The following is a 230686-nucleotide window of genomic DNA, read 5'->3' on the forward strand; positions in this document are numbered from 1 at the left end:
AAATCGATTGTTTGATTATTCGTATCCAACGCAACTTTGGTTAATATATATCCTTCTTTATTGTATGAATACTTGTAACGTTTTAATTCCGTTTCATACACAATTTGCCCTCCGCCCATTGGAGTCGTTTGAATATTAACGATTTGCTCCACCGGATTATTCACTGAAATAGAAACTTCGTCCAAAGAAACCATCCAAAATCGATGTATTGGATTATTGAATTGCTCAAAAGAATAAGTGATCGATTCATTGATCTCTTCATTGGGGTTCACAGCATTGTATTTACATTTATCTACATTACCATACGCATTAATGGAAAACTCCCCGGTAAATGACAAATCCTTCTTACTCCAACCAATCTTTCTCATTCTGTCTTTATTATCGTAGGTAATATTATACACCTTTTCATCAGGTGTTCCTTTTCCCTCTTCAATAATTGTAAGTAACCCTTTTGAGTCATACACATAATGTGTATTCAAACGTGAATCATCTTTAGCTGAAACCCTGGTCGCCAGGGTTAATTTTCCGTTGTCGTAATGAAATTCCGAGTAATCTGTAAGCTCCCCTTTGTTATTATAATGATTTAGGTTCAATAACTTCGAAGAAGTGTATATATATTCATTTTGCAGTGCACCATTCCGCAATACTTTTACCGTATATCTCTTATCAGAATCTGGTTCTATATTATCTTTCTTACACGCACCAAATAAAACCAAGGATGTAAGTACAATAAAGGTTATTGTTTTTTTCATAAGATTAAATTTATTAGCTCAAAGCTAAAAAATAATCTTATAAAATTCTATCTCTTAGTTTTTAACCTCTCACAAACGGATTAGAAAATTTCTCTGCACCGATGGTCGTCTCTGGCCCATGTCCGCAATACACCACCATATCATCCGGCAAAGCATACATTTTTTCAGAAATAGATTTAGCCAACGTATCAAAATCACCACCCGGTAAGTCTGTTCTTCCAATGCTATTTTGAAACAAAACATCTCCAGCAACTACCCAGCCTGATGATTCACATACCAAAGCAACATGCCCGGTTGAATGACCAGGAACGTGAATCACTTTTATTTGCACTCCATCCAATTCTAAAACATCTCCATCTTCTAAAAAATGTGTAATTGGTGGAGATGGAATGTGTGGTAATCCATACATCTGACATGCACGTTCATTTCCGGATAGGGTAACTTCACCATCTTTATGACCGGTTGGAAGTAACCCCCATTGATCATACACAAATTGATTCCCAAAAACATGATCCAGGTGGAAATGCGTTAAAATCAACTTTTGCGGCTGAAGCCCACGCGCTTCAATAAATTCTCTCAACTGATTATTCTCTGTCGAATTAAAACATCCTGGATCAACAATAAAACATTCTGAATTATTCCCTTCAATTATAAAAGTATTCTCTTGAAATGGATTAAAAACCAACTTATGTACCTTCAACATGCGTATAATATTTGATCGCAAAAATTAAATTTAATGCGCAACACAATAAATCTTATTTTTACGTCTTTTATCTTTGATAATTATTAAACCACAAATTTAGGTTGATCCTGAATGAATACAACTTTAAGATACCATCTTTTATTCATAGTTATTTTATTCCTCGGAATATCTCAATCTGCATATGCCCAGTTTTATAGAGGTTCTTATCAGGAATTTGGAAAAAACAGATTACAGTTTTTCACCCCCAATTGGCAGCACATGGACTATGAAGACTTCAACGTGTATTTCTATGGTACCGGAAGGCCTTTAGCAGACTATACTGCAAAAGAAGGGATCCAAACTTTAAAATATCTTCAGGATATTCTGGATTACCGAATGCGTGGTAAAGTGTTTATTCTAGTGTTCAACACTCAAGCTGAGTTTGAACAAAGTAATATTGGTTTAGAAATTCCGGATGCCAACAACATTGGAGGGACAACGCATTTACAAGGAAATAAACTCTTCATTTACTTTAACGGAAGTCATAAAGATTTACAAAGACAAATTCGTGGTGGTCTAACAGAAGTTATCGTCCGTCAATTAATGTTTGGTAAAGACTGGAAAGAAATGGTTAAAAATTCTGCTTTGATGACCGTACCCAACTGGTATATCAATGGTCTGGTTTCTTATGCCACGCAAAATTGGAGTGTAGATATTGATGATAAATTGAGAGATCTGGTACTGAACGGTCAAATGGGAAAAATCAACCGTTTGACTGGTGAGGATGCCAAATTTGCCGGACATGCTTTATGGTATTACATCTCTGAAGTCTATGGACCTGAGGTTATTCCTAACATCCTCTATATGTCCAAAATCAGTAGAAATATTGAAAGTGGATTTCTATTTGTTTTGGGACAATCTATGCCCAGTCTGGTCGAAGCTGCACAGAAATACTATCTGGCCAAATACGTAGCAGACGATGCCCAACGAACATTGCCGATAAGTGATGAATTAAAAATCAAAACTAAAAAAACACGTACCTACCAAAGAGTTTCTTTAAGTCCTGATGCCGAATATGTAGCATTTACATCTAATGAATTGGGACAATATAAAGTTTGGTTACATCATGTGGGAAAAGAGAAAACCAAACGAATCATGAAGGGGAATCATAAACTGGATAAAATTCCGGATGTCAGTTATCCATTATTGGGTTGGAGTCCTTCTTCCGATATTCTTGCTGTGGTTTATGAGAAAAAAGGTATGGTTTTACTTGACCTTTATGATGTCAACACCAAGAAATGGGATCAAAGAGAACTCGTGAGAGTAGACAAAGTATTAGGCTTCAACTTTTCCAGTGATGGAAAAAAACTGGTTATCTCTGCGATTAAGAGTAGTCAATCGGACTTGTTTATATTCAACCTGTCTCAAAACTCTATGCGACAAATCACAAATGATATTTATGATGATTTGACTCCGAGTTTTGTCCCGGGAACCAATGAAATCATATTTGCATCCAACCGGGGCACAGACTCCATCGCTATCAAAGATGATGTAACTCAAATGATGGAAAATACCGATTTATTCCTCTTTGACTACAAAGAGAAACCTAAACCAAAAACCTATAAACGTTTGGTCAACTCTCAGGACTTTAACGAACAACTCCCGTATGCTGTTAATGAAAAGTACTTTACTTTCTTAAGTGGGGAGAATGGAATTCGCAATCGTTACATTGGACAAGTGGATAGCTCTATTACCCATATTGATACGGCAATTCATTACAGATACTTTACCAAAACAGTTCCGGTATCTAACTATAAACGAAATATTCTATATCAGTCCATTAGTTTGGAAAGCAAACAATATGCTGAAATGATAAAGTATCAAGGTAGATATCATTTCTATATTGAAGATTTTGCAAACGTTGAAGAAAAAGAGGTTGCTGAAACCAAATACAAAGAAACGATTGATAAAAAAGAAGCTGCACAGAAGAGATTAAAATATGAAGAAGGCACACAGTTTGACGTGGTCGATCCCCCAGTTAGAGATCAACAGGTATTTTCAGATAGTTCAGATATTGATATTAGTAATTATACATTTAATGGGGAGACTCCTATTCGTGTAACTGAGCCTACGGGACCAATTAAAAACTCCAAACTGATCACACTGAAAACAGTTCAAACTGAAAAGGTAGAATCAAAACCTGAGGTCTTTAAATTTCCGAAACAAGAAAACTATCGTTTGGCATTCTTAGCAACCGATGTAACCACCGCAGTTGATTTTGATTTTGCGAATCAACTCTACCAACCTTTCAATGGAGGCCCCTATAATAACCCGGGAATGGGTGCAGTGATCAAAATCAGTTTATTTGATATTATGGAAGATCATAATATCACGGGAGGCATGCGTTACGGACTGAACGGAAGAAGTACGGAGTACTTTTTAAGTTATACCAATCGTAAAAAACGAATGGATAAAAAATATAGTTTCCAACGTCAAAAACTATCTCAAACTACAACGGACAACTATAACGTTGAGTCAATTATTCACCAAGCGAAAGTCACGTTCTCATGGCCATTTAGCAATGTACTGGCATTAAAAACAACTTTCAATGTTCGAAATGATCGTAACATTTTAAAAGCCATTGATGACCAATCTCTACAAGCTGATGATTTCAGTTCTAGCTGGGGAGGAGTCAAACTCGAATTGATTTTTGACGATACCCGTGATATTGCGATGAATATCAAAAATGGCACACGCTTCAAAATTTTTGCAGAATCTTATGCTGAGATTGACCAAAGTGTAAAAGACATCAACATTGTTGGTTTAGACTTTAGAACGTATACTAAAATCCACAGAACAATTATTTGGGCGAATAGAATAGCAGCAAGTACTTCGTTTGGGCAAAGAAAACTGGTGTACTATTTAGGATCCGTAGATGAATGGATCAACTTTGGCGACCGATTCAATACGCAACAAAACATTGCCAGAGATCAAAACTTCTTCTGGCAAGCTCTGGCTACAAACATGAGAGGTTTTAATCAAAACATTCGTAACGGGAATACCTTTGCTGTACTCAATTCTGAATTAAGAATTCCTATTTTCCAGTATCTCATTGCAAAACCAATTAAATCAGAATTTGTTAAGAACTTCCAGATTATTGGATTTGGAGATGTGGGTACCGCCTGGACTGGACCAGACCCGTATAGTGATGAAAACGCTTTCAATACCAGAGTTATTAATCAGGGTGGTAGTGATGTGACTGTAAGGCTTAATAACAAAAAAGACCCATTAGTTGGAGCGGTAGGATTTGGTTTTAGAACAAAACTATTAGGCTACTTTGTGAGATGGGATTACGGGTATGGAATTGAAGATGGTGAGTTCTTAAAGCCTATGGCACATTTAAGTCTGGGATTAGATTTCTAAAAAAAGAGGCATTCACTTTTTTGCGAACACCTCTTATCTAAGTTCTATTTTGATTAACTAATTATAAATAGAGACATTATCTAATTAAAACAACAAACTACTTAATCAATAGGGCGATAGAACCTAAATTATTAATTAAATTAATGATTATCCGATTTTACCGGAACGTCATTGATTACGTTGTCTCCATAAGTAAATCCACCTTTTCCATTCCAGCTATTATCAATAGCCATATGTGCAGAGAATTTTCTTAATATCGATCCAATTGCCGGAGGTGGAAATGACTCAACATACTCTCCTTCCAGTGCAACGATTTGAGTGATATTTCCCAAACCAGTTGGACGAATTTGGCCTTTTACATGGACCAAAATATGGCTGTTAGGGCCCGGAATTGCCTGAATGATTTCTACTACTCCAGATACACTATGTGACCCTGGTACAACTACCAATGAAAAATGTGCAATTGGTGCACCTGGCATTCCAACATTACCAATTGTACCTTTACTTAAATACGCTCCGACCATTACGGATTCATTATGTGCTACTTCTGTGCTCATCTTAATTATATTTTAAAACTTGTTTATCCTACTCTATTAAGGTTTTTCGGATTCACCTGTATAATTACAATGGATTGCAGCTGCATGGTTAGATTTTAATTGTAATTACCTTACAAGTTTATTGGAGATTTAAATGAAAAAGAACCGTAATAATGCCTGTTTTAGAAAAACAGGTATAACCACCCACCTAAACAAATAGTTAATAATCAATTAATTAAACCAAAACAAAAAGCTGAATTTTCAACTATTTATGGTACAGTTATTGGTTAATCGGCAAACCAAAATTTATTTAAAAACGTTATACAATTCGTAATACCATGCACATGAGAAACATAATCGGTTCAACAACTATTATTATTTTTTCTATTCTGACATCTTGTACGACACCAAACATTGTTGTTTCAGAGAATCTAAAAACCAATACATCTGTGATGGATGCCAAAGGAAGACAAGGATTACAATTCAATCAGGTGATCACATTTGGAGATTACAACACATCAAAGGTTAAACGCGGCTGGACATTAGGATATGATATCTCATTTGTTACCCGATTTAAAGGTGCTAAGGAAAAATTAAACTTCATTCAATTCACCCCCGAAAAACGTGCTTATGTTCTCGCAGTAGGAAAATTTAAATCTACTGAATTAGAACTTTTAAATGGATTCCTTTCTTATGCCTTTCAATATGAAAACTACTTCGCAGGCTCAATCATTCCTTCTGATACTCCAAGTGATGTCTGGGAGTTCATTATCCACAATCCTGAAGGCGGCACTTTAGGTGATTTTGAATGTGGGATCGCTAAAGACAAAAATGGAAATGAAATCCTGATTAAAGGTGTCAGAGAAATTGAAAAACAGGCTAATTGGGTGAAATTAGACAATTTCGGATTTGAATTTATATATAAAGATCAGGCAATTGGAGCTGTTTCAACATTAAACAATGGAAGAGTTTGGATCAAAAATGATATTAGTGAAGAATTAAAACTCGTGCTGTCATGTATGTCTTCTTCTCTTCTGGTCAGACATAGTATGCAAGAAAGCGTTTCAGATGAAGTATATTAGTGGCAAAACTTCATCGGATGGCACAAATTTATGTTCAACAACTCTCTTCAGAAAATCTGGATGAAATCGTCCTACTTACGAAACACCTCAATCCTAACATTGAGATTGAAGTTTTAAAGAAAAGACAACTGGAGATGTTCCAATTAGACCACTTTATTTGCTTTGGCATATACAAGGGGCAAAAACTTATTGGGGTTTCTGGAGGATGGATCACGGTTCGATTGTACTCAGGTAAACAACTTGAAATTGATAACTTTATCATTAATCCTGATATCCAGTCCAATGGGTATGGCCAACAATTACTGGACGCTATGCAAAACTGGGCTTTAACACAAAACTGTGAGACTATAGAATTAAATACATATGTTCAAAATAGCAGATCGCATAAGTTTTATCACCGAAATGATTTTTCAATACTTGGATTTCACTTCCAGAAAAAAATCAATTAATACTTTGAGTATTCATCCATATTTAAATCATTAAATTTGATTCCATTATTCAGTCAAAAAGGAACAACTATGCTTAAAAGAACTTCAGCTATATTTTCTATTCTATTTCTTGGAATTGCAATTATGTCATTTAAATCAAACAATATGCACAATCATTCTATTTATGATATTCAAATCAACTCACTCATGGGAGAACCCATTGATTTAAATGAGTTTAAAGACAAAAAAATGTTATTTGTTAATGTAGCTTCCGAATGTGGGTTTACACCTCAATATGAAGATCTACAAAAGTTACATGAAAAATATGCAGATCAATTGGTGATTATTGGTGTTCCTTGTAATCAATTTGGTGGTCAGGAGCCTGGAAATGCAAAAGAAATTTCTTCATTCTGTAAGAAAAATTATGGGGTAACATTCCTTCTAACCGAGAAAGTGGACGTAAAAGGACCTAACGCGCACCCGTTATATAAATGGTTAACAGATAAACATCAAAATGGCATGATGAACTCGGAAGTAAAATGGAACTTCCAAAAGTACCTTGTAGATCAAAATGGTCATTGGCAAGAGTATTTCTCATCTAAAGTAGAACCTTTAAGTGCAGAACTGACTTCTGCTATTGAAAAGTAAATTTCACCAATAGAAAACATTACTACTAAAAGCTCAACATCCCGGTGTTGGGCTTTTTTTGTTTTTAGCCCTTATTAACTCCTCTAAATTCTGAATCTTAATGAGCTTCAAATAATTCGGATAGATAGTCTTACCTATCTTTGGCGCCAAATCAGCATTGATGCATAAAAAAGAATATACCATGGTAGAAATAATAATACTCATCCTTATTGGGATCGCAGCAGGTGTTTTGAGCGGATTATTTGGTGTTGGAGGCGGTGTCATTATTGTTCCTGCTTTTGTTTTCTTTTTAGGAATGACGCAACATCAAGCTCAGGGAACAAGTATCGGTCTCATGTTACTCCCGATCGGTATCTTAGCCGCATATAATTATTACCAATCTGGGAATCTTGATATTAAAGCAGGATTAATTGTCGCATCTGCTTTTGTTGTTGGTGGTTACTTTGGATCAAAACTTTCATTAGGTATCGATGAATATCTTCTTAAAAGAATCTTTGGTTTACTCATGTTATTTATTTCTATTAAACTTATTTTCTTTAGTAAATAATATATGGATTCTTTAAAAAATAAAGTACTCGAATTAGCTGAGATTTTTTTTCCTCAGGTAGTTACCCAAAGGAGACATTTGCATCAATATCCTGAGCTTTCTTTTGAAGAATTTGAAACCTCGAAATATATTACGCAACAGCTAGATCTTATCGAGATTCCATATGAAACAGGTTATGTGAAAACCGGTATTGTTGCATTAATCAAAGGGAAAAATCCGAATAAAAAAACGTTTGCGCTCCGTGGAGATATGGATGCTTTACCCATTCATGAAAATACGGGGCTAGATTTTGCTTCCAAAAACAAAGGTGTTATGCATGCTTGTGGTCATGATGTACATACTAGTTGTGTTTTAGGAGCTGCAGCCATTTTGAACTCTCTTAAAGATCAATTTGAAGGGACGATCAAACTCATTTTTCAACCAGGAGAAGAAGTTTTACCTGGTGGAGCTTCATTAATGATTAAAGAAGGCGCATTAGAGAATCCAAAACCAGCTGGAATTGTGGGACAACATGTTTATCCACAATTTAAATCCGGAACTGTTGGATTTAGAAAAGGAATGTATATGGCTTCAACGGATGAAATTCACCTCATAGTAAAAGGAAAAGGTGGGCATGCTGCTGAACCGCATTTAATTACCAATCCGATTTTAATGGCTTCTGAAATCATTTTAGAAGTGCAAAAAATAAATGCATTGGGTAAAGAAAAAAATATCCCAACCATTGTTTCCATTGGCTTTGTCGAAGGATTGGGCGCAACCAATATTGTTCCTGATCAGGTATATATTCAAGGCACATTCAGAACTTTGAATGAAGAATGGAGAAAAGAAGTCCATCAAAAAATCCGTAATATTTGTTCTGATATAAGTTCTAAATACCAGGGAGATGTAGATACAGACATTCGAAATGGATACCCTTATCTGGAAAACAATCCGGAATTAACAGAACGTGTACAGAATTATGCTATTGAATTGTTGGGGTCAGAAAACGTTAGGCAATTAGACTTACGCATGGGGGGCGAAGATTTTTCTTACTATACACATCATATTCCGGGGTGTTTTTATCGATTAGGAACAAGCTATCCTGACCAACCATCAACTGGTTTACATACCTCCACATTTATGGTCGATGAAAAAGCATTAAAAACTGGTATCTCTCTACTTTCTTGGATAGCTTTGCAGGAATTAAAACATTAAGTAGTAGTTATGCGCTATTTCATATTCATATTTTCAATTTTAACTGTCCAAATAATAAGTTCTTCTTGTCAAAACGAAGAAGAGCAAGCCTGGTTAAAAACAATGCATACGCATGATGAAGTAATGCTCAAAATGCAGGAAAACGGAGAATTACAAGCCAAGCTTAATGAACTCATAGTAAGAGCTGAAAGAGATTCCGGTTCTGTCCTTTTTACACACTTAGATACTTTAAAAATGGCATACGATGATTTAGCATTATCTGATGAAGAAATGATGGATTGGATGGCTGCCATTCAAGCACCTAAACAAGGTGATGATACAGATTCGATTTTACAATATTTATCTGAACAGGAAAAAGCAATTATCGAAGTGGGTGTTCATATGGACCAGGCCGCGGATCAAGCAAAAAACATTTTGAAAAGTTTGGAAAAATAATGAAACTATTTCCTTTTAGAATCATTCTACCATCATTGATCTTATTGATGGTTTCAGGATGTATTGAGCGTGTGGTTCAAAAAAACGAACTGCCGGTTTACGGATCAAAAGAAATTCTGGTCAAAGGTGAAGATGGACTTGACAAATTAGACACCATTACATTAAAAATTGATTCCTTTCAAGTCATGGATCAAGATAGTCAGATTGTTACTGCAGCTGACTTTAAAAATAAAATCTATGTAGTGGATTTCTTCTTTACCCACTGTCCAACCATCTGTCCAATCATGACCAAAAATATGTCAAAAGTGTATGATGAATTTAAAACCGATGATGAAATCATGTTTTTATCTCATACCATTGATATCAAAAATGACTCTGTACCTCAGTTAAAGAAGTATGCTTCAAAAATTGGGATCACATCTCAAAAATGGCATATGGTCACAGCTGATAAAATGGTGATCTACAATTTGGCTGAACAATACATGGTAAGTGCTGAGGAAGACCCTAATTCGCCAGGAGGGTACATGCATAGCGGGGCTTTTATTTTAATGGATGGTCAACATAGAATTAGAGGCTATTATGATGGTACACTTGAAGAGGATACCGAACAAATGATAGCGGATATAAAAGTGCTCAAAAAAGAATCCAATGAACGTTAATATTCGCGTGGCCATATTAGGCGGCTTTGTCTTCATACTTTTGGTGACGATGTTCTTCCGATCTTGTAGCAAACCTCCACAAAAAGGCGCTCAGGTTTATGAAAAAAAATGTGCTGACTGCCATGGCGCAAACGGTGAAGGTTTCAGAAATCTCATTCCACCTCTCAATAATGCGGATTTTTTAGATCAACATGCAGATGATTTTGCCTGTATCGTGGCCTATGGAATCGATGATACCATTGTCGTGAATGGAGTTACATTTCATCAACCTATGGCTGGTATTCCTGAACTCAATGAAGTAGAAATTGCGAATGTGGCCAACTACGTTTATGAGCAATGGAGTACTTCAAAAAAGAAATTTTCACCAAAAGAGGTAGAAACTCGAATTGCCAATTGCGAATAAGAAGCAAATCATTACATTTGTGGCATCAAAATACGGTACAATGGTAAGCAACGATTTTAAAGAAGAAAATGAATCTCTACTCACTCAAATGTTTGATGAAACCACAAAAGGTTTTGGTATTTTTTGGGTAGTGTTGGCTTTAGCTGCAATTTTCTCTGTAGTTATTGGGATTATAGCTTAATTTCTTATCCCAAAAAGATATTAAAGAGGCTTCGGGCCTCTTTTTTTATGTCTTCAAATCCCATTTTCGGCTCTAGTTTATCTTCCTACCTCTCCCCTTTTACTTTAGTTATAATTTTTACCTTTGCGCCTCAAAAATTTTAAATAAAAAAATATGGCAGGTGTAGAATTTTTTGGTGCTGAAGAGCGCAAAGAAGTTAATGAAGTTTTAGATACTGGAATTCTATTTAGATATGGCTTTGACGAAGCTAGAAAAGGCATGTTTAAAGCAAAAGAATTGGAGGCTGAAGCCGTAAAATATACTGGAGCAAACTATGCACACGCAGTATCAAGTGGATCTACAGCTGTAACTACTGCTTTGGCGGCAGCAGGCATTGGATTGGGAGATGAAGTAATCGTAACTCCATTTACGTTCGTTGCAACTGTTGAAGCGTTAATGTTAATTGGTGCTTTACCAGTATTTGCTGAAGTAGATGAAACTTTATGTTTAAGTGCTGAGGGAATCAAAGAAGTTTTAACTCCAAAAACGAAAGGAATTTGCCTGGTACATATGTGTGGCGCTGCTGCAGATATGGATGCTATTATGCCAATTGTTGAAGAGCACAATCTAATTCTGGTGGAAGATGCTGGACAAGCTCTAGGCGCCTTCCATAAAGGAACGTCAGTTGGTTTATTTGGAAAATCAGGATGTTTCTCATTCGATTTCTTTAAAATCACGACAGCTGGTGAAGGTGGGCTTTGCATTACCAACAATGAAAAAACCTATAACCACATGGCTGAGTATTCTGATCACGGACATACTCATGTTGGCGATAACCGTGGAATGGAGCCTCACTACATCATGGGGACAAATTTTCGTTTAAGTGAAGCTAATGCTGCGGTAGGTAAAGTTCAAATGCAAAGAATTGAAACCATCCGTAATAACAACAAAAAACATAAAGCAATCTTAAAAAATGCTTTATCTCAGATAGATGGTGTGACTTTCCGTCATATGCCGGATCCTGAGGGTGATTCTGCAACATTCTTAAATTTCTTTATGCCTTCTGCTGAGTTGGCGCAAAAAGCAATGGCACAATTTGCAGAAGATGGTATTGCAGGGTTCAACTACTGGTATACCAACATGTACCATTTCATTAACCAATGGGATCATATTAAAGATTTAAAATCACCAAACAAATTGGCAATCCACCATTTTGGTGCACCTCAAGACTATAATGCATTGAAACTACCAAAATCAAACGAAGTGATTGGTAGATTGATTTCTTTAGGTATTCGTGCCAACTGGCCGGAAGCTGAATTAGAAGAATTTAAATCTAAAATGGTTGCAGCCATTCAAAAAGTATTAGCATAATTATCTTATAAAAAGACAGGTATGTTTAACAATTTCAAAAACGTAGATAAGGTAGTCTATGGACGTGGCGCCTTTAATCAATTAGATGATATCTTAACTACTAAAAGACATCTTAACGATGGATTCATGGTATTTGTCGTGGACAATTACTTTAATGGTAAAACCGAATTCACAGATCGTATTCCCGTTAAAGAAGGTGATGTGATCAGGTTTATTGATGTGGATCCTAAAGAACCTACCACCGAACAAATTGATGAATTAAGAGATACTGTTTTAGCCGAAAATGGACTTCCTGCCGGAATTATTGGAATTGGCGGTGGTAGTATCATGGATATTGCCAAAGCAAGTTCTTTGATGTTTACCAACGAGGGTTCTTCAACTTTATATCAAGGTTTAAATCTTGTCAAAAGGGAAGGTATCTATCATGTAGGAGTACCAACTATTTCAGGAACTGGAGCGGAATGCTCTATGACCGCGGTACTTTCAGGACCAGAAAAAAAACTTGGATTAAAATGTGATTGGACTGTTTTTAACCAGGTGGTTTTAGATCCTGATCTTACTGCTACAGTAGAAAGAAACCAATGGTTTTATACTGGTATGGATACTTTCATTCATTGTATAGAAGCTGAATCGGGACAATATTTCAACACTTATAGTAAGGTATATGGAGATCAATCTCTAAAACTTTGTCGTGAAGTGTTCCTGGGGCCTGATGCCGGACAAACTCAGGAAAACAATGAAAAATTAATGATGGCGTCTTTATTTGGTGGGCTGAGTCTAACCTATTCTGAAGTAGGTGCATGTCACGCATTATCTTATGGAATGTCATTTGTTTTTGGTACCAAACATGGTTATGCAAACTGCCTGGCGTTTAATCATCTGGAAGAGTTTTATGGTGATGCAGTTGCTGAATTCCGTGAAATGATCAAACAAAATAATATTGATTTACCTCAAAATCTGGCTAAAGACTGGACAGATGAAGAGATTTCTCAAATGGCAGAAGTTGCTTACAACCTTCCACATATGTGGAGACATGCGATTGGAGATGACTGGGAAGAAAAATGGACCAGACAAGACATTGAAGCTTTATACAGAAGACTTTAATCATACTAAAAAGCTCTACGTAAGTAGGGCTTTTTTATTTCCTCCGCGAATCTGACTAAAATCATTATTTTTTTTGACTTTTAACCATTGACGGATATACAATCATCTCATACATTTGTACCAGATAAAGTTAAACAATGTTCAAGCCATTCGGTATATTTCTTTTGAGTTTATTCCTGTTTTCACAGGTCTATAACACGTCAGTATGGCTTCATTATCAATTAAATGTTGATGAGATTACCGATTTATTCTGTGAGAATACAGATAAGCCTGAAATGAATTGTCATGGTACATGTCATTTAAAAAAACAAATCATTCAAACAGATCAAAATGTTCCAATTGAATCTGAAAATGTATTTTACTTAAATGAAATTCAACTTTATTCAAATCAAGATCACACAGAAATCTTAATTCCTAATTCAGCTGATGTAAAACATCTCACTTTGTTTACATCCAGCTATACTTTCCTAGAGGAAAATCAAATTTTCCATCCTCCTAAAGTAGCTTAAGTTAGAGTATCCCATGCTCTAAGTTTATGGTACATGTATAGTTTAAATCAATAAGTCTATTTATTAAATCCTAAAGTGAATTTTTTGGACAGTTATTCACTTTACATCACTCTGGTTCTAGTGCTTTTACCAGGTGGATTATGGATATATTTTTCTGCACGTACTTATTCATATGGACTAACAAGAAGCCATAAGCCAACTCATTACTTTAGTAAAAGGGAATTTGGACTCTCTTTTACTAAAGTTAATTTCAATCAAATATCACATTAAATCAAACAGCCATATTGGCTTCACAGGAAGATTTTGCTTCCGAAATACAAGAAAAATGAAAAATTTTAAATACATCACATTCTTATTATTTGCAATCGCAGCATTTACCTTAGGTAGCTGTAAAAAAGAAACAACTGACCCACCTACTCCAGTCGATCCATTTGAAAACTTAACATACATTGGAGAAACGCAAGCTGTTGGAGCTGGTGCCATTGCTAAGATTTATGCTGAAGAAGCTCTTTTTGTAGGTTACAACCGTATTTACGTTGCTTTATATGATTCTGCAAATCCTCAAACACAACTTACAGATGGGCATGTTACATTTAACCCGATGATGGATATGGGAATGATGCAACATAGTTGTCCTTTCGAAGACCCATCAACCACTGTTGAACCAAACACAAAGGCATTTAAAGGTTCTATTGTATTTATTATGCCAACTACGCCAACGGGAAGTTGGACATTAAATGTAAACGTTCATAATCATGCCATCAATAAAATGGGTGTTGCTTCTTTAGCGATTAACGTTGTAGAAAAAGCTGAACCTAAACTTATTTCTTTTGTTTCTGATTTTGATAGCAAAAAACTGTTTGTAACGCTGATTGAACCTACAGAACCAAAAGTGGGGATTAACGACATCACTTTCGGTATTTATGAAAAGCAAAGTATGATGAGTTTCCCGGCTGTTGATGGATATATGATGGAAATGGAGCCTGAAATGCCAAGTATGGGACATGGTTCTCCAAACAATGTAAATCCGGTTTCAAAAGGCAACGGAATGTATACCGGAGCAGTAAACTTCACCATGACGGGTTACTGGAAAATCAATCTCGATTTTAAAACTTCTAGTGGAGATACTATTAAACTCGATCAATTCTTTGATGTAACATTTCAATAATTCGAAATGAAAAATCTAATCCAAATAACAATAATCGTAACCATAGGAATGTTTTTGCATTCCTATGGTTACACTCAAGAAAGTACAGCTAAAATCATCATTAATGATTCCTTAAAAAGTGCGATAGATCTTGAAGGGGTTATTATTATTGGAGATAGTACTTCATCAAAAACCGAAGACTTTAAATCTGTTGAGGGACAACGTACAGATGAGATCATTGAAGACCTTCAGGGGGTAAATATTATTAGAAGAGGAAATTACGCTGCCGAACCTACTTTTAGAGGTATGTCATCAGGTCAACTTAGTATGACTATTGATGGTATGAAAATTTTCGGAGCTTGTACAGATAAAATGGACCCTGTCAGTTCATATGTTTCTTCAAATAATCTGGAATCGATAACCGTTTCATCAAACAATAACCACGCTTGTCAGGGATCGAATATTGGCGGTGGGTTTGATTTTCAAACCAAACAAGCGCAATTTAATTCACACAAAGAAATTTCGGGATCTGCCGGAATTGGATATCAAACAAACGGAAACGGTCGACTAGCCGATTTCAATGTCAATTATGGCGATAGTGCCTGGGCTTTAAATCTTAATGCCAACTATCAAAAGTTTGATAACTATAAAGCCGGTGGAGGGCAAACCATCAAATACACTCAATTTGAGAAAGTAAATTTTGCGTTGTCTTCCAATTGGATGCCAAGTAACACTGAAATACTCAAAGCTCAATTTATCTATGATGATGCATATAATGTAGGATATCCGGCATTACCAATGGATGTATCATTTGCCGGTGGTCGTATCTATTCATTGAGTTACAAAAAATACTTCACTAACAGCACTTTATTTTTAAAAGCATATGGCAACAACATCACTCATATTATGGATGATACCAAAAGAGAATTTGTACCGATGCATATGGACATGCCGGGTAAAAGTGATACTTATGGTGTATTTGCCAAATCCGAGTTTAATATCGGAGAAAGACATCAAATTTTAATTAATCCGGACTATTATTACAATGTTTCATTTGCGGATATGAAAATGTACCCAAATGATCCCAATAGACCCGAAGAACCTGTAATGTATATGATCACCTGGCCAGATGTAAGAAGACATTCCGGCTCTTTATTGATTCAAGATCGATTTACAATCAATTCACAAACCGAATTGAAATATAGCGGTAAAATCGAATATGTGACCAGTAAAATCTTTAGCGAATTTGGGATTCAACAACTAGAAGTTATCGGTAAAGATGGTAACATCCCTTCAACTTACATACTGGGTAATGGAAACGCGGTGCTTACATATCAAATGAATAAATCCACTCAATTGTTCGGTCAAATCGGATATGCTGAAAGACAGCCTACAGTTTCAGAAGGGTTTGGTTATTATTTATTTAACAGCATGGATGGATATGACTACATCGGAATTCCTGACCTACGAAAAGAAACTGCATTGAAGACTTCTATTGGATTCAACTGGCAAAAGGATAAAACTGTGTTGGAAACTAAAATCTACCATTATCAATTCCAGGACTACATTATTGGAATCGTGGATTCTACATATGATGGAATGACCATTGGATCTAATGGAGTTAAGGTATATGAAAATATTCCTTCAGCATCTATCTCTGGTTTTGAAGTCAAGTTAAACACCACACTTTTTAAAACAGTTCGATTCCAAAATCAGACACAATTCACATATGGAATTGATCACCAAAACAATCCCCTTCAAATGATCCCTCCACTGCAAAACGCATCTAAATTTGGATATAGCTATAAACAAGTAAAAATTCAGCTAGAAGCTGTTATTGCTGCCATGCAAAACAATCCTAGAATTGATGCCGGAGAAACCACTACCCCATCTTATGGAATTATCAATATTTCCGGTCAGGCCCCAATCAAACTATTACAACAATCCACCAGTATATCAGTTTCGATCAACAATTTATTTGACAGTAATTATTGGGATCATCTGGATTGGAATAGTATCCCAAGGCCGGGAAGAAGTTTTATTGTGAACTTGAGAATGCGGTTCTAAATCACATTTACCTCGCGCTCTAATTCAATCCCGTACTTCTGGATGACATCTGCAATAATCTCCTCAGACAGTTGGAATATTTCCTGCCCCGTAGCCCCTCCATAATTCACTAAAACTAACGCCTGTTTGCTATGTACCCCACAATTTCCAACGCGTCTTCCTTTCCACCCTGCCTGATCAATTAACCATCCAGCCGGAACTTTAACCATCTCCTCTCCTGCCGGATACGATGGTAATCCCGGATATTCAAACTTCACCTCTTCATAAAGACTTTCCGGAATAATTGGGTTCTTAAAAAAACTTCCTGAATTTCCCAATTCTTTAGGGTCTGGTAATTTACTCTGTCTAATCGCAATCACAGCATCGGATATTGACTTTGCGGTTAATTCCTCAATGCCCATCTTATCCAACTCCTGTTGAATCGTACCATAAGAAATATTAAACTCAGACTTTTTACTCAATCTCAAAGTAACAGATGTAATAATGTATTGTCCTTTTAATTCATTTTTAAACACACTATTTCTATATCCAAAATCACATGCGTTCAGGTCAAAATTACGAATCTCGCCATTTGATAAATTTACTGCTTCTAGCTCGACAAATAAATCTTTGAGTTCTTTCCCATAAGCCCCAATATTTTGAATTGGTGCAGCCCCAACACTTCCCGGAATTAATGACATATTCTCCATTCCATTCCATCCTTGGGAAATTGTCCATAATACGATATCATGCCATACTTCTCCTCCTCCAATCTTTACTATCACTTGGTCCTCATTTTCTGAAATCACTTCTTTTCCCAAAATATGATTTCTTATTGCCAGCCCATCAAAATCTTTAGTTAAAAGCATATTACTGCCTCCACCCAGAATAAGTCTATCGTGAGATTTTAGAGATTCATTTTGGGTATATTCCTGTACATCGGCAATAGAACTCCACTCTAAAAATAATGAAGAGTTCACATCAATTCCAAAAGTGTTATATGGCTTAAGTGAGATATTTTTCTGTACTTGCATCCTGCATTATGACTTTAGAAATCAAAAATAATCTGCACTTATGAACTGAAATATTAATCTATTAAAAAGTTATTGAACTATGGCCGTTAGTATCTCTAGAAATAGATTTCCTGAACCAAACGATACGTATTAGCATGTGCGTCAATAATCACTTTTATATCTTCGGAATATCCACCACCCATGGAACACATCATAGGCACATTGTATTCATAGCAAGATTCCAAAACCATTCTATCACGCGCTTTACACCCTCCCAGGGTTAACCCCAATTTACCCAGTTTGTCAGTTTCCAATACATCGACACCAGATAAGTAGAAAATAAAATCAGGTTGTTGCTCCTTCAATAACTTAGGCAAGGTTTCTTTTAGGATTTGAAGATATGTTTCATCATCACACCCATTTGGCAACTCAATATCCAAATCGCTCTTTTCTTTTACAAATGGATAATTATGTGCACCATGCATTGAAAATGTAAATACGGAATCATCGTTCTCAAAAATCTGAGCCGTACCATTGCCCTGATGCACATCCAAATCAATCATTAAAACTTTTTTCATTCCATAGGTCTTCTGAACATATCGCGCGCCTATAGCCTGATCATTTAACAAACAAAATGCTTCACCTTTATCCGTAAAGGCATGATGTGTACCTCCTGCAATATTCATGGCTATGCCGTTTTTCATGGCAAAATCACAAGCTTTAATCGTCCCCTGAGCAAGAATAAACTCTCTATCTATCAACTGTTGACTCAATGGAAACCCAATTCTACGCGCCATTTTTTTATCAATTTCCAAAGACTGTAGACTCTTGACATATTGTTTTTCATGCACATTAAACACATGATCAATTTCCGGGAAATCCGGTTCAAAGAAATTGGCCTGGGTACAAGTTCCTTCGTGTAATAGCTGCGCAGGTAAAAGTTCATATTTCTCCATAGGGAAACGATGTCCCTCAGGAAGCGGATGTGTGTAAATTGGATGAAATGCTATTTTTAACATATTTCAATTCTTAAAACAAACTTACACTTGAAGCTTAATTTTAAAATGAAAAAAGAACGCATTTTTTATATTTCCACCTCAAAGGATATTTACTTTTGAGCCACTGGCGTTCGAATATGGATTTAAAACAAATTGTATTTTTAGGAAGTAAAGAAATTGGATATGATACGTTTAATTATCTGATCCAAAACTCAAATCAATTGAAATGTGAAATTGTTGCAGTTTTAACCAATAACAGAAGTCTGAATACTGATAACAAAAAGAGCATCCATGATTTAGCGACTTCAAACCATATTCCCGTTTTATCAAATCCTGATGAATTACTGGATTTAAAATCATATGATTATCTCATCTCAGTTCAATACCATAAAATATTAAAACAGAAACATATCGATACTGCTCAAGAACTGGCGATTAATCTTCACATGGCTCCTTTACCTGAGTATCGTGGATGTAATCAGTTCTCTTTTGCAATTATTGACGAAATACAAGAATTCGGAACTACACTTCATGTTTTAGATGCTGGAATTGATTCCGGAGATATTCTGTTTGAAAGTCGATTTCCTGTTGAGTCGAACGAAACCGTAGTCTCGCTTTACAAGAAAACCTTAGAACAATCTATTCAACTTTTTGAACAAAAAATTTCAAACATATTAAACGGAAATTACACCAGAACTCCTCAAAAACAACTCCACACGCTTAGAGCACATAATTTTCATCTTCGTGATGAAATCCATCAGATTAAACAAATTGACCCCAATTGGAGCGAAGAAAAAATTGACCGATATGTCCGTGCTACCTATTTCCCTCCATTCCCACCACCATTTTTTGTCAAAAACGGGAAAAAAATTGAACTTTCATTAGATTGGAGGAATCAAATTAAAAGTTAAAAACATACATTCGCCATTCAATTTTATTTATGGTTCGAATCGCCAGTTTAGTTACCAATGATCTGCATCAGGATCAACGTATGAATCGTATATGTACCGCACTGGTTCAAAATGGATACGATGTAACTCTAATTGGTCGTAAAAGAAAATCATCAAAAACGCTAGAAAAAAAACCTTTTCATCGCTTAAGGTTAAACTGCATCTTTGAAAGATCGGTTCTCTTTTATGGAGAATATAATATTCGACTTTTCTTTCATTTACTGTTCAATAAATATGACATCATTAATGCCAATGATCTCGATACCATTTTACCAGCAATATGGGTGGCAAAAATAAAAGGGTGTAAAGTCGTTTATGATGCACATGAATACTTCACAGAACAGGAAGAAATCGTGAATCGCCCGCGACTAAAAAACTTTTGGAAAAGTATTGAACGTTATGCGCTTCCTAAAGTCGATGCAGCTTATACTGTTTCAAAAGGCTACGCATCCCTATTTCAAGATGAATATAAAATTCGTTTTGACGTGGTACGTAACGCCACCATGTTACAAGATCCTCCTCAAAATATAGATAGATCGGTTCCATATATCTTGTATCAGGGAGCAGTAAATTATGGTAGAGGATTAGAGCAAATCATTCAAGCTATGAAGAATATCGATTATAATCTATACATATGTGGTGATGGAGATATTCTTCCCGAACTAAAAAAGATGGCCACCGACCTGGACCTAACAGATAAGGTTAAATTTCTGGGCTTTATCAAACCTGAGAAGCTAAGAGACTTTACATATGGTGCTACAATTGGTCTAACCTTGTTTGCAAAAGATGGCTTAAGTCACTGGCATTCATTGGCGAATCGTTTTTTCGACTACATGCATGCGCAAATTCCCCAAGTAGCTATGAACTATCCTGAGTATGCTGACTTCAATAAGCAAAATGAGGTAGCAGTACTTATTAATGATATCAAACCGCAAAACATATCCAACGCGATCAACAAATTACTATCTGATCAAGAATTGTATCAAAAGCTTTCAAAAAATGCAGGAGTAGCTAGAGAAACTGCAAATTGGCAGGCACAAGAAAAAGTTCTACTTGGTGTCTATCAAAAAGTATCTTAGTCTATATCACTTTATTTAACCAGTTTATCATTTCATTTAAAGCCTGTTGACGAACTTTCTTTGGGGATAAAAACAGATCATGTACTCCATTTTCAATCTCTATTAGAGTAACATTTTCTCCTAACTTAGGCCCGATTTCCTTCATATGTTCTACATTCAATACAATATCTGATTTCATAACCCGGGATTCATATTTATTTGGAAGATATGAATCATGAGAATGTAGTAAAACAACAGGTTGATGAATGTTTGAATGGCTCTTTAAATAATCTTGGCCATCCATAATTGCACTACTCCATTTAAAATAAACGGGAAAACCTTCTATGGGCTTCATAACCAAATCAAACTCCCACTCCCCATTAAAATCCTTATGTAAACTACTCGGATAAATAGGAGGTAACATTCCATTCAATTTGGCATAGGGGAAAACTGTTGAAATCCATTTGGTCATTGGTTTTAAAACGGTTCTTGCTATAGATGGAACATTTGTTTCTACAAAGGGCGAGTTTAAAACCAATGCGCTTACCTGATCTTTAAATTGTCCCTTGTTCAAATATAAACTTGAAATTAAACCTCCGGTAGAATGACCCATTAAAACCAATGGTGCATTATTTTGTTGTTTTATCTTTTGGATACAAAAATCAATCTCCTCAAAGTATTCTTCCAGATTTCTACAATAATTTTTGTGCTGATGCGGCAAGATTGAATGCCCATACTTTCTCAATTCCAGAGCATAAAAATCATATTCGTTTTGATGGAAAAATTCTGATAAATGAGGATGAAAGAAATAATCAATAAACCCATGAATATACAAAACTACGGGTCTGTTATTATGATTATTTTCAGAGATGATAAACGTAGCGATGACTTCACCTTCATAGTCATCTTGCAATTTAATTTCTTCGTATTGGAATCCCTCAATCATTTATTTTGAAATGGAAAACTAAATTAACCTTTTGCGTCCATCATTCTATTAACCATTCATTAATAAACCACATAAAATTTAAACTTAATTAAATATTCAGAGTCACTTTACTACAACGCTCAAAAATGTATCTTTGCGCGCACTTTTAACAAAATTGTAGAGATGATAAAAATCACTTTGCCAGATGGCACTGTAAGAGAAGAACAAAGTGGAGTAACTGCTTTGGACATCGCTAAATCCATTAGTGAGGGTTTAGCCCGAAATGTATTATCAGCAAAAGTAAATGGTGATGTTATTGATGCCACGCGCCCAATAACCACCGATGCGACTCTACAATTATTGACCTGGAACGATACTGAAGGAAAAGCTACTATGTGGCACTCATCTGCGCATTTAATGGCCGAAGCTTTAGAGAGTTTATATCCAGGAATTAAGTTTGGTATTGGACCAAACATTGAGACAGGATTTTATTATGATGTAGATTTTGGTGATCATAAATTCTCTCATGAAGATTTCTCAAAAATTGAGAACAAGATGAAAGAATTAGCTAAAAAGAAGTCTGAGTATGTTAGAAAAGACATTTCTAAGGCTGATGCTTTAGCTTATTTCACCGAAAAAGATGATGAGTATAAACTAGATTTGATTAAAGATCTGGAAGATGGTACCATTACGCTTTACCAACAAGGTGAATTTACAGATTTATGTCGCGGGCCACATATCCCACATACAGGGTTCATTAAGGCGATCAAAGTTTTAAGTACTTCAGGAGCATATTGGAGAGGTGATGAATCTCGTAAACAATTGACACGTATTTACGGGGTAACTTATCCAAAACAAAAGGAACTAAACGAATACCTAGAGTTTTTAGAAGAGGCTAAAAAAAGAGACCATAGAAAAATTGGTAAGGAATTAGGATTATTTACTTTTTCTGAAAAAGTAGGTTCCGGATTACCTTTATGGTTACCAAAAGGTGCTGAACTTCGCGAACGCTTAGAACAGTTCTTAAAGAAAGCACAAAAGGAATCAGGTTATCAACCTGTGATTACACCACATATTGGTCATAAAGATTTATATGTGACTTCTGGGCACTATGCAAAATATGGTGCGGACTCTTTCCGACCAATTACCACACCACACGTGGGAGAGGAATTTTTACTAAAACCAATGAATTGTCCTCATCACTGTGAGATTTTTAAATCTTCTCCAAGATCATATAAAGACTTACCTGTCAGATTCGCTGAATTTGGTACAGTGTATCGTTATGAGCAATCCGGAGAGCTACATGGATTAACACGTGTAAGAGGTTTTACTCAGGATGATGCACACCTTTTCTGTATGCCGGAGCAACTGAAAGATGAATTCAAAAAGGTTATTGATCTGGTTTTATACATTTTCAAAACTTTGGATTTTGAGAACTTTACCGCTCAGGTGTCATTAAGAGATCCTGAAGATAAAGATAAATATATTGGTTCTGATGAAAATTGGGCAAAAGCTGAAAGAGCAATTATTGAAGCTACTGAGGAAAAAGGCTTACCAACTGTAATTGAATACGGTGAAGCTGCTTTCTATGGCCCTAAGTTAGACTTTATGGTTCGCGATGCGATTGGTAGAAGCTGGCAATTGGGAACAATCCAGGTAGATTACAACTTACCTGAACGTTTTGACCTGGAATATACAGGTGCCGATAATCAAAAACATCGCCCGGTGATGATTCATAGAGCTCCATTTGGATCAATGGAAAGATTCGTTGCAGTATTGACCGAACACTGTGCAGGGAACTTCCCTTTATGGTTAACTCCGGTTCAAGTTGCAATACTTCCGCTTAGTGAAAAATATAACGACCACGCGCAAAACCTTTTAAATCTGCTAAATAAATACGATATTCGCGCGCTCGTAGATGATCGTAACGAGAAAATTGGCCGAAAAATTAGAGATAATGAGGTAAACAAATTACCTTATATGCTGATTTTAGGAGAAAAAGAAGTTGCGGAAAATACGGTTGCTGTTCGAAAGCACGGTGAAGGAGATCAAGGGATTATGTCCATTGAAGATTTCGCTAAGCAATTACAAAATGAAGTAAATCGTCAAACAGCAGGTTTAAATTAATAATGTTTCACCTAATTTAAAAGGAGGACCGAGCTATAAAAAAAAGAAGAAAAGGACCACGAGGTGGTCGGGTAATTAAAGAAGATCCGCACAAGATCAACGAAAAAATCACCGCGAGACAGGTTAGACTTGTTGGAGGTGAAGACGGTGATGCTGGTGTGGTTTCTACACGTGATGCTCTGAAAAGAGCAGAAGACCAAGGTCTTGATTTAGTTGAAATTTCAGCTAAAACAGATCCACCTATTTGTAAAATTTTGGATTACAAGAAATTCTTGTATGACCAAAAGAAAAAGCAAAAAGAAATCAAAGCTAAAACGACTAAAATTTCTATTAAAGAGATTCGTTTTGGACCGAATACTGATGACCATGATTATGAATTTAAGAAGAAACATGCCATCAAGTTCTTAGAAGAAGGATCCAAACTTAAAGCTTACGTTTTCTTTAAAGGAAGATCTATTGTGTTTAAAGAACAAGGTCAAATATTACTTCTTAGATTAGCTCAGGAATTAGACGATTATGGTAGCGTTGAACAAATGCCTAAATTAGAAGGTAAACGTATGATTATGTTCATTGCACCTAAAAAGAAAAAATAAACTTATACAGTATATAAAAAAACGTTGGAACGATGCCAAAAATGAAAACAAAATCTAGTGCTAAGAAGCGTTTTAAGCTGACTGGTTCTGGAAAAATCAAAAGAAAACACGCTTTTAAGTCACATATTTTGACGAAAAAAGCAACTAAAAGAAAACGTAACTTAACACATGCAGGTTTAGTTGACAAAGTTGACGAAGCAAGCATCAAGTTACAATTAAATATGAAGTAAAATTCATATAGGTTATTTTGTTAAACCGGAGACTGAGCTCGTAAAGTGTGTAAAAGCCGCTTAGTTTCAGAAAACTTTAAATTATGCCAAGATCAGTAAATAGTGTTGCCAGTAGAGCAAGACGAAAAAAAGTGATGAAACAGGCCAAAGGTTACTTTGGTCGTAGAAAAAACGTTTGGACCGTAGCAAAGAATGCCGTTGAAAAAGGTATGCTTTATGCTTACACTGGACGTAAACAAAAGAAGAGAAACTTCAGAAGTCTTTGGATTCAAAGAATTAACGCTGCTGCACGTGAGCACGGAATGTCTTATTCTGAGTTTATGGGTAAAGTGTCTAAAAAAGAAATCATGTTAAACCGTAAGGTATTAGCTGATTTAGCTTTGAATAATCCGACTGCCTTCAAGGCAATCGTTGATGCCGTAAAATAAATTTAAATCATACTGTATAAGTTTAAATCCCAGCTTTTTAGCTGGGATTTTTTTTACCCTAAACATACCATTTAAAGCAAAATCCAGTCAATCTGTTTAATAATTTATTCAAATCATATTCAGCAAGAAGTTTTATAACTAACTTGTAGTCAAGCTATAACAAACTGCCTACCGCCACAAGCGTTTGAACCTAACAAACTAAAACACTTGTAATGGCTAATTTTTCCTCTCAAAAACTACTTTGGGCAATTGCCCTGAATGCCTCTATTTCTGTATTCGCACAAAATGGTCCCGGTGGTATCGGACATACTGACGGAGCAACCGATTTAAACTTATGGATTCGCTCTGGATACGGCCTCACTATTCCTTCAGGAAATAATGTAAGTGACTGGGCTGATCAATCCGGGCACGCTAATCACGTATCTCAAGATACTACTTCATATCAACCACAACAATCCACAAACGCCATTAATGGATATACTACTATCATTTTTGATGGAACTGATGATGTGATAACTACCGGTGCATTTTCATCGGCAGACACGGAATCTGCTTATTCTATTTTTACAGTTTGGAAATATATTGGGAGCTATCCCAAACAAAGAGATGCCATTTTTGCATCAGCTGATACCTACTCCAACGGAACTGTCCAAATTTCCTCAACAGGAAATACTGCAGCAGATTCATTCAGCTGTGGAGGTAAACTTATAGCGGCCCATTCTCAGCTTTCGAATTATAATATTACATCTGTTACACGCTCATCTTCAAACACTATGAATTCATGGTTAAATGAAGCCTCTTCAACCTCTAAATCTATATCTGCGGCCAGGGCCACAGAATTTTATTTATATAAGATGGGAGTCAACAGAAACGGTGTTAAGTTTTTAAATGGAGAACTTGCAGAGACTATCGTATTCTACAAAGAAGTCTCCGAAATTGAACGAATTATCATTAATAATTACCTATCTGCTAAATTTGATATTGGACTTACTTCTAATGATTACTATACCCAGGATAATTCAGGCTCTGGAAACTTTGACCATCATGTAGCAGGAATAGGTCAGTCATCTGATGGGTCATCACATTCCACTTCTAAGGGGAGTGGAATTGTTCAAATGAGTAATCCTTCCGACTTACAAAATGGAGAATTCTTATTTTGGGGAGAGGACACACAAAGTTCTTCCTATGGATTTACGACCACATCAGAGTATTATGAAAGGCAAAATAGCACCTGGCGAATCAGTAAACAAAATGATGTGGGCAGCGTTACAGTATCTGTAAATGCAGCAGATCTTGATTTGTCTGGAAAACAAAGTTGCGCAACACTTTATCTTGTGGTGAGTAATTCATCCACATTTTCAAGCAAAACCACATATGCAATGAGTTTATCATCAGGGGTCTATTCAGTAAATAACGTTTCCTTCTCAGATGATGACTATTTTACGTTTGAATACTTTGATAAAGTTGTTATTGACGGCTCCTCATTCTATAATGGTTCAGGAACATCCAGTGCTCCCGGTACATCAGACGAATGTTACAAACTACTTGTTAAGAGTACAGCCGATGGCTCACTAGATATTTCTGAGAACGCAAAAGTGCGTGAAGTCGAAGTAGAATCCGGAGGAATTCTTGCTATTGATTCAAATACGTATCTATCAATTTCCAATTCAATTAATAATAATGGTACGATCAACATTTGTGAAAACTCCTCTTTAATTCAAACTGGAACTGGCTCAGATAATAATTCTGGTACGGGAACATACAATGTTAAACGTGCAGGCAATAACTCTGCATACTACTATAACATTTGGTCTTCACCAATTCAATCTGCTCCATTATCATCGGTATTTAATAATTCCAACCCTTGTGACATATATGTATTTGACAAAGATCTTCAAACCTGGAAATATGATTATACTGCTGGATATACAACAACATGTAATGGCAATAGTGTCACTTTTACTGCTTCAGATGTTATATTGGGAGGAGACGGCAATATGGATATTGGAGGAGGATATTTTGTACCTGGAAATCCAACAGCTCTTAAAACCTATAATGGCACTATAAATAACGGAGACCTTCAAAAAGCGATATCTATCACTAATCTTGGTAATCCGGGAGGAACCGATTGGGCTGATGATGACTGGAACCTACTAGGGAATCCATATCCTTCTGCATTAAATGCCACTGCTTTCTGGAATGAAAATGCGGTGAATAATTCTAGAATCACTGACGCATTATATTTCTGGGATGAAGCAGACACAACTGGCGGATACAACCAAAATTCAGATTATGCCTCATGGAACCTATCCGGAGGCGTGAACTCAGGGAATTCATCAACCATTCCAGGTGGAAATATTGCAAGCGGTCAAGGTTTCTGGGTAGTCGCCAATGCCAATACGAATGTGGTTTTTAATAATAGCATGAGAACCAGTTCAAACTCTCAATTTTTTAAATCTCAAAACTTAGATCAACATAATGCATGGATCAGTTTCACTTCTCCTTCCGGGTATCGAAACAACATCTTAATAGGCTACAATCAAAATACAACAGATTCGGTTGATGCGGGATACGATGCTCATAAATTAGTCGGTAATGCCCATGTCAGATTTGCCTCTTATATTGGCACAGATGAATTTGTAATCCAATCAATAGCACCATTAAACATTGGTGATTCGAAGACCATTCCTATTGTGGTGTTTAGTGATGAATACGGCACGCATCATTTCAACGAATACAAAAGAGAGAACCTACCAAACAATGTCGAGATTTATCTAAAAGATAAATACCTTGGTCTCGAACATAATTTGGTTAATGGTCCTTATACTGTTGATTTAAACCCTAACACCGAATACAAAAGTCGATTTGAATTATTATTCAAATATAAAGTCCATCAATCCGGTGGAGGATCTGGTTCTAAAGGTGGCGGAACAGCAACTTCAATTGAAGATTATTATAATAATCATTTCGAATTAACAACCGGATCAGGAATAATTACAATCTACCATCCAAATGGCATCACAGGTTATATAACTCTCACAGATATTTCAGGTAGAACTTTATACAAAAGTCAATATCAATTAAAACAAAATAGTATTCAGGTTAATTGGAGTCATTTTATTAAAGGTATTTACTTCATTTCAGTTCAAAATGGGAGTCATAGAATTTACCTAAATCAAATTGTTAAAAGTCAATAACTAAAACCTTAAAGACTAATGAAGCATGTTATATATCTGATGATTAGATCAGAACTAGATTCATTTCTATAAACTATTTAGTCACGCTTCAAGCAAATTAAAAATAATAATTCAAATTATTTAACTATACAGTACATTTAGACCGTATACACCTCTTTTACATAGTTTTGGTTCCGCATATTCAATTTTAGATCATGCATATGAATTAATATTGATATAAACCGCAAACCATGAACACTACTACTTCATTTAAGCTAATCGCATTCTTTTTGGCGATTTTCCCCGCTTTGTCATTTTCGCAAACTGTATTGGTTAGCGAAAGTTTTAATGGTTCTTCACTCCCATCCGGATGGACCAATAACGATCATGCCGGAACCGGTGATGATTGGCAATTTAATGATCCGGGAAGCCGAAATATTTCAGCAGGAAACTTCTCTGGAAACTATGCCATTCTGGATAGTGATGAATACGGGACTTCATCTAGCCAAAACGCATCTCTGATCACTCCATCATTCGATGCTAGTCCTTATTCTACTATAACGTTAACTTTTGACCATCAATATAGAGATTATGATGGCCCGGAGTTTTGTAAAGTTCAGGTATACAATGGATCTTCATGGTCTACAATTGTGACATACGACATTGGTGACGAGAATTATTCAGGGGCTGATTTTGTGACATTGGATATTACCAGTGCGGTAAACGCAAGCTCAAATGCTAAAGTACGTTTTAGATATAAAGGTTCTTACGATTGGTGGTGGGCCATTGATAATGTTACCATTACAGGAACAGAACCTGCGATTGTCGCTTCTCCCAAAGGACCTGGAGGTATTGGTTCTGATGACGGGACATCTGGTCTCGTTGCATGGTATACACCGAATGGGTTAAGAAATAGTTCAAATTCACTGCCTTCAGATGGACAATCTGTATCTACATGGGTAGATGAATCCGGTAACAATAAAACAATCTATAATAGCGGAAGTGCTACTTATCAAAGTGGTGCATCTGACTTAATAAATGGAAATGCCAAGCTTAGTGCATCTTCATTAAACAGACAATTTGTAACGTCTTCAAATATCACCGCTAAAACACTAATTGCTGTGAATGATCCAAAAAGCCGCAGTTACTTTGAGGCAGTTGCTGGATTTAATGGAGATAAAGGAATCCGAAGACCAAGTAGTACGGATAACATTTGGCAGTACCCAGGTGGTGGGAATGGAACCAATAATGACACCTGGTCAACTGATGCTGGTGAGTCATATATAAATGGAGGTACAACAAATGCTGGAAGTCATGGAAATTCACTCCATTTTGTATCTCAAACCAGACCTTCTACGCATACCAATAAATTTTATATTGGTGGGTATTACTCCGGTAGAAGCTTTACCGGAGATATTACTGAGGTCATCATATTCAACACAGATCTTAGTGACGTAGAAAAGATCATATTAGATAATTACCTTTCTGCAAAGTACGCTATTGCTCTTTCAGCTAACGATTATTATACACAGGATAATTCCGGATCAGGAAACTTCGATCATCATGTAGCTGGTATTGGTCGTGCAGCTGATGGATCACTTCATAACAATTCTCAAGGTACCGGAATCGTTAAAATCAACAATCCTTCTGATCTCAACTTTGATGAATTCCTTTTCTGGGGTGAAAACACGCTAAACTCTTCTTATGGATTCTCTACTTCTTCGGATTACACCGAAAGACAATCCAGCACCTGGAGAGTCAGTAAAAGAAATGACCTCGGTACAGTCTCTGTTTCTGTGGCTGCTACCGATCTCGATCTTACTGGAAAACAAAGCTGCGCCAATCTTTACCTTGTCGTAAGTAGCTCTTCTTCGTTCGCTTCAAAAACTTCCTATCCTATGACTTTAAGTTCTGGGGTTTATACCGCTGATAATGTTTCTTTCAATGATAACGACTACTTCACCTTCGAATACATCGATCAAATCGTTGTCGATAACTCTCAGTTCTACAATGGTGCTGGTACTTCCAGTGTACCTAACATTACCAATGCCTGTTATAAACTTCTTGTAAAAAGTTCTGCTACCGGTGCTCTTCCTATCTCAGAAAACGCTGAAGTTAGAGAAATCGAAGTAGAAGCTGGTGGAATACTTACCATCAACTCCGGTATCTATCTTTCTTTAGCTGGAGATATCGTAAATAATGGTACCATTAACATCGAAGAAGAATCTTCCTTGATTCAAACTGGTGCTGGAACCGATAACAACTCCGGTGCAGGAGTCTATAATGTTAAACGTACGGGTAATAATTCTCCATACATCTTCAACATTTGGTCCTCGCCTATCCAATCTGCTTCTTTGACTTCCGTCTTCTCTTCTGCTAATCCTTGTGACATCTTTGTATTTGACAAAGACCTACAAGCATGGAAATATGATTTTGCAGCCGGATATTCTACTACTTGTAATGGAAACAGTGTCACCTTCGGTGCTTCTCATGTAATCTCCGGAGGGGATGGAATCATGGATGTTACTGGCGGATACTTTGTCCCTGGTGATCCAACTGCACTGAAAACTTACAACGGAACTATTAACAACGGAACACTTAATAAAGCTATCTCTACAACAACTTTAGGTAATCCGGGAGGAACTGACTGGGCAGATGATGACTGGAACCTACTTGGTAATCCTTATCCTTCTGCTTTAAGTGCCACCGCTTTCTGGAATGAAAATGCTGTGAGCAACTCCAGAATCACTGATGCATTATACTTCTGGGATGAAGCTGATACCACTGGGGGATATAATCAAAACTCTGATTATGCTTCATGGAACCTCTCAGGTGGAGTTAACTCTGGTAACTCTGCGAAAGAACCTTCCGGGAACATTGCCAGTGGACAAGGGTTTTGGGTCGTTGCCAATGCCAATACAAATGTAGTATTCAATAACAGCATGAGAACTTACAACAACTCTCAGTTCTTTAAAACACAGCAACAGATCAACCAACACAATGCTTGGATTAGTTTTACTTCTCCTTCAAAATATCAGAACAACATTCTGGTAGGATACAATCAAACCACTACTGATGCTGAAGATTTGGGTTATGATGCACACAAACTGGTGGGGAACTCTCATGTAAGATTTGCGTCTTACATCGGCACTGATGAATATGTCATTCAATCTGTCGCTCCTCTAAGTATTGGAGATTCTAAAGTTATTCCTCTGGTGGTATTCTCTGATGAATATGGTACACACCAGTTTGAAGAATACAAAAGAGAAAATCTTCCTAACAACTTTGAAATCTACATTAGAGATAAATTCCTGGGGTTAGATCACAATCTCGCAAATGGTCCTTACAATGTTGATCTAAATCCAAATGTGGAATACAAAAGTCGTTTTGAATTGGTCTTCAAATACAAAATGCAACAATCTGGTGGTGGCTCAGGATCTAAAGGTGGTGGTACTGTAACTTCTGTCGAAAAAAATATCGATCCGGATTTTAAAGTCTTACAAGATCAAAATACCATTACCATCTCCCACCCAAATGGAATTAATGGAGATGTGACCATTATTGATCTTACTGGTAAAGTTCTATTCCAAAAGCAAAATGTGAAAAGCAACAATCTTCAGATTCAATGGCACAATTTTGCCGCTGGTTCTTACTTCATCAGTATCCAAAACAACAACCAAAGATCATTCTTTAAACAGATTATAAAAAACTAAAAATAATAGTAAAAAAACGGCTGAAGCAATTTGGCCGTTTTTTTATTGAATTTTAATCAAGAATCATTTTTATTAAATAAAATATCACCCTAGAAATAGCGATTTCATTCACGATGCAATCTATTTAACTATTCGGTATATTATCAAACAAACTATGTTAATAATATAGTTTTGATTTTGTATATACTCTATTCAATTAGTTAAATGAATAAATATTGCATAAGATCACACAAATATGAAAATCGCTACGCCTATTAAACTACTTTTATTTACATGTCTTTTTTTTCCTCTCCATGCAATTAGTCAAACGACTATATTGAATGAAAATTTTTCTGGAGGAAGTTTACCTTCCGGATGGACCAATACAGACCATGCCGGAACTGGTGATGTATGGTTATTTAACGATCCTGACAACAGAAATATAAGCGCTGGAAACTTCTCCGGTGATTATGCTATTTTGGACAGTGATTATTATGGCAGTTCATCAAATCAGGATGCATCTTTAGCCACCCCTACATTTGATGCCAGTCCATACTCTACTGTTACTTTAAGTTTCGATCATCAATATAGAGATTATAGTTCTCCCGAATCTTGTGAAGTACAGGTATATAATGGTTCAAGCTGGACCACTGTAGTAAGTTATACTACCGGAGATGAAAACTACTCTGGTTCAGATTTAATCACTTTAGATATTACCTCAGCAACCAATGGAAGCTCAAACGCAAGAGTAAGATTCCGCTACTCAGGAAATTATGACTGGTGGTGGGCTATTGACAATGTCAATATCACAGGTACATCCCCGGATGTTGTTGCTTCGCCAAAAGGGCCGGGTGGAATTGGTTCTGATGATGGAACATCAGGATTAAAGCTATGGTTAGATGTGAATACTATTTCAGGTACTAACAATTCAACTATTACCAATTGGACAGATGCTTCAGGGAATAATTTCAACTTTTCTGTAGGGAATGGAGCTACGTTTATTGAATCTGCACAAAACGATTATCCTGCATTTAGATTCAATGGAACCTCTTCGTATTTCCAGCGCGCATTTACTTCAGATTTGACTCCTACTTCGTTTACCATTTTCTCAGCAAACAAAGTGAATTCCAGTAATAGATATAAATGTGTTATTTCTAATAGGGATGACCCTTCCGGAACAGCAACTGCAGGTTTCATATTATATTCCAGACCCAACACAAACTATTGGGATTTTTGGACCGGAAGATCTTCCGGAGCATGGCAAACAAACTCTGGTGGAACATCTACGGCAGGTAGTTGGGCCAGTCAGATGATCAGATATGATGGAGCTACTAACAATAAAATATTAGATATCAATGGCTCATTTGATGCTTCAAATACGCATACAATGACACTAAATCCATCTCAGCCCATTCGTGTTGGAGCCGGACGAAATGAATTCTCCCCTGATTACTATTTTAATGGTGACATTGGTGAAATCATCATGTTCAACACCGTATTGAGTGAGGTAGAAGAAATTATCATTAACAATTACCTTTCTGCAAAGTACGCTATTGCTCTTTCAGCTAACGATTATTATACACAGGATAATTCCGGATCAGGAAACTTCGATCATCATGTAGCTGGTATTGGTCGTGCAGCTGATGGATCACTTCATAACAATTCTCAAGGTACCGGAATCGTTAAAATCAACAATCCTTCTGATCTCAACTTTGATGAATTCCTTTTCTGGGGTGAAAACACGCTAAACTCTTCTTATGGATTCTCTACTTCTTCGGATTACACCGAAAGACAATCCAGCACCTGGAGAGTCAGTAAAAGAAATGACCTCGGTACAGTCTCTGTTTCTGTGGCTGCTACCGATCTCGATCTTACTGGAAAACAAAGCTGCGCCAATCTTTACCTTGTCGTAAGTAGCTCTTCTTCGTTCGCTTCAAAAACTTCCTATCCTATGACTTTAAGTTCTGGGGTTTATACCGCTGATAATGTTTCTTTCAATGATAACGACTACTTCACCTTCGAATACATCGATCAAATCGTTGTCGATAACTCTCAGTTCTACAATGGTGCTGGTACTTCCAGTGTACCTAACATTACCAATGCCTGTTATAAACTTCTTGTAAAAAGTTCTGCTACCGGTGCTCTTCCTATCTCAGAAAACGCTGAAGTTAGAGAAATCGAAGTAGAAGCTGGTGGAATACTTACCATCAACTCCGGTATCTATCTTTCTTTAGCTGGAGATATCGTAAATAATGGTACCATTAACATCGAAGAAGAATCTTCCTTGATTCAAACTGGTGCTGGAACCGATAACAACTCCGGTGCAGGAGTCTATAATGTTAAACGTACGGGTAATAATTCTCCATACATCTTCAACATTTGGTCCTCGCCTATCCAATCTGCTTCTTTGACTTCCGTCTTCTCTTCTGCTAATCCTTGTGACATCTTTGTATTTGACAAAGACCTACAAGCATGGAAATATGATTTTGCAGCCGGATATTCTACTACTTGTAATGGAAACAGTGTCACCTTCGGTGCTTCTCATGTAATCTCCGGAGGGGATGGAATCATGGATGTTACTGGCGGATACTTTGTCCCTGGTGATCCAACTGCACTGAAAACTTACAACGGAACTATTAACAACGGAACACTTAATAAAGCTATCTCTACAACAACTTTAGGTAATCCGGGAGGAACTGACTGGGCAGATGATGACTGGAACCTACTTGGTAATCCTTATCCTTCTGCTTTAAGTGCCACCGCTTTCTGGAATGAAAATGCTGTGAGCAACTCCAGAATCACTGATGCATTATACTTCTGGGATGAAGCTGATACCACTGGGGGATATAATCAAAACTCTGATTATGCTTCATGGAACCTCTCAGGTGGAGTTAACTCTGGTAACTCTGCGAAAGAACCTTCCGGGAATATTGCCAGTGGACAAGGGTTTTGGGTCGTTGCCAATGCCAATACAAATGTAGTATTCAATAACAGCATGAGAACTTACAACAACTCTCAGTTCTTTAAAACACAGCAACAGATCAACCAACACAATGCTTGGATTAGTTTTACTTCTCCTTCAAAATATCAGAACAACATTCTGGTAGGATACAATCAAACCACTACTGATGCTGAAGATTTGGGTTATGATGCACACAAACTGGTGGGGAACTCTCATGTAAGATTTGCGTCTTACATCGGCACTGATGAATATGTCATTCAATCTGTCGCTCCTCTAAGTATTGGAGATTCTAAAGTTATTCCTCTGGTGGTATTCTCTGATGAATATGGCACTCACCAGTTTGAAGAATACAAAAGAGAAAATCTCCCAAACAACTTTGAAATCTACATTAGAGATAAATTTCTGGGGTTAGATCACAATCTGGCAAATGGTCCTTACAATGTTGATCTAAATCCAAATGTAGAATACAAAAGTCGTTTTGAGTTGGTCTTCAAATACAAAATGCAACAATCTGGTGGTGGCTCAGGATCTAAAGGTGGTGGTACTGTAACTTCTGTCGAAAAAAATATCGATCCGGATTTTAAAGTCTTACAAGATCAAAATACAATTACAATCTCCCACCCGAATGGAATCAATGGAGATGTAACTATCATTGATATCACTGGTAAGGTTCTATTCCAAAAGCAAAATGTGAAAAGTAACAATCTTCAGATTCAATGGCACAATTTTGCCGCTGGTTCTTACTTTATCAGTATCCAAAACAACAACCAAAGATCATTTTTTAAACAAATCATAAAACCTTAATCAAATCAATTGCGTATAGGAATTAGTTATAATACATATTTAGTCACTTAATAGTTATAATTATGGGATCTACAATCACTAACAAACTACTACTCATTCTACCTATTATTTGCACACCCGTACTTCTTTATGCTCAGGATGGGCCTGGCGGCATAGGTTCTAAAGATGGAAGCAGCAATCTAAAAGTATGGCTTAATGCGGATGACATTAATGCCAACGATGATTATACAGACAACCCCTCAAACAACGCTAAGGTTTCTACCTGGTATGATTTAAGTGGGAATTCTAACGATTATTCAAGTTCTGGTAATAATAGACCAAAATTTAAAACGAGCGGCTCACTAAACTACCTAAGGTTCAATGCTTCAAGTTCATCTGCGAAATATATGTCTGGCCCATCATCCGGAACGTATAGTGACGCAAGTGCCTATTTTGTGGTAAAGCCAATTAACAGCGGTCTTAGTAGCACGTTATTTGATGGCCCCTCCTACTCCTTGCGTGTTGAACAATATTCCAACACTAATAAAGTAGGCTATACACGTTATGGAGTTACGGACTATTCTTCTTCTATTAGTTCTCCATATGGAATCCGTTCTATTTTTTCTTTCCATAAACCAGGCGGTTCATCAACCATCTCCATTCGTGTAAATGGAAGTGAGAACTTTGTAAATATGGGATTAAGTTCAGCAGGATTTCCATATGACAGAATCGGAAAAAACAGCTCTGGTGCAGATGAAGCAAGTGGTGATTTTTTCGAAGTTATATTATTTAACGATGAACTCTCAGCAGTTCAAAAAGTCATTATTGATAATTACTTAAGTTCTAAATACGGTAACATTAGCATTATCAATGACTATTATTCACAAGACAATGCATCTGCCGGAAGCTTTGACTACCACGTTGCTGGAATTGGGAAAGCAACTGATGGGTCTTCCCATACTACTTCAAAAGGCTCTGGTATTGTGACCATTAGTAATCCTTCAGATCTACAAAATGATGAATATCTTTTTTGGGGAGAGGATACCAAAACTTCTACTCATAGTTTTACTACATCTGGCAATTATACCGAAAGGCAAAACAGTACATGGAGAGTTAGTAAAAGAAATGATATCGGGTCGGTTACTGTTGCAGTAGATGCAACAGATTTAGATTTATCCGGTAAACAAAGTTGTGCGGCTTTATATATGGTTGTAAGTAGCTCGTCTTCTTTTTCTTCTAAAACAAGATATCCAATGACCTTAAGTTCTGGCACCTACACTGCAACTGGGGTTTCCTTTAATGACAATGATTATTTTACGTTCGAGTATTTTGATCAAATAGTTGTGGACAACTCACAGTTCTATAATGGTTCTGGAAGTTCAAGTGTGCCAAATACAACAGATGCTTGCTACAAACTCCTCGTCAAAAACTCTGCAACCGGATCCTTACCACTTACTGAGAATGCGGTAGTACGAGAAATTGAAGTAGAATCAGGAGGGGTGTTAACTATCAACTCAGGAATCTATGTTTCACTTGCTGGGGATATCGTAAATAACGGGACTATTAATATTGAAGAAAACACATCTTTAATTCAAACCGGGTCAGGAACTGATAACAATTCAGGTTCTGGAATATACAATGTTAAACGTGCAGGGAATAATTCATCATTCATTTATAACATTTGGGCGTCTCCTATTCAAGCCGCTACTTTAACATCCGTATTTAGTAGTGCGAACCCATGTGATATTTGGACATTTGATAAAGATAATCAAGCCTGGAAATATGATTTTGCAGCTGGATATTCTACAACTTGTAACGGCAATAGTGTCACATTTTCTGCTACAGATGTAATCACAGGTGGTGATGGTATTATGGATATTGGTGGAGGTTATTTCGTACCTGGAAACCCTACAGCATTAAAAACCTACAATGGTGATATTAATAATGGAGATATTCAAAAAGCCATTACAACTACTTCGCTAGGTAATCCTGGAGGAACAGATTGGGCTGATGATGATTGGAACCTATTAGGTAATCCTTATCCCTCTGCTTTAAATGCCACAGCATTCTGGAATGAAAATGCGGTTAACAATTCTAGAATTACAGACGCACTTTATTTCTGGGATGAAGCTGATACTTCTGGCGGTTATAATCAAAACTCCGATTACGCTTCATGGAATCTATCCGGAGGGGTAAATTCAGGGAACTCATTAACTATTCCAGGGGGGAATATCGCAAGTGGTCAAGGTTTTTGGGTGGTTGCTAACACCAACACAAACGTGGTTTTTAATAACAGTATGAGATCCAGCAATAACTCACAGTTCTTTAAAACACAAAAGCAAATTAATCAGCATAATGCATGGGTCAGCTTTACTTCTCCTTCAGGATATCAAAACAATATTCTTGTCGGATATAACCAGACTACCACTGATGCATTTGATGTGGGATATGATGCCCACAAACTCGTGGGGAATTCACATGTCAGATTTGCCTCTTACATCGGTACAGATGAATATGTTATTCAATCTGTGGCTCCATTGAGTATTGGTGACTCTAAAACTATTCCTTTAGTTGTTTTCTCGGATGAAGCCGGACTTCATGAATTCAACGAATATAAGAGAGAAAATCTACCTGGCGATTTCAAGATCTTTTTACGAGACAAAACATTGGGTATCGACCACAATCTTGTAAATGGGCCGTATAGTGTCGACCTCTTAGCTAATACAGAATACAATAATCGATTTGAACTTGTATTCAAAAACGAAATTCAACAATCAGGGGGGGGGGCTGGTTCTAAAGGTGGAGGAACAGTAACTTCAATTGAAGATACTAAAGTTGTAAAATTCAAATTGGTCCAAAATTCGGAATCACTAACCATATCCCATCCGGATGGAATTAATGGTGATATCATGGTCATTGATATCACTGGAAAGATATTGTTCCACGATTCCAATGTATTCAACAAAAATAGTATCAGTATATCCTGGAGTGACTTCTCAAGTGGGGCATATTTTATCACAATTCAAAACAATGAGCAACGGGTTTTCTTCAAGCAAGTTGTTAAATAGTTAATAGAAAAAAGACCTTCAAATGAAGGTCTTTTTTTATGCCCAAAATCTATAATCGACTTACCTCGACTCCTCTCATCCCTGATCATGTATTTTTAACTATAATTCAATTCATTTCGATAGAAATTCAATAGTATCAAGGGTTTGTAAGAAAACTTTCAACCTTTTTCAATATTGAGTAATTCAGCCCAATTCGTTATGCAACTCACTACATTTGGACAATGGCTCTCCACTTTTTGGGCTCATTTTGAACAAAAAAGTCACACGTATTTAACACACAGATATGAAAAACACACTACTGCTATTCACCGTAATTTCCCTCTTTTTTATATCAAACCTGAACGCAGCAAACCGCTACTGGATTGCTACCTCAGGAAGTAATTGGAACAACACCAATAACTGGTCTACGTCAAGTGGTGGATCAGGAGGAGCATCGGTTCCTACTATAGGAGATCGCGTATACTTTGATCTAAGTGGTCCGGGTAATTGTACTTTAGATATTCCGGTTACAGTTGATGGGATCACCATGACCGCCAATTATTCCGGCACTCTAGAACTTGCTGGTTTTAGTTTCAATCCAACAGTTTCAGGTTCCGAACATTGTTATTTCCGTGGAGGGACAATCACAGACACACCTGGAACCTCATCTGTTTCTTTCACTACTACTGGTATTAGCCATTTTAGCGGAACCACATTTAATGCGCCTATCAATATCGTTGCTGGTAGAGTACGATTTAGTGGTGGTACTTTCAACAACCCGGTGACTGTAGAAGACAATGGGTCATCTTCAACAACTGGTGCAGGTGGTTGTACGTTCAATTCAACATTAAAGGTAACCAATTCTGGTACCAGTTATTTCTTAATGGGACAAACTAATCCTGATATTTTTAATGATAACGTCACTCTAATTAATACGAGTACCAGCCGTATTCGTATCGCTTACGCTTCTGCTGGAAACCAATTCAATGGAAACATCATTATTGGATCTACGGGAGGTAGTGGTATCTATATTGGCGAAAATGGAGGACAATCTACTCTGGCTTCAACCAAAATCATTTCAATTGACGCAGGCGGCTTTACTACAGGAGATTTAAGATTATACAATTTTGTTCAATCTGGTGCAACTGCTCAAACTATTACACTTTCTGATTCTGCAAGAATCAGGACCTATTCTGGAACTGTATTCAACGGTAATGTAAATATCACTGCTCCTAGGATTGTCTTAAATGCAACAACTTTTTCTGGAACATCTCAATTCGATAAAATCGGCTCTGGAGATGATTACTCAGGTGGAGGTAATACATTTTCAGGAAATTCTACGATTAACAATAGCAGCTCTTCCAGATTTGTTTTTGGAAATGGGAATTCTGACACTTTCAGCTCCAACCTTATTGTAAACAACTCAGGCAGTAGCCAAACTTACATTGCACACAATAGTGCAGGGAACATCATCAATGGTAACTTAACGGTAAATAATACCTCTTCTTCCGGGTCTGGAAATTATGTTTATATATCTCAAAATTCAGCGTCTACATTAACAGTTAATGGCACATCTACTTTCAATAATTTAACCTCTTCTTCTAATGGTAGAATTTATATTGGTGACAACGGAGACATTACATTTAATGATGCAGTAACTCTAAACAACAGCGCAACCGGAACCACAGGATATATATTCCTCGCTAACGGCTCAAATTCTCAAGTCTCCATTACAGGCACTACCAATATCACCAATAATGGAACAAGCACCACCAAACAGATTTTTGCAGGTAATCAAGGAGATGTTACGTTCAATGGTCCTTTAAATGTGACTAACAACTCTGGGGCAAACAACTCTGATATTATTTTAAGTGAAGGTTCAAACTCTAGTAATATCTATAATGATAATATCGTTATTTCTGCAACACATAGTAATTCTGATGGTATTCGTTTCGGTAGAAACGGAGGTACCGGAACTTTAGCAAATACGAAAACTATAACAATTGGAGGCTCAGGTTTTGTATCAGGAGAATTAAGATTAAGAAATTTCACCCAAACGGGTTCCACACCACAATCTTTAACTATAACAGGCTCTGCATTACTATACTGTCAAGATGCTTCTTTTGGTGGCAATGTGGTTTTTACAGCTCCTAGAATCTTAACACGAGGTACAACATATAGTGGAACAACAACGCTTGAAAAAACAGGAGCGACATCTGACGCTAGTGTTGGGGGGAATACATTCGTTGGAAATACAGAATTAAAAAATAGCGGATCATCATATCTTCTCATGGGAAATGGTCAGGATGATAACTTCCACTCAAACCTGATTTTAAATAATACCGGAACAAGTCATATTTACCTGGCATATAACAGTCCGGGTAATACTATTGACGGGACATTAACGATAAACAATACTTCTTCTGGTTCTTCTTCAAATATCTATTTGGCATCATCTAGTTCCAGTGTATTATCAGTCGCAGGAGTTACTAATATTTCGAATACCTCTTCTGCTACTTCCAGTAATATCTATGTTGCAAGTAGTGGAAAAATATCATTTTCTGATAACGTTAATATCACCAACAATTCAACCGGTAGCACTGGACAGATTATTATTTGTAATGACTCCAGTTCATCTATCTCATTCAGTAATCCAGTAACAATAAGTAACAATGGTGCTGGTACTACGAAACGAATTTATATAGGCAACCATGGTGATGTTACTTTTAACGGCACCTTAGATATAACCAATAACTCTAGTGCTTCGAACTCTGAAATCTATTTAAATCACAGAGCCAACAGCAGCAATGTCTATAATGATAATATCACTGTTGAGTCCACAAACGCCTCATGTGATGGAATTTGTTTCGGAGACAATACCGGAACGGGGACATTAGCAAGTACTAAAACAATAACTGTAGGCGGCTCTGGTTTCATATCGGGAAGACTTCTTTTTAGAAACTTCACTCAGGTAGGATCTACCGCACAAAACATCACATTAACGGGAACAGGGTTCTTATATAATTACAATTCAAGTTTTGGAGGCAATGTTACTTTCAAAGCTCCAAGATTTAACACCCGTGGAACCACTTATAGCGGCACTGTTCACCTTGAAAAAACAGGAGGAATTGGTGATGACTATTCGGACGGTGGAAATATCTTCTCAGGAAATGCAACTCTTATAAACAGTGGTAGTAGAGCATTGATATTTGGTAACGGAACATTAGATACTTTTTCTGCAAATGTTGCTCTTACTAACTCTGGAACCAGTTCATTATATTTTGCCAGATCTGGTGCCGGACACTCGGTAGCTGGGAATTTAAATATTACTAATTCTGCTACAGGATCAGGTACCAGTTATATCTTAGTTTGTAATCAGTCCTCAGCAACATTAAGTGTTGGAGGAAATGTAAACATGATTTCTAATGGCTCTGCTAATCAACTAAGAACCTACTTTGCTGACAATGGAAGTGCTACAGTTACCGGTAACTTTAACGTTGAAAACTCTGGTTCTGGTTCTTACTCTGTCTCGATGCTCTCAAATACCAGTACGTCATCGTTGACTATAAATGGGAACACAAATATTATCAATAACAACAATGCCTCAAACAGAAATAGAGTTTTTCTTGGCAACTATGGAGATATCATTTTCAATGGCACATTAAACATTGAAAATTATGCAGGATCCCCAGATTCTGAAGTCTACTGTAACAACCAGGCTAACAGTAGCAATCAATACAATGACAATATTACAGTTAGCTCTAAGCATGTTTCCTGCGATGGAATCTTATTCGGTAATAGCGGAGGTTCTGGCATATTGGCCAATACAAAGTCTATTACCATTCCTGGTACTGATATTGCGAACTTCATTGGGGGACAGCTTTTATTTAGAAACTTTACTCAAACCGGCACAACTCCTCATTCATTTGAATTAGCATCTACGGCATCATATATCTACAATCGCGACTCTAACTGGGGGGGTAATGTAAACTTTAAGTCTCCTCGTACTTATATGCGAAATACTACGTTTAATGGCACTTCATACATTGAAAAGACAGGAGCTTCGACTGACGACAGTTATGGTGGCAACACTTTTATTGGCAACACTGAAATTGTACTGAATAACAACGTTGGAACCGGTGGATTAACAATCTCTAATAGCGCATCAAGTTCATTTGGTGCTAATGTTATCATCAATAATAAAGGTGCCTTTAGTAATGTTCTATTGGCCAATGCTGCCGGAACGTATACGATTGGAGGTAACCTAACACTTCTTAATGAATCTACAGGAACTGGCTCACAACAATTGTATTTATCAAACAACAATTCAACAATTATTAATGTTACAGGTAACGTTACTGTAAGTAATTCTTCTTCAAGCACAAGTGGTATTCATAACATATACCTCTCAAACAAAGGATTTGTAAATATCACTGGGAATTTAACAGCTGATAACTCTGGATTGAATGGCGTTTCAAAGAACATCCAAATCGGTAATCAAGGCGACCTAACTATTGGAGGAAACTTAACAATGACCAATACTTCTACAGCTAGTACAGCTCAGTTTATTGTGGGTTATTCCTCAAGTTCAGCTGTAACTATCGGTGGCAATACCTCTCTTACTAATAATGGATCGGGTTCGAACAAGCAATGCTATTTAGGAAATTACGGAGATGTTACTTTTAATGGAGACCTGGATATTACGAATAACTCGTCTGCCTCATACTCTGAAATATACTTAAACTATAGATCTTCAAGTGCCAATCAGTTTAACGGTAACATTACTTTAAAATCAACCCATACTTCATGTGATGGCTTCTTATTCGGAGCAAACGGAGGTATAGCAACACTAGCTGCCTCCAAAACCATATCAATTCCCGGAGTAGATATTGCTAACTTTATTGGAGGAACCATTAACTTTAGAAATTTCACTCAACTGGGTAACACACCACAATCTTTAGAATTAGCTTCAACAGCAACGTATATTAGACATCAAGACTGCGATTGGGGAGGAAATGTGATTTTCAAATCTCCAAGTTTCATTACCAATAATTCTACCTATAGAGGTAGTGCATATTTTGAAAAAACTGGATCTACACATGATGTAAGTGGAGGAGGTAATACCATAATTGGGAATACAGAACTTAAAAACACAGGCACTGGATATTTTCTAATGGGGAATGGTACAGCTGATGACTTTCAGGCTAATCTGGTCATGAACAACAATAGCTCTCATAACATGTATATCGCATACAATAGTCCTGGAAATATGATTGGTGGAAACCTTACTATCAATCATAATTCCCCAAGCTCAAATACGTATACATATGTTTCCAACGCAACAAACTCAAATATCACTATATCTGGGTCTACTACTTTGAATAACAATGCAGCTGGTAGTATAGGATATATTGTTCTTGGAGATAATGGTGATGTGACTTTAAATGGTAGTCTAAATATCAATAATAATGGATCAACCGTTAATGGTCATGTATTAGTCGCAAACAACACCAATTCACAAGTTACAGTCAATGGAACTTCTTCTATAATAAACTCAAGTGCAGGCACCTATAAGCGAATTTACCTTGGAAATAGTGGAGACCTCATCTTTAATGGAGATCTCAACATCACAAATAATTCAAATGCAACAAATTCAGAAATTTACTGCAACTACAATTCTAACAGTTCTAATCAATACAATGGTAATATTTCCATTGCCAGTACACATTCTTTATCGGATGGAATTCGCTTTGGACAAAACGGAGGAAGTGGAACCTTGGCTAATTCTAAAAGCATTAGCATTGGGGGAGGCGGTTTTATTGCCGGACAATTATGGTTTAGAAACTTCAATCAAAGTGGAAACACTTCTCAAAATCTAATTCTTACCGGTACTGGGTATTTATACATAAGAAATGCAGAATGGAATGGAATTATTGACTTTAGAGCTCCTAGAGTGTTCACTAGAAACTCTACTTATAATAATGTAACATCTTTGGAGAAAACCGGTGCAAATAATGATTCATCAACCGGAGGGAATACGTTCAATGATGATGTAGTATTTAAGAATTCTGGGGCGTCATATTTTATGCCTGCTAATGGTCAAGGTAATGATTTCAATGGCAATGTTACTTATATTAAAACAGGTTCTGGTTTAATGTATCCTTCATATAATTCCGCAAGTACTTATGCTAAAAATATTACTGTTAACTCATCAACTACAGTGAGATTTGGTGCCGCAGGTAATGGTCGTACGATTTTTGATGGTAATGCTGCACAGAGTATTAATATAATTGGAGGAACACCAACACCTGAATTTAGAGATATCCAAACGAGCAATACTAGCTCAGATATCACTCTTAACACTCCAATCATTATCCTTAAAGAACTGGATTTGGATCATGGTAATATTATTACTACCTCGAGTAATGTCATTTATATGAATGATAACACGACTGTTTCCTCAGTATCGAATAGTGCATATATAGATGGACCAATAGTTAAAATTGGAAATGATGCTTTTACATTCCCAACAGGAAAAGATGGCTATTACGCTCCAATTACTATGAGTAAACCTAGTTCTTCAAGCTCAAGATTTGAAGCTGAATACAAGCATACCTCTCCTCAGACCGATGGATTTGACACAACAGCCATATCTTCTGGTCTTGATCATATATCTAACTATGAATATTGGATTTTAAATCGTTTGGCAGGATCAAATAACGTAAAAGCTACAATTGGCTGGAATAGTACCAGAAGTGGTCATATTGGTTCTGGAACCAGATGTGATCTCAGAGTAGCCAGATGGAACGGGACCAAATGGGTTAATGAAGGGAACGGTGGTGTTACAGGAAACGCTACATCCGGAACAATAATTACCGGAACTAGTGAAGACTGTACAAATTCAACTAATATTACTTCCTGGACAAATGATTACCCAATAACCATGGCTATTGATAGCAACTACATTACCTGGGATGGAAGTGCATATGATGGCGGCAGTGGATCAGGAAATGCTCCTGATAATTCAGATGCTGGACGTGTTCTAAAGGTCTACGGTTCTGGAGCATCAATTTCTTCAGATGCTTCTTTAGCTCAAATTATTGTAACAGGCACAGGAGAACTCACAATTAATAGTGGAGTAACTGTAACTGTAAGTGAAAAGGTAAATAATAACGGTGTTATTGAAATTGAAAACAACGGTTCTTTGTTACAAACAAATACTGGTGCAAATGAAAACTTAGGTTCAGGGACTTACAAGGTAAGACGCGAAGGCAATAATTTTGCTAATTCATATAATATCTGGTCCTCACCTATTCAAAATGCATCCTTAACATCTACATTCCCAACAACAAACCCATGTGACATTTGGCTATTTGATCATAACAATCAATCCTGGAGTTATGATTATGCTGTTGGTTATTCTACTACTTGTTATGGAAACCCTGTAACATTTACCGCTGCTAATGTAATTGCTGGTGGTGACGGTATTATGGATGTAGCAAGAGGATATTTTGTACCAGGAGCGGCTTCGTCAACACGTGAATACGATGGTAAAGTTAATAATGGAGATATCACTAAACCAGTTGTTACAACTTCTTTAGGAAACAATCCTAGTTGGGATCAGGATGATTGGAACCTGTTGGGCAATCCATATCCAAGTGCATTAAATGCTACCGCGTTCTGGAACGAAAATGCCGTTAATAATTCTAGAATTACAGACGCTATTTACTTCTGGGATGGAGGAGATACTTCGGCTGGATACAACCAACATTCCGATTATGCTTCATGGAATGCACTAGGTGGTGTTAACTCAGGAAACTCAGCTACCATTCCATCCGGACATATTGCAAGTGGACAAGGGTTTTGGGTATATGCCAGCTCAAACTCAAATGTTGTCTTCAACAACAGCATGAGATCTGGAAACAACAACCAGTATTTTAAAACGGAAGCACAAACAAATAACCACCTGGCATGGATTAGTGTAACATCCCCTCAAAATTACAGGAACAATATTCTAATTGGATATAATGCAAATACAACTGATTCTGTAGATCATGGATACGATGCGCATAAATTCGTAGGTAGTTCTCATATTCGATTTGCCTCTATAATAGGTAATGAAGAGTTTTCTATTCAAGGAATTGAGGCTCTGGAAATTGGAGATTCTAAAGTTATTCCATTGGCTTTATTCACTGCCGATTCAGGTCTTCATACTTTTGAAAAATACAAAACGGAGAACCTTCCTGTAAGCATTAAAATATATATCCGCGACATAAGCACTGGAGATGTTCAAGAAATTACACATAATAGTTATACTGTGTCTCTTGCTGGCAATGTCGAATACTTAAATCGCTTTGAACTTATCTTTAAAAATGAGATTGGTTCTACCGGTGGAGGAAATTCAGATAAAGGGAACCCAAATAACGGAGACACAACAGTAACCAGTATTTCTGATGTTGATCAAAATGCAAATTACTCATTACTTAGAGAGAATAACAGTTATATACTGTCTCATCAAAGTGGAATCAATGGAGATGTAAAAGTTATCGATGTTACAGGTAAAGTAATCTGGACCCAAACCAACATTACCGGAAATACTAAGATTAGAATTGATTTAGAGGCTATCAGCTCAGGTATTTACTTTATCAATGTAATTTCTAATAACGAAAGAAAATATCACTCTAAGATTATTAAAAACTAAATGATAACTATCAATCACTTCCATGTCACTCTGCGATATTGACAATGATTACGACACGAGTAAATCATTAAAATACTAAAGATGGTTAGTGAGGATTATGGGCGTTTCTTGTGGTGGGAAACGCCCATTTTAGTATCAGTATGTTAGATTTATGAAATCCTAATCTACCCACTTTTAATTTTAACTCAGGTTTCAATTACATTAATAATAACGTATAATAACAAAACAAAAAGGCAAATACCCTATTTTAGTTTTGTACTATTACCAATCTATTGAATTTACTAATCTTTTCCCCAGAAGATTTTAATACAACAAACTACATCATCAACTAAATTAAAAGTTATGTTAAGAAAACTACGAAGCTCCAACATAATTGAAAAAATAGCGGATTGGTTTAGTCTTAATAACATTATTACCACCAATCACTATAACTATGCTGAAACTTTAGAAAAGTATTCAGAATTAAGAACTTATAATAATATCTCAGATAAAAACTTATCAAAGAGAAGAATTACAACTAAGATTCCAATCGAATACTCTCCATTTATTCAATTTGGAGAACACATTAAAAACATTAAAAAAGTAATGCCTAAACGTACTCATTTGGCATCTTTTAACACGAGAGGGGTATTACGTAAAGTATTGCTGTATCGAGTTAAAATAGCTGGTCAAAATGTGAAAATTGAAATGCATTTCTACAAAAACCGTTTGTTCTTCTTTAAATACATTTTTTCTTACGCAAAAAAATCTGAACGAAAGGAGCTGGTAAAATTACTTTCAAAAAAGTATCAAATTCCAAATTTAGATTTATCTGTTCATGCCATCTTCGATAAAAATCAAAATTGCATCTATGTTGAGGATTTTACAGAATTTACAATTAGTTATACAGAGACAGAGAATCTATTCTTTAAACAACTGGAAGAAATTAAACTTCATGATCATCGTCAAATGGTCGCATCATACAACCTGAAAGCACAAACATTATTTTCAAGCCTCTAATTGTTAATAGATCGATTGAATAAACACTCCAATGATATTTTTCGTTGGGGTGTTTACTTTTTTAACGGAGTAATTAAATTCTGCCAAAAAGAACGCATCTTCCTCCCCTCTTCTCCAAGCCCAAACTTAATTCTTCCAATATCTTTAGATAAAATCAAAGTTCCAAAAAGCCTATCCCATACTGCTAAAACAGAGCCTAAATTACTGTCAAAATGCTCTACTCTATCACTATGATGAATTTGATGTTGAACAGGGCTGATGAGCCATCTTTCCAGCCAGACAGGATATTTTAGTTTCACATGCGAATGTCTGAGATTCGCTCCAAGCAACATAAAAAGAAATCCTAGACCATTCACTCCTAAAATCATCCAAAGTTGCATTGAGCCATTAGATAAAAAGTCAAACATCCCTGTAATTACGCCAAAAACAATCATTCCTTTCAAATTATTTAAAACTAACTCTACCGGATGAATTCTATATTGAGTAATTGGATTCAATACTTCCGCAGAATGATGAACTTTATGGAACCTCCATAACCAGGATACTTTATGCATCATCCAATGCACTAAATAAGTGGATAAGTCTTTAACTATAAATAAAGTTAGAGTATATAAAAAAACGATCCATTCTGTACTTAAAGTAAAGTCTGGATATCCTAGGATATCCAATAGAAACTCTTTTGTATAAAAAGAAAGGTATACTCCTAAAATTAACCATGGGCCTATGGCAATAATTTTAAATACTCCATTAAAAACTAAAAAAAAGTAATCTACATGTGCTGACTGACTCCACCAGACCTTTCTGTTAAACACATAACTAATAAAACTCTGCCTAACGTTGGTATAACGAAACACCAAATAACTTATAAGCAGAGAACTCAATAAAAAAGGGATGTAAATTCTCTTAGCTGGAGATACAAAATAACCCAAGGACAATTGAACTCCTTCTTTGATTATTTCATATATATCCGTTATCGTCATTTGATCTGAATCCCTAAAGTTACGTAAAAAGCTCTAGGGTCAGCTGGAATAATACCCGGTCCGGGATAACCAGATGCTCTTCTGGTAAAGTAGGACGAATTCAAAACATTGTTAACGTTTCCTTCAACAAATAACTTGTCCCAGGAATATTTCATCGAAAAATCAAGAATCTGGTATGCTGGAATAATTCCACTTACTGCATTTGGGTCAAATTCAGAATTGGAGGCATCCGTAAACTGTTCTCCGGTATAACTATATTGACCACTCACTTTAAATCGATCTATTACCAAAGTAGCTCCGCATTTCACAGTAACATTTGGAACCAATTCAACTTTCTTTCCTTCAAATGCAGCTTCTTTCGAATCCGTATATTTTCCATCAATCAGAGCAAAATTCACAAATGTTTTTAAACTCTTGTTCTTACTTATTTTCTCATTTAATCTGAACCAATCTACTTCAATTACACTTTCCAAACCAATAGTAGTTGAAGCAGAAATATTTGTTCTGTATCTATATGTTTTAAACAATACCGAATCCACACGTTGAACAAAACCAATCCTATTATTATACTTCAGATAAAATGCACTTACATCATAAACCAAAAACTTCTTATACATCCCTCTGATTCCTATATCCAGATTGTATCCCGTTTCATCTTGAAGGTTTGGATCTACTTTAAAGTTAGGATTATTAATTCGAAGGTCATTGAAATTAATCGCTCGATAATTCTGGGAAAAGTTTCCATAGATTTCGTAATCACCTGTTGGCTTATAACTCCCTCCGATAGCCAATAAAATAAATGATCTTGGCTTTGATAATTGATCGTAGATAAAAGTATCACTCAAAATGTTACCTGCTAAATCTCTACTGGTTTTACGATAATATCCATCTGAACTGGTATTGATGTTTTCATAGCGAATCCCGGGTTGAATTTTTATTTTATCCGTAACCTGTAAAATATTCTCAGCAAAAATCGCGATATTCTGACTTGGGAAATCAAAATCAGAGCCTTCTAAACTATCCGGATTTAAATAACTAAAATTCGCATCATATCCATCATCTGTATCTCCTTGTCTTTTTCTGGTATTTCCTCTATAATATCTTACACCAACCATACACGTACTCATTCTTCCTTTCAAAGAATATCGTTTCAATAGTTTGGTCTCATTTCCAATATTTAAATAATTGTCCTTCAACAAATCTCTGTTACCTAAGGGATCAACACGTGTAATATTTCCCAAAAAACCTGAGGCATTCCTGGTGGCAATGAGTCCAAATGTCTTAGAGCTTAATTTCATCGATGGAGAAATTTTGTACTCAAGCGTTAAACTTGGTAAGTTCCAATCCACATTAAACCAATTACGCTCACGAATTGACTGTGTAGGGTTTGATTCAAACATCGCATCTGTTAAACCTCCTGGTTGATGAGCCAAATAAGTGAAATACGAAAAGTCAAAGGTTAGATTTAATTTTTCATTAGGAGTATACTTTAAATACCCGTAAAAATTATGCGCATTAAACTCAGAATTTGGGCGCCAACCATCTCCTCTTTTATAAATATAGAAAGTATAATATTCTACTTTCTTGTACTTTCCTCCAATAGCATTAAAGGAATTGAAAAAACCATAAGAACCTACGGTTTGCCTACTTTCAATTTGAATAGGTTTATCCGTCTCAGGAGTTTTCATTTTATAATTGATCATTCCGCCAAACTGCGTTCCATACTGTAAAGCCCCGGCTCCTCTAACCACTTCTATTCTCTCCACACCTTCACTTGGAGGCACATAATAGGCATCCGGATATCCTAATGCATCTGCACTAATATCATATCCATTTTGCCTCATATTGAAGTTCGTGGAACGTTCCGGGCTCAATCCCCGTCCTCCAATCTCAGTATTTAAACCAGCACCGTTACTTTCGAAAATATTCAACCCCGGCACTTTAGAATATACTTGTCGGCTATTATTAGTTGATAAATTAGCTGAAAGCTTTTTGATTTCAATACGCTCTGATTTCTTCGCGGAAAAAATGTACATATCCTCTACAGAACGCATTTGTAAAGGCTGTAATTCCAAATTCGTAGTGCTATCTGTTACCTGCACTGCTTTCAACTCTAAAACTTGAGTTTTTACGATGATGGTATCATCAACAAATGGTGTCACCCAAAAAGTTGCAGATTCAAACCCTTCAGCAACTGTTAGGAACGAAACTTTGCTCTTACTTGGATTTGCAACGGTTATTAACCCTCGTTTGTTTGTTCTAAACTCCTTTTTCAACTCAGGAGAATATGCCACAAGACTTGATATAGGTGCTTTATCCTTATCAGAAATAAACGTAACGTGCCACTGGTCCTGACTATAAGACGTAACTGTTACCAATAAAAACAGAACTATATGTACAAGTCTATTTTGCATTCCTAATCTCCGTCAGAATCCTGATATGTGATTAACACAGATAAAGCGGAAGGCATTTCCACTTTCAATAACACAATTGCCTTTTGAAGTTCATCGTATGCCGCCTTTACCTGTTGTTTATTATCCACCACATCCTGTGATAATGGCCCTGCAAGTGTATTAATTTTTTCCAGCGCCAAATCAATCTGATTATTAATATTCTGTGCCGTATTTCCAGATCCTACATGTGTTAAATAATCATCTAATGACAATCCATTAACCCCTTTGGTGGTAACCCCGTTAAAAGCATTCTTATATTGGGTCAAGCTCTCTTTTAAAAGCTCCAAAGATTTAGCGCTATAATACGCTTCTGTTTTCTCAGGATTAGGTGTTCCCAATGAACGTACGCCAACAGGAATTCCTACTTTACCATCTCTAATGTAACGCTCGAAATCCAACACCAAAGCATTAATCCATAATCCAGTAGAACTCCCAACCGCTGTTCCATCAGAATTCACAAAGGTTTGATCATACCCCTCACCATTCCATCCATTGTACACATTCGTCACGGTACTTGCTATTTGTTCTGCTACATCGTTTAAGTATTTTTTTCTATTCACATGATTCGCATCAGTAGTAAATAAGTCAATAATTTCCTGATCTGATTTTTGATCACCGAAAATCAAATACTCCAATGCAGGTAATCCCTTTGCCGCAATATTACCAGCTGAAAACAAATCATAAGAACCTGAAGTAATATTTGATTCTACAATGCTCGTAGATGTCGGGTAAGTATTTAAAATTGATCTTAAAGAATGCGTAGCAGCTGGACCAAACTCAAACGTTGAGCATCCTTGGTAAGCCATCTGACAATCCAATAACCCTGCTCTTAACGCGGTCAGGTTTTGAACATCTGGTTGGTTTGTATAGTCTAAAGCCTTTTGTTTTAAGAGTACAGCTTTACTATTTAAAATCGTATAATTTGTTTGAATAATGTTCTCAGAAACATGGGTCAACATGGTTTTTCTGTCAAATTCAGTGGCAGAACTTCCAGGATCATCCTTTGACTTACAACCCACAGTTCCAAGTAAAACTATCATCAAAGAAAAAAGTGTTATTCTATACATTTTCATCGTTCCAAAATCAAAAACCTATAAACAAAATGATCAGGAGAAGGCATTTCGCCCTTTCCTGATCCGATCTTGATATGAGAGATTATTAAATTCTATAATTGATCTTTAACAGCGTCTAATCCGTAAACAGCGCTTAGTTTATTTTTCGCATCAGTTAATTTCGCTACAGTAATATTCAAGAAGCTAGGTACTTTATGACCACCCATGTCTTCTCTGAAATAATCTTTAACGGTCATTAAGTCCGCATCAGAGATTAGTTTGTCACTATTGTAGTGTAACGAAATAATAAATGCGTAAGCTTCAGAAATTTCATGGTTTCTAATCGCGTCATCACCAAAGTCTGAAATAGCACCGTTGATATAATGAATCGCTGTAGTTACCATAATCATTTCATATTCTTTTCTTAATTGAGCTGCAGCTTCGTCTCTTGCAGTATAATCTTTGTTAGAAATTGAAAAACGACCTTTGATAAACTGATCCATTACTTTTCCAACAGTTTCTAAACCAACTGCAGATCCTTTCTTTGCATACTTCGCATGGTAACGTAAAGATTTATCTGCATAGTTATCTTCAGTCAAATCAACCGGAGCTCCAAAGTAACCGAAAGCCTCATCCCAGTGATGCTCCATATCGGTTCCTTTTCCATCAGTTACATTTTCATTATCAACCGCATTACCTATTTTACCATCACGTGTATAAGTTTCTGCAATTTGATAATAGAATACTGCACCCATTAATCCTTTCTCAACGATTTGAGCATACTCTACTCCATTCTCATCTAAGTAATACGCTTTAGAACCAGAAGTCGCTACACCTGCAGTTCCAGGAGCCCATGCTCCGGTATGTTGTGCACTCAAACCAGCCAATCTTCCCATGTAGTATTCAAATGTTGTTGCAGAAGGTACGTCACCCGAACCATCAAAACACTTATTTTTCAGTTGCTTCGTAGCAGAATTCAAAGCACCATCAGCGAATGGGTCATTTTCATTCTTAAACATATCTAACATTACCTGAGCATCTGCAGCAGTTCCTGATGCAGGCTTTTTCATTTCAGCTGTTAGCTCACCTAACATATCCAATCTAGTGGTTTGTCCAGAGTAACTTACATTATCAAAGCTATATGTCTTTGGTTGTGTAGGTCCTGAAGCAGTAGGTGTTGGATCGTCTTTTTTACATGATGCTGTAAATAAAACTGCGCCCAATAAAACAAGTGATAATTTTTTCATTTCTTATTTATAATGATTCTTAATAATGTTTTCAGACCGCAAATATATTTCGCCTTCAAAGTTCAAAAATCACTACTTTTAGGTATATTTCTATCTATGACATAGTCATGACAACCTTTGTAAATATGAAAAAGGATAAAAAAGGCATTTAAACCCTTAAAAATCTTTATATAAGAGATATTTCTTCCTTAGCACCAGGAAAGAAGTTAAAGAAGTACTCCAACTATTTCTAATTTCATCCGGAGTTACTCCATTTTCGATTTGTTGTTTTAATTCAGGGGTTCCTGCTAATCTGGAATAGAAATGATTCTTCAGAAAAAACGCGGATTGATCAGAAGTATTAATATATGCCCAAATCATTAGTTGCAATGAGATTTTCGGATTAGAATAAAACGCTTCAATAGAAAAATCTCTCAAATCCTGTCCGTAGCACTTTTTGCCTTTATGCTTAGGATACCTGGCCCCTGGCTTTGGTACAGGGACATAACTGAATTCCTCTTCCACAATATAAGGCGAGCCAAAAACCTGAAATGGATAATCCGTTCCTCTCCCTGCACTTACATTCGTTCCTTCAAACAACCCTAAAGACGGATATAAATATACTGCAGTCATATTCGGTAAATTTGGAGAAGGTTTTACGGGCAATTGATACAAGTCTTTGTGGGTCCATCCAGTCAACAATACCACCTGTAAATTACACTTTAAGCCTTTACCCAGCCAGCCTTCGTCATTGATCATCTGAGCGAATTCTCCTACTGTCATTCCGTGTACAATTGGAACCTCATGCATCCCAACAAATGATTGCTCTTTGATGTCTAAAACAGGACCGTCTACATAAAACCCATTCGGATTAGGTCTATCCAATACCATAAAATCCACATTATTTTCTGCACAAGCCTGCATCACATAATGCATAGTAGATATATAAGTATAAAACCTCACCCCTACATCTTGAATATCAAATATCACAATGTCTATTCCCTCCAGGTCCTGAACAGATGGTTTTTTATTCTTTCCATATAAACTCTTGATTGGGATTCTGGTTTTAGGGTCTACACCGTCTTTAATTCTTTCTCCCGCATCAGCATCTCCTCTAAACCCGTGTTCAGGAGCAAAAACTTTGCTAACCTTTATTTGCTTTTCCAATAGAAAATCCACCAAATGAGTTCCAAAAACTTCGCTGGTTGGATTCACCACTAAAGCCACATTTTTGTTTTTCAAGCTAGGTAAATACAACGATGCTCTCTCCGCTCCTACTAAAACATCTTCTGCAGACTTAATTAAAGTAGAATCAAAATTTAGTATTTGACCATTGAGTCCCATAGCCAACACCAGATATATAGATATAATGAATGCTCTTAACAATACGTTTCAGTTTAATCTACTAAAGTAATTCCTTTTAGACCCCAAAAATGATTCCAATTAAACCACTTATCATTATATCGTTGTCAATTATTATTGAATCGTTTCCTTTTGACTCGAATAACTTAATATTGCTGCTTCAAATACCGTTTCGTTGAACTTTGAACTTTTTACAGCTTTAAAACTTATTCGAGGTAAGTCTTCGGATAAAAATGGTCGGAATAACATCAAGCCAATCATTAATATTGCGCTTGCGGGTATCGCAATCAGCGTAGCTGTAATGATTCTATCGGTTACCGTAGTTACCGGATTTCAGAGTGAGATTAGAGAAAAAATTATTGGATTTGGAGGACATCTTCAAATTTCCAATTTTCAAAGTACGGATGGATACGAAATCATTCCAATATCTACAGATCAGCCATTTTATCCTGAATTAGACACCTTACCAAAGGTCAGTAATATTCAGGTTTACGCCAATAAGACCGGAATCTTAAAAACGAAAAAGGAGATTCTTGGAATCGTCTTAAAAGGGATTGCAAATGATTTTGATTGGACGTTCTTCAATGAATATATGGTGGAAGGTGAACCCTTAAAATTTGATTCTGATAAAAAGTCTAATAATGTAGTGATTTCCCAAAAGATTGCACAAAAAATGGATCTGACTATTGGAGACAACTTTCTGGTATTCTTTATCAAGGATAATAAACCACGACCTCGCAAATTCATGGTAACTGGAATCTACTCTACCAATCTTGAAGGGTTTGATGATTTATTTATTCTTGGAGATATCAGACATATTCAAAAACTAAATGGCTGGGAAGAAAGTCAAGTTGGAGGATTTGAAGTCAATCTACATAGATATGAAGATCTGGATGAGTTAGATGATTTCATTTTCAATAACATTCCATTTGAATATAAAACAACTACAATCGTCAATAAGAATCAGAATCTTTTTGGTTGGCTCGAATTACAGGACATTAATGTTACCATAATCATTAGTTTAATGATTATGGTCTCTGGAATCAATATGGCCTCTGCTCTACTTATTATGATTTTAGATAGAACTCGAATGATTGGAATTTTTAAAGCTATGGGTTCCTCAAATACAAGTATTAGAAAGTTGTTCTTATATATTGCTACTTATCTTTTGACCGTTGGCTTATTCTGGGGAAATCTGATTGGTTTATCAGCAGCTTTAATCCAAAAGCATTTTAAGATTTTCACACTTCCTGCAGAAACCTACTTCCTGTCGCATGTGCCTATCAATATTAAGATATTCGATATTTTATCTTTAAATATGTTTACCCTGATATTGTGTATTTTCATGTTGATCGCTCCTACTTATATCGTGACTAAAATATCAACAGTTGACGCTATCAAACTTGATTAATCTCAAAAGATTATTTCAAAATTAACAGTTTAATCCCCTCATATTTGAAAACAATTCACTCTATTTGCATGCTTAAATTTTAAAAATGAATCATATTAAAATATTTAAATTCCTTGCGATCACTGAAGGAATCAGCTATATCGTTTTATTAGGGATTTGCATGCCTCTAAAATATATCTATGATATCCCGGAACCAACAAGACCTGTTGGGATGGCGCATGGAGTATTATTTGTGACATATGTGATTTGGCTTCTTTTAGTTGGTCAGCAACTCAAATGGAACTTCAAAATACTTACCTGGGGCTTCATTGCATCACTGCTTCCTTTTGGTACCTTCATTTTCGAGGCTAAACTTTTAAAAAAGAATTATGAGTAAAAAAATATTTAACAATGTTCTGGAAACCATAGGTAACACGCCTATGATTAAACTGAACAAAATTGCAGAAGACATTCCAGGAACTATTTTAGGTAAAGTAGAATATTTCAACCCTGGGAATTCAGTAAAAGACCGTATGGGACTTAAAATGGTTGAAGATGCTGAGGAAAAAGGATTATTAAAACCCGGAGGCACCATCATTGAATGTACATCCGGTAATACAGGAATGGGAATTGCTTTAGCTGCGATAGTAAAAGGGTACAAATGTATCTTCACTACTAATGATAAACAGAGTAAAGAAAAAGTAGACGTTCTTCGTTCTTTAGGTGCAGAAGTTATTGTTTGTCCTACAGCGGTGGCACCTGACCATCCTGACTCATATTATTCTGTTGCAGAACGCAAACACCAGGAAATTGAAAACTCCGTTTGGTTAAATCAATACGACAATTTATCTAACAGACAAGCACATTACGAATCAACCGGACCTGAAATCTGGGAACAAACAGAAGGTAAAATCACACATTTTGTTGTAGGTGTAGGTACTGGTGGAACGATCTCCGGAGTTGGGAAATATTTAAAAGAAAAAAATCCTAACATCAAGATTTGGGGTGTAGACTCATATGGTTCCGTTTTCAAAAAGTACTTGGAAACAGGTGAGTTTGATGAAAATGAAATCTATTCTTATTTAACTGAAGGAATAGGTGAAGATATTCTTCCTAAAAACGTAGATTTTGATCTTATTGATCATTTTGAAAAAGTAACTGATAAAGATGGTGCTTTGGTAGCCAGAGAATTGGCGCTTAAAGAGGGCCTACTTTTAGGATATTCTGCTGGTTCTGCTTTTAGTGCTGTAAGACAACTAAAAGATCAACTTACCGAAGACGATGTAGTTGTCGTCTTATTTCACGATCATGGTTCGAGATACGTTGGAAAAATCTTTAACGATGATTGGATGAAAGAACAAAACTTCTTATAACGAGAAAGCCTCAATTGAGTTCAATTGAGGCTTTTTTTAATCTCTTTTCTCGAATACCTCAACCTTCATATTATCTATCAATAAAGAATGATTTCCGCGATACCATACAAATGTCCTGAACAGATCATTCCCATTTCTAACCTCCGGAGATAAATAATCGAATTCAATCTTATTCCATTCACCTTTTTTTAAATCTAAATTCTTTGATTCGATTGTTTTATAATTATAAGCATATCCCTTGTGATCAAAGTGAACTACCAAACTAAAATCTTCTACAACATCCTGAGTTTCTATAAATACATACACAGACACTTTAAACCATACATAATCATCTCGGGTTATATCCTTAAATGCTTTCTCAATCACAGGAGAGTATATTATTCTAGAGGTTAAACGATAAGAACAGCATCCTGAATAACTCAATGAATCATCACCATCATTAAAGTCATGCTCTTTCAAAAGAGTTCCTTCATATTCTTCCTCATTAGTAAACGCATCGGTTCCTGTATAATTTCTATCAATCAACAACAATTTTCGATCCTCTTCAGTGACATTAAGCTTTCCAAAACTTGCGAAGTAATAGTCTCTGGTCATTCTATCTCCGTGAATAACTCCTTTATGAAATTGGATCGTTTGAAAGATATTTAGCCCAACAATTAAGACGATCACTCCTCCAAGTGTAAACTGGATATACTTCTTTTGTTCGCTTAACCAAACAATAAAATATCCCAATCCAAGGGCCATTACAAGATATGAAGACACCATGGGTCTTTGACTAAATGATTGCGCATACCACCAATTTGACCAGCTGGAAACCAAATACAGATTAAACAAAAAGAATACAATCACCGCCAGAAAAATTTCACGATTTTTCCTGTATATCGCATAAAATCCTACAGTCGCGAAAATCATAAGTGGTGTATAAATCAACCAGCCTTTTCTAAAACTAAACAAAAACTGCTTTGTAAATGGTCTCAATAATTCCAATCCCTCACCGGCATTTCCTCCATAGCTATTATATAAAAACTTACCTGCATATATTTTCCAATAAACAAATTGAAAAGATCCAAAAAGCATTAAAATCATCACCAACATTAATACCTGATACTTGTGTTTTAATAATATTTGCAACTTCACTAAAAAGCTCTGCCAATTAAACACTCCCCAAAGCACTGGTAGAGCTAAAACAACTATTTCCGTTGGTCTGCTCAATATCATTAATCCCATCACAACGCTTAATCCTAATGCATACTTCCATTCGAATCGCTCATGCCATTTAATCGTAAACCACAACACTAAAGCATACCCGGTAAACAAATAATTATGAGACATTGCATTTTGGCCATACATAGTTATATGTACCATATAGTTTGTTCCAAATACAATTAAGGCAAGAATGAGTGCGCTAATTTTCGAATTAAAAAAGTGATTCAACACTTTGGATGCAAACCAAATTCCGATCAAAGAATATAAGATACTGCCAAAATGCAAGGCGTATTGAAACGGTAACGAAAATCCATCAATTGGATAATTCAATAATAAGGCACTTAACCAGCCTAGAAAGAAAAAAGGTGCATACAAAATGGCCATTCCCATAGAATATTTCATCACATAATTTCCTTCCGGCATTTTCATGGCCTGATAGAAAGTTGCTGAACTTTTATATTGTTCCATTAAATCAAATATCCTGACATCATCGGCCATTCCCAAGTCATGAAAAATAAACTGCAAGGGTAAATACAGGTAATAGCCATATACATCCCAGGAAATTATATTTCCTGGTGCAAATAGCCCATTCATAATAATGATAAAGGCTATGAGTAATCCTAAGGTTACATTCGTATATTTATTCATAGTGGAGCACTAAGGTTATTTAAGCGTTGAAAGTAAGATTAATAAATGTATTAATCAAAAAAGCCTCTATCAAAATCGACAGAGGCTTTCCATAATATTATTTAAGTCCCATTATTTGATCAAATCCTGAACATCCAAAAGACCTACAACTTTTCCGTGAGATACAACAATCAAAGAGTCCACCTTAGTCTCAGCAAAAACTTTCTGTGCTTTATATAACAACTCTTCTGCATCAATCGTTTTAGGTGCATTTAACCCTAAATCACCCATTTTCTTATTTACAGCCTCAGGACCTTCATTTTCCATCAATCTGCGTAGATCTCCATCGGTAAAAATTCCTGCTGGAGCTCCATTTTCATCTACAACACTAACAGCTCCATTTCCACCTGCTGTCATTTGAACTAAACAATCAGTTACAGTAGCATCCATTCCTACATTTGGATTTTTAGTACCCACCACATCTTTAACCTTTGCAGTCATAATGAATGTGTCTTGAGTAAACTGGTCTGTACCAATAGTTGTGAAATGGTTTTGCGTCAATTGCTTGATTAATTTCCATGGTACTGTCACGGTATGTACTCCTACATTAATCGCATTTCTTACATGCTCCACGTTACGAACAGAAGAGAACATTATTTTAGTATCATATCCATAATATTCTACAGCATTCACACATTGTTCAATCAAAGCAATTGCATCATTACCTTGATCTTGTAAACGTCCTACAAGCGGGCATACATAAGTTGCTCCTGCTTCCATCGCCATATACGCTTGTTGTAATGTATATACCAGGTGGATATTTACCATAAAACCTTCGTCAGTTAATTTTTTACAAGCTTTTACACCTTCTAATGACATAGGAATCTTGTAAACGGTTTTATTTCTATCCAATCCTAATTTCTCCTGACGATATGCTTCTGCAATAATATCTTCAGCAGTATCACCTAATGCTTCAATTTGAAGAATGTCAACAATCTTTGACAATTCGATAATTGTTCCATCAATATCGGTAATTCCATGACGGTGCATAAAAGTTGGTGTGGTAGTTAAACCCGTTAAAAAACCAATTTGCACGGCCTCTTTAATTTCCTCTAAATCTGCTGAATCTAAATATAATTCCATTTTGTTACGTTTTCTAAATTAAATTTTACACGAGATTTACTTACGGTATTTTACCTCTATTTCGTGCATTTCAATAAGGGGTTTTAAATATTCTTTTAATTGTGTCATATCCATTTGCGAAGCAGCATCACATAAAGCTTCGTTTGGACATGGATGTGTTTCTACAAACAATCCATCAACTCCGGCAGCGACACCAGCACGTCCCAAAACATCCAGATATTGTCTGGCACCACCATTTGGATCGGCACTTGGAATTCCATACTTACGAATAGAATGCGTCACATCAAAAATCGTTGGGTAACCTGTTTCTCTTAAATGATAGAATGAACGCGGATCAACTACCAAATCATTATAACCAAAAGCGTATCCACGCTCGGTCAATAAAATTTGCTCATTACCTGTTGATTCAATTTTTGCAACCGGTTTTGTCATATTTTCAGGAGCTAAAAACTGTGCGTGTTTTAAATTCACCACTTTTCCAGTTTTTGCGGCTTCCACCGCCAGGGTAGTTTGCATCACCAAATATGCTGGAATTTGTAGCACATCTACAACTTCTGCAACTGGTGCAACCTGATCAGGATAATGAATGTCAGTTAAAATTGGAAAACCGAAATCTTCCTTGACACGTTGTAAAATCTTTAAACCTTCATCCATTCCTGGTCCCATGTAATAATCCACAGAACTACGGTTATCCTTCTGGAATGAAGATTTATAAATTAAAGGGATGTCCAACTCTTCGCTTACTCTCTTAAGTGTTTCAGCCGTGTCCATCATGATCTTTTCTGATTCGATCACACATGGACCGGAAATCAAGAAAAGTTTGTCAGCTCCACATTCTACGTTGCCAACTTTAACCTTTTTAATACTCATTCAAAAAATTTTGGCAAAAGTATAATTTTAAAGATGAATATGAACCATTGTCTTATAATGTGTAACAAGATGTTAATATGTTCTGTTTTTTCCACATCAATATTTTAAACCAATCATAATACAACTTCACAAAAAGCGCTATTTTGCGAACCTTTAATTATTGATCAAATAATGCTGAAAACAGTATCTAAGTTCTCCGGAGAAATCCTATTGATTTGTACCGTTCTTATTGCATTTTTCACCTTTACCAACTATGGTGTGAGTTGGGATGAACCTCAACAAAGAGAAACCGGACTGGTCAATTATGATTATATCTTCACATCCAGTACCGCACTTCACAGTTGGGTGGATCGGGACTATGGAGTAGCATTTGAACTACCGCTTATTTTTGTTGAAAAAATATTTGGTTTTGAAACGACCCGAGAAATCTATTTTTCTCGTCATCTGATCACTCACCTTCTATTTTTGCTGAGCGCCTTTTATCTTTTTAAACTTATTGATTTTGTTTACCGAAACAAACTACTTTCTGCTCTTGGTTTTTTAATGCTGATATTGCAACCAGTACTCTACGGACATTCCTTCTTTAACAGTAAAGACTTACCATTCCTTTCGGTATTTATCATCACACTATACTATTCCGCCAGAGCATTTGACACAAAAAACTGGAAGAACTTTTTATTGTTGGGACTCAGCGTTGGAATTCTCATCAACATTCGTCTAATGGGAATTATGGTTCCTGCTACTCTGACATTCTTCCTTTTTGTTGATGCCTTCTTTGAAAAAAAATATTTGCATCATATAAAGTTACTTGGTGTTTTTGCAGTTTCACTTGCTACTATTCTATACATCACCTGGCCATTTCTATGGAAAGCTCCACTTGAAAACTTCATTACGGCAATTAAAAATATGTCTCAATTTAGGTTTGATCGCGAAATGCTTTTCAGAGGAGAGGTTGTACGACCAACCGAAATCAAGTGGGATTATGTTCCCGTTTGGTTTTCTATAAGTACTCCTATAGTCTATTTATTATTAGGTTTATCGGGTGCTTTCCTAATAGTTTACAATTTCTTAAAAGCACCTTTTGACAACATCAAAAACCATATTTCAAGAAACAACATCTTCTATCTGGCCTATTTCTTTGCTCCCGTTCTGGCCATTATTGTTTTAAAATCGGTTTTATATGACGGCTGGAGACAAATGTTCTTTATCTATCCTTCATTTGTTTTACTCGCTATTTACGGACTAAGTCATTTTTACAAAACACATAAAAAAGTTTTCTATACGCTGCTTGCAATACTTTCTCTACAAATGGGCTATGTTTTGTTTTTCATGATTCAAAGTTTCCCTTTACAACATTTATACTTTAACAACTCCATTACACTGCAACCAAAGGAGTATGCAAGGAAGAATTTCGAAGTAGATTATTGGGGACTATCCTACAAAACTGCCATGGAGTATATTTTAGAACATGATACAGCCTCAGAAATTCTAATCTGTCCGGCTAATTTCCCTGGATACATAAATGAATCGGTTCTGAAACCTGAACAGGATGCACGTATTAGAATGGTTGGAATAGAACATGCTGATTATTTCCTGACCGAATATCGTTTTCATCCACAGGAATATGATAGCTTAGAGGTTTATAAATTCCATGGAATCGAAGTTTCAAATAGTACAGTAAATCAAATTTTCAAACTCAAATAAAATGTCTTCTACTTTCAAAGCACTTTATGTGATTCCTTGCTACAATGAAGCGAAGAAATTTGAAGTAGATACCTATCTTCAATTCCTAAATCAATTCTCAGACATATTCATCTGTTTTGTGAATGATGGATCTCAGGATCAGACTCAGTCCATATTAGAATCAGTAAAGTCCAAATTTCCTAATCAGGTTGAAGTATTTCTATTAGAAAAAAATGTAGGCAAAGCTGAAGCTGTTCGCCAGGGAATGCTTTTTTCTCTATCACATGTTCAGTCCAAATTTATTGGCTTTTTAGACGCTGATTTAGCGGTAAGTTTAGAGGAAGGCTATGATATTCTGAGTTATTTAAAACCACCCTATGAATTTGTTTTCGGATCTAGAATTTTACGAATTGGATCTACTATTGATCGAAAAAGATATCGCTTCATTATCGGACGTATAATTGCTACGATGATTAGTGAAATCCTGGATATTAAAGTCTATGATACACAATGTGGTTGTAAGTTTTTTAAAACAGAAACTGCTTCCGAATTATTTGAGCAACCTTTTATTTCCAAATGGTTATTCGATGTGGAGTTATTCTTCAGAATGCTAAAACTCCACGGGAAAGAAAGTGCATTACAAAAAATGTATGAAGTTCCATTACGTAGTTGGATTGAAAAGGGAGATTCCAAGGTTGAGTTTTCTTATATGTTTAAAATCGGTATTGATCTATATCGGATCCGAAACAAGTACAAATAGCCCCATTTTTCGACTTTAAATGACGAAATCTTGTTCGTATTCCAGTCACTTAGTTAAAAAGCACTATTTTGCGAACCCCAAAAATTTAACAATATGGACTCTATGAGTTTTTCATTCATATCGATTCTTCAAGGACTTGGAGGGTTAGTCTTTCTAGTAGGATTACTTTGGATTTTTAGTGTTAATAGAAAAGCCATTAATTGGCCTTTAGTTGTAAAAGGCCTGATTCTTCAAATCATCTTTGCAGTGGCTATCTTAAAGGTCGAATTCATTGAAGCTGGTTTTGAATGGATCAGTAGGGCCTTCGTCAAAATCATCTCATTCACCAATTTCGGAAGTGAATTCTTATTTGGTCAATTTGGTATAGGAAAGTTACATCCTGCATTAGGAAATTTTGCTTTTGTGGTACTCCCAACAATCATATTCTTCTCTGCTTTAACCAGTCTTCTCTATTACATGGGGATTCTTCAAAAAGTAGTTTATGGAATGGCCTGGGTAATGAAACGAGCACTACGTTTATCTGGTGCGGAAAGTTTAGCAACTGCCGGAAATATATTTTTAGGTCAAACTGAGGCGCCATTACTCATTAAACCTTATTTAGGCCAAATGACCAAATCGGAAATGATGGCTTTGATGACCGGTGGAATGGCAACCATTGCCGGAGGCGTATTGGCGGCATATATCGGATTCTTAGGCGGAGATAATGCTACTGAGCAAACCTTATTTGCAAAACACTTGTTGGCAGCATCCATTATGTCGGCACCTGCCGCCCTGGTTGCGGCTAAAATACTTGTTCCCGAAACGGAAGAATTTGACAACACAATGCATGTCAATAAAGAAAAAATGGGAGCCAATGCCTTAGAAGCAATTTCTAATGGTACTACCGATGGATTAAAGTTAGCCGTAAATGTTGCCGCAATGTTATTGGTATTCACTGCACTTATTTATATGTTCAATTACTTCTTATTTAAAACCGGTGATCTCACAAACATTAATGCCTGGGTAGCAGCAAACACTTCTTATGATAACTTGAGTTTCCAATTCATTTTAGGTTATGTATTCGCGCCAATTTCCTGGTTAATTGGTGTCCCTTATGCGGATATTGTAACTGTCGGACAGCTACTCGGAGAAAAGACTATTTTGAATGAGTTTTATGCATACGCTACCATGGGAGAAATGAAAGCATCGGGTGTTTTTCATTCGCAAAAATCTATGATTATGGCTACTTACATTTTATGTGGTTTTTCTAATGTAGCCAGTATCGGAATTCAAATTGGGGGTATTGGTGCACTTATTCCGGAAAAAAGAGGTTTGCTATCTAAACTAGGTGTACGCGCACTCATTGGTGGTACTGTAGCCTCATTATTTACTGCTGCCGTTGTAGGTATGTTCTTTTAATCTATCGATATGTTTAGGCTTGGTTTCTTCTTTCTAATTTTTAGCGTGAGTTTCCTTTACTCGTGTGATTCGGAGCCTTCACAAACTGCTGTTTCTGTTGTGCAACCCATATCTGTTACGGAGGCCATCTACACCAAAGTAGATTCGAATCAGCATTACGAAATCAATCTATCCTATCCGGTCATCCATGGTCCGGTTTCTGAATCTATATTAAACCAAATCAACAATAAAATTTCAGAAAGTTTCTATGCCTTTGTTCCTCAAAAGAGCTTTATAGAATCACATCAAGCGCTTCCTGAACATTATTATGATCAACCGGATTTATACGGCATTCTCCAAAGTTCTTTTGGGGTAACTCAATGTGATTCAATTTTACATATTTGGTTTTCGGTATACCAATATCCAATTGGAGCTGCGCACGGAGCTACATTATATCATACGATACATTTCAACTTAAATTCAGGAGCGGTTTTAGACTTAAATCATTTCTTCAAGTTGGATCAAAATACTCAAATCGCTCTTAAAGATGTGATCAATAAAAATTTACCGGATAGTACGTGTTGGGGAATCGAATCGGATTCTAATATTCAAATGCATATTGAAAAATTTGTATTAGATCACGACAGTATACGCTTCAAAATCAATGATTATGAACTATGCCCGTATGCCTTTGGTGAATCCAACATTTCTATTCATAAATCTGTATTTGACTCCATTTTGGTTTATAACAATAGCTTTAATTGTATAGAAATTTCCCCTGAAATAGAAACCGGAGCGATTGCGACTCATTAGTCATTCTTTGATTCTCTTCTCATCAAGAGAGTTTATCATGTTTTATTAACAACCCTTGATTTTCATAATTGTTCACCGCACTTTTGGCTTAAATAATTTGCCATGAAACAGTATTTGGATTTATTGCAACATGTTCTGGATAACGGGACTCAGAAAGGGGATCGTACAGGAACAGGGACGATCAGTACATTCGGTTATCAAACCAGATATGATTTAAGCGAAGGTTTTCCAATTGTAACTACAAAAAAGTTACACTTAAAGTCAATAATCCATGAATTACTTTGGTTTCTAAAAGGGGATACCAACATCAAATACTTAAAAGAAAATGGTGTACGTATTTGGGATGAATGGGCGGATGAAAACGGAGATTTAGGCCCTGTATACGGATATCAATGGCGCTCATGGCCTACTCCAAATGGAGAAAGCATTGATCAAATCACCAACGTCATCGAGAGCATCAAAAACAATCCAAATTCCAGACGCCATATGGTTTCTGCATGGAACCCCGCATTGGTAGATGACATGGCCTTGCCTCCTTGTCATACCATGTTCCAATTTTATGTAGCTGATGGCAAATTGAGTTGCCAATTATATCAAAGAAGCGCAGATTCGTTTTTAGGAGTTCCATTTAATATTGCTTCTTATGCGCTGTTAACAATGATGATGGCTCAAGTGACCGGATTAGAACCAGGAGAATTTATTCACACTTTTGGCGATCTTCATATTTACAACAATCACCTGGAACAAGTTGAATTACAACTTACCAGAGAGCCTAAGAAACTTCCGGTGATGAAAATAAACCCTGAAATTAAGAGTTTATTCGACTTCAAATATGAAGACTTTGAATTGGTAGGATATGAATCGCATCCACATATTAAAGGAATTGTAGCTGTTTAATTTGACTTATGAAGAATCCAACAGTTTCACTTATCGTAGCAATTGCGCAAAACCATGTGATTGGTAAAGACAACGATCTTATCTGGTTTCTCCCAAAAGACCTCAAGTACTTTAAGGATACCACTGCGGGTCATCATGTGATTATGGGACGTAAGAATTATTATTCTATCCCGGAAAAATTTAGACCTCTACCGGGCAGAACCAACATTGTAGTTACACGTCAGGAAAATATCATTCCCGAAAACGAAGATGTCATTGTAGTTAACTCTGTTGAAGAAGGAATTCGAATGGCTATTGAAGCCGGAGACCCTGAGCCTTTTATTATCGGTGGAGGTCAAATTTATAATTATGCATTAGCCAATCAATTGGTAGACAGAATGTATATCACTCAAATTCATCACGAATTTGAAGGGGATACTTTTTTCCCTCACTTCGACCAAAACAAATGGGAAAAAATTTCGTCTATACATAATGAAATTGATCATAGACACGAATGGGAATTTAGTTATGATGTGTATGAAAAGAAATAATTACAGCAGATAATTCTATAACAAACATCGGTGGTTTTGTCCCTGTAATAGTATAAAATTTCAAATACCCAACATATTCCCTACATTTGTGTTTAATTATTGCTTCATATTTATGCTTTATAAACGCATAATTAGTTAAAATCAAATTATGAAAGGTTTACTTACCGTACTTATTCTTGCTGGTTTACTTACCTATTCTTCGTGCAGAAATTCTGATCGTGATCGTGATACTTCAACTGAAGCCGCAGAAGTGTTTTGGATGTCAACCAATCATTTTAATAACATTATGCGTGAAGTACATCGTGTAGCCGTGGTAGATTCTGTACTGAATGGTGTTGATCCGGTAGATGCACTGGTTCCACAAGTCTGTTTGGACTCTTTTAATCGCGCACCTGAAGAAGGGCCTTTCCCAATTGATTTAACCATTTATTATAGTGAAGGCACTACATGTTCTGGAGCTAGAAATAGAGCTGGGAAAATTCATGCAAATATTGATGGCATCTATACGAATTTAGGAACAAAAATTAAAATTCATACCTCAAATTACACTGTTGATGGTTATGAAGTCTCCGCAGACATCTCTATGGAAGTGATTCATCAAAGTAAGGATACTATTATTTATGATGTTTTAATTACCAACGGTAGATTAGTGGACGCAAAAAACAAAAACAAAATTACGATTCAAGAAGGTCATCTAAATTTTGCGCAATATCAGGGAACCAAAACAATTTCAACAGCTGATGATGCTTTCTATATCTCAGGGACCGGAAATGGAATTGCCCAAAATGGTGTGATCTATACCTTCAATCATGAAGACCTTGTAATACTTAAAGCAGATTGTGAATATGAAACTTTTGGATCTTTTAGAGTAAAAGCGCCAAACCAACTGGATCGAATTTGTGAATTTGGAGAAGGTGGAGGATGCGATAATGTCATGTTGGTATCTATCCCACCAGCGAACGGAGATCAAGTCGCACAAATTCCTTAAGAAACTAAAAGGGCCGTAAATAATTTACGGCCCTTTTCTTTTATTTAAATCCTTTCTTTTTCAGAAGGGGTTCTATATCCGGTTTTTGACCTCTAAATTCTACATACAGATCCATTCCTGGTTCAGAACCTCCTTTACTTAACATCACTCTATATTTTTGAGCCGTAGTCTGATCAAAAATACCTGCATCCTTAAAAGCTTGAAACGCATCCGCATCTAACACTTCACTCCATAAATATGCATAATATCCAGCAGAATATCCACCGCTAAAAATATGTGAGAAGTAGGTACTTCTATATCTAGGTACTATTTCTTCAATCATACCCAATCTTTTCATTTCAGCTTTTTCAAACTCACGAGCTCCCTGGTCTGTCTTTTGATCAATATTATGCCATGCCATATCCAAATATGCCGCAGCCATATATTCCAATGTTCTAAAGCCTGAATTAAACTGATTTGCCTGATTCATTCTTTCTACTAATTCATCCGGAATGACCTCACCAGTTTGATAATGCTTCGCATAAAGTTTTAAAACCTCTGGCTCACTCATCCAGTTTTCCATTACCTGAGAAGGAAATTCCACAAAATCTCTGGGAACATTCGTTCCAGATTGAGACGCATATTTCACATTTGAAAATAATCCATGTAACGCATGTCCAAACTCATGAAATAACGTTTGCGCTTCCGAGAAAGAAAGTAATGATGGACTTTCAGGAGTTGATGGAGGGAAGTTAAAATTATTCGTCACAATAGGAGTTACCATTTCTCCCATATTAGACTGAGGTCTGATATCATTCATCCAAGCTCCTCCTCTTTTACTATCTCTTGTAAAAAAGTCCATATATAAAATCCCCAAATGGGTACCGTCATTTTCCAATACTTCAAAGACCTGTTGATCCGGATGCCAGGTAGAAATATCATCTCTTTGTTTGAACTTCAACCCAAACAACTTATTCGCCAACATAAAAGCGCCTTCCCTTACCGCGTTAAACTCAAAATACGGTCTGGTTTCTTCTTCATTAAAAGAATACTTCTCGGCTCTGATCTTTTCTACATAATATCTCCAGTCACTCCCTTCAAAAATTTCAGTAACACCATCTTTTTTCATTGAAGCTGCCAACAATGCCCTCTCTTCTTTAGCCATTTCTAAAGCCGATGGCCACAATTTATCCATAAACTGATAAACTGCCTCTGGATTTTCCGCCATGTTATTAGATAAAACAAAATCCGCATGCGTTTTATATCCCAACATATTTGCTTTTTCTAATCGCAAAGTCACCATTTCTTCCAAAATAGCTTTGTTGTCTTTTTCATTATCATTATCCCCTCTTAGGGCATATCCATCAAAAAGTTGTCTTCTATACTCACGATTTGTTGAAGATTGTAAAAAAGGATTAATACTTGGTCGTTGCAATGTAAATACCCAGCCATTTTCATGTCCTCTACTTAATGCTTCTTGATTCGCAATAGCTTTTAAATTCTTTGGTAGTTCTTTTATCTCATTTGAATCCGTGATATATAATTCAAATGCATTGGTTTCATCCAATAGATTATTACCGAACCTTTGAGATAGAGATGCTAACTGACTATTTATTTCTTTAAGCTTTTCTTTTTGTTTTGGGTCTAATTCAGCGCCTGAACGTACGAATGATTTATAGGTTTCATCTAATAACCTTTTATTCTGCCCTGTAAGTTCTTTTTCATTTGCATATACGTATTTCACGCGCTCAAACAATTTCGAGTTTAATAAGATATCATCATCATGTGCAGATAAAACTGGTGCTATTTTATTGGCCGTTTCTTTTAAAATTGGGTTAGTATTGGCCGCTTCAACTGCGTAGAAAAGATTCTTTACTTTATCTAAATCGCTACCACTTTTTTCAAAAGCAACAATGGTGTTTTCAAAACTTGCCTCTTCTGAGTTTTCAATAATCTCTGCGATTTCCTCATTATGTAATACAATGGCTTCTTCAAATGCAGGAAGATAATCCGTACTTTTAATTTTATCAAATGGCGGGGTTCCAAATGGCGTATCCCATTTTTCTAAAATCGGATTTTTTTTCATTTTATTTTCTACTTTTTTTTCTGATTGATTTTCATTTGTTGTTTGGCAAGAAACAATTGATAATAAACCAATTACCATCAACATCCATTTACTTTTTTTATTCATTTATTTAAATTAAAATTAAAAAAATCACATTTTCTTTAAATTATTTTCCATTCTCCCCAACCTTTCCATTTTTAATATCGTCTTTGATAATGTAAACCCGTTTTTCTCACCTATACATTAGGTAATAACGAAAAGAACCGAAGTTAATAGCTTCGGTTCTTTTTTTATAGACATTTTTTATGCTTTCGGAATTTGAACTAATGTTTCCAAAAGATAATCCCAGAACTTAGCGACAGATTTTATATTCACTCTTTCATCCGGAGAATGCGCACCTTTAATCGTTGGTCCAAAAGAAATCATTTGAACTTCAGGGTAATTTGTTCCTAAAATCCCACACTCCAATCCAGCATGACACGCATTTACATGAGGGTCTTCATTATACATCTTGGTATAAAGGTCACTCATGATACTAACGATTGGCGCATCTGGTTTTGGTGTCCAACCCGGGTAAGAACCACTGTGTTCTACGTCAGCATTCATCATTTCCATAGCACATCTCACACTATTCGCAATATCCCATTTTTGACTTTCTACTGAACTTCTTTGAAGCGTTTCAATACTGATATGGCCGTCTTTCACCAACACACGAGCTAAATTGGATGAAGTCTCTGTAAGGTTTTCCATATCCGGACTCATTCTCCAAATGTTATTTGGGATGGTATAAACTGTTCTTACAAAATTCTTTTGTTCATTTTCCGGCATCACCATATCCGGGCAATCCACTTCTTTAAACTCCAATTTAAAATTAGGATCTGTTGTCCCCAATTCAGCTTTTATTTCTGTAGCTAAGTCCTCTGCATAACCTCTAAATCCATCCACATCTTTAACCGCCACAATAGCTTGAGATTCTCTAGGAATCGCGTTTCTCAATCCTCCTCCATCAATAGATGCTATGGCTACACCAAATTTTTCACAGGCTTGCCATAAAAAACGGTTCATGATAAGGTTGGCATTACCTCTTCCTAAATGAATATCCATTCCAGAATGTCCACCTGTAAGGCCACTCACTTTTAGGAAAACTCCTTTAGAACCTTCCTGAGGAGTTACAGCTTCAAATGATTTCGTTCCAACAGTATCTACTCCACCTGCGCAACCAATAGTCAATTCATCATCATCTTCAGTATCCAGGTTCAATAAGATTTTACCATCAAGTTCACCTCCTTGCAGACCTTTAGCTCCGGTCATACCTGTTTCCTCATCAATTGTAAATAAACCTTCTAACGGAGGATGTGGAATTTCCGTAGAGGCCAATAACGCCATAGCTGCCGCCACACCCATTCCGTTATCCGCTCCAAGTGTCGTCCCCTTAGCAGTTACCCAATCACCATCAATATATGATTCAATACCTTGCGTTTCGAAATCAAAATCGGTATCGGCATTCTTTTGCCATACCATATCAATATGACCTTGTAAGATCACCCCCACTCTATCTTCCATTCCTGGAGTCGCAGGTTTCTTAATAATTACATTTCCAATTTGATCTACCTTGGTTTCCAACCCCAAGCTTAAACCAAAATCTCTTACATATGCTCTTACTTTATCTTCTTTTTTTGATCCTCTAGGTATCGCATTTAAATCCTCAAAAAAGTTCCAAACTGATTCCGGACTTAACTTTCTTACATCTACGCTCATCGTTATTAAATTTTTCCCAAATTTACAATCTAGGAAACGATTAAAAAACAATAAATTTTGTGATTTATAACAGGTTCTTTTAGTTCCATTTATATGAAAAATTAGGGCAAAAAAAAGGCGTCTCGTGGGAGTCGCCTACTCTTTGGGGATGAGTTAACCCTAACTAAAAGCTGGGCTATTTTTGAGAACTTTTGAAGATTCAACCGCTACATCAACTCTCTCGTTTGTAGCCATCTTATTGGTAATCATTTTTAAGTCTTCATTCATTTTCACCATTGTTTCGGTTGAACCGAAAAATATTGGAAATCTCTTTGAATAAGGCTTTCCTTTAGAAGTAGAATATACTAAAGTAAATGCACCTCCGTACCATGTTTTTTCTACTGAAAAATCCTGAATTTTAGCTTTCACAAAACCTAATTGAGATGAATGAATTGTATTTCTGCTGGAAAATAAACCTGCTCTTTCTATTTCTAAAACTGCATCTTCAGAATTATACTTAATGAAAATGTTTTTTGACATAATCAACCCTGCAAAAATGAAGAGTGATACAGCGATTGAAATGTGGATTAGATCAGAGAATGGCTGAATCTGAGTAAGCAAAATACCAACATTGACTATTCCTAGTAACAGCATGATGTAAAACACTGCTTTTAGAATAGGCTTGGCATATAAATTATTTACTTTCATCGAACCGAAATTTTTCCATTATTATTTCCATTTCAAAACTACTTTTTATCACCTTTGTTAAAATTGTCACAGGTTACTAACATTAAACAGCAAAATGTTAATAACGGCAATTTTCTGTTAACAAAAAACGCCACAACACATTTATTAAATGAGTAATAACACCCCATTAGCTGAGAAATTAAGGCCTTTATCTTTTGATGATATTATTGGACAAGATCATCTTGTTGGACCGAATGGTGTCATACAAAAAGCAATGAAAGGTGGGCGTGTTCCATCATTAATTCTATGGGGCCCTCCCGGTGTGGGTAAAACGACCATGGCTCAAATTATAGCCAAAGAAGCCAAAAGGCCATTTTTCACTTTAAGCGCTATAAATTCAGGAGTAAAAGACATTCGAGAGGTCATCCAAAAGGCTTCTAAAAACGATATGTTTAATGTGGGGCAACCTATACTCTTCATAGATGAGATTCATCGATTTAGTAAATCTCAACAAGATTCATTACTGGGAGCGGTTGAAAAAGGCACCATTACTCTAATAGGTGCGACTACTGAAAATCCTTCGTTTGAAGTTATTCCTGCGCTCATTTCAAGATGTCAGGTCTACACATTAAATGCTCTTGCAAAAGACGACTTAGTTCAACTTCTAAATAAAGCGATATCTACTGAAAAAGAATACATAGACCGTAAAGTGTCGATCAAAGAATATGAAGCACTATTAAGAATATCTGGTGGTGATGCCCGAAAACTGCTGAACACCTTACAACTTGTTTTAGATTTTCTACCTGAGAAATCTCCTGTAGTCACAAACCAAAGAATTGAAGAAATTGTCAAAGAAAACGTCCTACGATATGATAAAGGTGGAGAAATGCATTATGACGTCATATCTGCATTTATAAAATCTATTCGTGGGAGTGATCCAAATGCTGCGGTATACTGGTTGGCAAGAATGATCGAATCGGGAGAAGACCCCAAATTTATTGCCAGAAGATTACTTATATCTGCTTCTGAAGATATTGGAATGGCCAATCCAAATGCGCTATTACTGGCTACCAATTGTTTTAAGGCGGTTGAAGTTATTGGATATCCTGAATGCGAAATCATTCTATCTCAAACTACAGTATATCTGGCAACTTCACCTAAAAGTAATGCCAGCTATAGTGCCATCAGAATAGCTAAAGAAGCCGCCAGAGCACATGGAAACCTATCTGTTCCGTTACACCTCAGAAACGCACCAACTAAATTAATGAAAGAGCTTGGATATGGTGAAGAATATAAATACAGTCATTCCTATCCAAACAATTTTGTTGAACAAGAATTCCTTCCGGAAGAGATTTCAGGAACAAAATTTTACGACCCGGGAATAAATGCACAAGAAAACAAAATACGCATCCGTCTGCAGGATAACTGGAAAAACAAGTACGATTATTAACGTTTTATAGCTTCAAAATTGGGAAACAAACTAATGTTGCGAGTTTTACCAAAAAAACACAAATTTGAAGCTGATGAAAAAATTCGTTTTTTTATGGGTTATCGTTATTTTGTTTAGCGGCTGTAGAAAGGAACCAATATCTTGGGATGTTGATACGCTTTTCCCTATTATGCATACAAAAATGACGCTACAGCAAGCTATCCCTGATAGTATGATTAGCACTGGTATTCATCAAGACCTCAACTTGATTTACAACGGAACTCTTATTGACTTCCGTTTGGATTCGGTGGTTTCCATGCCGGATACAACCATAAAGGATGAATTCTTCCTCCCAATTGGAAGTCTCACTTTACAACCTGGACAAAACTTTTTATCCGATACCAATTATACCAGATACGATCTTGGAGGGGCGCAACTCACCCAGCTTAACATTCAAAGTGGTACCATAGAATTAAGACTTTCCTCTTCACTTAATGAAGCGAGTGTTCTCGAATACGCTCTTCCAACTGCCACTAAAAATGGCATTCCATTCTTTGTGAAAGAAAACATCCCTGCTGGAACATCTAATAATCCAACCGTAATCGTTAGAACTTACGACATTTCCGACTACAATATTTCTTTAACAGGAATCAACAACAATGATTATAATATTATCTCCAATGCGTATCGCGCATATATTGATTCTACAGGTAGTCCAGTAGTTGTAAATCAAGGGGACAAGTTCGTGGCACAAACCACTATGACCGGAATCACACCAAATTATGCCAGAGGATATTTTGGAGTACACCATCTTACTGAAGCCGCAAATGATCAGGTTATTGATGCATTTCAAAACATTTCAAGCGGTACAATGGATCTGGATGCAGTTTCCATGGTTTTTAAAATTAAAAACGACATTGGTGTAGATTTAAAAGTAAATATAAACGAACTAACAGGGACCAACTCAAATAATAACACGACAATTACCCTCAATAGTCCTCTATCCAATAGCCCTATTAATCTAAATAGAGCTAGCGAAGATAATGGCGCATATTCCAATATCCTGCCCACAACTTACCAAACAAATCTGGACCCAACCAATTCAAACATCACTGAGTTTGTAAGCAACCTTCCTGATCAATTAAAATATGATTTTGACATTGTGTTAAACCCTTTAGGTAATGTGAGTAACTCCAATGATTTCATTTACCATAATACAGGAATGGAGATTGCTTTAGATGCAGAAATCCCATTTAAATTTAGCGCATCAAACCTGGTCATCGTTGACACCAGTGATTTTGATATTGACTCCACATCACAAGATGAAGTTCAAAAAATCCAAAGTGGCTTTATAAATGTTTACGCAGATAATTGGTATCCATTTGATCTCACCGCTCAGTTCTATTTATTAGATCAAAATGCAGTGATTATCGACTCAATATTCGAGACACCTCAGATTATTCTGGCGGGTACTCCGGTATTTGGTGTAGTTGACCATCCTATGTCCTCTACGATTCAAGCACCGGTATCACCATCAAAAATTGACCACCTCTACGAAACCACACATATTTTCACCAAAGTGAAAGTGAATTCTCCTGATACTGGGAAAACACAAATCTACTCTAACTACAATCTGGATATTCGGGTTGTTGGAGATTTTAAATATTTAATTTCCATCAAATAAGCATGTTCGATAAAATACTGTTGATCATATTAATTACTCTTTTTCCAATATTGGGTTTTAGTCAAATCACATTTGATGATTCAGATTATAATTTGGATACCAATAAAATCACTATTGGAATTCGTTCCGAAGCCTATAACAATTCCAATGCGCTCAACTCAATGGTTCTAAATACCGCTTTATTTGGCGGATATATATCAAGAGAAGACCGTGCGCATATGGCCTCAAAACTTAGAGCAACCAATAATACCGGATCATATTTAAATAATTCCATTTTCTATTCTCAACGAATAGATTCTTTATTTGGATCTGAGGTTTCCAAACTTTCGTTTCACGTCAACTTGGCGGATAAACAAGAAAACTTATCTGTTTTTAGTGAGAATGCAGCCCTACTCTCCTTTTATGGGAATAAGCAATATGCAGGAGAATCTGTAAGGCTCACACCTTTTGATTTTAATCAAATCCATTACTCAAAATTTCAATTAGGCATTTCTAAAGAATTTAAATCTGGAAATAAATTCAACGTTGGTATTGCTTTTCTCTATGGTCAAAATAATAGACGAAGCGAAGTTGAGAGATTAAACTTAATCGTTTCAGAAAATGGAGATCTAATTGGTACAGATGCTGAATTATCCATCTTCGAAACTGACCGTGGGAATACAGGTTTCTTTAATTATAATGGTGCCGGGACGAGTATAGATATGTCAGGAGTTTTCAACCTTCATCTATTAAGCGATTCTACACATCCTGCCAAATTTCACGTATCCATTCAGGACTTTGGGTTTATTCAATGGCATGCAACTTCCTCTGAAATAAGTGCAGATACATTCTACACATATGATGGCATTCATTTTCAAAACATTTTTGATCCAAATGCAATAAATACTGGAGGCAACCCAATTGAAATTATAGATAGTATTTCGACAACAACACTGAAGTCATTTACCACATTCGTTCCAGCAACTATTAGGTTTTATCTTCAACAAGATTTTAACCAATGGACATTTGCAATCGGAGGTATGCAAAGAATCAACGCCTTTTATTATCCTTTTTTCTATGGTAAAGCGGGATACCACTTCAACTCATCCTGGTTATTAAGTGGGCAACTGAATTATGGTGGCTATGGCGGATTAGGAGGCGGATTGGAAATTCAGTATATTACGCCAAAATATAATTTCAAATTGGGTAGCACCAATATTGAAGGATTTATAGCTCCAACGAAAATTGCCGGGCAAAGTATTTATTTTCTTTTAAGCTATAAGATATCATCATGAGCATTCGAGTAATCATATTATTTCTTGTTCTAAATCTATTTCATCAAATCGGATTTACGCAATATGATACGACCTGGATTAAGACTTATGGAGGGAATCGTGACGATATTTCAAGGGACTTTATCCAAACACATGATAGTGGTTTTTTATCTATTGGATCTACAAGTAGTTTTGGATTTAATAACGCTCAAATGTATTTCTTAAAGCTAGATTCAAATGGCGCTATTCAATGGACTAAGAGTCATGGTGGACCTGGTCAGGATTGGGGAAATGCAGTAATCCAAACTTCGGATAATGGTTTTTTAGGTGTAGGTTATTCCAATAGTTATGGGGCAGGTGGCTTCGATTTATATCTGGTAAAATTGGATAGTAATGGTGACTTGGAATATGAAAAATACTACGGTGGGGTCGATTGGGATTTTGCCTGGGACGTCATTGAATACCGACCTGGAGAGTTTTATATAGTTGGTGAAACGCAAAGTTTTGGAACCGGAAATACAGATGGATGGATCGTACAATTTGATGAACCTACTCAAAATTTCACATGGGATACTACCTATGGTGATATTGGGCCGGACGGTTTACGTGCTATCTCTCAATTTAGAAATGGGACATTATCATGTACTGGGTATTATACCAATACCGGAGAAACACAATCAGATCTATTATACCTTAACTTTTCTCCAAATACACATTCCACCAATACACTATTAACTTTAGGAGATACTTTAAATGACGGTGGAAATGATATTACCTTATTTTCCGATAGCACCGTAATGATCACAGGTTACACCTATAGAAATGACACCTCCAGAACATATACCTTAAGAATTGATGACCAAAACAACATACTACGGCATGAGATATGGTCTTTAGGTGATTATGCTGAAGGCAAAAGTGTTGTTGAGAGACCAGATGGTTATGCAGCTATTTTCAGCTCCACACATTTTGCTTCTATGGGCTACGAATTCTGGTTCTATTTTATGGACACTTATGGATCTGGAACTGCAGGATCATTACAAGATGATTACGCTTCAAAAATGATTATTTCTAATCGTGGCTATTACATGATGACAGGATATACCGAGGGATTTGGAGCTACTTATCCTGACATTTTAATCTACAAAACGGATACTGGTAATTACGATCCAAACAATTTTTATAAAATCGAAGATGGTCAAAACATAGTAAGCGTTTCTCCTGCACAAAATGTGGATGGAACCATTGAAATTAATTTTAACAATGACTTTCTAAATATTCAACAACATAGTTCAAAATCTGATATACTACACGTTTTCATCACAAATGTTTTAGGACAAAATATATTATTCCGAAAAACCACAGATTCTTATCTGGTTATTCCTACTTCGCAGTTAAATAAAGGAAGTTACTTCTGTACCATTCTTTTAAATAACGGTAGGCGAATCACTAAACAATTTACAGTGCTCTAAAAATTAAAACCCCACTTATATCTACAGTTTTCGGATTGAATAGTCGAACTTTGTTTGCTATACATTTGAGATAATGATTACAGCAAAACTTATTTCTCATCCTCTAATTTTTAAAGCTCCAGCTGGAACTTCCAGAGGTATTCTAAATACAAAACCAACCTGGTTTCTGGTTTTAACGCATACGCTTACAAATAGCATTGGAATTGGCGAGTGTAGTATAATTCCTAAATTAAGCATTGACGACAAACCTGAGATCGAGGACAAGTTGATTCAACTTGTTCATCGAATTAACAATGGAGATATTCCTGGTATATCCGAATATAAGGAATGGCCTGCAATACAATTTGCATTAGAAACCGCCCTAAATGATTTGGCTTACGAAAGTCCGTTTTCGCCTTATCCTGGTGATTTTTCCACTGGTAAAAAAACGATTTATATTAACGGCCTCATATGGATGGGCGATACCGAATTTATGCATCATCAGATTCAAGAAAAACTAGACTCTGGTTTTAACTGCATAAAGATCAAAATCGGAGCTATTGACTTTGAATCAGAAATTCAGTTACTAAAATCCATACGAGAAAATTTTAGCGCTGATCAAATTGAAATTCGAGTGGATGCCAATGGTGCTTTTTCATATGAAGATGCACTAACTAAACTAGAACAACTTTCCAAATATGATATTCATTCTATTGAGCAACCTATTGCACCTAAACAATGGAAAGAAATGGCGGCTTTATGTGTTCAAAGCCCTATTCCAATTGCTCTGGATGAAGAACTTATTGGAATCATTGACGCGGGAGATAAGATACAAATGCTTCAATTTATCCAACCTCAATATATCATTTTAAAACCAAGTTTAATTGGGGGAATTGCTTCTTCTGAAGAATGGATCTCTATTGCAGAAAAAAATAGTATTGGCTGGTGGGCCACCTCTGCTTTAGAGTCAAATATTGGACTGAATGCCATTGCACAATGGGTTTCTACCAAAGAAACATGTATGCCTCAAGGTCTCGGGACTGGAAAACTATTTACAAATAACATTGATGCTCCACTAGACATCCAAAATGGAGCGCTGGTTAATGATCCTAATATGAGCTGGGACATTTCAATTTTTAATTTTTGATGATACCCAATACTATCATATTAAACGGTACACCATATGACATTGAAAGATGTCGCGAAAAAATCGGGGCTTCAATTCCCGATTGGGAAAAAGATATTTTTCACTTTTTGATTGAATGGTTTTCAGATTCAACAGAAATTGAAATTCAAACTTCAGGATCAACTGGACAACCTAAAAAGATTAAACGCACCAAACAGTCGATGATTAATAGCGCTTTAATGACTGGGAAATTTCTTGGTTTACAAGATAGCTCCAAAGCCTTGCTTTGCCTACCATCAAAATATATTGCCGGAAAAATGATGCTGGTTAGAGCCATTACTCTTGGCCTTCAAATGGATTATGTTGCTCCTCAAAACAGCATTCATATCATTGGGAAATATGACTTCTGCGCTATGACTCCATCTCAGGTAGAAGCCTCATTTGATCACATTTCTTCTATCAAAAAACTTATTATTGGAGGCGCCCCAATTTCTCAAAAGTTAGAGTTTGAACTTAAATCTAAAACCTCATCTACCTCTAAGATTTACGCTACGTATGGGATGACCGAAACTGTTAGTCATATTGCTTTAAGAAAAATTGATCTGACCAACGATTTAGCTTATCATACTTTGCCAAATATTTCGATTTCACAAGATGATCGTGACTGTTTGGTTATTAACGCTCCCAAAATCACAACATCTACTTTAACTACCAATGACATTGTAGACATCACCTCTCCTACGTCTTTTATTTGGAAAGGTCGCTTTGATCATGTCATTAATTCTGGTGGCGTTAAATTGTTTCCTGAAAAAATTGAAGCCAAAATCGAATCTCTTATTGATGCTCCTTACTTTATCAGCAGTCTTCCTGATGAAAAATGGGGACATAAAGTAGTCCTTATCATTGAGAGTTCATCATTGGATACGACATCATTATTAAAGTCCGTGAAAACCCAACTGAATAAACTCGAAATACCTAAAGAAGTTTTCTACATCCCTCAATTCCAATATACCCCAAATGGTAAGCTCAACCGATCGGCAACTATGAAAAGGTTACATATTTCAAGCTAAAAACTGATAATTATCAGTTTTTCACTCTGTTATAGCCTTTTCTTTTTTCTCATATTTGAAGCCCACACAAATAACAAACTAACGCTAAATTTTATGTCTTTTACCACTAACCTTAAAGCTAAATTCAGCCGCCATACCCAGCGTGTAATGAATCCATTAGGCGCTACAGTAGTTGCAACACTTTCTTCTGTTGGGATATATCTTGTCATCAATATTTTTTACCACAGTCCCAATTTCCTTGCAGGGCTGGCCATTTCTACTGCCATACCGCTGATCATCACATACCCACTTTCTTTTATCGCCTTTAATAACCAAAAGAAGATCGAAAGACAAGTTAAAGAATTAGAACGCCTGGATTACATTAATAAAAAAATATTTACCGTTGTTGCTCATGACGTTCGAAGTCCAATCGCTACATTAAAATCTTTATTGAATACGATCAATTCGGATAGCATTAGTATAGAAGAAAGTAAAGCACACTTGAAATCATTATCTGATCGAACTGAAAATTTGCTCATCTTTCTGGATAGCATGTTAGATTGGTCCAGAAAACAAATAGAACAAGAATCCTTGTATCCGACATATTTCTACTGTAGTGATACCATTCACCCAATAAAAACTCTTTTAGCGGATATTATTTCATACAAGAATATCACACTAACAGCTTCGAATTTGGAAACACAGATTTATGCAGATCAAGAAAGCTATGCCTTTATTGTCCGAAATATTCTACATAACGCGATCAAATTCACTCCTGAATATGGCAATATATCAATTGATGTTACAGAGAGTGACAATGAAGTTCAAACCATAATACAGGATAACGGAGTGGGAATCTCTCAAAACGGAATTGATAAAATATTAAACTCCGAAGAATGGTTTTCTACTTCCGGGACAGCTAAAGAACCTGGAACTGGATTAGGGATTAAAACCTGCATGTATTATCTAAAACAACAAAATGGCAACCTAAATATTAATAGTTCTTTGGATCAAGGTACTACTGTGACTATTTCATTTCCCAAAAATAACAACTAAACCAAATCCTCCCGATTGGAGATATAGTTGCGCCATCTCTCAATAACTTCCTGCATGTCCTCAGGTAGCTCGGATTCGAAATACATTTTCTCTCCTGTATTGGGATGTATAAAACCTAAACTCTTTGCATGCAAAGCTTGTCTTGGCAATACATTAAAACAATTATTTACAAACTGCTTATACTTGGTAAACACAGTACCTTTCCAAATTCGGGTTCCTTCGTAATCTAAATCCCCAAATAGCGGATGTCCCAAATGACGCATATGCGCACGAATCTGGTGTGTTCTTCCAGTCTCTAATTGACATTCTACTACAGAGACATACCCAAGATCTTCTATTTTTCTAAAATTAGTTGCCGCAGGTTTGCCAAACTCTCCGTCCGGAAATACAGCCATCAACTTTCTATTCTTCAGACTTCGCCCAATATGGCCTTCTATTCTTCCCTCTTCTCCCGGATCTCCCCAAACCAAAGCAATATATTTTCTTTCTATTTCTCGATCAAAAAACTGTTTGGATAGATGTGTTAAAGCTTCTTCTGTTTTTCCCACAATCATTACTCCGGTAGTCAGTTTATCTAAACGATGTACAATTCCCGGTCTATCTGAACCATTTGAACCTTCTGCTAAATGACTCACATGATGCAACAAAGCATTCACCAAAGTACCTGTAACATTCCCTTGTCCTGGATGAACAACCATTCCAGCAGGCTTGTCCAACACCAATACCTCATCATCTTCATACAAAATCTGAAGTGGAATATCTTCTGCAACAAGATCAGATGTGTCTCTTTCTCTAGGAAAAACCAAATCAATTACATCTCCGGGATGCACTTTGTAGTTAGACTTCACTGGCTCTCCATTCACTTTAATATTTCCTTTCTTCAGACCATTTTGAACTTTAGTCCTCGAAATGCCCGCTATTTTATCTCCCAAAAACTTATCAATTCTGATATGCCCCTGTCCTGGATCAACTTCAATGGAATATTGCTCAGAATATTCCATCCCATCCATATGCTCCTCCTCCAAATGTGAATCCAATTAATGTTGTATTAAAAGTTTTTTGATGCCTTTTTTGCCGGTATCTAAATCTTCAATTTCTACCAAATACATTCCAGCTGATACGTCAGATACATTTAAAGTTAACATATCACTGGCTTCAGCTTGCTTTACAACCGTACCTAAAATCGATCTTAAATTTACACGATAATTTCCGTACGGTAAATCGACACTAACTGTCGAAGACGAAGGGTTTGGATATACCGTAAATTCCAACTTTTCCTCTTCCACATCCTTTACGGAAACAGGCCATGGGTTGGTAGTTCCAAATTCCGGGCGAATAAATAATGATCCTTCGTAACTCGAATTCTGCCATTGTCCACCAACCTTAAAGAAGTTTTTAGACTGATTATTATTATTTTTATCCAAACCAATAAACACACGCTTATCTAATTGTTTAATTCCAACGTAAATGGTTCCTTCTACCGCCAAAGGCTCTTCCAAAACCACTCCTTGAACTAAATCTCTTCCTCCAGAATATTGCGGAAAATATAAGTAGCTTTCCAAAAGAATTTCTTCAGGGTCCAGACTTTTCCAAACCATTATTCTGTACGCCCGATCAATTATACTTTCAAATGACCTCGGAAAATAAATGTTGACTGCTCTTAAAGTATCCGCAACCGCTAATTTATATTCAACGGCTATCTGTGCCCCTGCAGAAGTAACAAAATATGCACTTTCGGCAGAACCATCATCATAAGCGTATTGTGTACCAAATTGCTGGTGAAAGAAGGCCGTATCATTATCTCTATTATCATCAGGAGTTGAATTAATATGATATTCAACATTATACGAATATACCGTGTCCGAACTTGTTTTAGGGTAAGTTCCGTTAACCGTACTTGAATTATCACCGATAGCAAAAGAATTCAAAATTGGTGTAATCTCAACCGAACCGTCAAAAATCTGCGTTCCATGATCATATGCCGTAAAACTAGATGACGCGAACTTACTAACACTATGATTATTTCTAAACCGGATATTTTGTTCTGTCTTCATCAAATTCCCTGTACTTGCCTTATAATGTGACCAAGGCATCTGAGAATAATCTTCAATCAACGACTGTCCCGGGTCTAATATTCCTACATCGTCCATCGTTGTATCATTAACCGTTCTTTTTTCATCCAATCTTACATAATCGATATTCCAATGATCAAAGTTTCCAGATACTGACGCATAGTTCAAGAATCTAAATTTAAAACCATCTGCAAAATACTGAGGATCTATCACGTGCACCATTACACTTTTAAATTCATGTACAGGTCCACCGGCTGCACTCCATTTATGTGTCCATTTATCTGTGTATGGAGAATAAAACTCTAAAGCCAAAGAATCATTTGCTTCCGGAGCATCACCCAAACCTTGCGGCTGATAAAAGAAACTTAAATATATCCCTGTATCCTGTAAGCTATTATAATCACTCCCTCCATTAGGTCTCGTTTTTAAATAGATAGGTTTTGATTCTAAAATATCTGCAATTTGATATGAATTTGGATTCATGCTTGGGTCATAAGGTACACCCGTTGAATCCAGTCCATCAAATGTGGCTACTCCTAATGTCACTGGATTATCTCCATAGGTGTAATTATGCAATGCATTGTTATTTCTCCAAACCGAATAACCTTCGTCTGGAACAATCACCACTGTATCGCTGTAGTTTAAATATGTTCTATCTGCTAAATGATTTGTAATTACTGTATTTCCAACAATCAAAGTATCCTGTCGCACCCAAACGGTATCTGTATCCACAACCATTTGATAATCTACCTTAGAAAGAATACTTACATAAACCGGTGGAGTAGCCACCGAATCATATCCTCCACTTCCATTAGGTGTATAATGATATGAAGTATCAAACATGGCTTTTAATTCTTCCTGATACACTCCATTCACCAGAAAATTTTGCCACACCAACGTATCCGTAACAGTATTTAACGTATCAAAAGAATAGGACTTAAAGTAATTCCTTGAAAAATCATCTACAATTGGTAAGTGATTTGTATCCAATAAAAATTGATAGGTATACGTTTCTCCAGCTTCAGCAGATCTACTTAAAAACAACTTTTTTGACTCCCACTGTAAACTTTCATTTCCCCATAATGGTGCTGTTCCCTCCTGGGTATAACCAGTTAGTACAACAAAATTTATAAGTATGGCAATTAAGTAATTAAATGTCCTCATCCGGTTGTAAATTGGTATCTGGAACCATTAACTCAATTCCCTCAATTTTATTACTATCTAATGTCAAAAATAAATCGAAAGCACGACCTTGTCTCACCTTACTCACCGTATCATAAACGGGGATTTGTCTATACACGAATGCATTTGCCGAATCATCTTTATTAACTACAGTTGTATCATATTCATAAAACCCCACATTTAAACCTTTTGAGTTTAACACCTCTCTGACTTCCGCCAACGACATTCTATATAAATATGGAATATTCACTTTTTCCATTCCTATACCTTCTCCAATAATCAAAGAAATCGATTTTCCTTTTTCAATTCTGGTTCCAGAAGATACTTCTTTACCTTCAAATAAAACCCCGATCACACAATTATCACATTCTGCCGGGCGGTAGATTAATGAGTCTATTTTTAAACCATAGGTCTCTATTTTACTGACCACTTGTCGTACGGTAATATCATGTAACTCCGGCAAAATCACACTGGGTGGAGTAACAGAATTTATTGTGATGTAAATCTTTCGATTCGGCTTTACCAATTCTCCTTTTCCAGGAATCTGCTCTAATACAATTCCCCCTTCTTTGTTTGGATTAAACAGAGAGTCTACAATCTCAAACCTGAGATTTTTATCTGAAATATATTCATCAATTTCAGAATAATGAAATCCCTCAAAATCCGGAACTTCAACAAATTCATCATGTTTAGTGTATGAATCTAAAAATAATGACACCGCATAAATACCGGCAGCCACAATCAATAGCATAACCAGGATATTGATCCAAAATGCTCTTGAAATAAAAAACGACAATAATTTCTTCAATTTACAACTTTAAAAAACTGTACAAATATGGTAATCCGCAAATATAATTTTTATGCTATGAATGAGCTCTGATTCAACAAATGCAATTCACTTATTTCTATTTGAAAAACAATTAAATCGGTTTTTTTAGACATCTGTTTTTATAGACTTTCAAACAATAACCTATTGGTAAAAAAACATAAAACATAGATTTCACAGTTCCTTATATAAATAACTTCGTTAATGTTAATCGACAAGTATATGAATTCGTCTCTTAAAAATATTGCCATTTTAGCCGGTGGAAATTCATCGGAAGCCTCTGTTTCTATCAAAAGTGCTTCTATCGTTGAAGAAAATATTAAATCCAGATTTAATACTTTCCTAATTCACATTAAAAACGAAAACTGGACTTATCAAAAAAATGAATCTACACATGAGATTGATAAAAATGACTTTAGCCTAACACTTAACGGAAACAAAATCAAATTCGACCTTGTTTTCATAGCTATTCATGGAACTCCGGGAGAAGACGGAAAACTACAAGGGTACTTTGATGTTTTAGGAATCAACTATGCTTCGTCAAATCTATTGGCCTCCGCTTTAAGTTTTAATAAAGGTGTCTGTAACGATTATTTAAAAACGCATCAGGTTAAGGTAGCTAAATCAGTTCAACTTTTTAAAAATGTGAAGTTCGATACCAGCAGCATCATTGATTCATTAGGCCTTCCATGCTTTGTAAAACCAAATCAATCTGGCTCAAGTTATGGTGTAAGCAAGGTACATAGCGCTTCTGATTTACCAAATGCAATAGAAGACGCTTTTACCTACGACAATCAGGTTTTGGTCGAATCATTTATCCAGGGTAGAGAAGTAACATGTGGTGTAAATAATTTCAATAATACACTTACTGCCATGCCTATTACAGAAATCATTACCGAACATGATTTCTTTGATTTTGATGCGAAATATAACGGTGCATCCCAAGAAATCACACCAGCGGATTTACCTTCTCATCTCACCGAAAAAGTACAAAGCGCAGCAAAGCATATTTTCCAATTATTAAATCTGGATGGCGTAGCTAGAATTGACTTTATCATTCAAGATGACACACCTTATATGATTGAAGCTAATACAATTCCTGGTCTATCAGCCGAAAGCATAATCCCTCAACAAGCCAGTGCAATGGGCTATACACTACCGGATTTCTTTGAAGCATGGATTGATCATTTTCTTAATAAATAATCCTAATTATTTATTTAAAAACTGTAACAATTTCTGCACAGCCAATCCTCTGTGACTAATCTCATTTTTTGACGTTGTGGACATTTGCGCAAATGACTGTTCAAATCCTTTTGGACGAAATAATGGGTCGTACCCAAAACCATTTTCCCCTTGATACGCTTTTAAGATTTCACCGGAACATATTCCTTCAAAATAATGCTCTTTCCCTTTAATAATTAAACAGATTACTGTTCTAAATTGAGCAGATCGATCCTCAACATTATTTAATTCTCTCAGTAGCTTTTCATTGTTATCATCGTAATCACAAGCAGGACCGGCATATCTTGCAGAATATACTCCAGGAGCTCCGTCAAGAGACGACACTTCTAATCCGGTATCATCTGCAAAACAATCTACCCCATACTTATCATATATAAATCGAGCCTTTATCCGTGCATTTTCTTTAAGTGTAGTTCCGGTTTCAGGAATATCTTCATCGATACCATATTCCCTTAATCCTTTAACCTCATAATTTCGAACAGATTCTTTAATCTCTAAAAGTTTGTGTTCGTTATTCGTTGCAAAAACCAAATCCATATCTCAAAACTAAATAAGATGCATAAAAAAGAGCCGTATAAAACAAAAATACGGCTCTAGTTTCTTTAGAGAACACCTCTAAAATTGTAACAATCTTGGGTCCCTGGACAATTACCTATGCTATGAACAATTATCCAAGGCTTTGCCCCCAATACAGCAAATTACGGGAATTACAACTTTAGGTTGGGTCTACTTATATTAATTTTACATTATTTAGCCGCATCATAAAATTGTGCGATCATTTCAATAACTTTTACACCTTCCTCACTATTCGTCATTATCTCCTGACGGCCGTTTAATGTTTCAATAACATTATCAATAACTTTATCATGATTAGACATTGACCCTTCATAAAAGCCATAATTATTGGCAGATGAAGAAGTCGGAATATCCACAATATCAAATCCATTGGTAATCTGATAGTCAATCGTATTCAAATATTTCCCTCCAATCTTGATTGTGGCATTGTCAGAAAAAATAGAAATTGATCCTTCCATATTTTGTTCATATGAAGAAGTTGTGAAATTTAAATTACCGATCCCTCCATTTTTGAATTTAAAAATAAAAGAACCCGAATCTTCAAATTCTATCAAATCATTATGAGTCATATTATCGACAGTTCCTTTAACATCTTCTATTTCTCCAAACAAATAATAAAGTATATCAACAAAATGGCTAAATTGAGTATATAATGTACCTCCATCTAATTCTTTTGTTCCCCTCCAATATGACTGATTATAATATGATTCGTTTCGATTCCAAAAGCAGTTCACACTTACCATAAAAGGTTGGTTTAATTTTCCTTCCAACATAAGCTCCTTTACCGTCTTTACCGGAGGGTTATATCTGTTTTGCTTTACGATGAATAGTTTTACACCACTATTTCTTGCTGCCTCCTGCATTTCTCTAGCCGTAGACACTGAGATTGACATCGGTTTTTCAACAACGGTATGTTTACCTGCATTTATAGATTTTATAGCTAGCTCTGCATGTGTCCCATTCGGTGTACAAATGTTAACCACATCCACACGATCATCATTTATTAAGCTTTCAAAGTCACCATACCCGGTGATATTATACTTTTCACAAAAAAGCTTCATCTTTTCAGAGTCAATATCAAAAACTCCAACAACATTCCCTAAATGATGTGCCTGAATATGTTTTACATGACGATTTGCAATATGCCCACAACCAATGATTGCAAAATTTTTCTTCATACATGATTTTTCTAATGATGCGCAGTGCATCATATTATATCGACACCAAAAGTAATTTTTTAGTAGTCTTAAGAAGACATTCCTTACATCAAAAAAATAAACATCTTTGCGGATTCAATTTGTAGACTTTATAGCGATGGAAAGAATACCGGATTCAGAACTCATATTAAACGCAGATGGAAGCGTTTATCATCTTCAGTTAAAACCAGAACATATTGCGGATAACGTCATTGTTGTAGGTGACCCTGGAAGAGTTCGTTTAGTATCCTCATTTTTCGATCACATAGAATACAAAATATCAAATCGTGAGTTCGTAACCCATACCGGGATCTATAAAAACAACAGGTTTACGGTTATTTCAACGGGTATAGGAACCGACAATATTGACATTGTAATCAATGAATTGGATGCTGCAGTTAATATTGACCTGGCCACTAAAACAGTTAAAGAAGATAAACGGTCTTTAAATATTGTAAGAATTGGAACCTCTGGTGCTTTACAAGGAGATATACCCGTAGATTCTTTTTTACTGAGTGAAAAAGCAATGGGCTTTGATGGTCTTTTACATTTTTATTCGGATAAACTAAATGTAAATGAAAAAGAGATTTCAGATTCTTTTTGCGAACATACTAAATGGAACGAGAATTTGGCACGTCCATATGTGGTAAGCGCAAGTCCGGAGTTAATATCAAAACTAGATCATGGTGTTTACAAAGGAATGACAGCAACAGCATCAGGTTTCTATGCGCCTCAGGGAAGAATTTTAAGGCTTCAACCTCAAATGGATGAGTTTCCGGAACTTCTCTCATCATTTTCTCATGAAGGTCTAAAAATCACCAATTTTGAAATGGAAACTTCAGCTCTATATGGTCTATCTAAAGCGCTTGGACACCATGCCTGTACTGTTTGTGCTATAATAGCAAATCGAAAAAACAAACAGTTTAGCAAAAAACATGATCAGACAATTAACGAGCTTATCACCCATGTTTTGAACAACTTAACAATATGATTGTTAAAACTAATTTAAAAATGCATTTAAAACCCTCTAAAATCAGAATAGATTTGGCGTAAGCAAATTCATTAAACTGCGTGCGTACACCAAAAGAAATAAATGCGTTAATTCGACTTTTAGATGATCCTGATGAAGATATCTATGGACACATCAAAGAAGAACTCAAATCATTTGGTTCTGATGTAATTCCTAATTTAGAATCTCATTGGGAAAAAAATCGTCTTGGAAATTTATTTCAGCATAGAATCGAGAACCTGATCCATGAAATTCAATACGGATCTTTAGAAGACAATCTCGTTCAGTGGTGGCATAGTGACAAACCTGATCTACTTGATGGTGTTACTTTAGTTTCTAACTATAAGTACCCTACATTATCTATTGATTATATCAATGATCAAATCACAAAGTACACACAAGAAATCTGGCTGGAAATCAATGATTATTTAACAGCTCTGGAAAAAATAAAACTTATCAATCATTTTATTTTTGAGGTTCATGGTTTTTCTGGAAATGTGGCAGGTTTTCACGACAATCAAAACTCTTTTCTAAAAGATGTTTTGGATTCAAAAAAAGGCAACCCGTTATCTCTGTCTATTTTATACATTCTAATTGGACGCCAATTGGACTTACCAATTTATGGAGTAAATCTTCCCAGACATTTTGTTGTTGCATATTTAGATCCTTATCGTTTAACAAATCCAATAGAAGATTCCCCTGTTCTATTTTATATCAATCCATTTTCAAATGGTGATGTATTTGGCCCTTCGGAATTGAGTTCTTTTTTGGAGAAAATAAACGTCAAAGAAAAAGATGAATATTTCAAACCTTGTGATAGTAAGGTTATTCTCAAACGTATGCTCAATAATTTAATATACGCTTATACAAAATCTGAAGACATTCAAAAAGCGGAGGAAATCAAACGATTATCCAACCTCCTAAAATAAACATAGAACCGCTTGGTTAACGAATAATCCTAAGTAGCGTTTTAAATATGATTTTCATATCCAATAAAAAGCTTTGATTCTCTATATATTTTAAATTCAAAGCCAATTTATCAGGCATTATTTCATGAATATATGTCTCTTCCGGGTTGTCAGATTGAGCTAATATTTCACTTTCATTTACGTATTCTAAAGTTGCCAAATCAGAAAGCCCAGGTTTAACTGATAATACTTTTAGTTGCTCAGTAGTATATAAATCAACATACTGCTTCACCTCAGGTCTTGGGCCAATCACGCTCATTTCACCCACTAAAATATTAATTAACTGAGGTAATTCATCTAATTTATATTTCCTCAAATAATATCCTATGTTGGTTACTCTTGGGTCTCGATCTCCAACCGTAATTTTCACTTTATCTGAATCCGGACGCATTGTTCTGAATTTATACAAACCGAATTCCTTCCCGTCCTTTCCCACTCTTTTTTGCATATAAAAGATTCCTCCTTTAGAATCTATTACAATTAAAATAGAAATCATTAGTGTAACCGGAAATAGTAACAATAACACGGTTAGCGAAGAGACAATATCAAAAAGTCGCTTTATCACGATTATCGCTTCAAGACTTTTTTCACTGATTTAACTAAAGCTTTAACCACAAATTCAATTTGTTCGTCAGTCAAATCATAAAAAATAGGCAAACTAATTTCTTGAGTGTAATTCTCAAATGCCACAGGATAATCCAGCATTTTGTATCCTCTATGCTTATAGAATGAAAGCATTGGCAATGGTTGATAATGTACATTTACAGAAACATCCAGATTTGAAATCTCAAAAATGATTAAGTTTCTTTGTTGTTCCGTAATATCTTTTATTCTAAGCAAGTATAAATGACAGTTTGATTCTTTCTCATTATCCAAATATGTAGGCGTCCATGCCCATTCATATTTGGACAGAAGTTGGTTGTATTTTTCAAAGATGTGTTTACGTTTAACCAAAGTATCATCTTTATATCTCTCCAACTCCACCAGGCCTATAGAAGCTAAAATATCGGTCATATTGTATTTATACCCAGCTTCAACCACATCATATCTCCATCCTCCCTTCTGAACCTTTGCAAAAGCATCTTTGGTTTGTCCATGAAGAGATTTTACATTCAAATCGTTATACATCCTTTGAGGATCAAATCTCTTTGGCAACATTAAAGAAATAGCGCCACCTTCTGCTGTGGTAAGGTTCTTTACAGCATGGAAAGAAAATGCTGTAGCATCAGCACAAGTCCCCGAGTTTTTACCCTTATAGATGGAACCTATAGAATGCGCTCCATCAGCCAAAATCATAATTCTTCCCAATAGTTCCTGAACCTCAGTATTGGGCGTGAATTTTGATCTGATTTTATCTTGTTTGATCACCTCATGTAATTCATCATAATCACACGGCCATCCCCCTATATCCACAGGAATAATCACTTTGGTTTTCTCAGTAATTAACGCTCCAACTTTAGACACATCCATATTAAAATCGTCACGTTTTACATCGCACATCACAGGTGTTGCTCCACTATGAATCACAGCATTAGCTGTGGCCGTATACGTATATGCCGGAATAATCACCTCATCACCTGGCCCGACACCAAACCAACTTAACATGAGTTCCATTCCTGCAGTACCACTATTCAAGCATACCGTAGCATTTGCCCCGGTAAACTCCGTTATTCGCTTTTCAAATAATTTGGTTTTTGGACCTGTCGTGATCCATCCCGAGCGTAAAGCATCTACTACTTCAAGGATAATTTTTTCATCAATTCTTGGTGGAGAAAATGGAATCATATTCTTTTTAAATAAAACGCAAAAGTAAACAAATTAAAGGGCTTATTTAATTCTCATAAGTAAAGAACACAATAGAGTTCATCACCGCATAGTAAACAACCCCAGCCTGTGTATTCAAGACCGATTCAGTTAAAAAATTGATCAATAGAATCAATAAAAAAAGTGGAAAAAACAGTTTCCCTTTTTTTACCGAAAACCACAGCGGTATAAATAACGAAATTAACAAAGCAAAAGTTCCCAATAGCCCTAAACCCACTTGAGTCTGAATGAATTGATTATGCGCATTTAGATTATCTCTCACAGCTCTAACGAGTCTATCCTGGGAAAACCTTTTCCTTAACTCCCAATTTACATCACCAGTCCCTACTCCTAACAATAAGTTTTCCTTTATTAAAGGAATTGAAGATTTCCACATAGACATCCTTACTCCTGAACTTGACTTTGAACTCACCACATCTACTTTTCGGAATGAATTGGTATATTTCGTAATTGGATAGATAACTGCCATAAGAAGCAATAGGGTTGCAAATAACGAATACAACATTTTTTTCCATTTTAACTCCGGAAAGAATATATACACAAACGCATATAACAAAAGCAACACCAGAGTTAACATACCTGTACGGGATGAAAGCTGATAAACACCAATCATTAAAAAGCCAAGGAGAGCAAAATGCCTAAACTGCGGTCTATTTCTTGAATGGAAGATTAAAACTAATAAACTAGCAATAGCAAAATTCACATACATCGAAAAATAAGATGGATGATGGAATAACGATAGTAATGTGTAGAAAAAGACGTCCGGATTGCCAGTATCAGTAAAATTAAATCCTGCTATAATGAACTGTATCACCAATGACAATGTAACTCCCCATATAAATGTTTTGAGCAATCCGTACACAGAGAACCTATTAATAATATTTGAAGTCAGGAAAAGCAACGGAACGAATAGCATGGACATCTTTACCTCCAAATCAAATAACCCTTCAGGAATATCTATGGTATAAAGCATTCCCATCAAAGTCACCACATAGAACAACGTAAAAGAAAAAATATAGAGTTTTCTTTTCTTGAATAGTCTTTGTCTTTCAGAAAACGGAACTGAGAATAAATTCAACACCAGAAATATCACTAAAGTTACTGGTATAAGTCTTTCCTGAAATGAAATCAAAAAAACCAAAACATGTAATACATAAAGATTGAGTTTTTCCAACGATATATCTCGAAATAAACTGGTCACTTCATTCTTTTTATCTGGAAGTTGAAAAATTCACACCACCAGGTTTAACGTTAAAGAAATACAATTGAACAAAGCCCTTTAAATATCCCCATCCATAACTGAGATGAATCAACGGAAAAATCATAGGCATGACTACAGCCAATATCAATCGCTTATTTTGCGTAGCCACCTTTATACTCACTAAAAAGGTCAGCAAAACATAGAATGCAAGTAACCCTGCCCACAAACCTGTAAAAAGAACAGGCAAGAATGGAAGTATTAACACACTCATCAAAAACATTACGAATATTGGAGGCACAAATTGCCTTACTGTTGCTGGATCCCCTAATTTCGAGTTCACCAAAGGTTTAAATAATCCATACTGGTAAAACATCTTCATCATTGTTGACACGGTAGCTCTGGCATAATAAACAATCTCAACATCTGGAATCAAATATATCTTTCCTCCATTTTTTATGATCCTACCATTAAACTCATCATCCTGATTTCGGATTAGGTCTGTATCAAATAAACCGATCTTATCAAAAACTGATCTCGGAAAACAACCAAATGGAACGGTATCTACAGATTTAATCTCATCATTCTCTAATCTATAATTGGCGTCTCCAATTCCTAATGGATGAGATGTTGCCAATGCAATTGCAGTAGCTACAGCTCCATCATTAGCCGGAGTTGTTTTCCATACACCTCCAACATTATCCGCTCCCAATCGTTCTAATTCTTCGACTAATCTAGAAACATAATTTGAAGGATATTTAGAATGGGCATCCAACCTTATGATTACATCACCCTTCGCTATCTTCAATGCATAATTTAGCGCATATGGCACTACACGCTCAGGGTTATTAATCAATTTAACATTCGAATGATTTAAGATATATTCCTTTATTAATTCCTTTGTTCTATCGTCACTCTCACCATCGGCAATAACAATCTCTAATGAATCTAGAGGGTAATCTTGTTTCATTATAGAATCCAAGGTATTTATAATAAAACCCTCTTCATTTCTAGTAGGAATAATAATCGAAACGCTCGTTGCCATTTAAATTGAATAACGACAAAGATTATCAAACAAATCAATAAATGCACTTAAGGATTATAATTTTATTAACGAATCATTAAATTACATTAATTTGCATCCACAAAATTGACATATGCATCCATCAGATAATATCGGTCTAACAGATTTTTTTGTCCTCATCTTTAAGTTTTGCAAGCGTAATCTAGCCCTAATTGTAATTTCTACAGTCATTGGTTTATTATTAGGATATAGCTATAATCATTTTTCAAAAAAGTATTATCTCTCGGAAATGGTGGGATATTCCAATTTAGTCGAGAAAAATATTGTTTTAGAAATTCTTGCGCCTCTTAACAAATTTGCAGAAGAAAAAAACTTCTCTGAACTTTCAAAGAATCTAAACATTTCTGAAGAAACTGCGGCTGCAATTCGTAGTATTGACTTTGCTACTTCAAAACATAACAAAACATCAAACAATCCTAAATTAACAGACCAGAAGCTTGGAGAGCTTATCCTCACTACATTAACGGTTTACAACCAAGATAAACTTCCAGAAATCGAAAAAGGTATTGTCAATTTTCTAGAAAATAATTCTTATTTAAAAGAAAAAACAAACACTGAGAAAGCTAAAACAACAAAACTGATTCAAAATATTGCCGAAAAAATTGAAAGTTTTGATTCTATTTATAATCATCCCAATCAAATTTCAAAAGGATCGGGTAGCCCAACTATTAATGTTACTTCATCTCAGAGTCCAACAGACTTTGTTGAATCTTATGAATATTTGGAAGATTTAAAAAACAAAGCAGAACACATTCGCTCTTTTCAAGTAGTCTCTCATTTTTATTATTTATCAAAACCTGATAACAAACAGCTACTTATTATCTCTGGACTCGGGGTCGTTTTCTTTATTTCCAGCCTTCTTCTGGCTTTGTTGAAAGAAATTGCGGTTCTTTCAAAAAAAGAAGGTTAGTTTTTTCCTTTTGATTCTTATGATAAGAATCAAATAAAATCACCCAAAGAACAATATCAACAATAGATACACCCCAAAAAAAAGCATACTGTGTCAAACCAAATATCAAAATGGGTAATATGTACAACCCGTTAGACCATCTTACATTCCTGTAGATAAAAGCAAAATATAACGCACTTATAAATATCCCGTTAGTTGCAATCAACTCTAAATAAGAATTATGCGCATGATAACTATCTAACCAAAGTTTAATTGAGTTATTCCCAAATAACAGATGTTCCTTTATAAATTCAAAAAAATCTAGCCAAATGTATTCTCGTCCGGTCAACTCAACCGTCCCCTGATTACGTGTAAATTGATTTAAAATACTCTCTCCCTTCAACACTAAACCAACTACTACTCCCACTATCACTACAACCGTTCCTATGGTTCCTTTTATCGCATTATCGACCGTGTATCTCATTTTCATGAAATGAGAAGCATTTCTTAACACCCAATATACACCTAAAGACATTATCACAGATCTATTAAATGTTATCAATATGGCAACTCCTATTAGAATTTTAACCAAAGCAAAAAACCATTCCTTAAGCCTGAAATAATCTATGAACAACCAGGCAATCAGAAGCTTCGAAGCTATAAGGCTAGAACTTTCACTAAGACCTAAAGGTCTTTGAAAATAAGCCAATTCCCCTCCGTTGAAAACCATGTAACCTGGCAAGCTTCTGTCAAATGTAGATATACCTGCTACTCGTTCAAGAATTACAACAATAGCCTCAACAGCTATTAATGACACCAGCACCCTCGCGTCATTCCTCTTAAATGAAACAGCAATCACATAAGTGGGTATCAATAAGATAAAATAAGGGAAAACATCCTTCATTGAGGTTGTTGCATCCCAATGTATTAATCTATTAATTGTACTAAAAAAAATAATTAATAGAACCAGCAGAAAATTCCAATTAATCAGGTGCTTTGGGTTTAAATAAAATGATGAGAAATCCTCAAGGAATCCATGTCTATTCTTTGCTAAAGCATAAAAGAATGCCACAAGAAAAAAAAACTGAGGCACATAAGCTGTTGTAGGCAAATATGTAAGTAAACCCATCATTTATAAATGCGAATGTATACTTTAATCACTACTGCAAAAATAAATCCCCACAATACGGTTCATATTTTTCATATTTCAGAATCTATAGGGTAAATGTAAAGTATATCTTTGCCGTTTGGATTTTTATCTACCAATTTAATTTTGATTATTGAAAAAACCTACAAGTTCTTCTACGTAGATTTAAATCTGAATTATTTATAAGTGCATAAAATTAGGATGAAAAAAGCATTAATTACAGGAATAAGTGGTCAGGATGGATCATATTTGGCGGAATTTCTTTTAGATAAAGGATATGAGGTTCATGGTATTATCAGAAGATCTAGTTTAGAAACAAGAACAAGAATAGATCATATATACGAAGATCCGCATAACAAAGATGTTAGATTATTCTTGCATTTTGGAGATATTACAGACACTTCCTGCGTTTCTAGCTTAATTAAAAGTATTGAACCTGATGAGGTTTACAATCTTGCAGCACAAAGCCATGTCCGAGTATCCTTTGAAATTCCTGAGTACACAGAAAATGTGGATGCCGCAGGAAGTTTAAGAATTCTAGAGGCTATTAGAATTCACGGGTTAGAAAAAAAGACCCGTTTCTATCAAGCCTCTACCAGTGAACTCTTTGGAAAAGTTCAGGAAGTTCCTCAATCGGAAAAAACACCTTTTTATCCAAGATCTCCTTACGCAGCTGCTAAAATTTACTCCTATTGGATCACAGTAAATTATAGAGAGGCTTACGATATTTTTGCGGTGAATGGAATTCTTTTTAATCATGAATCTCCCAGAAGAGGAGATAGTTTTGTAACAAAAAAGATTGTTAACTCCGTTGCCGATATCTATCATGGAAAATTAGAAAAAATGTACCTGGGAAATCTTGAATCTCAAAGGGATTGGGGATATGCTCCGGATTATGTTGAAGGAATGTGGATGATGCTACAAGCTGAGAAACCACAAGATTTGGTATTAGCTACTGGAGAAACAAATTCTGTAAGAGCATTTGTTGAAGCTGCATTCCAACATGTTGGAATAGAAATTGAATGGCAAGGCTCAGGAGTTGATGAAATTGGTATCAACAAACAAAACGGACAAACTATTATCGCTATTGACCCATGGTATTATAGACCTACGGAGGTGGATTTACTTATTGGAGATCCAAGCAAAGCCAAAGAAACAATTGGATGGGAAGCAAAAGTTAAGTATAAAGAGCTCGTAAAAATCATGATGGATGATGCTCTAAAAACCAGAGCATAAACGAACTATTGTAATGAATTTCAATCGTCAAATATTCGTACAAAATACTGAAATTTCGGATACGAGTCGTGCATTTATTATTGCTGAAGCAGGTGTAAATCATAATGGAGATATGTCTATTGCAAAGCAATTAATTGACGTTGCTGTAGAAGCAGGTGTAGATGCCGTTAAATTTCAGATGTTTAAAACTGAGAATCTAATTTTAGAAGAAGTAGAAAAAGCTCCTTATCAAAAGAATACCACAGATGCTCAGGAATCTCAATTCGACATGTTAAAGAAATTGGAAGTTACCAATTCTCAAAATCAAGAACTTATTGATTACTGTAATGAGAAAAATATCATTTTTCTCTCAACTCCATTTGACGAAGAAAGTATTGAGGACCTTGTCCAATTAAACCTACCTGCTTATAAAATTGCCTCAACAGACACCACCAATTTACCATTTCTTAGAAAAATCGCTCAAACCGGAAAACCTCTTTTTCTCTCAACCGGGATGTCTTATATGGCAGAGGTTGAAATGGCATTAAGCGAAATTTATAAATATAACAAGCAGGTAGTCTTACTGCAATGTACCGCTAATTATCCAATTGAAGATTCGGAAGCCAATCTAAGCGTGATCAAAACATATCAAGATAATTTTGATGTTTTGGTAGGTTATTCCGATCATTCTGTTGGACTTGGAGCTTCAGTATATGCGATTCCTATGGGCGCTAAAGTAGTAGAAAAACATTTTACTTTAAGTACTGAGGATGAAGGCCCTGATCATCTTGCTTCTTTAAATCCGCAACAGCTTAAAGAATATGTCTTGGCAATTCGTCAGGCTGAAAAGTACATGGGGACACCTATCAAAGTCCCATCATTTGCCGAACAAAAAACCAGAAGCTCTTTACAAAAATGTTTAGTTGCTAAAGAAGATATTCGAGAAGGAGAGTTATTTACATTAGATAATATTATTGCTAAGCGTACTGGTGGCAAAGGCATTTCCCCCATATATTACTCTAATTTCATTGGGCAAAGAGCTTCAAAATCATATAGAAAAAACGAAATTTTGAATGAATAAAGAACAAGTCATCCTTATAGGTGCTGGTGGCCATACAAGGTCGTTAATCACAATAATCAATTACGATAAATATGATATTGTAGGCATTTATGACGATTCTTTTTCTCCTAATCGAAATGAATATATAGGATCAGTTCCTGTAGTAGGTAAGCTTGACGATATTCCTATAGGGAATCATCTAATAATTGCAGCGGGAAATCTTGCCACAAAAAAAAAATATACTGAGATGTTTAAGGAACATCTCGTAGATTACAACTTTTCTCATTCTACTACAATCATAGAACAAGAAGTTAGTTTGGGTACGCGAAATCAATTCTTTGCAGGAGTTATTGTCAATGCATTTACTAAAATTGGAAACGATAATATCGTTAACTCCGGTGCAATTATTGAGCATGAAGCGAAAATTGGAAATAATAACCATATTTCCGTTGGAGCAGTATTATGTGGAAGGGCTAAAATTGGCAACAACTGTTTTATTGGAGCATCAGCTGTCATTATTGATGGCATAGAATTAGGAGATCAAATCACAATTGGAGCAAATTCAGTAGTGATAAATGATATTACGGAACCTGGGACGTATGTTGGAAATCCCGCAAAAAAAATCAAATGATATACGTTTCTTCGTCATGTGTCAAAGCACGTAAAATCAAAGATGCTGTTGAAACCATTGCAAAATTTGGATTTAAACGCATTGAATTATCCGGAGGAACGGATTATTACGAAGGCTATTTGGATGACCTCGTAGAACTTAAAAATAAATATGGACTGGAGTATCTTTTACATAATTACTATCCTGCTCCAAAAGAACATTTCGTTTGCAATCTTGCATCGCTAAATGAAGATGTTTATCAAGCGACATTAAATCATTATAAAAATTCTATTGAAGTTTCCGAAAAACTAGGAGCCAAACAATTTGGTCTTCATGCTGGTTTTTTGATTGACCCGAAAGTTACAGAATTAGGTAAGCCTATCACAAAACAAAATGCTTTCAATAAATCTGAAGCCATTGATCGTTTTTGTGAAGGTCTTAGTATCGTCCAAAATTATAGTCCAAATGTTGAGGTTTTTGTAGAAAACAATGTTTTTTCAGCAAAAAACATGGAAAACTTTAAATTCAACCCCTTTCTATTTACATCTTATGAGGGATTGCTTGAACTTACTCAACATTTAGATTTCTCGGTCTTACTTGATATTGCTCATCTTAAGGTAAGCTGTAATACTTTGAACATTGATTTCGATACACAATTAGAAAAAGTTTTTGCAATTGCGAATTATATTCATATTAGCGATAATGATGGAAAAAGCGACTCTAACCAAATGGTTCAGAAAAAAAGTGACTTATTTAAAAAGCTAAAACACTTCGACCTGACAAACAAACCAATTACACTGGAAATATATGAGACCTTGGAAAACATTCAAAACTCATATCAGTTAATTTTTCCATTAACACATTCAAAAAATGCAACAAAATAAATTTATACCAATTTATGAACCTCTTTTGGGAGGAAATGAATCCAAATACCTCAATGAATGTATCAATACAGGATGGATTTCTTCTAAAGGACGATTTGTAACTGAATTTGAAACAAGCTTTAATTCTTTTATAGGCAGTTCACATGCTTTATCAGCATCCAATGGAACAGTTGCTTTGCATCTCGCTTTAGAAGCTCTAGGCATTAAGCCAGGAGATGAAATCATTGTTCCTGATCTCACATTTGCGGCTTCAATTAATGCAATTCTATATTGTGGTGCGACTCCTGTTTTGGCAGATATTGAAAAAGAAACTTTCAATATGGATTTCTCCAAAGTTGAAAAACTGATTACTTCAAAAACTAAAGCGATCATGCCTGTTCATTTATATGGTTTAGCATGTGATATGGATGAATGCTTATCAATCGCAAAAAAACATAACCTATTAGTTGTTGAAGATGCTGCAGAAGCTTTTGGAAGTGAATTCAATGGTCAAAAACTAGGTTCTTTTGGAGATGTTGCCACCTTTAGTTTTTACGGTAATAAAACCATCACGACCGGAGAAGGGGGCATGATCACATTCAAAAATCAAGAAGTTTACCAGAAAGCCAAAGTTCTAAGAGATCATGGTATGGACCCACAAAAAACCTATTGGCATAATTTTATTGGGTATAATTATCGAATGACAAATATGCAAGCCGCTATCGGTTTGGCTCAGATTGAAAGAATTGACGATATCCTGAAACAAAAAATTAAAATTGCCCAGCACTATCGTAATCGTCTTGAAAATGTCCCTGGTGTTTCTTTTGTTTCAGAGTCGGAAAAAAAATTAAACACTTATTGGCTGGTAACAATTCTTGTTGATCCTGACCAATTTGGATTAAGTCGAAATGATCTTCAGAATAAATTAAAAGAAAATAATATTGATTCAAGACCAGTGTTCTTTTCGCTACATATTATGCCCCCATATAAAGAATATCATAAAATAGACTTGACAAATTCAAAATATGTTTCAAATAACGGTATCTCACTACCATCTTCATTAAATCTGTCTACTGAGGATTTAGATCGAATTTGTGATTGTATTATTTCTCTACATAAAAACTAATTAAAGCGACTTGTTATGTATAATGATAAAACTATTTTAGCCATTATTCCTGCAAGAGGTGGCAGCAAGGGATTACCAGGAAAAAATATTAAAAACCTTTTAGGAAAACCTCTTATTCAGTGGACTATTGATATTGCAAAAAAATCAAAATATCTGGATCGAATTATGGTGAGTACGGATAGCCAAGAAATTGCAGACGTTTCAAAACAAGCAGGAGCTGAAGTTCCATTTTTACGTCCTGCTCATTTAGCTACAGATACAGCAACAACTTTTGATGCCGTTGCACATACGATAAACCACTATAAAGAAAATGAAAAGATAGAATACGATTATATTATTTTATTGGAACCGACATCTCCATTAAGAGAAGATGATGATATTGATAATATGATCGAAAAATTATTAAGTAATCCTGAAAAATATGATTCTTTAGTCAGTGTGGGAGAAGTAGGTGAACACCCATCTATTATGAAAAAAATTAGCCAGGGTAAATTTGTCATTAATTATTGTGAGAGTCTGGAGATGAAAACCAGAAGACAAGATAATGACGCGGCATATTTCCCATATTGCGTTGGATATTTGGTAAAAAAAGACGCTTTACTTCGAGAAAAAACATTTTACACGAAAAAAAATACATTTTGGGAAATCAAACGTTACCAATGTTATGAAATTGATGATCTGTATGATTTTCTCGCAATTGAAAATATTATGAGATATGAGTGGAACAAATAACCATAAATTTTTAGTAATAGGCCTGGGGTCTATGGGAAAAAGAAGGGTGCGGAATCTAATCGCCCTTGGACATAAAGAAAACATTGCTGGATTTGATCCAAGAACTGATCGCACAGCAGAAGCTGCGGAATATGGAATTCCGGTTTTCAATGATTTTGATGAAGCGATAAAAGAATGGAAACCTACCAGATTCATGATCTCAACTCCTCCAAACTTCCATTCGAAATATATGAATATTGCTTTAGAAAACAATATTCATAGCTTTATTGAAGCATCTGTCGTAGATTCTAAAGAAATAATGAACATCTCCAATAAAACTAAGAGCCAATCTCTGGTAATGGCTCCATCGTGTACCATGCGCTTCTACCCTGGCCCAATTAAAGTTAAAGCGCTCGTTGAAGAAAAGGCCATTGGAGATGTATTATACTTTAATTACCAAATTGGACAATACCTACCAGACTGGCATCCATGGGAAAAAATTCAGGATTTCTATGTTTCCAATCCTGACACTGGTGGAGCTAGAGAAATTGTTCCATTTGAACTTACCTGGCTAAATGATGTATTTGGAGATTCTACCCCTTTAACCTGTGTTCGTAGAAAACTAACTGATATGCCAGCAGATATCGAAGATATTTATAGCTGTGTTTTAGAGTATCCTGGAAATATTCTTGGTAATCTCACGGTTGAAGTCATCTCACGACCAAAAGCGACAAGAGAATGTAGAATTATTGGATCAAAGGGCGAAATTATTTTTAGTGGAGAGACAAACAGTGTAAAATATATCAATACAGATATGGACGATTGGAAAGAATTCTCTTTTGATTCAGGAACTGTACAATCAGGATATATTTACCCTGAAGAGCCTTATATTAATGAAGTAAAAGCATTTATTGAGGCAGTCGAAAATGTTCAGGATGGCCAACCTAATAATTACCCAAATACATTAGAAGAAGATTATAAAATTCTACAAACATTGTATAAACTTGAAGAATTAAGCGATGGAAAAAAAGACTTATCAAGATAGACTCTTAAAAGCAATCCCCGGGGGAGGGCATACCTATTCCAGAGGATATGATCAGTATCCAGAAAGGTCTCCTCAACTTTTAAAACGAGGGAAAGGAGCATATGTGTATGATGAAAATGATCAAAAACTTTTGGATTACGGAATGGCTTTAAGAGCTGTTAATCTAGGTTATGCTAATGAGGAAGTAAATCAAGCTGCTTTAGAGCAAATGGAATTTGGAAACAATCTGACCAAACCAAGTTTGACAGAACTTCACGCAGCAGAATTATTGATCGACCTCATTGATAGTGTAGACATGGTAAAATTCACAAAAAATGGTTCAACAGCTACCACTGCAGCCATTAAATTGAGTCGTGCTTATACTGGTAAAAACTTAATTGTTCGCTGCGCTGATCATCCGTTCTTTAGTTTTGATGATTGGTTTATATCTTCTACTCCAGCTACTTTGGGTATTCCGAAACAAGAAATTGGTAATACTAAAATGTTTCAATATAACAATATTGAATCTTTGGAAAATCTTTTTCAAGAATATCCTGATCAAATTGCCTGTGTGATCCTGGAACCTTCTACAACAGAACATCCAAAAGATAATTTCCTTCATAAAGTAAAAGATCTATGTCATAAAAATAGTGCAGTTTTCATTTTAGATGAAATGATCACAGGTTTCAGATGGCATATTAAAGGCGCTCAACATTATTATAATATCACTCCTGATTTATGTACTTTCGGTAAGGCTATGGCAAACGGCTTTTCAGTGGCTGCAGTAGCAGGAAAAAGAGAAATCATGCAATTAGGGTCTATCGAATTTGAAGGTTCCGAACGTTTATTTTTTCTGTCTACCACTCATGGTGCGGAAATGAATGGACTCGGAGCATTCATCAAATCAATGGAAATTATGCAACGTGATAACGTGGTCGAACATATATGGAATTATGGTGAATCATTAATACAAATGATGAACGATGTAGCTGCAGATTTTGAAATGGAGAAACATTTTATTGCTGGAGGTATCCCATGTAGTCCTTATTATCTTACTATGGATAAAGAAGGAAATAATTCCCTTGGACTTCGCACGCTATTTTCTCAGGAATTAATTAAAAACGGTGTTTTAATGCCTTGGATTGCTTTAAGTTACTCGCATGGAAAAGAAGAACTAGATTTCACAAGAAATGCGATGGTAAAAAGTATGGAAGTATATGTTAAAGGAGTTCAGGATGGTTATGAAAAATACCTTATCGGAGAACCAATAAAACCAGTATTTAGAAAATATAATTAAAAATGATCTCAAATCAGATTGTTGTTATTACAGGAGGGGCTGGGCTTATCGGACAGGAGTTTGTTAGGGCAGTTATTGAAAATAATGGAATTGCGATAATAGCTGATATCAACCTCGAACTTGCTGAAAAAGCAAAGTTCGAACTTTCGCAAGAATTAGAGACTGATAAAATAGATGTCATTCGCTTAGATATCACTTCTGAAAAATCTGTAAATAGTTGCATCGATGAACTTGTATCTAAATACAAAAAAATTGATGCATTGGTTAACAATGCCTATCCCCGAAACAAAAACTATGGAAATCATTTTTACGATGTAAGCCATACTGATTTTGTAGAAAATATGGGATTAAATATTGGGGGCTATTTTACAACTTCTCAGCAATTTGCAAAGTATTTCGAATCACAAGGTTTTGGAAACATCATCAACATCTCTTCAATTTATGGAGTAATTCCTCCCAAATTTGAAGTCTATCAAAATACTTCAATGACTATGCCTGTTGAATATGCAGTAATTAAGTCCGGACTTATTCATTTGACCAAATACATAGCTAAATATCTAGCAGGTAAAAACATTCGAGTAAATGCGATAAGTCCTGGAGGGATATTTAATCATCAACCGGAAGCTTTTCTGGAAGCGTATAAAAAAGAATGCTTAAATAAGGGAATGTTAGATAAGTCGGATCTTAAAGGCACTTTAATATTTTTATTAAGCGCTGATAGTAAGTATATCAATGGTCAAAACATTATAGTAGATGATGGTTTTGTCCTATAAATTTACCAAATAGTGAAAAGTTTACTTATCATAGAATCGCCTCTACAGCTGTTAAATGCGTATGAGGCGATTTTTAATTTTGACATATCTGACGGAATACTACTAATTCGTTATTCAGGTTTTAAACAAAACGATCGGCAAATTGATGATATTCTTGAAAAAGTCAAATCCCCCAATAATGTCCAGGTTAGAAGTGTTCTTATTCGTGTAGCTGATAGAAACTTATTGGATTACGGGAAAGCTTTTCTTCAAAAACTAAAATTAGGTGTCGAGAAATTCGAGACCATTTACGTTGGAAATTACGACTCTCCATTTATTAAATTGGTTATTGGGAAGAAGAAAAATCTAATTTTACTGGATGATGGTTCCAGGACAATCTCTGCGCAGCAAAAATTTTCTAACAAACACCATTTCGATTGGTTTACATTTTTTGACCTCGTACCATTCAAAGGGCAAAAGATTTATTCCAATAAGTTTGAATACATTCAAAAAAGAATTCAAAAATCAGATTCTTCTGAAAAAAAACCTATCATCTTTATTGGCGCTAACTTATCAGAAGATGAGATTATCTCCGAAGAGTATAATATTGATTTGATCAAAAAAATTGCCAAACGTTATTCTGATTATAATCTCTTATACGTTCCTCACCGATCAGAAAATCAGTCCAAACTAAAGGTTATTTCTTCAATTGAAAATATAGTTCTCAAACACTTGGACTTTCCAATTGAACTATTACCGGTTTATGACTACCCAATTCCATCCCAAATTATTTCATTTTATTCCACTGCATTATTTACTTTAGGTAAAATTTACGGGGTTCCCTCAACTGCATTTAGATTTAATTATCGCAAAAGTGAGTATATGGATCATATCGATAGTGTTTATGATTATTTTGAACAATACATGTCCGTAATTGCAGAAAACGACATTTAGCACATATATGTCCGGAAAAAAACTCTCTAAAAATATTATCATCTATGGGTTAAGTAATGGACTCAAATCGCTGGTTCCATTTGTTATGTTACCCATTCTCACCACACATATTTCTGCGGAAGGTGTTGGATTATTATCTTTGGTTGAGACTTCAATTCTTTTTTTAACTCCTATCATTTTTTTGAATCTTGAAGCAGGAATTGGAGTTGAGTATTTTAAATTAGACACCAAAAACCTTGCAAAATATATTAGTAATGGAGTCCTACTCTCCTTTGGAATATTTTTGATTTCTCAAGCCATCTTTTTTATTAGTCAGAATCTTATAAGTCAAACCTTTGGGCTCCCCGGGTATTTAGTTTTGCTCCTACCCATTTTTGTTATTCTACGTTTAATTCCAACGATCTTACTTGTAATTTTTCAAGCAAAACAAAAATCCGTTAATTATCTGTTTTACAGTCTATCTCAAACCGTTTTTGATTTCACTCTCTCTGCACTGTTTATCATTTACTGGAAACTTGGTTATCAAGGGAGACTGCAAGGCACCTATATAGCTTTTTTTATAGCCTCAATAATAGGTATCATATATATATATAAATTAGGATATATCGATTTTTCTATTTCCTCCAAAAGCATTCAAAGAATTATACGTTTTGGAGTTCCCTTGATACCCCACGCTATAGGAGGTACGATTATCGCCATGTCAGACCGTTACTTCGTATCGATATTTAGTGGCAACTCCGAAGTAGGACTATACACCGTTGCATACCAAATTGGAGCTTTAATGCTTTTATTCAGTCTGTCAGTTAATCAAGCATGGTCTCCAATGCTTTACGATTTACTAAATAAAAAAGATCTCAAATCCGTACAAAAATTCACAAGCATCTTATTTATTTTATTTCTTGTGATAGGAGTTATTGTTTATTTCTCTACTAATCTCATTTTTGAATTACTAATTGACCCTTCGTTTTATAGTGCAAAAACTTACGTTCCGTTTTTATTATTGGGATTCATTTTCCAATCTATTTATTTCCTTTTTGCAAACTTTATTTTCTATAGTAAAAAAACACAGGTTTTGGCATCAATAACTTTCTCTGGAGCGATTCTTAATCTGATCTTAAACTACTTTTTTATTAAAAGTTATGGAGTAATTGGTGTAGCATACTCAACAGCTATTACATGGTTTTTGTTTATGTTAGCAACTATTATCATTGTCAAACTTAAATTCTATAAAGTTGATCACGATTCTTAAAGCCATTATGCGAACAGTTTTCACATTCTTCGTGAAGAAAACCGTTTCCTCGTATGGTAAAAATCTTAGAGTTAATTTTTACTCGAGACTCACAAGAAACACATTTTTAGGTGACAATGTTAACTTCAACGGAATGATTATTCGTGGAAATGGTAAAGTGACTATCGGAGATAATTTCCATTCTGGAAAAGAGATTTTAATCGTAAACTCCTATCACAAATATGATTTTGGAAATGCGATTCCATATGATACTCAAGAAGATATTCATCGGGATATTATTATTAAAGACAATGTATGGATTGGAGATAGAGTGACCATTTTAGGAGGAATTACCATTGGAGAGGGTGCCATTATCCAAGCGGGTGCAGTGGTTGTAGGTGATATTGAGAAATATGGTATTGCTGGAGGAAATCCCGCTAAAGTTTTCAAGCATCGAAATATTGATAATTACTTAAAGCTTAAGTCAGAAGGGAAGTTTTGCTAAGCAATAAAGAAATATATGCTGAGTTTTGTGAGAAATCATCTTTACCATTGATTTTTCAAACGCCCCAATGGCTTGATGCTGTGGCAGGTTCAAATAACTGGGACGTATTACTTAGTTTTCAGGGGAATTTATTAAGTGGCGCAATGCCATATGTTACATCTTCTAAATTTGGTTTAAAACAGATAACTTTACCATTTCTCACTCCTTATCTGGGACCTATTGTTATTTTTCCGGAAGACTTAAAAATTCAAAACAGGCTTTCTTTTAAAAGAAAAATCATCAAACATTTAGTCGATCAAATTCCAAAGAATGATCGATTTATCACACAAACAGATTTCTCGTTTGATTTTTGGCTCCCATTTTATTGGAAAGGTTATCAGCAAACAACAAGATATTCCTATTTATTAGACACTTCTCCAGATATTAAAGAATTATCAAAAGGTTTTAAACCCAATATCAGAAAGCATATAAAAAAGGCAAAAGAATTATTCTCCGTTATTAGCTCTGAAAAAACGGATACCCTATACGAATTACATCAAAACGATCTAAAACTAAAAGGAGAAAGTCTTCTCTTTACTAAGGATCAATTTGAACAATTAGATCATGGGATTAAATCATCAAATAATCGTCTCATACTCCACGCAATTGATGACAACAATAATATTGTTGGTGGTTTTTATCTCGTTTTTGATAAGACATACGCACACTATTTAATCGGTGCGGCACAACCCAACGCAAGAAGTTCAGGTGTCATGAGTCTTTTAATGGAAGAGGCTATTCTTGAAGCTAAAAAAAGAAAACTAATCTTCAATTTCGAAGGAAGTATGCATGAAAATATTGGTCGTTTCTTCAGCTCCTTTGGGGGTACTCCTACTCCATATATGCAAATTTCTAAAACAAGTAATAAATGGCTAAAAGAGTTTACCCGTTTTAATCATGGTTAATTGCGTTTTTAGCCAAATACTCAATCATCTTCAGATAAACATCTCTCCACCCGCTCCAATGCCCCCACTCAGAGAGTGAATCATTGTGCCATAAACTCACAAAAGTTCCATTATACTTTTTCACCTTCTCGATATACTCGGTAAAATAGTCGATTGCATTCTCTGGTCCTTCTTCAAAGTAATATTTGATGGTCGCCTCCATTAAATAAAATGGATACACCTTTAATGACGTGGCTTCATCGTAATCCAAATCATAAAAAGTAAATGGAACACACGTACCCGCCCTAAAACCCATTTTGGCAGCGTATCCCATCGTATAATCTTCTTTCGCACCATACTCTATCAACTGACGATAAGACTGGGGCAAATTCAATTTAATAAAATGAAATCTACTTTTAATAATAGGTTGATGCACGATCTTCTCAAGTCTGGAAAACTCGGCTTTTAACTTCTGCATTGACATGCATGAAGCATAACTTGGATGTAAACCAATATCAGCGTAATCGTTAATACCTTTAATCAGCGCCTGAAGTTTATTACTTGAAACTGGGATGCTTTTATCATGTACGTCATAATCTCCAACATGAAAGAAGAAAATAGATTTTAAATCATGTTTCCTATGTAAATTTAAAATCAATTCAAACGTATCAAACGGGTCTTTTCTGACCCCCAAATGACTTGCAATTTTTGAAATAACTTCTGCAAACTCACCTTTAAAAAAATCCCTAACAATTGCCCCAATACCTCGAATAGCACCCTTCTGAATATGCGCATACGCATAATCTACATCAATGGTATTGATATATTCAAAAGACCTTAGATTAAACACTAAATCAGGATACTTTTTTAATAGCATCTTTTGTAAGTGCTCAACCCAAATGTTTACTACCGGTTGATCTAAAAAATCATATTTAAACGCAACACTACTCTCAGGAGAAAAGCGATCATGTTTATCTCTTTTATGAGGCAGATACTCTTCATAACGACTGATCATATAAAAAGCTGCTGCAAAAACATCAAATGAAATATCGGATCCTGAATTGTGAAACAAGGTCACAAAATCTCCATCAGTATTTACCTTTAGATTTTGTTCCGATATTTTTTTATCGAACAAAATCTTTTCTGGAATAATTTTAACTCCCGCTATATCCTGATTACTGTAATTAATGACAAACTGCTTTGTATATACCTCATCGCGATTCGTAATTATTTCCGAGTCTATCCCTAATAAGTCTTTAAAAATATAAGAAGTGATATACTTTAATCTTGGCGTAACTGCCGTACTGTAGATATAAATCTTCAAGTGATCTTATTTTAAATTTCCAGTATCTGCAAAGCTAAAATATCCTTTATCACCGATTATTATATGATCCAAAACAGAAATTGTTAATATTTCTCCCGATTCTACGATTCGATGCGTTAACTGTTTATCCTGACGACTTGGATTTACATTCCCCGAAGGGTGATTATGACATACAATGATTCCGGTTGCGCAATGCTCAAGGGCCGACTTAAATATCAATCTAATATCCGCAGAAGTACCACTAATCCCACCTCTTCCAATCAAATGCTTTGATATAACTTTATTATTTTGATTTAATAGTAATACCCAAAATTCTTCATAGGGTAAATCATTTAAAAGAGGGCTGAATATTTTAAAAGCGTCTTTACTTCCTCTTACTTTAATACGGTCTAGAGGGCCGATACTTTGCCGCCTTCTTCCCAATTCCAATGCAGCAATAACCGATACCGCTTTAGCCTCACCAATTCCAGGGAACTTCATTAAATCCGGAATAGACTTCCTTCCGATCTCGCTGATATTATTATCATTTGCATACAAGATGTGCTGAGCTAATTCTACCGCAGATTGTGTCTTATTTCCCGATCCCAATAAAATAGCTATTAACTCTGCATCTGACAACGACTGCCTTCCATGGATTCTCATTTTCTCTCTGGGGCGATCCACTTCGGCCCAGGATTTAATACTTAATTTAGTTTGAATTGGATTCATTATTTCTTAAGGTTAAAACTGAATTAAACTCCTAAGATACATAACTCCTTCAAAATATTAAGCATAAAAAAACCCCGATCGCGGAGATCGAGGTTTTCAAAAGTTTTTCTTTTCTGATTAACCCAGGTTATTCACCAATTTTGTCAATGAAGACTTAAGGTTTGCAGACTTATTTTTGTGGATAATATTTCTCTTCACCAATTTATCCAACATTGCAACAACCTTTGGAAGTGCTTCTACAGCTTCTTTCTTATCAGTAGTATTTCTTAATGCTTTAATTGCATTACGAGTTGTCTTGTGATAATATTTGTTGCGAGCAGTCTTAACTGCTGTTTGTCTGATTCTTTTTAAAGATGACTTATGATTTGCCATTATCTTATATTATAAAAAATTCTTTCTTAATTTTAAGACTGCAAATGTAAGGTTTAATTTACTATTTACAAGTCTTAAAAAATTAAGGAACCTCAAGCCGAGATTCCCTAATCTTTCTGTACTCCGTAGGGGAATCGAACCCCTGTTACCAGGATGAAAACCTGGCGTCCTAACCCCTAGACGAACGGAGCATTTTTTGTTTCCCTCAAACGGGGCGACAAAGGTAATATTAAAATCCGTTTCTACAATACCAAAATCAAAAAAAGTTGAATTATTTTTTATTTTTTTATTGGACGTCATTTTGAGAGTGACTCATACGAAAACCTAATCGCTTAGACGTCACTACTTTTTGGTCTTTTGATAACTGTTTCATTTGCGCTACGGTTACCAACTGACTTTTTGAAAATTCTGGAGTATATAAATCAAAGTCCAATGCGTACTTTATAGAAGTCTCTATTATTTCAGTAAGTAATTCTTTACTGACCACTAGTTTTGACAAATCTGCGTATTTATATGCCAACTCATTTTTTCCTTCAACAAAAAGGTGTCCATCTTCATTCACAAAAATTCTGGAGACCAAAAAACCCAAATCATTTTCACGATTAAACTTAAACGAATCCGCCAGGAAATTATAAACGTTTATGATTCCACAGAAAACACGTGATGGTTTTTCCTTTATATAAGAATGTAAATGAATCGGGTGATTGTCTGAAAATGAAAATACATTGGTATGCATTTGAAAAACCAAAAGATCTCCTCCAAATCCCAAAACTGCGCCATATTCTCCTTCATCCTTATAGCTAATCAAAACCCTATTGTCCAGCGATTGTAGATGTTCCTTATACTCAGAGGCAATTTCATGTAACACTTCTTTAACCAGTAAAAAAGCTTCTTTGGTTTTAGAATGTACATCTTGCTTTACACAAGACTTCGTACTAAACATTTCATATATCTCTTGCCTCTTTGTCATATTAATATGCTTTAGCGAATAATACTCTTTTTCTAGAAGGTTTTCCAGTTAGAACACAAACACCTTCTTCTTCCTCAGCATCTAACGGAATACAGCGAATGGTTGCTTTCGTTAACTCCTTAATCTTATCTTCCGTCTCCGCAGTTCCATCCCAATGCGCTTTAACAAAACCACCTTCACTTCTTTCAATCACCTTCTTAAATTCATCCCAGGTATCTACTGTAAATGTATTATCCAATCTGAATTGATTCGCTCTTAAGTACAGATTTTCCTGAATTTTATCCATCAATTCTGCCACATAACTCACTACATTATCTTCTGCAACAATCTCCTTTGATAACGTATCTCTTCTAGCTACCTCGAAAGTTCCATTTTCTAAATCTCTTGCTCCAATCGCAATTCTAACAGGGACACCCTTAAACTCATATTCTGAAAATTTCCATCCTGGCTTATGTGTATCTCTATCATCAAATTTAACGGTTAGCCCCTTAGCCTCCAATTCTGATTTTAGCCTTAATGCAACCTCACTGATTTGGTTTAACTGTTCTTCATTTCTAAAAATTGGAACAATAGCCACGTGGATCGGAGCCAACTTAGGAGGTAATACCAAACCGTTATCATCTGAATGCGTCATTACTAGTGCGCCCATCAAACGTGTTGACACACCCCATGATGTAGCCCAAACATGTTCTTGTTGACCTTCTTTTGTCGTAAACTTCACATCAAATGCCTTTGCAAAATTCTGACCTAAGAAGTGAGATGTTCCAGCTTGTAATGCTTTTCCATCTTGCATCATTGCTTCAATACAATACGTTTCTAATGCTCCTGCAAAACGCTCACTTGGAGATTTCAAACCTTTCACTACCGGCACAGCCATATAGTTTTCAACGAACTCCGCATATACATCCAACATTTGCTCTGCCTCTGCTATAGCTTCCTGCTTGGTAGCATGTGCAGTATGACCTTCTTGCCATAAAAACTCTGCTGTTCTTAAAAACAATCTGGTACGCATTTCCCAACGCACCACATTAGCCCACTGGTTAATCAATATTGGTAAATCTCTATAACTCTGAATCCATTTCTTATATGAATTCCAGATAATCGTCTCTGATGTTGGGCGAACGATTAACTCTTCTTCTAGTTTTGCTTCCGGATCTACAACTACTCCTGTTCCCTCTTCATCTACTTTCAACCTGTAATGAGTTACTACTGCACATTCCTTCGCAAAGCCTTCTACATGTTCTGCTTCTTTACTTAAATATGATTTGGGGATAAACAATGGAAAATACGCATTTTGATGTCCTGTATCTTTAAACATCTTGTCTAGTTGCTGCTGCATCTTTTCCCATATTGCATATCCATATGGTTTAATTACCATACTTCCACGAACATCAGAATTCTCTGCTAAATCAGCTTTTACTACTAGTTCATTGTACCATTTCGAGTAATCTTCTGACCTCTTTGTGAAATTCTTTGCCATCCTAACAATATCATTTTATTAAGTCGCCAAAAGTAAATATTCATTTGGGTTTGGCACGGAATATAAATTACAAATACACCCACATACGATGGATTAATGTTTTAACGTTAAGTGTAATAATTACGGCACAGTTATTGTTAATTTTTTATTAAATAAATTTTCTACGAGATGAAATATTTAAGCTACATTCCGTTCATTTTAGTATTCAGTTTTTTTGTCTCGTGTTCAGCTAACAAAGATTTATACATTGCACCCAATTTTGTTTCAGACAATAGCCTCCCCGCAAAACCCATATTTGAAGAACCAAACTCAGAATACTTTTCTTTGGATTCCACAATATTCAAAATCACACTAAACCACTCGTTAAACAATCAAACTACACGTACTTTAGATCAGAAGTATGCTTCTTTAAACCAATTCAATTATCAATTCACATTACCACCTTTTTATTACAGCAATTTTTCTCTCTTCCACAATAGCTTCTATCCCGAATGGATTCCATTCCGTTATGCTTCTAATTTCTATAATCCTGGGCATCCATTTAATACATACTATTCCTATTGGAGTAACTGGTCTACTCCATATTATAGTTTAGGACATTGCTCCTCATACACTCAGAGAAAAACCACTTACATCAAGCCTTCTACCGCATCTCCTGATGAAAAATCTAACGTACGTTATAATTTAGCCAGAACTTCAAACTATAATTATACCACAAGAAAAAGGACTAAAACTTCCTCCGGATACTACAATGACCCTAAAACAATTCCATCTCCTGTTATGCCTTCTACCCAAACATATGAATATACACCTTATTCCTCCGGGCCATCAAAAAACGCTAACCATCCACCCAAAAGAAGTTCTTCTACTTATACTCCTAAAAACCCCAAACCTCAAGCAACCCCAGCATCTAGCACACCATCCACTTCACCCTCCAATACCTACAAACAAAAACCAACTGCGATGCCAGCTAATACACCGCTATAGTCGCTCTTCAACCAATCACTTACCCTAACTTAACTCTAAAAAAAATGCCCCTAATTAAATAATCAGAGGCATTTTTTAGTTTTATCGTATTTGGAATTACTCCATAATTTTCTTGAACTTTTCTTGTTCTTCGTTTGCCAACTCCTGATCTACCAAAATACGACCAGAGTGCTCATCAACGATAATTTTCTTTCTCGCACCAACATCCAAAATTCTTTGTGGTGGAATTTGAATATAAGAACCTCCCGCAGATGCTCTATCAATAGCCACAACAGCTAAACCATTACGTACTTTATTTCTAATTCTATGGTACGCTTTTAATAGTCTCTCTTCGATGTTAGTCTCCGCTTCTTCAGAAAGCTTTTGCAATCTTTCTTCTTCTTTCTCCGTTTCACCAACGATTCCGCCTAACTCGTCTTTCTTATGTTGAAGTTCAGTGTTGTTACTCTTTAATTCATCATTCGCAACACCTAAAACCTCATCCTTACTTGCAATTCTAGCTTTTGCCTCACGAATTCTTTTTTCAGCAAGTTGAATCTCTAAACTTTGAAACTCAATCTCTTTATTTAAAGAATCAAATTCACGATTGTTTCTCACATCGTTTTGTTGCTCTTTGTACTTTACAATTGCAGCCTCAGATTCTTTGATTTGAATTCCTTTTTCTACGATGCTTTGCTCCAACTCCTCACGCTCTTCCTGCATCTTTGAGATACGCGTTTCTAAACCTGCGATCTCATCTTCTAAATCCTGAATCTGGATAGGAAGTTCACCTCTAATGGTTTTAATTTTATCGATCTCTGAATCGATCAACTGTAATTTGTAAAGTGACCTTAATTTATCCTCAACTGACATTAGCTTAGGATCTTTCACTGCTTTTGACATATCTATAAATAATTAACCGGATTGGTATTTATTTCCGAAATTCGGATTGCAAATGTAGAAAATTTTTGTTTAAGAAAATCAGCAAGTAACTCACTTGTATATTGTTCACTTTCATAATGTCCAATATCAGCTATAACCAATTGTTTTTCAGCATCAAAAAACTCATGATATTTAAAGTCTGCGGTTAAAAATAAATCAGCACCGCTTCTTTTTGCGGCAGAAAGCAAGAAACTACCTGAACCTCCGCATATTGCTACACGCTTTACATGAGATTTTACAACCGGAGTGTATTTTACAACTCCTGCATTCATCTTCGTTTTTATTTCTTGAAGCAAATCCATTGTTGGTATCTCCTCTTCCAACTCACCAACTACACCCAAACCAACCTGATTATTTTTATTATCCAAGCGCAACACATCATATGCAACTTCCTCGTAAGGATGTGCTTCCAATAAAGCTCTTACAACAACACTTTGTTTATGACTCTCAAATATCACTTCAATTCTGGACTCTTCTTCATGATGTACCTGCCCTTTTTCTCCAACATACGGATCCGCATTTTCTAAAGCTTTAAAAGTCCCTATCCCTTCATGAGAAAAACTACAATGTGAATAATCTCCAATCTGCCCAGCCCCAGCACTAAACAAACTTTCCAGAACTTCATCTTTTTTTGCATTTGGTACATATGAAATCAATTTCTTCAAGCCATTTTTTTGCGGATCTAAAATTCGAAGATTTTTTACACCAATTTTTTTTGCGATCATGGAATTGACACCGTTCAATACACTATCCAAATTTGTATGTGTAGCATAAATAGCGATATCATTTTTAATTGCTGAAATAACTGTTCTTTCCACATAATTAGAACCATTTAATCTTTTCAAACCCTTAAATACTATCGGATGATGCGCTATAATAAGATTTGCTTCCTGTTTCTTTGCTTCCTCAATGGTTTCCTCCACACTATCCAGGCAAACTAAAACACCCTTGACCTCGCTATTAAAATCTCCCACGATCAAACCTGCATTGTCATAGCTTTCCTGATAGGCTAGAGGGGCGATACTCTCCAGATAATTTGTGACTTGTTTAACTGTTATCATTCTGCACAATATTGTTTAACTTCAAAACTAACCATTCACAAATTCAAACCACGAATATTATTAAATAATTTCAAGCTTTTGTTACGCATTAAATCCGTAATTTCGCCTTTCTGTTATGTCTAAATTTAGATTAATTCTCTATCCATTTGCGGTCGTATATGACGGTGTTACAAGAATTAAAAACTTCTTGTATAACAGGAATATTTTACACTCCAATTCTTTTGATATTCCATTAATTGTAATTGGCAATTTGGCAATTGGAGGAACTGGTAAAACACCACATACCGAGTATATTGCACGACTACTCCGGTCTTCTTTTAGAATAGCTGTCCTGAGCCGTGGTTATGGACGTAAAACTTCAGGGTATTTTTTAGCCACACCAGAAACAGATAGTCATACCATTGGAGATGAACCTTTACAGATTTACAACAATGTTGAAAATATAGATGTGGCCGTATGTGAGGATCGATCAAAAGGAGTTGAAAAGCTTCAGACCGAAATTCAACCTGAGATTGTTATTCTGGATGATGCTTTTCAACACAGAAAAATTCAAGGCTCGTTTTACATTCTTTTATCTACCTACGATAATTTATTCTATAAGGATTTTGTATTACCGGCTGGAAACTTAAGAGAAACTGCTCAAAACAAAGAACGGGCGAATATTATTGTGGTGACCAAATGTCCTGATAAAATCTCATCAACCGAGCATAAACAAATCATCAATAGAATTCAACCTTCCAAAGATCAAAAAGTATTCTTTTCTAAAATACAATATCAACAACCTCATCGCTTTCATGGTTCAATAGAATGGAATCAGCATCTAAAAATCTTATTGGTAACAGGTATTGTTAATCCTCAACCACTAAAAAACCATCTACAACAATTAGGAAATAACGTTAAAACATTATCATTTAAAGATCACCATTCTTATGCCTCCTCTGATATAGAAACTATATACGCTCAATTACAACAATTGGGAGAAAATGCTGTTGTTGTCACAACTTCAAAAGACAGAGTAAAACTTCAACCTCTTCTGCATACGCACCTGCTTAAAGAAAAAATAACAGCTTACGAAATTTCAATTACAATAGGTTTCTTGTTTGATCAGGAAAATGAATTCAAAAAAACTATTTTAGAACATGTTAGAACAATATAAAGAAGCTGCACAGTTTATCCAGCAGCAAACATCTATTAAACCACAAATAGGTATTGTTTTAGGCACAGGCCTGGGGCCCATTGCAGATTTAATTGATGTAGACAACATCACCGACTATAAAGACATCCCTCATTTCCCTGTATCAACGGTAAGCGGACATCAAGGATGCCTAATTCATGGGCACATAAACAACGTCCCCGTTGTGGTTATGAAAGGTCGTTTCCACTACTACGAAGGTTATGACATGAATAAAGTGGCTTTTCCAATTCGGGTGATGAAATTTTTAGGGATTCAATCTCTAATTGTGTCCAATGCATCAGGAGGTTTAAATCCTGAATTTGCAATTGGCGACCTTATGATTATTGATGACCACATCAACCTGTTTCCAACAAATCCACTCATTGGACCTAACATTGATGAGTTAGGCCCTAGATTTCCAGATATGAGTGAAGCTTATAAAAAATCATTCATAGAAACTGCTCAACAGATTGCCAGCAAAAACAACATCAAAGTTCATCAAGGTGTCTACGCAGGTCTAACTGGTCCAACTTTCGAAACGCCTGCTGAATACAAATACATCCGAATAATTGGAGCCGATGCAGTAGGGATGTCGACAGTTCCCGAAGTTATTGCAGCGCGACATGCGGGGATTGATGTCTTTGGTATTTCAGTAATCACAGATCTGGGAGTTGAAGGTAAGATTCAGGAAGTATCCCATCAGGAGGTGATTAAAAACGCTAAAAAGAACGAAAAAAATCTGATTCTTTTAGTTGAAGAATTAGTGGGTATGATGCATTAAATTTGCACGATAATTTGATTTTAAATTTTACGAATGGATAAGTCTATCAGAGATAAGTATACAGCTGTTATTGGATTAGAAATACATGCGCAATTAAATACCGAAAGTAAAGCATTTTCTTCTGATCCCAATATTTATGGCGTAGCACCCAATACCAATGTGAGTCCAATCTCATTGGGTCATCCGGGCACATTACCTCGATTAAACGAAAAAAGTATTGAGTATGGGATTAAACTTGGATTAGCCTGTAACAGTCAGATTACGCAATACAATGAATTCTCTCGTAAAAATTACTTCTATGCTGATCTTCCAAAGGGATACCAAATCTCCCAGTTTGATACACCAATCTGTACTGGTGGAGCAGTAGAAATTAGATTAGAATCCGGAAAGACAAAAAACATTGGACTAACCAGAATCCATATAGAGGAAGATTCTGGAAAAAGTATTCATGATATTGATCCCTTTAATTCACTTGTAGATTTAAATCGTGCAGGTGTTCCCTTATTGGAAATCGTTACTGAACCGGAAATCTCATCAGCCGATGAAGCTTATGAATATCTTACCGAAATTAGAAAATTGGTTAGGTATCTGGATATCTGTGATGGAAACATGGAAGAAGGCTCTATGCGTTGTGACGCCAATATTAGTGTAATGCTTAATGATGCTGATCAATTCGGAGAAAAGGTAGAGGTAAAAAACATGAACTCTATTCGAAATGTAAAGCGTGCCATTGCGCATGAAATTGAACGACAAATCGCATTGGTTGAAGAAGGCGCTGAGATTGCATCTGAAACCAGAGGTTTTGACGCTACAAGTGGTACTACAATTCAAATGCGAGGCAAAGAAGGTGTGAACGACTATCGTTATTTCCCAGAGCCGGATTTATTGCCATATATCGTCAATGAAGAAAAAATTGAGTCGATTTCTAAAGACATGCCTACTTTACCAAATGCACTCCTTAAAACATTTACAAGTGAATATGGTTTGAGCGAATATGATGCTTTAAATATCATAGAGTCTAAAGAAATTAGTGAATATTATGTGGCGATTATTGCGCATACCAAAAACTATAAAGCAGCTGCAAACTGGGTAATGGGAGATATTAAATCTCATTTAAATAAATATGGAATTCATATTGCAAACTTCCCTTTAACTCCGCTACAAATTGCTGAAATGATCGAATTAATTCATACTGATCAAATTAGTCATTCAATTGCTTCTCAGAAGTTATTCCCAGCATTGCTAGAATCTACTGACAGTGCTCCGCTAAAACTTGCTCAAGAACTGGATTTAATCCAAAATAGTAATGAAGATGAATTAGGATCTGTCATTGACACCGTTTTTGCACAATTTCCTGATGAAACTTCAAGAATTAAAAATGGGGAAATGAAACTTATCGGATTCTTTATGGGGCAAATCATGAAAGCTTCTAAAGGGAAAGCTGATCCGAAAAAGACCAATGCTTTATTGATGCAAAAAATCAAATCTTAACGAATACCTAAGAATGAAAAACTTACTTTTTTTAGCCATTTCTTTTTCGGTTCTATTCGCATCGTGTGATTCCGAACCGGATTATTCTCAATATGAATCTTCGATTTCCGGGTATATAGATAATATCCCAGGAAAGGAAATTGTTTTAACAAAGCAAACTCCAGAAGGTATTATTCCTATGGATACCACCTGGATTGAGGAAGATGGCAGTTTTTTATTCACTCCTGATTTTGGAGACATCGCGGTATATCGTGTCTTGGTCGACTTTAACAAGTATTTGACCATTGCGGCACAAAAAGGGGATCACATTATACTTGAGGCAGATGGTCTTGACTTATATAATAATTACTATGTTGGTGGTTCTGAAGAATCAGAACTAATCAAAATTGTGGTGGATGAAACTATGGCTTTAGGGCATCAATTGGATAGCATTTCCGAAGCTATTAATCACCAGAAAGCAGCAAAAAATAGTCAGGCGCTATATAAAAGCTTTGAAGTTCAAAATCAACTGTATAGCAATCATCGTAATTTCTCTCTTGATTTTATAGAAAAATACCCAGGAAGCATTGCTGCTTACTTTGTGGTTATCGGACTTCAACTGGAAGAAGATCCAAATGCATATAGATCTGTGGCTAAAAACCTGGAGCAATCTCATCCTACGTTTAGTTTTTTACCTAAACTTCAAGAACAAGTCAACATTCTAAGTTTGGCAAATGTTGGAACTTTAGCCGAAGATCTGGCTTATCCTGACCCTGAAGGTAACATTATAAGTCTATCTTCTTTAAGAGGTAAGTATGTACTCGTTGATTTCTGGGCTTCCTGGTGTAAACCTTGTCGATTTGAGAACCCTCAGGTATTAGAACTTTACAAAAAATATAAAGACAAAGGATTTGAGATTTATGGATATTCGCTTGACAAAGACAAAGAGGCCTGGGTAAATGCAATTGCTGAGGATCAAATCAATTGGGTTCACACCAGTGACCTTAAGCTATGGCAAGCTGAGGGAGCGAAGAAGTACGGTGTACAATCCATCCCTGCAACATTCTTAATTGATCCGGAAGGCTATATTATTGCTCGAGATTTTAGAAGTGCTGAGCTAGGTCAAAAGCTTCAAGAAATCTTTGGAGAATAATTATTTTCTAAATCTTACACCCTTATTTCATTTCCACTTTTAGTTCTTGTTATAGCTTTGTTCTTGAACTAAATGAAAATATATACAACTCTAAACATTGGTGCTTTCCATACCAATTACTGTGAAGACTTCTGGATTGAAGAACAAGTTGGAACAAATAAAAAATTAATTGCTGTATTAGACGGATGTACAATGGGAAACGAATCCGTCTTTGCTTCAATTCTCCTAGGAAAAATCTTAAGGCATACAGCCAAAAGAAAATTCTACGAAGAATTCATTACTCCTACATCAAATGATCTACAAAGCACTTTAAAAGATATTATCAAGTCCCTTCTAAAAGATACCAGGAATATTAAAAACCAACTGGGACTTGAAATAAATGAATTATTATCTACGCTAATAATTGGCGTAATCGAAACCCAAAGACAAGTTGCCGAATTTTTAGTTATTGGCGATGGATTAATCTTTTGTGATGGAAAAGCATTCGAGTTCGAACAAAATGACAAACCTGACTATCTGGGTTATCATTTAGATGATGATTTTGAATATTGGTATGAATCTCAAAACCAAAAACTATCAATATCACATTTCAAAGATTTATCTATTTGCTCGGATGGTATCTTCTCTTTCAAGAATCTCAAAAACACAACCGAACAAAAATCCGAAAGTGAAATTTTAGCGTATTTACTATTGGATAAAAAAGGATCCAGGTTTGATACTTTTCTGGACAATAAAATTCGATCTCTTAAAGATCATGGGCATTATGTAACTGATGATTTAGCCATCGTTAGGGTTATAGCTGATTCTTAATCTAATTGCGCCTACCAACTCCAAATTTAAGGCATAAAAAAAGGAGCTGAAATCAGCTCCTTTAATTTTATTATGAAATTCAATTGTGTTTATTTCACCACAACAAATTTTGCTTGCTTTACAAACTCTCCTGACCTTAGAGATACAAAATAAGTTCCAGCTGGCATATCAACTGAATTGATCTCATAGCTCACATTTCCTTTTGCAAAGTTTTTCTTCTCATTTCTGATCACCTTTCCTGAGATGTCATAAATCATCACATTAACTGAACCGTTTGCAGGCATATCAAAAGTAAGTTTAGACACCATGTTTACTGGGTTTGGATATAACTTCACATTACTGATTTCTTTATTATCATTAAAGTCCGCCCAACTGTCATTATCTCCAACGCTTACCAAATCGCCACTTGTCCAGATTCCTCTACCAAATGTTCCGATGTAGAAACGTCCATAGTTTAATGCTTCGTTATGCGGCAGTCTTTGCTGACGTACATCCATAACTGGAACATTACCTACACCGTTACTTTGTTGTGTCCAAGTAGGACTTACTCCAGAAACATCCTCAGAATACCATACACCCAACTCAGTACCTAACACTACTTGCTCAGGTTTGTTTACATTATATTCAGGATCATAAACCGGGAAATCTGGTAAATCACCTTGTAAATTTCTGTTTGGAGAGAATCCTGTCGCAGACTCTGCAGCAGTCAACTCATATACGTGAGTTGGCAATCCATAACCCGCTGTAGTTACCAATAATTTCTCCGGATCAGTTGGGTGAATACAAATACCTGAAACTGCAGAAGCTCCATTAAAAATATCTGTTTTTGTTAACACCGCATTTGGATCATCACCTGAATAGAAATTGTTTAATCCAGAAATTCTTGTTACTCTACCATTATATCCACCAACATATAAGTGGTTTCCATCTTTAGAGAATTCGAAACAAGAAGGAGTTGTAGAACTTACAGTCGTCCATGTTGGAATTTGAAGAGGGAAGTATAGCGCCTCTCTTGTAATATCAAATCCACCGTTCATAGACACAACTACCAAAGATTGTACTGGATCTTGAACTTTTACAGAATCATTTGTGACCAACCCTGATGTTAACTCATAAGGGAAATTCACACCCTGATTTTGACTCACTAATACGATAGTATCACCTGCATTATACTTTACGTTAAACACACTGTTTACCGCAGATCCTACTGGAGGAGCAAAAGACCAACGAATGCTATATTCACCAGTGTTATAATCAACTGTTCCAACACTATCACCAAAACTCTTAAGTACACCAAGAACATCACTATCGGTAGCTACCTGACCTCCTGCGATATCTTCAAACTTAACTTGTCCAGGAACAATCTTCGCAGACTCCTGAAGCTTTCTTAAAGTACCTGTATATAATTTTTTATTACCATCACCAGTACCAATTGAGAATCTTGCAGTATCGTTTGTAAATACTACAGAGTCTTTACTAGTCACATCATTTTTAGATTCCCAGGCTCTCATTACAGTGTAGAATGGAGAAGCTGGATTTCCACTACCAGGTCTACCAGAAGGGTGAATAATTCCTCCCTGGCTTCCTCCACCCTGGTAAGAACCTCTACCAACTGCACCATATTGACTAGTTACAAAAGCAACATCGCCAATAGCTGAGATTTCACAATCGAAACCATCACCACCAAATACTTCAAGACCATCTTTGGCTGCCGGGCCTCCTAAAGAAGGATTAATCAGATGTGTACCGTTATCTTGAGTACCACCTAAAATTTGTCCACCTGTAGAAGTTGCAATACCATAATATTGTGTTGTTCCGAAGTGACGGTTATTCTCAGTCCAGTTGATGTTAGAGGAAGCAGCATTTGAAGACTTAGCTACACCACCATCAGTACCTACATATAAGTTATTTGGGTTGCTTGGATCAAATGTAAACCAGTGAACATCCGCATGCACATAATATCCTGGCAAGTTGAATGTAGTTGCAACACTATTCCAAGAACCTGCAACCTGATACAATTGTACCGCTCCAACGTAAATTTTATCACAATTATTTGGATCAACACCAATTGCTTGATTGTATGAAGCCGGGTTAGATCCCATTAAGTCAAAAGTACTATCAATAACAGTAGTTGGAGGAGCCGGTTGTAGTGGCGCCCAGTTATCACCAGCATCAGAAGATTTTAAAATTTGGAAAGTAGCTGGGTTCCCAGAGAATCCCTGAAATGCATAAACAATGTTTTCATCACTTGAACAAACAGCTAAACTCATACGAGTACTTCCACCGATACCATTCGCAGCACCCACATTGTTGTAAGAACAAGTAGTTTCACCATCATCAGAAATGTAAAGTCCACCATTATACGAAACCAATACACGTCCTGTTGAAGTTGTTACAACATCCTGTACGTTTCCTGGTAATACATTCACACAATTTGGAAGTGTCATTGGCTCAATCCATGTTTGACCTTTATCCAATGAAACTTTTAAACCGTTTCTAGTTGCAGCGTATACCGTATAATTCCCCTGAGCATTTTTAGAATGTGCAACTGCAATTCTATTTACATAAGCCCAGGTATCATTAGGTGTATATGGCGCAGGTAATGTAGAAGCCAAATGAGACCATGTCTCACCTCTATCATCACTCACGTAGATACCACCACCAGGGAAAGAACCTCCACTTGGTGCACCAGCATCCGCATACATACCTGTTCCGGCATATATTCTTCCATCCTTATCTTGTGCAATTGTAGATACATGAATATTATCCCAATCGCTACTTTTATAAGTCCAGCTTCCTGCACCATCAGTAGAAACATACATTCCACCTCCTGCGCCACCGGCATAAAGTTTATTTCCATTCGCATTATCAACTACAATTGCTCTGGCACGTCCACCAATATTATCTGGTCCCGAAAACTCCCAATTCAATTGTGTTGCTCTTGCATTTCTATTTGACTTTGTTTGCGCAATTGCATTCAAATAGTCACCCGCCTCAACTTTACCTGTTTGAGCATTTTTTCTCATGATTTCAAAGTACTCAAAATTGGCTTCTCCATGCGCACCATTTTCGGCACTATTTCTAGGAGTAAATTGAGGACTTCCATTCTCGGTTAGTACCGTAAATAAAGCCATCACAGACCCCAAACCAACTAAAACAGATACAAAAAGTGTGTTTTTTTTCATAAATATATATTTACTACATTTTTCCAAATCCATGTTATCCCTTGAATATAAGGAATTAACATCTCCGATAACGAGTATTTTACAACTCTTTCAATTTAAAAATTCCAAGCGGCAATTTAACTTTTTTTATTCTATCACCAAAAAAATAAATCCGATAACCCAGATAGTTATCTACAAACATTTTTAAACCATAAAAATCTATCATAGCTGACTATGATAGATTCTATATTATTATATTTAAGTGATCAAATAAACTAAATGTCACAAGCAAAAAATATATTACTTACGACATTTAGTTAAATCACACTTCTATTTCACGACAATAAACTTTGCATGCTGCTCAAAGCTTCCCATTCTTAAAGAAACAAAGTATGTTCCAGCAGGCATATCAATTGAATTGATCTCATAGCTCACATTTCCTTTAGCAAAGTTTTTCTTCTCATTTCTAACTACTTTTCCTGAGATATCGTAAATCATTACGTTTACGGAACCATTTACCGGCATATCAAAAGTCAATTTAGACACCAAACTCACCGGGTTCGGATACAATTTCACATTACTAATTTCTTTATCATCACCAAAATCAACCCAGTCATCATTATCTCCAACGCTTACCAAATCTCCACTTGTCCAAATTCCCCTACCAAAAGTTCCGATGTAAAAACGTCCGTAGTTTAATGCTTCATCATATGACAATCTTTGCTGTTTCACATCCATTACAGGCACATTACCAACTCCATTACTTTGTTGGGTCCATGTTGGACTTACTCCAGATACATCTTCAGAATACCATACTCCTAATTCTGTTCCTAAAACAACTTGTTCCGGCTTATTTACATTATACTCTGGATCATACACCGGGAAATCCGGTAAATCACCTTGTAAATTTCTATCTGGAGAAAACCCTGTCGAAGATTCTGCTGCAGTCAATTCATATACGTGATTCGCTACACCATAACCTCCGGTCGTTACCAACAATTTCTCCGGATCAGTCGGGTGAATACAAATACCAGAAACCGCAGAAGTTCCATTAAAAATATCTGTTTTTGTTAGTACATCATTCGGATTTACGTCCATATAAAAATCATTTAATCCAGAAATCCTCGTAACTCTCCCATTGTATCCACCGATATATAAGTGATTTCCATCTTTAGAAAATTCGAAACATGAAGGTGTCGTTGAACTGATATTTACCCAGGTAGGCATTTGCAAAGGAAAATACAATGCTTCTCTGGTAATATTAAATCCACCGTTCATAGAAACTACCAATAATGATTGAACAGGATCCTGAACTTTTACAGAATCTGTAGTTGTTAATCCGGAAGTTAGGACATACGGAAATGTCACTCCCTGATTCTGACTAATCAACATAATGGTATCTCCGGAGTCAAAACTTACATTAAAGACACTATTCACAGAAGAACCTACAGGTGGAGCGAAAGACCAACGAATGCTATACGCTCCGGTGTTATAATCGATTGTTCCCACACTATCTCCAAAGCTTTTAAGTACTCCCTGAACATCGCTATCCGTTGCAACTTGTCCACCGGCAATATCCTCAAACCTTACCTGACCCGGTACGATTTTAGCTGATGTCTGTAATTTTCTTAATGTTCCAGAATATAATTTTTTATTTCCATCACCGGTCCCAATTGAAAATCTGGATGTGTCATTTGTAAATACAACAGAATCTTTACTTGTTACATCATTTTTAGATTCCCATTCCTGAAGCACGGTATAAAAAGGCGAAGAAGCTCCAGTTCCCATTGGATGAATGATCCCACCCTGACTCGGATTTTGATACGACCCTCTCGCCACCAATCCGTATTGACTGGTTGCAAAACCAACATCACCAATATTAGAAATAGCACAATCAAAACCATCATTTCCATACACTGATATTCCATCTTTAGCAGCAGGTCCTACTAATGTCGGATCCAATAAATGTGATCCGTTATCCTGCGTTCCTCCCATCACTTGTCCTCCTGTTGAAGTCGCGATACCATAGTATTGAGATGTTCCGAAATGACGATTATTTTCTGTCCAATTTATACTTCCTGAACCAGCATTAGTTGTTTTTGCGATACCTCCATCAGTCCCTACATATAGAGTGTTGGAGTTATTAGGATCAAATACAAACCAATGTACATCTGCATGCACATAAATTCCAGGAATATTAAATGTTGTTGCTACACTATTCCAGGCTCCATCAACTTGATATAGTTGTACTGCTCCAACATAAATTTTATCACAATCTGTTGGATCTACAGTTATAGCCTGATTATAAGCCGCAGGATTGACTCCCATTAAATCAAACGTACTATCAATTACTGCCGTTGGAGGTGCCGGATGCAATGGTCCCCAATTTCTACCACCATCAGAAGATTTTAGCACTTGAAATGTTGAAGGGTTCCCATTTGGATCTTGAAAACCTTGAAAAGCATACACCTGATTTTCATCGCTTGAACATACGGCTAAACTCATTCGCGTACTTCCGCCAATTCCATTTGCTGCACCAACCTGATTATATGAACAAACCGTTTCCCCATCATCAGAAATATATAATGATCCGTTGTAAGAAACCAAAACACGTCCATTATCAGTCGTTACAACATCCTGAACATTTCCAGGGAGTGGATTTACACAATTTGGTAATGTCATTGGCTCCGTCCAGGTTTGTCCCTTATCTAATGAAACCTTTAATCCATTCCGGGTTCCTGCATATACCGTATAATTCCCTTGAGCATTTTTAGTTTTAGAAACGGCTATTCTATTAATGTATGCCCATTCATCACTTGTAGTATGAGGTGCCGGTTTTGTAGAACTTAAATGTGACCAGGTTTCCCCTCTATCATCACTCACATAAATACCTCCACCTGGAAACGCATTACCATTTCCGGTTGGAGCACCTGCATCCGCATACATCCCCGTTCCTACATATAATCTACCTTCAGCATCTTGCGCAATTGTAGATACATGAATGTTTTCCCAATCATCGCTCTTATAGGTCCAGCTACCTGCTCCATCAATCGAAATATACATTCCTCCTCCTGCTCCACCAGCATAAACCCTGTTTCCATTGGCGTTATCTACAACAATAGCCCTTACACGACCTCCAATATTATCCGGCCCCATAAACTCCCAGGTTAATTGGGTCGCTCTGGAGTTTTTATTTGCATTAACTTGATTTACCGCAGTTAAATAGTCGTTTACTTCGACCTTTCCAGTCTGCGCATTTTTACGCATAATTTCAAAATATGCAGAATTAGCTTCTGCACTTGTTGCTTTACTTGATTCTCTGGAAATATATTGACCTTTCTTATCTGTAGTTGTACTCAGTATATAGGTCATAAGGGCTCCAAACCCTAAAAATATGGTTAGATAAAGTGCTTCTTTTTTCATAAAATAAAAGTTTACTTCATTTTCTGATTAATACTATCCGAAAAATGCAGTAAACTTTTATTTCTTAATGCTATTTAATCACTTGCTAGCTTAGTTCGAACAATCACTATTAAGCGAAAATACCCTAATAAATTCTGGAATTCTTAGAATAAATGTTTCTCTGCATGGTAAGACGAACGAACTAAAGGGCCACTTTCTACAAAACGGAATCCCATCTCCAATCCGATCTTCTTATAATTTTCGAATTCACTAGGACTAACGAATTTTTCGACCGGAAGGTGGGCTTTGGTAGGTTGTAAATATTGTCCAAGGGTTAAAATATCCACTCCTACACCTCTTAAATCTGTCATCGACTCAATGATCTCATCCTCAGTCTCACCAAGGCCTAGCATGATTCCAGACTTGGTTTTCATTCCACCTTTTTTAAGGCGATCTAAAACTTCTAAACTTCTATCATATTTTGCCTGAATTCGAACTTCTTTTGTCAATCTTCGAACCGTTTCCAGGTTATGAGATACAATTTCCGGAGCCACATCAATAATTCTTTGAAGATTTTCCCATTTACCTGCAAAATCTGGAATCAAGGTTTCCATTGTTGTTGATGGACTTAGTTCTCTAACTTTTTGAACTGTTTCCGCCCAAATTATAGAGCCTCCATCTTTTAAATCATCACGATCTACAGAGGTAATCACGCAGTGCTTTACACTCATTAAAAGAACCGAACTTGCGATTCGCATAGGCTCTTTCTTATCTGCTGGTAAAGGTTTTCCAGTTGCTACGTTACAAAATCCACACGATCTCGTACAGATATTCCCTAAGATCATAAAAGTGGCTGTTCCTTCTCCCCAACATTCCCCCATGTTCGGACAGTTCCCACTTTCACAGATTGTATGCAATTTATGCTCTCCTACAATCCCTCTTACTTTTTTATATTCTTCTCCAATCGGTAACTTTACTCTTAACCAATCTGGTTTTTTTTGAGAAGTTTTTCCTTCTGGATTTAATTTTTTCCAATTTACAGGCTTGATTGTTCCCGGCTCCATATTCTACTCTATTTTCTTACCCAACTCTAACATCAAGTAAAATGTAATCCAATATTGATTATTATAGGTATTGTACATCATTGGAATCTCTTTGTAAAACCAATCGACAGCTACCCCTACTTCTAAAGCTTTTAACCTTTGGTCATATGGTGAGTACTCAAAATTAAGTCCGAATTTTCCAAATAATCCTGGAACAAATTCAATTTCATCCACTCCTCTGAATACACTTGCACGACCATATATTGTTCCCATGGTATGTTTTTCAGGATCATACCGCTCCGAAATAATTTGATTATTCCCATCCGTATTGTACACTTCCAAATACACCGGCTTCTGTAAACCTAAATTAAATCCGCCACTATATACCCAAGCAACCTGAACTCCTTTTTTTACTTCTTTTAATGCAATCGCACGCTGTTCTCCAATTCCAAAACGTGCATTCATTAATGCATTTATTTTCCCATAGAAGAATCCTTTAGCATTATCATCAAATGCATTCACTACTTTTTCTTGTTTTGGGTGTTTTAAATTCTGGAAATTGAAGGTGTAAAATCGCTTTACTTTATAAGACAGATGTTGCTGATATTTAAAGCTTGCACCAATACCTTGTGTATGAAGGGTAAAACCATATGCCACACTGGATCTGTAATATAACTTTACATCTTCCGGAGATTTACCTACCTGAGAATATCCATTCTGTAAGGCGGTCAAAAACAATATGATTGATAATACTCTCTTCACAATGAATAGACAAAAATAACTTATTTACAGTTGTCAATCAATTTAGTTATTTAAGGGTTATGTAAAATTTAACTTATCCTATCTTTCCCGCAGTTACTCCACAGATATCGGAATGTGAATCATGATAAACTACATCACCCTTATGAATGGTCATTACTTGCGGTGACTGATGAATTACTCCTGTAGTTTTTGCAATATGGTTAGAAACGTCTCTGTATCTTATTAAATCAACAAAATACGTAGGTAGTTCACTATCATACTCTGCTTCGAAAGCTCTCAAGGCCATAGTACTAATCATACATCTGGTTGAGTGCTTAAACAAAACAAATGCAGAACCATCTGACTGACTCTGCATTAAAATATTATCAAACTCAGAAACTGAAGTTAGCTTACGCCAATTCATGTACTCTATCGTTTATTATATCCTGAAGACTGATAAGTGTTTCCATAAGCCGCACACTTATGACTTTGAGAACAAGATGATAGTCCCAATAATCCAAATGCGAATACTGCTATGAAAATATATGCTAATTTTTTCATTGTAATCTTTTTTTGTTTAGCTACTGCAAATCTACCTGAATAATATCAGATTTCAAAAATAACACCGTTATAAGAACGAAATTATATCGTTATATTGCATTTTATAGCACAAATTGTTGATAACATTAAAAATGACAGATTTAATCCATAAACAATCATCATATTATTCGTTGGAAATGGTAAGAATATCAAATAACATTTCACCTTTCAACAATAAAGGAATTATTGAATTTCTAATGTTTGTGCATTCTTGATTTGAAAAAGTTCACTTTCATATTTTTATTGCTTTTTGCTTTCGTAGTGAAAGCTCAGGATCAAATTGAATTAAAGATTAAAATCTCTGACCAAAAAGATTTACCTCAAAAACTCCCTTCGGGTACATTTAAAACCGAATATGAAATTCACACAACGCTAAAATCCTACCTCAATGACATTCAATCCAAAGGGTATCTATCTGCTTCTATTGACAGTATTTCAGGAGACTCTTTACATAAAACAGCGCATATTCATATTGGTGAAAAATACGAATGGGTTACGTTAAATACAGATCAGGTGGACGAAGAAATTCTGAGTCGAACAGGTTTTAGAGATAAACAATACTTAAATAAACCTTTTAACCCTAAACAAGTCAGCTCTTTTTTTAATGATGCCTTGAGTTATCTTGAAAATCGTGGTTATCCTTTTGCTGAAATTCAACTTACAGATATCCAAATTGATCAAAACAATATTCGGGCATCAGTATCATTAAATAAAAACCGATTCTACCTTATCGATTCTATACAAATTTTGGGAGAGGATACGCGGTTGAGTAAAAACTATATTGAAAATGTTATTCGGGTAAAGGCCAAAACACCATATGACGAACGAGTAATCAAAAACATCAGTCAACGAATTCGTGAAAATCCGTTTATCGAAGAATTAAAACCTTATGAGGTTATTTTTACGGAAACCTCATGTACAGTTGTTTTAGTTCTTAAACCCAAGAAAGCGAATCTATTTGATGGAATCATTGGATTTCAACCTCAACCCGATAACCAGGGATTGGTTCTTACCGGAGATATCAAAATTAGTCTTGGAAATATTGTTGGTCAGGGCGAACGATTAAATCTAAGATGGCAAAGATTACAAGACCAAACCCAAGAGATCAATGCTTCATTAAATGTTCCGTTTTTGTTTAAAACACCTTTTGGCTTTGGATATAAACTGGACATTTACAGACGAGACACCACATTCAACAATGTAGAACATCAATTTGACATTCCATTTAAACTCTCTAATGGCAGTCAATTCCATGGGTATTTGAATAATTTCTCGACCTCACTTATTTCTACTTCAGATTATGAAAACTCTACAGAAATCCCACCATATAATGATGCAAAAAATACCACGTATGGTTTGGGCTACCAGGGATTTTTTGTTGAAAACCAATTCAATCCCTATCGAGGGTGGACCGTTCAAATGAATGGAGGTGTTGGGAATAATGTTATATTGAAAAATACTGCCTTAGAAATGGTCAACTATGATTCAATTGATTTAGAGTCCAGAATTCTTGAGGGTAAAATCAAACTGAACTACTTTCAACCTATCGGTCGACATTCCACTGTTATGTTTCAGGTTCATTCCGGGATGAAGCAATCCGAAAACCTCATCGATAATCAATTATATAGAATTGGTGGGTTAAATACTCTTAGAGGTTTTGATGAACAATCATTAATGGTTTCTTCATATAATATTCTTACTCTGGAATACCGTCTTTTATTTTCTGAAAACTCCAGAATCAGTGTTTTCTATGATTTTGGATGGTATGAAAAAAACACTTTTAATGATTTTAAAACGGATACACCTCATGGGATTGGGGCGGGGATCTCTTTTAACACTAATTCAGGTTTGTTTTCGTTAAACTATGCACTGGGGAGTGAACAAGGGAATTCCTTTAATTTTAGAACAGGAAAAATCCATTTCGGATTTACCAATTTATTTTAGCCAAATTCTTTGGTAAATACCGTACTCACTGTGATTAGATCAGATTTTAAACTGTAACTTCGCAATTCATATTCATCATATGAACGATCTCAATCTTATTATAGGCTTTGGTACTTCATTCATTATTGCCATCATTTTTTTACTTAAATGGCGTGATGATCAAAAAAGAATTCGTTCTCTAACCTCGGAGCGGGATCAACTCACCCATTCTTTGAATCAATCACAAATTGATCAAGCCAAGCTGGAGGGGCAGATTTTACCACTTCAAGAAAGCATTAAAAAATTAGAATTTGAACTGGGTAAAAAACAAACCAGCCAAAATGAATTGCTACAGGAAAATGCAAAACTATTTGCGACTAATTTAAACTTACAAAAAGAACAACAAGAACTTGTAAATATTGAAGCCCGACTTAAAAAAGAATTTGAAAATATCAGTCATAAAATCATCGAGCAAAATGCTTCTAGTTTTAATGAAAGCAGTTCAACCAACATCAAAAATGTATTAGAACCATTTAAACAAAAACTAGAACATTTCGAGAAAGGGTTAAATGACAAATACCTGAATGAAGTCAAAGACAAAACTGCGCTCAAAACTGAAATTTCAAAGCTGATCGAACTAAACACCAAGTTGAGTGACGATGCCGTGAATTTGACCAAAGCACTAACTGGTGACAATAAATTACAAGGTAATTGGGGAGAAATCATTCTTCAAAATGTACTGGAAAAATCAGGTTTAGAAAAAGACGCAGAGTTCGTTACTCAGAAAAGTTTGCAACAAAATGGAACCAAGTTTGTCCCTGACGCGATAATATACTTACCTGATAACAAACACATCATCGTTGATGCCAAGGTTTCATTAAAAGCCTATAATGAAATGATTAATTCGGAAAACCAAGATCATCAGAAAACCGCTTTGCGTAATCATCTCATCTCGCTTAAGTCACACATTAAGGAACTCAGTAGTAAAGGGTATTACGAATTAGAATCATTGAATTCACCTGAGTTTACACTTTTATTTCTACCCATTGAATCCTCATTTAGCATTACCTTAAAAAAAGATACGGAATTATTCAATTACGCATGGGAAAGAAATATCATTATTGTTAGCCCTACCACGCTTTTAGCTACACTGAGAACTATTGCTTCCATATGGAAACATGAAAAACAGACACAACATGTAATGGAAATTGCTAAAGAAGGTGGAGCACTACATGATAAATTCGTTGCTTTTATGGATGATTTTGAAAAAATCGCATACAATATCCAACAAAGTCAAAAATCATATGACAATGCTTTTAACAAGCTTTCAAGTGGAAAAGGTAATATTATCAAACGTACGAATAACTTAAAAAATCTTGGTGCTAAAGCGAAAAAGGCTTTATCTTCCGAGCTTATAGAAAAGGCAGAAAACTCAATTTTACAATCACCATCAAATGAATAAATTAAAGTTTTTCATCATCGGGCTTATCATCATTACTTTTAGTCAAAGTTGTAAGCGTGGTGTATCTCTTAGTGAAACGGACTTTAAAGACATGTATTCAAGTAATGCAGATGTACCTCAACCCCGATTTAAAGTATTTCATGCCTCAGATTCTGAATCTGAAATCTATTATATGTTTGAAAATCGTGGTCTGAAATACTCAAAAGATTTAGCTGGAGAAAACCAAATGGCTCAGGTGAGAATAGCCTGGCAATTATATAATGACTATTCGTCTAATGAAATCATTGATAGTTCCTCTTTTGTGAAAATTGATACCATTGCAACCAGAGGGCTCTTTCAATTACAGGGAATGTTCAAAATGAAACTCCAATTTGGACAAGATTATATATTAAAAGTAACTACAACTGACTTAAACACCAGTAAAAAGACTATTTCATTTATCTCCATTTATAAGAAAGACCCCAACAACCGTCAATTCTATAAAGTTTTACTCAAAGAAACCAATACGGTATTGTTCCGAAATTACTTTTACGCAGACGAACAACTTCGAATCGTATACAACCACAAATCAACTGATAAATTTATTGGTCGATATTATGGCACCATATTCCCGGTTTCAAACCCACCGTTTTCGCTTTCTTCTCCTCAGCCTTTTGATTTTGAGAATTATGATCCATTAACAGTAGAATTAAAGAATGACACAGCCAACTTTGAAGCGAATGAGCCAGGAATTTACCATTTTTCTACCCATACGGAATCTAAATATTCAGGACTTACCTTATTTCAATATTCGAATGAGTTTCCTGAAGTAAACTCAGTTAAAGAACTGCTCGATCCATTAAGGTTTGTTACGTCTAAAAGGGAGTATGCTAAAATGAAAAAATATCAGGATCCTAAAAAAGCGATTGATGAGTTTTGGCTAAGTACTACGCCTGATCCTGAAAAGGCCAAAAAGATGATCAAAGGATATTACAAACGTGTAGAAAATGCGAATTACTTTTTTACCTCCTTCAAAGAAGGCTGGAAAACAGATAGAGGGATCATTTATATTGTGTTTGGTCCACCAAATGTGGTATATAGATCATTAACCGGTGAGAGCTGGACATATGGAGAACAAAGCAATTACAAATCTCTTACATTCAATTTTGCCAAAGTAAACAACCCGTTTACGAATAATGACTATACTTTGCAGCGATCTACGGTATATAAAAATCCGTGGTATCGTGCAATTGATACATGGAGACAAGGCAAAGTGGCTTCATTAGAATACTAAGAACGAATGGCTAAAAAATTAGAGAATATCATATTCGGGTTACACCCGGTTGAAGAAGCATTATTAGAACATAAGGATATTGACAAAATCATGGTCTCCAGAGACGAGAAGAAATCTGATTTTGTTGAGATCAAAAAATTAGCACGTCAGAATGGCATTTATGTTCAGGATGTCCCTAAAGAAAAACTCAATAGAATAACGAGAAAAAACCATCAGGGAATTATTGCGTTCACTTCTCCAATTGAGTTCCAAAACATTGAAAATTTACTTCCATCCATTTATGAGGAAGGGGAAATACCTTTATTTCTGGCATTAGATGGTGTAACCGATGTAAGAAACTTTGGTGCGTTAGCACGTACTGCAGAATGTGCCGGAGTACACGGAATTATCATCCCACAAAGAGGAACGGCTCCAATTAATGGAGATGCAGTTAAAACCTCAGTCGGTGCATTATTAAAAATTCCGGTAAGTAAAACACCAAACCTGATCAATACCTTAAAATTCCTAAAGGACTCTGGATTAAAAGTAATCTCTTGTTCAGAAAAAGGGGCTGAAACCATTTACGAAGTTCCATTAACAGAGCCTACCGTAATCGTCATGGGTGGTGAAGATGTGGGTATTTCTCAGGATATTCTGAAAATATCGGATCACATTGCACAGATTCCAATGAAAGGCACCATCAACTCTTTGAATGTCTCTGTAGCCGGGGCAATTATTATGTTTGAAGCAAGTAGACAACGAAATTAGAATTCCAACTATGAAAATATTTACATCTTTATTTTTATTCCTACTTACCAGTATAATTGGCTTCAGCCAAATTGGGGTTTATCCCAATGAAGAAAATTTAAGAAGTGATACCATCGATGTTTTAGATTATGAAATTCATTTGGACATTACAGATTTTTCAAATCAATCTTTAAGCGGATATACCGTAGTGAAATGTACTCCTCTGTTGTCAAATGTCAATTCTATTAATCTGGATTTACTTCACTTCAATATAGATTCTATTCTATTGAATCATAATTTACTCACCTATCAATACAACGATACTCTTCTACATGTGAATCTAGGAAGTTCATTTAATGTCAACGATACATTAAACATTGAAGTGTATTATCATGGGACAACGCGTAAAGATCCTTCAGGATGGGGAGGAGTTTATTTCGGTTCTGATTATGCTTTTAATCTGGGAGTTGGCTTTGAAGATCGCCCGCACAATATTGGCAGATACTGGTTTCCTTGTTTTGACAATTTTAAAGAACGTTCTACGTATAACATTTATCTAACGACTCCAAGTACACATTATGGAACGAGCATTGGAGAACTGGTTTCTTCTACTCCTTTACCCAATAATAAGGTAGAATGGTATTGGAAACTCGATGAAACCATTCCTACTTATTTATCCATGTTTGCGGTAAATTATTATACGATTGTCCATGACAATTATGTAGGACTTCAACGTACAATTCCTATAGATTTATTTGCTAAATCTTCTGACACCAATAATCTGAAAGCATCATTTGCCAATTTAAAAGCGGCAATGGATGCTTTTGAAAATCTATATGGTCCATACCAGTTCAATAAAATTGGCTATACCGTAGTAAATTTTTCATCAGGTGCCATGGAACATGCCAGTAACATCACTTATCCAAATAATACGGTGGACGGCACATTAAACAGTGAAACACTCATGGCGCACGAATTGGCACATCAATGGTGGGGAAATTACGCAACTACGCTAACTCCGGAAGATATGTGGCTCAATGAAGGAATGGCTAGTTTCAGTGCCAACTATTTCCTGGAAGCAGTGTATGGTTGGGAAACGGCAAAGCCAGAGGTAAAATCTATCCTGTATAACATTTTAAAGAAAGCCCATATTGATGAGGGAGGCTACCTGGCTATTTCCGGAGTACCTCACTCGCTTACCTATGGAGATCATGTTTACAGAAAAGGGGCTCTTGTTGCACAGAATCTAAGAATGTTATTAGGTGAAAGTAATTTCGGTCCGGCCGTAACCGGATTTCTTAACTCACGAGCTTTCCAAAATATGTCTAGTCTTCAACTTAGAGATTATTTACAAAACACTACTTCAAGAGATGTAGACGGTTTCTTTGATGGATGGGTGTTTAATGGAGGTTTCCCCGATTATAAAATTGATTCGGTAATATCAGTTCCCAACAATAATCTTTATGATGTCACTATACATGTTTCTCAAAGATTAAATCATGCGCCACAACAATTTTCAGAGATTCCATTGGAAATTGGCTTTTATGACGACACATTTGGTTATACTACTAAAGAAATCATGGTAGGGCCTAATTCATCAACATTGACCACGACCTTATCTTATGATCCTTCAATGGTCACATTGAACCCTAATAACAAGTTGTGTTATGCAACAACAGATGATATTCATGTGATTAAGACAACCGGACAAATCAACTATAACAATGCAATGATGACCGTAAATGTAAGTTCAGTTAACGATTCCGCATTATTAAAAATTGAGCATCACTGGTCAGCTCCAGATCACATTAAAGATTGGGCAAATCAACCATATCTTTTATCTAACTATCGCTACTGGAAAATTGATGGTATCTGGTCTTCTAACTTTGAAGCTTCTGCAGGATTCTTTTATGATGGCCGTCAATCTAATGGCTATCTGGATTCCTTACTTGTAAAAAACACAGAAGATAGTCTAGTAGTTTTATACCGACAAAATGCAGCTGATGATTGGGTGGAATATCCACATTATACCAAAAACACTTTAGGAGGGTCCAATAACATGTTTGGAAGAATTGAACTTACCAAATTATTAAAGGGGGAATATACTCTAGCGAATATTGATCATTCGGTTCTAGGTCTTACCCCTACCATTCAAAAAGATGTTCCGGAAATTCGAGTGTATCCTAATCCAAGTAACGAAAAAATCACAATCGCCTGGAACTCATCTTTAAAACCGAATAGTATTGAAATTTATTCACTTAATGGTACCAGAGTTCTTTCGATTTCACCGAACCAAAGTGGCTCCCAAAGCTTCAATACTAAAGTTTTAAAGCAGGGAAACTATATCGCTAAAGTTATATTTGACAACGAAAGCTACTCCAGTCAGTTTACGGTATTAAAAGACTAGAAACGAATATACACTACCTTCCCATCTTTAATGATCACTGCATCATAGGTCAGATTCGGTAAATCAACATATTCTTTAGCAACTTCTACAAAAGACATTGAACTGTATGAAGTTGCTATTTTCTGTTCCTGAACTACTTGATATTTCCTTAAGGGTTCAGAATAAAAAAACACAGGTTTTGAAAACAAAGTTGTCGTTACAACTTCAACATTGTTAGTTTTATTCCATTCTCTTACCAATCGAAAATTAATCCCATCTCTGGTCACTAACATCCCCACAACATCCGATTGTTGAATGATCCATTGGATTCTTTCATTTAGCGATTGAGATTGCTCTAATACCTCATCTGGCACACGAATACTCTCAGCAGAATTGAAACCATCATTTAAAGTTGCCATGGCTACAACATATACTCCCTCTACTTGTACTGGAGTAGCTTTTTCTTGTGCATTTCCAAAGATGGATGCAAATACAAATACGATAACGATTATTATACTTCTCATTTCTATCTAACTATTGTAACAGTTCCTTTTTCTACTGTATTCTTATTATCATTCAGCTCCAGAATAAAATAGTACGTCCCTTCTGGGAATCCTTCTCCATCCCATTCGTTTCGATAAGTCTCTTTTTCATATATCAATTTACCCCATCGGTTATATACCTGAAGTTTATTATTCGGAAAATCTTCCAACCCATTAAAGAACAAATAATCATTCATTCCATCGCCATTTGGAGAGAATATATTTGGAGCTTCTACTGTACACGGTTTTACCAATAACGTATATACTTCTGTTTTTGAAATATTACATACATCTGTAACGACCAAATTAGAAGGTGTAATTACACCCAACTGTGCCACAAATTTCACGGGATTACCCGTTTGCTGTAATGCGCCATATGACCATACATACTGATACGGAGGCTTTCCTCCCGAAACGGTGGCATTAAACACAACCGTATCATCCATACATACTTCATCCCAAACAATTGGCGCGATAATGATAGAATCATAATCTGTATTGACTTCTACACTATCTTCCAAATTAGTCACGCCACAAAAATCTGAAACTGTTACAGCCCAGGTTGTAGTGTTTGTAGCTCCAACTTTAATTGAAGAAGTTGTTCCTCCTCCTGGAGACCATGAATACGTATAAGGGGGTAAACCACCACCGACAAAAGCATTTAAAACTACTGAATCTCCTGGACAGATACTCGTATCATTACTAACTGATAAAGTTAAGGGAGGGAACGTAGTTGTTATCTCAACACTATCCACTACTGATGAAACATTACAACTATCGGTTAATGTCACATAATAAATCGTATTATTTGAAGGAGAAACCTGAATACCGGAAGTTCCCGCACCATTATCCCATAAATAACTATATGGAGTAACTCCACCTGCTCCTTGTGCTTGAATGGAAATATTATGTCCGGGACAAATATTGGTATCCGGAGACACAGTCAGCGATAATGGTGTCATATTCAAATTGACAATAACCGAATCTGTAATCGTGACCAGATTACAACTATCTGTAATCGCTACATAAAAAGTATCTGTCGCATTAACTGTCACATTGATCTGATCGGTATTGCCTAGCGTATTACCCGCTTTATCGGTCCACACATAGGCAAACGGAGATGATGCCCCGGAAGCCGAAGCGCCTATTGGTATCGTGGCCGGGCACCTAATGGTTGTATCCGAAGTATAGGTTTGCATATTGGGTAAATCAAGAATGTAAATGTGACCAACAGAAGTAATCGTATCCCCACAAGGATTTATCGTATAAACTGTAATGGTCACCACTTCCTGTCCCTCATTATTTCCATCTGAAATTGGTACAATTCCAAGTCCAACTGTTGATTGACCAGGACTAAATGTCACACTATCTACAAGAAAATTATAATCAACACCATTCGTTGCTGATCCAGTAATATCAAAATGTACAGTATAGCTACCTGAAGTATCTGGACGTGTTAAATTCAAAATCGCACTGTCACATCCTTCAATAATATTGGAATCACCTGTCGCTGTAACCACATTTACTTCCACTACAGATGAGCTAAAACTTCCTCCTTCTAAAAATACTCCAGAATCATAAGATCCATCTCCTCCGTCACCAATAGCTAATTTAATATGATACGTTTCACCACAGTTTACTGCAGCCACAGCTTTAAGTACAACTGTCTTTCCATCATACTCATATGTGTTTGTGGTATTTTGCGTATAGAATACATTGTAAGATGCAAAATTGGGATCAATATTGGTACAATTAGCTAATACTCCATTTGTTCCAGCCACACCTATATTTACCGTATTAATAGATACAGGTGTAGATGTAAAAGTGCCTGGATTGGCTGGATCAGGTATCAATGCAATATTATGTGCTGAATAATTACCTCCAGCCGGATTGGTCCCGGTAAGAAAAAAACCAAATGCGTCATTTACCGTTCCACACGCATATTCATCATATTCTTCTGACGCAAAAACATAATTAAATGAAATCGTATCTCCGGATGGAATAAAGTCAAATTCGATCACACATTCATCAAAAATGGTGTTTGGTGTGATACTCGCTAAATCCGGATCAGAACCAACTCCGGTACCACCGCCTAAACTACTTCCTCCTCCAGTATTTAACTGTGCGGCCATACTCACACTTCCAGATCCTAAAATTAACCCGCTGGACAGGCCTACGTCCATATTCACATCCTGAAAAGAACCTACCTGAGCATTAACAATGTTTGCCGCACCACCATTAAATTGAACATTCGAAATCGTTACTCCATTTCCAATCAATACATTCTGAACAAACTGCTCTACGGTCATGGTAGTATTATTTACAGTCACCTGCGCACTTGCATAAATACCTACCCACACAAAAAATAACAGAGAATACAGTTTCTTCATAACATAAGATTTAACTAAAGCATAAAATCAAGTTCCGAATATAGCTTTTATTATTCTATCAAAAAACTATTCTAGCTATTCATAATCAATCCATTTAAAGATTTTATCGACCATAAAAAAAGCCTCAACTACATATGCAATTGAGGCTTTTAATTTTAAGAGTTTTATGCTCTATCTATCTTCCATAGGAACATAATCACGAGAATTCTCTCCCATATAAATTTGTCTTGGTCGACCAATAGGTTCATTATTCGTTCTATTCTCTAACCATTGTGCAATCCATCCTGGAAGGCGACCTAATGCAAACATTACTGTAAACATCTCGGTTGGGATTCCAAGTGCACGGTAAATAATTCCAGAGTAGAAATCCACGTTTGGATAAAGTTTACGCTTCACGAAATACTCATCTTCCAAAGCGTGTTTCTCTAATTTCTTAGCAATATCAAGAATTGGATCATTTACTCCAAGTGCCGCCAATACATCATCAGCTGCTGCTTTCAGGATTCTAGCACGCGGATCGAAGTTTTTATATACTCTATGACCGAATCCCATCAATCTAAATGGATCATCTTTATCTTTCGCTTTCGCAATAAACTTCTCTGTATCACCGCCATCATTTCTGATCGCTTCCAACATCTCAATTACCGCCTGATTCGCTCCACCATGAAGAGGTCCCCATAATGCATTAATACCAGCAGAAATAGAAACATATAAACTTGCATGAGAAGATCCTACCAATCTTACTGTTGAAGCAGAACAGTTTTGCTCGTGATCCGCATGTAAGATCAATAATTTATTTAAAGCTTTTGCTACCACTGGATTTACTTCGTAATCATCTGTTGGTAAAGCAAACATCATATGTAAGAAATTCTCTACATAATCCAATCTGTTGTTTGGATACATCACCGGATGACCTTTCTCATTCTTGTAAGACCACGCTGCCATTGTTGGCATTTTAGCGATCAAACGAATGATACTCAATTTTACTTCATCCATAGATCTGTTTGGATCTAAAGATTCAGGATAAAAAGCGGTCAAACTTGTTACCATTGAAGACAAAACTCCCATTGGGTGTGCATTTGATGGAAAGCCTTCAAATATTTTTCTAAAATCCTCATGAATTAATGTATGTTGCTTGATTTCTCCAGCCCATGCATCAAATTCATCTTTCTTTGGTAGGTGTCCATAAATCAATAGAAACGCGATCTCCAGAAAACTAGCTTTTTCAGCTAATTCATCAATGTTATATCCACGGTACCTTAAAACACCATTCTCTCCATCTAAATAAGTGATCTTACTTACCGTTGAACCTGTATTTTTATACCCAAAATCAAGAGTTACCAAACCGGTTTCTGCTCTCAATTTTGCAACATCGATGGCTTTTTCCTTTTCAGTTCCTTCAATTATAGGAAGCTCAAAACTCTGTCCATCATATTTTATTTCTATCTTATCTGCCATTTCTATTCTTTATATATTTATTTCATTCAAAACTGCGCCCAAAGGTATCACCATTTAGGCTTCAAAAAAAGTACATTTATCATAGGAATTTCAAATCTTTTCCTATATAATATGCCTGTTTTCCAAGCTCTTCCTCAATTCTTAATAATTGGTTGTACTTCGCTATTCTATCTGTTCTTGATGCAGAACCTGTTTTAATTTGTCCTGTATTCAATGCTACAGCTAAATCTGCAATTGTAGTATCTTCAGTTTCCCCAGATCTGTGACTCATAACAGAAGTATATGAACTTCTATGTGCCATATCTACAGCTGCAATAGTTTCAGACAATGTACCGATTTGATTCACCTTAATCAAAATCGAGTTTGCAATATCCTGATCGATTCCCTGTTTCAATCTATTGGTATTTGTTACGAATAAATCATCACCAACTAATTGTACACGATCTCCCATTCTATCAGTCAACATTTTCCATCCTGTCCAGTCATCTTCATCCAATCCATCTTCAATTGAAACGATAGGATATTTTTTTGTCCAGTTGTCTAAATAATCCACCATCTCTGCTGAAGTTAATTTCTCTCCAGAAGATTTATGTAAATGATACACTTTTTCATCTTTCAAATAGAACTCCGAAGATGCAGCATCCAATGCTAAATAAATGTCTTCACCTGGACGATATCCTGCTTTTTCGATTGCCTGGATAATCACTTCTAATGCTTCTTCATTTGAAGATAAGTTTGGTGCAAAACCTCCCTCATCACCAACATTAGTCGACATCCCTTTGGATTGAAGTACAGATTTCAAATGGTGGAATACTTCTGTTCCCCAACGTAATCCTTCACTAAAAGAAGATGCCCCGGCAGGCATAATCATAAATTCCTGAATATCGATCTTATTATCTGCGTGTGAACCACCATTCAAAATATTCATCATTGGTACAGGTAAAGTCCTTGCACTTACACCTCCAATATATTTATACAATGGTAAACCAACTGTATCAGCTGCAGCTCTCGCCATAGCCATAGATACGCCCAAAATTGCATTTGCACCAATATTGGCTTTATTCGGGGTTCCATCGATAGCTAACATTGCTGAATCGATAGCCAATTGGTCAAAAATGTAACTTCCATTTAATTGCTCATTCAATATCGTATTAACATTGTTTACAGCATTTAGTACACCTTTACCCATGTAAACACCTTTATCATTATCGCGCAATTCTACCGCTTCATGAATTCCGGTTGAAGCTCCAGAAGGAACAATAGCACGACCAACAATTCCCTGGTTGGTCATTACTTCTACTTCAACGGTAGGGTTTCCACGTGAGTCTAATACCTGACGTGCATGAATGTTACTAATAATACTCATAATAAGGGATTTATTTTTATTTATTCTTTTTAATTCTATCTATAAATTCATCGAACAGGTATCTGGAATCGTGAGGACCTGCAGATGCTTCCGGGTGATATTGTACTGAAAATGCATTTTTATCTAAACGTTTCATACCTGCAAGGGTATCATCATTTAAATGTTTATGCGTTACTTCAATGTTCTCAGCTTGATTTGCCAATTCCATATCCACAACAAAACCGTGATTCTGTGAAGTAATTTCTCCTTTACCGGTTGCTAAATTCATTACAGGGTGATTAATTCCTCGGTGACCGTTATGCATTTTCACGGTTTTCAAACCACTCGCCAAAGACATCATTTGATGTCCCAAACAAATACCAAAAGTAGGATGGTTATTCTCAATTACCTTTTCTACCTCCAATTTCACATTTGGTAATGCGGATGGGTCACCAGGACCATTTGATAACATGAACCCATCTGGATTCCATTCCTTCATTGTTTCGTATGATGTATTGTATGGGAAAACCTTCAAATAACACCCTCTTTCTGCTAAACAACGAAGAATATTGGTTTTCACACCGAAATCCATCACCGCCACTTTTAGTTCTGCATTCTCATCACCAAAGTAATATGGCTCAATACAAGAAACTTTTGAAGCCAACTCTAATCCATCCATTGAAGGAACTTCTTTAAGTTGTTTCTTTAAATCTTCCACACTTGTTCCATCATTAGATACAATACAGTTCATTGCTCCTGCCTGACGAATATGTCTTACCAATGCACGTGAATCTACATCAGAGATGACTACCAGTTTATTCTTTTCAAAATATGATTGCAAAGAATCAGTTGCTGCCGCTCTGGAAAAGATATCTGAAAACTTATTACAAATCAGACCAGCGATTTTTACTTCATCTGATTCAACTTCCAAATCATTCACTCCATAGTTACCAATATGTGGGGTAGTCATCACCAACATCTGTCCGTAATATGAAGGATCAGTAAAGATTTCCTGATATCCAGTCATTCCAGTATTAAACGCCACTTCCCCTGTTGACGTTCCTCTGTATCCGGCTGCCTTTCCATGAAAAACAGTTCCATCTTCTAGCAATAAAATTGCGTCTTCTTTTTCGCTAAATTTCATCTGTTAAAAATTGCTTTTGCAAAAGTAAAACGAACACCCAAATTGATCTTTAGATAATTGAAATTCGTATAAAAATTATTGGCATAAAATAAAAAAGGATAGTGAAAACAATCACTATCCTTTTTATTACAATTTATTATTAAGACATCAATTTTCTATTGGTCTTTATCTTCTTTTTTGTCCTCTTTAGATTCAGCTTTTGGCTTCTCTTCAGTTTTAACGTCTTCTGCTTTCACTTCAGGAGCTGCTTCAGCCTTTGCTGTAGACTTTCCACCTCTTCTTCTACGTGTTTTCTTAGTCTTCGTAGATGTAGAATAGATTTCGTTGAAGTCTACCAACTCAATCATACACATTTCAGCAGCATCACCTAAACGGAAACCTGTTTTAATGATACGTGTATAACCTCCTGGACGATCTCCTACTTTAGGAGCAACAACGTTGAATAATTCAGAAACAGCATACTTGTTGCCTAAGCTTCTAAAAACCATTCTACGAGAGTGCATTGAATCAGTTTTCGCCTTTGTAATGATTGGCTCAACAAACATCTTTAACGCTTTTGCTTTTGCCACAGTAGTAGTAATACGCTTGTGTTCGATTAAAGAACCAGCCATATTTGTAAGCATCGCTTTACGATGTCCAACTTTACGCCCTAAGTGATTAAACGATTTCTTATGTCTCATTTTATCTTCTTTAATAAAGGACCTCAGTCCCCATTATAAATTTATTCTTTGTCCAATTTATACTTTAGAACATTCATTCCAAAGGATAGGTTTTTCACCTCTACCAATTCATCTAATTCAGTAAGAGATTTTTTACCGAAGTTACGGAACTTCAATAAATCATTTCTTTGATACTGAACCAAATCACCTAAAGTATACACCTCCGCAGCTTTCAAGCAATTTAATGCTCTTACCGAAAGATCCATATCTACTAGTTTGGTTTTTAATAACTGACGCATATGTAATGATGTTTCATCGAACTCATCATCAGCAGATTTATCTTCAGTCTCTAAAGAAATCTTTTCATCACTGAATAACATAAAGTGGTGAATTAGAATCTTAGCCGCTTCACTTAAAGCATCTTTTGGAGAGATAGAACCATCCGTTTCAATCTCCATGATTAACTTTTCGTAATCGGTTTTTTGCTCTACCCTATAGTTTTCGATTTCGTATTTTACTTTCTTGATTGGAGTAAAAATAGAATCTATAGCGATTTCATTTAAAGCTAAATTATGACCAGAGTGCTCTTCAGCAGGAATATATCCACGTCCATTACCAATAGTAATCTCAATTTGCATATTCACAGACTCATCCATGTTACAAATCACTAACTCCGGATTTAATACCTGGAATGAAGAAGTAAAGTTACCTATATCACCAGCAGTTAATTGCTTTTGTCCTGTAACTCTAACGATTAATTTTTCAGAATCCTGATCTTCGATTTGTCTTTTAAAACGAACTTGTTTCAGGTTCAAAATAATCTCAGTAACATCTTCGATTACACCACGAATTGCAGTAAACTCATGATCAACACCATCAAACTTTACAGATGTGATGGCAAAACCTTCAAGTGAAGAAAGAAGAATTCTTCTTAATGCGTTACCAATGGTAATACCGTATCCTGGCTCCAAAGGTCTAAATTCGAATGTACCTTTACGGTCATCCGAACTTATCATAATCACTTTGTCCGGTTTTTGAAAATCTAAAATTGCCATTTATTTTCTTCTTTTAATTGCTTATTGGTTGCGCGGTTTGAAAGTTTGAAGAAGGTCTCTCAAACCCTTTGGCCAATACCCAATATGATTAATTATTATTTAGAATATAACTCAACAATAAGTTGTTCCTTAATGTTCTCAGGAATATCAGCTCTTTCAGGAACACTCATAAACTTACCCTCTAGATTGTTTTTATCAAACTCAATCCAAGGATATGTTTTACTGTTTGAATTCACTGCATCAATAATCACTGTTAAAGATTTTGATTTCTCTCTAACTGAAACAATATCTCCAGCTCTTAATTGGTAAGAAGGAATATTTACGATGTTTCCGTTTACTGTGATATGTCTGTGAGAAACGAATTGTCTAGCACCGTCACGAGTAGTAGAAATACCCATTCTGTATACAGTGTTATCTAATCTTGACTCACAAAGTTGTAATAATACCTCACCTGTAATTCCAGTCTTAGCAGATGCTTTCTTAAATAAGTTAGAAAATTGCTTTTCTAAAATACCATAAGTATACTTTGCTTTTTGCTTTTCAGCTAACTGAATTGCATATTCAGATTGCTTTGCTCTCCTTTTGTTTGGACCGTGTTGTCCTGGAGGAAAGTTTCTTCTTTCTAATACTTTATCAGGTCCGAAAATTGGCTCTTTAAATTTTCTAGCAATTTTCGATTTTGGTCCTCTATATCTAGCCATATTACTCTTATCTCTAAATTAATTAAACCCTTCTCTTTTTAGGTGGGCGACATCCGTTGTGAGGCATTGGAGTAACATCGATAATTTCAGTTACTTCGATACCATTGTTATGGATCGTACGAATTGCTGACTCTCTACCTGCTCCTGGACCTTTTACATAAGCCTTAGCTTTACGCATTCCAGCTTCAAAAGCAACTTTACAACAATCTTCAGCAGCTACTTGAGCAGCGTAAGGAGTGTTTTTCTTTGAGCCTCTAAATCCTAATTTACCAGCTGACGACCAAGATATAACCTGTCCGTTTGCATTTGTAATAGAGATGATAATATTGTTAAAAGACGAGTGAACATGCACTTGACCCATAGCATCAACTCTAACTTTTCTCTTTTTTGAAGACGATTTAGCCATAGTAAACTACAATTATTTAGTTGCTTTCTTTTTGTTAGCAACAGTTTTTCTTTTTCCTTTTCTTGTTCGCGAGTTATTCTTTGTTCTCTGTCCACGTAACGGTAATCCCGCACGGTGACGAATTCCTCTTTGAGATCCAATATCCATCAAACGTTTGATGTTCATTTGAATCTCAGAACGCAATGTACCTTCAACTTTGATGTTATCGGTAACATAAGCTCTAATCTTTGTTAACTCATCGTCATTCCAATCCTTGATTTTTTTATCAGGATCAATTTCTAATTCAGTCAATAAACGCTTAGCTGTCGAGTGACCAATTCCAAAAATGTAAGTTAATCCAATTCTACCCTTTTTGTTTACGGGTAAATCATTTCCTGCAATCCTAGCCATACTAGTTAAATTTTATCCCTGTCTTTGTTTAAACTTAGGGTTCTTCTTGTTGATAACATAGAGACGCCCTTTTCGTCTGACAATTTTACAATCAGCACTTCTCTTTTTAAGTGATGCTCGAACCTTCATGGTCTTTATTTATATCTATAAGTAATTCTTCCTTTTGATAAATCATAAGGTGACATTTCAACTTTCACTTTATCTCCTGGTAAAATTTTGATGTAGTGCATTCTCATTTTTCCAGAAATGTGAGCGGTAATTACATGCCCATTTTCCAACTCCACTCTAAACATTGCGTTTGAAAGTGCTTCTTTAATGGTACCGTCTTGCTCTATTGAAGGTGTTTTTGCCATCTTATATATTTATGCTATTCCACCGAAAGCTCCAGTTGAACGTCCTTTTAATTTACCTGACTCAGTCAAGCCATCATAGTGACGCATCAACAAATAACTTTCAATTTGTTGTAATGTATCTAAAATCACACCTACCATAATCAATAGCGATGTACCTCCAAAGAAGTAAGCAAAACTCTGCGCTACACCTGCTTTAATAGCAAAGGCAGGCAAGATTGCGATCAACGCTAAGAAGATAGATCCCGGTAAGGTAATCTTCGATAAGATTGTATCTAAAAAGTTTGCGGTATCCTTTCCCGGTTTAACACCAGGAACAAAACCACCATTTTTCTTTAAATCATCAGCCATTTGCTGAGGATTTACTGTAATTGCAGTATAGAAATATGTAAATACGATAATCAATATTGCAAATGTTACGTTGTAGTACACACCACTAATATCACTGAACATTGCAGCGAAACTTGTAAATGCATCACCTGCATCTCCATCCGATCCCGCAGCAAAACCAGCTAACGTAATTGGTAACATCATCAAAGCCTGAGCGAAAATGATCGGCATTACACCAGCTGCATTCACTTTTAAAGGAATAAACTGACGTGCACCACCCATTTGCTGTACACCCATAATCTTTTTTGCAAATTGAATAGGAACTCTTCTCACACCTTGTACTAATAGAATAGTAATCAAGATCACGAATAGTAAGATTGCCATTTCCAATAACACAACAACAAGTCCACCTCCAAGGTCACCCATCTGAGCTTCCCATTCAGTTAAAAATGCTGTTGGTAAATTCGCAATAATACCAATCATAATGATTAACGAGATTCCGTTTCCAATACCTCTATCTGTAATCTTCTCTCCCAACCACATTACGAATAATGTTCCAGAAGATAATATAATAATTGCTGGTAATGTGAAAGAGAAAAATCCAGGAGTCACAATAGCATTACTTGGCACTTGTGTCGCCAGGTAACCAGGAGCTTGTCCCAATGTAATCGCTACAGTCAGCCAACGTGTCCACTGGTTGATTTTGTTACGACCACTTTCTCCATCTTTCTGCAATTTCTGTACTGAAGGAACAGCTATTCCAAGCAACTGCATAACAATAGAAGCCGAAATGTAAGGCATAATACCTAAGGCAAATACTGAAGCCCTAGAAAAGGCCCCGCCAGCAAATAAGTTAAGCAACGCAGCTAACCCCGTTGCTTCATTATTTCCAAGAACGTTAGTATCGATACCAGGTAGTACAACAAACGACCCTAATCTATAAATAGCAATAAAACCAATGGTTAATAGAATTCTATTCCTAAGTTCTTCAATTTTGAAGATGTTTGCGATTGTTTGAAAAAACTTATTCATCAATTAAACAGTTTTGGCTTCTCCGCCAAGTTTTTCAATTGCCGCGATAGCAGAAGCTGAAAATTTGTTTGCCTCAATAACTACCTTAGCTTTTAATTCACCTCGTCCTAAAACTTTAACCAAATCGTTTGTCCCTACTAAACCTCTTACCACTAAGTCATCGATAGTTATTGTATCTACATTGTTTTCTTCAACATATGCTTGAATAACATCCAGGTTAATAGGGGTGTACTCCACACGGTTAACGTTCTTGAATCCAAATTTTGGTACTCTACGTTGTAAAGGCATTTGGCCACCTTCAAAACCAACTTTCTTAGAATATCCAGAACGTGATTTAGCACCTTTATGTCCACGAGCCGCAGTTCCGCCTTTACCAGAACCTTGCCCACGACCAAGTCGCTTAGAATTATTTTTTACCGAGCCCTCAGCCGGTGATAAATTACTTAAATCCATGATAAATACTTTTTTACTTTATCTCTTCAACGTTAACAAGGTGCTTTACCTTATTGATCATTCCCATGATTTGAGGAGTACCTTCGTGTTCAACACTTTTGTTAATTCCTTTCAAACCCAATGCAATCATTGTTTTCTTTTGATCGCCTGGTCGTCTGATAACCGACCTTACTTGTGTAACTTTTACTTTAGCCATTTTACAAGATTATTATCCGTTATATACTTTGTCTAAAGAAATACCTCTTCTCTTAGCAACCGAATTCGCATCGTTCAATTTAGCTAAAGCATCCATAGTTGCTTTTACTACATTTACCGGATTTGAAGATCCTTTTGATTTTGCTAATACATCAGTAACTCCAACACTTTCCAATACTGCACGCATCGCACCACCAGCAATAACACCGGTACCGTGAGCAGCAGGCTTAATTAATACTTCAGCTCCACCGTGCTTTCCTAATTGCGCATGAGGAATAGTACCATTTAAGATTGGAACCTTAATTAAGTTTTTCTTAGCAGTGTCCATTCCCTTAGAAATCGCACCAATAACTTCTTTTGATTTTCCCAATCCGTATCCAACGATACCTTTTTCATCACCTACAACTACAACCGCAGAAAAACCAAATGTACGACCACCTTTTGTTACTTTAGTAACCCTTCTGATTTTTACAACCGTGTCTTTTAATTCTGACTCTGTTGATTTAACTTGTTTCATACTTCTAAACTATGATCGTAATTAAAATTTTAATCCTGCTTCTCTTGCTCCGTCAGCAAAAGCCTTAATTCTACCGTGATATAAAAAACCGTTTCTATCAAACACTACAGACTCGATGTTCGCTTCTTTAGCATTTTTTGCTAACTCAGCACCTACTGCTTTAGCAACTTCGATTTTTGAAAGTCCATCCGACTTAAGCTTAATTGAACTCGCTGAAGCCAAAGTTTTTCCATTTACGTCTTCAATTACCTGTGCGTAAAATTCTTTGTTACTTCTAAATATGCTCAACCTAGGCATTTCTGGAGTACCGAAAATATTTTTTCTTACTCTTCTCTTAATTTTAGCTCTACGCTCTATCTTACTTATAGCCATGATCTAATATTATTTAGCAGCTGTCTTACCAGCTTTTCTACGAATGTGTTCTCCTTCAAAACGAATACCTTTTCCTTTGTATGGCTCAGGTTTACGTAATGATCTTAATTTAGCTGCAATAGCACCGATTAATTGCTTATCGTGTGATTCGAAAGTTACAATCGGAGCTTTACCTCTTTCAGATACAGCAGTACATGTAATTTCTTTTGGCAATACGAAAACGATTCCGTGAGAATAACCTAAAGACAATTCTAAATTTTGTCCTTTCATTGCAGCTCTGAAACCAACACCTACCAGTTCCATCACTTTCTTATAACCCACAGAAACCCCTACAACCATATTGTTAATAAGTGAGCGGTATAAACCGTGCTTAGATTTATGATCCTTAGTTTCTCCAGTACGAGAAACGATTATTTTCCCATCTTCTTCTTTGACTGAAATGATTGGATCAATGGTTTGAGTCAGCTCACCTTTTGTTCCCTTAACGGTTACAATATTTCCTTCGATAGAAACTGTAACACCTTGTGGAATATCTATTGGTAAATTTCCTATTCTAGACATCTCTTTATTCTTTTAATAAATGGAGCAAATATACTCTCCACCAACATTAAGCTTTCTAGCTTCTTTATCTGTAATTACACCTTTAGAAGTAGATAAAATTGCAATACCTAAACCGTTTAATACACGTGGTAATTCACCAGCACCAACATACCTTCTTAAACCCGGCTTACTGATTCTAGTTAAGTTTTTAATTGCACCTTCTTTAGTGTCTCTGTCGTATTTCAACGCCACTTTGATATTCCCTCCGGGAGTATCTGATTCTAATTTATAGTTTAGGATATATCCTTTATCAAAAAGAATCTTAGTGATTTCTCTTTTAATACCAGAAGATGGGATATCCACAACACGGTGTCCCGCTTTTTGTGCATTCCTAATTCTAGTTAAATAATCTGCGATTGGATCAGTCATTTCTGTCTAATTAATATCGTTTATTTTTTACCAGCTTGCTTTTTTCACTCCTGGGATCAACCCTTGTGTAGCAAGTTCTCTAAAAGTTACCCTTGAGATACCAAAATGACGCATATATCCTCTTGGACGTCCCGTAATTTTACAACGGTTATGCGCTCTAACTGCAGATGAATTTTTTGGAAGTTTTTGTAACTCTTCCCATTCACCTTCTGCTTTTAAGCGAGCTCTTTTTTCAGCGTACTTGCTAATCATTGCAGCACGTTTACGCTCTCTCGCTTTCATTGATTCTTTTGCCATCTCAGTACTTATTTTTTAAATGGAAAACCAAAGTTTTTTAATAATTCGTATCCTTCTTCATCAGTATTTGCACTGGTCACGAAAGTAATATCCATCCCCGTAATATTTGGGATTTTGTCGATATCAATTTCCGGGAACATAATCTGCTCTTTAATACCAATGTTATAGTTTCCTCTACCGTCTAACTTAGTTTTAATACCTCTAAAGTCACGCGTACGAGGAAGAGCAACTCTTAAAAATCTTTCTAAGAATTCGTACATTCTATCATTACGTAAAGTCACTTTTGCACCAACTGGCATTCCTTTACGCAATTTAAAGTTAGAAACGTCTTTTTTCGACACTGTAGCAAACGCTTTTTGTCCAGCGATCATAGTCATCTCTTTAACCGCATTCTCAACCAATTTCTTGTCAGTAGTTCCTTTACCAACACCCTGGCTTAAGATGATTTTTTCCAACTTTGGTACCTGCATAATACTTGAATAAGAGAATTTCTCTTTTAAAGCAGGAACGATCTCATCGTTATATTTCTTTCTAAGATTTGGTGTATACGCCATCACTTAACCTCTGTATTTGATTTAACAGAAAATCTTACATTATTTCCGTTTGAATCTGATTTACGAATAGTACGTGTAGGAACTCCTTTTCCATCAATTACCATAAGGTTTGAAATATGAATTCCAGCTTCGTTTTCTTCAATCCCACCTTGAGGATTAGTTGCTGATGGTTTTACATGTTTCTTAACGATGTTTAAACCTTCAACAGTTGCACGATCACGCTTTGCATTGAAACCCAAAACTTTTCCTGAGTTCCCTTTTTCATTACCAGCGATAACCATTACGTTATCACCAACTTTTATGTGAAGTTTGTTTCTCATAATCCTAATCATTAAAGCACTTCAGGTGCAAGAGATACAATTTTCATGAATTGCTTGTCACGTAACTCACGAGCAACAGGTCCGAAAATACGGGTTCCTCTCATCTCGTTTGCCGCATTCAATAACACTACTGCGTTATCATCAAAGCGGATATATGTTCCGTCAGCTCTTCTAATTTCTTTCTTTGTTCTAACAACTACCGCTGGTGAAACAGTTCCCTTCTTTACACCACCGTTAGGCATTGCTTGCTTTACAGTAACAACAACTTTATCACCAATAGAAGCATATCTGCGTTTAGTACCGCCTAGTACTCTAATAACCAAAACCTCTTTGGCTCCACTGTTATCAGCTACTTTTAATCTTGATTCCGTTTGTATCATGACTACTTAACTCTATTAATGATTATTACTTAGCTTTTTCAAGAATTTCAACAAGTCTCCAGTTTTTATTCTTAGAGAGCTTTCTTGTTTCCATAATTCTTACTGTATCGCCAATATTGCATTCATTCTTTTCGTCATGAGCCACAAATTTAGATGACTGCTTAACGAATTTACCATATTTCGGGTGCTTAACTTTACGCTCAATCATCACAACAATAGATTTCTCCATTTTGTTAGAAGCGACAACACCTATTCTTTCTTTTCTCAGGTTCCTTTCCATGGCTTAACCTTTATTTTCGTTAATTGCTCTTCTAGTAACTTCAGACTTTAAACGAGCAACATTTCTTCTTGCATCACGGATCTGCATAGGGTTCTCCAATGGAGAAACTGCGTGAACCATTCTTAACTTTTGAAGCGAAGCTGATTCAACTTCAATTCTTTCTACAAGTTCGTTTGTAGTAAGTTCTTTAATTTCTGATTGCTTCATCTTCTTAGAATTATGCTATATAGTCTTTACGAACAACAAATTTACATTTCATTGGAAGCTTTTGAGCACCTAAACGTAATGCCTCTTTAGCTGTTTCCATGCTAACTCCATCAAGCTCATAAAGGATTCTTCCTGGCTTCACTTTACATACCCAGTGATCCAAAGCTCCTTTACCTTTACCCATCCTTACTTCAGCTGGCTTACTTGTAATTGGAGTATCCGGGAAAATTCTAATCCAAACTTGACCTTCCCTTTTCATATATCTAGTCATCGCGATACGTGCAGCTTCAATTTGTCTTGAAGTAATTCTACCCATATCTAATGCCTTAATACCAAAAGAACCAAATGCGATTGTACTCCCTCTGTGAGCCAATCCTTTAATTCTTCCTTTCTGGACTCTTCTACGTCTTACCTTTTTTGGTTGTAACATTTCTATTAATCTTTACCAGTCCTTAATTATTTTCTTCTACCTCTAAATTTGCCCTTAGGTCCTCTTGGTCCTTTTTGCTTTGCTCCAACATTTGGAGACAAATCACGTTTACCATAAACCTCTCCGTTGCAAATCCATACTTTTACACCAATACGGCCATAAGTAGTATGTGCTTCAACAAGTGCATAATCAATATTCGCACGGAATGTATGAAGTGGAGTTCTTCCTTCTTTGTAGTTTTCAGAACGTGCCATCTCCGCACCATTCAAACGACCAGAAATCTGAACTTTGATCCCTTCAGCTCCCATTCTCATAGTTGATTGAATAGCCATCTTAATAGCTCTTCTATACGAGATACGACCTTCGATTTGACGTGCAATACTTTCAGCTACTAAACGCGCTTCTAATTCAGGTCTCTTAATTTCGAAGATGTTAATTTGAACTTCGTTTGAAGTAATCTTCTTTAACTCTTCTTTCAATTTATCAACCTCAGAACCACCTTTACCGATAATAATACCCGGACGTGCAGTGTTAATGGTAACAGTGATTAACTTAAGTGTTCTTTCAATAATAATTCTTGAAATACTAGCTTTACGTAATCTAGCATACAAGTATCTTCTGATCTTGTGATCTTCAGCTAATTTATCTCCGTAATCATTTCCTCCGTACCATGCTGAATCCCAGCCGCGGATAAAACCTAAACGGTTAGCTATTGGATTTGTCTTTTGTCCCATCTTACTTATCCTCAGTTTTAGAATCAACAACTAATGTAACGTGGTTAGATCTCTTACGAATTCTATGTGCACGACCTTGTGGAGCTGGTTGAATACGCTTAAGCATTCTTCCTTCATCCACACGGATTTCTTTTATAAAAAGATTTGCATCCTCCCAGCTATTACCAGACTTTACCTCGTAGTTCGCGATTGCAGATCTCAAAAGTTTTTCTAATCTAATAGAAGCTTCTTTTTTAGAATACTGTAATACAGCAGATGCTTTTTGCACATCCATTCCACGAACCATATCAGCCACTAATCTCATTTTTCTTGGACTAGTTGGACAATTATTCAACTTAGCCACATAAACAGACTTCATAGTCTCTTTACGCGCCTCTGCCATTTTATGTTTTCTTGAACCCATGTTGCTTTACTTAACTAAATGGTCAATTACTTTTTCTTCTTGCCACCATGGCCTCTAAACGTTCTGGTTGGAGAAAATTCTCCTAGTTTATGTCCTACCATGTTTTCATTAACAAATACAGGAATAAACTTCTTACCGTTATGCACAGCAATCGTCAAACCAACAAAGTCAGGAGTGATCATTGATGCACGTGACCATGTTTTAATTGTTGATTTCTTAGTTGACTCTTGAGCTTCAGCAACTCTTTTTGCCAACTTATAATGTACAAATGGGGGCTTTTTTAACGACCTACTCATTTCAATTATTTTTTACGACTTTCGATTATGTACTTACTAGAAGCTTTTTTAGGCGCTCTAGTTTTATAACCCTTAGCTGGAACACCAGTTCTTGATCTTGGGTGACCTCCGGATTTCTTTCCTTCACCACCACCCATTGGGTGATCAACTGGATTCATAGCTACACCTCTAACTCTTGGTCTACGGCCAGCCCATCTATTAGCTCCAGCCTTACCTTGACGTTGAAGTGCGTGATCTGAGTTTGATACAGAACCAATTGTAGCCATACATGTCAAAAGAATTAGTCTCATCTCTCCAGAAGGCAATTTGATAACGGCAAATTTACCATCCTTCGCAGCTAACTGTGCGTAAGACCCAGCACTACGTGCCATTTTAGCTCCTTGACCAGGGTTCAACTCAATGTTATGAATAATAGTACCTAAAGGTATTTCACTTAAATATAGTGCATTTCCCACTTCTGGTTGCGCACCTTTACCAGACACAACTGTTTGCCCAACTTCCAATCCATTTGGAGCAATCATGTATCTTTTTTCACCATCAGCATAAACTAACAAAGCGATACGTGCAGATCTGTTTGGATCATACTCAATCGTCTTTACTTTAGCATCCATGCCAAACTTGTCACGTTTAAAATCAATGATTCTGTAACGTTGTTTGTGCCCACCACCGATATTACGGATAGTCATACGTCCAGTAGCATTTCTACCACCAGAACGTTTTTTACGCGCTAACAAACTCTTCTCTGGTTTATCAGTAGTAATTGTTTCAAACATTGAAACAACTCTAAATCTCTGCCCAGGTGTTGTTGGTTTTAATTTCTTTACCGCCATTTCCTATAAATTAGATATTGCTGTAAAAATCAATTTCATCTCCATCCTTAAGAGTAACGATCGCTTTCTTGAAGTGACCTGTGTTTCCCTTAACAATACCTGTCTTAGTATTACGAGATTTTGACTTACCAGCCTGAATCATTGTATTAATCTTCTCAACCGTAACATCATAAGCGGCTTCAACAGCTGCTTTGATCTCAATTTTATTGGCGTTACGATCCACTACAAAAGCATACCTATTTAGAGTTTCCCCTAAATCAGTCATCTTTTCTGTAATAATTGGTTTCTTAATAATTCCCATGACTTAACTCAAATTTTGCTCGATTACATTAAGTGAACCTTCGCACAATAAAACTTTATTCGCATTCGAAATATCGTAAGTGTTTAAATCTGAAGCATTTACAACTTTAGCACCTTTCAAATTTCGAGCCGACAAATATATGTTTTTATTCTCTTCAGCAATAACTAAAAGAGACTTTTTTCCAAGTAGATCGAAATTGCCTAAGAACTCAGAATAGTTTTTTGTTTTGATTGAATCAAAGTTTAGATTCTCTAAAACGATCAACTCTCCGTTGTTTAACTTAGAAGTTAATGCCGATCTACGTGCAACTTTTCTAATTTTCTTGTTCAATTTGAAACCATAGTTTCTTGGTCTTGGACCGAAAATACGACCTCCACCTCTGAACACTGGAGACTTAATACTACCTGCTCTTGCAGTACCAGTTCCTTTTTGCTTTTTAATCTTACGCGTACTACCCGCAATCTCAGCTCTCTCTTTAGACTTGTGTGTACCTTGACGTTGGTTCGCTAGGTACAACTTAATATCAAGATAGAAAGCATGTTCGTTTGGCTCTACAGCAAAAATGCTATCGCTCAACTCGACCTTCTTTTTGGTCTCTTTCCCTTTGGTATCGAAAACAGCTACTTTCATTATTTCTCAACTATTACGTATGAACCATTTGATCCAGGTACAGCACCCTTAACAACTAGTACATTGTTTTCTTTATCAACCTTTAATACTTCAAGGTTTAATACTTTTACTTTCTCGTTTCCAGTTTGACCCGCCATACGCATTCCTTTGAATACTCTCGCTGGGTAAGATGCAGCACCGATAGAACCTGGAGCTCTTAAACGGTTGTGCTGACCGTGAGTCGCTTGTCCAACACCACCAAAACCGTGACGCTTAACAACACCCTGAAAACCTTTACCTTTTGATGTTCCAGTTACATCAACAAACTCACCCTCTTCGAATAAGTCTACTAAGATTTCATCACCTAAATTTAATTCAGATTCAAAACCTTTAAACTCCACCAATTTGCTTTTTGGAGTTGTACCAGCCTTTTTGAAATGCCCTTTAAGAGCATTCGTGGTATTTTTCTCTTTTGCCTCACCGTAACCTAATTGAACAGCTGAATAACCGTCAACTTCTTCGGTACGCAATTGAGTCACCACACATGGACCAGCTTCAATTACCGTACAAGGTACATTCTTACCAGCTTCGTTAAACATGCTGGTCATACCTAGTTTTTTACCTATAATTCCTGACATGGTAATAATTAAACTTTAATTTCTACTTCTACACCACTTGGTAATTCTAACTTCATCAGCGCGTCTACAGTTTTAGACGATGACGAGTATATATCAAGCAATCTCTTGTGGCCATTTAATTGAAATTGCTCTCTTGATTTCTTGTTTACGTGAGGTGACCTCAAAACCGTGAAAATTTTACGGTGAGTTGGTAATGGAATTGGTCCATTAACAACCGCTCCAGTTGACTTTACAGTCTTTACAATTTTTTCGGCCGACTTATCTACCAAATTATGGTCGTAAGACTTTAGTTTTATTCTAATCTTTTGAGCCATGATCTTAGTTTTTTCCTTTTACGTTTTCAATAACTTGTTTCGCGATGTTGCTAGGTACATCATCATACTTTGCGAATTCCATTGTAGAAGTTGCTCTACCAGAAGAAATCGTACGCAATGCTGTTACATAACCGAACATTTCAGATAAAGGAACGAATGCATTAATTACTTGCGCTCCGTTTCTACTATCCATACCATTCACTTGCCCACGTCTTCTATTCAAGTCACCTACAATATCACCCATATTCTCTTCAGGAGTAACTACTTCAAGCTTCATAATTGGCTCAAGAATTTTTGATCCTGCTAGAGGCATTGCAGCCTTATATCCTAACTTAGCAGCTAACTCAAAAGACAATTGATCAGAATCCACCGCGTGGAAAGACCCATCCTTTAACTCAACTTTTAAGCTCTCTACTTCGTAACCAGCTAACACACCGTTACGCATTGCTTCTTTAAATCCTTTTTCAACCGAAGGCACAAATTCTCTTGGAATATTACCACCTTTAATTGAGTTAATGAATTCAAGTCCAGCTTTTCCGTCTTCTCTAGGACCCATAGTAAATACGATATCCGCAAATTTACCACGACCACCTGATTGTTTCTTATATACTTCTCTATGATCTGCTGAACCAACAATAGCCTCTTTATAAGCTACCTGAGGAGCTCCTTCATTTACTTCAACTTTGAACTCACGTTTTAAACGATCAATCAAAATCTCCAAGTGAAGCTCACCCATTCCAGAAATTACAGTTTGACCTGATTCTTCATCAGTCTTCACCTGGAATGTTGGATCCTCCTCAGCAAGTTTTCCTAAACCCACACCTAACTTATCCAAGTCAGCTTGAGTTTTAGGCTCAATTGCAATACCGATTACAGGGTCTGGGAAAGTCATAGACTCTAATACAATTGGATGTTTTTCATCACATAAAGTATCACCAGTACGAATATCTTTAAACCCTACTGCCGCACCGATATCTCCAGCCTCTAACTCATCAATTGCATTTTGCTTATTTGAATGCATTTGGAATAAACGAGAAATACGCTCTTTTTTACCAGTTCTTGTATTCAACAAATAAGATCCTGCTTTTATCGCTCCAGAATAGTTTCTAATGAAACATAAACGACCAACAAATGGATCCGTAGCAATTTTAAATGCTAAAGCCGCAGTTGGCTCTTTTAAATCTGGTTGACGAATTTCAGTCTCTTCAGTATTTGGATTTGTACCTTCCGCCTGACCATTATCTAATGGAGATGGCAAGAACGCCATTACCGCATCCAATACAGTTTGAACACCTTTATTTTTAAAGGCAGACCCACACATGATAGGAGTAATATCCATAGCGATAGTAGCTTTTCTAATCGCAACAAACATTTCTTCTTTAGTAATACTATCTGGATCTTCGAAGAATTTCTCCATCAACTCATCATCAGTCTCAGCAACTGCTTCAATCAATTGATTTCTCCACTCTACCGCTTCTTCTTTAAGATGCTCAGGAATTTCTGACTCTACATAAGTCATTCCCATATCCTCTTCATTCCATACAATCGCTTTCATTGTTGTTAAATCAACAACTCCTTCGAATTCTGCTTCAGCTCCAATAGGAATCTGTAATGGAATAGGACGAGCCCCTAATCTTTCTTTGATTTCTCTTACAACACCAAAGAAATCTGCTCCCATACGATCCATTTTATTAATGAAACCAATACGAGGCACTTTATATTTGTCTGATTGACGCCATACTGTTTCTGACTGAGGCTCCACACCTGAAGCCGCACAGAACAATGCAATAGCACCATCCAAAACACGCAAAGAACGCTCCACCTCAACGGTAAAGTCAACGTGCCCCGGAGTATCAATAATATTTACTTTATACTCTTCCGTTTCCGGAATAGCCTGTGCTTGAACTGTTGGGTACTTCCAAGAAGTAGTTGTAGCAGCAGAAGTAATAGTAATACCTCTTTCTTGCTCCTGCTCCATCCAGTCCATGGTTGCAGCACCATCATGCACCTCACCAATTTTATGACTTAAACCGGTATAATAAAGAATACGCTCCGTTGTTGTGGTCTTCCCAGCATCAACGTGCGCCATAATACCAATGTTACGTGTATATTTTAAATCTCTCTTAGCCATTTTGATTAAAATCTAAAGTGTGAGAATGCTTTATTCGCTTCTGCCATTCTGTGAGTATCTTCTTTCTTTTTGAAAGCTCCACCCTCTTCATTAGAAGCAGCCAAAATTTCATCAGCAAGTTTACGACCCATTGATTTTCCATTACGCTTACGCGCAAATAAAATCAACCATTTCATGGCCATAGAATCTTTTCTTACTTTACGAACAGGTTGAGGGATCTGGAAAGTAGCTCCACCAACTCTACGACTCTTCACCTCCACTCCCGGAGTTACGTTCGCAAGCGCTTTGTGGAAAGTTGCTAATGCTCCTTCTTCCTCAGCCTTTTCGGCCACCATATCCATAGCTTCATAAAAAACTCGATACGCAGTACTCTTTTTTCCGCTTATCATCAGATTGTTTACAAACTTCGCAACCACCTTGTCGTTAAACTTCGGGTCCGGAGTCAGTATCCTCTCTTTAGCTCTACCTTTTCTCATAATTGTTTAATATTAGAAGATTACTTCTTCTTTGGTCTTTTTGTTCCGTATTTTGAACGTCTTTGTGTACGTCCTTCCACTCCAGCTGTATCTAACGCTCCACGAACGATATGATAACGAACACCAGGTAAATCTTTAACTCTACCACCCTTTACTAACACGATAGAGTGCTCTTGTAAATTGTGACCTTCACCTCCGATATAAGCATTAACCTCGTTTCCGTTAGTTAATCTTACCCTGGCAACTTTTCTCATTGCTGAATTAGGTTTCTTTGGTGTAGTAGTGTAAACTCTTACACAAACACCTCTTCGCTGAGGACAACTATTAAGTGCCGCAGACTTACTTTGCTTCACTTTTTTAGCGCGTCCTTTTCTAACTAATTGCTGAATAGTTGGCATATATTACTATAAATGTTGTTTTACTATAAATCAGTCCCTTTTAAGGGGCTGCAAATGTACATGATTAAATTAGAAAAACAACATATCGAATTAATTTTTATTCAATTAATTGACAATAACTTATAAAAACACACATCAGGTTGTCAATTTCTTTTTAAAATTGAGCGTCAATCTACCATTCAAGGTTGATATAAGCTCATTACATTTGTCCTATGGATTTTCTAAAAGAACTAAACGATGCCCAAAGAGAAGCGGTTATTAACACCGAAGGGCCATCAATGATTATCGCTGGTGCAGGATCAGGAAAGACAAGAGTATTGACCTATAGAATTGCCACCTTATTATATAATGGTATTCCTCCTTATAATATCCTATCTCTTACCTTTACCAATAAGGCTGCTCGGGAGATGAAAGAGCGTATTGGTAGTCTGGTAGGAGAATCTAAAGCAAAAAGCTTATGGATGGGAACTTTCCACTCTGTCTTCGCCAGGATTTTACGTTCTGAATCAGAAAAATTAGGATATCCAAGTAACTTCACCATCTACGACACAGATGATGCCAAAAAGCTGATCAAAACCATTGTCAAGGAAAAAGGTTTAGATGATAAAGTCTATAAGCCTGGACTGGTATTGAACCGTATCTCCGGAGCAAAGAACAATCTTTTAACACCTCAGGCATATTTGGGGAACTTAAATATCACTAAGGAAGATATGCAGTCCAAAAAGCCGGAATTGGGACATATATATAAGACCTATAACGAAAGGTTGTTTAAATCCGGTGCGATGGATTTTGATGACCTTTTATTTAATATGAATATTCTTCTTCGTGACTTTCCTGAGGTATTGCATAAATATCAAGATCGATTCAGATACATATTAGTAGATGAGTATCAGGATACAAACTTTTCACAGTATGTGATTGTTAAAGCTTTAGCAGATCGTTTTCAAAATATCAGTGTGGTAGGAGATGATGCGCAAAGTATCTATGCTTTCCGTGGAGCGAGTATCCAAAACATCTTAAACTTTAAAAGAGATTATCCAGAAGCAAAAACGTTCAAGCTTGAACAGAATTATCGTTCAACACAACACATTGTGAAGGCTGCAAATAGTTTGATCGAAAACAATCAGGATCAAATCAAAAAGGATGTCTGGACGAATAATGACGAAGGTGGTAAGATTGCTATAATGGGCGCCATGAGTGATTCAGAAGAAGCCATGAATGTTGCACATAGCATCTTTCACAAAAAGAATACGAATCAACTTCCAAACTCAGACTTCGCCATTCTTTACCGTACCAATGCGCAATCTAGATCTTTAGAGGATGCCCTAAGAAAACTGAATATACCTTATAAGATCTATGGAGGGTTATCTTTCTATCAACGTAAAGAAATCAAAGATTTTCTGGCGTATTGCCGATTGGTATTTAATCCCAAAGATGAGGAAGCTCTAAAAAGGATTATCAACTATCCTGCGCGTGGAATCGGGAAAACTACCATGGATAAAATTACGCTCCATGCGGCTCAAAACAATTTACCGCTATGGGATTTACTTCAAAATCTACATAACGAGCCGATCCAAATTCACAGTGGAGCAAAGAACAAGATTGCCGGGTTTATTGATTTGATCAAAAGCTTCAAGGAAGTAGCTAAGACACAAGATGCGTACGAAGCTGGAAAAATCATTGCTTCCAGTTCAGGTATTCTTAAAGACCTGCATAACGATAAAACCCCAGAAGGGATTAGTAAACATGACAACCTTCAGGAGATGTTAAACTCCTTAAAAGACTTTACAGAGAATCCGGAAGATCAAGCCCCTACTCTGGCTAACTTCATTCAGGATATCCCGCTTCAAACAGATAAGGACACAGAAGATAAAAAAGAAGATCAAAATCGAGTCACATTAATGACTATTCATGCCTCGAAAGGTCTGGAATATCCTCATGTATTTGTAGCAGGTTTAGAAGAGAATCTATTTCCGTCTCAACTTTCTGTAGGGTCAAGAGCAGAATTGGAAGAAGAGCGTAGATTGTTTTATGTGGCCATTACTCGTGCGGAAAAATCGTTGACCATTTCATATGCTAATATGCGTTACAGGTGGGGGGATTTAATTAGCACACAGCCGAGTCGTTTCTTAAGTGAACTGGATAAAAGTCACCTGGACATTCTGGATCCGAATATGTTTAAGAAAACAGAACGTTCGAGAATGGAAAGACCAAAAGCGGCTGCAAGTAATTTTCAAAAAACCGGTAAGGCATCTTTTACCTCTTCAGGCTCATATGTCCCACCGGTAGAACATAAAAAACTCAAAAAGGTTTCACCATCGGCAACCGCAAGTACGGCACAAGGAAGTTTAGATTTAGGAGGAGAACTTACACCTGGGGTTAAAGTACAACATGACCGATTTGGAATTGGTACTGTAAAACAAATTGAAGGTACAGCACCTAATCAAAAAGTGACGGTTGAATTTATCAATTCAGGAAAAAGACAATTGCTTCTGAAATTCGCAAAACTGTCTATTCTTAACTAGCACTTTAAAAAAAAGTTAAATAAACAATACGAGGTTAACTTAGTGATTTCACAGACAAAAATTTAATCACAATAAATCTTAGATTTGTCAGCGTAAAAACATACAATGGAATATAATACGGAAAGAAAAGATTTGATTTTACCTGAATATGGTAGAAATGTACACCAAATGGTGGACTATCTTATTCAGGTAGAAGATCGAGAAGAGAGAAATACTGGAGCCAAAGCCCTAATTAAACTTATGGGACAACTCAACCCACAACTTAGAGATGTAGAAGATTATAATCACAAACTTTGGGACCATCTTTTTATCATGTCCAACTTCATGTTAGATGTTGATTCACCATATCCTATTCCAAGTAAAGAAGAATTCGAAAGCAAACCAAATAAGGTAGAATATCCGCAGGGAGTTCAAAAATACCGTCATTATGGCAAAGTGATTACTACAATCATTGAAGAAGCTGCCAAAGAAGAAGACGCGGAGCAAAAAGATATTTTAGCATTAATGGTTGGTAACCTTATGAAGAAAACCTACTTGCAATGGAATAAAAATACGGTAGACGATCTGGTTATCTGGAATCACTTATTAGAATTATCTAATGGAAAACTTTCAAAACCAGAAGGAGCTGTATTGGATGAAATGAAGCATATTGTGAATCAAAACACTAACACCAGACGTAAAGGCAACGGTAGAAACAAAAAAAGAAGATATTAAATGGGAACTTTTAAAGTACGCGGAGGAAAAGAATTAAAAGGTGAAATTACGCCTCAAGGTGCAAAAAATGAAGCTTTACAAGTTTTATGTGCTGTATTATTAACTCCGGAAAAAGTTACAATTTCCAATGTACCAAACATCATTGATGTTAATAAGTTAATTGACTTATTAAAAGACCTTGGAGTTAAGATCAAGCAAACTAAAGAAGACACTTATACCTTCCAGGCTGATGAAGTAAACCTTGACTTTTTAAGATCAGATGATTTCCGTAAAAAAGGGGCGGGTTTAAGAGGTTCTATAATGATAGTTGGTCCACTTCTAGCACGCTTTGGTTTTGGAGCCATTCCAAAACCAGGAGGAGACAAAATCGGTCGTAGAAGATTAGACACACATTTTATTGGTTTTGAAAACCTTGGTGCTGAATTTGATTTTGATTCTCATGCTAACTTTTATGAGGTTTCTGCAAAAAAATTAAAAGGCACATACATGCTTCTAGATGAAGCATCCGTTACTGGTACGGCAAACATTGTTATGGCCGCTGTAATGGCAGAAGGTACTACTCAAATTTACAATGCTGCTTGCGAGCCTTATTTACAGCAATTGTGTAAAATGCTAAACAGTATGGGTGCCAAGATTGAAGGAGTGGGATCAAACTTACTCACCATTCATGGTGTTAAAAAGATGACTGGCTGTAAACACCGTATCTTACCTGACATGATTGAAATTGGTAGTTTCATTGGATTGGCAGCAATGACCAATTCTGAAATTACGATTAAAGATGTTTCTTACGAGAATCTAGGTGTCATCCCTTCTATTTTTAGAAAAATGGGGATCAGTATTGTCAAAAATGGTGATGACATTATTGTGCCAAGACAAAATACCTATGAAGTAGATACGTTTATTGATGGATCCATCTTAACGATTAGTGACGCACCATGGCCTGGATTTACTCCGGACCTTTTAAGTATTATACTCGTTGTGGCTACTCAGGCAAAAGGTAGTGTACTCATACACCAAAAGATGTTTGAAAGTCGTCTATTCTTTGTAGATAAGCTTATTGATATGGGTGCTCAGATCATTTTATGTGATCCGCATAGAGCAACTGTTATAGGATTAGGGAAACAAACACACCTAAAAGGCATCCAGATGACATCTCCGGACATTCGTGCCGGTGTATCTTTGCTTATCGCAGCACTTTCCGCAGATGGCGAAAGTTTGATCCACAATATCGAACAAATCGATAGAGGATATCAAAACATTGACAAACGTCTGATTGCACTAGGGGCTGATATTCAAAGAGTATAAACCGCCAAATGGCATTAAATTAAATGTACATGAAATACGTTTTAACTGGAATTCTAGCAGGAGCTTTTCTTATTTTAAGCTCTTCTACTCCAATATCGAATGACAAACCAGCTACAGAATACAAAGCTGAAAAAGCAACAGTAGGGTTAAATATTGGAAATATAGCACCCAATATTATTATGAATGGAATTGATGGGAAACCGTTAAATCTGGAAGACTTAAGAGGTCAAATGGTTTTGATCGATTTTTGGGCCTCCTGGTGTGGACCTTGTCGTAGAGAAAATCCAAATGTTGTAAATGCATACAATACTTTTAAAGATTCTAATTTCGAAAACGGAAAAGGCTTCACCATTTTTGGTGTTTCATTAGACAACAACCTCGACAGATGGAAATCTGCCATTAAGCAAGATCATTTGGCATGGCCATATCACGTAAGTGATTTAAAAGGATGGAATAATGCTGCTTCGGTAAAATACGGTGTAAGAAGTATTCCAGCTAATGTATTGATCAATGGAGACGGAATTATTGTAGCTAAAAATATCAGAGGCCATCAATTAATGAGCACTTTGAAAAAGCTAGCCAAATAAAATATTAAGACATAACTTACATTTTAAAGACAGGTTTTCAGCCTGTCTTTTTATTTTCGCGCGTTTTCTGCCAATATGTCTTTAAAAAAGACTTGGTCTTTATTTTGATATGCGGCTATTCCAAATTATTTGAAAATGACAGAGAATAAAAAAGATATAAACGAGGAAATCGAAGAAACTCCGGTGACTGATCAAGAAACGGTGCAAGAAGAGGGAGCTCAAAATTCAGAGGAAAGTGCTGAAGCAAAAGCTGAGGAAAAAGAAGAACCTGCAAAACCTACCATCGAAGAGGAATTGGAGATGTACAAGGATAAACACTTGAGAATGTATTCTGAATTTGAAAACTTCAGAAGACGTTCGGCCAAAGAGCGTATCGAATTGATGCAAAATGCGGGTCAGGAAATCATTACTGCATTACTACCTATTTTAGATGATTTTGATCGTGCTAAAGCGGCAAATGAAAACTCTGAAGATCTTGAAGCCATTAAAGAAGGAATGGAATTGATTTATAATAAAATCTTTACGCTTTTAGGCCAAAAAGGGTTAAAACCTATGGAAGCTCAGGGCAAAGATTTTAATAGTGATGATTATGAAGCCATTGCTAAGATTCCTGCACCAACAGAAGATTTAAAAGGAAAAGTTATTGACGTAACTGAAAAAGGTTACTACCTAAACAACAAAATTATTAGACACGCCAAAGTTGTAGTTGGCGAATAAATTCAGAATAAATGTCCAACAAAAGAGATTACTACGAGGTTTTAGGAGTTGATAAAAATGCGGATGATAAGCAAATCAAAAAAGCTTATCGCAAAATGGCCATTAAATATCACCCGGATAAAAACCCTGATGATGCTTCAGCTGAGGCCAAGTTTAAAGAGGCAGCAGAGGCATATGAGGTACTAAGCGATGGTAATAAACGTGCACGCTATGATCAATTTGGTCATGCAGGTATGGGAGGCGCAGCCGGAGGTGGTTTCGGTGGAGGCATGAACATGGAAGACATCTTTTCTCAATTCGGTGACATTTTTGGAGGCGGATTCGGAGGTGGATTTGGCGGAGGAGGCCAAAGAAGACGTGTGGTTAAAGGATCTAACTTACGTGTTCGTATCTCATTGACTTTAGAAGATGTCGCCAACGGTGTACATAAAAAAATCAAGGTTAAGAAACTTGTAAATGCTGAAGGGACCACAACCAAAACCTGTACACAATGTAATGGTACCGGTCAAATCACCAGAGTAACCAGTACCTTCCTTGGACAAATGCAAACAGCATCTACTTGTCCGACTTGTCATGGTGACGGTCAAATGATTGATCAAAAAGCGCCAGGATCAGATGCGAATGGTCAGGTTAAAAAGGATGATGTGATTGAAGTAGATATTCCAGCAGGAGTTGAAGACGGAATGCAATTGTCTGTACGCGGAGCCGGTAACGAAGGTCCAAAAGGAGGAGTTCCAGGAGATTTATTAGTGGTTATTGAAGTTAAGGAACATCCTGAATTGGTTAGAGAAGGTAGAAACTTGCACTACGATCTATTCCTAAACTTTGCAGATGTTGCTTTAGGAACAAGTGTTCAGGTCCCTACGTCTTCTGGTAAAGTGAAGATCAATATTCCTGAAGGTACTGAAGCTGGTAAAATTCTTCGTTTAAGAGGTAAAGGTTTACCTGAAGTAAATTCATACGGAAACGGGGATCTTCTAATCCATGTAAATGTTTGGACCCCTAAGAAACTAACTAAAGAAGAAAAAGCAATGATGGAAAAACTTAGAGATTCTGAGAATTTCCAACCGAAAACAAGCTCGGATCAAAAGAGTTTCTTTTCGAGAATGAAAGACTACTTCAGTTAATTCGTTAATAGATAATTATCTATCCGTTTTGATTAAATTAAAATAGGATTATATATTTGTTTCGAGCGTTATACGCTCCAATCAATCAATATGAATTAAAATCCCCGGTTCTTCGACTGGGGATTTTTTATTTAACCGTGTATCCTCGTTAATCTGCATTCGTAATAAAAACCTTTAGCATTAGGTTTACTTCTTTACATTTGAAACCAAATTAATTTACGAATTGTTGCTACATGAATAATATTCTGGAGACCCAAAACCTCATAAAAGATTATGCAGGACACAAGGCACTAAATCAGGTATCCATTGAAGTTCCCAAAGGAAGTATCTTCGGTTTACTTGGTCCCAACGGAGCCGGAAAAACCACGTTAATCAGAATCATCAATCAAATTACCATGCCCGATTCGGGAACGGTGTTATTCAATCAGGAAAACATTGAACCGAAACATCGCGCGCTTATCGGCTATTTACCGGAAGAAAGAGGTTTATACCGTAAAATGAAAGTGGGCGAACAATGTTTGTATCTCGCCCAATTAAAAGGTATGAGCTATGCGGACGCCAAGAAAAAATTAAAATACTGGTTTGAAAAGTTTGAAATCGTTGGTTGGTGGGATAAAAAAGTAGAAGAGCTTTCAAAAGGAATGGCCCAAAAAATTCAGTTTATTGTTACTGTATTACACGAACCGGAACTTCTCATTTTGGACGAACCTTTTAGTGGTTTTGACCCAATCAACACCAATCTGATCAAGTCAGAAATTATGCAACTGAATGAAAATGGGACTACCATCATTTTCTCTACACACAACATGGCTTCTGTGGAAGAAATTTGTCAGGATATCGCTTTGATCAATCACTCTCAGAAAATCCTTTCGGGAAAAATGAAAGATCTAAAAAATGATTTCAAAACCAATACTTATGAAATTGTATTTAAAGGCAGTCTGTTGAAATTCACCAATGCCCTATGGACAGGTGCAGAACTCATTGACTCTACGGAAATCGAACCTGAACACTTTTCAGCTACAATTAAACTTCTTAACAAAACCACTACAAATGATTTATTGAACGGGCTTATTCCACACGTTCAAATTCAAGGTCTAAAAGAAGTTCTTCCTTCAATGAATGACATTTTTATTCAAGCAGTTTCTAATCCTCAAACGCAATCAGAAATAGCATAGTCATGGACAAAATTTGGTTAGTTATAAAACGTGAATATCTCACACGTGTAAAAAAGAAATCTTTCATCATCATGACCTTGTTAGGTCCATTACTTATGGCTGGTGTAATTGCTTTAATCACCTATTTGGGTATGAGCGACAGCGGGCCGCAAAACATTTTGGTTGTAGATGATATGGCTCCTGTTTTCGATCGATTAGAAGATGGGAATAACTATAAATTTGATTATAGCGATCTATCACTTCCGGATGCCAAGAAGTTATTCCCTGAATCAGAATACACCGCAATACTGTGGATTCCTGAAATCATGGATGGTGAACGAGATAATCGTCCTTTCCTTTATTTCAAGGAACAGCCTAGTGGAAAAACCATCAGGTCCATTGAATCCAAAATTGAAAAGGTCATTGAAGAAATGAAAATGGCTAAATATGGAATTAAAAAATCAGACTATAATAAGGTTCGTACCAATCTTTCATTAGCAACATTCAAGTTCAGTGAAGATGGTACTGAAGAGGAAGTCATGACTGAAAAAACAGTAGTTGGATTTGCCTTTGGTATCTTGATTTACATGTTCATTTTTATGTATGGTGTTCAGGTCATGAAAGGTGTTATTGAAGAAAAAACAAACCGTATTGTCGAAGTGATTATTACATCTGTAAAGCCATTCCAATTGATGATGGGAAAAATCCTGGGAATTGCAATGGTAGGTTTGACACAATTCCTATTATGGATCGTACTCATGTTTACGTTCGTTACAGCTGCTCAAACCATCATTTTAAATAACAAACAAGAAATGGTGATGGAGCAAGTGGCACAAGTTCAACAAATGAACCAGATGCAATCGGGCGCCTTAAATCTAAAGAAGCAAGAGGCCAATGCTTTTGACATCACCGATCCTGATAACCTGATCAATCGTATCAATTGGCCATTAATGATCAGTCTTTTCCTATTTTACTTTTTAGGAGGGTACCTATTATATGCAGCGCTATTTGCCGCAATTGGAGCTGCAGTTGATAACGAAACCGATTCACAGCAATTTATGTTACCGGTCACTGCTCCGCTCATAGCCGCATACGCCATGTCGGCCATGATGATTGAAAACCCTGGAAACCCAGCCGCTTTCTGGGGTTCTATTGTCCCGTTCACCTCTCCTATCATTATGATGGTTCGGGTTTCTTTAGGAATAGAAGGTGCACAATATTGGGAATTGATTTTATCCATGGTTTTATTGGTGCTCGGATTCCTGGCGACCACATGGTTAGCAGCCAAAATATACCGTGTAGGTATATTAATGTATGGTAAAAAAGTCAATTACAAAGAACTTTGGAAGTGGTTACGATACCATTAATGTTACTCAAACGGAGAAGGAATTCCTTCTCCGTTTTTTCTTTATAGCATATGAAAACAAACATCGCCATTATTGATCTTGGGAGTAATCTCACCAAATTGGTCATCACTTCCGGAGAACTTCCATTACAAGTGATTCATCGGTCAGTATATAATACCAAAACACTAAAATCTGCACCGAAAGGTTTCTTTGATAGCCAAAGTATTGCACAAATAGAATCAGATATTCAAAGTATTCTGGATGTAGCAAATAAGTATGACTGTTCAACCTATTTGGGTATTGCCACATCTGCATTTAGAACCCGTAAGAATGGGCTTCAGGTCATTCGTGACTTAAACCAAAAATTCAATCTTCAGATCAACATTATTAGTGGCGAACGAGAGGCGCAACTTATCTATAAAGGTGCAATCGCTTCAACTTCGGTAGATCGCTTTCCGGTTATGATCATGGATATTGGTGGAGGCAGTACGGAACTCATCATAGCTGATGCTTCTAACATCTTATGGAAACATAGTTTCAATTTTGGTAGTACCGCATTAACTTCCGGATTGTCATTATCAGATCCTCTTTCTCCAAATGACATCGAAGATTTAAACAATCGACTCGAACAACATTTTGCGGACTTACCTCAGATCATTCAAGCACATGCACCTCTAGCATTTATTGGAACTACTGGAGCATTTGAGTCCTTTGCTCAAATTATTGAATCATCTCATAACAGTCACGAATCTGTAGCATCTAACTACAGATTTGAACCTAAAAAACTCCATAAAGTTTTAGATCAAATTTTGAAATCTTCGTTGCAGGAAAGATTAGATACCAAAGGTCTAAATCCATTAAGAGTTCCAACTGTTCATATCGCTGCATTGATATTCAAATACGTTTTGGACCTTTATTCTTTTGATGAATATATCCTTTCACTAGGTGATGTAAAGGAAGGGCTTGCTAAGGAACATATGGAAAGTCAACTTTAATGTCTCCGCTATTTTTAGTTTAATCAACTTCACCTTACTTTAGCCAATCGAATATTAGAAGCTATGCGCAAAGTATTAATTATAGATGACGAACGTCCAATTCGGAACTCCCTTAGAGAGATTCTTGAATACGAAAAATTAAAAATCGAAGAAGCTACGAATGCCATCGAAGCATTAGAAATATTAAAGAAGTCAGACTTTGATTTGATTCTATGCGATATCAAAATGCCTGGCATGGATGGAATCGAACTGTTGACTAAAATTCAGGAAGACAAACCTGAAATCCCAGTCATTATGATTTCAGGTCATGGGAATGTCGAAACAGCCGTTGACGCATTAAAGAAAGGTGCTTACGATTTCATTGAAAAACCGATCGATTTAAATCGTTTATTGGTGACTGTTCGTAATGCGCTGGATAGAGCTAATCTGGTTGAAGAAACTAAAAAACTTCGAAAAAAACTACCGCAAAGTAAAGGACATCCAATTATTGGGGAAAGTACCGAAATCAAAGAAGTCATTGGTATGATCGAAAAAGTAGCACCAACTGATGCGCGTGTTTTTATTACCGGACCAAATGGAACAGGAAAAGAATTGGTCGCCCACCAAATTCATAAACAAAGTACACGTACCAAAGCACCTTTCATAGAAGTGAATTGTGCAGCTATTCCTTCTGAATTGATCGAGAGTGAACTATTTGGTCATGAAAAAGGAGCTTTTACTTCGGCCATAAAACAACGCAAGGGAAAATTTGAAATTGCAGAAGGTGGAACACTATTCCTGGATGAAATTGGAGACATGAGTCTTTCCGCGCAAGCTAAAGTACTTCGTGCACTTCAAGAAAATAGAATTACAAGAGTAGGTGGCGATAAGAGTATCAATGTAAATGTTCGTGTAATTGCCGCAACTAACAAAGACCTCAAGAAAATGATCTCTGAAGAGAAATTCAGAGAGGATTTATATCATCGTATCGGGGTCATCATTATCAATGTCCCTTCACTGAATCAACGTGCTACTGATATTCCGTTACTCGTAGAGTATTTCCTGGATAAGATTTGCTCGGAGCAAGGAATCAGCACTAAAAAAATTGAACCAAAAGCAGTAGATTTATTGGTTGAAAAAGAATGGACAGGTAATATTAGAGAATTGCGAAACGTGGTGGAACGACTTGTCATTTTATCCGATCAAACCATCACCGCACAAAATGTGAAGCAATATGTCTAATTCAGAGAACACACTAGAATTTAAAGGGGTTACTTACATTAACCATGAATTACATGACACAGAACTATTTGATCTTTTACCGAGTGATTTAAAATCCTTTTACAAAGAGATCAATGGACTGGTCGCGTACAATGGTGGATTTCAAATCCGTGGATGTGGAACCGGACCAAGTTGGAATTCTTTAGAAGATGTTTGGAAAGGTAAAGACGCTTTACATCATACCTATAAAAACCTCCAACCTACCGATATTCCATTTGCGCAAGATTGTTTGGGTGATCAATACATTTATAGATCGGGTTCGATTTGGCAGTTGCTCACCGAAACCGGTGATTTGGATGATCTGGAATTAGACTTTGATGAATTCATAGATGAAGTGATTGAAGACCCGGTTGAGTTTTTAGCATTATATCCGTTAATTGAATTCATTGAATCAGGAAATGAATTACAGCCAGGGGAATTATTGGTGCCTAATATTCCTTTTTCAGTAGAAACCGAAGAAGAATACACTTTTACCAAAGCTCGGGTCAATGACCGATTAAAAAGTTTGAAAGAGTTTTATTCTAAAAATAAATAAGGGGCTTGTTCCCCTTATTTTTATTTCCAATACTCATTTCCTTTAAAAATATAGCCAACCCGCCCATCTTCTAAAATAACATAAGGAAAACGTGGATAATCAAAATACAATTCATCATACTTTGGTAGAGCCAATAACCTACCTAATCTATCAACTGCGCCAATCTTACCATTCTTGTATACTTGAATTACATTAGAGTTTAGCAATTGGATGGAGTCTAATTCTGGTGGAAATATCATATTTCCATAATTATTAAACACCCCCAGTTTTCCTTCTTCGTTATATACTATAATAGCATAAGTATTCTTAAATAATTCTGCTTTGTTATAAATAGGCTCAATTAACGTATCACCATATTCATCTAGAACCCCCATCTTATCTCCCTCACTAATTATTTTTTTCTGCCAATCTCTATTAGAATACTCAGATACTTTTCTTCTTTTAAAATCAGGGTTATTTTCAGCATCCACCCAAAAAGTATCTCCCGAAAGCACCACCATAAAAGTATCAAAATGAGATTTTATAAAATCATACTGAGGTTCAATAATTATATTTTCTCTCCGATCTATCACTCCATATTTTCCATTAACTTTAACAGCTGCATATATATATGAAAATGCCAACGCATCTTCATATGAATGAGTACTCCAACGTTGCCCCATTTCATTCACATAGTACCACTCATCTCCATCTTGAACAGGAATCAACTCCCATCCCCAGTTTTGCGCATTCGCATTCATATAAAAACACAACATACACCAAACCAATATGCTTCCGAACAACTTCATTTTTTCAAAAAACATTTACAATCACTCCAATATTCCTTCCCTTTATAAATATATCCTTTACGACCTTTTTCATTTATGGTATAAGGCATATTAAAATAATCAAAATGTAGGTTATCATATTTTTGACGAACTATTAACCTTCCCAATCGGTTAACCGCTCCATACTTTCCTTCTTTACCGACTTTGATCACATACTCACTTACTATTTCAATAGAATCCTGTTCCGCAGGAAATATCATTTTTCCATAGTTATTATAAATCCCTATTTTTCCTTCTTCGGTATAAACAATAATGGCTTCAGTACTATACGGTATTTCTATTTTCTTGTATATAGGAGGAACAAGTGTATCTCTATACTCATCCAGCACCCCCATTTTATTGTCTTTTTTAAAGATCTCTTTCATAGTACTAGGCATAAAATCTCTTGTTCCACACCCCACTCGATTATCTCGGGTGTTATCTCTATTTACTCTGAAAGTATTACCATCTAAAACTACTGTCAAAACACCAAAACGAGTTGTTGCATAATCATACTGTGGTTCAATTATGATTTTTTGATTTTGATCTATAAACCCATATTTACCATTGATCATAATCGCAGCATAAAGCCTTGTAAATGGTTCTGCAAAATCGTAAACCTGATCACCTACTCGTTCTCCTTTTTCATTTACATAATACCATTGTTTACAATCCCGAAATGGGATCAATATGGGGTCATCAGTTTGTGCCCAAAGACCAAATGAAGTACTCCAAAAAATCAATATCAATATATATTTAATCATCTACTACAATTTAACCCATTTAAGAGTTTGCTTTTGGTTATTGATCCATAAATCCACCAAATATACTCCTTTGGATATTTTTGATGTATTCCAGAACAATTCTTGTGTCCCTCGATCTAGTCTTTGCGTTGCACTTTGGTAGATTTGCTTTCCATCTATTGTATAAATCTCAAAATATACCTCCGAAGATTCCCGAATCGGGAACGAAATTGTTAATTGTTCTTTCACCGGATTTGGGTATAATACGGTTTCAGATAAAGCACCTTCCACCTCATTAATTTTTGTAGGCATATTACAATTGTTTAAAATCAAAGGTACCATGGCATCGATAGGAGCGCCACCTGAACAATCAGAAAACTGTAAGTTACTACTTTCCTGCACCACCGCCTTTGCTCCCGCAATATCATCCGGAGTTAAATTGATTTTTCGATCCCAATAATGAAACCCATAAGAACTGGTTTGTGTCCCCGACTTCATAATCTGCTCTTTTTGATTCACATGATTTAAAAGTAAAGCATGTCCAAACTCATGAAGCGCAATCGAATAAAAATCATATAATATCGGAGGTTGCGCCTGTAACCGGGTCTCATCATACCAAAAATTGTTTGTATAAATTGAAGTATTCGAAAAAAGCATATCCATTTCATAGGTATATTCAATGGGTAAATTCGTGGACCAATGGGTACAACTGGTGGTCCATAAATATGTAAATGCTAAAGAACTCGCAATTCCTGAACTCACAGGGGCACCCAATTGAATCATCGATATATTGTCTTGTACTTGTTTTGCCTGATTCGGTTGTAATAAAGTGTTGGATAACCCAAACCTCACCTCGGTCGCACAAATCCATCCATTCATCGCTTCTTCTATACAAGGTTTAACTTTTGTGTTTAACGCTACCAAATTCGGGTCTAAATAAAACTCTATCCCCGGATAGGAATTTACCCCATTGGCATCCGCAACTTGATTTGGACCGGTTAAATATAATTTACTTTTAAACGGTTTTGGTAATACATTCCTACTTATATTTCTTCGGGAATATCCCACGATTAATTTATCATGAGAAACCACTTCATTGGACACCGTATTAGGAGTAGGCTTCGTAATCACTTTGACTTTTCCACTCCCAGGAACTTTTAGCTGATTTGTACTGGTGTAATTAAATGGAATAGTTGATGGAACTCGAAACTTTATTTGATTATCACTCCAGGATATAATATCATAATCGGTATCTAATGATACCCATATAAGCGTGGTATCCAAATGATCGGTATTTCTCATCTTGATGCTTCCTTTTTGACTTCCAAAAAAATGCCCATTAATCGTTACGACATCACCATTGATTACCGCAGGAGCAGCATATGTTCCTGTAATATCCGCATTTCCGGCATTGACCTTAGTTGGATTCATTGATACTATACTCGTTTCACACATTGGGTCATTTACATCATCCGAGGCATCAATTTGCGCAAAACGTTTATAATCTGACCACTTAAACGGATAGTTCGGAGGCATTTTCGAAACATATCCGGATAAATCTCTCATATTCGTAGTATTGGTAAAAATCAATTCAGGCAATTCATTACAGTTTTGAATCTCTATTTCCACGATAAACAATTGTACCGGAGTATATTGTAACATTTCTATTGGCTCCTTGGTATCATCATTTGTATGAGATCCAAAACCAATTACCCCATACCCTGAATTGCTAGATGGTAAGTCAATCGCTGGTGGTAATATATATCTTGGTTGACCTGCATAATTGCCATATAAAAATCCTCCTTTAAATACTTTCACCCGATTTAAGCCTACAGGTGTTGGACCAAAAGCCAATTCACTAAATTGTAATTCAACATTAGATGAAGTCAAGTACATTCCCTGCTTATCGGTTTGAGCCCAGATTTCCACAATAAATTTAGCCACACCTCCAACCTGAATAGAACGTGCATTTTTCATTAAATAGGTAATCTTGCCAAAAGGTGCAGAACTCTGCGCTACTTGATACATGCTTTGTTGTATAGCTATCATATCATTATATTTTTGGTCTAATAGATTAGGATCATCATAAAACCCTAAACAATCGGATATATAAGTAGGATCGATCAGCTCATATAATTCTTCTACACATTCAAATTTAATGGAGCCGTAGGTGGCCGATATGATATAATCTTCTCGATTGTAATCCATATACAATCCATCAAACAATTCAAACTGAAAGGCCAAAGGAGTAGTCGATATTGGATTAATGGGTACAACCGCACTCTTACACATAAACATTCCCCGTTGACCGGGTACAAAGCTGATGTTATGGGTAATCGATAACGAAGTATCACCTACAGTTCCCCCATGGGTAATCACTTCCACCAATTGTTCTTTCCCAAAAACAGTTACTTCATTTTGGGTGTTTTTCCATACGTTGATCACTCGAACCTGATTGGCGGTATAGATATAATTATGTTCAGGATTCCAATACGATTGTGTAGAGATGACTTCTCCTTCAAAAATAAATCCGGCATGGAGAATTCCATTTTGGATGATCCCCTGCAAAACGACCGGATCGGTAACCATCGAAGCGGACAAATGAAGGCTAAGTATAAAACTTAAACAAAACAGGTAAATTCTTTTCATGGTATTTTAAGTTTAAATGGATTAATACTCAACAGATTATTATCTATTGAGTTGTAACTTTTAATATATGTACCCTGTCCAAATAATAGACCTTGAGTACATACATCTGCTTGGGGTAATCCATAAGATTAATAATAGAATGGTTTTCTTGTTTTAAAATTCGGGTTCCATTTAGGGTATAAATCTCAATGGTGTAGTTATTTTGAAAATCCGGTAACACCAGTTGAAACCTTCCTAGAGATGGGTTTGGATATACCTTAACATCTAAATTCTGATCTATTTTATTTACAGATGTTAATTGATCTCGTATGCAACGTACACTTTGTCCATATTGCATGAATACCGGAATAAACGTTACTCCCCCATCATTAGGATATATATATTGGCTAAATGCCTTTTGTCCCAGATATTCCGGATCTTCGGTACTCGTCCAAAAATACGCTGCCCCTCCTACAGGATTAAATTCACCAGGATATGAATTAGTAGGCCCTGCCCTAAACCCTCCCGGCAAAGCCGTAAACCCACTACTATTGGTTGCCGTTCCATTGGCCCAAATCCAATGCGCATTTCCAGTTTCATTTAACTTTCCTTCTACCGGAGCCAAGAAATCGGTTAATTGAATCCAGTCTTCTTTGGTGGGTACATGCCAATTGACCGGGCATATATTTCTGGTATCAGCTACTGCAAACCAATTATACAATCTTCCATAATCAGCAACCAGAGAAGTATCATTTGAAGAGTTACAATAAGCAGGTGTGCTTAGACTTTGCCAGATAAAATCATTTTCTTCAGTAGGAATACTATCTCCGTTTGAAAATCTTGTTGCTTTTAGGTTCTCTTTCAACCATACCTGATGTCCGATTATAATAGGAGTATAAACATTACCATCAATATCTACTACGCTTTGAGATTTAATATTAGGGCTTAATAATAAGGTACATATGGAAAGGATAAATAGGCGCATGCCCAAAGGTAGTAAAATAACTTCAACAAGTAAAGGAAATGTATGTTTCTTTTATTTGTTGAAGTATTTAAAATCTATACTGTCTGTACAATAGCTCTTGCTCCTAACAATGCTTCTTCAATTCCATCCGCATTTTTACCACCAGCAGTAGCAAAGAACGGTTGTCCACCACCTCCGCCACTGATCTTCTTAGCCAATTCTCTTACGATATTCCCGGCATGTAGCTCTTTAGATTTTACAACACTATCAGAAATTCCAATCGTTAATGTAGCCTTGTTATCTGATTTTGTTGCAATCACTACAAATGCATTTTCTACTTCATTTCGAATTTCATGGACCATCTTTTTTACGTCATCCGTATTGATGTCCAACTCGCGCGCATGGAAGTTAATTCCATTAATGGATTCAAGCTCATCTTTAATATGCTGTTTGAAATTCTTTGCACGTTCTGTACGGAAAGCATTCATTTCCTTTTCCAGATTACTATTGGATGATAGCAAATCAGAAATCGACTTCTTAATGTCTTTCGGATTTCTCAACGAAGCCCTTAACGCATCTAAAGTATCAATATTCTGGAAAATATAGTTCTGCGCTTCTTCGCCCGTCACCGCTTCGATTCTTCTTACACCAGCTGCAATCGCACTTTCAGACACAATTTTAAAGAACCCAATCTCTCCTGTAGACTTTACATGCGTTCCTCCACATAATTCAACCGACTCTCCAAATTTGATCACACGAACCATATCACCATACTTCTCTCCGAAAAGCATCATCGCTCCCAATTTCTCAGCTTCGGCAATTGGTAAAGCTCTATTCTCTTCCAATGGAATATTCGCCCTCACTTTTGCATTTACCCTCACCTCAATATCTCGAATTTCTTCAGGGGTCATTTTTTGGAAATGAGAAAAGTCAAATCTCAAATACTTCTCATTCACCATAGAACCTTTTTGCTCTACATGTGTTCCCAATACTTCTCTCAAAGCATGATGTAAAACATGCGTTGCTGTATGATTCGCTGCTGTAGCTGCTCTTTTCTTTCCTGCAACAACCGCCTTGAATTTCGCATTTAAATCTTCTGGTAATTCAGTTGTAAAATGGATAATTAGCTTATTCTCCTTTTTGGTATCGATGATCTTTACCTTCTTTCCATTGGCTTCAATATATCCCTGATCGCCTACCTGTCCACCTCCTTCTGCATAGAAAGGCGTGATATTAAATACCAGTTGATATAAGTCATTTCCTTTTTGATTGACCTTTCTATACTTCGTGATCGATACATCACTTGTGGTATAATCGTAACCAATGAACTCCTCTTCATCATCTTCAATCAATACCACCCAATCTTCAGCCGTCACTTTCGTTGCCTTTCTGGAACGAGTTCTTTGCTCTTCTAACGCTACATTAAAACCTTCCAGATCCACAATCATTCCTGCTTCGGCAGCCATCAATTGTGTTAAATCAATAGGGAAACCGAATGTATCGTATAATTCAAATGCAAAATCACCTTTCACCTGATGATGATTCTTTTTATACTCTTCAAAACGAACGATTCCTTTAGATAATGTTCTCAAGAATCCTTCCTCTTCTTCTCTGATTACCTTTTGGATCAATACTTTTTGTTTCTCCAATTCATCGAACTGATCACCCATTAAATCACTTAGCGTATTTACCAGTTCAGTTAAAATCGGTTTCTCAATTCCTAAAAAGCTATATCCAAAACGAACAGCTCTTCTTAAAATTCTTCGAATCACATACCCAGCTCCGGTATTAGAAGGTAATTGTCCATCTGCAATAGCAAATGAAACTGCTCTAATATGATCAGCAATTACTCTAAACGCAACATCTACACGTGAATCCGTAGCTGTATACTTTTGAGTTGTATGTTTCTCTATTTCTGAAATTAGAGATGTAAAAATATCAGTATCATAATTAGATTGTTTAGCCTGTAAAACCATAGCCAAACGCTCTAATCCCATTCCCGTATCAATGTGCTTTTGTGGTAAATCTTTTAATGATTTATCAAACATTCTGGTGTACTGTATAAAAACCAGGTTCCAAATCTCGATCACCAATGGGTGATCTTTATTCACCAAACTTTTACCATCCAGCTTTGCACGCTCTTCATCAGAGCGAATATCCACGTGGATTTCAGAACACGGTCCACAAGGACCTGTATCTCCCATTTCCCAGAAGTTGTCCTTTTTATCGAAGCGCATAATTCTATCCGCATCTGTATACTTCTTCCAAATCTCTTCTGCCTCAGTGTCCGCAACTGTACCATCTTGTTCATCTCCGCCAAACACAGTAATATACAAACGATCTTTCTCAATTTTGTACACATTGGTCAAAAGATCCCATGCCATTTCAATCGCTTCTTGTTTGAAGTAATCTCCAAACGACCAGTTCCCCAACATTTCAAACATGGTATGGTGATAGGTATCAACACCTACTTCTTCCAAATCATTATGCTTCCCTGATACACGCAAACACTTCTGCGTATCGGCAACACGCAAATGCTTGGCTTCAGATTGCCCTAAGAAATACTCCTTAAATTGATTCATTCCGGCATTGGTAAACATCAATGTCGGGTCATCCTTAATAACCATTGGTGCGGAAGGAACTATCTGATGTCCCTTACTTTCAAAGTATTCAAAAAACTGCTTTCTAATTTGATTAGAATCCCACTGCATATCTAAAGTTTAAAAAATGTTAGGCTTTTTAAAAGCGATTGCAAAAATAGATTAATTCCTTAATTTTGCGCTTTCAATTTTTCCCGAAAAATAGATATGTCAAATACAAAATATAGGTACAATCCAGGAACGTTAAGTTACGAACGTGAGGAAACTTCAATGAAGTCTAAAGTCTTAAGAACTCTAGGTTTTTTAGCAACTGGGATTGTATTTGGAGGCATCTTTCTTGTCACATTCCTTTACTTTATTGATTCTCCAAAGGAAAAGGAATTAATCAGAGAAAATGAACAATGGAAATTGCAATACTCCATTTTAAATAAAAGAGTTGCAGATATGGAAAAAGTTTTGACCAACATCGAAGATCGTGATGACAATATTTATCGTGTGATTTTTGAAGCAGAACCCATCCATGATAATGTTCGAAAAGCTGGATTCGGTGGTTCTGATAGATATAAAGGTTTAATGGGCTTTAATAACTCAGAGCAAATTATGAAAACCACCAAAAATCTGGATATTCTATCCAAGAGAGTTTATATCCAATCCAAATCTTTGGATGATGTATACCAGATGGCTAGAAATAAAGAAAAAATGTTAGCCTCAATTCCAGCAATTATGCCTGTTGCGAAAGAAAATCTTACCCGAATTGCTTCAGGATATGGAATGAGAATCCATCCGGTATTTAAAGTTCGTAAAATGCATACGGGAATGGATTTTACCGCTCCTACCGGAACCGAAATTCACTCAACTGGCGATGGTAAAGTCGTAAAAGTGGTTAGTGAAAGACGCGGATATGGAAAACAAGTGGTTATTGACCATGGATATGGTTATAGAACCAGATACGCACATTTAAGTAAGTTCAATGTACGTGTGGGACAAAAAATTAAACGTGGAGATGTTATTGGATATGTGGGTAACACAGGAACTTCAACTGGTCCACACTTACATTATGAGGTTGAAAAGAATGGAGCGAAGATTAACCCAGCAAATTTCTATTCTAATGACCTTACTCCTGAAGAGTATGAATTAATGCTAGAGTTGTCTTCTAGAGCAAATCAATCTTTCGACTAATGTCTTTAAAGAAACAACCTGTGCAAAAAATGTTCTACACCATTGGTGAAGTTGCAGGTATGTTTAATGAAAACACATCTCTGATTCGTTATTGGGAAAAAGAGTTTGATATCATCAAACCCAAAAAGAATAAAAAGGGAAATAGACTATTCACTCCTCAAGATGTTGAGAATCTAAAAATCATTCACCATCTGGTAAAGGAACGTGGGTTTACTTTGGATGGGGCAAAAAAGAAAATGCGGGAGAATAAACAAGATGTGATCAACGAAAAGGAAATCATCGATCACCTACTTGAAATCAAATCTTTTTTGCTGGATCTTAAAAAGTCTATTGACTAATAATAAGCATGCGGTACAAGGTAGTTCTGAACATAATCCTTGATGGCATCTTCTAATTCCATAAAAGTCTTATCGTAACCTACTTCGCGAATTTTATCCATTTTCGCTTCAGTGAAGTATTGATACTTATCGCGTATATCCTCAGGAGTAGGAATAAAGCTAATCTTTGGTTCTAAATTCAGTGCCTTAAATGTAGCTGCAGCTAAATCATAAAAAGTTCTTGATTTTCCTGTACCCAAATTATATAGTCCGGAATGATTTCTATTTTCCATATGAAACATCAAAACATCTAAAGCATCTTTCACATAAACAAAGTCTCTTATTTGCTCTCCATCTTTATAATCTGGATGGTGTGAAGCGAATAACTTCATGGCACCGGTTTTTTGAATTTGATTGAATGTATGGAAGACGACAGATGCCATTCTCCCCTTATGGAATTCGTTTGGACCAAAAACATTAAAGAACTTAACACCCACCCAGTGATAAGGTTTTTGTTCCTGCTCTAATGCCCATTTATCAAAATCATTTTTGGAATCACCATATGGATTTAGTGGTTTCAACTTATATGCAAGTTCATCTTGATCTTCATAACCATACTCCCCCATCCCATATGTAGCAGCTGATGAAGCATAAACCAATGGCAAACCATATTTAACACATTGTTGCCAAATCTTTTTGGTGTAGTTCAAATTCAATCGATTGAATAAATCTACATCAAATTCGGTAGTATCCGTTCGCGCACCTAAATGGAAAATAAATTCGGTTAATCTATGGTTTTCGTCTAACCAATTATGAAAATCATCTCTATGGACCTTTTGAACAAAGGTCTTTCCTTCTAAATTCTTATTCTTATCCTCGCGAGAAAAATCATCCACAACAACGATATCTTTATATCCATCCTGGTTCAATCTACTCACCAACGCACTTGCAATAAATCCTGCTGCACCTGTTACTACTATCATAAACAAAAATTTGGGCAAAGATATATGAGCACTCTTATTCCTCCACATATTTCCGCTAGTCAATAGTCAAATTTCATATACATTTGCCCTTCATATTTATAAACGGTTTATACAATACTATATGAAAGGATATGTTTTTCCTGGACAAGGAGCTCAATTTACGGGTATGGGACTTGACCTATACGAGAACTCTGATGTTGCAAAAGAATTATTTCATCAAGCCAATGATATTTTAGGTTTTGAGATTTCGAAAGTGATGTTTGAAGGTTCTGCTGATGAACTAAAACAAACGAAGGTTACGCAACCTGCAGTCTTTCTACATTCCGTAATCTTAGCTAAGCTTTTAGGTGAAGATTTCAAACCAGATATGGTTGCCGGACATAGTTTAGGAGAGTTTTCTGCGCTTGTTGCTGCTGGAGGCTTATCTTTCGAAAATGGATTAAAATTAGTCTCAAAAAGAGCTTTAGCCATGCAAAAAGCATGTGAAATTAAACCTTCAACAATGGCTGCTATTATTGGTCTGGAAGATGATATTATTGAAAACACATGTAAAGAAGTAGAAGGCGTTGTTGTTCCTGCTAACTATAACTCACCAGGTCAACTGGTTATTTCAGGTGAAGTTGATGCCATCAATACCACTTGTGAGAAATTAAGTGCTGCTGGCGCAAAACGTGCTATGGTTTTACCGGTAGGAGGAGCATTCCATTCACCATTAATGTCTCCGGCAAAAGATGAATTAAAGGAGGCGATTGAAAGCGTTACAATTAGCAAACCAGTTTGTCCAATATACCAGAACGTAACAGCAATTGGAGAAACAGATCCATCTGTAATCAAACAAAACTTAATTGATCAATTAACAGCTCCTGTTTTATGGACTAAAATTGAGAATCAAATGATTGCCGATGGTATGTCTGAACTTACTGAAGTTGGTCCGGGGAAAGTACTACAAGGATTAATCAAAAAAATTGATAGACGTTTCCCTACATCAAGTGCGTCTATTTAATGACTAAATAACTGGATCGCCAAGTAATTTTGGCGATCCAATTTTTACACGTTTATACAAGGATTCTCTCTTTTTTCGCCATTCAATTCTTTGGCCCACTTTGCTTCCGCATCTTTATCATACTTTACAAACATCGTTAACCAAATCGATCTGGATAACCTAAAAATAAATGGAGTAAATACAATTAAAGAGCCTATTCCAAGAATAAAATATAGGCCAACAGCAAAATCGTCCAGTAATACTTCCATAGCTACATACACCGCTGTTAAATACGCAACGCTTAACCCATATCCAACATACATTGCTCCGTAGAAAAAACCGGGTTCCATATTAAATTTCAACCCGCAGCTATCACAATGCTCTGGCATTAAAAATAACTTCTTAAAATTATACGGATTTGTAGAACAGAATATATCCGATTTTCTACATCGTGGACACTTACCTTTAATGATTGATTTCATTCAACAAATTTGTATTAAAATTCCTGACCTCCATTCATCATTCTCGCATGAAAATAGCGCATGGTTTCACTATGGATTTTATGACCTCCATCAAAAGTATGATAATCAAACTCTACTCCCTTATCGCTATAATCTATGATAAAGTTATCTACTCTATCAGAATCTATATATTCATCATCTGAACCTATCACCAATTTAATATTAGATTCATTCACCTTTCTTAAATTTTGATTGTTCTCAAGAACTTCCTGAGGTAAATCCGTACCCCAGGCGATCAACATATCAATAGACCTATCCAATTGACTAACCCATCTGAATGCAGTAGGACCACCTTGTGAAAACCCTACCACTCCTATTTTACTTTCAGTAGATAGTCCCTGATCAAACAAGGTCTCTAAAACACTATTAAGATATTGAGTGTTATTCTGAATATCAGCATCACGTAAATCCGAAGTCATCCAGTTCGCTGATATTTGATTTCGAGTTCCTCTCTTGTAATAACGATGTGTTCCTTCTGGAGCAACAATCAACGTATTCTCGTCAGAGATACCATCAAAGTTTTTTATAAAATCTTCCGCAAGCATTCCATATCCATGAAATACAAACCAAACAACCTTAACCTTATCCGAAATTTGACCGTTGAGATAATATCTGGCAGAAGTAGTAATATCGATTTGATGCTCCTTAGACATTATACTCTTTCAATAATTACCGCATAACCTTGACCTACACCAATACACATCGTACATAATGCATATCGCTTATTTTGTCTTTCCAACTCCAATGCGGCAGCATAAACAATTCGCGTTCCTGTCACACCAAGAGGATGTCCGATTGCGATCGCACCTCCATTAGGATTAATTCTTGGATCGTTATCCTCCAATCCCATTTTTCTAGTACATGCTAAAACTTGCGCTGCAAACGCCTCGTTTAATTCTATGATGTCCATATCGTCCATAGTTAGCCCTGCCTTTTTCAAAGCAATTTCACTAGCATATACAGGACCTATCCCCATATATCTTGGCTCGACTCCTGCAACTCCAGATGCTACAATTCTCGCCTTCGGAGTAAGGTTATATTGCTTAACACCATTCTCAGAAGCTATTAAAGTCGCAGCTGCCCCATCATTCAACCCTGATGAATTTCCAGCGGTTACACTACCATCTTTCTTAAAGGCTGGTCTCAACTTGGCTAAAACTTCAAGATTAGTTTTAGGTTTAATAAATTCATCCTCTGAAAAAATAATATCCTCCTTTTTTCTTTGAGGTATTGAAACTGATATAATCTCATCTTTTAAAACACCCGTTTCGCGTGCTTTAGTCGCCTTCATATGAGAATTATATGCAAACAAATCTTGATCTTCACGGTTAATATTATACAATTCTGCAAGATTCTCTGCTGTCTGCCCCATACCATCTACACCATATAAATCCTTCATTTTAGGATTGATAAATCTCCATCCAAAACTAGAATCATGCATTTCCGCATCTCGACCAAAAGGTTTAGAAACCTTAGAAATCACCCAGGGACCTCTGGTCATATTTTCAATTCCACCAGAAATAAAAAGATCTCCATCTAAATTATTTATGGCTCTCTGTGCATGAACAATAGCTGACATCCCTGAAGCACATAATCTATTAACCGTTTCTCCTGGAACTTTCCAAGGTAATCCGGCAAGTAATAAAGACATTCTGGCTACATTTCTATTATCATCTCCAGCCTGGTTTGCACATCCCATGATCACATCGGAGATGGCATTTACATCTATATTAGGGTTTCTATTAATAAGTTCTGAAATCACCAACGCTCCTAAGTCATCAGCTCTTACTGTAGATAATGAGCCTCCAAAATTACCTATAGGGGTTCTAATTCCGTCTATTATAAAGCTTTCCATATTCTTTCAATAATATATAATACACGAACAATTTTACAACAAGAAGTTGGTATAGGCACAAAAAAAAAGGTGTCAATTTATAAAAATTGACACCTTCTGAAAATTGGCAACGACATACTCTCCCGCCTATTACAGCAGTACCATCTGCGCTGGTGGGCTTAACTTCTCTGTTCGGAATGGAAAGAGGTGATCCCCACCGCTATAGTCACCATAAACTATTCAATATTTTCGAAATTTTGAAGATAGACTTAATAACTTATACATCATCTCGGTTATTAGAAAGCTACGGGTAATTAGTATTGCTCAGCTTTGACATTACTGCCTTTACACTTGCAACCTATCAACGTCATCGTCTTTAACGACCCTTAAAAGAAGCCTCATCTTGAGATGAGTTTCGCGCTTAGATGCTTTCAGCGCTTATCTCATCCGAACGTAGCTACCCTGCAATGCAACTGGCGTCACAACAGGTACACTAGAGGTTCGTCCAACCCGGTCCTCTCGTACTAAGGTCAGGTTCTCTCAAGCTTCTAACGCCCACAACAGATAGGGACCGAACTGTCTCGCGACGTTCTGAACCCAGCTCGCGTGCCACTTTAATGGGCGAACAGCCCAACCCTTGGGACCTTCTCCAGCCCCAGGATGTGACGAGCCGACATCGAGGTGCCAAACCCCCCGTCGATGTGAGCTCTTGGGGGAGATCAGCCTGTTATCCCCGGAGTACCTTTTATCCTTTGAGCGATGGCCCTTCCATGCGGAACCACCGGATCACTATACCCAACTTTCGTTCCTGCTCGACTTGTAGGTCTCACAGTCAAGCACCCTTATGCTATTACACTCTTCGTACGGTTACCAAGCGTACTGAGGGTACCTTTGGGAGCCTCCGTTACTCTTTTGGAGGCGACCACCCCAGTCAAACTACCCACCAAACAATGTCTCCTTTGAGGATTAGATATCAGATAAATAAAGGGTGGTATTTCAAGGATGACTCCACCAATACTAGCGTACCAGCTTCATAGTCTCCCACCTATCCTACACATCATTTACCCAATATCAATGTTAAGCTGTAGTGAAGGTTCACGGGGTCTTTCCGTCCCGTTGCGGGTAATCGGCATCTTCACCGATACTACAATTTCACCGAGCTCATGGCTGAGACAGTGCCCAGATCGTTGCACCATTCGTGCAGGTCGGAACTTACCCGACAAGGAATTTCGCTACCTTAGGACCGTTATAGTTACGGCCGCCGTTTACTGGGGCTTCAATTCAGAGCTTCTACCGAAGTATAACCCCTCCTCTTAACCTTCCAGCACCGGGCAGGTGTCAGGCCTTATACATCATCTTTCAATTTAGCAAAGCCATGTGTTTTTGATAAACAGTCGCCTGGGCCTTTTCACTGCGGCCAGCTCGCGCTGGCGCCTCTTCTCCCGAAGTTACGAGGCCATTTTGCCTAGTTCCTTAGCCATGAATCACTCGAGCACCTGAGGATACTCTCCTCGACTACCTGTGTCGGTTTACGGTACGGGTAGTATAAACTTAAGTTTAGAAGTTTTTCTAGGAAGTAAGATTAGGGAAACTATCTGCTCGCCCGAAGGTTTGCAGTACTATCTGCTTTCAGCAAAGACTAGCTCTTAACCTGTCCATATACGTACGGCATTCAACGTACTATTCCGTCAGTACGCGTTCCTTTCACCTCTCCGTCACTCCATCACAATTTATACTAGTACGGGAATATTAACCCGTTATCCATCGACTACCCCATTCGGGTTCGCCTTAGGCCCCGACTAACCCTGAACCGATTAGCGTTGTTCAGGAAACCTTAGTCTTGCGGTGTGCAGGTTTCTCGCCTGCATTATCGTTACTCATTCCTACATTTTCTTTTCTAGCCGTTCCAGCATACATTACCATACACCTTCAACACAACTAGAATGCTCCCCTACCACTTTTATAAAGTCCATAGCTTCGGTGGTATACTTATGCCCGATTATTATCCATGCCAGATCGCTCGACTAGTGAGCTGTTACGCACTCTTTAAATGAATGGCTGCTTCCAAGCCAACATCCTAGCTGTCAATGCAATCCGACCTCGTTAGATCAACTTAGTATACACTTGGGGACCTTAGCTGATGGTCTGGGTTCTTTCCCTCTCGGACATGGACCTTAGCACCCATGCCCTCACTGCTGGTAAGCATTTTATAGCATTCGGAGTTTGTCAGGGTTTGGTAGGCGGTGAAGCCCCCTAGCCCTATCAGTAGCTCTACCTCTATAAAACTCAAAACCAACGCTGCACCTAAATGCATTTCGGGGAGTACGAGCTATTTCCGTGTTTGATTGGCCTTTCACCCCTACCCACAACTCATCCAAAGACTTTTCAACGTCAACTGGTTCGGTCCTCCACTTTGTGTTACCAAAGCTTCAACCTGGTCATGGGTAGATCACACGGTTTCGCGTCTACCTCACCTAACTCTTGCGCCCTATTCAGACTCGCTTTCGCTACGACTACGGTACTGAATACCTTAATCTCGCTAGATGAGAGTAACTCGTAGGATCATTATGCAAAAGGCACGAGGTCACTCTAAAGCTCCCTCCGCTTGTAAGCGTATGGTTTCAGGTACTATTTCACTCTTCTATTCGAAGTTCTTTTCACCTTTCCCTCACGGTACTAGTTCACTATCGGTCTCTCAGGAGTATTTAGCCTTAACGGATGGTCCCGCCAGATTCACACAAGGTTTCACGTGCCCCGTGCTACTCAGGATACTGTTAGGTAATACTTCAATTTCATATACGGGACTATCACCCTCTACGGTTGAACTTTCCAGTTCTATTCTATTATCAAAGTATAGTCCATATTACAGTCCTACAACCCCAGATTTGCCTAAACAAATCTGGTTTGGGCTATTCCCCGTTCGCTCGCCACTACTTAGGGAATCACTTTTGTTTTCTTTTCCTCCAGTTACTTAGATGTTTCAGTTCACTGGGTTTGCCTCCTTTCGGATGATATCTCTTCAAGATACCGGGTTTCCCCATTCGGACATTCACGGGTCAAAAGTTATTTGCACCTCACCGTGACTTTTCGCAGCTTATCACGTCCTTCATCGCCTCTGAGAGCCTAGGCATCCACCATACGCCCTTACTACTTTCGTAATAACTTAAATCGAAATGATTTACAGTTATTAAGCCTTTTATAATAATATCTCTATTGTTAATGTTATCTTCAAAATTTCAAAGAACTTTTTTGATACCAATGTATCAATTGTGAAAGATTTGGAGTTGAACCATTTTCTCGCTTACCTTATTAAGCTTCTTTCTTTATTCCTTTTACAGATCTTTTGGCTCGTAAGCCGTTTTTGAGTAATTAGCGTTCCAATATACTCTTGTGGAGAATATCGGAGTCGAACCGATGACCTCCTGCGTGCAAGGCAGGCGCTCTAGCCAGCTGAGCTAATCCCCCGTTATTGTAGTCCCAGGCAGACTTGAACTGCCGACCTCTACATTATCAGTGTAGCGCTCTAACCAGCTGAGCTATGGGACTCTATTCCCTTTCCTCTTACCGATAAAAACCCTACCGAGATTTCCGGGATCTCAATAATTTTAAATAGCGAAAAGCGCAAATATCCAACAGATATATAATTGTGTAGTACACTCTAAAAAGGAGGTGTTCCAGCCACACCTTCCGGTACGGCTACCTTGTTACGACTTAGCCCCAGTTACTAGTTTTACCCTAGGCAGCTCCTTGCGGTCACCGACTTCAGGCACCCCCAGCTTCCATGGCTTGACGGGCGGTGTGTACAAGGCCCGGGAACGTATTCACCGCGCCATGGCTGATGCGCGATTACTAGCGATTCCAGCTTCATGGAGTCGAGTTGCAGACTCCAATCCGAACTGAGACAGGCTTTTGAGATTCGCATCTCCTCGCGGAGTAGCTGCCCTCTGTACCTGCCATTGTAGCACGTGTGTAGCCCAGGACGTAAGGGCCGTGATGATTTGACGTCATCCCCACCTTCCTCTCCGTTTGCACGGGCAGTTTCTCTAGAGTCCCCGACATTACTCGCTGGCAACTAAAGATAGGGGTTGCGCTCGTTATGGGACTTAACCCGACACTTCACAGCACGAGCTGACGACAACCATGCAGCACCTTGAAAATTGTCCGAAGAAAAAACTGTTTCCAGTCCTGTCAATCTTCATTTAAGCCCTGGTAAGGTTCCTCGCGTATCATCGAATTAAACCACATGCTCCACCGCTTGTGCGGGCCCCCGTCAATTCCTTTGAGTTTCAATCTTGCGACCGTACTTCCCAGGTGGATTACTTAATGCTTTCGCTTTGCCACTAACAGTTTATCGCTAATAGCTAGTAATCATCGTTTACGGCATGGACTACCAGGGTATCTAATCCTGTTCGCTACCCATGCTTTCGTACCTCAGCGTCAATATTGGCTTAGTGAGCTGTCTTCACTATTGGTGTTCCATGACATATCTATGCATTTCACCGCTACATGTCATATTCCGCCCACTTCAACCAAATTCAAGATAAACAGTATCAATGGCAGTTCCGAAGTTGAGCTTCGGGCTTTCACCACTGACTTATTTATCCGCCTACGTACCCTTTAAACCCAATGAATCCGGATAACGCTTGGACCCTCCGTATTACCGCGGCTGCTGGCACGGAGTTAGCCGGTCCTTATTCGTGTAGTACCGTCAAACAGATACACGTATCTGCGTTTCTTCCTACATAAAAGAAGTTTACAACCCATAGGGCATTCATTCCTTCACGCGGCATGGCTGCGTCAGAGTTCCCTCCATTGCGCAATATTCCTCACTGCTGCCTCCCGTAGGAGTCTGGTCCGTGTCTCAGTACCAGTGTGGGGGATCATCCTCTCAGAACCCCTAGACATCGTTGCCTTGGTAAGCCGTTACCTTACCAACTAGCTAATGTCACGCATACCCCTCTTCAACCGATAAATCTTTGATATAATGATGATGCCATCTCTATATATTATAAGGTATTAATCCACGTTTCCATGGGCTATCCCTTTGTTGAAGGCAGGTTGTATACGCGTTACGCACCCGTGCGCCACTCGTCATCTTCTTGCAAGCAAGAAATGTTACCGTTCGACTTGCATGTGTTAAGCCTGCCGCTAGCGTTCATCCTGAGCCAGGATCAAACTCTCCGTTGTAATAAACTTAATTGTCTATCACTCTTAAATATCTTGGGGGATATTTGCTTAAATTTTTATGCTTTTCAACTATTCAAAGAACTTTAATATTCTTTTCTCTTATTCACTTCGTCTCGTTCCCGAGACTCAACTCTTAAGAGCTTATTTCTTTTAATCTTTGCCCCTCGAAAGGGGCGGCAAAGGTAACTCTAGTTTTTATTCTGACAAGCTTTTTCTGAAAAAATATTTTTTTTCTTCCTAACTCACCACTTCAAAACCGCACCAACCTTTTCAAAAACTATCCCCGCGAACGGGGCGGCAAAGGTAACTCTATTTTCTTTCCAAACAAGAAAAAAATTAAAAAAAATATTTTTCTTTTTTCTCGCTCCTCCTACTCCTCAATCTCTCCCGTTACCTCAACTTTTTCTTTACCCCCGAAAGGGGCGGCAAAGGTATGTCGTTTATCCTTCTCCTCAACCATATTTTTGAACTATTTTTTAAATATTTTTAGTTTAAACACATAACTCCCTCTTATACCATTACATACAGCACGATTTTTTTTTAGCTTTTCTTTAACCAATTCCACCTCACAATCCAACTCCTTAATCATCCCTGCAAGACACCTTTATTATATAGAAAGCAGTTTACACCTTTTTCAACAATTCACACTTATTAAATACAGGGTTTCATAAACACAGCAAAAAAATATTTTATATAAATTTGATTACATACAGTTCCTTGATATAATGCAATTACACAAGGAATTGACCGTTTAGTAAACATCCACCTCTTACATTGTATATAGCTTTGCAGATAATTATTCCCATATGGAATTAAACAAGCTAATCATATTAGTAGTATTTATCGCATGCCATTCCCCTACGTTTTCTCAGTCCCAAATGGGCGTTGTCCATGACAACATTAACGTTACAGAAGGTATTCGATTAAATCCAGCGCGTGCTGTTGATCCAAGACCATGGCTCGACATGCACCTCGGAGGGTTATATATGTTCGGTACAAGTAATGGTGCATACCTGGCAGCTGAAGATTTTTCCCCACTATCCGGGAAATTCCCTAGTCAACTTAGTCAGAATTTTAACGTTGATCAGGTTGATGGGCAAATTGAAGGCATTTTACTTGGTCCTGCATTTAATATAAGTCTTGGGAAATTTTCACTTGGACTCAGCTCAGCTTTTAGAAATTATGCAGTCGGACGTAACATCCCCTTAGAATTTACCAGAGGATTAATCTATGGTTTGCAAATTCCAGAATATTATGGAACCAGACTAAACGGAGGAAACTATCGAACTAAAGCGCTTAGTTTTGTTGAAGTAGGTTTAAACGGAGGAATGATCGCCCATCAAAAAGGAAAAATTCTTGTAAACGTAGGTGTAAACTTTAAATACATGCTTGGAATTGGTGGAATTGATTTCCTTGTAGATGATTTCAGCTATGAGATGATTGACTCAACTAACGCGTTTGTATATAACTACACTGGAAAATATGCCGGAGCTGATATAGGCTTCCACCCTGGTGTTGGGTATGGTGCCGATTTGGGCGTGACCATAGAAAAGAAAGTAGTCCCATCCAGACATTACACACCTCACTCTCCACAAAGCAATTGTAAATATGTTGATTATATATACAGGCTCGGCTTCTCTATACTAGACATTGGTGCTATCAAGTTTAAGAGTTCTTATTACAGAGAAGCTTCTCAAGCCAATGGCGAATGGGCCAACTATGCTGCTACAAGAGGAACTAATATTGGCGATATTATCAACACAATGGATCAGGCATTTCGCTCTGGAATTACTGATGTAAAAAACAGTTACTCCGCTACGCTTCCATTGACACTCTCACTACAATTTGACTACAACTTTGGAGATGGCTTATTCATCAACTCAACATTCATGTATGGTGTCCCGTTAAAAAGAGCTTTTGGCGGAGAGCGTTTAAGTATGATTGCAATTACTCCAAGGTATGAAGAGAAGCGTTTCGGTATTTCTTTACCATTAAGCATGAATACCATTATGAAACCAGCAGCAGGCTTGGCGGTTAGATTCTGGTATTTAACCGTTGGAACAGATAATCTTTCGTCCTACCTTATCAATACGGACGTATACCGTTTAGATTTATACGCACACTTAAAAGTGCCGATATTCGTTAACAAACCATGTAGAAAAAGAGGTTTAGGAGAATATGACTGGCACTTCAGTGATTGTAGCGCTCCAGGCGCCAGAAATCCAAGAAAGAAAAGCAAACGATATTAAATCGTTGCCCTCTTACTAACTAGATCTTTTAATAATACACTTGGACGATATCTATCATCCCCGTATCTTTCGAAAGATTCATTTAATCCATCTAAAACAGCATCAAAACCAATCTCAGCTCCCCATGTAATTAGACCTTTTGGATAATTCACTCCTTTAGTCATTGCGGTATCAATATCTTCTTTTGAAGCAATCTGAAGGAATAACGCATCTATAGCTTCATTTACCAACATATTTAAAATACGACTTAGAATCGCTTTTCCAAGTTTTTCATCTTTATTTGGCTCTGCGTTTCCGCTTGCATCCTTATAATTATAAAACCCCTGCCCAGATTTACGTCCTAACCTGTTTGCCTCAACCAAACGTTTCTGAGTCAAAGCTGGTTTATATCTAGGATCAAAGTACATTTCAGTCCAAACGGTTTCTGTTACAACATAATTTACATCATGACCGATTAAATCCATCAATTCAAATGGTCCCATTCTGAAACCACCCAGTTCCTTCATCGCCCAATCAATCGTTGCTTCATCCGCAAACCCCTCTTCTAACATTTTGATCGCTTCACTATAAAACGGTCTTGCGACCCTATTTACAATAAACCCAGGCGTATCCTTTGCTATTACAGTAACCTTCTTCCATGAATCAATTAAATCCTTTACATTATCCACAATTGCAGACTCCGTAACTAATGAAGGTACAATTTCCACTAATGGCATCAACGGTGCTGGATTGAAGAAATGTATTCCTAATAATCTCTCCGGATTTTTTAGTTTACCACCGATCGAAGCAATTGACAATGAAGATGTATTTGTCGCCAATACGGCATCTTCTTTCATGACATTCTCCAGATGAGAAAATAACTCTTGTTTAACCTGAAGTTTCTCAACCACTGCTTCAATAACCAGATCACAACACTCAAAATGACTTAATCCATCTACGTATTTTACACGTCCCTGAATTGCCTCACTTTCTTCAACGGTTACTCTTCCCTTCTCAACCAATCTAGCCATAATTTTAGCCAATTTGCTTTTCGAATCCTGTAAAGACTTTTCATTTAAATCGAACAAACAAACCTCATGTCCAGCGGTCGCTGCAACCTGCGCAATTCCTGAGCCCATAGCTCCGGCACCGATTATACCTATGTTACTTTGACTATTTAACATCTTCTTTCTTATTTCCCTTTAAATTCTGGTTTTCTTTTTTCTAAAAAGGCATTTACCCCTTCTTGATAATCATAACTATTTCCTGCTACTGTTTGTAAAGTATCCTCTAAGTCTAATTGCTCTTCCAGATTATTTACAAATGACGAATTCAACGCCTGCTTCGTTAATGCCAATCCCAATGTTGGCATTTTAGCTAGTTTTTTTGCGATTCCGAAAGACTCGTTTTCCAATTCTGCATCTTCAACAGCCTTATAAATCATCCCCATTTTTTCTGCATCATCAGCCATTACTTTATCTCCCAACATCATTAATGCTGAAGCTTTCTGCATCCCAATTATTCTTGGCAAATAGTAAGTTCCTCCACTATCCGGAATTAAACCTATTTTACTAAATGCCTGAATAAAAGCAGATGATTTAGCGGCTAACGTAATATCACACGCTAAAGCTATGTTTGCTCCAGCTCCAGCGGCTACTCCATTTACAGCAGCTACTACTGGTTTTTTAAGCTCTCTTATTCTTAAAATGATTGGATTATAATGTTCGCTAACAATTTTTGACAATTCAGGTCCATCCGGATCTATAGCTTCTGCTAAATCCTGTCCGGCACAAAAAGCCTTTCCATTCCCAGTCACCAAAACCGCACGAATCAAATCATTATCAGCGCAGTAGTCCATATATTTTTGAAACGCAAGGGCCATTTCTCTCACAAATGAATTATACTTATCCGGTCTATTCAACCTAATGATACCGACACCTTCTTTTTCTTCAAATTGGATATATTCACTCATAAATTTAGTTTTGACGAAAATAATTATTCCTCAGAGGTGAATCATACAATTTTATTCAAATTTTAAGGTTTCTTTTTGAGGGATTTTACCAGTTTCAATCTTTAAACATTATTAGAATGAAAGCTATTTATTTATACTTCTTATTGTTCTTTGTAAGTCTTTCGACTTACGCTCAATTTGAAACTGCAAATGACAGCAGTAATCAAAAACCATATTTTCAAGGTCCGGAAGTAAAAAAACAAAAATCACCCATCAAAGATCGACTTCTAGTTGGGGGAGGATTTGATCTCAGATTTGGTGATATTACTGTGATTGGGCTTACTCCATTAGTAGGCTATAAAGTGACCGATCAATTGGTAACCGGTGGTATTTTCACCTATAGATACTTTAAAGACAACAGACCAGGATTTAACTATTCTACTACTACATATGGAATTTCTCCATTTGCACGATATACAATTTTCAGAGGTTTATTCGCACATGTAGAATATGAAATGCTTTATGGTGAATTTAGATATAACGATGACCCAAGATGGGTCAATAGTTTCTTCGTTGGAGGCGGATATGGTGTTCCTCTTGGAGATAAGGGGTTCGCTGGGTTGTATTTATTATGGAACTTAACAGAAGATCCAAACTATAGAATTTACCAAAACCCTGTAGTAAGAATGAGTTTTGGCGTTGGTTTTTAATCTGCTTTTTACATTTTTGTATTTATGGGAAAAACTGCATTAATTACCGGAGCTACTTCGGGTATAGGAAAGGCTTGCGCCACTATTCTAGCCAAAAACAATTATGATTTAATTATCACCGGCAGACGTAATGAACGCTTGCAAGAATTAAAACTTCAATTAGAAAAGGAATGCCAGACTCAAATCACTACACTTTGTTTTGATGTTAGAAATCGTGAAGAAACAATCAACTCATTAAGCAGTTTAAATAATAATCAAAAGAAAGTCAACCTTCTTATCAATAATGCAGGATTGGCAGTAGGAATCAATCCAATCGACCAGGGTGATTTTGAAGATTGGGATCGTATGATTGACACCAATGTGACCGGCCTCCTGAACGTGAGCAAAACAGTTATTCCCTGGCTAAAAGAATCTGAAAACCCTCATATCATTAATATTGGATCTATTGCAGGTAAAGAAGTATATCCAAACGGAAATGTTTATTGTGCTTCAAAACATGCGGTTGATGCCATTTCAAAGGCAATGCGATTGGATCTCGTGCGCCACAATATAAAAGTGACGAACATTGCTCCTGGGTTGGTAGAAACCGAATTTTCCAATGTACGATTTTATGGCGATAAGGAAAAAGCGGATCAGGTTTATGTGGGAATGGATCCACTGACACCTGAAGATATTGCGGACACCATTTGGTTCTGTGCGTCAAGACCAGTACATGTAAATATTGCGGACGTATTGATTCTACCCGCTGCGCAAGCGAATTCCGTTACAGTTATTAGAAAATAGAAAAGGGCGCTTTCGCGCCCTTTTCTATTAATATTTCATATTTGTTCTACTGCTCAGAATTCGAGTATAGGTCAGTATACCCCATATTGTAGAACATAAATGCCCAATGGTCTGCTTGTTCTTCGATTACTTTAGACATTGGCTTACCTGCACCATGACCTGCATTGGTTTCGATTCTAATCAATACCGGATTTTCTCCTTTATGTGCTTCCTGTAGTCTTGCAGCGAATTTGAACGAGTGCGCAGGCACTACACGGTCATCATGATCAGCTGTTGACACCATAGTACACGGATAAGAAACTCCATCCTTGATATTATGTAATGGTGAATATCCATATAAATACTCAAACATCTCTTTGCTATCTGAACTTGCTCCATATTCCGGAGTCCAGCCCCATCCAATAGTAAACTGGTGATACTTTAACATATCCATTACTCCAACACCTGGGTAAGCTACACGAGCTAAATCCGGACGCTGATCCATCACTGCTCCAATCAAAAGTCCGCCATTTGATCTTCCTTCAATCGCTAGTTTTTCTGATGATGTATAATTTTCCTTTATTAGGTATTCTGCTGCTCCAATGAAATCATCAAAAACATTTTGTTTTTTCATCTTCATCCCGGCCTGGTGCCATTCTTCTCCAAATTCACCGCCACCTCTTAGATTGGCCATCACATATACGCCACCATTTTCTAACAAGATGATTCTTGATGTGCTAAATGAAGGTGTCAACGAAATATTGAAACCTCCATACGCATATAACAACGTTGGATTGTTCCCGTCTTTCTTTAGGTCTTTCTTATGTACAATAAACACAGGAACTTTAGTGCCGTCTTTACTGGTAAACCACTCTTGTTTTTCTACATACTGACTTGGGTCAAAATCAATCGCAGGCTTATAGTACTCTGCAGACTCACCCGTAGTCACATCGTATTCGAATATGGTTGGAGGATATAAGAATGAAGTAAATGAATAGAATAATTTCATTTCATCTTTCTTTCCACCCATATTACTTGCTGAACCAGTTCCAGGAAGTTTAATCTCTGTTTTACCTGATCCATCATACTCCATTACAAAGATTTTCGTAGTCGCATTGATCATATATTGTGCAAACATCTTTCCACCTCCAGTTGCTACCGAAGACAAATAGTTTTCTGACTCAGGAATCACTACTTCCCAATTAGATTTATCTGTATTCGCAGGATCGATAGCCACAACCTGATTTAATGGGGCATCCATATCTGTCCTTACTAAGAACTTACCATTTACATGCTCAATCACATCACTCTTAGAAGTAAATCCGGTAATCAATGGTTTAAACGCTCCGGAAACATCAGAAGCAGGTTTGAAATGAATATCCACATTATCTGTTCCCTGATATACATAAAGTACTAAATACTTTTCATCCTCAGTTACAGATACACCATGATATAAGTTTGGATCTTTTGTATCTCTATACACCAATCTATCTTCAGATTGATCTGTTCCGATTTTATGATAATATACGGTATGATATTTATTCTCTGCGGATAATTCATTTCCTTCAGTTGGCGCTTCGAATCCACTATAAAAGAATCCATCGTTTAACCAACTTGAACCGGAAAACTTCACCCATTTGATCACATCCTTGATATCCTCATTCTTTTCAATATCTCTCACACGAATTTCTCCCCAGTCAGAGCCTGCTTCCGAATATCTGTATGCAATTAACTTATTATCTTTTGATGCGCCAAGTAATCCAATCGTCACGGTTCCTTCCTCACTCATCTTGTTTGGATCCATAAAAACGCTCCATTCTCCAGACTCTCCTTTTCTGAAATAAATCACGCTCTGATCCTGTAACCCATCATTTTTATTCATGAAATAGTAATCTCCAACTTTACGTGGTGCAGACACTTTTTCATAATTAATCAACTTCGTATAACGTTCCTTGATTTTACCTCTAAATGGTATTTGACTTAAATAACCTTCGGTCACCTTATTTTCCTCAATAACCCACTGTTTTGTTTCTTCAGAATTATCATCTTCTAACCATGCATATGGGTCATTAATATCGGTTCCGAAATAATTGGTTATTGAATCCTTTTTTGCTGTTTGGGGATAAGTTACTTTGATTTGCTCCCACTTTGAAGGCTCTTCCATTTTTTTATTGGCCACTTCGGAATTACTGCAACTGGTTCCAATTACACTTAACCCGATAATGCCTAGCATTAATTTATTCATTTTTTAGTCATCTATTAGTTGGAAGCCCAAATGTAATTAATTGGTTATGACTTTCGAATAATTCTTTATAAACGGTAAATCTGAGCGATTTCCAATTCTATATCTCCCTAATTAAAGTTGTTGTCTCTATCATTTTATAATCTTCTCAAATCTGCTACTTTTACCCATTCTATTATTTTAAAGATGAAACTAAAAAATTATATACTCGGTCGATGGATCGAAGGACAAGGTGAAGGACAGGATTTATTCAATGCGGTAACCGGAGATGTTATTGCATCGGCTTCTACCGAAGGAATTTCATTTGAAGAAGTACTGGCTTACGGACGAAACGTAGGGAACAAAAATCTTCGAAAAATGACCTTCCATGAAAGAGGAAGAATGATCAAAGAGTTGGCGCTATACCTTCATTCCAAAAAAGACATTTTTTATGAACTAAGTTGGGCTACCGGAGCCACAAAAATAGATTCGTGGATTGATATTGAGGGAGGAATTGGAAACTTGTTTGCCTACTCTAGTTTAAGAAGGCAATTTCCTGATACACCTTATTGTGTAGACGGGGATAGTATTCCAATGTCAAAAGGAGGCACTTTCTCTGCCACACATATTATGACTCCAAAAACCGGGGTTGCTGTTCATATTAATGCATACAACTTCCCTATTTGGGGAATGCTGGAAAAAATTGCGGTGAATCTATTGGCTGGTGTTCCAGCAGTAGTCAAGCCTGCAACAGTTACGAGTTACCTAACAGAGTTAATGGTTCAGGAAATTCATAAATCTGGAATTCTCCCTGAAGGTGCTTTACAGCTTATTGTAGGTTCTGCAAGAGGAATTGTGGAACATGTAGGCATGCAAGATGTGGTGACATTTACGGGTTCCGCGTTCACAGGCCGTCAACTTAAGTCTCATCCAAACATCATTAACAACTCTGTACCATTTAATCTAGAAGCAGATTCCTTAAACGCATCAGTTCTAGGTGCAGATGCAGTTCCTGGGACTCCTGAATTTGATATTTTCATCAAAGAGGTAAGTAAAGAAATGACTGTTAAAGCAGGTCAAAAATGTACTGCAATCAGACGTATTTTAGTCCCGTCCGAACTTGTAGGTGATGTACAAAATGCATTAAGTGCCAGACTGGCTAAAACAACTATTGGTGATCCAAGAGTTGAAGGAGTGCGTATGGGATCATTAGCCGGATTAGATCAAAGAACAGAAGTCATTGAAAAAGTAAATCAATTAGCGGCTTCCCAGGAAATCGTTTATGGTAGTTTAGATGAACTTGAAGTCACCGGAGCAAATAAGGAAACAGGCGCTTTCATCTCTCCGATCTTAATGTACAACGACAATCCGTTTGAAAAAACTGATGTCCACAGTACTGAAGCATTTGGCCCGGTATCTACTATCATGCCTTATAATTCAATTGAAGAAGCGGTAGAAATTACGCAAATGGGCTTAGGTAGTTTGGTAACGTCTATTACCACTGCAAACGATAAAATCGCCCAGGAATTTGTTTTAGGTGCAGCTCCATATAATGGTCGTATCATGGTCTTAAATAAAGACATGGCTAAAGAAAGCACGGGTCACGGTTCTCCTATGCCAATGTTAACACATGGCGGTCCTGGACGTGCCGGTGGCGGTGAAGAAATGGGTGGTAAACGTGGGGTTTACCATTATATGCAACGTACCGCAATTCAAGGAAGTCCAACTACACTTGGTGCGATTACGCAAGTATATCAACCTGGAGGAAAATATTTAGAGACTCCAGTACATGTGTTCCGCAAACATTTCGAAGAGCTTGAAATTGGAGAAACAGTTCATACGCATAAAAGGACCATTACCGAAGGTGATATCGTAAACTTTGCAAATGTGAGTTGGGACCATTTCTACGCCCATACTGATGTGACTTCATTAGATGGAACTATTTTCGAACAACGTGTCGCTCACGGATACTTTATTCTTTCGGCTGCTGCTGGTTTATTTGTAGATCCAGGAAAAGGACCTGTTCTTTTGAACTATGGTTTAGAGGAATGTCGATTTACCAAGCCTGTATATGCCGGAGCGACTATTGGTGTGAGACTAACCGTAAAGGAAAAAGTTTTACAAGAAAAAAGAGATGATGATGAGTTTAGAAAAGGTATCGTGAAGTTCCTCGTGGATGTTTACGATGAAACGGGAGAAACAGTCGCACTTGCTACTATTCTAACTATGGTAAAAACTTTAGATCAAGATTAAATTAAAAAAGAACATTACAACATTACATATGCATACTAAAAACGACAATGACGGACATGTAGAATTTCATTTAGATAATGGAATTGCAACGATTGAGTTCTATCACCCAATGAGTAATTCATTACCAGGGTATCTTTTGGACGAACTAGCTTCAACCATTAGTAATACAGGACAAAATAGCATGGTCAACGTTATTATTCTTAAATCCAGAGGTGATCGCGCTTTCTGTGGAGGTGCTTCTTTTGAAGAGCTTACCGCAATCGAGGATTTTGACTCCGGAAAAAAATTCTTTTCAGGTTTTGCGAAAGTGATTAACGCCATGCGCACTTGTGGTAAAATCATTATTGGTAGGGTACAAGGTAAAGCCGTTGGTGGAGGTGTTGGTTTAGCTTCATCTGTAGACTATTGCTTCGGAACACAATATTCATCTGTACGTTTAAGTGAATTGGCCATTGGTATTGGTCCATTTGTAGTTGGTCCGGCTGTTGCCAGAAAAGTTGGAGACTCCGCAATGGCTCAAATGTCCATCACACCAGCAGTTTGGCAAAGCGCACGTTGGGCAGAATCTAAAGGTTTATTTGATGAAGTATATGAAACAACCGAAGAAATGGACGAAGCGATTTTGAAGTTTGCTCAAACACTAAACAGTTACAATCCGGAAGCTCTTGCCGAACTTAAAAACATCTTCTGGGAAGGTACAGATCATTGGGAAACATTGTTATACGAACGTGCAGAAATTAGTGGTCGCTTAGTGCTTTCAGACTTCACTAAAAACGCAATAGCGCAGTTCAAATCAAAATAATTCTTAAACTTGCCACGGAATTACCATGTTCAACATATTATTAATTGAATTTAATTCTCCTTCATTATGAAAAAAGAAGAGATCAACACCGCACTGAAAGGACTTATCGATCAGGAAATGTCAAAAGACGTTATTTCACAGGGTAAGCCATTATTAGAAGCATATCAAACAGCAGTTGCCAACCAGGTTCATGAGCAGAAAGAAAAATACGATGCTGAGGAACACGAAGAAGGTGACGAGTTTAAACCAGAACGGGATGAACAGGACGCGCTTTTTGATTCTTTATGGGCTGAGTATTCTAAACTCAAAAAAGAGTTTAGAGAAAAATTAGCACAAGCGGAAAAAGACAATCTTAATATCAAAGAAGGACTATTAAGTAAGATTGAGGCTTTAAAAAGCGAAGAGCATATCAAACAAGCTCATGAAGCTTTTAAAGAGATTGAACAGAAATGGAAAGAAGTGGGCAAAATTCCTCAGGAAAAAATCAAGGAATTAGATGCTGCATATAGTAAAGCACGCGATGAGTTCTTTTACAATATGCACATCTACAGGGAGCTTCTTGAAAATGACTTAAAACGTAATCTTCAGCTTAAGGAAGACATTGTAGCAAAAATGAAAGAAACTTTGGAACTGAAGAGTTTCAAAGACATGGATGCTACTGCACGAAGATTAACCAATGAATGGAACGAGATTGGCCCAACCTACAAAGAAAAGTGGGAAGGAATCAGAGATGAGTTTTGGGATGCACATCATGCCATCTTTAACAAAATCAAAGATTTCTACAAAACTCAAAAAGAGAAACAAAAGGATAATCTTGAAAAGAAACAAGCTCTAGTATCCAAACTAAAAGAGATCAATAATTACAACATTACTTCTGATAAAAGTTGGAAAAAGCATACCAAAATTGTTATCGACTTGCAGAAAGAATGGCGTTCTATTGGTTTTGCTCCCAAGTCTGATAATGAAAGAATCTGGGGGGAATTTAAATCGGCAGCTGATGCTTTCTTTAATGCAAAAAGTGCATTCTATTTAAAGGTTAAAGAAGTTTACGATCAAAATAAAGAGAAGAAGGAAAAACTGGTTGCCAAGGCAGAAAGCCTGGTTGATAGTACAGACCTCAGACAGACTGCTCAGATGTTAACCAATCTTCAAAAAGAATGGAGAACTATTGGAAGTGCGCATCATAGAGATGAGCAAAGACTATGGAAAAAATTCAGAGCTGCCTGTAACTCGTTTTTTGAAAACAAAAAGAATCAACAAAAACAAGATACTGTTGAGCAGAAGGAAAACCTGGAGAAAAAACTTGCATTAATTGAAAAAATTAAATCTGTAGCTCCAGCTGAAAATGAAAAAGATTCGCTTGCTGCTATTGATGAGTTGATCAAAGAATTCAATCAAATTGGTTTCGTTCCGATGAACCAGAAACAAAAAGTTGCGGTAGATTACAAAAATGCGATCCATCAAAAGCTTTCTGAATTTGGTGTTCCGGAGCAAGAACTTTCTGACTATTTGTTTAATGTCAAAATAAACGAATTGTCAGGGGCACAAAACCCAGAGAAAGCTTTGGAAAAAGAAGCTTCACACATTCGTGAAAAAATTAGAAATGTAAAATCTAACATTCTTCAATACGAAAACAATTTGGGTTTCTTTAAACACAGTAAAGGAGCGAATGCGCTTAAAGATGAAGTTGAACAAAAAATATCTCACAATAAACAAGTCCTTGCTAAACTTGAAGCCAAGCTTAAATTAGTATACAAGAATCTAGATTAAACAAACACGCAAATTTTAAACATGAAAAAACTATTACTCTCTTTTGCTATACTATCAATGGCTACTATGGCCTCAGCACAAGACGCTGCTAAACCTGCTGCAGGCGATACAACCGCTGCAGATACCGCTGCCCCTAAATACTGGACTATTGAAGGTGGCGTAGGACTAATGTTAAATCAAGTGGGATTATACCGCTGGCAAGGTGGTGGTGAACCAAGTTTCTCTGCTACACTCTTATATAAAAGTGTATATAACTATAAAAAGGGTAAAATCAGCTGGGACAACTACGTAGATTTAGCTTATGGTTTAATCCAACAAGGTAAGAATGACCTGACCAAATCGGATGATAGGTGGGAAGTTGGGACTAAGTTTGGGCGTCAACTAAACGATAAATGGGACGTCAATGTTTTTGCAACATTACGTTCACAATTTGCAGAGGGCTTCGATCCTGATGATGTTAATCTAAGAATCTCAGATTTAATGGCTCCTGGATATTTATTAACTGGTATTGGTGCTAATTACAAAAAAGGTGATTGGCTTAATGTGAATCTTTCTCCGGTAACTGGTAAAATCACTTTTGTATTGAATGACTCTATTGCTAATTTAGAAGTAGTTGATGATGCAGGTGCAGGAACGGGTAAAGGAAAATACGGTAACGATGTAGGTAAAAATGTGAGAAACGAATTTGGTGCGTATGCCAAAATCAGCATCAAAAAAGAGCTTATTGAAAATGTTACTTTGAGTACTCAAGCAGACTTCTTCTCTGATTATTTACACAATTTTGGTGCTATTGATGTCAACTGGAACCTTACTTTACTTATGAAAGTAAACAAGTATATTTCTTGTACAGTAACCACCAACTTGATCTACGATGAAGACATTTCAATCGTATTAGAAAAGAACAATTTGGGAGAACCAACACACATTGGCCCGGCAGTTCAATTTAAAGAAACAGTTGGCGTAGGTTTTACATATACGTACTAACACTTATATAATATTCGTTGAAAAGCCAGTTTATCAAAATAATAAACTGGCTTTCTTATTTGTACCCAAAGTTTAAAATTATTTTTTACCTTTATAGCCAATTATTATACGGCATTTAATGGGAGTACAAAAAACAGTAATGGAAAAAACCGATCTTTCAATAGATCGTGATACCTTATTGAAGGCGTGGAGACTAATGACTCAGGCACGCGCAATGTCTCATCTTTATGAAGACAAAAAAGAGATTACCGGAAAGTATGTTCATGCAACATCCATGGGGCATGAAGCGGTACAATTGGCTTTAAGTTTACAATTACTACCTCAGGATTATGTTTCACCTTATTATAGAGATGATTCAATTCTGTTAGGAACTGGAGTGACTCCTTATGATTTAATGCTTCAGTTATTAGCGAAAAAGGATGATCCTTTTTCCGGAGGCCGTTTATATTATTCGCATCCATCTTTAAATGATGCGGATAAACCAAAAATTCCTTATCAATCATCTGCTACGGGTATGCAAGCTATTCCTGCAACCGGATTAGCCATGGGAGTTCAGTATCGTGAGAAAGAACATATTGGATATACACCTAAGGATGAAAAAGCCGTTGTGGTATGCTCTATTGGCGATGCTGCAATGACCGAGGGGGAAATTTCGGAAGCTTTGCACATGGCTGCTTTAAAACAGCTACCCATATTATATTTTGTTCAGGACAACGAATGGGACATTTCTGCACACTCTTCTGAAATCAGACTTCAAAACTCTGCTGAATATGCAAAAGGTTTTAAAGGAATTGAAATCATAGAAATAGATGGTGCAGACTTTTTTGAATCATATACTGCTCTTCAAAAAATTATTAAAACAATGCGTGAGGAGCGCAGGCCATTCTTAATTCGTGCGAGTGTACCTTTACTGGCACATCATACATCTGGTGTGAGAAGAGAATGGTATAGAGATGATTTAGATGAAGCTCAGGCAAAAGATCCATATCCTAGGTTCAGACAACAATTGCTTGATCATGGCATGTCTGAAAAAGAATTGGATCAGATTGAATCGGATTCTCAAGCACAGGTTTTAGCTGATTTTGATAAAGCTTTAAAAGCGGAAGATCCAAGTCCTGAAGATTTATTCTTGTATGACTATGCTCCAACTCCTATTACTGAGGAAAAAGGTGAAAGAGCGCCAAAAGGGAAAGAAAAAACTGTAATGGTTGACTCTGCACTTTTTGCTGTACGAGAAATCATGGAGAAACATCCGGAAGCACTACTTTATGGACAGGATGTTGGTGGTCGATTAGGTGGTGTATTTAGAGAGGCTGCAACTTTAGCGCAGACTTTTGGAAACCACCGTGTATTCAATACACCGATTCAGGAAGCCTTTATTATAGGTAGTACTGCAGGAATGTCTATTGCAGGATGTAAACCTATTGTTGAAGTTCAATTTGCAGATTATATCTGGCCTGCTTTAAATCAACTTTTCACAGAATTAAGTAGATCTTATTATTTATCAAATGGTAAATGGCCTATATCTTCTGTTATACGTGTTCCTACCGGAGCTTATGGTTCCGGAGGCCCTTTCCATTCTTCTTCAATGGAAAGTATCGTAACCAATATCAAAGGAATTAAAGTGGTCTATCCATCTACTGGTGCGGACATGAAAGGCTTAATGAAAGCAGCTTTCTACGATCCAAACCCGGTGGTAATCTTCGAACATAAAGGTTTATACTGGAGTAAAGTTAAAGGGACTGAAAAAGCGATGACTATTGAACCGGATGAGAATTACGTGATTCCAATTGGTAAAGGTAGAATTTGCTTAGAAGCGACTGATGAGAATATTCAAAAAGGATATTCTCTAGCAGTAATAACCTATGGCATGGGTGTACACTGGGCTCAGAATGCAGCTAAAAAACTAAAAGGACAAATAGAGGTAGTTGATTTACGTTCATTGGCTCCGTTAGACAAAGACCTAATTGTAGAACGTGTTCAAAAACACAATAAGTGTTTAATTATTACCGAGGAACCGGATGGTCAAACATTTGCCAGAGGTTTAGCTGGTTGGATTCAAGACGTTTGTTTTGAGCAACTGGACGCACCTGTAAAAGTTTTGGCTGCTGCAGATGTACCTGCCATTCCATTAAACTCTGTTTTGGAAGAAACAATGTTACCTAATGCGGACAAAGCATATGATGCGATGAGCGCATTGTTAAACTATTAATATCATTGAAAGCGTCAGAATGAATCATTTTTCTGACGCTTTTTTTTACGCTCTACTCTATCCCCTTTCCTTTATTAGCAATAACAGCTTCCCTATTATCTATTCTCCCGTCCCATTTTCAGGTATTCCATTTTGACTATTTTTTACCCTTTTTAGAAGAATAAGCACCTTTCTCAAACCTTAAAACTCATTCAAATTTGCAAGTAAGAAATCATCACTCGTACACACGAATATTAAAAAGGTTTGATCATGAAACAATGTCTTGCAATACTCATCATCTTATATTCCGGAATATCAATTAAAGGTCAAGAAGCTACTCAGGATTCTTTGAAAATCAATTTAGAAATTGGCTTAATAGGAATTTGGCAAAAAGGAAATCTGGAGCAACTGAGTTTAATGCCAAATGGACAACTTAAACTACGCACCAATAAATGGTATTCTGAAATTTCCTCCAGCTACAATTTTCTAATAATTCAAGGCTACAGCCCCATCAATGATTTTTGGTTCAATGGACTGTATCAACACCAAAACAGCAAAAAGATTTATCCCTATTTTCAAAGTGTAAACGGCTTTGCTAAAACATACCTAATTGATGGCTCATCATTCAACAGCATCGGTTTAGGAATTAACCTCATACCTAACACACCGACAAAATACTTTCAATTTCATCTATCTACTGGGTATTTATACTTCAAATTTTATCATGAATCATCTCATACCGCTTTAGGTTTTGGAACTTTAATCCGTGCTTATTTTCCTATATCCGATCATTTAAATCTTAAGTGGGAACTTGCAGGTTATTATTCCAGTGATGATCACACTTATGGTGGCGGAAATAATAATCTGACATTAGAAATGTTTGTAACTAAAAGAATCTTTGTCACATTAATGCATCAGTTCTACTATCACAATAGAGATATTGATGGCGTTGAAAGATATACATCTATCCTACAATATGGATTGAAGTACAAATTATGATTCAACCTCTATGTATAAGACTGCGATTCATGGACCTTATTCTCCCTAAAAAAGAGAAATAAAGGAAGTCCTCCGGCTATTCCGAATGCAAACGTGTATAACCAAAACAGATACACCCTTTTCATCTTTTTTCTTTTGGCCTCACGATATGACCACATGAGAAATAAGACTACTATAAATAATAAATCAACAACAAATGCGGATGAAATATTATTGGCAAACATTCCCTTAAACGTTTCTAGTGGATTTACATATAGTAAGTAGTTACCCGATTGAATAGACTCCTTCATCACAAAAATATTTGGCAAGATTGTTCCAATAATTGTTAAAGTCAAATATGCTTTTTTCATACTTCTAATTATTAAAAATCAAAAGTATTCTCTCGTACAGGTTAAGTCAATTGACAAACGTCAATAAACAAATTAACGATACATTCGTTTTCTGATTCGGCTCAAAGTCTCAGGAGTAACCCCTAAAAAAGTTGCTAACTGGTATTGAGGGATTCGCTGAATGAGCGGACTCTTATTTTCTAATAGTTTCTGATACCGCTGTTCAGCACTCAGTGTAATAAATGAAGAAACAATTTCCTGATATACGATCAGTTCTTCTTCCATCATTATTCTTGCTAAGAATTCAAACTTTGGAAACAATTCAAGAAGCTTAAAAGCCATTTCAAACGAAACAACAGCCACCTTTGTTTCCTCGATTGCTTCTAAATTATGATTGGAAGCTGTCCTTTTGGTAAAACTTTCATAGGAGCTCACAAACATATTTTCAAAATAGAAAAAAGCTGTTTTCTCTTCAATTCCCACATTATAATAGAGTCTGATCCCTCCTTCCAGAATAAAATAAAACTCATTTGAAACTTCACCTTCGGATAGCAATAACTCTCCCTTTTTGAAGGATCGGACAGGAATATGTTCTCTTATGAATTGCTTTTCTATCTCATCAAGTGAAACATGTTTTTCAAAATAGTCTATTAAGTTCTGGATCATACCTTACCACCTATTTCCTCTAAATATCCAGGATGATCACTTCTCCCTGATCCACCAGTGGATGAATATTTTCTATCTCTCCCCACTTCTTTCTGGCACTTGGAGCCTGAACAGAAGCAAGATGATAGATATAGAACATATCCGCATCAATTTTTATATCCTTTTCCGCAGCATCAAGCAGTAACCAATAAGGAACAAAAGCCCAATCTATATCTTTAATTTCACCAATAGTTTCAGCACTTTCTGTGTCCCCTGATAAGTATATTCTCTTTCCGTGCCAATTGATCGAGTAAGAATAATGTTTGAAGGAAATTCCCCAAAACTTATGCTCTGTTTTAAATGCTTTGATTTCGAAATTAGGAATCGAATTTCCCAAATTTTCTAATTCTTCAATATTCCAGGGGCCATAAGTTTGCCCACCTTTCTCTTTAAGAACCGTTTTTAGACTCTTTTTAGAATAATGATCCGAATGTTTATGCGTGAAAATATAAATCGAATTCTGTTTTAGACTATCCAATTCTGACGCCTCAAACTCCATATATTTATGCGCACCTGACTTATATGGAAAATCAATATAGAGATTTGTTATTCCATCTGTCATATACAACCCACAGTTTCCAATAAATTCAATTTGAATATTTGATGTCTGGGTAATTCCTAAATTCGAAACAAGGTATAGAGTTATTACCCATATGATTTTCGTGAATATATTTTTCATCTTACAAAATTCAATCTAGTATAATCGGTTGCTAAAAGTAGGTTAATATTCTACTTATTCATCATTTACGCACACCATCTTGTTCATGTATTTCTCCAACGTCATACGCAATACTTTGTATTTTTAATCTTAACCATGTCCACTGTTCATTCTCCACCATCCAACTTGCTTCACACTCTACAGGTATTTTAATCCCATTTCTCTTTTCTGTTTTGGTAGCAGTAACAATCCACTCCGTAGGCGCTGTATCCTCTTTATCTTTAAACCGCATCGCTACAAAATTTTTAAACGTTCCATCCTCATCAAAAAAGAACACTCCAGAACCTTTTGTACCATTATAAGTCATTGTTGCTCTTGCAGAATTTTCATCGATCTTCTCCCACTGAATATATGGACTTAATGCAGCTGAAGGAAACCAAACAATTTCAGCTAAAAATCTTTGTAATGATGCTTGATTTATTTTGAAATCATTTTTAACATCAGCCACCGGAATAAAAGATAATAGCCTGATCATCATTTCTCCCCTACCATCTTCAAACTTATCTCTACCAGTAACATTAAGAACCTGATTCATTTGGGTATTCATACTCCAATTAAAAGCTGGACTTTGAATCGTAAAATACTGCTCAGCGCACCCACTATTCCACCCCTCCTGTTCCGGCTTTAACTTCAACTCCAACTTCTGCGTCAAAAACACATTAGAAACCATAGGTTTTCCGACTACACCACTATTTCTCATCCATTTTTGAACTATAGGTGGCAAACTTTCTATATCCCTCGCTTGAACTATTGACTGATTGATAACACCTTCTTTATTCAATAGAACCTTCCGCTCCTCTCTAATTTCATTTTTAAAATTCTGACGCGCATACGCTCCTATTATTACAATTAGGATAATCATATTGGCAATAGAACCAAATTTGGCATCAGACCAATAGGAAATGATTAAACCCTGAGAAAAAATCAAAGCTAAAAACCCACTTATCCACCATGAATCATTTCTAATTAAAATTAAGATTCCTGAAAGCAGAAAGAGTATTGAAGTCAAAAGCCAAAAAATTCCTGATATTCTAGATATAGGTAGGTTAATTGCATTGAATTCAGAAATTCCAAATGCTTTGAAGAATCCAAACAAGTGAATTCCTCCGTGTAAAGCTATTAATATAATGAAGGCTATTCGCATTGTATTACTTGTTGGCTAAAGACAAGTAAAGGTACATCATATTCCCTCCAATAAACATATCAACCAGAGATATAAACCGCAATATTTCCTTTAAACAACTTTAAGAGATTTATTTTTTTACTGAAAGCTATTTATCATGGATACAACTCATTCAATTGTCTTAAATATTCTATATATACTTCAACTGAGGGTTCTGAATTCTCAAATGATTCAAGCAAACTCTTGTTTTCTTCTAATAATTCTTTCAGTCGAGAGGTTGAAAGGACTTTTAATTTATGATCAACCCTAGTATCAATAAAATATATCTTGTTTTTCCCAATTCCACCAGTTCCAGATAGAATTGTACCTCCAACTAATCCTCCACTATTAAACCCCGCTTGTCCTTGAATAACCATAGGCATAGACTCATCAACCACAAAAGCGCAATAGCGACCGATCACTACCAATTTAGCAAATCTATTCTTGGTAGAAAACTCAATATTATACCTCATGTTATAATAAACTTCATTTCCATATGAAATTGCAATCAAGCTATTGATCTTTTTGAAATCTTCACATGAGCTATTTATATCTTTAACTGTCAGCAAATTAATTTGACTATCTTTTAATTGTATAGAATCATATTCACACGGAGTCATCTCCAAAAACTGATCAAAGGTCACAAATATTCCATTCAGAAGTATCTCTTTCTTCACAGGGCTATTTGAGGTCTGTGCAAATAGAGGTATTGAAATAAAAAAAATGTAAAATATTATTACTGATCTTTTCATCTTATATAATTTGAATCTAGTTTTATTTATCACTATAGGCGGATAAATTTATAGTTTTATTCTTTTTTATCTTATTTTTTTTTGCAAACCTGATTTGACACTTCTTCTTAGCTGAGAAAATACTCATTTAATCCATATTACTATAATTAAAAAATAAAAAAGTCCTTAGGCTTCCTAAGGACTTTAATAGTGGCGGAGACAGGACTCGAACCTGCGTCCGTCAGCTGACGGATATGAGCCCTACAATATTTTTGTTCTTATAAAATGTCTACCTCTACTTGACTTTAACTCTTTTTCTCTTTTCATCGCCTTGGACCTGGTTGAAAACTCTTCTTTATATATTACCTCCCATGGGCGATATGTTATTGTCCAACCTTTAGTGGCTAATTCATTATGAGATCGCAAACGACTTTCCAAATCTGATGTATATCCAACATATATCTTGTCGTATTTCTCAGAATATAAAACGTATGTTGTAAAATTAGCTGCCATAAAAAAAGTCCTTAGGAAACACCTAAGGACTTTAATAGTGGCGGGGACAGGACTCGAACCTGCGACCTTTGGGTTATGAGCCCAACGAGCTACCGACTGCTCCACCCCGCGATATGTCTTTGTGATTAAGTAGTGATTTCCGTTTCGGGGGTGCAAATATATACATATTTTTCGTTTCTTTGCAAACTAATTTAAATAAATGCACAAAGCCGGTTTTATTAATATGATTGGGAGCCCAAATGTTGGCAAGTCCACATTGGCTAACCAATTGGTAGGAGATAAGTTATCTATTATTACCTCAAAAGCACAAACGACCAGACATCGTATTTTGGGTATGGTAAATGAAGAAAATTATCAAATGATCTTCTCAGATTTACCTGGAATTGTAGATCCAGCATATCGTCTTCACAAGAGTATGATGAATTTCATTTATCAATCTTTAAGTGATGCTGATATTTTTCTTATTGTAGTTGAAGCGGGCGAAAAAGAGTTTAAAGATCAATCTATACAGAAAAAAATCAACAGCTTAGATATTCCTATTGTTGTTGCATTAAATAAAATTGATACCATTGATCAAGAAGAGCTAGATCGTAAAATTGACTACTGGAAAACACAATTTCCAAAGTCTATGATTGTACCTACTTCTGCATTGCATTCATTTAATATCGAATCACTGAAAACACTTTTATTAGATCTACTTCCGGAATCACCTCCATTTTTCCCTAAAGATCAATTTACCGATAAAAGCGAGCGTTTTATTGTTTCGGAAAAAATTCGAGAACAAATCCTAAAAGTGTACAAAAAAGAAGTTCCATATTCTACCGAGGTTGTTGTTACGGATTTTATTCGAGAGACGAACATTATTAGAATACGTGCTGAAATTATTGTAGAAAGAGATTCCCAAAAAGGAATTTTGATCGGGAAAGGTGGAAGTAAATTAAAGCTTATTGGAACAGATGCCAGATTAGAACTTGAAGAGTTTTTTAACTCAAAAATCTTTTTGGAGGTATTTGTTAAAGTCGATAAGAATTGGCGCGATAACGCGAAGAAACTTAAAAAATACGGTTACGAAAACTAACACTATATTTAATGGCAATTGTAGCAATCATAGGAAGACCTAATGTAGGTAAATCAACATTATTCAATAGATTAGTTGGATCGCGTGATGCGATTGTCAATGAATTTAGTGGAGTAACACGAGATCGTCATTACGGCAAATCAGAGTGGAACGGAAAAGAGTTTACCATTATCGATACGGGTGGCTATGTTACGGGAAGTGATGATGTCTTTGAAAAAGAAATTCGCAACCAGGTTTCACATGCTCTGGATGAAGCCGACATGATCGTTTTTGTAGTGGATACTGCAGACGGACTTACTGATTTGGACAAGGAAGTCGCAAACATTATCCGTCCATATAGTAAAAACATTGTTTTAGCCTCTAACAAAGCGGATAACTCAGAACGAGAAATGATGTCGGCTGAGTTTTATCAATTGGGAATGGGGCAAGTTTTTCCTATTTCTGCCATCAATGGGTCAGGCACAGGTGATTTATTAGACGAGGTCGTTGCAAGACTTCCTGAAGAAACACCAAAAGAGGAAAGCGAATTTCCTAAAATTGCTGTCGTAGGACGTCCAAATGCAGGAAAGTCTTCATTCATCAACCAACTTACGGGACAAGATCGAAATATTGTTACTCCGGTAGCTGGAACCACCAGAGACTCTATTAACACACATTTTAATGCATATGGTTTCGAATTTGACTTTGTAGATACTGCTGGTTTAAGAAAGAAATCAAAAGTTCATGAAGATTTGGAGTTCTACTCTACTCTCCGAACAATTAAATCTATTGAGGAATCGGATGTATGTATCTTGATGATTGACGCTACTGTTGGGTTTAATGTTCAGGATGTTACTATTTTCAGTCTTATTCAACGCAACAAGAAGGGCGTTGTCATCCTAATCAATAAATGGGATTTAGTTGAAAACAAAACAACCAACTCCATAAAAGAGTACGAAGAGACTATTCGCGAGCGTATCGCTCCTTTTGTTGATGTTCCAATGGTATTTGTTTCGGTTAAGGATAAACAGCGTCTATTAAAGGCTTTGGATGTTACACTAAAGGTTTACGAGAATAAAAATCAGAAAATCAAAACTTCTGAATTAAACGAATTCTTCTTACCGCTAATTGACCGATATCCTCCCCCAGCCATAAAAGGTAAATTCATAAAGATCAAATACGTAACCATGTTGCCTAAGCCTTTCCCGGCATTTGCATTCTTTGCAAACTTACCACAGTATATAAAGGATCCTTATAAAAGGTTCCTGGAAAACAAACTTAGAGAACAATACGACTTTACCGGAATTCCTGTGGTTATTTCCATTAAGAAAAAGTAATCGTCAGCTTATATTTAGATTTTTCTTTATTAAATTTTAATATAAAAAAAGCCTCTCAAGCAATGCTCGAGAGGCTTTTCATTTGATATTATCTTATATCTTATTTCACAGCCATTCTATATACTGCTGTTTCACCATCTAAGGTTACTTTGACGAAATAGATTCCTTGTGCTGCTCCTTCCAAGTTAATGGTTCTGTTTACTTCACCATTTACTTTTCCGTAAGACTGTACAAATACTTGTGATCCTCGTACATCTAGTACTTCTACTGACATATCCTTAGCCTCATCAGATTTTACATTTACTGTAAACACTCCTGCATTTGGATTTGGATATACAGAGATTAACGATGCTAACTCCACTTCAGATACACTTACTAACTGTCCTACTCTTACACAATCGTTTGTATAAGTGTTAGATCCACAGCTATTTGTTACAGTTAAAGTAACAACCATACAAGTACTATCTTCAATTGTCCAAGGATAAATGTGAATTGGATTTTCATCTGTAGAAGTTGATCCATCACCGAAATCCCATAAGTATGAAGTTCCGTTTTGAGATGTATTTGTAAACACTACAGTAAAGTGAGATGAAGAATCAGCAAACGCAGCTACTGCATCTAAAATCTCAGTTACATTCGTAGACGCTGAACTTACACAGTTTTGATCTGTTACAGTCACAGAATATGTACCTGGAGATGTTACTGATAAAGTTTGGTTTGTAGAACCATCACTCCATAAGTAAGTTCCCTGCATGTTTGCATCTAATACAACGTTAGCACCTTGACAGAAGCTTGCGGAATCATCTAATACTACATCCATACTTTGTGTCACAATTGCAGTATCTGCAGATGCACAACCATGCATATCCACTACCTCAACATAAACAGTCATCGCAGAATCAACAGTTACAACTGAATCTGTAGAAGTATTTGAGTTCACATCGTTACTCCACATATAAGTACCACCAGAAATTCCAGTGTTTAATGTAGCTGAAGTACCCTCACATAAGTTCGTATCTCCTACTACTGCTACTTGCTGTGGCATTACATCGAATACAGAAGTATCAGATCCACATTGATCGTATACTGCAACTTGTTGTGTACCTGGAGCTGTAATGTCATACGTATTAGATGTATCAGTTGTATTCCATACTACAGTATCAAAATAATCTTGTTGTAAAGTCAACGTATCTCCGTTACACAATACCGGACTATTTGTAAATCCAAACTGAGATAATGGTAAGAACTCATCTGCACCAATACATGGAGGATCTTGTCTTACATCACCTTGATAATCCATAGCGTAAGCAGATAAATAAGTACCAACTCCCCATAAAGAATCGTTACATACTTTGAATGAAGAAGTATCACTAATTACATCATTCACATTCACTGAGTTTGAATCAAATCCAGTTCCAGTTACCCAGTCCGCTAATGTTGCATATGAAGTACCACTATAACCAATGTTACCACCATTTGGCGCACTGATATTGTTATAATCCATTTCATAAACACCAGAACCTGAGATATAAACAGCAGCACCAGAACCTCCATTAATGAAGATATTGTTTTTCACTTTGTTAAAACTACCACCAGTGAAATACAACGCTGGACTGAAGTTTGAAGTACTGTTCATATATACAGAGTTATGTGCAAACTCAACGAATAAACAGTTAGAAGCATAAATACCTCTACTTGCTGCTGGCTTTGGCATTACTACTCTGTTGTCTGTAACAGGCATAAATACATTTAAGTCTCCGGTCATACCTGTAAAGTATAAACCGTAACTTGGCCAAGAAGTATTACCATCAATATGGTTTCTTTGCACTTCTACTCTTACGTTTTGTCCGAAATACATTGCATAACCAAAGTTATAAGTTGTATTTGAAGTTGCATAGTTCTCGTTGAACATACCGTCTTCTTGATAGTAGAAATAAGAAGATCTGTAATACTGATCCATAAAGTGGTTATTTTCTACCACATTATTTTTACAATAAGAACTGAAGTTACCATAGAAATATAATCCATAGTTACCATTCATAATTGTATTGTTAGTTAAAGTCCAGTTGTCGTTACCTGGTCCATAAATATAAGAAGCATACTCATCAGAATCCCAAGTAGAAGTCGATGGCATACCAATCCATTTACAACCATCAATAGTAATGTGTGTATTACCACCTGAAGTGTTAGTTGTTACAACTCTAGAGTAACTTGCACCTAAGTTTTGTAATGTAATATCTTCAAAGCTGAAGTTTGAAGCTCCGTTGAAATTCAACACGTAGTTATCACCACTGTTAGTTGAAGAATAAGAAACAATAACACTATCTACATTTCCTGATTGTGATCTAAAAGTCACATTATTAGCAGCAGACATACCGTTATATGATTCTAATTGGATTTGCTCTACATATGTTCCGTTCATTACTTCAAACACAGTAGCTGCACAAATTCCGTAGTTACTCATTGCATTGATTGCATCAGCAAATGAAGTAAAGTCACCTGTAGCACCAATTGTATAAGTTCCTGAAAGAGAATTGTACACTGAAACATTTAATGTATCATTGATGTTGTTACTATCTGGAACTGCATTTGGCATTGAAGACCATACTACGATGTTATCTCCATCATTTAATCCACCAGTAACCGTACCTAAAGTAACAGTATCCACTCCAAAAGAAGCCATGTTACCAGTCCAAGCATAAGCAGGCTGAACATTACCATTAATTGTCCAGTTTACCGTAGCTGATGTCAGGTTGGCTGTACCAAAGTTTTTCAACTCCACTTTTACTACAGAATCCATAGCACAAGTTGGGAAAGTTGGATTTGTTAAAGCACCAATTGCTGCATCGTTAGCTAAAGGAGGACTAAACTCAAAACGGATATTTGGTCTTGCCATAAAGTCACTACCAAATCCACTACTACCAGTCATAGCACACCCTGTTTGACCATCTGCATATCTACCATAAACAGAGTTAAAAGTTGTTGCTGTATAGTTTACAGTACTGTTACTGTACCATGCACCATTATCCCAACAAACCTCAATAACAATGTTTGATACACCATCCCAAGCAAATGGAGCTGAAAATGTAAACCCATTCCATCCTGTTGTTGCGGTGTGTGTACCAGAATACACATTAGTTAAACCAGTAGCATATGCGGTTAAAGATGTAGCTGTTGTATGCCCCATCTGAATATTGAATCCATTCATTGCATTTGAATTTGCTGTAGCTACATCAAATCCAATACTAAGAACACTACCTGCTCCACCTAAAGCTTGCAGTTCAGAAGCCAATACCAAGTATTGCGTTCTATTATCTTCGTAATATGTTCCAAATGGAGTCGGTAACGTTTGGAACGTTCCCGTTGTTGTCGTACCCGTACCCAGATACACATAGTTTTGCGCTGATACTTTTGTAAAGGCGGTACCTAAAAATACCGCAAACAAAACCAGCATCGTTTTGTAAACGTAGTTTTTTCTCATAAAATTTCTCTAAAATTGGTAAATAACGTCTCCAAATATATCGGTAATTATTTCTCATGCAAAATTTTTTTTAAAAAAAGCTTAATCTTACCCAACCCCCTATATTATTTATTCGTATCGCATACATTTTATTTTAAAACGGCAATTATCAATTTTAAAGAACTAAATACGCTTAAATCGAAAAGCCCGGGTGATATATCACCCGGGCTTTTATAATTATTTTGGAAACTAATTACTAGTTCACGGAAATCCTATAAACTGCTGTTTCACCATCTAAAGTTACTTTAACAAAATAGATTCCTTGTGCTACTCCTTCCAGATTAACAGTTCTGTTTACCTCACCATTTATTTTTCCGTAAGATTGTACAAATACCTGCGCCCCTCTTACATCCAGTACCTCAATCGACATATCCTTAGACTCATCAGATTTCACATTTACTGTAAAGATTCCAGCATTTGGATTTGGATATACAGAGATTAACGAGGCTAACTCAACTTCAGAAATACTTAACGGATTTACTGATTTCCCTACCTTTACACAATAATCTGTATACGTAGCAGCCCCACAACTATTGGTCACTTCTAACGTCACAACGTAACATAGACTATCCTCATTTGTATTTGAAAAGGCGTGCGTTGGATTTTCGTATGTTGAGGTTGTCCCATCTCCAAAATTCCATAGATAAGAAACTCCATTTTGCGATGTATTTGTAAATACAGCTGTATAAAGTGAAGATGAAGTACTAAACGAAGCTATAGCATTTAAAATTTCAGATACATTCGTAGACGCTGAACTTACACAGTTTTGATCTGTTACAGTCACAGAATATATACCAGGAGCTGTTACAGATAAAGTTTGGTTTGTTGAACCATCACTCCATAAGTAAGTTCCCTGCATGTTTGCATCTAATACCACATTTGCACCTTCGCAGAAACTTGCTGTATCTGCCAACACCACATCCATACTTTGAGTTACAATTGCGGTATCCATAGAGCTACATCCATACATATCCACAACTTCAACGTATACGGTCATTGCAGAATCAACAATTATCACTGAATCTGTCAATGTATTTGAATTCACATCGTTACTCCATAGATAAGTACCACCAGAAATCCCAGTGTTTAATGTAGCTGAAGTTCCCTCACATAAGTTGGTATCTCCTACTACTGCTACTTGCTGTGGCATTACATCGAATACAGAAGTATCAGATCCACATAAATCGTATACCGAAACTTGTTGCGTAGCCGGAGCGGTAATATCATACGTATTTGAAGTATCAGTTGCGTTCCATACTACTGTATCAAAATACTCTTGAACCAATGTTAAAGTATCTCCATTACATAAAACCAAATCAGAGAATCCAAATTGTGAAGTCGGCATAAACTCATCCGCCCCGATACATGGAGGATCTTGCCTTACCTCACCTTGATAATCCATAGCGTAAGCAGATAAATAAGTACCTACTGCCCATAACGAATCGTTACATACTTTGAATGAAGAAGTATCACTAATTACATCATTCACATTCACTGAGTTTGAATCAAATCCAATTCCGGTTACCCAATCTGATAATGTTGCATATGTAGTACCCCCCCTATAACCAATGTCACCTCCATTTGGCGCACTGATATTGTTATAATCCATTTCATAAACACCTGAACCTGAGATATAAACAGCAGCACCAGAACCTCCATTAATGAAGATATTGTTTTTCACTTTGTTAAAACTACCACCAGAGAAATACAACGCTGAGTTAAAGGTTGAAGTACTGTTCATATATACAGAGTTATGTGCAAACTCAACGAATAACAAGTCAGAAGCATAAATACCTCTCCATGCGTTTGGCTTAGGCATAACCACTCTGTTATTATAAATTGATACAGATGCATTCAAATCTCCTTTTACACTCGCTAAATACAACCCGGTTGATGGCCAATTGACAGTCCCTTCAACATGGTTATTAGAAATTTCAATTCTACGAGCCCCACCTATAAAGAAAGAACTACCACTAGGATGAGTTGAGTTAGATATAGCATGGTTTTCAGTAAACAAACCATCATCCTGATAGTAGAAATTTGCAGATATGTACCACTGATCAACAAACTCATTTCTTTCAATCACATTATTTTCCCCGTAATTTCCGTTAGTTCCATAAAAATACAACCCATAATTGCCATTTATAATAGTATTATTCCTAATCGTCCAATTATCATTACCTCCTCCATTGATATATGACACATATTGATTACCGTTAGATCCATTAGTCGTTGGCATTCCAATCCACTTACATCCATCAATCGTAATATTCTTATTACCACCTGAAGCAGTAACTACTCTTGAGTATGAAGGTCCTAAGTTTTGAAAAGTCATATTCTCTACCAAAATATTAGAAACGTGATCAAATTTCAAAATATAGTTATCTGAACTTCCTGAGGAAATATATGATATGACCACACTATCTGCATTTCCGGATTGTGAACGGAAGGTTAAAGTATTCATAGAAGACATCCCTGGAAAAGTAGAAAGGTTTAATTGCTCCGTATAGGTTCCATTTACCGCTTCTACAATCAAATTTCCACAAACTCCATAGGCACTAAGGCTATTAATCGCATCTGTAAACGAAACGAAATCACCTGCTCCCGAAGGATCAATGGTGATTACACCACTATAACCCTGAGTGTACACCAACTGCGTAGAGTCATTGTATGTAGATGAATCCGTAACACCATTTGGCATTGAGGTCCACACATCTATGGTATCGCCAAAAGCGATATTTGAATTTGTACCTACAACAACAGTATCTAAATCATTTGTTGCTAAAGACCCCGTCCAGGAATAAGGCATTTGGAGATTACCATTAATTGACCAGTTGATTTGGGCAGAAGTCAGGTTTCCAGATCCATAGTTTTTCAATTCTACAGTAACGACAGAATCCAAAGTACATCCCGGAAGTTCAGGATTTAATACTGCAGTTAAACCAGAATTATTTACTAAATCAGAAAAAACCTCAATATCATCTAATGCAATATCGTTGAAATATGGTGTGCTCCCATTTTGATTTACATTAAAACGGAATTTCGGAGGTCCACTGAAAGTGTATGCTGATAATGGGATAGAGAACTGTTCCCAATCTCGATTAGCCGTATTATTGGCAAATGTAAAAACTCCGGTATGCCAGGTTGCTCCGTCAAATACATCGACACTAAATGTATTAAAAGTGGTATTGTATCCTGTAATATCACTTTTTAACCAAAAACGTAATTTTGGATTTATAAAACCATTTATATTCACAGTATCGGTTTCTAAAATTGAAATCAGATTGTTAGGAGAGGAACCATCAACCCAGGCAAACGAACCTCCATTCCCCGTATGATCTACTGTACCATTCATTGCAAAGCCAGGATGTCCACTGAGCCTCCATAATGCTTTATAACTTGTATTACCTGTAGACGAGGTATTTGACCAACCCACAGGAACTGACGTATTATCAAATGTCTCGGTAAATGGCGGTGCAGAAACTGTCTGTGCAGAAACCGAAAATCCCCAGGCTACCAAAACCAATAGCGCATAGATTTTTATTAAGTGATTTTTCCTCATAATTTCTTTGATTTTAAGTTATACAATGAGGCCAAATATATTTCTCCACAATGAGCGAAGCAAAGCAACAGCAAATCACAAACACCTTAAAAACAACACTTTAATGCTCGTGTATAGTTAAAATAAGGTTGAGTCAAATACATATCCCACCTCTTTCTCAACCTTTTTCAACGATTCGTTCTTATCACATTAAGTATTTGTTTGGATTTCATTCTTGATGGGTTATAAAGTGTATGCAAAAACACTTCTCGTTTCAAGGCAAATCCATCAATTTTAGAATAAACCATCCATAAGGTCATCTTACCAAAAGTTATTAAACAAAAAAGCCCGAAGGATGAATCCCCCGGGCTCTTACAATTATTTTGGAAACCAGTGACTAGTTCACTGAAATTCTATAAACTGCTGTTTCACCATCTAAGGTTACTTTAACAAAATAGATTCCTTGTGCTACTCCTTCCAGGTTAACAGTTCTGTTTACTTCACCATTAACTTTTCCGTAAGACTGCACAAACACTTGAGCACCTCTGATATCCAGCACCTCTATTGCCATATCCTTAGCCTCATCAGATTTTACATTTACTGTAAATACTCCTTCGTTAGGATTTGGATATACTGAAATTAATGAAGCTAACTCTACCTCAGAAACACCAACCATAACTCCTATTCTTACACAATCATCAGTATAAGTATGAGAACCACAACTATTCGTCACGGTTAATGTTACCACTTTACAAATACTATCTTGATTTGTCCATGGGTAAATATGAGTTGGATTTTCTTCTGTAGACGTTGTTCCATCACCGAAATCCCATAGGTAAGATGTACCATTTTGAGATGTATTTGTAAATTGAACAGCTAAATATGATGAAGAACTATTAAATGATGCCACCGCATCCAAGATTTCTGTCACAAATGTAGAAGCTGAACTTACACAGTTTTGATCTGTTACAGTTACTGAATAAGATCCAGGAGAGGTTACTGATAAAGTTTGGTTTGTTGAACCATCACTCCATAAGTACGTCCCTTGCATGTTTGCATCTAATACCACATTCGCACCTTCACAGAAGGTAGCCGAATCATCCAATACTACATCCATACTTTGAGTTACAATAGCTGTATCCATAGAACTACATCCATGCATATCCACTACCTCAACATATACGGTCATTGCTGTATCAACAACTACAACTGAATCTGTAGACGTATCAGAATTTAAGTCATTACTCCACATATAAGTACCACCAGAAATTCCAGTGTTTAATGTAGCCGTAGTTCCTTCACATAAATTGGTATCTCCTACTACTGCAACTTGTTGTGGCATTACCGTGAATACTGAGGTATCAGACCCACATAAATCATATACCGCTACTTGTTGAGAACCTGGAGCAGTAATATCATAGGTATTTGTTGTATCTGTAGTATTCCATACCACAGTATCAAAATAATCCTGTACCAGAGTTAATGTATCACCATCACATAATACAGGACTATCATTAAATCCGAACTCAGAGATTGGCATAAACTCATCCGCACCAATACATGGAGGATCTTGACGCATATCGCCTTCATAATCCACCATATAAGTAGCTAAATATGTTCCAACACCATATAATGAATCATTACATACTTTAAATGTTGCGGTATCGCTGATCACATCGTTTACATTTACTGAATTCGAATCAAATCCAGTAGCTGCAATCCAATCGGATAAAGTAGTATAACCTGTACCTGAAGTATAACCTACATCCCCTCCATTTGGAGTACTTAAATTGTTATTATCCATTTCATATACACCTGATCCAGCTACATAAATTGCAGAACCAGTACCTCCGTTAATGAAGATATTGTTTTTCACTTTGTTGAAACTTCCATCATCAAATTCCAATGCAGCGTCAGTACCTGAAGAACTATTCATATAAACTGAATTATGCGCCAACTCCACAAATAGACTATTATATGACCTAATTCCATAATCCGCATTTGATTTCTTCATTACCACACGGTTATTCGTTATAGGTAAGAACGTATTCAAATCACCAGTCATACCAGAAAAATATATCCCTTGATCTGGCCAGGTTGCGTTCCCTTTAACATGGTTATTACTTACCTCGAATCTGGTATTTTCTACAAAATAGAATCCATATGAAAAAGAAAGCGTAGAAGTTGACGTTACTTCATTACCAATAAATTCTCCATCCATTTGATAATAGATATATGCACCAGTATAATATTGATCAATAAATGTATTATTCCTAACCACGTTATTCATTCCGTTGGTATTGAAATCTCCATCTAAATATAAACCATAGTTACCATCGATAATTGTATTATTTGTAATCGTCCAATTATCTTTTCCAGGACCATCAATATACGAAACAGCTTGCTCATCATCCCAAGATGATGTAGAAGGTACTCCTTTCCACACACAACCGTCAATTTTGATATCTGTACTAGAATTATTTACAGCCGTAACAACTCTTGAATAACCAGCACCTAAATTTTGCATTGTAATATTTTCAATATTAAAATAAGACGCACCGTTAAAATTAACCACATAATTATCAGAAGATCCAGTAGCTGAATACGACAAAGTTACCATACTGGCATCTCCGGATTGAGATCTAAATGTCACATTATTTGCCATGGACATTCCATCATAAGTTGTAAGGTTTATTTGTTCAACATAAGTACCATTCGCTACTTCGAAAACAGTTGCTGCACAAATACCGAAATCAATCATATCACTAATCGCTGCTGCAAAACTCACATAATCACCCGCACCAGACGCATCAATGGTATATGTTCCGGACAATGAAGTATGTACCATAACAGCTAATGTATCATTAATGTTATTACTGTCTAATACTCCATTTGGCATTGAAGACCATACCACAATATTATCTCCATCATTTAAACCACCAGTAACCACACCAAGGGTTAAAGTATCCTTATCAAAAGATGCTAAGTTTCCTGTCCATGCGTTAGCTGGCTGAATATTTCCGTTAACAGACCAGTTCACTGTTGCAGAAGTTAAATTTGAAGTTCCATAATTAATCAATTCAACTTGCACGTTAGAATCCATTGCACAAGTAGGAAATGATGGATTAATTAATGCGCCAGTAGCAGCATCATTTGCCAATGGTGGAGTAAACTCTAAACGCATATTTGGTCTATACGTTTGCTGAGCTCCAGTTGATGTATTACCGTTAGTCATTGAACATCCGGAATTTCCATCATCATATCTACCATACACAGAATTGAATGAAGTGGCTGTATATCTAACGAAGCTGTTATCAAACCACGCTCCGTTATCAAAACAAACTTCTACAACAACATTTGACACACCATCCCATGCAAATGGAGCAGTAAATGTAAAGTTATTCCATCCAGAAGTCGCCACATGGCTACCAGAATACACATTCGTCAAACCTGAAACAAAACCAGAAAGAGATGTTGCTGTAGTATGACCGATCTTAATATTAAACCCATTCATTGTTGCAGCGTCCGGTTGTGAGACATCGAACGCTAAACCTAATACACTTCCAGAAGCTCCCAAAGCTTGCAATTCAGATGCTAAAATCAGATATGACGTTCTACCATCCTCATAATATGTTCCAAATGGGGTTGGCATTGTTTGGTAAGTAGTGGTTGCTGTAGTCGCAGTACCGACATACAGATAGTTTTGGGCTGATAATTCTTGCAATGACAGCCCCAAGAATGCTATCATTACTATCACCCAATTAAAAAGATAATTTTTCCTCATAATCGATATATAATATTAAATAGTTAACTAATGACCCAAATATATTCTTTAAGAGTATTTATTCCAACTTTTTTATTTCACATAAAAAAGAAAAAGCCCCGATAGTGTAAACTATCGGGGCTTTCATAAATGAATTATTTATTTAAACCTATTTCACAGAAACTCTGTACACTGCAGTTTCACCATCTAAGGTTACTTTAACAAAATAGATTCCTTGTGCTGCTCCTTCCAAGTTAATGGTTCTGTTTACTTCACCATTTACTTTTCCGTAAGACTGTACAAATACCTGAGCACCTCTGATATCAAGTACTTGTACTGACATTTCCTTAGCCTCATCAGATTTTACATTTACTGTAAAAATTCCAGCATTTGGATTTGGATATACAGAGATTAATGATGCTAACTCCACTTCAGACACACTTACCAACTGACCTACTCTTACACAATCATTGGTATAAGTATGAGATCCACAGCTATTTGTTACAGTTAATTTTACCACATAACAAATACTATCTTCATTAGTCCATGGATAAATATGCGTTGGATTCTCCTCTGTTGATGTTGTTCCATCACCGAATTCCCATAAGTAAGATGTTCCGTTCTGAGATGCGTTAGTAAACACTACAGTATAGAATGAAGATGAATCAGAGAAAGAGGCTACAGCATCTAATATTTCTGACACATAAGATGAAGCTGAACTTACACAGTTTTGATCTGTTACAGTTACTGAATAAGATCCTGGAGAGGTTACTGATAAAGTTTGGTTTGTTGAACCATCACTCCATAAGTAAGTTCCTTGCATGTTTGCATCTAATACCACATTAGCTCCCTCACAGAAACTTGCCGAATCATCTAACACAACATCCATACTTTGCGTCACTACAGCTGTATCCATAGAACTACACCCATGCATATCCACTACTTCAACATAAACAGTCATGGCAGTATCTACAACAACAACTGAATCGGTAGATGTATCAGCGTTTAGGTCATTACTCCACATATATGTACCACCAGAAATTCCAGTGTTTAATGTG

The 230686-nt window shown here is 36.4% G+C and carries 195 protein-coding genes, 4 tRNA genes and 3 rRNA genes (2 of these 202 cut by a window edge); 97 read left to right on the forward strand and 105 right to left on the reverse strand.

The window, feature by feature from the left end; translation table 11 throughout:
• Positions 1-752, reverse strand: the 5' portion of a protein-coding gene (locus KFE94_03785) for a hypothetical protein (protein ID UTW67247.1). Its footprint begins 28 nt before the window's first position; the window shows 752 of its 780 coding nt (coding positions 1-752); the start codon lies at positions 750-752; its stop codon lies off the left edge, out of view.
• 61 nt (positions 753-813) lie between these two features.
• Complete coding sequence (locus tag KFE94_03790) at positions 814-1455, reverse strand: MBL fold metallo-hydrolase (GenBank protein ID UTW67248.1); 642 nt, start codon at positions 1453-1455, stop codon at positions 814-816.
• Positions 1456-1566: 111 nt separating this feature from the next.
• Here KFE94_03790 and KFE94_03795 point away from each other — a divergent pair, with 111 nt between their 5' ends.
• Positions 1567-4857, forward strand: coding sequence for a hypothetical protein (locus KFE94_03795; protein UTW67249.1), 3291 nt, complete (start codon positions 1567-1569; stop codon positions 4855-4857).
• A gap of 140 nt (positions 4858-4997) precedes the next feature.
• Here KFE94_03795 and KFE94_03800 read toward each other — a convergent pair whose 3' ends face one another.
• Positions 4998-5414 carry a DUF1842 domain-containing protein gene (locus tag KFE94_03800; GenBank protein ID UTW67250.1) on the reverse strand — a complete coding sequence of 139 codons (417 nt, stop codon included), beginning with the start codon at positions 5412-5414 and terminating at the stop codon, positions 4998-5000.
• A 323-nt stretch (positions 5415-5737) separates the two neighbouring features.
• On the opposite strand from KFE94_03800, the gene KFE94_03805 reads away from it, so the two are divergent.
• The 14 genes from KFE94_03805 (at position 5738) to KFE94_03870 (ending at position 17147) form a co-directional block, all read left to right on the forward strand.
• On the forward strand, positions 5738-6475 hold the full coding sequence (locus KFE94_03805) for a hypothetical protein (GenBank protein UTW67251.1): 738 nt from the start codon (positions 5738-5740) through the stop codon (positions 6473-6475).
• A gap of 17 nt (positions 6476-6492) precedes the next feature.
• Positions 6493-6924 carry a GNAT family N-acetyltransferase gene (locus tag KFE94_03810; GenBank protein UTW67252.1) on the forward strand — a complete coding sequence of 144 codons (432 nt, stop codon included), beginning with the start codon at positions 6493-6495 and terminating at the stop codon, positions 6922-6924.
• A 123-nt stretch (positions 6925-7047) separates the two neighbouring features.
• Positions 7048-7551, forward strand: coding sequence for a glutathione peroxidase (locus KFE94_03815; GenBank protein ID UTW68204.1), 504 nt, complete (start codon positions 7048-7050; stop codon positions 7549-7551).
• 181 nt (positions 7552-7732) lie between these two features.
• Complete coding sequence (locus tag KFE94_03820; protein UTW68205.1) at positions 7733-8098, forward strand: sulfite exporter TauE/SafE family protein; 366 nt, start codon at positions 7733-7735, stop codon at positions 8096-8098.
• Between the two features lie 3 nt (positions 8099-8101).
• Complete coding sequence (locus tag KFE94_03825; protein ID UTW67253.1) at positions 8102-9292, forward strand: amidohydrolase; 1191 nt, start codon at positions 8102-8104, stop codon at positions 9290-9292.
• A gap of 9 nt (positions 9293-9301) precedes the next feature.
• Entirely contained in the window at positions 9302-9727 is a 426-nt protein-coding gene (locus KFE94_03830; protein ID UTW67254.1) for a hypothetical protein, read from the forward strand.
• Positions 9727-10386: an SCO family protein gene (locus tag KFE94_03835; GenBank protein ID UTW67255.1), complete on the forward strand. Its 660-nt coding sequence runs from the start codon at positions 9727-9729 to the stop codon at positions 10384-10386. Before KFE94_03830 ends, KFE94_03835 begins: the two co-directional genes overlap by 1 nt.
• Positions 10376-10789, forward strand: a complete 414-nt coding sequence (locus KFE94_03840) for a cytochrome c (protein UTW67256.1) — start codon at positions 10376-10378, stop codon at positions 10787-10789. The genes KFE94_03835 and KFE94_03840 overlap by 11 nt, the downstream gene beginning before the upstream one ends.
• 19 nt (positions 10790-10808) lie before the next feature.
• Entirely contained in the window at positions 10809-10970 is a 162-nt protein-coding gene (locus KFE94_03845; GenBank protein UTW67257.1) for a hypothetical protein, read from the forward strand.
• A gap of 153 nt (positions 10971-11123) precedes the next feature.
• Complete coding sequence (locus tag KFE94_03850) at positions 11124-12320, forward strand: DegT/DnrJ/EryC1/StrS family aminotransferase (protein UTW67258.1); 1197 nt, start codon at positions 11124-11126, stop codon at positions 12318-12320.
• Between the two features lie 21 nt (positions 12321-12341).
• Positions 12342-13424 carry an iron-containing alcohol dehydrogenase gene (locus KFE94_03855; protein ID UTW67259.1) on the forward strand — a complete coding sequence of 361 codons (1083 nt, stop codon included), beginning with the start codon at positions 12342-12344 and terminating at the stop codon, positions 13422-13424.
• Positions 13425-13561: 137 nt separating this feature from the next.
• The gene (locus tag KFE94_03860) at positions 13562-13933 is read left to right on the forward strand and encodes a hypothetical protein (GenBank protein ID UTW67260.1); all 372 of its coding nucleotides are present in this window, start codon (positions 13562-13564) and stop codon (positions 13931-13933) included.
• Positions 13934-14258: 325 nt separating this feature from the next.
• The gene (locus tag KFE94_03865) at positions 14259-15101 is read left to right on the forward strand and encodes a FixH family protein (GenBank protein UTW67261.1); all 843 of its coding nucleotides are present in this window, start codon (positions 14259-14261) and stop codon (positions 15099-15101) included.
• 6 nt (positions 15102-15107) lie between these two features.
• Positions 15108-17147, forward strand: coding sequence for a TonB-dependent receptor (locus tag KFE94_03870; protein UTW67262.1), 2040 nt, complete (start codon positions 15108-15110; stop codon positions 17145-17147).
• Here KFE94_03870 and murB read toward each other — a convergent pair.
• Complete coding sequence (murB, locus tag KFE94_03875) at positions 17144-18160, reverse strand: UDP-N-acetylmuramate dehydrogenase (GenBank protein ID UTW67263.1); 1017 nt, start codon at positions 18158-18160, stop codon at positions 17144-17146. The two genes, KFE94_03870 and murB, sit on opposite strands and share 4 nt — an antisense overlap.
• A gap of 95 nt (positions 18161-18255) precedes the next feature.
• Complete coding sequence (locus tag KFE94_03880; GenBank protein UTW67264.1) at positions 18256-19158, reverse strand: histone deacetylase; 903 nt, start codon at positions 19156-19158, stop codon at positions 18256-18258.
• A gap of 116 nt (positions 19159-19274) precedes the next feature.
• On the opposite strand from KFE94_03880, the gene KFE94_03885 reads away from it, so the two are divergent.
• Complete coding sequence (locus KFE94_03885) at positions 19275-20048, forward strand: hypothetical protein (GenBank protein UTW67265.1); 774 nt, start codon at positions 19275-19277, stop codon at positions 20046-20048.
• A 29-nt stretch (positions 20049-20077) separates the two neighbouring features.
• Positions 20078-21166, forward strand: a complete 1089-nt coding sequence (locus tag KFE94_03890; protein ID UTW67266.1) for a glycosyltransferase — start codon at positions 20078-20080, stop codon at positions 21164-21166.
• 1 nt (position 21167) lies between these two features.
• Here the strand turns inward: KFE94_03890 and KFE94_03895 are convergent, their stop codons facing one another.
• The gene (locus KFE94_03895) at positions 21168-22091 is read right to left on the reverse strand and encodes an alpha/beta hydrolase (protein ID UTW67267.1); all 924 of its coding nucleotides are present in this window, start codon (positions 22089-22091) and stop codon (positions 21168-21170) included.
• A gap of 162 nt (positions 22092-22253) precedes the next feature.
• On the opposite strand from KFE94_03895, the gene thrS reads away from it, so the two are divergent.
• From thrS to KFE94_03945, 10 genes are all read left to right on the forward strand, one after another.
• On the forward strand, positions 22254-24197 hold the full coding sequence (gene thrS, locus KFE94_03900; GenBank protein ID UTW67268.1) for a threonine--tRNA ligase: 1944 nt from the start codon (positions 22254-22256) through the stop codon (positions 24195-24197).
• A gap of 95 nt (positions 24198-24292) precedes the next feature.
• Positions 24293-24790: a translation initiation factor IF-3 gene (gene infC, locus KFE94_03905; protein ID UTW68206.1), complete on the forward strand. Its 498-nt coding sequence runs from the start codon at positions 24293-24295 to the stop codon at positions 24788-24790.
• Positions 24791-24822: 32 nt separating this feature from the next.
• The gene (gene rpmI, locus KFE94_03910) at positions 24823-25020 is read left to right on the forward strand and encodes a 50S ribosomal protein L35 (protein ID UTW67269.1); all 198 of its coding nucleotides are present in this window, start codon (positions 24823-24825) and stop codon (positions 25018-25020) included.
• An 83-nt stretch (positions 25021-25103) separates the two neighbouring features.
• Positions 25104-25448: a 50S ribosomal protein L20 gene (gene rplT, locus KFE94_03915; protein UTW67270.1), complete on the forward strand. Its 345-nt coding sequence runs from the start codon at positions 25104-25106 to the stop codon at positions 25446-25448.
• A 212-nt stretch (positions 25449-25660) separates the two neighbouring features.
• The gene (locus KFE94_03920) at positions 25661-28645 is read left to right on the forward strand and encodes a T9SS type A sorting domain-containing protein (GenBank protein UTW67271.1); all 2985 of its coding nucleotides are present in this window, start codon (positions 25661-25663) and stop codon (positions 28643-28645) included.
• 230 nt (positions 28646-28875) lie between these two features.
• The gene (locus KFE94_03925; GenBank protein UTW67272.1) at positions 28876-32337 is read left to right on the forward strand and encodes a T9SS type A sorting domain-containing protein; all 3462 of its coding nucleotides are present in this window, start codon (positions 28876-28878) and stop codon (positions 32335-32337) included.
• Positions 32338-32653: 316 nt separating this feature from the next.
• A complete protein-coding gene (locus tag KFE94_03930) occupies positions 32654-36082 on the forward strand; it encodes a T9SS type A sorting domain-containing protein (protein ID UTW67273.1) in 3429 nt (1142 codons plus the stop codon).
• 62 nt (positions 36083-36144) lie between these two features.
• Positions 36145-39129, forward strand: coding sequence for a T9SS type A sorting domain-containing protein (locus KFE94_03935; GenBank protein ID UTW67274.1), 2985 nt, complete (start codon positions 36145-36147; stop codon positions 39127-39129).
• Positions 39130-39412: 283 nt separating this feature from the next.
• Positions 39413-47809 (forward strand): hypothetical protein, encoded by an 8397-nt coding sequence (locus tag KFE94_03940; protein ID UTW67275.1) that lies wholly within the window; start codon positions 39413-39415, stop codon positions 47807-47809.
• A 342-nt stretch (positions 47810-48151) separates the two neighbouring features.
• A complete protein-coding gene (locus KFE94_03945; GenBank protein ID UTW67276.1) occupies positions 48152-48808 on the forward strand; it encodes a hypothetical protein in 657 nt (218 codons plus the stop codon).
• Between the two features lie 53 nt (positions 48809-48861).
• Here the strand turns inward: KFE94_03945 and KFE94_03950 are convergent, their stop codons facing one another.
• From KFE94_03950 to KFE94_03970, 5 genes are all read right to left on the reverse strand, one after another.
• A complete protein-coding gene (locus tag KFE94_03950) occupies positions 48862-49620 on the reverse strand; it encodes a sterol desaturase family protein (GenBank protein UTW67277.1) in 759 nt (252 codons plus the stop codon).
• 164 nt (positions 49621-49784) lie between these two features.
• Entirely contained in the window at positions 49785-52202 is a 2418-nt protein-coding gene (locus KFE94_03955) for a TonB-dependent receptor (GenBank protein UTW67278.1), read from the reverse strand.
• A gap of 2 nt (positions 52203-52204) precedes the next feature.
• Positions 52205-53281, reverse strand: coding sequence for an imelysin family protein (locus KFE94_03960; protein ID UTW67279.1), 1077 nt, complete (start codon positions 53279-53281; stop codon positions 52205-52207).
• 125 nt (positions 53282-53406) lie between these two features.
• A complete protein-coding gene (locus tag KFE94_03965; protein ID UTW67280.1) occupies positions 53407-54540 on the reverse strand; it encodes a DUF4856 domain-containing protein in 1134 nt (377 codons plus the stop codon).
• Positions 54541-54696: 156 nt separating this feature from the next.
• Positions 54697-55863, reverse strand: coding sequence for a DUF1343 domain-containing protein (locus tag KFE94_03970; GenBank protein UTW68207.1), 1167 nt, complete (start codon positions 55861-55863; stop codon positions 54697-54699).
• A gap of 193 nt (positions 55864-56056) precedes the next feature.
• Here KFE94_03970 and KFE94_03975 point away from each other — a divergent pair, with 193 nt between their 5' ends.
• The 3 genes from KFE94_03975 to KFE94_03985 all read left to right on the forward strand — a co-directional run bounded on the left by KFE94_03975 (position 56057) and on the right by KFE94_03985 (position 58644).
• Positions 56057-57292 carry an ABC transporter permease gene (locus KFE94_03975; protein ID UTW67281.1) on the forward strand — a complete coding sequence of 412 codons (1236 nt, stop codon included), beginning with the start codon at positions 56057-56059 and terminating at the stop codon, positions 57290-57292.
• 85 nt (positions 57293-57377) lie between these two features.
• Positions 57378-57668, forward strand: coding sequence for a DUF3817 domain-containing protein (locus KFE94_03980; protein ID UTW67282.1), 291 nt, complete (start codon positions 57378-57380; stop codon positions 57666-57668).
• Positions 57661-58644, forward strand: coding sequence for a pyridoxal-phosphate dependent enzyme (locus KFE94_03985; protein ID UTW67283.1), 984 nt, complete (start codon positions 57661-57663; stop codon positions 58642-58644). The genes KFE94_03980 and KFE94_03985 overlap by 8 nt, the downstream gene beginning before the upstream one ends.
• Positions 58645-58680: 36 nt before the next feature.
• Here KFE94_03985 and KFE94_03990 read toward each other — a convergent pair whose 3' ends face one another.
• The 3 genes from KFE94_03990 to kdsA form a co-directional block, all read right to left on the reverse strand.
• The gene (locus tag KFE94_03990) at positions 58681-60498 is read right to left on the reverse strand and encodes a hypothetical protein (GenBank protein ID UTW67284.1); all 1818 of its coding nucleotides are present in this window, start codon (positions 60496-60498) and stop codon (positions 58681-58683) included.
• 111 nt (positions 60499-60609) lie between these two features.
• Entirely contained in the window at positions 60610-61620 is a 1011-nt protein-coding gene (locus KFE94_03995; GenBank protein UTW67285.1) for a CBS domain-containing protein, read from the reverse strand.
• 36 nt (positions 61621-61656) lie between these two features.
• On the reverse strand, positions 61657-62490 hold the full coding sequence (gene kdsA, locus KFE94_04000; GenBank protein ID UTW67286.1) for a 3-deoxy-8-phosphooctulonate synthase: 834 nt from the start codon (positions 62488-62490) through the stop codon (positions 61657-61659).
• A gap of 171 nt (positions 62491-62661) precedes the next feature.
• Between kdsA and KFE94_04005 the strand changes: the two genes are divergently transcribed.
• From KFE94_04005 to KFE94_04035, 7 genes are all read left to right on the forward strand, one after another.
• Positions 62662-64194, forward strand: a complete 1533-nt coding sequence (locus KFE94_04005; protein ID UTW67287.1) for a glycosyltransferase family 39 protein — start codon at positions 62662-62664, stop codon at positions 64192-64194.
• Position 64195: 1 nt separating this feature from the next.
• Positions 64196-64933 (forward strand): glycosyltransferase, encoded by a 738-nt coding sequence (locus KFE94_04010; protein UTW67288.1) that lies wholly within the window; start codon positions 64196-64198, stop codon positions 64931-64933.
• 102 nt (positions 64934-65035) lie between these two features.
• On the forward strand, positions 65036-66331 hold the full coding sequence (locus tag KFE94_04015; GenBank protein ID UTW67289.1) for a Na+ dependent nucleoside transporter: 1296 nt from the start codon (positions 65036-65038) through the stop codon (positions 66329-66331).
• Between the two features lie 45 nt (positions 66332-66376).
• On the forward strand, positions 66377-67123 hold the full coding sequence (locus KFE94_04020) for a DUF4163 domain-containing protein (protein ID UTW67290.1): 747 nt from the start codon (positions 66377-66379) through the stop codon (positions 67121-67123).
• Between the two features lie 102 nt (positions 67124-67225).
• A complete protein-coding gene (locus KFE94_04025) occupies positions 67226-68020 on the forward strand; it encodes a thymidylate synthase (GenBank protein UTW67291.1) in 795 nt (264 codons plus the stop codon).
• A gap of 8 nt (positions 68021-68028) precedes the next feature.
• Positions 68029-68550, forward strand: a complete 522-nt coding sequence (locus KFE94_04030; protein UTW67292.1) for a dihydrofolate reductase — start codon at positions 68029-68031, stop codon at positions 68548-68550.
• A gap of 148 nt (positions 68551-68698) precedes the next feature.
• Positions 68699-69538, forward strand: coding sequence for a hypothetical protein (locus tag KFE94_04035; GenBank protein ID UTW67293.1), 840 nt, complete (start codon positions 68699-68701; stop codon positions 69536-69538).
• Between the two features lie 40 nt (positions 69539-69578).
• Here the strand turns inward: KFE94_04035 and KFE94_04040 are convergent, their stop codons facing one another.
• From KFE94_04040 to KFE94_04050, 3 genes are all read right to left on the reverse strand, one after another.
• The gene (locus KFE94_04040; protein UTW67294.1) at positions 69579-71708 is read right to left on the reverse strand and encodes a M3 family metallopeptidase; all 2130 of its coding nucleotides are present in this window, start codon (positions 71706-71708) and stop codon (positions 69579-69581) included.
• A gap of 177 nt (positions 71709-71885) precedes the next feature.
• Complete coding sequence (locus tag KFE94_04045) at positions 71886-73340, reverse strand: aminoacyl-histidine dipeptidase (protein ID UTW67295.1); 1455 nt, start codon at positions 73338-73340, stop codon at positions 71886-71888.
• Between the two features lie 159 nt (positions 73341-73499).
• Complete coding sequence (locus KFE94_04050; protein ID UTW67296.1) at positions 73500-74027, reverse strand: hypothetical protein; 528 nt, start codon at positions 74025-74027, stop codon at positions 73500-73502.
• 148 nt (positions 74028-74175) lie between these two features.
• On the opposite strand from KFE94_04050, the gene KFE94_04055 reads away from it, so the two are divergent.
• From KFE94_04055 to KFE94_04085, 7 genes are all read left to right on the forward strand, one after another.
• On the forward strand, positions 74176-75456 hold the full coding sequence (locus KFE94_04055) for a replication-associated recombination protein A (GenBank protein UTW67297.1): 1281 nt from the start codon (positions 74176-74178) through the stop codon (positions 75454-75456).
• A gap of 73 nt (positions 75457-75529) precedes the next feature.
• The gene (locus KFE94_04060; protein ID UTW67298.1) at positions 75530-77119 is read left to right on the forward strand and encodes a hypothetical protein; all 1590 of its coding nucleotides are present in this window, start codon (positions 75530-75532) and stop codon (positions 77117-77119) included.
• Positions 77120-77121: 2 nt separating this feature from the next.
• Positions 77122-78393, forward strand: a complete 1272-nt coding sequence (locus KFE94_04065; protein ID UTW67299.1) for a hypothetical protein — start codon at positions 77122-77124, stop codon at positions 78391-78393.
• Complete coding sequence (locus tag KFE94_04070) at positions 78390-79844, forward strand: T9SS type A sorting domain-containing protein (protein ID UTW67300.1); 1455 nt, start codon at positions 78390-78392, stop codon at positions 79842-79844. Before KFE94_04065 ends, KFE94_04070 begins: the two co-directional genes overlap by 4 nt.
• A gap of 73 nt (positions 79845-79917) precedes the next feature.
• Positions 79918-80970: an o-succinylbenzoate synthase gene (locus tag KFE94_04075; protein ID UTW67301.1), complete on the forward strand. Its 1053-nt coding sequence runs from the start codon at positions 79918-79920 to the stop codon at positions 80968-80970.
• Positions 80970-82019 (forward strand): AMP-binding protein, encoded by a 1050-nt coding sequence (locus KFE94_04080; protein UTW67302.1) that lies wholly within the window; start codon positions 80970-80972, stop codon positions 82017-82019. Before KFE94_04075 ends, KFE94_04080 begins: the two co-directional genes overlap by 1 nt.
• 93 nt (positions 82020-82112) lie before the next feature.
• Positions 82113-83054, forward strand: coding sequence for a HAMP domain-containing histidine kinase (locus tag KFE94_04085; protein UTW67303.1), 942 nt, complete (start codon positions 82113-82115; stop codon positions 83052-83054).
• Here the strand turns inward: KFE94_04085 and KFE94_04090 are convergent.
• From KFE94_04090 to KFE94_04100, 3 genes are read right to left on the reverse strand one after another with little or no spacing between them, the layout of a single operon-like run.
• On the reverse strand, positions 83051-84064 hold the full coding sequence (locus KFE94_04090) for an RluA family pseudouridine synthase (protein UTW68208.1): 1014 nt from the start codon (positions 84062-84064) through the stop codon (positions 83051-83053). The genes KFE94_04085 and KFE94_04090 overlap by 4 nt on opposite strands.
• Before the next feature lie 27 nt (positions 84065-84091).
• Positions 84092-86290, reverse strand: coding sequence for a T9SS type A sorting domain-containing protein (locus tag KFE94_04095; GenBank protein ID UTW67304.1), 2199 nt, complete (start codon positions 86288-86290; stop codon positions 84092-84094).
• A complete protein-coding gene (locus KFE94_04100) occupies positions 86277-87116 on the reverse strand; it encodes a PASTA domain-containing protein (GenBank protein UTW67305.1) in 840 nt (279 codons plus the stop codon). The genes KFE94_04095 and KFE94_04100 overlap by 14 nt, the downstream gene beginning before the upstream one ends.
• Positions 87117-87356: 240 nt before the next feature.
• Between KFE94_04100 and KFE94_04105 the strand changes: the two genes are divergently transcribed.
• Entirely contained in the window at positions 87357-88337 is a 981-nt protein-coding gene (locus KFE94_04105) for a D-alanine--D-alanine ligase (protein UTW67306.1), read from the forward strand.
• A 6-nt stretch (positions 88338-88343) separates the two neighbouring features.
• Here KFE94_04105 and rdgB read toward each other — a convergent pair whose 3' ends face one another.
• Together rdgB and KFE94_04115 are read right to left on the reverse strand one after the other, a co-directional pair.
• Complete coding sequence (gene rdgB, locus KFE94_04110) at positions 88344-88913, reverse strand: RdgB/HAM1 family non-canonical purine NTP pyrophosphatase (protein ID UTW67307.1); 570 nt, start codon at positions 88911-88913, stop codon at positions 88344-88346.
• Between the two features lie 209 nt (positions 88914-89122).
• Positions 89123-90130: a Gfo/Idh/MocA family oxidoreductase gene (locus tag KFE94_04115; protein UTW67308.1), complete on the reverse strand. Its 1008-nt coding sequence runs from the start codon at positions 90128-90130 to the stop codon at positions 89123-89125.
• A gap of 136 nt (positions 90131-90266) precedes the next feature.
• Here KFE94_04115 and KFE94_04120 point away from each other — a divergent pair, with 136 nt between their 5' ends.
• Together KFE94_04120 and KFE94_04125 are read left to right on the forward strand one after the other, a co-directional pair.
• Positions 90267-91139, forward strand: coding sequence for a nucleoside phosphorylase (locus tag KFE94_04120; protein ID UTW68209.1), 873 nt, complete (start codon positions 90267-90269; stop codon positions 91137-91139).
• A gap of 80 nt (positions 91140-91219) precedes the next feature.
• A complete protein-coding gene (locus KFE94_04125; protein UTW67309.1) occupies positions 91220-92086 on the forward strand; it encodes a transglutaminase family protein in 867 nt (288 codons plus the stop codon).
• 16 nt (positions 92087-92102) lie between these two features.
• On the opposite strand, the gene KFE94_04130 is transcribed toward KFE94_04125, so the two are convergent.
• Genes KFE94_04130 through KFE94_04145 form a run of 4 tightly spaced genes read right to left on the reverse strand, consistent with a single transcriptional unit; the run spans position 92103 to position 96192 of the window.
• A complete protein-coding gene (locus KFE94_04130; protein ID UTW67310.1) occupies positions 92103-92690 on the reverse strand; it encodes a sugar transferase in 588 nt (195 codons plus the stop codon).
• Positions 92691-92692: 2 nt separating this feature from the next.
• Positions 92693-93910 carry a DegT/DnrJ/EryC1/StrS aminotransferase family protein gene (locus tag KFE94_04135; GenBank protein UTW67311.1) on the reverse strand — a complete coding sequence of 406 codons (1218 nt, stop codon included), beginning with the start codon at positions 93908-93910 and terminating at the stop codon, positions 92693-92695.
• Between the two features lie 46 nt (positions 93911-93956).
• Entirely contained in the window at positions 93957-95150 is a 1194-nt protein-coding gene (locus KFE94_04140; protein UTW67312.1) for an O-antigen ligase family protein, read from the reverse strand.
• A 10-nt stretch (positions 95151-95160) separates the two neighbouring features.
• A complete protein-coding gene (locus KFE94_04145; protein ID UTW67313.1) occupies positions 95161-96192 on the reverse strand; it encodes a glycosyltransferase family 2 protein in 1032 nt (343 codons plus the stop codon).
• Between the two features lie 112 nt (positions 96193-96304).
• On the opposite strand from KFE94_04145, the gene KFE94_04150 reads away from it, so the two are divergent.
• Positions 96305-97141 (forward strand): hypothetical protein, encoded by an 837-nt coding sequence (locus KFE94_04150; protein UTW67314.1) that lies wholly within the window; start codon positions 96305-96307, stop codon positions 97139-97141.
• On the opposite strand, the gene KFE94_04155 is transcribed toward KFE94_04150, so the two are convergent.
• Positions 97077-98024 carry a hypothetical protein gene (locus KFE94_04155; GenBank protein ID UTW67315.1) on the reverse strand — a complete coding sequence of 316 codons (948 nt, stop codon included), beginning with the start codon at positions 98022-98024 and terminating at the stop codon, positions 97077-97079. The two genes, KFE94_04150 and KFE94_04155, sit on opposite strands and share 65 nt — an antisense overlap.
• 444 nt (positions 98025-98468) lie before the next feature.
• On the opposite strand from KFE94_04155, the gene gmd reads away from it, so the two are divergent.
• The 13 genes from gmd to KFE94_04220 are packed head-to-tail and all read left to right on the forward strand — an operon-like array spanning position 98469 to position 110556.
• Positions 98469-99503, forward strand: a complete 1035-nt coding sequence (gene gmd / locus KFE94_04160; protein ID UTW67316.1) for a GDP-mannose 4,6-dehydratase — start codon at positions 98469-98471, stop codon at positions 99501-99503.
• A gap of 13 nt (positions 99504-99516) precedes the next feature.
• Positions 99517-100563 carry an N-acetylneuraminate synthase gene (gene neuB, locus KFE94_04165; protein ID UTW67317.1) on the forward strand — a complete coding sequence of 349 codons (1047 nt, stop codon included), beginning with the start codon at positions 99517-99519 and terminating at the stop codon, positions 100561-100563.
• Positions 100556-101173, forward strand: a complete 618-nt coding sequence (locus KFE94_04170) for a NeuD/PglB/VioB family sugar acetyltransferase (protein UTW67318.1) — start codon at positions 100556-100558, stop codon at positions 101171-101173. The genes neuB and KFE94_04170 overlap by 8 nt, the downstream gene beginning before the upstream one ends.
• The gene (locus KFE94_04175; protein UTW67319.1) at positions 101170-102036 is read left to right on the forward strand and encodes a sugar phosphate isomerase/epimerase; all 867 of its coding nucleotides are present in this window, start codon (positions 101170-101172) and stop codon (positions 102034-102036) included. The genes KFE94_04170 and KFE94_04175 overlap by 4 nt, the downstream gene beginning before the upstream one ends.
• Positions 102023-103141, forward strand: a complete 1119-nt coding sequence (locus tag KFE94_04180; protein UTW67320.1) for a DegT/DnrJ/EryC1/StrS family aminotransferase — start codon at positions 102023-102025, stop codon at positions 103139-103141. The genes KFE94_04175 and KFE94_04180 overlap by 14 nt, the downstream gene beginning before the upstream one ends.
• Positions 103142-103156: 15 nt before the next feature.
• Entirely contained in the window at positions 103157-103873 is a 717-nt protein-coding gene (locus KFE94_04185; GenBank protein UTW67321.1) for an acylneuraminate cytidylyltransferase family protein, read from the forward strand.
• Positions 103857-104897, forward strand: coding sequence for a Gfo/Idh/MocA family oxidoreductase (locus tag KFE94_04190; protein ID UTW67322.1), 1041 nt, complete (start codon positions 103857-103859; stop codon positions 104895-104897). Before KFE94_04185 ends, KFE94_04190 begins: the two co-directional genes overlap by 17 nt.
• Entirely contained in the window at positions 104872-106173 is a 1302-nt protein-coding gene (locus KFE94_04195; protein UTW67323.1) for a glutamate-1-semialdehyde 2,1-aminomutase, read from the forward strand. Before KFE94_04190 ends, KFE94_04195 begins: the two co-directional genes overlap by 26 nt.
• Before the next feature lie 2 nt (positions 106174-106175).
• Complete coding sequence (locus KFE94_04200) at positions 106176-106946, forward strand: SDR family oxidoreductase (GenBank protein UTW67324.1); 771 nt, start codon at positions 106176-106178, stop codon at positions 106944-106946.
• 12 nt (positions 106947-106958) lie between these two features.
• On the forward strand, positions 106959-107879 hold the full coding sequence (locus KFE94_04205) for a hypothetical protein (GenBank protein ID UTW67325.1): 921 nt from the start codon (positions 106959-106961) through the stop codon (positions 107877-107879).
• A 7-nt stretch (positions 107880-107886) separates the two neighbouring features.
• Complete coding sequence (locus KFE94_04210; protein ID UTW67326.1) at positions 107887-109128, forward strand: oligosaccharide flippase family protein; 1242 nt, start codon at positions 107887-107889, stop codon at positions 109126-109128.
• A 7-nt stretch (positions 109129-109135) separates the two neighbouring features.
• Positions 109136-109612 carry an acyltransferase gene (locus tag KFE94_04215; protein UTW68210.1) on the forward strand — a complete coding sequence of 159 codons (477 nt, stop codon included), beginning with the start codon at positions 109136-109138 and terminating at the stop codon, positions 109610-109612.
• The gene (locus KFE94_04220; GenBank protein UTW67327.1) at positions 109606-110556 is read left to right on the forward strand and encodes a GNAT family N-acetyltransferase; all 951 of its coding nucleotides are present in this window, start codon (positions 109606-109608) and stop codon (positions 110554-110556) included. The genes KFE94_04215 and KFE94_04220 overlap by 7 nt, the downstream gene beginning before the upstream one ends.
• Here KFE94_04220 and KFE94_04225 read toward each other — a convergent pair.
• From KFE94_04225 to proS, 6 genes are all read right to left on the reverse strand, one after another.
• The gene (locus KFE94_04225; protein ID UTW67328.1) at positions 110543-111859 is read right to left on the reverse strand and encodes a polysaccharide deacetylase family protein; all 1317 of its coding nucleotides are present in this window, start codon (positions 111857-111859) and stop codon (positions 110543-110545) included. The genes KFE94_04220 and KFE94_04225 overlap by 14 nt on opposite strands.
• A 6-nt stretch (positions 111860-111865) precedes the next feature.
• Complete coding sequence (gene radC / locus KFE94_04230) at positions 111866-112567, reverse strand: DNA repair protein RadC (GenBank protein UTW67329.1); 702 nt, start codon at positions 112565-112567, stop codon at positions 111866-111868.
• Positions 112568-112684: 117 nt separating this feature from the next.
• Positions 112685-112939 carry a 30S ribosomal protein S20 gene (gene rpsT, locus KFE94_04235; GenBank protein UTW67330.1) on the reverse strand — a complete coding sequence of 85 codons (255 nt, stop codon included), beginning with the start codon at positions 112937-112939 and terminating at the stop codon, positions 112685-112687.
• 119 nt (positions 112940-113058) lie between these two features.
• Positions 113059-113130, reverse strand: a tRNA-Glu gene (locus tag KFE94_04240).
• Between the two features lie 95 nt (positions 113131-113225).
• Entirely contained in the window at positions 113226-113909 is a 684-nt protein-coding gene (locus KFE94_04245) for a hypothetical protein (protein UTW67331.1), read from the reverse strand.
• 1 nt (position 113910) lies between these two features.
• The gene (gene proS / locus KFE94_04250; GenBank protein UTW67332.1) at positions 113911-115389 is read right to left on the reverse strand and encodes a proline--tRNA ligase; all 1479 of its coding nucleotides are present in this window, start codon (positions 115387-115389) and stop codon (positions 113911-113913) included.
• Between the two features lie 168 nt (positions 115390-115557).
• Between proS and KFE94_04255 the strand changes: the two genes are divergently transcribed.
• Positions 115558-116376, forward strand: a complete 819-nt coding sequence (locus KFE94_04255; protein UTW67333.1) for a hypothetical protein — start codon at positions 115558-115560, stop codon at positions 116374-116376.
• A gap of 96 nt (positions 116377-116472) precedes the next feature.
• Here the strand turns inward: KFE94_04255 and KFE94_04260 are convergent, their stop codons facing one another.
• Positions 116473-117258, reverse strand: coding sequence for a hypothetical protein (locus tag KFE94_04260; GenBank protein ID UTW67334.1), 786 nt, complete (start codon positions 117256-117258; stop codon positions 116473-116475).
• Positions 117259-117260: 2 nt separating this feature from the next.
• Positions 117261-118355, reverse strand: coding sequence for a Nif3-like dinuclear metal center hexameric protein (locus tag KFE94_04265; protein UTW68211.1), 1095 nt, complete (start codon positions 118353-118355; stop codon positions 117261-117263).
• A gap of 118 nt (positions 118356-118473) precedes the next feature.
• Here KFE94_04265 and lpxK point away from each other — a divergent pair, with 118 nt between their 5' ends.
• The 5 genes from lpxK to KFE94_04290 all read left to right on the forward strand — a co-directional run bounded on the left by lpxK (position 118474) and on the right by KFE94_04290 (position 123746).
• Positions 118474-119514: a tetraacyldisaccharide 4'-kinase gene (gene lpxK / locus KFE94_04270; protein ID UTW67335.1), complete on the forward strand. Its 1041-nt coding sequence runs from the start codon at positions 118474-118476 to the stop codon at positions 119512-119514.
• Positions 119498-120313, forward strand: a complete 816-nt coding sequence (locus KFE94_04275) for a purine-nucleoside phosphorylase (GenBank protein ID UTW67336.1) — start codon at positions 119498-119500, stop codon at positions 120311-120313. Before lpxK ends, KFE94_04275 begins: the two co-directional genes overlap by 17 nt.
• A gap of 33 nt (positions 120314-120346) precedes the next feature.
• On the forward strand, positions 120347-121804 hold the full coding sequence (gene gatB / locus KFE94_04280; protein UTW67337.1) for an Asp-tRNA(Asn)/Glu-tRNA(Gln) amidotransferase subunit GatB: 1458 nt from the start codon (positions 120347-120349) through the stop codon (positions 121802-121804).
• Between the two features lie 13 nt (positions 121805-121817).
• Positions 121818-122936 (forward strand): TlpA family protein disulfide reductase, encoded by a 1119-nt coding sequence (locus tag KFE94_04285; GenBank protein UTW67338.1) that lies wholly within the window; start codon positions 121818-121820, stop codon positions 122934-122936.
• 72 nt (positions 122937-123008) lie between these two features.
• Positions 123009-123746 carry a protein phosphatase 2C domain-containing protein gene (locus KFE94_04290; GenBank protein ID UTW67339.1) on the forward strand — a complete coding sequence of 246 codons (738 nt, stop codon included), beginning with the start codon at positions 123009-123011 and terminating at the stop codon, positions 123744-123746.
• Between the two features lie 89 nt (positions 123747-123835).
• On the opposite strand, the gene KFE94_04295 is transcribed toward KFE94_04290, so the two are convergent.
• From KFE94_04295 to ytxJ, 5 genes are all read right to left on the reverse strand, one after another.
• Complete coding sequence (locus KFE94_04295) at positions 123836-126931, reverse strand: T9SS type A sorting domain-containing protein (protein UTW67340.1); 3096 nt, start codon at positions 126929-126931, stop codon at positions 123836-123838.
• Between the two features lie 309 nt (positions 126932-127240).
• A complete protein-coding gene (locus tag KFE94_04300; GenBank protein ID UTW67341.1) occupies positions 127241-130333 on the reverse strand; it encodes a T9SS type A sorting domain-containing protein in 3093 nt (1030 codons plus the stop codon).
• 143 nt (positions 130334-130476) lie between these two features.
• The gene (gene lipA / locus KFE94_04305; GenBank protein UTW67342.1) at positions 130477-131376 is read right to left on the reverse strand and encodes a lipoyl synthase; all 900 of its coding nucleotides are present in this window, start codon (positions 131374-131376) and stop codon (positions 130477-130479) included.
• 3 nt (positions 131377-131379) lie between these two features.
• Positions 131380-132087: a hypothetical protein gene (locus KFE94_04310; GenBank protein ID UTW67343.1), complete on the reverse strand. Its 708-nt coding sequence runs from the start codon at positions 132085-132087 to the stop codon at positions 131380-131382.
• 103 nt (positions 132088-132190) lie between these two features.
• Positions 132191-132520 carry a bacillithiol system redox-active protein YtxJ gene (gene ytxJ, locus KFE94_04315; protein UTW67344.1) on the reverse strand — a complete coding sequence of 110 codons (330 nt, stop codon included), beginning with the start codon at positions 132518-132520 and terminating at the stop codon, positions 132191-132193.
• Positions 132521-132912: 392 nt separating this feature from the next.
• Here ytxJ and KFE94_04320 point away from each other — a divergent pair, with 392 nt between their 5' ends.
• From KFE94_04320 to KFE94_04340, 5 genes are all read left to right on the forward strand, one after another.
• On the forward strand, positions 132913-134640 hold the full coding sequence (locus tag KFE94_04320) for a hypothetical protein (protein ID UTW67345.1): 1728 nt from the start codon (positions 132913-132915) through the stop codon (positions 134638-134640).
• A 79-nt stretch (positions 134641-134719) separates the two neighbouring features.
• Positions 134720-136081 carry a DNA recombination protein RmuC gene (gene rmuC, locus KFE94_04325; protein ID UTW67346.1) on the forward strand — a complete coding sequence of 454 codons (1362 nt, stop codon included), beginning with the start codon at positions 134720-134722 and terminating at the stop codon, positions 136079-136081.
• On the forward strand, positions 136074-137354 hold the full coding sequence (locus KFE94_04330; GenBank protein UTW67347.1) for a GWxTD domain-containing protein: 1281 nt from the start codon (positions 136074-136076) through the stop codon (positions 137352-137354). Before rmuC ends, KFE94_04330 begins: the two co-directional genes overlap by 8 nt.
• Positions 137355-137360: 6 nt before the next feature.
• Positions 137361-138101 carry a 23S rRNA (guanosine(2251)-2'-O)-methyltransferase RlmB gene (gene rlmB, locus KFE94_04335; GenBank protein UTW67348.1) on the forward strand — a complete coding sequence of 247 codons (741 nt, stop codon included), beginning with the start codon at positions 137361-137363 and terminating at the stop codon, positions 138099-138101.
• Positions 138102-138111: 10 nt separating this feature from the next.
• A complete protein-coding gene (locus KFE94_04340; GenBank protein ID UTW67349.1) occupies positions 138112-140487 on the forward strand; it encodes a T9SS type A sorting domain-containing protein in 2376 nt (791 codons plus the stop codon).
• Here KFE94_04340 and KFE94_04345 read toward each other — a convergent pair.
• The 37 genes from KFE94_04345 to rpsL all read right to left on the reverse strand — a co-directional run bounded on the left by KFE94_04345 (position 140484) and on the right by rpsL (position 164372).
• Positions 140484-140990 carry a hypothetical protein gene (locus KFE94_04345; protein UTW67350.1) on the reverse strand — a complete coding sequence of 169 codons (507 nt, stop codon included), beginning with the start codon at positions 140988-140990 and terminating at the stop codon, positions 140484-140486. The two genes, KFE94_04340 and KFE94_04345, sit on opposite strands and share 4 nt — an antisense overlap.
• Positions 140991-140992: 2 nt before the next feature.
• Entirely contained in the window at positions 140993-143398 is a 2406-nt protein-coding gene (locus KFE94_04350; GenBank protein UTW67351.1) for a choice-of-anchor L domain-containing protein, read from the reverse strand.
• A 171-nt stretch (positions 143399-143569) separates the two neighbouring features.
• The gene (locus tag KFE94_04355) at positions 143570-144856 is read right to left on the reverse strand and encodes a citrate synthase (protein ID UTW67352.1); all 1287 of its coding nucleotides are present in this window, start codon (positions 144854-144856) and stop codon (positions 143570-143572) included.
• 79 nt (positions 144857-144935) lie between these two features.
• Positions 144936-146222 carry a phosphopyruvate hydratase gene (gene eno, locus KFE94_04360; GenBank protein UTW67353.1) on the reverse strand — a complete coding sequence of 429 codons (1287 nt, stop codon included), beginning with the start codon at positions 146220-146222 and terminating at the stop codon, positions 144936-144938.
• Positions 146223-146238: 16 nt separating this feature from the next.
• Positions 146239-147345 carry a glutamine-hydrolyzing carbamoyl-phosphate synthase small subunit gene (gene carA / locus KFE94_04365; GenBank protein UTW67354.1) on the reverse strand — a complete coding sequence of 369 codons (1107 nt, stop codon included), beginning with the start codon at positions 147343-147345 and terminating at the stop codon, positions 146239-146241.
• A gap of 155 nt (positions 147346-147500) precedes the next feature.
• On the reverse strand, positions 147501-148025 hold the full coding sequence (gene rplQ, locus KFE94_04370) for a 50S ribosomal protein L17 (protein UTW67355.1): 525 nt from the start codon (positions 148023-148025) through the stop codon (positions 147501-147503).
• Positions 148026-148066: 41 nt separating this feature from the next.
• A complete protein-coding gene (locus KFE94_04375) occupies positions 148067-149059 on the reverse strand; it encodes a DNA-directed RNA polymerase subunit alpha (GenBank protein ID UTW67356.1) in 993 nt (330 codons plus the stop codon).
• 95 nt (positions 149060-149154) lie between these two features.
• Positions 149155-149760: a 30S ribosomal protein S4 gene (gene rpsD, locus KFE94_04380; protein ID UTW67357.1), complete on the reverse strand. Its 606-nt coding sequence runs from the start codon at positions 149758-149760 to the stop codon at positions 149155-149157.
• Positions 149761-149782: 22 nt separating this feature from the next.
• A complete protein-coding gene (rpsK, locus tag KFE94_04385; GenBank protein UTW67358.1) occupies positions 149783-150166 on the reverse strand; it encodes a 30S ribosomal protein S11 in 384 nt (127 codons plus the stop codon).
• A gap of 12 nt (positions 150167-150178) precedes the next feature.
• On the reverse strand, positions 150179-150556 hold the full coding sequence (gene rpsM, locus KFE94_04390; protein ID UTW67359.1) for a 30S ribosomal protein S13: 378 nt from the start codon (positions 150554-150556) through the stop codon (positions 150179-150181).
• A 12-nt stretch (positions 150557-150568) separates the two neighbouring features.
• The gene (gene ykgO / locus KFE94_04395; GenBank protein ID UTW67360.1) at positions 150569-150685 is read right to left on the reverse strand and encodes a type B 50S ribosomal protein L36; all 117 of its coding nucleotides are present in this window, start codon (positions 150683-150685) and stop codon (positions 150569-150571) included.
• Positions 150686-150690: 5 nt separating this feature from the next.
• Entirely contained in the window at positions 150691-150909 is a 219-nt protein-coding gene (gene infA / locus KFE94_04400) for a translation initiation factor IF-1 (protein ID UTW67361.1), read from the reverse strand.
• A gap of 9 nt (positions 150910-150918) precedes the next feature.
• On the reverse strand, positions 150919-152268 hold the full coding sequence (gene secY, locus KFE94_04405; GenBank protein ID UTW67362.1) for a preprotein translocase subunit SecY: 1350 nt from the start codon (positions 152266-152268) through the stop codon (positions 150919-150921).
• A 3-nt stretch (positions 152269-152271) separates the two neighbouring features.
• Positions 152272-152721, reverse strand: a complete 450-nt coding sequence (rplO, locus tag KFE94_04410) for a 50S ribosomal protein L15 (protein ID UTW67363.1) — start codon at positions 152719-152721, stop codon at positions 152272-152274.
• 13 nt (positions 152722-152734) lie between these two features.
• Entirely contained in the window at positions 152735-152917 is a 183-nt protein-coding gene (gene rpmD, locus KFE94_04415) for a 50S ribosomal protein L30 (protein UTW67364.1), read from the reverse strand.
• 12 nt (positions 152918-152929) lie between these two features.
• A complete protein-coding gene (rpsE, locus tag KFE94_04420; protein ID UTW67365.1) occupies positions 152930-153433 on the reverse strand; it encodes a 30S ribosomal protein S5 in 504 nt (167 codons plus the stop codon).
• 21 nt (positions 153434-153454) lie between these two features.
• Positions 153455-153805: a 50S ribosomal protein L18 gene (gene rplR / locus KFE94_04425; protein UTW67366.1), complete on the reverse strand. Its 351-nt coding sequence runs from the start codon at positions 153803-153805 to the stop codon at positions 153455-153457.
• 9 nt (positions 153806-153814) lie between these two features.
• Positions 153815-154366: a 50S ribosomal protein L6 gene (rplF, locus tag KFE94_04430; protein ID UTW67367.1), complete on the reverse strand. Its 552-nt coding sequence runs from the start codon at positions 154364-154366 to the stop codon at positions 153815-153817.
• 12 nt (positions 154367-154378) lie between these two features.
• Positions 154379-154774: a 30S ribosomal protein S8 gene (gene rpsH, locus KFE94_04435; GenBank protein ID UTW67368.1), complete on the reverse strand. Its 396-nt coding sequence runs from the start codon at positions 154772-154774 to the stop codon at positions 154379-154381.
• 27 nt (positions 154775-154801) lie between these two features.
• Positions 154802-155071, reverse strand: a complete 270-nt coding sequence (gene rpsN, locus KFE94_04440) for a 30S ribosomal protein S14 (GenBank protein ID UTW67369.1) — start codon at positions 155069-155071, stop codon at positions 154802-154804.
• A gap of 8 nt (positions 155072-155079) precedes the next feature.
• Positions 155080-155625, reverse strand: a complete 546-nt coding sequence (gene rplE, locus KFE94_04445; GenBank protein ID UTW67370.1) for a 50S ribosomal protein L5 — start codon at positions 155623-155625, stop codon at positions 155080-155082.
• A complete protein-coding gene (gene rplX / locus KFE94_04450; GenBank protein ID UTW67371.1) occupies positions 155625-155945 on the reverse strand; it encodes a 50S ribosomal protein L24 in 321 nt (106 codons plus the stop codon). Before rplX ends, rplE begins: the two co-directional genes overlap by 1 nt.
• Positions 155946-155956: 11 nt before the next feature.
• Positions 155957-156325 carry a 50S ribosomal protein L14 gene (gene rplN / locus KFE94_04455; protein UTW67372.1) on the reverse strand — a complete coding sequence of 123 codons (369 nt, stop codon included), beginning with the start codon at positions 156323-156325 and terminating at the stop codon, positions 155957-155959.
• Positions 156326-156350: 25 nt separating this feature from the next.
• Positions 156351-156605, reverse strand: coding sequence for a 30S ribosomal protein S17 (gene rpsQ / locus KFE94_04460; protein UTW67373.1), 255 nt, complete (start codon positions 156603-156605; stop codon positions 156351-156353).
• Between the two features lie 3 nt (positions 156606-156608).
• A complete protein-coding gene (rpmC, locus tag KFE94_04465) occupies positions 156609-156812 on the reverse strand; it encodes a 50S ribosomal protein L29 (protein ID UTW67374.1) in 204 nt (67 codons plus the stop codon).
• Positions 156813-156822: 10 nt separating this feature from the next.
• A complete protein-coding gene (rplP, locus tag KFE94_04470) occupies positions 156823-157242 on the reverse strand; it encodes a 50S ribosomal protein L16 (GenBank protein UTW67375.1) in 420 nt (139 codons plus the stop codon).
• 26 nt (positions 157243-157268) lie between these two features.
• Positions 157269-157976, reverse strand: a complete 708-nt coding sequence (gene rpsC, locus KFE94_04475) for a 30S ribosomal protein S3 (GenBank protein UTW67376.1) — start codon at positions 157974-157976, stop codon at positions 157269-157271.
• A 1-nt stretch (position 157977) separates the two neighbouring features.
• Positions 157978-158379 (reverse strand): 50S ribosomal protein L22, encoded by a 402-nt coding sequence (gene rplV, locus KFE94_04480; protein ID UTW67377.1) that lies wholly within the window; start codon positions 158377-158379, stop codon positions 157978-157980.
• 26 nt (positions 158380-158405) lie between these two features.
• Positions 158406-158675 carry a 30S ribosomal protein S19 gene (gene rpsS / locus KFE94_04485; protein ID UTW67378.1) on the reverse strand — a complete coding sequence of 90 codons (270 nt, stop codon included), beginning with the start codon at positions 158673-158675 and terminating at the stop codon, positions 158406-158408.
• 5 nt (positions 158676-158680) lie between these two features.
• On the reverse strand, positions 158681-159505 hold the full coding sequence (rplB, locus tag KFE94_04490) for a 50S ribosomal protein L2 (protein UTW67379.1): 825 nt from the start codon (positions 159503-159505) through the stop codon (positions 158681-158683).
• Between the two features lie 10 nt (positions 159506-159515).
• Complete coding sequence (rplW, locus tag KFE94_04495) at positions 159516-159806, reverse strand: 50S ribosomal protein L23 (GenBank protein UTW67380.1); 291 nt, start codon at positions 159804-159806, stop codon at positions 159516-159518.
• Between the two features lie 3 nt (positions 159807-159809).
• A complete protein-coding gene (gene rplD, locus KFE94_04500; protein ID UTW67381.1) occupies positions 159810-160436 on the reverse strand; it encodes a 50S ribosomal protein L4 in 627 nt (208 codons plus the stop codon).
• Positions 160436-161053 carry a 50S ribosomal protein L3 gene (rplC, locus tag KFE94_04505; GenBank protein UTW67382.1) on the reverse strand — a complete coding sequence of 206 codons (618 nt, stop codon included), beginning with the start codon at positions 161051-161053 and terminating at the stop codon, positions 160436-160438. Before rplC ends, rplD begins: the two co-directional genes overlap by 1 nt.
• 8 nt (positions 161054-161061) lie before the next feature.
• Positions 161062-161367: a 30S ribosomal protein S10 gene (gene rpsJ, locus KFE94_04510; protein ID UTW67383.1), complete on the reverse strand. Its 306-nt coding sequence runs from the start codon at positions 161365-161367 to the stop codon at positions 161062-161064.
• A 4-nt stretch (positions 161368-161371) separates the two neighbouring features.
• Complete coding sequence (gene fusA / locus KFE94_04515; protein UTW67384.1) at positions 161372-163498, reverse strand: elongation factor G; 2127 nt, start codon at positions 163496-163498, stop codon at positions 161372-161374.
• Positions 163499-163503: 5 nt separating this feature from the next.
• Complete coding sequence (gene rpsG / locus KFE94_04520; GenBank protein UTW67385.1) at positions 163504-163974, reverse strand: 30S ribosomal protein S7; 471 nt, start codon at positions 163972-163974, stop codon at positions 163504-163506.
• Positions 163975-163994: 20 nt separating this feature from the next.
• Positions 163995-164372, reverse strand: coding sequence for a 30S ribosomal protein S12 (gene rpsL, locus KFE94_04525; protein UTW67386.1), 378 nt, complete (start codon positions 164370-164372; stop codon positions 163995-163997).
• Between the two features lie 212 nt (positions 164373-164584).
• Between rpsL and KFE94_04530 the strand changes: the two genes are divergently transcribed.
• From KFE94_04530 to KFE94_04580, 11 genes are all read left to right on the forward strand, one after another.
• Positions 164585-166897: a UvrD-helicase domain-containing protein gene (locus KFE94_04530; protein UTW67387.1), complete on the forward strand. Its 2313-nt coding sequence runs from the start codon at positions 164585-164587 to the stop codon at positions 166895-166897.
• A 105-nt stretch (positions 166898-167002) separates the two neighbouring features.
• A complete protein-coding gene (locus KFE94_04535) occupies positions 167003-167611 on the forward strand; it encodes a DUF4290 domain-containing protein (protein UTW67388.1) in 609 nt (202 codons plus the stop codon).
• A complete protein-coding gene (murA, locus tag KFE94_04540; GenBank protein ID UTW67389.1) occupies positions 167612-168916 on the forward strand; it encodes a UDP-N-acetylglucosamine 1-carboxyvinyltransferase in 1305 nt (434 codons plus the stop codon). It begins immediately after the preceding gene.
• A gap of 23 nt (positions 168917-168939) precedes the next feature.
• The gene (locus KFE94_04545; GenBank protein UTW67390.1) at positions 168940-169503 is read left to right on the forward strand and encodes a TlpA family protein disulfide reductase; all 564 of its coding nucleotides are present in this window, start codon (positions 168940-168942) and stop codon (positions 169501-169503) included.
• Positions 169504-169638: 135 nt separating this feature from the next.
• Positions 169639-170220 carry a nucleotide exchange factor GrpE gene (locus tag KFE94_04550; GenBank protein UTW67391.1) on the forward strand — a complete coding sequence of 194 codons (582 nt, stop codon included), beginning with the start codon at positions 169639-169641 and terminating at the stop codon, positions 170218-170220.
• A gap of 11 nt (positions 170221-170231) precedes the next feature.
• The gene (gene dnaJ / locus KFE94_04555) at positions 170232-171347 is read left to right on the forward strand and encodes a molecular chaperone DnaJ (protein UTW67392.1); all 1116 of its coding nucleotides are present in this window, start codon (positions 170232-170234) and stop codon (positions 171345-171347) included.
• Between the two features lie 233 nt (positions 171348-171580).
• The gene (locus KFE94_04560; protein UTW67393.1) at positions 171581-172522 is read left to right on the forward strand and encodes an ATP-binding cassette domain-containing protein; all 942 of its coding nucleotides are present in this window, start codon (positions 171581-171583) and stop codon (positions 172520-172522) included.
• 2 nt (positions 172523-172524) lie between these two features.
• Entirely contained in the window at positions 172525-173868 is a 1344-nt protein-coding gene (locus tag KFE94_04565; protein UTW67394.1) for an ABC transporter permease, read from the forward strand.
• A 50-nt stretch (positions 173869-173918) separates the two neighbouring features.
• Positions 173919-174842, forward strand: coding sequence for a hypothetical protein (locus KFE94_04570; GenBank protein UTW67395.1), 924 nt, complete (start codon positions 173919-173921; stop codon positions 174840-174842).
• A 63-nt stretch (positions 174843-174905) separates the two neighbouring features.
• A complete protein-coding gene (locus tag KFE94_04575) occupies positions 174906-176063 on the forward strand; it encodes a sigma-54-dependent Fis family transcriptional regulator (GenBank protein UTW67396.1) in 1158 nt (385 codons plus the stop codon).
• Positions 176056-176637, forward strand: coding sequence for a hypothetical protein (locus tag KFE94_04580; protein UTW67397.1), 582 nt, complete (start codon positions 176056-176058; stop codon positions 176635-176637). Before KFE94_04575 ends, KFE94_04580 begins: the two co-directional genes overlap by 8 nt.
• A gap of 20 nt (positions 176638-176657) precedes the next feature.
• On the opposite strand, the gene KFE94_04585 is transcribed toward KFE94_04580, so the two are convergent.
• The 5 genes from KFE94_04585 to alaS all read right to left on the reverse strand — a co-directional run bounded on the left by KFE94_04585 (position 176658) and on the right by alaS (position 184489).
• Complete coding sequence (locus tag KFE94_04585; protein ID UTW67398.1) at positions 176658-177425, reverse strand: WG repeat-containing protein; 768 nt, start codon at positions 177423-177425, stop codon at positions 176658-176660.
• Entirely contained in the window at positions 177422-178207 is a 786-nt protein-coding gene (locus tag KFE94_04590) for a WG repeat-containing protein (protein ID UTW67399.1), read from the reverse strand. The genes KFE94_04585 and KFE94_04590 overlap by 4 nt, the downstream gene beginning before the upstream one ends.
• A gap of 3 nt (positions 178208-178210) precedes the next feature.
• Positions 178211-180835 (reverse strand): T9SS type A sorting domain-containing protein, encoded by a 2625-nt coding sequence (locus tag KFE94_04595; protein UTW67400.1) that lies wholly within the window; start codon positions 180833-180835, stop codon positions 178211-178213.
• Between the two features lie 43 nt (positions 180836-180878).
• Positions 180879-181799: a T9SS type A sorting domain-containing protein gene (locus KFE94_04600; protein UTW67401.1), complete on the reverse strand. Its 921-nt coding sequence runs from the start codon at positions 181797-181799 to the stop codon at positions 180879-180881.
• A gap of 74 nt (positions 181800-181873) precedes the next feature.
• The gene (gene alaS, locus KFE94_04605; protein ID UTW67402.1) at positions 181874-184489 is read right to left on the reverse strand and encodes an alanine--tRNA ligase; all 2616 of its coding nucleotides are present in this window, start codon (positions 184487-184489) and stop codon (positions 181874-181876) included.
• 96 nt (positions 184490-184585) lie between these two features.
• On the opposite strand from alaS, the gene KFE94_04610 reads away from it, so the two are divergent.
• Both KFE94_04610 and KFE94_04615 read left to right on the forward strand, forming a co-directional pair.
• Positions 184586-185557 (forward strand): M23 family metallopeptidase, encoded by a 972-nt coding sequence (locus KFE94_04610; protein UTW67403.1) that lies wholly within the window; start codon positions 184586-184588, stop codon positions 185555-185557.
• The gene (locus KFE94_04615) at positions 185557-185895 is read left to right on the forward strand and encodes a MerR family transcriptional regulator (GenBank protein ID UTW67404.1); all 339 of its coding nucleotides are present in this window, start codon (positions 185557-185559) and stop codon (positions 185893-185895) included. Before KFE94_04610 ends, KFE94_04615 begins: the two co-directional genes overlap by 1 nt.
• Here KFE94_04615 and rfaD read toward each other — a convergent pair.
• Positions 185892-186857 carry an ADP-glyceromanno-heptose 6-epimerase gene (gene rfaD / locus KFE94_04620; GenBank protein ID UTW67405.1) on the reverse strand — a complete coding sequence of 322 codons (966 nt, stop codon included), beginning with the start codon at positions 186855-186857 and terminating at the stop codon, positions 185892-185894. The two genes, KFE94_04615 and rfaD, sit on opposite strands and share 4 nt — an antisense overlap.
• Before the next feature lie 121 nt (positions 186858-186978).
• Between rfaD and fabD the strand changes: the two genes are divergently transcribed.
• Positions 186979-187860 carry an ACP S-malonyltransferase gene (fabD, locus tag KFE94_04625; protein UTW67406.1) on the forward strand — a complete coding sequence of 294 codons (882 nt, stop codon included), beginning with the start codon at positions 186979-186981 and terminating at the stop codon, positions 187858-187860.
• A gap of 44 nt (positions 187861-187904) precedes the next feature.
• On the opposite strand, the gene KFE94_04630 is transcribed toward fabD, so the two are convergent.
• The 8 genes from KFE94_04630 to KFE94_04665 all read right to left on the reverse strand — a co-directional run bounded on the left by KFE94_04630 (position 187905) and on the right by KFE94_04665 (position 195381).
• Positions 187905-188321, reverse strand: a complete 417-nt coding sequence (locus KFE94_04630) for a DUF983 domain-containing protein (GenBank protein UTW67407.1) — start codon at positions 188319-188321, stop codon at positions 187905-187907.
• Between the two features lie 14 nt (positions 188322-188335).
• Positions 188336-189013, reverse strand: coding sequence for a dienelactone hydrolase family protein (locus tag KFE94_04635; protein ID UTW67408.1), 678 nt, complete (start codon positions 189011-189013; stop codon positions 188336-188338).
• The gene (gene pcaF / locus KFE94_04640) at positions 189013-190215 is read right to left on the reverse strand and encodes a 3-oxoadipyl-CoA thiolase (GenBank protein ID UTW67409.1); all 1203 of its coding nucleotides are present in this window, start codon (positions 190213-190215) and stop codon (positions 189013-189015) included. Before pcaF ends, KFE94_04635 begins: the two co-directional genes overlap by 1 nt.
• 101 nt (positions 190216-190316) lie before the next feature.
• Positions 190317-190428, reverse strand: a 5S ribosomal RNA gene (gene rrf / locus KFE94_04645).
• Positions 190429-190488: 60 nt separating this feature from the next.
• Positions 190489-193352, reverse strand: a 23S ribosomal RNA gene (locus KFE94_04650).
• Positions 193353-193585: 233 nt separating this feature from the next.
• Positions 193586-193659: transfer RNA gene (locus KFE94_04655), tRNA-Ala, on the reverse strand.
• A gap of 7 nt (positions 193660-193666) precedes the next feature.
• Positions 193667-193740: transfer RNA gene (locus KFE94_04660), tRNA-Ile, on the reverse strand.
• Between the two features lie 116 nt (positions 193741-193856).
• Positions 193857-195381 (reverse strand): 16S ribosomal RNA (locus KFE94_04665).
• The 16S, 23S and 5S rRNA genes sit together here with 2 tRNA genes alongside, the layout of an rRNA operon.
• A gap of 806 nt (positions 195382-196187) precedes the next feature.
• Between KFE94_04665 and KFE94_04670 the strand changes: the two genes are divergently transcribed.
• Entirely contained in the window at positions 196188-197630 is a 1443-nt protein-coding gene (locus KFE94_04670) for a hypothetical protein (protein ID UTW67410.1), read from the forward strand.
• On the opposite strand, the gene KFE94_04675 is transcribed toward KFE94_04670, so the two are convergent.
• Together KFE94_04675 and KFE94_04680 are read right to left on the reverse strand one after the other, a co-directional pair.
• Complete coding sequence (locus tag KFE94_04675; protein UTW67411.1) at positions 197627-198793, reverse strand: NAD(P)-binding domain-containing protein; 1167 nt, start codon at positions 198791-198793, stop codon at positions 197627-197629. The two genes, KFE94_04670 and KFE94_04675, sit on opposite strands and share 4 nt — an antisense overlap.
• 8 nt (positions 198794-198801) lie before the next feature.
• Positions 198802-199581, reverse strand: a complete 780-nt coding sequence (locus KFE94_04680; protein ID UTW67412.1) for a 2-(1,2-epoxy-1,2-dihydrophenyl)acetyl-CoA isomerase — start codon at positions 199579-199581, stop codon at positions 198802-198804.
• Between the two features lie 116 nt (positions 199582-199697).
• Between KFE94_04680 and KFE94_04685 the strand changes: the two genes are divergently transcribed.
• Complete coding sequence (locus tag KFE94_04685; protein UTW67413.1) at positions 199698-200270, forward strand: hypothetical protein; 573 nt, start codon at positions 199698-199700, stop codon at positions 200268-200270.
• Between the two features lie 24 nt (positions 200271-200294).
• The gene (locus tag KFE94_04690; protein UTW67414.1) at positions 200295-201053 is read left to right on the forward strand and encodes an SDR family NAD(P)-dependent oxidoreductase; all 759 of its coding nucleotides are present in this window, start codon (positions 200295-200297) and stop codon (positions 201051-201053) included.
• Between the two features lie 46 nt (positions 201054-201099).
• Here KFE94_04690 and KFE94_04695 read toward each other — a convergent pair whose 3' ends face one another.
• Positions 201100-203277 carry a S9 family peptidase gene (locus tag KFE94_04695; protein ID UTW67415.1) on the reverse strand — a complete coding sequence of 726 codons (2178 nt, stop codon included), beginning with the start codon at positions 203275-203277 and terminating at the stop codon, positions 201100-201102.
• Positions 203278-203460: 183 nt separating this feature from the next.
• Between KFE94_04695 and paaZ the strand changes: the two genes are divergently transcribed.
• From paaZ to KFE94_04725, 6 genes are all read left to right on the forward strand, one after another.
• Positions 203461-205506: a phenylacetic acid degradation bifunctional protein PaaZ gene (gene paaZ, locus KFE94_04700; protein UTW67416.1), complete on the forward strand. Its 2046-nt coding sequence runs from the start codon at positions 203461-203463 to the stop codon at positions 205504-205506.
• Between the two features lie 28 nt (positions 205507-205534).
• Positions 205535-206308, forward strand: coding sequence for an enoyl-CoA hydratase/isomerase family protein (locus KFE94_04705; GenBank protein UTW67417.1), 774 nt, complete (start codon positions 205535-205537; stop codon positions 206306-206308).
• Positions 206309-206374: 66 nt separating this feature from the next.
• Entirely contained in the window at positions 206375-208078 is a 1704-nt protein-coding gene (locus tag KFE94_04710) for a DUF349 domain-containing protein (GenBank protein UTW67418.1), read from the forward strand.
• A gap of 21 nt (positions 208079-208099) precedes the next feature.
• Positions 208100-209062, forward strand: a complete 963-nt coding sequence (locus KFE94_04715) for a DUF3078 domain-containing protein (GenBank protein UTW67419.1) — start codon at positions 208100-208102, stop codon at positions 209060-209062.
• 139 nt (positions 209063-209201) lie between these two features.
• Complete coding sequence (locus tag KFE94_04720) at positions 209202-211274, forward strand: tungsten formylmethanofuran dehydrogenase (GenBank protein UTW68212.1); 2073 nt, start codon at positions 209202-209204, stop codon at positions 211272-211274.
• Positions 211275-211523: 249 nt separating this feature from the next.
• Positions 211524-212252 (forward strand): hypothetical protein, encoded by a 729-nt coding sequence (locus KFE94_04725; protein ID UTW67420.1) that lies wholly within the window; start codon positions 211524-211526, stop codon positions 212250-212252.
• A gap of 8 nt (positions 212253-212260) precedes the next feature.
• Here the strand turns inward: KFE94_04725 and KFE94_04730 are convergent, their stop codons facing one another.
• The 7 genes from KFE94_04730 to KFE94_04760 all read right to left on the reverse strand — a co-directional run bounded on the left by KFE94_04730 (position 212261) and on the right by KFE94_04760 (position 216521).
• Positions 212261-212602 (reverse strand): DUF2834 domain-containing protein, encoded by a 342-nt coding sequence (locus tag KFE94_04730; GenBank protein UTW67421.1) that lies wholly within the window; start codon positions 212600-212602, stop codon positions 212261-212263.
• A 72-nt stretch (positions 212603-212674) separates the two neighbouring features.
• Positions 212675-213247: a Crp/Fnr family transcriptional regulator gene (locus tag KFE94_04735; GenBank protein ID UTW67422.1), complete on the reverse strand. Its 573-nt coding sequence runs from the start codon at positions 213245-213247 to the stop codon at positions 212675-212677.
• 19 nt (positions 213248-213266) lie between these two features.
• Positions 213267-213965 carry an MBL fold metallo-hydrolase gene (locus KFE94_04740; GenBank protein ID UTW67423.1) on the reverse strand — a complete coding sequence of 233 codons (699 nt, stop codon included), beginning with the start codon at positions 213963-213965 and terminating at the stop codon, positions 213267-213269.
• 61 nt (positions 213966-214026) lie between these two features.
• A complete protein-coding gene (locus KFE94_04745; protein UTW67424.1) occupies positions 214027-215148 on the reverse strand; it encodes a hypothetical protein in 1122 nt (373 codons plus the stop codon).
• A 134-nt stretch (positions 215149-215282) separates the two neighbouring features.
• Positions 215283-215918: a hypothetical protein gene (locus tag KFE94_04750; protein ID UTW67425.1), complete on the reverse strand. Its 636-nt coding sequence runs from the start codon at positions 215916-215918 to the stop codon at positions 215283-215285.
• A 240-nt stretch (positions 215919-216158) separates the two neighbouring features.
• On the reverse strand, positions 216159-216410 hold the full coding sequence (locus KFE94_04755; protein ID UTW67426.1) for a GIY-YIG nuclease family protein: 252 nt from the start codon (positions 216408-216410) through the stop codon (positions 216159-216161).
• A gap of 38 nt (positions 216411-216448) precedes the next feature.
• Positions 216449-216521, reverse strand: a tRNA-Met gene (locus KFE94_04760).
• An 88-nt stretch (positions 216522-216609) separates the two neighbouring features.
• Here KFE94_04760 and era point away from each other — a divergent pair.
• Positions 216610-217488, forward strand: coding sequence for a GTPase Era (gene era / locus KFE94_04765; GenBank protein ID UTW67427.1), 879 nt, complete (start codon positions 216610-216612; stop codon positions 217486-217488).
• 11 nt (positions 217489-217499) lie between these two features.
• A complete protein-coding gene (der, locus tag KFE94_04770; GenBank protein UTW67428.1) occupies positions 217500-218804 on the forward strand; it encodes a ribosome biogenesis GTPase Der in 1305 nt (434 codons plus the stop codon).
• 100 nt (positions 218805-218904) lie between these two features.
• Here the strand turns inward: der and KFE94_04775 are convergent, their stop codons facing one another.
• From KFE94_04775 to KFE94_04790, 4 genes are all read right to left on the reverse strand, one after another.
• Positions 218905-222285, reverse strand: a complete 3381-nt coding sequence (locus KFE94_04775; protein ID UTW67429.1) for a T9SS type A sorting domain-containing protein — start codon at positions 222283-222285, stop codon at positions 218905-218907.
• Positions 222286-222520: 235 nt separating this feature from the next.
• Positions 222521-225886, reverse strand: a complete 3366-nt coding sequence (locus tag KFE94_04780; protein UTW67430.1) for a T9SS type A sorting domain-containing protein — start codon at positions 225884-225886, stop codon at positions 222521-222523.
• Positions 225887-226262: 376 nt separating this feature from the next.
• A complete protein-coding gene (locus tag KFE94_04785) occupies positions 226263-229613 on the reverse strand; it encodes a T9SS type A sorting domain-containing protein (protein UTW67431.1) in 3351 nt (1116 codons plus the stop codon).
• 184 nt (positions 229614-229797) lie between these two features.
• On the reverse strand, positions 229798-230686 hold the 3' portion of the coding sequence (locus KFE94_04790) for a right-handed parallel beta-helix repeat-containing protein (protein ID UTW67432.1). 2456 nt of this gene lie beyond the right edge of the window; 889 of the gene's 3345 nt are visible here — the last part of the coding sequence; its start codon lies beyond the right edge, outside the window; it ends in the stop codon at positions 229798-229800.

It is taken from the genome of bacterium SCSIO 12643 (assembly GCA_024398135.1).
Classification (GTDB): domain Bacteria; phylum Bacteroidota; class Bacteroidia; order Flavobacteriales_G; family Salibacteraceae; genus CAJXZP01.

What these genes read in the sequence shown, in the direction of transcription:
- rplQ (UTW67355.1), bottom strand. Translation starts at nt 148,025, where the DNA reads ATGAGACATAAGAAATCGTTTAATCACTTAGGGCGTAAAGTTGGACAT.
- KFE94_04350 (UTW67351.1), bottom strand. Translation starts at nt 143,398, where the DNA reads ATGAAGAAACTGTATTCTCTGTTATTTTTTGTGTGGGTAGGTATTTAT.
- KFE94_03945 (UTW67276.1), top strand. Translation starts at nt 48,152, where the DNA reads ATGTTAAGAAAACTACGAAGCTCCAACATAATTGAAAAAATAGCGGAT.
- rpsH (UTW67368.1), bottom strand. Translation starts at nt 154,774, where the DNA reads ATGACTGATCCAATCGCAGATTATTTAACTAGAATTAGGAATGCACAA.
- rlmB (UTW67348.1), top strand. Translation starts at nt 137,361, where the DNA reads ATGGCTAAAAAATTAGAGAATATCATATTCGGGTTACACCCGGTTGAA.
- rplV (UTW67377.1), bottom strand. Translation starts at nt 158,379, where the DNA reads ATGGGTTCAAGAAAACATAAAATGGCAGAGGCGCGTAAAGAGACTATG.
- rplP (UTW67375.1), bottom strand. Translation starts at nt 157,242, where the DNA reads ATGTTACAACCAAAAAAGGTAAGACGTAGAAGAGTCCAGAAAGGAAGA.
- KFE94_03940 (UTW67275.1), top strand. Translation starts at nt 39,413, where the DNA reads ATGAAAAACACACTACTGCTATTCACCGTAATTTCCCTCTTTTTTATA.
- rplW (UTW67380.1), bottom strand. Translation starts at nt 159,806, where the DNA reads ATGGGAATTATTAAGAAACCAATTATTACAGAAAAGATGACTGATTTA.
- KFE94_04680 (UTW67412.1), bottom strand. Translation starts at nt 199,581, where the DNA reads ATGAGTGAATATATCCAATTTGAAGAAAAAGAAGGTGTCGGTATCATT.
- ytxJ (UTW67344.1), bottom strand. Translation starts at nt 132,520, where the DNA reads ATGAATTGGCGTAAGCTAACTTCAGTTTCTGAGTTTGATAATATTTTA.
- KFE94_04075 (UTW67301.1), top strand. Translation starts at nt 79,918, where the DNA reads ATGATTACAGCAAAACTTATTTCTCATCCTCTAATTTTTAAAGCTCCA.
- rpsM (UTW67359.1), bottom strand. Translation starts at nt 150,556, where the DNA reads ATGGCTAGGATTGCAGGAAATGATTTACCCGTAAACAAAAAGGGTAGA.
- rplD (UTW67381.1), bottom strand. Translation starts at nt 160,436, where the DNA reads ATGAAAGTAGCTGTTTTCGATACCAAAGGGAAAGAGACCAAAAAGAAG.
- KFE94_03820 (UTW68205.1), top strand. Translation starts at nt 7,733, where the DNA reads ATGGTAGAAATAATAATACTCATCCTTATTGGGATCGCAGCAGGTGTT.
- ykgO (UTW67360.1), bottom strand. Translation starts at nt 150,685, where the DNA reads ATGAAGGTTCGAGCATCACTTAAAAAGAGAAGTGCTGATTGTAAAATT.
- KFE94_04015 (UTW67289.1), top strand. Translation starts at nt 65,036, where the DNA reads ATGAGTTTTTCATTCATATCGATTCTTCAAGGACTTGGAGGGTTAGTC.
- KFE94_03805 (UTW67251.1), top strand. Translation starts at nt 5,738, where the DNA reads ATGAGAAACATAATCGGTTCAACAACTATTATTATTTTTTCTATTCTG.
- KFE94_03995 (UTW67285.1), bottom strand. Translation starts at nt 61,620, where the DNA reads ATGGAATTATATTTAGATTCAGCAGATTTAGAGGAAATTAAAGAGGCC.
- KFE94_04185 (UTW67321.1), top strand. Translation starts at nt 103,157, where the DNA reads ATGTATAATGATAAAACTATTTTAGCCATTATTCCTGCAAGAGGTGGC.
- KFE94_04740 (UTW67423.1), bottom strand. Translation starts at nt 213,965, where the DNA reads ATGAAAAATATATTCACGAAAATCATATGGGTAATAACTCTATACCTT.
- KFE94_04135 (UTW67311.1), bottom strand. Translation starts at nt 93,910, where the DNA reads ATGATTCCATTTTCTCCACCAAGAATTGATGAAAAAATTATCCTTGAA.
- KFE94_04590 (UTW67399.1), bottom strand. Translation starts at nt 178,207, where the DNA reads ATGATTAAATATATATTGATATTGATTTTTTGGAGTACTTCATTTGGT.
- KFE94_03815 (UTW68204.1), top strand. Translation starts at nt 7,048, where the DNA reads ATGTCATTTAAATCAAACAATATGCACAATCATTCTATTTATGATATT.
- KFE94_04170 (UTW67318.1), top strand. Translation starts at nt 100,556, where the DNA reads ATGAATAAAGAACAAGTCATCCTTATAGGTGCTGGTGGCCATACAAGG.
- thrS (UTW67268.1), top strand. Translation starts at nt 22,254, where the DNA reads ATGATAAAAATCACTTTGCCAGATGGCACTGTAAGAGAAGAACAAAGT.
- KFE94_03795 (UTW67249.1), top strand. Translation starts at nt 1,567, where the DNA reads ATGAATACAACTTTAAGATACCATCTTTTATTCATAGTTATTTTATTC.
- der (UTW67428.1), top strand. Translation starts at nt 217,500, where the DNA reads ATGGCAATTGTAGCAATCATAGGAAGACCTAATGTAGGTAAATCAACA.
- KFE94_04705 (UTW67417.1), top strand. Translation starts at nt 205,535, where the DNA reads ATGCATACTAAAAACGACAATGACGGACATGTAGAATTTCATTTAGAT.
- rpsL (UTW67386.1), bottom strand. Translation starts at nt 164,372, where the DNA reads ATGCCAACTATTCAGCAATTAGTTAGAAAAGGACGCGCTAAAAAAGTG.
- KFE94_04065 (UTW67299.1), top strand. Translation starts at nt 77,122, where the DNA reads ATGTTCGATAAAATACTGTTGATCATATTAATTACTCTTTTTCCAATA.
- secY (UTW67362.1), bottom strand. Translation starts at nt 152,268, where the DNA reads ATGAATAAGTTTTTTCAAACAATCGCAAACATCTTCAAAATTGAAGAA.
- KFE94_04345 (UTW67350.1), bottom strand. Translation starts at nt 140,990, where the DNA reads ATGAGAAGTATAATAATCGTTATCGTATTTGTATTTGCATCCATCTTT.
- proS (UTW67332.1), bottom strand. Translation starts at nt 115,389, where the DNA reads ATGGCAAAGAATTTCACAAAGAGGTCAGAAGATTACTCGAAATGGTAC.
- eno (UTW67353.1), bottom strand. Translation starts at nt 146,222, where the DNA reads ATGAGTATTATTAGTAACATTCATGCACGTCAGGTATTAGACTCACGT.
- KFE94_04785 (UTW67431.1), bottom strand. Translation starts at nt 229,613, where the DNA reads ATGATAGCATTCTTGGGGCTGTCATTGCAAGAATTATCAGCCCAAAAC.
- rpsG (UTW67385.1), bottom strand. Translation starts at nt 163,974, where the DNA reads ATGAGAAAAGGTAGAGCTAAAGAGAGGATACTGACTCCGGACCCGAAG.
- kdsA (UTW67286.1), bottom strand. Translation starts at nt 62,490, where the DNA reads ATGAGTATTAAAAAGGTTAAAGTTGGCAACGTAGAATGTGGAGCTGAC.
- KFE94_03855 (UTW67259.1), top strand. Translation starts at nt 12,342, where the DNA reads ATGTTTAACAATTTCAAAAACGTAGATAAGGTAGTCTATGGACGTGGC.
- KFE94_04715 (UTW67419.1), top strand. Translation starts at nt 208,100, where the DNA reads ATGAAAAAACTATTACTCTCTTTTGCTATACTATCAATGGCTACTATG.
- KFE94_04735 (UTW67422.1), bottom strand. Translation starts at nt 213,247, where the DNA reads ATGATCCAGAACTTAATAGACTATTTTGAAAAACATGTTTCACTTGAT.
- KFE94_04150 (UTW67314.1), top strand. Translation starts at nt 96,305, where the DNA reads ATGCATCCATCAGATAATATCGGTCTAACAGATTTTTTTGTCCTCATC.
- KFE94_04675 (UTW67411.1), bottom strand. Translation starts at nt 198,793, where the DNA reads ATGTTAAATAGTCAAAGTAACATAGGTATAATCGGTGCCGGAGCTATG.
- KFE94_04195 (UTW67323.1), top strand. Translation starts at nt 104,872, where the DNA reads ATGGAAAAAAAGACTTATCAAGATAGACTCTTAAAAGCAATCCCCGGG.
- KFE94_04005 (UTW67287.1), top strand. Translation starts at nt 62,662, where the DNA reads ATGCTGAAAACAGTATCTAAGTTCTCCGGAGAAATCCTATTGATTTGT.
- KFE94_04745 (UTW67424.1), bottom strand. Translation starts at nt 215,148, where the DNA reads ATGCGAATAGCCTTCATTATATTAATAGCTTTACACGGAGGAATTCAC.
- KFE94_04685 (UTW67413.1), top strand. Translation starts at nt 199,698, where the DNA reads ATGAAAGCTATTTATTTATACTTCTTATTGTTCTTTGTAAGTCTTTCG.
- radC (UTW67329.1), bottom strand. Translation starts at nt 112,567, where the DNA reads ATGAATCCAATTCAAACTAAATTAAGTATTAAATCCTGGGCCGAAGTG.
- KFE94_04115 (UTW67308.1), bottom strand. Translation starts at nt 90,130, where the DNA reads ATGAAGAAAAATTTTGCAATCATTGGTTGTGGGCATATTGCAAATCGT.
- KFE94_03825 (UTW67253.1), top strand. Translation starts at nt 8,102, where the DNA reads ATGGATTCTTTAAAAAATAAAGTACTCGAATTAGCTGAGATTTTTTTT.
- KFE94_03840 (UTW67256.1), top strand. Translation starts at nt 10,376, where the DNA reads ATGAACGTTAATATTCGCGTGGCCATATTAGGCGGCTTTGTCTTCATA.
- KFE94_03990 (UTW67284.1), bottom strand. Translation starts at nt 60,498, where the DNA reads ATGAATAAATATACGAATGTAACCTTAGGATTACTCATAGCCTTTATC.
- rfaD (UTW67405.1), bottom strand. Translation starts at nt 186,857, where the DNA reads ATGATAGTAGTAACAGGTGCAGCAGGATTTATTGCAAGTGCGTTGGTG.
- KFE94_04780 (UTW67430.1), bottom strand. Translation starts at nt 225,886, where the DNA reads ATGAGGAAAAATCACTTAATAAAAATCTATGCGCTATTGGTTTTGGTA.
- pcaF (UTW67409.1), bottom strand. Translation starts at nt 190,215, where the DNA reads ATGGAAAGCTTTATAATAGACGGAATTAGAACCCCTATAGGTAATTTT.
- KFE94_04050 (UTW67296.1), bottom strand. Translation starts at nt 74,027, where the DNA reads ATGAAAGTAAATAATTTATATGCCAAGCCTATTCTAAAAGCAGTGTTT.
- KFE94_04200 (UTW67324.1), top strand. Translation starts at nt 106,176, where the DNA reads ATGATCTCAAATCAGATTGTTGTTATTACAGGAGGGGCTGGGCTTATC.
- KFE94_04285 (UTW67338.1), top strand. Translation starts at nt 121,818, where the DNA reads ATGAAAAACTTACTTTTTTTAGCCATTTCTTTTTCGGTTCTATTCGCA.
- infA (UTW67361.1), bottom strand. Translation starts at nt 150,909, where the DNA reads ATGGCAAAAACACCTTCAATAGAGCAAGACGGTACCATTAAAGAAGCA.
- rplT (UTW67270.1), top strand. Translation starts at nt 25,104, where the DNA reads ATGCCAAGATCAGTAAATAGTGTTGCCAGTAGAGCAAGACGAAAAAAA.
- KFE94_04550 (UTW67391.1), top strand. Translation starts at nt 169,639, where the DNA reads ATGACAGAGAATAAAAAAGATATAAACGAGGAAATCGAAGAAACTCCG.
- KFE94_04070 (UTW67300.1), top strand. Translation starts at nt 78,390, where the DNA reads ATGAGCATTCGAGTAATCATATTATTTCTTGTTCTAAATCTATTTCAT.
- KFE94_04290 (UTW67339.1), top strand. Translation starts at nt 123,009, where the DNA reads ATGAAAATATATACAACTCTAAACATTGGTGCTTTCCATACCAATTAC.
- KFE94_03810 (UTW67252.1), top strand. Translation starts at nt 6,493, where the DNA reads ATGGCACAAATTTATGTTCAACAACTCTCTTCAGAAAATCTGGATGAA.
- KFE94_04055 (UTW67297.1), top strand. Translation starts at nt 74,176, where the DNA reads ATGAGTAATAACACCCCATTAGCTGAGAAATTAAGGCCTTTATCTTTT.
- fusA (UTW67384.1), bottom strand. Translation starts at nt 163,498, where the DNA reads ATGGCTAAGAGAGATTTAAAATATACACGTAACATTGGTATTATGGCG.
- KFE94_04720 (UTW68212.1), top strand. Translation starts at nt 209,202, where the DNA reads ATGGAAAAAACCGATCTTTCAATAGATCGTGATACCTTATTGAAGGCG.
- KFE94_04585 (UTW67398.1), bottom strand. Translation starts at nt 177,425, where the DNA reads ATGAAGTTGTTCGGAAGCATATTGGTTTGGTGTATGTTGTGTTTTTAT.
- KFE94_04545 (UTW67390.1), top strand. Translation starts at nt 168,940, where the DNA reads ATGTACATGAAATACGTTTTAACTGGAATTCTAGCAGGAGCTTTTCTT.
- KFE94_04040 (UTW67294.1), bottom strand. Translation starts at nt 71,708, where the DNA reads ATGAATAAAAAAAGTAAATGGATGTTGATGGTAATTGGTTTATTATCA.
- rpsE (UTW67365.1), bottom strand. Translation starts at nt 153,433, where the DNA reads ATGAAACAAGTTAAATCAACAGAGTCAGAATTAAAAGACACGGTTGTA.
- era (UTW67427.1), top strand. Translation starts at nt 216,610, where the DNA reads ATGCACAAAGCCGGTTTTATTAATATGATTGGGAGCCCAAATGTTGGC.
- KFE94_03955 (UTW67278.1), bottom strand. Translation starts at nt 52,202, where the DNA reads ATGCAAAATAGACTTGTACATATAGTTCTGTTTTTATTGGTAACAGTT.
- KFE94_04670 (UTW67410.1), top strand. Translation starts at nt 196,188, where the DNA reads ATGGAATTAAACAAGCTAATCATATTAGTAGTATTTATCGCATGCCAT.
- KFE94_04085 (UTW67303.1), top strand. Translation starts at nt 82,113, where the DNA reads ATGTCTTTTACCACTAACCTTAAAGCTAAATTCAGCCGCCATACCCAG.
- KFE94_04575 (UTW67396.1), top strand. Translation starts at nt 174,906, where the DNA reads ATGCGCAAAGTATTAATTATAGATGACGAACGTCCAATTCGGAACTCC.
- KFE94_04755 (UTW67426.1), bottom strand. Translation starts at nt 216,410, where the DNA reads ATGGCAGCTAATTTTACAACATACGTTTTATATTCTGAGAAATACGAC.
- rpsN (UTW67369.1), bottom strand. Translation starts at nt 155,071, where the DNA reads ATGGCAAAAGAATCAATGAAAGCGAGAGAGCGTAAACGTGCTGCAATG.
- KFE94_03965 (UTW67280.1), bottom strand. Translation starts at nt 54,540, where the DNA reads ATGAAAAAATTATCACTTGTTTTATTGGGCGCAGTTTTATTTACAGCA.
- KFE94_03850 (UTW67258.1), top strand. Translation starts at nt 11,124, where the DNA reads ATGGCAGGTGTAGAATTTTTTGGTGCTGAAGAGCGCAAAGAAGTTAAT.
- KFE94_04600 (UTW67401.1), bottom strand. Translation starts at nt 181,799, where the DNA reads ATGCGCCTATTTATCCTTTCCATATGTACCTTATTATTAAGCCCTAAT.
- gatB (UTW67337.1), top strand. Translation starts at nt 120,347, where the DNA reads ATGGATAAGTCTATCAGAGATAAGTATACAGCTGTTATTGGATTAGAA.
- rplC (UTW67382.1), bottom strand. Translation starts at nt 161,053, where the DNA reads ATGTCAGGAATTATAGGTAAAAAACTAGGTATGACCAGCATGTTTAAC.
- rpmC (UTW67374.1), bottom strand. Translation starts at nt 156,812, where the DNA reads ATGAAGCAATCAGAAATTAAAGAACTTACTACAAACGAACTTGTAGAA.
- rplX (UTW67371.1), bottom strand. Translation starts at nt 155,945, where the DNA reads ATGAGAAACAAACTTCACATAAAAGTTGGTGATAACGTAATGGTTATC.
- rplE (UTW67370.1), bottom strand. Translation starts at nt 155,625, where the DNA reads ATGGCGTATACACCAAATCTTAGAAAGAAATATAACGATGAGATCGTT.
- KFE94_04105 (UTW67306.1), top strand. Translation starts at nt 87,357, where the DNA reads ATGAATTCGTCTCTTAAAAATATTGCCATTTTAGCCGGTGGAAATTCA.
- rpsC (UTW67376.1), bottom strand. Translation starts at nt 157,976, where the DNA reads ATGGGACAAAAGACAAATCCAATAGCTAACCGTTTAGGTTTTATCCGC.
- KFE94_04635 (UTW67408.1), bottom strand. Translation starts at nt 189,013, where the DNA reads ATGTCTAAGGAGCATCAAATCGATATTACTACTTCTGCCAGATATTAT.
- rmuC (UTW67346.1), top strand. Translation starts at nt 134,720, where the DNA reads ATGAACGATCTCAATCTTATTATAGGCTTTGGTACTTCATTCATTATT.
- rpsT (UTW67330.1), bottom strand. Translation starts at nt 112,939, where the DNA reads ATGGCAAATCATAAGTCATCTTTAAAAAGAATCAGACAAACAGCAGTT.
- KFE94_04750 (UTW67425.1), bottom strand. Translation starts at nt 215,918, where the DNA reads ATGAAAAGATCAGTAATAATATTTTACATTTTTTTTATTTCAATACCT.
- murA (UTW67389.1), top strand. Translation starts at nt 167,612, where the DNA reads ATGGGAACTTTTAAAGTACGCGGAGGAAAAGAATTAAAAGGTGAAATT.
- KFE94_03980 (UTW67282.1), top strand. Translation starts at nt 57,378, where the DNA reads ATGAATCATATTAAAATATTTAAATTCCTTGCGATCACTGAAGGAATC.
- KFE94_04210 (UTW67326.1), top strand. Translation starts at nt 107,887, where the DNA reads ATGTCCGGAAAAAAACTCTCTAAAAATATTATCATCTATGGGTTAAGT.
- KFE94_04190 (UTW67322.1), top strand. Translation starts at nt 103,857, where the DNA reads ATGAGTGGAACAAATAACCATAAATTTTTAGTAATAGGCCTGGGGTCT.
- rpsQ (UTW67373.1), bottom strand. Translation starts at nt 156,605, where the DNA reads ATGGAAAGGAACCTGAGAAAAGAAAGAATAGGTGTTGTCGCTTCTAAC.
- dnaJ (UTW67392.1), top strand. Translation starts at nt 170,232, where the DNA reads ATGTCCAACAAAAGAGATTACTACGAGGTTTTAGGAGTTGATAAAAAT.
- KFE94_04010 (UTW67288.1), top strand. Translation starts at nt 64,196, where the DNA reads ATGTCTTCTACTTTCAAAGCACTTTATGTGATTCCTTGCTACAATGAA.
- KFE94_03890 (UTW67266.1), top strand. Translation starts at nt 20,078, where the DNA reads ATGGTTCGAATCGCCAGTTTAGTTACCAATGATCTGCATCAGGATCAA.
- KFE94_04630 (UTW67407.1), bottom strand. Translation starts at nt 188,321, where the DNA reads ATGAAATCAATCATTAAAGGTAAGTGTCCACGATGTAGAAAATCGGAT.
- KFE94_03830 (UTW67254.1), top strand. Translation starts at nt 9,302, where the DNA reads ATGCGCTATTTCATATTCATATTTTCAATTTTAACTGTCCAAATAATA.
- KFE94_04355 (UTW67352.1), bottom strand. Translation starts at nt 144,856, where the DNA reads ATGGCAGATAAGATAGAAATAAAATATGATGGACAGAGTTTTGAGCTT.
- KFE94_03935 (UTW67274.1), top strand. Translation starts at nt 36,145, where the DNA reads ATGGGATCTACAATCACTAACAAACTACTACTCATTCTACCTATTATT.
- KFE94_03835 (UTW67255.1), top strand. Translation starts at nt 9,727, where the DNA reads ATGAAACTATTTCCTTTTAGAATCATTCTACCATCATTGATCTTATTG.
- KFE94_03800 (UTW67250.1), bottom strand. Translation starts at nt 5,414, where the DNA reads ATGAGCACAGAAGTAGCACATAATGAATCCGTAATGGTCGGAGCGTAT.
- alaS (UTW67402.1), bottom strand. Translation starts at nt 184,489, where the DNA reads ATGCAGTGGGATTCTAATCAAATTAGAAAGCAGTTTTTTGAATACTTT.
- KFE94_04695 (UTW67415.1), bottom strand. Translation starts at nt 203,277, where the DNA reads ATGAATAAATTAATGCTAGGCATTATCGGGTTAAGTGTAATTGGAACC.
- gmd (UTW67316.1), top strand. Translation starts at nt 98,469, where the DNA reads ATGAAAAAAGCATTAATTACAGGAATAAGTGGTCAGGATGGATCATAT.
- KFE94_03865 (UTW67261.1), top strand. Translation starts at nt 14,259, where the DNA reads ATGAAAAATTTTAAATACATCACATTCTTATTATTTGCAATCGCAGCA.
- KFE94_04775 (UTW67429.1), bottom strand. Translation starts at nt 222,285, where the DNA reads ATGAGAAAAAACTACGTTTACAAAACGATGCTGGTTTTGTTTGCGGTA.
- KFE94_04535 (UTW67388.1), top strand. Translation starts at nt 167,003, where the DNA reads ATGGAATATAATACGGAAAGAAAAGATTTGATTTTACCTGAATATGGT.
- KFE94_03885 (UTW67265.1), top strand. Translation starts at nt 19,275, where the DNA reads ATGGATTTAAAACAAATTGTATTTTTAGGAAGTAAAGAAATTGGATAT.
- KFE94_03860 (UTW67260.1), top strand. Translation starts at nt 13,562, where the DNA reads ATGTTCAAGCCATTCGGTATATTTCTTTTGAGTTTATTCCTGTTTTCA.
- neuB (UTW67317.1), top strand. Translation starts at nt 99,517, where the DNA reads ATGAATTTCAATCGTCAAATATTCGTACAAAATACTGAAATTTCGGAT.
- KFE94_04060 (UTW67298.1), top strand. Translation starts at nt 75,530, where the DNA reads ATGAAAAAATTCGTTTTTTTATGGGTTATCGTTATTTTGTTTAGCGGC.
- KFE94_04180 (UTW67320.1), top strand. Translation starts at nt 102,023, where the DNA reads ATGCAACAAAATAAATTTATACCAATTTATGAACCTCTTTTGGGAGGA.
- KFE94_04035 (UTW67293.1), top strand. Translation starts at nt 68,699, where the DNA reads ATGAAAGGTTTACTTACCGTACTTATTCTTGCTGGTTTACTTACCTAT.
- KFE94_04565 (UTW67394.1), top strand. Translation starts at nt 172,525, where the DNA reads ATGGACAAAATTTGGTTAGTTATAAAACGTGAATATCTCACACGTGTA.
- KFE94_04610 (UTW67403.1), top strand. Translation starts at nt 184,586, where the DNA reads ATGTCAAATACAAAATATAGGTACAATCCAGGAACGTTAAGTTACGAA.
- fabD (UTW67406.1), top strand. Translation starts at nt 186,979, where the DNA reads ATGAAAGGATATGTTTTTCCTGGACAAGGAGCTCAATTTACGGGTATG.
- KFE94_04295 (UTW67340.1), bottom strand. Translation starts at nt 126,931, where the DNA reads ATGAAAAAAAACACACTTTTTGTATCTGTTTTAGTTGGTTTGGGGTCT.
- rpsS (UTW67378.1), bottom strand. Translation starts at nt 158,675, where the DNA reads ATGAGTAGGTCGTTAAAAAAGCCCCCATTTGTACATTATAAGTTGGCA.
- KFE94_04375 (UTW67356.1), bottom strand. Translation starts at nt 149,059, where the DNA reads ATGGCAATTTTAGATTTTCAAAAACCGGACAAAGTGATTATGATAAGT.
- KFE94_04725 (UTW67420.1), top strand. Translation starts at nt 211,524, where the DNA reads ATGAAACAATGTCTTGCAATACTCATCATCTTATATTCCGGAATATCA.
- KFE94_04690 (UTW67414.1), top strand. Translation starts at nt 200,295, where the DNA reads ATGGGAAAAACTGCATTAATTACCGGAGCTACTTCGGGTATAGGAAAG.
- lipA (UTW67342.1), bottom strand. Translation starts at nt 131,376, where the DNA reads ATGGAGCCGGGAACAATCAAGCCTGTAAATTGGAAAAAATTAAATCCA.
- KFE94_04595 (UTW67400.1), bottom strand. Translation starts at nt 180,835, where the DNA reads ATGAAAAGAATTTACCTGTTTTGTTTAAGTTTTATACTTAGCCTTCAT.
- KFE94_03960 (UTW67279.1), bottom strand. Translation starts at nt 53,281, where the DNA reads ATGATAGTTTTACTTGGAACTGTGGGTTGTAAGTCAAAGGATGATCCT.
- KFE94_04145 (UTW67313.1), bottom strand. Translation starts at nt 96,192, where the DNA reads ATGGCAACGAGCGTTTCGATTATTATTCCTACTAGAAATGAAGAGGGT.
- KFE94_03870 (UTW67262.1), top strand. Translation starts at nt 15,108, where the DNA reads ATGAAAAATCTAATCCAAATAACAATAATCGTAACCATAGGAATGTTT.
- carA (UTW67354.1), bottom strand. Translation starts at nt 147,345, where the DNA reads ATGAAATTTAGCGAAAAAGAAGACGCAATTTTATTGCTAGAAGATGGA.
- KFE94_04080 (UTW67302.1), top strand. Translation starts at nt 80,970, where the DNA reads ATGATACCCAATACTATCATATTAAACGGTACACCATATGACATTGAA.
- KFE94_04090 (UTW68208.1), bottom strand. Translation starts at nt 84,064, where the DNA reads ATGGATGGGATGGAATATTCTGAGCAATATTCCATTGAAGTTGATCCA.
- KFE94_04730 (UTW67421.1), bottom strand. Translation starts at nt 212,602, where the DNA reads ATGAAAAAAGCATATTTGACTTTAACAATTATTGGAACAATCTTGCCA.
- KFE94_04560 (UTW67393.1), top strand. Translation starts at nt 171,581, where the DNA reads ATGAATAATATTCTGGAGACCCAAAACCTCATAAAAGATTATGCAGGA.
- rpmD (UTW67364.1), bottom strand. Translation starts at nt 152,917, where the DNA reads ATGGCTAAAGTAAAAGTTACACAAGTAAGGTCGGTTATCAGACGACCA.
- KFE94_04215 (UTW68210.1), top strand. Translation starts at nt 109,136, where the DNA reads ATGCGAACAGTTTTCACATTCTTCGTGAAGAAAACCGTTTCCTCGTAT.
- paaZ (UTW67416.1), top strand. Translation starts at nt 203,461, where the DNA reads ATGAAACTAAAAAATTATATACTCGGTCGATGGATCGAAGGACAAGGT.
- KFE94_04120 (UTW68209.1), top strand. Translation starts at nt 90,267, where the DNA reads ATGGAAAGAATACCGGATTCAGAACTCATATTAAACGCAGATGGAAGC.
- rpsK (UTW67358.1), bottom strand. Translation starts at nt 150,166, where the DNA reads ATGGCTAAATCGTCTTCAAAAAAGAGAAAAGTTAGAGTTGATGCTATG.
- murB (UTW67263.1), bottom strand. Translation starts at nt 18,160, where the DNA reads ATGCAAGTACAGAAAAATATCTCACTTAAGCCATATAACACTTTTGGA.
- KFE94_04570 (UTW67395.1), top strand. Translation starts at nt 173,919, where the DNA reads ATGAAAACAAACATCGCCATTATTGATCTTGGGAGTAATCTCACCAAA.
- rplO (UTW67363.1), bottom strand. Translation starts at nt 152,721, where the DNA reads ATGGATTTAAGTAATTTATCACCGGCTGAGGGCTCGGTAAAAAATAAT.
- rplB (UTW67379.1), bottom strand. Translation starts at nt 159,505, where the DNA reads ATGGCGGTAAAGAAATTAAAACCAACAACACCTGGGCAGAGATTTAGA.
- KFE94_04300 (UTW67341.1), bottom strand. Translation starts at nt 130,333, where the DNA reads ATGAAAAAAGAAGCACTTTATCTAACCATATTTTTAGGGTTTGGAGCC.
- rpsD (UTW67357.1), bottom strand. Translation starts at nt 149,760, where the DNA reads ATGGCTAGATATAGAGGACCAAAATCGAAAATTGCTAGAAAATTTAAA.
- KFE94_04260 (UTW67334.1), bottom strand. Translation starts at nt 117,258, where the DNA reads ATGTCAAAAGCAGTGAAAGATCCTAAGCTAATGTCAGTTGAGGATAAA.
- KFE94_04710 (UTW67418.1), top strand. Translation starts at nt 206,375, where the DNA reads ATGAAAAAAGAAGAGATCAACACCGCACTGAAAGGACTTATCGATCAG.
- KFE94_04155 (UTW67315.1), bottom strand. Translation starts at nt 98,024, where the DNA reads ATGAAGGATGTTTTCCCTTATTTTATCTTATTGATACCCACTTATGTG.
- KFE94_04340 (UTW67349.1), top strand. Translation starts at nt 138,112, where the DNA reads ATGAAAATATTTACATCTTTATTTTTATTCCTACTTACCAGTATAATT.
- lpxK (UTW67335.1), top strand. Translation starts at nt 118,474, where the DNA reads ATGTCTAAATTTAGATTAATTCTCTATCCATTTGCGGTCGTATATGAC.
- KFE94_03925 (UTW67272.1), top strand. Translation starts at nt 28,876, where the DNA reads ATGAACACTACTACTTCATTTAAGCTAATCGCATTCTTTTTGGCGATT.
- KFE94_03920 (UTW67271.1), top strand. Translation starts at nt 25,661, where the DNA reads ATGGCTAATTTTTCCTCTCAAAAACTACTTTGGGCAATTGCCCTGAAT.
- KFE94_04255 (UTW67333.1), top strand. Translation starts at nt 115,558, where the DNA reads ATGAAATATTTAAGCTACATTCCGTTCATTTTAGTATTCAGTTTTTTT.
- rplR (UTW67366.1), bottom strand. Translation starts at nt 153,805, where the DNA reads ATGGCTATAAGTAAGATAGAGCGTAGAGCTAAAATTAAGAGAAGAGTA.
- KFE94_03880 (UTW67264.1), bottom strand. Translation starts at nt 19,158, where the DNA reads ATGTTAAAAATAGCATTTCATCCAATTTACACACATCCGCTTCCTGAG.
- KFE94_03790 (UTW67248.1), bottom strand. Translation starts at nt 1,455, where the DNA reads ATGTTGAAGGTACATAAGTTGGTTTTTAATCCATTTCAAGAGAATACT.
- KFE94_04095 (UTW67304.1), bottom strand. Translation starts at nt 86,290, where the DNA reads ATGAGGACATTTAATTACTTAATTGCCATACTTATAAATTTTGTTGTA.
- KFE94_04175 (UTW67319.1), top strand. Translation starts at nt 101,170, where the DNA reads ATGATATACGTTTCTTCGTCATGTGTCAAAGCACGTAAAATCAAAGAT.
- rdgB (UTW67307.1), bottom strand. Translation starts at nt 88,913, where the DNA reads ATGGATTTGGTTTTTGCAACGAATAACGAACACAAACTTTTAGAGATT.
- KFE94_04025 (UTW67291.1), top strand. Translation starts at nt 67,226, where the DNA reads ATGAAACAGTATTTGGATTTATTGCAACATGTTCTGGATAACGGGACT.
- KFE94_04330 (UTW67347.1), top strand. Translation starts at nt 136,074, where the DNA reads ATGAATAAATTAAAGTTTTTCATCATCGGGCTTATCATCATTACTTTT.
- KFE94_04580 (UTW67397.1), top strand. Translation starts at nt 176,056, where the DNA reads ATGTCTAATTCAGAGAACACACTAGAATTTAAAGGGGTTACTTACATT.
- KFE94_04245 (UTW67331.1), bottom strand. Translation starts at nt 113,909, where the DNA reads ATGACAAAGAGGCAAGAGATATATGAAATGTTTAGTACGAAGTCTTGT.
- KFE94_03895 (UTW67267.1), bottom strand. Translation starts at nt 22,091, where the DNA reads ATGATTGAGGGATTCCAATACGAAGAAATTAAATTGCAAGATGACTAT.
- KFE94_03985 (UTW67283.1), top strand. Translation starts at nt 57,661, where the DNA reads ATGAGTAAAAAAATATTTAACAATGTTCTGGAAACCATAGGTAACACG.
- rpmI (UTW67269.1), top strand. Translation starts at nt 24,823, where the DNA reads ATGCCAAAAATGAAAACAAAATCTAGTGCTAAGAAGCGTTTTAAGCTG.
- KFE94_03970 (UTW68207.1), bottom strand. Translation starts at nt 55,863, where the DNA reads ATGGGACTCAATGGTCAAATACTAAATTTTGATTCTACTTTAATTAAG.
- rplN (UTW67372.1), bottom strand. Translation starts at nt 156,325, where the DNA reads ATGATACAAACGGAATCAAGATTAAAAGTAGCTGATAACAGTGGAGCC.
- KFE94_04530 (UTW67387.1), top strand. Translation starts at nt 164,585, where the DNA reads ATGGATTTTCTAAAAGAACTAAACGATGCCCAAAGAGAAGCGGTTATT.
- KFE94_04275 (UTW67336.1), top strand. Translation starts at nt 119,498, where the DNA reads ATGTTAGAACAATATAAAGAAGCTGCACAGTTTATCCAGCAGCAAACA.
- KFE94_04045 (UTW67295.1), bottom strand. Translation starts at nt 73,340, where the DNA reads ATGAGCGTAGATGTAAGAAAGTTAAGTCCGGAATCAGTTTGGAACTTT.
- KFE94_04030 (UTW67292.1), top strand. Translation starts at nt 68,029, where the DNA reads ATGAAGAATCCAACAGTTTCACTTATCGTAGCAATTGCGCAAAACCAT.
- KFE94_04615 (UTW67404.1), top strand. Translation starts at nt 185,557, where the DNA reads ATGTCTTTAAAGAAACAACCTGTGCAAAAAATGTTCTACACCATTGGT.
- rpsJ (UTW67383.1), bottom strand. Translation starts at nt 161,367, where the DNA reads ATGGCTCAAAAGATTAGAATAAAACTAAAGTCTTACGACCATAATTTG.
- rplF (UTW67367.1), bottom strand. Translation starts at nt 154,366, where the DNA reads ATGTCTAGAATAGGAAATTTACCAATAGATATTCCACAAGGTGTTACA.